The organism is Staphylococcus sp. GDX8P54P, from assembly GCF_017893165.1.
In the GTDB taxonomy this organism is placed as follows: domain Bacteria; phylum Bacillota; class Bacilli; order Staphylococcales; family Staphylococcaceae; genus Staphylococcus; species Staphylococcus borealis.
Genome location: NZ_JAESMM010000010.1, coordinates 57,672 through 288,357, shown reverse-complemented (window position 1 = coordinate 288,357; position 230,686 = coordinate 57,672). Strand labels below are relative to the sequence as shown.

The 230,686-nt window shown below is 34.7% G+C and carries 212 protein-coding genes, 4 pseudogenes and 5 riboswitches (2 of these 221 only partly in view); of the genes and pseudogenes, 65 read left to right on the top strand and 151 right to left on the bottom strand.

Annotated elements, in window-relative coordinates; all coding sequences use genetic code 11:
- Together KA909_RS05495 and KA909_RS05490 are read right to left on the bottom strand one after the other, a co-directional pair.
- Nucleotides 1–803, bottom strand: partial view of an MFS transporter gene (locus tag KA909_RS05495; RefSeq protein ID WP_193838985.1) — the 5' portion only. Its footprint begins 373 nt before the window's first position; the window shows 803 of its 1,176 coding nt (coding positions 1–803); its start codon is at nucleotides 801–803; its stop codon lies off the left edge, out of view.
- Between the two features lie 117 nt (nucleotides 804–920).
- On the bottom strand, nucleotides 921–1,151 hold the full coding sequence (locus tag KA909_RS05490) for a hypothetical protein (protein ID WP_193838984.1): 231 nt from the start codon (nucleotides 1,149–1,151) through the stop codon (nucleotides 921–923).
- 151 nt (nucleotides 1,152–1,302) lie between these two features.
- On the opposite strand from KA909_RS05490, the gene KA909_RS05485 reads away from it, so the two are divergent.
- Together KA909_RS05485 and KA909_RS05480 are read left to right on the top strand one after the other, a co-directional pair.
- Nucleotides 1,303–1,980: a response regulator transcription factor gene (locus KA909_RS05485; protein WP_075109012.1), complete on the top strand. Its 678-nt coding sequence runs from the start codon at nucleotides 1,303–1,305 to the stop codon at nucleotides 1,978–1,980.
- Nucleotides 1,973–3,439, top strand: coding sequence for a sensor histidine kinase (locus KA909_RS05480; RefSeq protein ID WP_193838983.1), 1,467 nt, complete (start codon nucleotides 1,973–1,975; stop codon nucleotides 3,437–3,439). The genes KA909_RS05485 and KA909_RS05480 overlap by 8 nt, the downstream gene beginning before the upstream one ends.
- A gap of 78 nt (nucleotides 3,440–3,517) precedes the next feature.
- Here KA909_RS05480 and KA909_RS05475 read toward each other — a convergent pair whose 3' ends face one another.
- The 4 genes from KA909_RS05475 to lnsB all read right to left on the bottom strand — a co-directional run bounded on the left by KA909_RS05475 (nucleotide 3,518) and on the right by lnsB (nucleotide 7,013).
- Complete coding sequence (locus tag KA909_RS05475; protein ID WP_075109010.1) at nucleotides 3,518–4,303, bottom strand: ABC transporter permease; 786 nt, start codon at nucleotides 4,301–4,303, stop codon at nucleotides 3,518–3,520.
- Entirely contained in the window at nucleotides 4,296–4,958 is a 663-nt protein-coding gene (locus tag KA909_RS05470; RefSeq protein WP_075109009.1) for an ABC transporter ATP-binding protein, read from the bottom strand. Before KA909_RS05470 ends, KA909_RS05475 begins: the two co-directional genes overlap by 8 nt.
- A gap of 421 nt (nucleotides 4,959–5,379) precedes the next feature.
- Nucleotides 5,380–6,180 carry a CPBP family intramembrane glutamic endopeptidase gene (locus tag KA909_RS05465; RefSeq protein WP_210130030.1) on the bottom strand — a complete coding sequence of 267 codons (801 nt, stop codon included), beginning with the start codon at nucleotides 6,178–6,180 and terminating at the stop codon, nucleotides 5,380–5,382.
- 50 nt (nucleotides 6,181–6,230) lie between these two features.
- The gene (lnsB, locus tag KA909_RS05460) at nucleotides 6,231–7,013 is read right to left on the bottom strand and encodes a CPBP family lipoprotein N-acylation protein LnsB (protein ID WP_193838980.1); all 783 of its coding nucleotides are present in this window, start codon (nucleotides 7,011–7,013) and stop codon (nucleotides 6,231–6,233) included.
- A 188-nt stretch (nucleotides 7,014–7,201) separates the two neighbouring features.
- On the opposite strand from lnsB, the gene KA909_RS05455 reads away from it, so the two are divergent.
- The gene (locus KA909_RS05455) at nucleotides 7,202–8,779 is read left to right on the top strand and encodes an FMN-binding glutamate synthase family protein (protein ID WP_193839953.1); all 1,578 of its coding nucleotides are present in this window, start codon (nucleotides 7,202–7,204) and stop codon (nucleotides 8,777–8,779) included.
- A 60-nt stretch (nucleotides 8,780–8,839) separates the two neighbouring features.
- Here the strand turns inward: KA909_RS05455 and KA909_RS05450 are convergent, their stop codons facing one another.
- Nucleotides 8,840–9,307, bottom strand: coding sequence for a YehR family lipoprotein (locus KA909_RS05450; RefSeq protein WP_228480672.1), 468 nt, complete (start codon nucleotides 9,305–9,307; stop codon nucleotides 8,840–8,842).
- Between the two features lie 160 nt (nucleotides 9,308–9,467).
- Here KA909_RS05450 and KA909_RS05445 point away from each other — a divergent pair, with 160 nt between their 5' ends.
- Nucleotides 9,468–10,544: a M42 family metallopeptidase gene (locus tag KA909_RS05445; protein WP_193838979.1), complete on the top strand. Its 1,077-nt coding sequence runs from the start codon at nucleotides 9,468–9,470 to the stop codon at nucleotides 10,542–10,544.
- Nucleotides 10,545–10,644: 100 nt separating this feature from the next.
- Here the strand turns inward: KA909_RS05445 and KA909_RS05440 are convergent, their stop codons facing one another.
- Complete coding sequence (locus KA909_RS05440) at nucleotides 10,645–11,463, bottom strand: SDR family oxidoreductase (RefSeq protein ID WP_053028758.1); 819 nt, start codon at nucleotides 11,461–11,463, stop codon at nucleotides 10,645–10,647.
- A 270-nt stretch (nucleotides 11,464–11,733) separates the two neighbouring features.
- Here KA909_RS05440 and KA909_RS05435 point away from each other — a divergent pair, with 270 nt between their 5' ends.
- The 3 genes from KA909_RS05435 (at nucleotide 11,734) to KA909_RS05425 (ending at nucleotide 17,290) form a co-directional block, all read left to right on the top strand.
- Complete coding sequence (locus KA909_RS05435; protein ID WP_193838978.1) at nucleotides 11,734–13,278, top strand: AbgT family transporter; 1,545 nt, start codon at nucleotides 11,734–11,736, stop codon at nucleotides 13,276–13,278.
- A 208-nt stretch (nucleotides 13,279–13,486) separates the two neighbouring features.
- The gene (gene ppx, locus KA909_RS05430; protein WP_075108123.1) at nucleotides 13,487–15,028 is read left to right on the top strand and encodes an exopolyphosphatase; all 1,542 of its coding nucleotides are present in this window, start codon (nucleotides 13,487–13,489) and stop codon (nucleotides 15,026–15,028) included.
- 96 nt (nucleotides 15,029–15,124) lie between these two features.
- Entirely contained in the window at nucleotides 15,125–17,290 is a 2,166-nt protein-coding gene (locus tag KA909_RS05425; protein WP_210130029.1) for an RNA degradosome polyphosphate kinase, read from the top strand.
- A 58-nt stretch (nucleotides 17,291–17,348) separates the two neighbouring features.
- Here the strand turns inward: KA909_RS05425 and KA909_RS05420 are convergent, their stop codons facing one another.
- Both KA909_RS05420 and KA909_RS05415 read right to left on the bottom strand, forming a co-directional pair.
- The gene (locus KA909_RS05420; protein WP_210130028.1) at nucleotides 17,349–18,581 is read right to left on the bottom strand and encodes an acetylornithine deacetylase; all 1,233 of its coding nucleotides are present in this window, start codon (nucleotides 18,579–18,581) and stop codon (nucleotides 17,349–17,351) included.
- Between the two features lie 117 nt (nucleotides 18,582–18,698).
- Nucleotides 18,699–19,394: an SDR family oxidoreductase gene (locus KA909_RS05415; RefSeq protein WP_210130027.1), complete on the bottom strand. Its 696-nt coding sequence runs from the start codon at nucleotides 19,392–19,394 to the stop codon at nucleotides 18,699–18,701.
- Between the two features lie 189 nt (nucleotides 19,395–19,583).
- Between KA909_RS05415 and KA909_RS05410 the strand changes: the two genes are divergently transcribed.
- A complete protein-coding gene (locus KA909_RS05410; RefSeq protein ID WP_070854710.1) occupies nucleotides 19,584–19,850 on the top strand; it encodes a DUF1413 domain-containing protein in 267 nt (88 codons plus the stop codon).
- Nucleotides 19,851–20,134: 284 nt separating this feature from the next.
- Here KA909_RS05410 and KA909_RS05405 read toward each other — a convergent pair whose 3' ends face one another.
- From KA909_RS05405 to KA909_RS05335, 15 genes are all read right to left on the bottom strand, one after another.
- Entirely contained in the window at nucleotides 20,135–20,326 is a 192-nt protein-coding gene (locus tag KA909_RS05405) for a hypothetical protein (protein ID WP_053028767.1), read from the bottom strand.
- Nucleotides 20,327–20,667: 341 nt separating this feature from the next.
- Nucleotides 20,668–21,357 (bottom strand): hypothetical protein, encoded by a 690-nt coding sequence (locus KA909_RS05400; protein WP_210130026.1) that lies wholly within the window; start codon nucleotides 21,355–21,357, stop codon nucleotides 20,668–20,670.
- Nucleotides 21,358–21,458: 101 nt separating this feature from the next.
- On the bottom strand, nucleotides 21,459–22,697 hold the full coding sequence (gene dcm / locus KA909_RS05395; RefSeq protein WP_193838973.1) for a DNA (cytosine-5-)-methyltransferase: 1,239 nt from the start codon (nucleotides 22,695–22,697) through the stop codon (nucleotides 21,459–21,461).
- Nucleotides 22,698–22,802: 105 nt separating this feature from the next.
- Nucleotides 22,803–24,275: a Sau3AI family type II restriction endonuclease gene (locus KA909_RS05390; protein WP_210130025.1), complete on the bottom strand. Its 1,473-nt coding sequence runs from the start codon at nucleotides 24,273–24,275 to the stop codon at nucleotides 22,803–22,805.
- Nucleotides 24,276–25,122: 847 nt separating this feature from the next.
- A complete protein-coding gene (galU, locus tag KA909_RS05385) occupies nucleotides 25,123–25,989 on the bottom strand; it encodes a UTP--glucose-1-phosphate uridylyltransferase GalU (protein ID WP_053028771.1) in 867 nt (288 codons plus the stop codon).
- A gap of 264 nt (nucleotides 25,990–26,253) precedes the next feature.
- On the bottom strand, nucleotides 26,254–27,612 hold the full coding sequence (locus KA909_RS05380) for a gluconate:H+ symporter (protein WP_053028772.1): 1,359 nt from the start codon (nucleotides 27,610–27,612) through the stop codon (nucleotides 26,254–26,256).
- 40 nt (nucleotides 27,613–27,652) lie between these two features.
- Entirely contained in the window at nucleotides 27,653–29,191 is a 1,539-nt protein-coding gene (gntK, locus tag KA909_RS05375) for a gluconokinase (protein ID WP_193838971.1), read from the bottom strand.
- A 21-nt stretch (nucleotides 29,192–29,212) separates the two neighbouring features.
- Nucleotides 29,213–29,899: a GntR family transcriptional regulator gene (locus KA909_RS05370; RefSeq protein WP_228481710.1), complete on the bottom strand. Its 687-nt coding sequence runs from the start codon at nucleotides 29,897–29,899 to the stop codon at nucleotides 29,213–29,215.
- Nucleotides 29,900–30,027: 128 nt separating this feature from the next.
- Nucleotides 30,028–30,750 carry a MerR family transcriptional regulator gene (locus tag KA909_RS05365; protein WP_193838969.1) on the bottom strand — a complete coding sequence of 241 codons (723 nt, stop codon included), beginning with the start codon at nucleotides 30,748–30,750 and terminating at the stop codon, nucleotides 30,028–30,030.
- Nucleotides 30,751–30,844: 94 nt separating this feature from the next.
- The gene (locus KA909_RS05360) at nucleotides 30,845–31,720 is read right to left on the bottom strand and encodes an alpha/beta fold hydrolase (RefSeq protein WP_053028776.1); all 876 of its coding nucleotides are present in this window, start codon (nucleotides 31,718–31,720) and stop codon (nucleotides 30,845–30,847) included.
- A 141-nt stretch (nucleotides 31,721–31,861) separates the two neighbouring features.
- The gene (locus tag KA909_RS05355; protein WP_053028777.1) at nucleotides 31,862–32,563 is read right to left on the bottom strand and encodes a GTP pyrophosphokinase; all 702 of its coding nucleotides are present in this window, start codon (nucleotides 32,561–32,563) and stop codon (nucleotides 31,862–31,864) included.
- 168 nt (nucleotides 32,564–32,731) lie between these two features.
- Nucleotides 32,732–33,154 (bottom strand): DUF2188 domain-containing protein, encoded by a 423-nt coding sequence (locus KA909_RS05350; protein ID WP_193838968.1) that lies wholly within the window; start codon nucleotides 33,152–33,154, stop codon nucleotides 32,732–32,734.
- A gap of 71 nt (nucleotides 33,155–33,225) precedes the next feature.
- Nucleotides 33,226–35,163, bottom strand: a complete 1,938-nt coding sequence (locus tag KA909_RS05345) for an FUSC family protein (RefSeq protein ID WP_210130024.1) — start codon at nucleotides 35,161–35,163, stop codon at nucleotides 33,226–33,228.
- 166 nt (nucleotides 35,164–35,329) lie between these two features.
- A complete protein-coding gene (locus KA909_RS05340) occupies nucleotides 35,330–35,614 on the bottom strand; it encodes a putative quinol monooxygenase (RefSeq protein WP_075108140.1) in 285 nt (94 codons plus the stop codon).
- A 427-nt stretch (nucleotides 35,615–36,041) separates the two neighbouring features.
- Nucleotides 36,042–37,322 carry a pyruvate MFS transporter gene (locus KA909_RS05335; RefSeq protein WP_193838966.1) on the bottom strand — a complete coding sequence of 427 codons (1,281 nt, stop codon included), beginning with the start codon at nucleotides 37,320–37,322 and terminating at the stop codon, nucleotides 36,042–36,044.
- Between the two features lie 588 nt (nucleotides 37,323–37,910).
- Nucleotides 37,911–38,020, top strand: a riboswitch (TPP riboswitch).
- A gap of 65 nt (nucleotides 38,021–38,085) precedes the next feature.
- Here KA909_RS05335 and KA909_RS05330 point away from each other — a divergent pair.
- From KA909_RS05330 to KA909_RS05300, 7 genes are all read left to right on the top strand, one after another.
- A complete protein-coding gene (locus tag KA909_RS05330) occupies nucleotides 38,086–38,676 on the top strand; it encodes a thiamine phosphate synthase (RefSeq protein ID WP_075108213.1) in 591 nt (196 codons plus the stop codon).
- On the top strand, nucleotides 38,669–39,784 hold the full coding sequence (gene thiO, locus KA909_RS05325) for a glycine oxidase ThiO (protein WP_210130023.1): 1,116 nt from the start codon (nucleotides 38,669–38,671) through the stop codon (nucleotides 39,782–39,784). Before KA909_RS05330 ends, thiO begins: the two co-directional genes overlap by 8 nt.
- Nucleotides 39,768–39,968 carry a sulfur carrier protein ThiS gene (gene thiS / locus KA909_RS05320; RefSeq protein WP_053028784.1) on the top strand — a complete coding sequence of 67 codons (201 nt, stop codon included), beginning with the start codon at nucleotides 39,768–39,770 and terminating at the stop codon, nucleotides 39,966–39,968. The genes thiO and thiS overlap by 17 nt, the downstream gene beginning before the upstream one ends.
- A 1-nt stretch (nucleotide 39,969) precedes the next feature.
- On the top strand, nucleotides 39,970–40,737 hold the full coding sequence (locus KA909_RS05315) for a thiazole synthase (protein ID WP_053028785.1): 768 nt from the start codon (nucleotides 39,970–39,972) through the stop codon (nucleotides 40,735–40,737).
- Nucleotides 40,737–41,735, top strand: coding sequence for a ThiF family adenylyltransferase (locus tag KA909_RS05310; RefSeq protein WP_193838964.1), 999 nt, complete (start codon nucleotides 40,737–40,739; stop codon nucleotides 41,733–41,735). The genes KA909_RS05315 and KA909_RS05310 overlap by 1 nt, the downstream gene beginning before the upstream one ends.
- Nucleotides 41,736–41,924: 189 nt before the next feature.
- Nucleotides 41,925–42,539, top strand: a complete 615-nt coding sequence (uptA, locus tag KA909_RS05305; RefSeq protein ID WP_053028787.1) for an undecaprenyl phosphate transporter UptA — start codon at nucleotides 41,925–41,927, stop codon at nucleotides 42,537–42,539.
- Nucleotides 42,540–42,723: 184 nt separating this feature from the next.
- Entirely contained in the window at nucleotides 42,724–44,688 is a 1,965-nt protein-coding gene (locus KA909_RS05300; RefSeq protein WP_075108143.1) for a fructose-1,6-bisphosphatase, read from the top strand.
- Nucleotides 44,689–44,797: 109 nt separating this feature from the next.
- Here the strand turns inward: KA909_RS05300 and KA909_RS05295 are convergent, their stop codons facing one another.
- The gene (locus KA909_RS05295) at nucleotides 44,798–46,579 is read right to left on the bottom strand and encodes a cation:proton antiporter (protein WP_193838963.1); all 1,782 of its coding nucleotides are present in this window, start codon (nucleotides 46,577–46,579) and stop codon (nucleotides 44,798–44,800) included.
- 255 nt (nucleotides 46,580–46,834) lie between these two features.
- Between KA909_RS05295 and KA909_RS05290 the strand changes: the two genes are divergently transcribed.
- Nucleotides 46,835–47,869 carry a YkvI family membrane protein gene (locus KA909_RS05290; RefSeq protein WP_245339351.1) on the top strand — a complete coding sequence of 345 codons (1,035 nt, stop codon included), beginning with the start codon at nucleotides 46,835–46,837 and terminating at the stop codon, nucleotides 47,867–47,869.
- 60 nt (nucleotides 47,870–47,929) lie between these two features.
- Here the strand turns inward: KA909_RS05290 and mhqD are convergent, their stop codons facing one another.
- The 4 genes from mhqD to mhqR form a co-directional block, all read right to left on the bottom strand.
- On the bottom strand, nucleotides 47,930–48,523 hold the full coding sequence (gene mhqD / locus KA909_RS05285; RefSeq protein ID WP_193838961.1) for a methylhydroquinone degradation carboxylesterase MhqD: 594 nt from the start codon (nucleotides 48,521–48,523) through the stop codon (nucleotides 47,930–47,932).
- Between the two features lie 13 nt (nucleotides 48,524–48,536).
- The gene (locus tag KA909_RS05280) at nucleotides 48,537–49,445 is read right to left on the bottom strand and encodes a VOC family protein (RefSeq protein ID WP_193838960.1); all 909 of its coding nucleotides are present in this window, start codon (nucleotides 49,443–49,445) and stop codon (nucleotides 48,537–48,539) included.
- Nucleotides 49,446–49,455: 10 nt separating this feature from the next.
- Nucleotides 49,456–50,424 (bottom strand): ring-cleaving dioxygenase MhqE, encoded by a 969-nt coding sequence (gene mhqE / locus KA909_RS05275; RefSeq protein ID WP_193838959.1) that lies wholly within the window; start codon nucleotides 50,422–50,424, stop codon nucleotides 49,456–49,458.
- A gap of 63 nt (nucleotides 50,425–50,487) precedes the next feature.
- Entirely contained in the window at nucleotides 50,488–50,922 is a 435-nt protein-coding gene (gene mhqR, locus KA909_RS05270) for a MarR family transcriptional regulator MhqR (RefSeq protein WP_193838958.1), read from the bottom strand.
- Between the two features lie 176 nt (nucleotides 50,923–51,098).
- Here mhqR and aldA point away from each other — a divergent pair, with 176 nt between their 5' ends.
- A complete protein-coding gene (gene aldA, locus KA909_RS05265) occupies nucleotides 51,099–52,526 on the top strand; it encodes an aldehyde dehydrogenase (RefSeq protein WP_193838957.1) in 1,428 nt (475 codons plus the stop codon).
- Between the two features lie 45 nt (nucleotides 52,527–52,571).
- Here aldA and KA909_RS05260 read toward each other — a convergent pair whose 3' ends face one another.
- Nucleotides 52,572–53,534, bottom strand: a complete 963-nt coding sequence (locus KA909_RS05260) for a metal ABC transporter solute-binding protein, Zn/Mn family (protein ID WP_193838956.1) — start codon at nucleotides 53,532–53,534, stop codon at nucleotides 52,572–52,574.
- A 173-nt stretch (nucleotides 53,535–53,707) separates the two neighbouring features.
- Here KA909_RS05260 and KA909_RS05255 point away from each other — a divergent pair.
- Together KA909_RS05255 and KA909_RS05250 are read left to right on the top strand one after the other, a co-directional pair.
- A pseudogene (locus tag KA909_RS05255) lies at nucleotides 53,708–53,988 on the top strand (GNAT family N-acetyltransferase).
- A 365-nt stretch (nucleotides 53,989–54,353) separates the two neighbouring features.
- Nucleotides 54,354–55,160, top strand: coding sequence for a VOC family protein (locus KA909_RS05250; protein WP_075108152.1), 807 nt, complete (start codon nucleotides 54,354–54,356; stop codon nucleotides 55,158–55,160).
- Nucleotides 55,161–55,261: 101 nt separating this feature from the next.
- Here KA909_RS05250 and KA909_RS05245 read toward each other — a convergent pair whose 3' ends face one another.
- The 4 genes from KA909_RS05245 to KA909_RS05230 form a co-directional block, all read right to left on the bottom strand.
- On the bottom strand, nucleotides 55,262–55,564 hold the full coding sequence (locus KA909_RS05245; RefSeq protein ID WP_070854732.1) for a TM2 domain-containing protein: 303 nt from the start codon (nucleotides 55,562–55,564) through the stop codon (nucleotides 55,262–55,264).
- Nucleotides 55,565–55,680: 116 nt separating this feature from the next.
- Nucleotides 55,681–56,589: a phosphate/phosphite/phosphonate ABC transporter substrate-binding protein gene (locus KA909_RS05240; RefSeq protein WP_210130021.1), complete on the bottom strand. Its 909-nt coding sequence runs from the start codon at nucleotides 56,587–56,589 to the stop codon at nucleotides 55,681–55,683.
- Between the two features lie 157 nt (nucleotides 56,590–56,746).
- Entirely contained in the window at nucleotides 56,747–58,240 is a 1,494-nt protein-coding gene (locus tag KA909_RS05235; protein WP_193838952.1) for an aldehyde dehydrogenase family protein, read from the bottom strand.
- A gap of 222 nt (nucleotides 58,241–58,462) precedes the next feature.
- Complete coding sequence (locus KA909_RS05230; RefSeq protein ID WP_210130020.1) at nucleotides 58,463–59,119, bottom strand: NAD(P)H-dependent oxidoreductase; 657 nt, start codon at nucleotides 59,117–59,119, stop codon at nucleotides 58,463–58,465.
- Nucleotides 59,120–59,437: 318 nt separating this feature from the next.
- On the opposite strand from KA909_RS05230, the gene KA909_RS05225 reads away from it, so the two are divergent.
- Nucleotides 59,438–60,430 (top strand): D-lactate dehydrogenase, encoded by a 993-nt coding sequence (locus KA909_RS05225; protein ID WP_075108156.1) that lies wholly within the window; start codon nucleotides 59,438–59,440, stop codon nucleotides 60,428–60,430.
- A gap of 66 nt (nucleotides 60,431–60,496) precedes the next feature.
- Here the strand turns inward: KA909_RS05225 and KA909_RS05220 are convergent, their stop codons facing one another.
- The gene (locus KA909_RS05220; RefSeq protein ID WP_193838950.1) at nucleotides 60,497–61,294 is read right to left on the bottom strand and encodes a Cof-type HAD-IIB family hydrolase; all 798 of its coding nucleotides are present in this window, start codon (nucleotides 61,292–61,294) and stop codon (nucleotides 60,497–60,499) included.
- A gap of 270 nt (nucleotides 61,295–61,564) precedes the next feature.
- Nucleotides 61,565–62,167, bottom strand: coding sequence for a class A sortase SrtA (gene srtA, locus KA909_RS05215; RefSeq protein WP_193838949.1), 603 nt, complete (start codon nucleotides 62,165–62,167; stop codon nucleotides 61,565–61,567).
- Between the two features lie 157 nt (nucleotides 62,168–62,324).
- Between srtA and KA909_RS05210 the strand changes: the two genes are divergently transcribed.
- Nucleotides 62,325–62,819, top strand: a complete 495-nt coding sequence (locus KA909_RS05210) for a GNAT family N-acetyltransferase (protein WP_193838948.1) — start codon at nucleotides 62,325–62,327, stop codon at nucleotides 62,817–62,819.
- 115 nt (nucleotides 62,820–62,934) lie between these two features.
- On the opposite strand, the pseudogene KA909_RS13480 reads toward KA909_RS05210, so the two are convergent.
- The 10 genes and pseudogenes from KA909_RS13480 to pgsB all read right to left on the bottom strand — a co-directional run.
- A pseudogene (locus tag KA909_RS13480) lies at nucleotides 62,935–63,102 on the bottom strand (hypothetical protein); the annotation flags it as partial.
- A gap of 179 nt (nucleotides 63,103–63,281) precedes the next feature.
- A complete protein-coding gene (gene sdaAA, locus KA909_RS05205) occupies nucleotides 63,282–64,178 on the bottom strand; it encodes an L-serine ammonia-lyase, iron-sulfur-dependent, subunit alpha (protein WP_053028816.1) in 897 nt (298 codons plus the stop codon).
- Nucleotides 64,179–64,191: 13 nt separating this feature from the next.
- Nucleotides 64,192–64,878 carry a serine dehydratase beta chain gene (locus KA909_RS05200; RefSeq protein WP_053028817.1) on the bottom strand — a complete coding sequence of 229 codons (687 nt, stop codon included), beginning with the start codon at nucleotides 64,876–64,878 and terminating at the stop codon, nucleotides 64,192–64,194.
- Between the two features lie 2 nt (nucleotides 64,879–64,880).
- Nucleotides 64,881–65,927: a PTS sugar transporter subunit IIC gene (locus KA909_RS05195; RefSeq protein ID WP_075108161.1), complete on the bottom strand. Its 1,047-nt coding sequence runs from the start codon at nucleotides 65,925–65,927 to the stop codon at nucleotides 64,881–64,883.
- 519 nt (nucleotides 65,928–66,446) lie between these two features.
- A complete protein-coding gene (gene xylB / locus KA909_RS05190) occupies nucleotides 66,447–67,940 on the bottom strand; it encodes a xylulokinase (protein ID WP_210130019.1) in 1,494 nt (497 codons plus the stop codon).
- Between the two features lie 362 nt (nucleotides 67,941–68,302).
- Nucleotides 68,303–69,898 (bottom strand): gamma-glutamyltransferase, encoded by a 1,596-nt coding sequence (locus KA909_RS05185; RefSeq protein WP_193838947.1) that lies wholly within the window; start codon nucleotides 69,896–69,898, stop codon nucleotides 68,303–68,305.
- A 1-nt stretch (nucleotide 69,899) separates the two neighbouring features.
- Nucleotides 69,900–70,061 (bottom strand): hypothetical protein, encoded by a 162-nt coding sequence (locus KA909_RS05180; protein ID WP_174841346.1) that lies wholly within the window; start codon nucleotides 70,059–70,061, stop codon nucleotides 69,900–69,902.
- On the bottom strand, nucleotides 70,051–71,124 hold the full coding sequence (locus KA909_RS05175; RefSeq protein WP_193838946.1) for a CapA family protein: 1,074 nt from the start codon (nucleotides 71,122–71,124) through the stop codon (nucleotides 70,051–70,053). Before KA909_RS05175 ends, KA909_RS05180 begins: the two co-directional genes overlap by 11 nt.
- A gap of 23 nt (nucleotides 71,125–71,147) precedes the next feature.
- Nucleotides 71,148–71,600 (bottom strand): poly-gamma-glutamate biosynthesis protein PgsC, encoded by a 453-nt coding sequence (pgsC, locus tag KA909_RS05170; protein WP_075108165.1) that lies wholly within the window; start codon nucleotides 71,598–71,600, stop codon nucleotides 71,148–71,150.
- 1 nt (nucleotide 71,601) lies between these two features.
- Complete coding sequence (gene pgsB, locus KA909_RS05165; protein WP_053028827.1) at nucleotides 71,602–72,759, bottom strand: poly-gamma-glutamate synthase PgsB; 1,158 nt, start codon at nucleotides 72,757–72,759, stop codon at nucleotides 71,602–71,604.
- 427 nt (nucleotides 72,760–73,186) lie between these two features.
- Here pgsB and KA909_RS05160 point away from each other — a divergent pair, with 427 nt between their 5' ends.
- Nucleotides 73,187–73,507 (top strand): hypothetical protein, encoded by a 321-nt coding sequence (locus KA909_RS05160; RefSeq protein WP_070854740.1) that lies wholly within the window; start codon nucleotides 73,187–73,189, stop codon nucleotides 73,505–73,507.
- Between the two features lie 17 nt (nucleotides 73,508–73,524).
- On the opposite strand, the gene KA909_RS05155 is transcribed toward KA909_RS05160, so the two are convergent.
- Nucleotides 73,525–74,409, bottom strand: coding sequence for an AraC family transcriptional regulator (locus tag KA909_RS05155; RefSeq protein WP_228480675.1), 885 nt, complete (start codon nucleotides 74,407–74,409; stop codon nucleotides 73,525–73,527).
- 114 nt (nucleotides 74,410–74,523) lie between these two features.
- Between KA909_RS05155 and KA909_RS05150 the strand changes: the two genes are divergently transcribed.
- Nucleotides 74,524–75,438 carry an EamA family transporter gene (locus tag KA909_RS05150; protein ID WP_245339348.1) on the top strand — a complete coding sequence of 305 codons (915 nt, stop codon included), beginning with the start codon at nucleotides 74,524–74,526 and terminating at the stop codon, nucleotides 75,436–75,438.
- A gap of 106 nt (nucleotides 75,439–75,544) precedes the next feature.
- Here KA909_RS05150 and KA909_RS05145 read toward each other — a convergent pair whose 3' ends face one another.
- Complete coding sequence (locus tag KA909_RS05145; protein ID WP_193838944.1) at nucleotides 75,545–76,516, bottom strand: alpha/beta hydrolase fold domain-containing protein; 972 nt, start codon at nucleotides 76,514–76,516, stop codon at nucleotides 75,545–75,547.
- Between the two features lie 163 nt (nucleotides 76,517–76,679).
- Here KA909_RS05145 and KA909_RS05140 point away from each other — a divergent pair, with 163 nt between their 5' ends.
- Nucleotides 76,680–77,639, top strand: a complete 960-nt coding sequence (locus tag KA909_RS05140) for an L-lactate dehydrogenase (RefSeq protein WP_210130017.1) — start codon at nucleotides 76,680–76,682, stop codon at nucleotides 77,637–77,639.
- A gap of 28 nt (nucleotides 77,640–77,667) precedes the next feature.
- On the opposite strand, the gene KA909_RS05135 is transcribed toward KA909_RS05140, so the two are convergent.
- The gene (locus KA909_RS05135) at nucleotides 77,668–78,024 is read right to left on the bottom strand and encodes a thioredoxin family protein (RefSeq protein ID WP_193838943.1); all 357 of its coding nucleotides are present in this window, start codon (nucleotides 78,022–78,024) and stop codon (nucleotides 77,668–77,670) included.
- Nucleotides 78,025–78,044: 20 nt separating this feature from the next.
- A complete protein-coding gene (locus KA909_RS05130; RefSeq protein WP_193838942.1) occupies nucleotides 78,045–78,449 on the bottom strand; it encodes an acyl-CoA thioesterase in 405 nt (134 codons plus the stop codon).
- A 203-nt stretch (nucleotides 78,450–78,652) separates the two neighbouring features.
- Between KA909_RS05130 and KA909_RS05125 the strand changes: the two genes are divergently transcribed.
- The gene (locus tag KA909_RS05125; protein WP_075108172.1) at nucleotides 78,653–79,705 is read left to right on the top strand and encodes a zinc-dependent alcohol dehydrogenase family protein; all 1,053 of its coding nucleotides are present in this window, start codon (nucleotides 78,653–78,655) and stop codon (nucleotides 79,703–79,705) included.
- A 205-nt stretch (nucleotides 79,706–79,910) separates the two neighbouring features.
- Entirely contained in the window at nucleotides 79,911–80,468 is a 558-nt protein-coding gene (locus tag KA909_RS05120; RefSeq protein WP_228480677.1) for a LysE family translocator, read from the top strand.
- Between the two features lie 62 nt (nucleotides 80,469–80,530).
- Here the strand turns inward: KA909_RS05120 and ptsG are convergent, their stop codons facing one another.
- From ptsG to cidR, 5 genes are all read right to left on the bottom strand, one after another.
- Nucleotides 80,531–82,597, bottom strand: a complete 2,067-nt coding sequence (gene ptsG / locus KA909_RS05115) for a glucose-specific PTS transporter subunit IIBC (protein ID WP_070854744.1) — start codon at nucleotides 82,595–82,597, stop codon at nucleotides 80,531–80,533.
- Nucleotides 82,598–82,986: 389 nt separating this feature from the next.
- On the bottom strand, nucleotides 82,987–84,726 hold the full coding sequence (locus KA909_RS05110; RefSeq protein ID WP_053028837.1) for a pyruvate oxidase: 1,740 nt from the start codon (nucleotides 84,724–84,726) through the stop codon (nucleotides 82,987–82,989).
- A gap of 52 nt (nucleotides 84,727–84,778) precedes the next feature.
- Nucleotides 84,779–85,465, bottom strand: a complete 687-nt coding sequence (locus tag KA909_RS05105) for an LrgB family protein (protein ID WP_075108174.1) — start codon at nucleotides 85,463–85,465, stop codon at nucleotides 84,779–84,781.
- 1 nt (nucleotide 85,466) lies between these two features.
- Nucleotides 85,467–85,853: a CidA/LrgA family protein gene (locus KA909_RS05100; RefSeq protein ID WP_053028839.1), complete on the bottom strand. Its 387-nt coding sequence runs from the start codon at nucleotides 85,851–85,853 to the stop codon at nucleotides 85,467–85,469.
- A gap of 313 nt (nucleotides 85,854–86,166) precedes the next feature.
- Complete coding sequence (gene cidR, locus KA909_RS05095; protein ID WP_053028840.1) at nucleotides 86,167–87,051, bottom strand: cidABC operon transcriptional activator CidR; 885 nt, start codon at nucleotides 87,049–87,051, stop codon at nucleotides 86,167–86,169.
- A gap of 192 nt (nucleotides 87,052–87,243) precedes the next feature.
- Here cidR and KA909_RS05090 point away from each other — a divergent pair, with 192 nt between their 5' ends.
- A complete protein-coding gene (locus KA909_RS05090; RefSeq protein WP_011274838.1) occupies nucleotides 87,244–87,459 on the top strand; it encodes a sterile alpha motif-like domain-containing protein in 216 nt (71 codons plus the stop codon).
- Between the two features lie 329 nt (nucleotides 87,460–87,788).
- Nucleotides 87,789–88,223 (top strand): CHAP domain-containing protein, encoded by a 435-nt coding sequence (locus KA909_RS05085; RefSeq protein WP_053028842.1) that lies wholly within the window; start codon nucleotides 87,789–87,791, stop codon nucleotides 88,221–88,223.
- 100 nt (nucleotides 88,224–88,323) lie between these two features.
- On the opposite strand, the gene KA909_RS05080 is transcribed toward KA909_RS05085, so the two are convergent.
- Together KA909_RS05080 and KA909_RS05075 are read right to left on the bottom strand one after the other, a co-directional pair.
- The gene (locus KA909_RS05080; protein ID WP_075108176.1) at nucleotides 88,324–89,598 is read right to left on the bottom strand and encodes a hydroxymethylglutaryl-CoA reductase, degradative; all 1,275 of its coding nucleotides are present in this window, start codon (nucleotides 89,596–89,598) and stop codon (nucleotides 88,324–88,326) included.
- A 4-nt stretch (nucleotides 89,599–89,602) separates the two neighbouring features.
- Complete coding sequence (locus KA909_RS05075; RefSeq protein ID WP_193838941.1) at nucleotides 89,603–90,754, bottom strand: thiolase family protein; 1,152 nt, start codon at nucleotides 90,752–90,754, stop codon at nucleotides 89,603–89,605.
- 295 nt (nucleotides 90,755–91,049) lie between these two features.
- Between KA909_RS05075 and KA909_RS05070 the strand changes: the two genes are divergently transcribed.
- A complete protein-coding gene (locus tag KA909_RS05070) occupies nucleotides 91,050–92,216 on the top strand; it encodes a hydroxymethylglutaryl-CoA synthase (RefSeq protein ID WP_075108178.1) in 1,167 nt (388 codons plus the stop codon).
- 84 nt (nucleotides 92,217–92,300) lie between these two features.
- Here the strand turns inward: KA909_RS05070 and KA909_RS05065 are convergent, their stop codons facing one another.
- Entirely contained in the window at nucleotides 92,301–92,822 is a 522-nt protein-coding gene (locus KA909_RS05065; RefSeq protein WP_210130016.1) for a methylated-DNA--[protein]-cysteine S-methyltransferase, read from the bottom strand.
- A 92-nt stretch (nucleotides 92,823–92,914) separates the two neighbouring features.
- On the opposite strand from KA909_RS05065, the gene KA909_RS05060 reads away from it, so the two are divergent.
- The gene (locus KA909_RS05060) at nucleotides 92,915–93,235 is read left to right on the top strand and encodes a YrhK family protein (RefSeq protein ID WP_053028847.1); all 321 of its coding nucleotides are present in this window, start codon (nucleotides 92,915–92,917) and stop codon (nucleotides 93,233–93,235) included.
- A gap of 51 nt (nucleotides 93,236–93,286) precedes the next feature.
- Here the strand turns inward: KA909_RS05060 and KA909_RS05055 are convergent, their stop codons facing one another.
- Both KA909_RS05055 and KA909_RS05050 read right to left on the bottom strand, forming a co-directional pair.
- Nucleotides 93,287–94,237: a CorA family divalent cation transporter gene (locus tag KA909_RS05055; RefSeq protein WP_193838940.1), complete on the bottom strand. Its 951-nt coding sequence runs from the start codon at nucleotides 94,235–94,237 to the stop codon at nucleotides 93,287–93,289.
- Nucleotides 94,238–94,398: 161 nt separating this feature from the next.
- Entirely contained in the window at nucleotides 94,399–94,869 is a 471-nt protein-coding gene (locus KA909_RS05050; protein ID WP_053028849.1) for a hypothetical protein, read from the bottom strand.
- Between the two features lie 273 nt (nucleotides 94,870–95,142).
- Here KA909_RS05050 and KA909_RS05045 point away from each other — a divergent pair, with 273 nt between their 5' ends.
- Together KA909_RS05045 and KA909_RS05040 are read left to right on the top strand one after the other, a co-directional pair.
- Nucleotides 95,143–95,688 (top strand): TetR/AcrR family transcriptional regulator, encoded by a 546-nt coding sequence (locus tag KA909_RS05045; RefSeq protein WP_210130015.1) that lies wholly within the window; start codon nucleotides 95,143–95,145, stop codon nucleotides 95,686–95,688.
- 134 nt (nucleotides 95,689–95,822) lie between these two features.
- On the top strand, nucleotides 95,823–96,272 hold the full coding sequence (locus tag KA909_RS05040; RefSeq protein WP_193838939.1) for a VOC family protein: 450 nt from the start codon (nucleotides 95,823–95,825) through the stop codon (nucleotides 96,270–96,272).
- 133 nt (nucleotides 96,273–96,405) lie between these two features.
- Here KA909_RS05040 and pruA read toward each other — a convergent pair whose 3' ends face one another.
- Nucleotides 96,406–97,950, bottom strand: a complete 1,545-nt coding sequence (gene pruA / locus KA909_RS05035; protein ID WP_053028852.1) for an L-glutamate gamma-semialdehyde dehydrogenase — start codon at nucleotides 97,948–97,950, stop codon at nucleotides 96,406–96,408.
- Nucleotides 97,951–98,229: 279 nt separating this feature from the next.
- Here pruA and KA909_RS05030 point away from each other — a divergent pair, with 279 nt between their 5' ends.
- Nucleotides 98,230–99,180 (top strand): NAD-dependent epimerase/dehydratase family protein, encoded by a 951-nt coding sequence (locus tag KA909_RS05030; protein ID WP_193838938.1) that lies wholly within the window; start codon nucleotides 98,230–98,232, stop codon nucleotides 99,178–99,180.
- A gap of 249 nt (nucleotides 99,181–99,429) precedes the next feature.
- Here KA909_RS05030 and KA909_RS05025 read toward each other — a convergent pair whose 3' ends face one another.
- The 3 genes from KA909_RS05025 to KA909_RS05015 all read right to left on the bottom strand — a co-directional run bounded on the left by KA909_RS05025 (nucleotide 99,430) and on the right by KA909_RS05015 (nucleotide 104,030).
- Nucleotides 99,430–101,934, bottom strand: coding sequence for a glycosyltransferase (locus KA909_RS05025; protein ID WP_193839947.1), 2,505 nt, complete (start codon nucleotides 101,932–101,934; stop codon nucleotides 99,430–99,432).
- Between the two features lie 250 nt (nucleotides 101,935–102,184).
- Nucleotides 102,185–102,760 carry a sugar O-acetyltransferase gene (locus tag KA909_RS05020; RefSeq protein ID WP_193838937.1) on the bottom strand — a complete coding sequence of 192 codons (576 nt, stop codon included), beginning with the start codon at nucleotides 102,758–102,760 and terminating at the stop codon, nucleotides 102,185–102,187.
- A gap of 400 nt (nucleotides 102,761–103,160) precedes the next feature.
- Nucleotides 103,161–104,030, bottom strand: a complete 870-nt coding sequence (locus KA909_RS05015) for an SDR family oxidoreductase (protein ID WP_193838936.1) — start codon at nucleotides 104,028–104,030, stop codon at nucleotides 103,161–103,163.
- Between the two features lie 231 nt (nucleotides 104,031–104,261).
- Between KA909_RS05015 and KA909_RS05010 the strand changes: the two genes are divergently transcribed.
- The 3 genes from KA909_RS05010 (at nucleotide 104,262) to copZ (ending at nucleotide 107,404) form a co-directional block, all read left to right on the top strand.
- The gene (locus tag KA909_RS05010; RefSeq protein ID WP_053028857.1) at nucleotides 104,262–104,468 is read left to right on the top strand and encodes a hypothetical protein; all 207 of its coding nucleotides are present in this window, start codon (nucleotides 104,262–104,264) and stop codon (nucleotides 104,466–104,468) included.
- 253 nt (nucleotides 104,469–104,721) lie between these two features.
- Nucleotides 104,722–107,109 (top strand): heavy metal translocating P-type ATPase, encoded by a 2,388-nt coding sequence (locus KA909_RS05005; protein WP_193838935.1) that lies wholly within the window; start codon nucleotides 104,722–104,724, stop codon nucleotides 107,107–107,109.
- A gap of 88 nt (nucleotides 107,110–107,197) precedes the next feature.
- On the top strand, nucleotides 107,198–107,404 hold the full coding sequence (gene copZ / locus KA909_RS05000) for a copper chaperone CopZ (protein ID WP_053028858.1): 207 nt from the start codon (nucleotides 107,198–107,200) through the stop codon (nucleotides 107,402–107,404).
- A gap of 279 nt (nucleotides 107,405–107,683) precedes the next feature.
- Here the strand turns inward: copZ and KA909_RS04995 are convergent, their stop codons facing one another.
- From KA909_RS04995 to KA909_RS04940, 12 genes are all read right to left on the bottom strand, one after another.
- Nucleotides 107,684–108,682, bottom strand: coding sequence for a D-lactate dehydrogenase (locus tag KA909_RS04995; RefSeq protein WP_210130014.1), 999 nt, complete (start codon nucleotides 108,680–108,682; stop codon nucleotides 107,684–107,686).
- 33 nt (nucleotides 108,683–108,715) lie between these two features.
- Complete coding sequence (locus KA909_RS04990; protein ID WP_193838933.1) at nucleotides 108,716–109,876, bottom strand: aminotransferase class I/II-fold pyridoxal phosphate-dependent enzyme; 1,161 nt, start codon at nucleotides 109,874–109,876, stop codon at nucleotides 108,716–108,718.
- A gap of 79 nt (nucleotides 109,877–109,955) precedes the next feature.
- Nucleotides 109,956–110,063: riboswitch (SAM riboswitch) on the bottom strand.
- A gap of 80 nt (nucleotides 110,064–110,143) precedes the next feature.
- On the bottom strand, nucleotides 110,144–111,649 hold the full coding sequence (locus KA909_RS04985; RefSeq protein WP_193838932.1) for a phytoene desaturase family protein: 1,506 nt from the start codon (nucleotides 111,647–111,649) through the stop codon (nucleotides 110,144–110,146).
- A gap of 9 nt (nucleotides 111,650–111,658) precedes the next feature.
- The gene (locus tag KA909_RS04980) at nucleotides 111,659–112,516 is read right to left on the bottom strand and encodes a phytoene/squalene synthase family protein (protein WP_210130013.1); all 858 of its coding nucleotides are present in this window, start codon (nucleotides 112,514–112,516) and stop codon (nucleotides 111,659–111,661) included.
- A gap of 20 nt (nucleotides 112,517–112,536) precedes the next feature.
- The gene (locus KA909_RS04975; RefSeq protein ID WP_210130012.1) at nucleotides 112,537–113,664 is read right to left on the bottom strand and encodes a glycosyltransferase family 2 protein; all 1,128 of its coding nucleotides are present in this window, start codon (nucleotides 113,662–113,664) and stop codon (nucleotides 112,537–112,539) included.
- A gap of 13 nt (nucleotides 113,665–113,677) precedes the next feature.
- Nucleotides 113,678–115,186, bottom strand: coding sequence for a phytoene desaturase family protein (locus KA909_RS04970; RefSeq protein ID WP_193838930.1), 1,509 nt, complete (start codon nucleotides 115,184–115,186; stop codon nucleotides 113,678–113,680).
- 2 nt (nucleotides 115,187–115,188) lie between these two features.
- Nucleotides 115,189–115,674, bottom strand: coding sequence for a glycosyl-4,4'-diaponeurosporenoate acyltransferase CrtO family protein (locus KA909_RS04965; protein WP_193838929.1), 486 nt, complete (start codon nucleotides 115,672–115,674; stop codon nucleotides 115,189–115,191).
- A 166-nt stretch (nucleotides 115,675–115,840) separates the two neighbouring features.
- Nucleotides 115,841–116,542 carry an aggregation-promoting factor C-terminal-like domain-containing protein gene (locus KA909_RS04960; RefSeq protein ID WP_053028866.1) on the bottom strand — a complete coding sequence of 234 codons (702 nt, stop codon included), beginning with the start codon at nucleotides 116,540–116,542 and terminating at the stop codon, nucleotides 115,841–115,843.
- 436 nt (nucleotides 116,543–116,978) lie between these two features.
- Nucleotides 116,979–118,406 carry a phosphate--AMP phosphotransferase gene (locus KA909_RS04955; RefSeq protein ID WP_075108193.1) on the bottom strand — a complete coding sequence of 476 codons (1,428 nt, stop codon included), beginning with the start codon at nucleotides 118,404–118,406 and terminating at the stop codon, nucleotides 116,979–116,981.
- 141 nt (nucleotides 118,407–118,547) lie between these two features.
- Nucleotides 118,548–119,606, bottom strand: a complete 1,059-nt coding sequence (locus tag KA909_RS04950) for a PTS sugar transporter subunit IIC (RefSeq protein WP_075108194.1) — start codon at nucleotides 119,604–119,606, stop codon at nucleotides 118,548–118,550.
- A gap of 308 nt (nucleotides 119,607–119,914) precedes the next feature.
- Nucleotides 119,915–120,451: a M23 family metallopeptidase gene (locus KA909_RS04945; RefSeq protein WP_245339346.1), complete on the bottom strand. Its 537-nt coding sequence runs from the start codon at nucleotides 120,449–120,451 to the stop codon at nucleotides 119,915–119,917.
- A 197-nt stretch (nucleotides 120,452–120,648) separates the two neighbouring features.
- Nucleotides 120,649–121,242, bottom strand: a complete 594-nt coding sequence (locus KA909_RS04940) for a TetR/AcrR family transcriptional regulator (RefSeq protein WP_193838928.1) — start codon at nucleotides 121,240–121,242, stop codon at nucleotides 120,649–120,651.
- A gap of 136 nt (nucleotides 121,243–121,378) precedes the next feature.
- Here KA909_RS04940 and KA909_RS04935 point away from each other — a divergent pair, with 136 nt between their 5' ends.
- The 7 genes from KA909_RS04935 (at nucleotide 121,379) to KA909_RS04905 (ending at nucleotide 127,607) form a co-directional block, all read left to right on the top strand.
- Nucleotides 121,379–122,896: an MDR family MFS transporter gene (locus KA909_RS04935; RefSeq protein ID WP_210130010.1), complete on the top strand. Its 1,518-nt coding sequence runs from the start codon at nucleotides 121,379–121,381 to the stop codon at nucleotides 122,894–122,896.
- Nucleotides 122,897–123,634: a DUF4811 domain-containing protein gene (locus tag KA909_RS04930; RefSeq protein ID WP_193838926.1), complete on the top strand. Its 738-nt coding sequence runs from the start codon at nucleotides 122,897–122,899 to the stop codon at nucleotides 123,632–123,634. It begins immediately after the preceding gene.
- Between the two features lie 83 nt (nucleotides 123,635–123,717).
- Nucleotides 123,718–124,284 carry a TetR/AcrR family transcriptional regulator gene (locus tag KA909_RS04925; RefSeq protein ID WP_075108199.1) on the top strand — a complete coding sequence of 189 codons (567 nt, stop codon included), beginning with the start codon at nucleotides 123,718–123,720 and terminating at the stop codon, nucleotides 124,282–124,284.
- Nucleotides 124,285–124,491: 207 nt separating this feature from the next.
- Nucleotides 124,492–125,436: an LLM class oxidoreductase gene (locus tag KA909_RS04920; protein WP_193838925.1), complete on the top strand. Its 945-nt coding sequence runs from the start codon at nucleotides 124,492–124,494 to the stop codon at nucleotides 125,434–125,436.
- A gap of 12 nt (nucleotides 125,437–125,448) precedes the next feature.
- Complete coding sequence (locus tag KA909_RS04915) at nucleotides 125,449–125,685, top strand: DUF896 domain-containing protein (RefSeq protein ID WP_011274805.1); 237 nt, start codon at nucleotides 125,449–125,451, stop codon at nucleotides 125,683–125,685.
- A 634-nt stretch (nucleotides 125,686–126,319) separates the two neighbouring features.
- Nucleotides 126,320–126,745: an NUDIX hydrolase gene (locus tag KA909_RS04910; RefSeq protein WP_075108201.1), complete on the top strand. Its 426-nt coding sequence runs from the start codon at nucleotides 126,320–126,322 to the stop codon at nucleotides 126,743–126,745.
- Nucleotides 126,738–127,607, top strand: coding sequence for a DMT family transporter (locus tag KA909_RS04905; protein ID WP_075108202.1), 870 nt, complete (start codon nucleotides 126,738–126,740; stop codon nucleotides 127,605–127,607). Before KA909_RS04910 ends, KA909_RS04905 begins: the two co-directional genes overlap by 8 nt.
- A gap of 91 nt (nucleotides 127,608–127,698) precedes the next feature.
- Here KA909_RS04905 and KA909_RS04900 read toward each other — a convergent pair whose 3' ends face one another.
- Genes KA909_RS04900 through KA909_RS04890 form a run of 3 tightly spaced genes read right to left on the bottom strand, consistent with a single transcriptional unit; the run spans nucleotide 127,699 to nucleotide 129,232 of the window.
- Nucleotides 127,699–128,076, bottom strand: a complete 378-nt coding sequence (locus tag KA909_RS04900) for a VOC family protein (RefSeq protein WP_210130009.1) — start codon at nucleotides 128,074–128,076, stop codon at nucleotides 127,699–127,701.
- 25 nt (nucleotides 128,077–128,101) lie between these two features.
- Nucleotides 128,102–128,920: an NmrA/HSCARG family protein gene (locus tag KA909_RS04895; RefSeq protein WP_210130008.1), complete on the bottom strand. Its 819-nt coding sequence runs from the start codon at nucleotides 128,918–128,920 to the stop codon at nucleotides 128,102–128,104.
- 12 nt (nucleotides 128,921–128,932) lie between these two features.
- On the bottom strand, nucleotides 128,933–129,232 hold the full coding sequence (locus tag KA909_RS04890) for a DUF2316 family protein (protein WP_193838923.1): 300 nt from the start codon (nucleotides 129,230–129,232) through the stop codon (nucleotides 128,933–128,935).
- Between the two features lie 122 nt (nucleotides 129,233–129,354).
- On the opposite strand from KA909_RS04890, the gene KA909_RS04885 reads away from it, so the two are divergent.
- From KA909_RS04885 to KA909_RS04855, 7 genes and pseudogenes are all read left to right on the top strand, one after another.
- Nucleotides 129,355–129,912, top strand: coding sequence for a TetR/AcrR family transcriptional regulator (locus KA909_RS04885; protein ID WP_210130007.1), 558 nt, complete (start codon nucleotides 129,355–129,357; stop codon nucleotides 129,910–129,912).
- Entirely contained in the window at nucleotides 129,912–130,616 is a 705-nt protein-coding gene (locus KA909_RS04880; protein WP_210130006.1) for an SDR family NAD(P)-dependent oxidoreductase, read from the top strand. Before KA909_RS04885 ends, KA909_RS04880 begins: the two co-directional genes overlap by 1 nt.
- A gap of 37 nt (nucleotides 130,617–130,653) precedes the next feature.
- On the top strand, nucleotides 130,654–131,658 hold the full coding sequence (locus KA909_RS04875; RefSeq protein WP_193838920.1) for an amidohydrolase family protein: 1,005 nt from the start codon (nucleotides 130,654–130,656) through the stop codon (nucleotides 131,656–131,658).
- A 55-nt stretch (nucleotides 131,659–131,713) separates the two neighbouring features.
- Nucleotides 131,714–132,550 carry an alpha/beta fold hydrolase gene (locus tag KA909_RS04870; protein ID WP_075108209.1) on the top strand — a complete coding sequence of 279 codons (837 nt, stop codon included), beginning with the start codon at nucleotides 131,714–131,716 and terminating at the stop codon, nucleotides 132,548–132,550.
- Nucleotides 132,551–132,575: 25 nt separating this feature from the next.
- Nucleotides 132,576–132,788 (top strand): annotated as a pseudogene (locus tag KA909_RS04865) (bile acid 7-alpha dehydratase); the annotation flags it as partial.
- 88 nt (nucleotides 132,789–132,876) lie between these two features.
- Nucleotides 132,877–133,320 (top strand): hypothetical protein, encoded by a 444-nt coding sequence (locus tag KA909_RS04860; protein ID WP_228480678.1) that lies wholly within the window; start codon nucleotides 132,877–132,879, stop codon nucleotides 133,318–133,320.
- Nucleotides 133,321–133,326: 6 nt separating this feature from the next.
- A complete protein-coding gene (locus KA909_RS04855) occupies nucleotides 133,327–134,274 on the top strand; it encodes an amidohydrolase family protein (RefSeq protein WP_193838918.1) in 948 nt (315 codons plus the stop codon).
- Between the two features lie 52 nt (nucleotides 134,275–134,326).
- Here KA909_RS04855 and KA909_RS04850 read toward each other — a convergent pair whose 3' ends face one another.
- The gene (locus KA909_RS04850; protein ID WP_193838917.1) at nucleotides 134,327–135,181 is read right to left on the bottom strand and encodes a fructosamine kinase family protein; all 855 of its coding nucleotides are present in this window, start codon (nucleotides 135,179–135,181) and stop codon (nucleotides 134,327–134,329) included.
- A 225-nt stretch (nucleotides 135,182–135,406) separates the two neighbouring features.
- Here KA909_RS04850 and KA909_RS04845 point away from each other — a divergent pair, with 225 nt between their 5' ends.
- Complete coding sequence (locus KA909_RS04845; RefSeq protein ID WP_210130005.1) at nucleotides 135,407–136,474, top strand: quinone-dependent dihydroorotate dehydrogenase; 1,068 nt, start codon at nucleotides 135,407–135,409, stop codon at nucleotides 136,472–136,474.
- 81 nt (nucleotides 136,475–136,555) lie between these two features.
- On the top strand, nucleotides 136,556–136,846 hold the full coding sequence (locus tag KA909_RS04840) for a hypothetical protein (RefSeq protein ID WP_075109410.1): 291 nt from the start codon (nucleotides 136,556–136,558) through the stop codon (nucleotides 136,844–136,846).
- 52 nt (nucleotides 136,847–136,898) lie between these two features.
- Here KA909_RS04840 and KA909_RS04835 read toward each other — a convergent pair whose 3' ends face one another.
- From KA909_RS04835 to KA909_RS04820, 4 genes are all read right to left on the bottom strand, one after another.
- Entirely contained in the window at nucleotides 136,899–137,615 is a 717-nt protein-coding gene (locus KA909_RS04835; RefSeq protein WP_075109409.1) for an epoxyqueuosine reductase QueH, read from the bottom strand.
- 62 nt (nucleotides 137,616–137,677) lie between these two features.
- Nucleotides 137,678–138,181: a hypothetical protein gene (locus KA909_RS04830; protein WP_210130004.1), complete on the bottom strand. Its 504-nt coding sequence runs from the start codon at nucleotides 138,179–138,181 to the stop codon at nucleotides 137,678–137,680.
- Nucleotides 138,178–138,699 (bottom strand): DUF3278 domain-containing protein, encoded by a 522-nt coding sequence (locus KA909_RS04825; protein WP_178377495.1) that lies wholly within the window; start codon nucleotides 138,697–138,699, stop codon nucleotides 138,178–138,180. Before KA909_RS04825 ends, KA909_RS04830 begins: the two co-directional genes overlap by 4 nt.
- Before the next feature lie 387 nt (nucleotides 138,700–139,086).
- Nucleotides 139,087–139,680 (bottom strand): TetR/AcrR family transcriptional regulator, encoded by a 594-nt coding sequence (locus tag KA909_RS04820; RefSeq protein ID WP_210130003.1) that lies wholly within the window; start codon nucleotides 139,678–139,680, stop codon nucleotides 139,087–139,089.
- Nucleotides 139,681–139,742: 62 nt separating this feature from the next.
- Here KA909_RS04820 and KA909_RS04815 point away from each other — a divergent pair.
- A pseudogene (locus KA909_RS04815) lies at nucleotides 139,743–140,024 on the top strand (CocE/NonD family hydrolase C-terminal non-catalytic domain-containing protein); the annotation flags it as partial.
- 245 nt (nucleotides 140,025–140,269) lie between these two features.
- Here the strand turns inward: KA909_RS04815 and KA909_RS04810 are convergent.
- The 3 genes from KA909_RS04810 to alsS form a co-directional block, all read right to left on the bottom strand.
- Nucleotides 140,270–141,157, bottom strand: coding sequence for a zinc ribbon domain-containing protein (locus KA909_RS04810; RefSeq protein ID WP_210130002.1), 888 nt, complete (start codon nucleotides 141,155–141,157; stop codon nucleotides 140,270–140,272).
- 128 nt (nucleotides 141,158–141,285) lie between these two features.
- Nucleotides 141,286–141,990: an acetolactate decarboxylase gene (gene budA / locus KA909_RS04805; RefSeq protein WP_053028893.1), complete on the bottom strand. Its 705-nt coding sequence runs from the start codon at nucleotides 141,988–141,990 to the stop codon at nucleotides 141,286–141,288.
- A gap of 34 nt (nucleotides 141,991–142,024) precedes the next feature.
- Entirely contained in the window at nucleotides 142,025–143,689 is a 1,665-nt protein-coding gene (gene alsS, locus KA909_RS04800) for an acetolactate synthase AlsS (protein ID WP_107629170.1), read from the bottom strand.
- 739 nt (nucleotides 143,690–144,428) lie between these two features.
- On the opposite strand from alsS, the gene KA909_RS04795 reads away from it, so the two are divergent.
- A complete protein-coding gene (locus KA909_RS04795) occupies nucleotides 144,429–145,880 on the top strand; it encodes an APC family permease (protein WP_053028895.1) in 1,452 nt (483 codons plus the stop codon).
- Nucleotides 145,881–146,239: 359 nt separating this feature from the next.
- On the opposite strand, the gene KA909_RS04790 is transcribed toward KA909_RS04795, so the two are convergent.
- Both KA909_RS04790 and KA909_RS04785 read right to left on the bottom strand, forming a co-directional pair.
- Nucleotides 146,240–147,577, bottom strand: a complete 1,338-nt coding sequence (locus tag KA909_RS04790; protein ID WP_193838912.1) for an aspartate aminotransferase family protein — start codon at nucleotides 147,575–147,577, stop codon at nucleotides 146,240–146,242.
- Nucleotides 147,578–147,844: 267 nt separating this feature from the next.
- Nucleotides 147,845–148,660 (bottom strand): MetQ/NlpA family ABC transporter substrate-binding protein, encoded by an 816-nt coding sequence (locus KA909_RS04785; protein WP_210130001.1) that lies wholly within the window; start codon nucleotides 148,658–148,660, stop codon nucleotides 147,845–147,847.
- Nucleotides 148,661–148,771: 111 nt separating this feature from the next.
- A riboswitch (SAM riboswitch) is annotated at nucleotides 148,772–148,878 on the bottom strand.
- A 147-nt stretch (nucleotides 148,879–149,025) separates the two neighbouring features.
- Between KA909_RS04785 and KA909_RS04780 the strand changes: the two genes are divergently transcribed.
- Complete coding sequence (locus tag KA909_RS04780; protein WP_193838910.1) at nucleotides 149,026–149,451, top strand: hypothetical protein; 426 nt, start codon at nucleotides 149,026–149,028, stop codon at nucleotides 149,449–149,451.
- A 197-nt stretch (nucleotides 149,452–149,648) separates the two neighbouring features.
- Nucleotides 149,649–150,275, top strand: coding sequence for a cell surface protein (locus KA909_RS04775; RefSeq protein ID WP_193838909.1), 627 nt, complete (start codon nucleotides 149,649–149,651; stop codon nucleotides 150,273–150,275).
- Between the two features lie 60 nt (nucleotides 150,276–150,335).
- On the opposite strand, the gene KA909_RS04770 is transcribed toward KA909_RS04775, so the two are convergent.
- Both KA909_RS04770 and KA909_RS04765 read right to left on the bottom strand, forming a co-directional pair.
- Nucleotides 150,336–151,661: a putative glycoside hydrolase gene (locus KA909_RS04770; protein WP_193838908.1), complete on the bottom strand. Its 1,326-nt coding sequence runs from the start codon at nucleotides 151,659–151,661 to the stop codon at nucleotides 150,336–150,338.
- A 216-nt stretch (nucleotides 151,662–151,877) separates the two neighbouring features.
- Nucleotides 151,878–152,372, bottom strand: coding sequence for a P-loop NTPase family protein (locus KA909_RS04765; RefSeq protein WP_193838907.1), 495 nt, complete (start codon nucleotides 152,370–152,372; stop codon nucleotides 151,878–151,880).
- A gap of 173 nt (nucleotides 152,373–152,545) precedes the next feature.
- Between KA909_RS04765 and KA909_RS04760 the strand changes: the two genes are divergently transcribed.
- Nucleotides 152,546–153,436: a fructose bisphosphate aldolase gene (locus KA909_RS04760; protein ID WP_011274776.1), complete on the top strand. Its 891-nt coding sequence runs from the start codon at nucleotides 152,546–152,548 to the stop codon at nucleotides 153,434–153,436.
- 208 nt (nucleotides 153,437–153,644) lie between these two features.
- On the opposite strand, the gene KA909_RS04755 is transcribed toward KA909_RS04760, so the two are convergent.
- The 4 genes from KA909_RS04755 to KA909_RS04745 form a co-directional block, all read right to left on the bottom strand.
- The gene (locus KA909_RS04755; protein ID WP_193838906.1) at nucleotides 153,645–154,214 is read right to left on the bottom strand and encodes a PadR family transcriptional regulator; all 570 of its coding nucleotides are present in this window, start codon (nucleotides 154,212–154,214) and stop codon (nucleotides 153,645–153,647) included.
- Nucleotides 154,215–154,372: 158 nt separating this feature from the next.
- Entirely contained in the window at nucleotides 154,373–154,498 is a 126-nt protein-coding gene (locus tag KA909_RS13650) for a hypothetical protein (RefSeq protein WP_281059137.1), read from the bottom strand.
- A gap of 203 nt (nucleotides 154,499–154,701) precedes the next feature.
- The gene (locus KA909_RS04750) at nucleotides 154,702–155,553 is read right to left on the bottom strand and encodes a class I SAM-dependent methyltransferase (protein WP_193838905.1); all 852 of its coding nucleotides are present in this window, start codon (nucleotides 155,551–155,553) and stop codon (nucleotides 154,702–154,704) included.
- Between the two features lie 173 nt (nucleotides 155,554–155,726).
- The gene (locus KA909_RS04745) at nucleotides 155,727–157,166 is read right to left on the bottom strand and encodes a 6-phospho-beta-glucosidase (protein ID WP_193838904.1); all 1,440 of its coding nucleotides are present in this window, start codon (nucleotides 157,164–157,166) and stop codon (nucleotides 155,727–155,729) included.
- Between the two features lie 213 nt (nucleotides 157,167–157,379).
- On the opposite strand from KA909_RS04745, the gene KA909_RS04740 reads away from it, so the two are divergent.
- Complete coding sequence (locus KA909_RS04740) at nucleotides 157,380–158,084, top strand: GntR family transcriptional regulator (RefSeq protein ID WP_193838903.1); 705 nt, start codon at nucleotides 157,380–157,382, stop codon at nucleotides 158,082–158,084.
- 54 nt (nucleotides 158,085–158,138) lie between these two features.
- Here KA909_RS04740 and lqo read toward each other — a convergent pair whose 3' ends face one another.
- From lqo to KA909_RS04720, 4 genes are all read right to left on the bottom strand, one after another.
- The gene (gene lqo / locus KA909_RS04735; protein ID WP_070855240.1) at nucleotides 158,139–159,632 is read right to left on the bottom strand and encodes an L-lactate dehydrogenase (quinone); all 1,494 of its coding nucleotides are present in this window, start codon (nucleotides 159,630–159,632) and stop codon (nucleotides 158,139–158,141) included.
- Nucleotides 159,633–159,973: 341 nt separating this feature from the next.
- The gene (locus KA909_RS04730) at nucleotides 159,974–160,810 is read right to left on the bottom strand and encodes a pyruvate, water dikinase regulatory protein (RefSeq protein WP_210130000.1); all 837 of its coding nucleotides are present in this window, start codon (nucleotides 160,808–160,810) and stop codon (nucleotides 159,974–159,976) included.
- Between the two features lies 1 nt (nucleotide 160,811).
- Nucleotides 160,812–163,439, bottom strand: a complete 2,628-nt coding sequence (gene ppdK, locus KA909_RS04725; RefSeq protein WP_210129999.1) for a pyruvate, phosphate dikinase — start codon at nucleotides 163,437–163,439, stop codon at nucleotides 160,812–160,814.
- Between the two features lie 207 nt (nucleotides 163,440–163,646).
- On the bottom strand, nucleotides 163,647–164,528 hold the full coding sequence (locus KA909_RS04720; RefSeq protein ID WP_210129998.1) for a LysR family transcriptional regulator: 882 nt from the start codon (nucleotides 164,526–164,528) through the stop codon (nucleotides 163,647–163,649).
- 128 nt (nucleotides 164,529–164,656) lie between these two features.
- Between KA909_RS04720 and KA909_RS04715 the strand changes: the two genes are divergently transcribed.
- Complete coding sequence (locus KA909_RS04715) at nucleotides 164,657–165,427, top strand: SDR family NAD(P)-dependent oxidoreductase (RefSeq protein ID WP_156304889.1); 771 nt, start codon at nucleotides 164,657–164,659, stop codon at nucleotides 165,425–165,427.
- A gap of 88 nt (nucleotides 165,428–165,515) precedes the next feature.
- On the opposite strand, the gene mbcS is transcribed toward KA909_RS04715, so the two are convergent.
- The 9 genes from mbcS to betB all read right to left on the bottom strand — a co-directional run bounded on the left by mbcS (nucleotide 165,516) and on the right by betB (nucleotide 178,061).
- Nucleotides 165,516–167,111, bottom strand: coding sequence for an acyl-CoA synthetase MbcS (mbcS, locus tag KA909_RS04710; protein ID WP_193838899.1), 1,596 nt, complete (start codon nucleotides 167,109–167,111; stop codon nucleotides 165,516–165,518).
- Between the two features lie 167 nt (nucleotides 167,112–167,278).
- Nucleotides 167,279–167,752, bottom strand: a complete 474-nt coding sequence (locus tag KA909_RS04705) for an antibiotic biosynthesis monooxygenase family protein (protein WP_053028910.1) — start codon at nucleotides 167,750–167,752, stop codon at nucleotides 167,279–167,281.
- Nucleotides 167,753–167,823: 71 nt separating this feature from the next.
- Nucleotides 167,824–168,036, bottom strand: a complete 213-nt coding sequence (locus KA909_RS04700; protein WP_053028911.1) for a sterile alpha motif-like domain-containing protein — start codon at nucleotides 168,034–168,036, stop codon at nucleotides 167,824–167,826.
- 117 nt (nucleotides 168,037–168,153) lie between these two features.
- Nucleotides 168,154–169,335 carry a M20 family metallopeptidase gene (locus KA909_RS04695; RefSeq protein ID WP_053028912.1) on the bottom strand — a complete coding sequence of 394 codons (1,182 nt, stop codon included), beginning with the start codon at nucleotides 169,333–169,335 and terminating at the stop codon, nucleotides 168,154–168,156.
- 182 nt (nucleotides 169,336–169,517) lie between these two features.
- Nucleotides 169,518–170,903 carry an MFS transporter gene (locus tag KA909_RS04690; protein ID WP_070855234.1) on the bottom strand — a complete coding sequence of 462 codons (1,386 nt, stop codon included), beginning with the start codon at nucleotides 170,901–170,903 and terminating at the stop codon, nucleotides 169,518–169,520.
- Nucleotides 170,904–170,915: 12 nt separating this feature from the next.
- The gene (locus KA909_RS04685; protein WP_193838897.1) at nucleotides 170,916–172,091 is read right to left on the bottom strand and encodes a M20 family metallopeptidase; all 1,176 of its coding nucleotides are present in this window, start codon (nucleotides 172,089–172,091) and stop codon (nucleotides 170,916–170,918) included.
- Between the two features lie 146 nt (nucleotides 172,092–172,237).
- On the bottom strand, nucleotides 172,238–174,502 hold the full coding sequence (gene aryK / locus KA909_RS04680; protein WP_210129997.1) for a transcriptional regulator AryK: 2,265 nt from the start codon (nucleotides 174,500–174,502) through the stop codon (nucleotides 172,238–172,240).
- A 219-nt stretch (nucleotides 174,503–174,721) separates the two neighbouring features.
- Entirely contained in the window at nucleotides 174,722–176,431 is a 1,710-nt protein-coding gene (betA, locus tag KA909_RS04675) for a choline dehydrogenase (protein ID WP_210130035.1), read from the bottom strand.
- Between the two features lie 139 nt (nucleotides 176,432–176,570).
- Complete coding sequence (gene betB / locus KA909_RS04670) at nucleotides 176,571–178,061, bottom strand: betaine-aldehyde dehydrogenase (RefSeq protein ID WP_053028916.1); 1,491 nt, start codon at nucleotides 178,059–178,061, stop codon at nucleotides 176,571–176,573.
- A 262-nt stretch (nucleotides 178,062–178,323) separates the two neighbouring features.
- Between betB and cudC the strand changes: the two genes are divergently transcribed.
- Nucleotides 178,324–178,878, top strand: a complete 555-nt coding sequence (gene cudC / locus KA909_RS04665; protein WP_070855231.1) for a choline uptake/conversion transcriptional regulator CudC — start codon at nucleotides 178,324–178,326, stop codon at nucleotides 178,876–178,878.
- 48 nt (nucleotides 178,879–178,926) lie between these two features.
- Here cudC and KA909_RS04660 read toward each other — a convergent pair whose 3' ends face one another.
- The 13 genes from KA909_RS04660 to KA909_RS04600 form a co-directional block, all read right to left on the bottom strand.
- The gene (locus tag KA909_RS04660) at nucleotides 178,927–180,549 is read right to left on the bottom strand and encodes a BCCT family transporter (RefSeq protein WP_193838894.1); all 1,623 of its coding nucleotides are present in this window, start codon (nucleotides 180,547–180,549) and stop codon (nucleotides 178,927–178,929) included.
- A 364-nt stretch (nucleotides 180,550–180,913) separates the two neighbouring features.
- Nucleotides 180,914–182,206, bottom strand: a complete 1,293-nt coding sequence (locus tag KA909_RS04655) for an anaerobic C4-dicarboxylate transporter family protein (RefSeq protein WP_193838893.1) — start codon at nucleotides 182,204–182,206, stop codon at nucleotides 180,914–180,916.
- A gap of 225 nt (nucleotides 182,207–182,431) precedes the next feature.
- Nucleotides 182,432–182,686, bottom strand: coding sequence for a hypothetical protein (locus tag KA909_RS04650; RefSeq protein WP_053028920.1), 255 nt, complete (start codon nucleotides 182,684–182,686; stop codon nucleotides 182,432–182,434).
- 179 nt (nucleotides 182,687–182,865) lie between these two features.
- Nucleotides 182,866–183,639 (bottom strand): CHAP domain-containing protein, encoded by a 774-nt coding sequence (locus KA909_RS04645; RefSeq protein WP_053028921.1) that lies wholly within the window; start codon nucleotides 183,637–183,639, stop codon nucleotides 182,866–182,868.
- Nucleotides 183,640–184,394: 755 nt separating this feature from the next.
- A complete protein-coding gene (locus KA909_RS04640) occupies nucleotides 184,395–185,765 on the bottom strand; it encodes a CitMHS family transporter (protein WP_193838892.1) in 1,371 nt (456 codons plus the stop codon).
- A gap of 313 nt (nucleotides 185,766–186,078) precedes the next feature.
- Nucleotides 186,079–186,678 carry an adenylyl-sulfate kinase gene (gene cysC / locus KA909_RS04635; RefSeq protein ID WP_193838891.1) on the bottom strand — a complete coding sequence of 200 codons (600 nt, stop codon included), beginning with the start codon at nucleotides 186,676–186,678 and terminating at the stop codon, nucleotides 186,079–186,081.
- 15 nt (nucleotides 186,679–186,693) lie between these two features.
- The gene (sat, locus tag KA909_RS04630; RefSeq protein WP_107629191.1) at nucleotides 186,694–187,872 is read right to left on the bottom strand and encodes a sulfate adenylyltransferase; all 1,179 of its coding nucleotides are present in this window, start codon (nucleotides 187,870–187,872) and stop codon (nucleotides 186,694–186,696) included.
- Nucleotides 187,873–187,917: 45 nt separating this feature from the next.
- The gene (locus KA909_RS04625; RefSeq protein ID WP_075109307.1) at nucleotides 187,918–188,793 is read right to left on the bottom strand and encodes a sulfite exporter TauE/SafE family protein; all 876 of its coding nucleotides are present in this window, start codon (nucleotides 188,791–188,793) and stop codon (nucleotides 187,918–187,920) included.
- A 20-nt stretch (nucleotides 188,794–188,813) separates the two neighbouring features.
- Nucleotides 188,814–189,425, bottom strand: coding sequence for an NAD(P)-binding protein (locus tag KA909_RS04620; protein ID WP_193838890.1), 612 nt, complete (start codon nucleotides 189,423–189,425; stop codon nucleotides 188,814–188,816).
- A gap of 50 nt (nucleotides 189,426–189,475) precedes the next feature.
- Nucleotides 189,476–190,240, bottom strand: coding sequence for a uroporphyrinogen-III C-methyltransferase (gene cobA, locus KA909_RS04615; RefSeq protein ID WP_193838889.1), 765 nt, complete (start codon nucleotides 190,238–190,240; stop codon nucleotides 189,476–189,478).
- Between the two features lie 35 nt (nucleotides 190,241–190,275).
- Nucleotides 190,276–191,997, bottom strand: a complete 1,722-nt coding sequence (gene cysI / locus KA909_RS04610) for an assimilatory sulfite reductase (NADPH) hemoprotein subunit (protein ID WP_193838888.1) — start codon at nucleotides 191,995–191,997, stop codon at nucleotides 190,276–190,278.
- 18 nt (nucleotides 191,998–192,015) lie between these two features.
- Complete coding sequence (locus KA909_RS04605) at nucleotides 192,016–193,884, bottom strand: assimilatory sulfite reductase (NADPH) flavoprotein subunit (RefSeq protein ID WP_193838887.1); 1,869 nt, start codon at nucleotides 193,882–193,884, stop codon at nucleotides 192,016–192,018.
- A gap of 175 nt (nucleotides 193,885–194,059) precedes the next feature.
- Nucleotides 194,060–194,791, bottom strand: a complete 732-nt coding sequence (locus KA909_RS04600) for a phosphoadenylyl-sulfate reductase (RefSeq protein WP_193838886.1) — start codon at nucleotides 194,789–194,791, stop codon at nucleotides 194,060–194,062.
- A gap of 239 nt (nucleotides 194,792–195,030) precedes the next feature.
- Between KA909_RS04600 and KA909_RS04595 the strand changes: the two genes are divergently transcribed.
- The 3 genes from KA909_RS04595 to KA909_RS04585 all read left to right on the top strand — a co-directional run bounded on the left by KA909_RS04595 (nucleotide 195,031) and on the right by KA909_RS04585 (nucleotide 198,883).
- Nucleotides 195,031–196,314: an MFS transporter gene (locus tag KA909_RS04595; RefSeq protein ID WP_193838885.1), complete on the top strand. Its 1,284-nt coding sequence runs from the start codon at nucleotides 195,031–195,033 to the stop codon at nucleotides 196,312–196,314.
- Nucleotides 196,315–196,331: 17 nt separating this feature from the next.
- Nucleotides 196,332–197,741, top strand: a complete 1,410-nt coding sequence (locus KA909_RS04590) for a glycoside hydrolase family 32 protein (RefSeq protein WP_193838884.1) — start codon at nucleotides 196,332–196,334, stop codon at nucleotides 197,739–197,741.
- A 164-nt stretch (nucleotides 197,742–197,905) separates the two neighbouring features.
- The gene (locus tag KA909_RS04585) at nucleotides 197,906–198,883 is read left to right on the top strand and encodes a LacI family DNA-binding transcriptional regulator (protein WP_193838883.1); all 978 of its coding nucleotides are present in this window, start codon (nucleotides 197,906–197,908) and stop codon (nucleotides 198,881–198,883) included.
- A 66-nt stretch (nucleotides 198,884–198,949) separates the two neighbouring features.
- On the opposite strand, the gene KA909_RS04580 is transcribed toward KA909_RS04585, so the two are convergent.
- The 10 genes from KA909_RS04580 to KA909_RS04535 form a co-directional block, all read right to left on the bottom strand.
- A complete protein-coding gene (locus KA909_RS04580) occupies nucleotides 198,950–199,747 on the bottom strand; it encodes a zinc-ribbon domain-containing protein (protein WP_210129996.1) in 798 nt (265 codons plus the stop codon).
- A gap of 182 nt (nucleotides 199,748–199,929) precedes the next feature.
- Complete coding sequence (locus tag KA909_RS04575) at nucleotides 199,930–201,051, bottom strand: 5,10-methylene-tetrahydrofolate dehydrogenase (RefSeq protein ID WP_193838881.1); 1,122 nt, start codon at nucleotides 201,049–201,051, stop codon at nucleotides 199,930–199,932.
- Nucleotides 201,048–202,247, bottom strand: coding sequence for a 5,10-methylene-tetrahydrofolate dehydrogenase (locus KA909_RS04570; protein WP_193838880.1), 1,200 nt, complete (start codon nucleotides 202,245–202,247; stop codon nucleotides 201,048–201,050). Before KA909_RS04570 ends, KA909_RS04575 begins: the two co-directional genes overlap by 4 nt.
- A 420-nt stretch (nucleotides 202,248–202,667) precedes the next feature.
- Nucleotides 202,668–202,768: riboswitch (TPP riboswitch) on the top strand.
- 418 nt (nucleotides 202,769–203,186) lie between these two features.
- A complete protein-coding gene (locus tag KA909_RS04565) occupies nucleotides 203,187–204,110 on the bottom strand; it encodes a DUF4064 domain-containing protein (RefSeq protein ID WP_193838879.1) in 924 nt (307 codons plus the stop codon).
- A gap of 90 nt (nucleotides 204,111–204,200) precedes the next feature.
- Complete coding sequence (locus KA909_RS04560; RefSeq protein WP_193838878.1) at nucleotides 204,201–206,192, bottom strand: FtsX-like permease family protein; 1,992 nt, start codon at nucleotides 206,190–206,192, stop codon at nucleotides 204,201–204,203.
- Nucleotide 206,193: 1 nt separating this feature from the next.
- Entirely contained in the window at nucleotides 206,194–206,943 is a 750-nt protein-coding gene (locus KA909_RS04555) for an ABC transporter ATP-binding protein (RefSeq protein WP_210129995.1), read from the bottom strand.
- Between the two features lie 184 nt (nucleotides 206,944–207,127).
- Nucleotides 207,128–208,024, bottom strand: a complete 897-nt coding sequence (locus KA909_RS04550; RefSeq protein ID WP_193838877.1) for a sensor histidine kinase — start codon at nucleotides 208,022–208,024, stop codon at nucleotides 207,128–207,130.
- 2 nt (nucleotides 208,025–208,026) lie between these two features.
- Nucleotides 208,027–208,695, bottom strand: coding sequence for a response regulator transcription factor (locus KA909_RS04545; protein ID WP_070855216.1), 669 nt, complete (start codon nucleotides 208,693–208,695; stop codon nucleotides 208,027–208,029).
- A gap of 29 nt (nucleotides 208,696–208,724) precedes the next feature.
- Nucleotides 208,725–208,889: a hypothetical protein gene (locus tag KA909_RS04540; protein WP_178377493.1), complete on the bottom strand. Its 165-nt coding sequence runs from the start codon at nucleotides 208,887–208,889 to the stop codon at nucleotides 208,725–208,727.
- A gap of 176 nt (nucleotides 208,890–209,065) precedes the next feature.
- On the bottom strand, nucleotides 209,066–209,236 hold the full coding sequence (locus KA909_RS04535) for a hypothetical protein (protein ID WP_178377494.1): 171 nt from the start codon (nucleotides 209,234–209,236) through the stop codon (nucleotides 209,066–209,068).
- A 73-nt stretch (nucleotides 209,237–209,309) separates the two neighbouring features.
- Nucleotides 209,310–209,410: riboswitch (SAM riboswitch) on the bottom strand.
- Between the two features lie 225 nt (nucleotides 209,411–209,635).
- On the opposite strand from KA909_RS04535, the gene KA909_RS04530 reads away from it, so the two are divergent.
- The gene (locus KA909_RS04530) at nucleotides 209,636–211,105 is read left to right on the top strand and encodes an alkaline phosphatase (protein WP_193838876.1); all 1,470 of its coding nucleotides are present in this window, start codon (nucleotides 209,636–209,638) and stop codon (nucleotides 211,103–211,105) included.
- Nucleotides 211,106–211,244: 139 nt separating this feature from the next.
- On the opposite strand, the gene KA909_RS04525 is transcribed toward KA909_RS04530, so the two are convergent.
- From KA909_RS04525 to KA909_RS04440, 18 genes are all read right to left on the bottom strand, one after another.
- Complete coding sequence (locus tag KA909_RS04525; protein ID WP_193838875.1) at nucleotides 211,245–212,192, bottom strand: LCP family glycopolymer transferase; 948 nt, start codon at nucleotides 212,190–212,192, stop codon at nucleotides 211,245–211,247.
- A 99-nt stretch (nucleotides 212,193–212,291) separates the two neighbouring features.
- Entirely contained in the window at nucleotides 212,292–213,431 is a 1,140-nt protein-coding gene (gene wecB, locus KA909_RS04520) for a non-hydrolyzing UDP-N-acetylglucosamine 2-epimerase (protein WP_193838874.1), read from the bottom strand.
- 43 nt (nucleotides 213,432–213,474) lie between these two features.
- Nucleotides 213,475–214,746: a nucleotide sugar dehydrogenase gene (locus KA909_RS04515; protein ID WP_193838873.1), complete on the bottom strand. Its 1,272-nt coding sequence runs from the start codon at nucleotides 214,744–214,746 to the stop codon at nucleotides 213,475–213,477.
- A 63-nt stretch (nucleotides 214,747–214,809) separates the two neighbouring features.
- On the bottom strand, nucleotides 214,810–215,679 hold the full coding sequence (locus KA909_RS04510; protein WP_193838872.1) for an NAD-dependent epimerase/dehydratase family protein: 870 nt from the start codon (nucleotides 215,677–215,679) through the stop codon (nucleotides 214,810–214,812).
- Nucleotides 215,679–216,236 (bottom strand): sugar transferase, encoded by a 558-nt coding sequence (locus KA909_RS04505; protein ID WP_193838871.1) that lies wholly within the window; start codon nucleotides 216,234–216,236, stop codon nucleotides 215,679–215,681. Before KA909_RS04505 ends, KA909_RS04510 begins: the two co-directional genes overlap by 1 nt.
- A gap of 1 nt (nucleotide 216,237) precedes the next feature.
- Nucleotides 216,238–217,446, bottom strand: a complete 1,209-nt coding sequence (locus KA909_RS04500; RefSeq protein ID WP_193838870.1) for a glycosyltransferase family 4 protein — start codon at nucleotides 217,444–217,446, stop codon at nucleotides 216,238–216,240.
- Nucleotides 217,447–217,454: 8 nt separating this feature from the next.
- Entirely contained in the window at nucleotides 217,455–218,717 is a 1,263-nt protein-coding gene (locus tag KA909_RS04495) for an O-antigen polymerase (protein WP_210129994.1), read from the bottom strand.
- A 5-nt stretch (nucleotides 218,718–218,722) separates the two neighbouring features.
- Nucleotides 218,723–219,904 (bottom strand): polysaccharide biosynthesis protein, encoded by a 1,182-nt coding sequence (locus tag KA909_RS04490; protein ID WP_193838868.1) that lies wholly within the window; start codon nucleotides 219,902–219,904, stop codon nucleotides 218,723–218,725.
- Nucleotides 219,905–219,920: 16 nt separating this feature from the next.
- Nucleotides 219,921–221,033, bottom strand: coding sequence for a glycosyltransferase (locus KA909_RS04485; protein ID WP_193838867.1), 1,113 nt, complete (start codon nucleotides 221,031–221,033; stop codon nucleotides 219,921–219,923).
- A 10-nt stretch (nucleotides 221,034–221,043) separates the two neighbouring features.
- Nucleotides 221,044–221,667, bottom strand: coding sequence for a CatB-related O-acetyltransferase (locus tag KA909_RS04480; protein ID WP_193838866.1), 624 nt, complete (start codon nucleotides 221,665–221,667; stop codon nucleotides 221,044–221,046).
- A complete protein-coding gene (gene wecB, locus KA909_RS04475; protein WP_193838865.1) occupies nucleotides 221,664–222,791 on the bottom strand; it encodes a non-hydrolyzing UDP-N-acetylglucosamine 2-epimerase in 1,128 nt (375 codons plus the stop codon). The genes KA909_RS04480 and wecB (KA909_RS04475) overlap by 4 nt, the downstream gene beginning before the upstream one ends.
- A 4-nt stretch (nucleotides 222,792–222,795) precedes the next feature.
- Nucleotides 222,796–223,905, bottom strand: coding sequence for a polysaccharide biosynthesis C-terminal domain-containing protein (locus tag KA909_RS04470; protein WP_193838864.1), 1,110 nt, complete (start codon nucleotides 223,903–223,905; stop codon nucleotides 222,796–222,798).
- A gap of 11 nt (nucleotides 223,906–223,916) precedes the next feature.
- Nucleotides 223,917–224,939 carry a nucleoside-diphosphate sugar epimerase/dehydratase gene (locus KA909_RS04465; RefSeq protein WP_193838863.1) on the bottom strand — a complete coding sequence of 341 codons (1,023 nt, stop codon included), beginning with the start codon at nucleotides 224,937–224,939 and terminating at the stop codon, nucleotides 223,917–223,919.
- 10 nt (nucleotides 224,940–224,949) lie between these two features.
- Entirely contained in the window at nucleotides 224,950–226,749 is a 1,800-nt protein-coding gene (locus KA909_RS04460; RefSeq protein WP_210129993.1) for a polysaccharide biosynthesis protein, read from the bottom strand.
- A gap of 28 nt (nucleotides 226,750–226,777) precedes the next feature.
- Nucleotides 226,778–227,545, bottom strand: a complete 768-nt coding sequence (locus tag KA909_RS04455; protein WP_193839946.1) for a tyrosine-protein phosphatase — start codon at nucleotides 227,543–227,545, stop codon at nucleotides 226,778–226,780.
- On the bottom strand, nucleotides 227,538–228,242 hold the full coding sequence (locus tag KA909_RS04450) for a polysaccharide biosynthesis tyrosine autokinase (protein WP_193838861.1): 705 nt from the start codon (nucleotides 228,240–228,242) through the stop codon (nucleotides 227,538–227,540). The genes KA909_RS04455 and KA909_RS04450 overlap by 8 nt, the downstream gene beginning before the upstream one ends.
- Nucleotides 228,243–228,255: 13 nt before the next feature.
- A complete protein-coding gene (locus tag KA909_RS04445; protein WP_210129992.1) occupies nucleotides 228,256–228,918 on the bottom strand; it encodes a Wzz/FepE/Etk N-terminal domain-containing protein in 663 nt (220 codons plus the stop codon).
- A gap of 501 nt (nucleotides 228,919–229,419) precedes the next feature.
- Nucleotides 229,420–229,521 carry an SE2200 family small protein gene (locus KA909_RS04440; protein WP_016930637.1) on the bottom strand — a complete coding sequence of 34 codons (102 nt, stop codon included), beginning with the start codon at nucleotides 229,519–229,521 and terminating at the stop codon, nucleotides 229,420–229,422.
- A 219-nt stretch (nucleotides 229,522–229,740) separates the two neighbouring features.
- Here KA909_RS04440 and KA909_RS04435 point away from each other — a divergent pair, with 219 nt between their 5' ends.
- Nucleotides 229,741–230,367, top strand: a complete 627-nt coding sequence (locus tag KA909_RS04435) for an FMN-dependent NADH-azoreductase (RefSeq protein ID WP_053028984.1) — start codon at nucleotides 229,741–229,743, stop codon at nucleotides 230,365–230,367.
- Nucleotides 230,368–230,416: 49 nt separating this feature from the next.
- Here the strand turns inward: KA909_RS04435 and KA909_RS04430 are convergent, their stop codons facing one another.
- On the bottom strand, nucleotides 230,417–230,686 hold the 3' portion of the coding sequence (locus KA909_RS04430; protein WP_053028986.1) for a MarR family winged helix-turn-helix transcriptional regulator. 177 nt of this gene lie beyond the right edge of the window; the window shows 270 of its 447 coding nt (coding positions 178–447); the start codon falls outside the window, past its right edge; the stop codon is at nucleotides 230,417–230,419.

Sequence of the window (230,686 nt, the reverse complement as noted above, 5' to 3'; positions counted from 1 at the left end):
GCGAGTACACCACCCATTGATGTACCAACAACACCGGCAACACCATTAACGAGTAGCGCTAATGATACATAGCCCATGGTATGACCATTTTCCAAAATAAGTGGATTGATAAATACAAATGTCACTGAATTGGCAATTAAAATAAGTAATGTAATCGCTAGAAACTTAACGATTTCAATTGGTCGAATAATATGAGATGTGACTTGATTATCTTCAGAAACGTTATTATACATTCGATTGGCTTGATTAAGTTCTGTAGTTGTAGGAAGATATTTCAACATTAATAAGCCGGCAATAAGACTGATAACAATAATAAATACGAACGTAAAACGCCAGCCAACCCAGTCACCAATCATCGTACCAATTGGCACACCAAAGACATTGGCCCCACTAAATCCAGTATAAACTACGCCAATCATCTTACCTCTATTCTTAGGTATTGTCAGCATAGCTGTTAATGCTAAGACTTTAACGATAATTAAAGATGCTGCAGCTGAAGATAATATTCGTCCAACGACTAGAATCGTAAAGTTAGGTGCAATGGCGATAATACCATTCCCTACGACAAAGGCCACTAAAGTCCACAAAAGAACGGGACGTGCAGGAAATCGATTCGTTAATTTAACCAGTATAGGTCCACATATGGCGAAGGTTAATGCGTAAAGTGTAACCAGTTGCCCGATAATCGCTTCTGAGACACCTAAGTCATCGCTCATTAAATTCATAATTCCAGCGACCATCATTTCAACCATGCCCACAATAAACACACTAATGATAAATGTCGCTATACGCATGACAGACATATTTCTTTCTCCTTTCATTTCATTATTTCTACATAAAAAAACAGTTACGCACTGTTCTTCAAATTTCGTAACTGTTCTATTATATAATATTCAATTGTATTTTTCTTCCCCTATGTTTTAAAAGGTTTGTTCATTATTGTTGTATCGATGTTCGATAAGTTCTTGTAGAAAGGCACAAATGGCAAGTAATGCGAGCGCACCATAAATGACGTAATGATTATGTAGTACACCATCAATACCAAAATTTATATTAAAATACGATTCAACTAGGCTTGTTAAAACTCTGATTATATTAAATAAAACAAGGATAAGTATGATAAACCCAAACACATTGGAAATGACTTTCATTTCATTTGCTCCTTTGCTTATTGATTTACTTATATACTAAAATTTTCAAATTAAATGCTACTTAGTTTAATCTTAATTTTTCCTTAAATCATCATTATCAGAATAGTTAAATGTTAAAAAGTTGTATAAGATAGACAATGAGGTGGTATTCATGAACGACGACGTACTCATTATTGAAGATGATAAAGATATTAATGCGTTAATGACATTATCTTTAAGTACGAAAGGGATACAACGTATCAAGTCTGTCGATAATATTGAAGATGCAAAATATGAATTATTGAATTTCAGCTTTCAGGTTATATTATTGGATTTAAACTTAAGATCTGAAGACGGTTATCAATTACTTAAATATATTGATTTAAAGGATACTGCCGTTATCGTAGTGACTGCGAAGACAACAAATATCGATGTATATAAAGGGTTTGAACATGGGGCTGTCGATTATATTAAAAAGCCATTTGATCCGATGGAGTTGTACTACAGAGTTTCTTTACATTTAAACGATACAGATCAATCAACGTACCATTATAAAGATTTAGCCATCAACTTCAACAGTATGGAAGTATTTGTTAATGACAAACCGATCAACCTTACAAATCGTGAATATAATTTATTAACCTATCTTATTAAAAATAAAAACCAAGTACTGACTAAAGATCAGCTCTATGCTAAAGTCTGGGGATATGATACCGGCGTGGATGATAATACTCTAATGGTCCATATTAGAACATTACGGAAGAAGATTGAAACCACGCCGAATGCACCTAAAATGATTAAAACTGTACGTAGTAAAGGTTACATGTTTAAGGAAGATCGCGATGATTAATAAATTCACATTAAAATTTCTTAAGTATATGACGATATTTGTCCTTCTAAACTTTACTATTACATGTATCTTAGTTGTCATACTATTTTTTAAAGTATTGCCTAATATTTACTGGGATATTAATGAAATTGAACCTACATACTTAGAGACGTATGGCATCACTCAAGCACCCAATGATAATCTAAAATCACTTGCCGAAAAGCGTCATGTTGACTTATATTTTGTTCGAAAAAATGGAGACATTCTCTATCCTAAGTCAAAGCGTCATACAAACATAAAATCAACATTGTTAAAAAATATCAATAATGCGAATTCAGTTATATCAAAAGAAGGAACCTACCTTGTTTATATTTATAAAGATAAAATTGAACAACCTAAAATAACAAATGGTCATGAAATCAAGACGTCACAATTGCTTGATAGTATCGCTACGCTTGATTTCAATCGTTACAACTATTCGGTTTCAAACAATGAACTTCACTTTGTAAGAAATCCAGGACAAAGAACGATATTGTGGAATGATAATTTCGGCGAAGCGTTCAATGATAGTAAAAACACGTATATTTTACTGTTCATCTCATTTATCATCGTTAACATCATCTTAATTGCTTTAACGGCAATGTTAATTTCGAAGCGACTCACAAGACCGTTATCTTTTTATATTGACTGGATTGGTAACTTATCGTTAGGCAAACTGCATCAGCCTACGTCGAAACGAAAGCGATTTAAGAATCGTCGTACTTATCCTGAATTGGATGCATCTTTGTCACAATTAAATGAACAAATGTTGTCTGATAAGTTTTATCATAACCAAATTTCATATTACAAATCAAAATGGATTAGCCAAATTTCTCATGATTTGAAATCGCCATTAACAACTATTTATGGTTATTCTAAGCTCATCCAGACCGATAAACAGACGCAATCTTATGTTCAACTTATTTCGGAGAAAGCAACGTTTATGAGTGATTTGATTGATAGTTTGAACCAAACATTTGATATGGAAACAAACCAGACAAAACAAGATAAAGAAGATTTTCCGATTCAATCAACGGTCAATCGAATCACACACATTATTGGTTACGATTCTATAACATGTCACTTTTATTTAGAAGATAACGCCACATTTTATGGTAATAAATTGTATTTCGAGCGGCTATTAATTAATTTAATCAACAATAGTATTGATCATAATGAAATCAATCCTAACATTCAAATGACTTTTTCTAAAATTGAAAATAAGTTAATGATTGATTACGTTGACGATGGTCAAGGCATACCACATTCAAATATAGATACATTATTTAAACAGTCGTATACATCGAAAGCGCATAAAGCACAACATGGTATTGGTTTATCGATTATTAAAGATGCTGTGAATTATCATCATGGCGCAATCACACTATTACCATCTAAACAAGGCGTTCATTTCCATATACTATTGGTGGATGACTCTTAAATATTATCTAAAAAAGTAAGGGCGTAGGACAACGAATTGAAATAAAATTCTGTCCTACGCCCTTACTTCTCATTTCGTCTATGCTTCATCATCAGGTGCATTGAGTGCGCTATTGCGTGCAACGAGTTGATGACGAACGTTAAAGAATTGATTATAGCTTAAATAAGTTGCAATTAGGGCTGACATGATTGTCGCTGTTGTGTGAATAAACACGACAAGTAATTGGAATTTAATCGCTTGTAATGGTGGTACGCCACCAATAATTAAACCTGTCATCATACCTGGTATCGAAACGAGACCGTATGTTTTAACCGAGTCTATTGTAGGTACGATTGCAAGACGTATACTCTCTCTAATCGATGCTTTAGATGCCAATTTAGGTGTCGCTGCTAATGTAAGCTTAGATTCAATGTCGGTAATGTCTTTCACAAAGGCACGGTCTAAGTTTTGATACGCTAAATTAATCGCAATTAGTCCATTATTCGCTAACATACCTCCGATTGGAATGACTTCATTTGCTTTAAAATCGATAGCCCCTGCCAACACAGTAGCCGTTAAAGGTAACGCTGTTCCAATAAAAATGGCGATAAACGAAATCCAAAAGACATGATGCATTACTGGCGAAGCACGATTAATCGTATTCCATGACGCATTAATAATAATCACTAATACCGCTAACATTAATATCCACGCTTGATCAATTTTGAAAATATAATGCAAGATAAATCCTAATATAATCAACTGTACAACTGCGCGTATGGAAGCTACAACTAAATCTTTAATAATATGTAATCCTTCTTTATATGAAATAAAGATGGGAATTAATAATAACAAAGCAGTTAAACAAAGGGCTGTATTACTCATTCTGATTTAAAGCCTCCTCTTTCGTGATTTCACCATCGCTAATTGTAATTCGTCTATGGAAATGTCTCATACTTTGATCATCACTATGTGTAATCCATAACACGGATACACCTTCTTTTACCATGTCGAAAATCATATTTTCAATGGTCTGCTTATTTTGTGTATCGAGCGCACTTGTAGATTCATCTAATAATAATATATCTGGACGGTACATGAGTTGACGGGCAATTGTAATCCTCTGACGCTCGCCGCCTGAAAGATGTTCAATTTTAGAATTCAAATCATATTGACCTAAGTTCACTTTCTTTAGTAAATCCATTGCTTTGTCTTTATCAAAGCGGTCATCTCGCGCTAACGCTGGAAATGACATGTTATCACCAATCGTTTCGCCAAAGAGCTGACTCTGTTGCATTAGATAACTGATTTTCATTCGTAATGTTTCAGGAGGATAATCGTTAAATGGCTTCCCTTTTAAATAGAGTTCCCCATCCGTCGGGCTAATTAAATTATTGATTTGCTTTAAAAATGTGCTCTTACCACTACCAGAGGGACCAATAATGGCAACTGCCTCTCCCTCAGCTAATTGAAAGTTAATATTTTTAAGTATCATACGTCTATCCGCTTTATATGATAAATTTTTGACATCTAATAACATCCTTTTACCAACCTCCTCATAATAAACACTGTTATAATTAAAAATAAATTAAAATCAGTCTGGGACATAAATAATATAATCATGCTAATTAGCAAATTCGCAGTAGCTGACTGAACTGAGAAGGCGCTTAAATCAAGCTTTTCTCAGTTCTAGTCATCCCTGCGGGCGGGGCCCCAACACAAAAAATCACGAAAGTGATTTTACAAGCAAAGCAAGCTGGGAGTCGGGGCCCCAGCATAGAGAATTTCATCAAGAAATTCTACAAGCAAAGCAAGCTGGGGTAACGACGAATTCAAAAGAATTCTGTCCCACTCCCATGAGCATTATTTATATCTATAATAACAAAAAAAGAAGTAAGATAAGTGTCTTCAAGTTGACATTTCTTGAAACACTGTATCTTACTTCTAATTTAATGCATCATTTACCAAATCAGCGGAATAATGATAGTCACATACGATACTAAGTTGTTAATCATATGTAACGTAATCGTCATTGCTAAATTCCGTCCACTATAGTGGTATGCAATCACAAATCCAATTGCCATAATAAGATATGGACCAATTTCAAATGGAGATGATGCACTTAACACGTGTAAACTAGCAAATAACACGACTGAAACAACGTACATTGCGCCGTATGTTAATTTCTTACCAAGTTCATGAATAATTAAATGTCTAAAGAGCAATTCTTCAACAATTGGCGTTACGATAACAATATCTAGGAACAATACGGGCCAAATCCATTTTGTCTTGAAGAGTTCTTCGATTTGTTTGTTGTTTTCAGTATTACTAAACTGATATTTCTCAGGTAATAATTCTATCAAGTTACCATATATATATTGCGCCAAATACATCACAATGAGTACAACAACGATTAGTACGATATGTTTTCTCAAATCTTTAAAGCGCTGAATTGCTAATGGGATGAGCGACTTACGATGCATTAAATAAAACAATAGTAATAAGAGGCACTGCCCTAATAAAACAAAGATTTGATTAATTCCCATCACTTGCTTCATCATTGGCGCTTCGGATGTCTGCCCTGTAATCGCCATAATCATGATCATTGTAACTATCGTTAATATCAACGGCAGTACAATATTAATGATTAAATATCCTGGTATTAGCCAAAAATCACGTTTCACAATTCGTTTCGATGCAAATTCATTTTTGAATGGCGCTTGCTTTGATGCTTCTTGCGCATGTTCATTTTCAAAAGTCATATGTCTCTCCTTATCTTTTTTAACGATGTATGTTTAATCATGCTCAATATTTAAAATAATCTTTCTATTATTGTAATAATAAATAAGATGAATTGTACAGAGCTATGATACAGATATGATGCTGCTAAATTCTTGCCAGTTCTCAGATATATAACGATCGCCCCTACTGATAATATGAAATAAGGTATGACTTCCATAACGGATATAAAGTCATAGACCTGTACGCCTACTTCAATCACTATACTCAACACAATGACGACACTAACATTTAGCCTTTTCCCAAGTTCATGAATCATTAAATGTCGATAAATTAATTCTTGAATCAACGGTTGTAACACAACCATAGTAATAAAGGTAAATACAATTGCACTCGGATGATTAAATAAGCCTTCTAAACGAAGTTGCGCCTGTGTTATATCATAACCAATAGGCTTTGGTAGATACTGCGCTACAACGTTAATCGCATAAAACAATAGTAGTGCAAATAGTGTAACTGTAATAATTAACGGTATGTAATGACGTTTAGCTATACGATACTGTCTCAATGCGACATCAGCAATATCATATTTATGTAACGCAAAAAATGAAACGATAACGACAAATTGAGCAATGACAAAACTGATACTTAACGTTAAATTATATAAATAAAGTGGCGGTGGATCTTGCGTTATCATTGCATAGACACCTAAAACGCCAAACACAATAATGATTGGTACTAAAATCTGGAGCATGATGTAAATAGGAATCAATAAGAAATCTTTCTTCACTATTTGAGAACTTCCCCATTGATTTGTAGAAACCTCATGCGTGATTGCCTTTTTTCTTTTCTCCATAGGTCACCTCATACATCTTGTAAGTCATACTTTATCATCGAAATACATCTATGTCATATACCATTTGTTAACCTAACATATTAATAATTTTAAAAAATCGTAAATTTCTTCTTATTTTAAATTGTAAAAGATTTACATTGGTGTATGATTTAAATTGTAGAAGGTTTAAAGGGGGAGAAATAAAAGTGATTTCTATACTTACAGTAATGCAGTTTATTGTGAACGTAATGATATTTATTGTCATACTTTCAATAATCGGCTTGGTACTTGTGTTGTTATTTAAAGATAAAGGACAAGATCAACACAGTGTCTTACGTAATTATCCTGTTCTAGGACGTGTACGTTACTTCGCAGAGAAGATTGGCCCGGAATTACGCCAATATTTGTTTGCGAATGATACAGAGGGGAAACCATTTTCAAGAATTCAGTATACTAATATCGTTCTAGCCGGTAAATACAATTCTCGAATGTCTAGTTTCGGGACACAACGCGCATATCAAGATGGATTTTACATACGTAACACCATGTTCCCATTACAACGTCATGAATTACAAATTGATAATCACGCTATGATTTCAACATTTGTCTATAAAGTAGATAGCGAGCGATTATTCAAACGTGATGAACATCGTGATCCAACAGACATTGATCCGTACTACTTAACGGACGATAATGCCATCGTTCTAGGCGATGATTTGGAACATCCTTTTAAAGTAAAACGACTGGTTGGTCAATCAGGCATGAGTTATGGTGCATTAGGTGGTCGTGCAATCACTGCATTATCACAAGGCTTAGCTCGTGCAGGCACGTGGATGAATACCGGTGAAGGTGGCTTGTCAGAATATCACCTTAAAGGTGGCGGCGACCTCATCTTTCAAATTGGGCCTGGTCTATTCGGTGTTCGTGATAAAGATGGTAACTTTAGTGACGAACAATTTCTAAAAACAGCACATCACAAAGAAGTTAAAGCCTTTGAAATTAAACTGGCGCAAGGTGCAAAAACACGTGGCGGTCATATGGAAGGCAATAAAGTTACAGAAGAAATTGCCAAAATTAGAAATATCGAACCGTATAAAACGATCAATTCACCGAACCGCTTCGACTTTATTGACTCACCTGAAGATTTATTACAATTTGTTGATAAACTTCGCCAATTAGGTCAGAAACCTGTAGGCTTTAAAATCGTTGTAAGTAAAGTGGAAGAAATTGAGTCACTCGTACAAACAATGGTTAAAATGAATATTTATCCTGACTTTATCACCATTGATGGTGGTGAAGGTGGTACCGGTGCTACGTTCCAAGAATTACAAGATGGTGTCGGTCTTCCATTATTTACCGCGCTGCCAATCGTATCTGGAATGTTAGAACGCCACCAAATCAGAGATAAAATGAAAATCTTTGCCTCAGGTAAGTTAATTACACCAGATAAAGTAGCAATTGCCTTAGGATTAGGTGCTGATTTAGTTAATATCGCTCGCGGTATGATGATTAGTGTTGGCTGTATTATGAGTCAACAATGTCACTTGAACACATGTCCTGTCGGCGTTGCAACAACAGATCCTAAGAAAGAGAAAGCGTTAATTGTCAATGAGAAGCAATATCGTGTGACAAACTATATCACAAGTTTACATGAAGGCTTATTTAACATTGCCGCTGCCGTCGGTGTTAAAAGTCCAAATGACATTACGAGTGATCACATTGTAATTAAACGTTTAGATGGTTCAATTGAAGACATAGTCGATTACAAACTGAAATTAATAAGTTAATATTCAAATAAAAAGATGTCGAGACACAGCATTATGTGAGGTGTCCCGACATCTTTTTCATTATTCATCTGTCATATTACTTTTTTGTTTAAAGCCCAGTTTTTTCAATTCTCTAACAGTGCCTTCCATATTGACTTTTTTGTCATTTTTAGACGTTGACATTAAAGAAAAATGATTTTTGACTGCTTTGATATCTGCTTTTTTATAGTTAATATCAATGGTTTCAACCCATTTTTCATGATTATGCTTTAGATTATAAGATACACCTTTTAAATCTTTCATTTGACGGTGATCTTGAAACATCTTCTTAGCTTCTTTCTTAGACATACCGAAATCATTATATTTCAATGTCGTTACTGTTGATTGTTTAACTACTTTATTCTTTTTATAAGACAATGTAGTTAACACATGCTTACCATCCATGTCCCCTTCATATGTCTTAGAACGCTCTTTACTACATGCTCCTAATACACTGACACTTAACACTAATAATATCATTAACATAAAGCACTTTTTCATCATACTCATCTACTTCCCACTATGTCATTTTCAAATAAATTATAGCATTTACTTTATCTTATTATGTATATCATTACCAGATAATTCGTATTAGAAACACTTTTTTCAGAAAATCAAATGCCGACATGCTACAATATGAGTAACTAATGACGTGAGGAAGTGTGTGCATATGAAAGAATCAATTGAATTATTAAAATCATTGACCGATGTTAACGGCATTGCTGGTTATGAACACAATGTTAAAGCAAAGATGAAATCCTATTTAGAGCCAGTGAGCGATGAAATTGTTGAAGATGGCTTAGGTGGCATCTTTGGTAAAAAAGCGAGCGACAATGGTACAAAGTCACTTATGGTAGCTGGTCACTTAGATGAAATCGGCTTTATTGTAACCAAAATCGATAATAATGGATTTATTAAATTTCAACCGATTGGTGGTTGGTGGAACCAAGTCATGTTATCTCAAAAAGTAACTATCACAACCGATGATGGTACTGAGATTCGTGGTCTTATAGGCTCAAAACCACCACATGTCTTAGATCCTGAAGAACGTAAGAAACCAATCCAAATTAAAGACATGTTTATAGATATTGGTGTGAGAAGTAAAGAAGACGCTGAAAATCACGGTATCGAAGTGGGCAACATGATTACACCATACAGTGAATTTGAGCAACTTGCGAATGGTAAATATTTAACGGCTAAAGCCTTTGACAATCGTTATGGTTGTGCACTCGCTGTCGACGTATTAAAACGTCTCAAAGATGAACATATCGGCATTGATTTATATGCAGGCGCAACCGTACAGGAAGAAGTGGGCTTACGCGGTGCTAAAGTAGCTGCCAATAAAATCAAACCTGATTTTGCTATTGCTGTAGATGTTGCAGTGGCCTATGATACACCGGGGATGAATCAACTTGGTAGTGATACGACTTTAGGTAATGGCCCTGTCGTTATTTTAATGGACGCATCAAATGTTGCCCACCAAGGCTTACGTCAGCATATTAAAGAAGTAGCGAAGAAACATTACATTACTGTGCAATGGGATACCACTGCTGGTGGCGGTACCGATGCTGGTAGTATCCATGTAGCGAATGAGGGTATTCCTACCATTTCCATCGGTGTAGCGCTACGTTACATGCATTCAAATGTTTCTGTATTACACACAGATGATTATGAAAATTCAGTTCGCCTAGTAACTGAAATCGTTCGTTCACTTAACGATGATGCTTATAACAGAATAAAATGGTAATTTGCGAATGAAATAGTATGTCATTTTTCTAAAATAACTAACGAATTAAAAAGTCGTTCTAAATAAATAGAACGACTTTTTTATATAATATGATGTTTTTCTATTCTACTGAGTGCTTCCAGCTATCATCACTTAGCATTTCTCCAGGCCAAGTATAAGCCATAACACCGCCATCAATTCGAACCGTTTCACCTGTAATAAATGAACTATCATCAGATGCTAGGAAAGCCACGAGTTTACCTACTTCTTCAGGTTTCCCTAAACGACCAAGTGGAGTGACCCATTTCTGATTATCGCGGAATGTTTTACCCGCTTCATCTTCAGACGTTCCTGCTAGATTATCCACTAATGGTGTCTCAATAGTACCTGGTGCAATGGCATTTGCACGAATATTTTCACGGCCATATTCAATCGCAATCGATTTAGTAAAGTTAATCACTGCCCCTTTAGCCGCATTGTAACCTGAACGGTATAAGTCTGCAGCTTGGCCAGAGAATGATGCCGTATTAATAATTGAACCACCTTGATCCATCATTAATGGTAGTAAGAATTTAGTTACTAAGAATGTCCCTCGCATATCCACTGCCATGATTTTGTCGAACACTTCTACAGGATATTCATGTATACGACCTGCACCATTATCCACACCTGCGTTATTAAAGATAATATCTACACGTCCATATGTCGCTTTAGCTTTATCCGCAAAATCTTGAACTTGTTGATCATCTGAAATATCTACTTTATACGCAGTCGCTTTGCCACCGTTGTTATTGATTGCTTCAACAGTCTTTTCTAATTCATCTGAAATATCCAGCGCTAATACATGAGCACCTTCATTAGCTAATGCTTTTGCTGATGCTTGCCCTATACCTGTACTTGCACCTGTAATCACTGCAATTTTATTTTCTAAACGTTTCATAAAGGCCTTCACTCCTATTTTTCCAATCTTATTAATGAAACTAAATGTATCTATTCAATATATATTTTCCACACTTCAAATGCGCTCAAACCCTATTCCGAAAATGATACCGCTTACTCTTACAAACATGATTTAGTTCTATATACATAAGCTAATATTATTGTACTTATCTTATACATAACCAATTCTTATATTTAAATTTCTGAAAATTGCTATATTTTAAAAAACATTTTGTTATACTTTGTGTTAACGAACAAAGGGGGCCATTTTATGACCACTAAAACAAATGAACAAACATCTATCGTTAATAAATTACTTAATGGCGTAGAAAAAGCTGGTAACAAATTACCAGACCCTGCCATGCTCTTTTTCTTAATGTGTATTGGTTTAGCCGTTATTACTTGGATCGTTTCTCTGTTTGATGTATCGGTTAAGCATCCAGGAAATGGAGATACCATACATATAAAGAGTATTCTGAGTACTGAAGGTATCGCCATGATTATGAATGATGCCATTAAGAACTTCTCAGAGTTCCCTGCACTTGGTCTTGTATTAGCTGTAATGATTGGTGTCGGTGCTGCTGAGAAATCAGGTTACTTTGATAAATTAATGATTTCAGTTGTGAATCGCGCATCAAAACGCATCATTGTACCAACCATTATTTTAATTGGTATATTAGGTAGCTTAGCTGGAGATGCAGCAACAGTCATCTTGCCACCACTTGCTGCAATGATTTTTATTAAGATTGGCTATCATCCCATCGCTGGTCTTGCAATGGCCTATGCCTCATCACTAGGTGGATTTGGTGCCAACTTCTTAATTGGTATGCAAGATGCACTTGTTTATGCATTTACAGAACCTGCAACGAAGATTGTTTCAGATAGTGTCAAGATTAATGTTGCAATGAACTGGTACTTTATTGCAGCGAGCGTGATCTTGGTACTTCCTGTGATTTATTTCACCACAACAAAGGTTGTTATTCCACGTTTGGGCGACTATGATACGAGTCAAGCAGATTACGATGAAGATGAGGAAACATCATCACATATTACGCCAACAGAGAAAAAAGCATTGTTCTGGGCAAACATGTCTTTCGTAATACTCATCGTAGCGTTAATCATTTGTTGCTTACCAGAAAGTAGTTGGTTAAGAAACGCAAAAACTGGAAGTCTTATTGATGATTCTCCATTAATTAATGGTGTGGGCTTAGTCATCCTCGTTATTTTCTTAATTCCTGGGATTGTTTACGGGATTTTAAGTAAACAAATTCAGAACTCCAAAGATTTAGGCAGCATGATTAGTGACTCACTTGGTTCTATGGGATCATTTATATTAATCGTCTTCTTTGCCGCTCAATTACTCGCCTTTTTACAATGGAGTAATCTAGGGATTATTGTGTCTGTCTATGGCGCTAAATTATTACAACATCAAAATGGTATTGTGCTCATCATCGGCATTATCATATTGAGTAGTTTAATTAACTTAATTATCGGAAGCGCATCTGCTAAATGGGGTATTCTTGCGCCAATCTTTGTACCAATGATGATTCTACTCGGTTATCATCCGGCGTTTACACAAATGATTTATCGTGTTGGTGATTCTATTACAAACCCTATTACACCAATGATGCCTTATATGCCACTGGTGCTATCTTATGCGCAAAAGTATGATAAAAATATGAAACTAGGTTCCCTACTTTCGAGTTTAATGCCATACACCTTCGCATTAGGTATTGTGTGGACCTTATTCGTCATTGCGTGGTACCTTCTTGGCATCCCGCTTGGACCAGGTGGCCCTGTCAAAATTCCACACTAATTCGCAATGCATCGTGATAATTGAAACGCAAATCTTTGTAAAAACCTTCTCATTTATTGAGAAGGTTTTTTGTAATCCCTTACAAAAATTCTTACTTATTACCAATAATTATGTCACTCTCTCTTTTTCAAAGCGTGATATTACGGTAAAATAAAGGTATAGAAGTGTATTCATTATTAACATTATTTTAGGCATTTAGGAGGACACGATGGAAGAACGAATAGGTTTAGTAGATATTGGATCCAACACAATCAGATTAGTTATTTTCAACTTTAATAAAGCGACAGGCATTAATGAATTGCTCAACATTAAGACCCCTGCACGTCTAAGCCAATATCTCACTAAAGATAATAAGATGAGTAAAGACGGCATAAAAGTACTCATTGATGCACTACACAGTTTCAAATCTGTGTCAGATAAATTCAATGTAACCGCGTTACATCCGATTGCTACAGCAGCAATTCGTCAGTCTAAAAACAACGACGAAATCGTCAAGGAAGTTAAAAAGGAAGTAGGCATCGATATTAAAATCGTACCCGAATCAGATGAAGCCTACTACGGTTACTATGCAATCACACATACGACGGAAATCGAAAATGGTGTATCCGTTGATATCGGCGGTGGTTCGACTGAAGTAACATTATTTAAAGATAAAGAACTTTTTGAATCCCACAGCTTCCCTTTCGGTGTCGTGACACTCAAAAGAAAATTCTTCAATGACAAAGCGCACAATGACAAAGGTGCTATAAAAGATATGGAGAAATTCTTATCACAACAATTTGAATCGTTAGAATGGCTTAAAGATCAAAAGGTTGCACTTGTGGGTGTTGGTGGTTCCGCTCGAAATGTTGCGCGTATTCATCAAGCCGAGCATTCATATCCTATTGGCGGTGTCCACAACTACACAATGACGAATAAAGATATCGATGAAGTTTTTGATATCATTCGTAAAAACGATCGTGATGATTTAACCAACCTTGATGGTTTAAGTCGTGATCGTGCAGATATTATCCTTCCAGCGGTATCCGTATTCAAAACATTATATAAAATTGTAGACGCAAAGCAGTTTACATTCTCAAGAAATGGTCTACGTGAAGGCTATGTCATGAAACAAGTTCGTGAACGCTACCCTGACGTCTTTGATAAACATAACGTCCGTAAAGAGTCCATCCATTTCTTAGCACGTGAATACAAGATTGAAGATGTTAGTTCACAAGCGCGTCTCAAACTAGCTAAATCGTTATTATCACAACTCATTGATATCGCAGATTTAGATATTAGCGATAATGAGCAACGTCTCTTTGAAGAAGGCGCTTATATATACTATCTTGGTAGTTTCATCGATTCTGATTCAAGTTCTCCACACACGTATTACATCATTGCAAACTCAATGATAAACGGCTATACACATAAAGACCGAGTTAAATTGGCGTTACTTGCCAGCTTTAAAAATAAATCACTATTGAAATTCTATTGCCAAGAAACGGATTGGTTCAGCAATAAAGAAATAGATTCAATCCAAACATTAGGTGGCATTATTAAATTCATTAACGCATTAAACATTTCACAAACAAGTTTTGTTGTCGATGTCGAATTGAAGAAAAAGAAAAAAGGCGACGACGACTATCAATTAACTGTATTTTATACAGAAGGCGAGCCTATTGCCGAAGAATATCAAGCAAATAGACAGAAAAAACATATCGAAAAGATACTTAAAGGAAATGTTTCTATCATCTTTACAAAATCTTAAAACAAGTATGCTATCTTAAAGTTAGGATGTTATGCCTTTTACTTACTAATTGAAAAGAACAACGCATATTTGAGGAAATGACGAGGTGTATTTGGAATGCAAACTCAATTGGGAGAAAATGATATTAGCTTACCGCAATACTATAACAATCGCGAATTAAGTTGGCTTGATTTCAACTATCGTGTACTTCAAGAAGCCTATGATAAAAACAACCCGCTACTTGAAAAATTAAACTTTATATCTATTTTTAGTTCAAACTTAGATGAATTCTTCATGGTTCGTGTTGCTGGTTTAAAAGACCAGGTTAAAATGGGATTTGACAAACCGGAAAACAAAGCACAAATGACACCACAAGAACAAGTTGATGCTATCCAAGAAAAAGCTAAAAAATATGTAGATAAGCAATATGAACGCTACAATGAATTAATGACTGAACTTCGAGATTACGAAATTGTGATGTGTGAACCACACGAATTATCTGAACCAATATTAGATAAATTAGAAAGAGATTTCAAATTAACTATCTTGCCAACCTTAACACCACTCGGCATAGATGCTTACCATCCGTTTCCTAAGCTTAATAATAAAAGTTTAAACATCTTCGTTGATATTGACACTGAAGATGCCATCAATTCAGCCATCGTTCAAATACCATCACTTATTCCAAGATTTCTAACTTACAATGAAGGTGCTAAACAGTATGTTGTGATGGTTGAGGACGTAATTACTTACTTTATCAATTATTTATTTACTGGTTATGAAGTCTTAAATACATTTACTTTCAGAATTACAAGAAATGCTGATTTAACGATTCATGAAGATGGCGCAGAAGACTTACTTATCGAAATTGAACGTTTCCTTAAAGAACGTAAGAGTGGTTCAGCAGTACGTCTAGAAGTTGATGGTCGTACCGCTAATCCAGATGATCTTGATTGGCTTATCGAGACATTAGAAGTGGATCATCAAGATGTTTATTTCCTTAATGGACCACTTGATTTAACATTTATCTTTGGTTTAGTGGATCATTTATCTCATAAATTAAACTATCTCACTTACGAGAAATATTCACCACAAATTCCACGTTCACTAGGAAATAACAATTTATACGAACTTGCATTGAAACGTGACATCTTCTTCCACCATCCGTACGAATCTTTCGAACCGATCGTTGATTTTATCCGTGAAGCGGCAGATGACCCTAATACGATTGCAATTAAACAAACATTGTATCGTGTAAGTAAAGACTCACCTATCATTAAGAGTTTGAAAGAAGCCGCAGAAAAAGGAAAACAAGTAACTGTACTTGTGGAATTGAAAGCACGCTTCGATGAAGAAAACAATGTCCATTGGGCACGTATGCTAGAAGACGCAGGGTGTCACGTGATATACGGTATGACACACCTGAAAACACATAGTAAAATTGCATTAGTAGTTAAGCGTGTCGGTGGCGAATTAACGTCATTCGTTCACTTGGGTACAGGTAACTATAATGACAAAACTGCGAAATTATATACAGATATGGGTATTATCACTACAAATAAACAAATTGCAGAAGATGCAATTAACTTCTTCAATTATTTAAGTGGGTACTCTGTCAAACCAGAATACAATAAATTAATCGTTGCACCGTTTGATATTCGTGACGTCTTTATCGACCGAATCGACAAAGAGATTAGCAGTCACCTTCAACATGGTAACGGTAAAATTATGATGAAAATGAACTCATTAACAGACAAAACAATCATCGAAAAATTATTCGAAGCATCACAAGCCGGTGTGAAGATTCAACTCATTATTCGTGGTATTTGTTGCTTAAAACCTGGTATCCCAGGCATTAGTGAGAACATTGAAGTTGTAAGTATCGTTGGTCGATTATTAGAACACTCTCGTATTTATTACTTCCATAATAATGGCGATGAACGTATTTACTTATCATCAGCTGACGTAATGACACGTAATATGATTAAACGTGTAGAAATCCTATTCCCAGTTGAAGATAAAGAGATTGGTAAACGTTTAGTTGACTTTATGGATTTACAATTATCTGATAACCAAAAAGGACGTTTCCAAGACGAACATGGTCATTACCATTATGTAGAAAATAACTTGTCACCATTAAATTCACAAGTTTATTTAATGCAAGAAGCGATTAAATATGGCCAAGAACTTAAAAAACGTTCAGCTCAACCTTCAGGCATGCCCGTCGTATCGAAACGTCGTGCAAATTGGATGAACCGCATTCGTCGTTCATTAAAAAAATAATCTTTGAAATAGCTAAAAAGGCAATGGTCGCACATGATCATTGCCTTTTTTATATTGTTTACTTCTCTGGATGATCGTACCAATGATTTAAGAAATGATATAACACATCGCTGTAAGTTTGAAGTTCTGATGCTTCAATCTTCTCATCTACGCTATGTGCTTCTTCTAGACTACCAGGTCCATATAAAATCGTAGGAATACCAAAGTGCGCAGTCCAACCACCATCTGTGACGGTCGTACTCATACCATGTTTTAAGTCTGTGCCATGAACATGATGATGTGCTGATTGTAATTGTTTAAATCCAGGATGTTCTGTAGGTATTGTGAAGCTTGGGAAGATTTCACCTTTGTCTTCAATCATTGATTCGCCGCCCCATTCAAATTGTAATGGGTTCTCACGTAGCCAAATATCCGCTTCAGCCACACGATTCAAGTAATCTTCTATTTCTGCGACAACGTCTTCATAACGTTCATTTGGTAAATAATGTACTGTAATCCATAAGCGACATTCATCTGCAATAAATGCAGGATGGCGTCCACCTTCAATGACAGCTGGGTTTATCGTATTTGCACCTGGTGGCATTCCTGGACTATGTTTCATCACTGCCCAATGTTGTTCTAATTCATTTAATGCACGAATAATCTTAGCCATTTTTTCAATGGCACTCGCACCAAATAACCCACCACCTGCATGTATGGTCTGACTACGTGCACCGTCATGAATGGTGTTCTTACTCTTAATCGTAATCCATCCTGTAATTACGCCACCTTGACCAAGTGCCATATTCTCACTGGTATCTAACACAAGTGCTAAATCAGCTTTAGTACCAATTTCACAGGCACGCTTTGTACCTGCTTCGCCAACTTCTTCGCCTACGACAGACTGTACAATGATATCGCCTTTCGGTTGACGTCCTTCTTGATGTAACTGTTCAAGTACATAGAATAACGATGCCATGCCACCTTTCATATCACTGACACCACGTCCATATAACCAGCCCTCATTTTCAGTTAATTGAAAAGGCGGATACTGCCAGTTCGAATCATCATCGACTGACGCTACATCAACATGTCCATTTAATATGAGTTTCGGTGCTTCAGGGTCCTCACCCTTTAACGTTGCTACAATAATACTATCATTCTTATACAGTTGTTCTCGTTGAATGCTAAAGCCATAACGTGTTAATAATGTTTCTATCTCATCTTGTAATGGGTCGGTATTACGTCCCGGTGGACTCTCCGTATTGTAACTAACTAGCAATTCCAACAAGTTATAAAGACGTTCCTCCATCTTCGTCACTCCTTTAAATCATAATCCCCCACTATGTCCTTCATTACCAGTGTATCACGATAGAGATTACAAAAAAGGTGTTTCTTGCCAAATGACAAGAAACACCTATGATTATTGTTATACCGGTCGCACAGTCACTTCGTTTACATTGACATGTGCTGGTTGTGTTAGTGCATAAACTATCGCATCTGCTATGTTTTCAAGATCTAGTTTCTTACGACCACCAAAGTCACTATGTTCTGTCATTGGTGTATCCACCATACCTGGTAAGATGCTTGTCGTTTTAATACCTGTTTTGGCTAATTCTTTTTCTAAGCCATTAAAAATCATCAGTACGGCAGATTTCGTTGCACTATATAAGGCACTGGCTTTAGAAACTTCATTCGCAGATATTGAAGCTAAATTCACAACATGTCCTGATCCTTGTGCCTCGAACTTAGGTAATATCGCATTCAGACTATATAGAAGGCCTTTAATATTTGTATCTACCATTGCATCCCATGCGTCAATTTGATAGTCTGTGATTTTAGAAGAGCGCATAAGACCTGCACAGTTAACAAAGATATCGACCTGTCCAAATCTGTCGATGGCTTGCGCGACTAATGCATCAACGTCTGTTTGAATGGTTACATCTGTAGGTACAATGTGTACGGCCTCTTCATTTAATGTTTGTGCGACTTGGTTTAATTTATCTTCATTACGTCCAGCTAAGACGACTTTCACACCTTGTGTCGCAAGTGCTTTCGCTGTTGCTGCACCAATACCGCTACTTGCGCCAGTAATAATTGCTACGCGTCCATTTAATTCTGTCATTTCACTTCATCCTTTACTATAGATTCATTGAATACATTACCTTATTTCATATACATTAAACCTTCATAACTGTTCCCGGGAAATATTATCATGAAAACACTGAGAAGAATTGTAATCTTTATGAAAACGTATTAAAGTTAATGTATATACTTAAATCATTGGGCATATAGAAAGATAGGAGGAGACGCAATGACATTTGAAGAACGTATTCAAGCGTTACGCGCTGAAAAGAGTAGAACAAGTTTCTCATTCCATTTCATCGATTTATATAGTGAAGACGAGTGGATGAATATGAGCGTGAAACAACGTACACGCCAAGAAAGAGAATTTATCGCACAATTGGACGAAATACCACGTGTAAGAATGCCATTCTCTAGTCAAGAAGGTTATAAATTCAAGTTATATAATCAAGAATACCAATACAATGAAGTTAAGAAGAATTTCAAAGATTTATAATATGCAAAGGGAGCAAGACAGAAATAATGTTTTCTCAAAATTTATTTCGTTGTCCTGCTCCAGCAAGGATGACTAGGTTTGATAAACGCTTGATTGAAGCGCATTTTCAAATCAGTCATTTACTGTCAAAATGATAAAGAGGCTGAGACATTTTAGTATGTCCCAGCCTTTTTCAACACATTATTCCAGAATGATTAGGGGTATATTTATGGTATGCCTTCGACTGCTCACCAACGAAGGCATATAAGGTTCTTGAATGTTAATAGGAGGCCATTCAATTTGAATTAATTTGTAACGAGTGTTTTACGTTCGAGTCCATAGTAATATAGTCGTTCTGCATCAATGTACGGAATAGAATCGATAGTCAAGTAGCCATCTTTAATATCACCGATCATTCCTTGATTAACACCAGTTTTTAAATAAATTTCGTAACTGCCTTCATCAGAAAAAACAACTTCTTCAATTACTTTTCTCATCAGTATCACTTCCCATTACTTATTCCTTACAATTCTTATCATACACCCTTTTAAAAAATTTTAAAGTCTTTTGTGATACTTTTCACAAATAGTTCACTTTTTTGAAAATGAAAGTAATTGAAGGGATTTATGTATGTGGAATATACATCAAATAAAAAAGAAGAAATTCTAATTGAATTATCCCGTTCAGTAGCTATGCTTTCCGTGGGTACAGTTTCAGCCAGAATTACCAGACAGATAAATCTGTTGGTAATTCTAAGGTCTTCAACTCGTACTGTTCCCACAGGAGTCTTCGCTACTTTCCTATAATAATTCTTAGAATTTCTTTTATATTTAAAATTTTACTTAATTACTTTTACATTATCTTTAGTAACTATGAACCAACTTTGACATATTTGTTTTAACATATCTTTATAATATAGCATTAGAAAAGGCTTTTCTTTGGCATCTTTCGATACTCTCCAATAAGCTTTTTCAGATTTATTTAATACATAATCCTTATTACTACTATCGTATGGTTTGCTACCCACTTCATGCATTTTATTTAAACAATACTCATAGTAATTATCTTTATTCAAATTAAATCTTTTATCAATATCTTCCTGAAGAGCTGATTTTTTTACTGAGCAAATTTCTAATTTATTAATGTTATTAGAAAAAATTTCTTCCCCTTCATTCCACCCCCAAATAAATAAAAATGTTTCAGTTGAATCATATTTATCTCCAAATAGCCAACCTGTTCTTAATTCGTTTGATTTATTATGAAAGAATATTTCTAATGAAAAAGTCGGTATATCTTTATTAAAATATCTAGCTGCTGCCTTTTCATCGATATTCACTTTTTTACCATTTCCGTATTCAATGATTAAATCTATACCTCTATGTTGATTATCTAAATCAAATGTTCTTTCAGTATCTACAATTTCACAATTTTTATATACACTATTTAGCTTTGGGTAAAAATATTTATCCAAGAACTTTCCAATTTCTCTTTCTTTCTTCAAATCAAAACTGATCTTGCTCTCTACCATAAATATCACCTCAAATTTATATGTTCTTTACATAAATAATATCAAAATATTCTGTTATTTTAAACACAATAAAAAAGACAACACTTCTATAAGCATTGTCTTTAAAATAAACTCAACTGACTGAAATCATCATTCGTCATTTTTTCTATTTTCTCTATTTCATTACCTATTCGAGTAACCAGTGGTACTACCAAAGCATTACCCATGCAAAAATATCTCATTCTATCTGGCATTGTGTCAGTCCAATTATCAGGAAAACCATTTAGCCTTTCAGCCTCAACTGGAGTCAACGTTCTAAATTTACCATTTATACTCAAAAAGTGAGAACTTCTGTTAACCGAAGCTTCACTTGTTAACATTGTTCGTGCTGGTAAATCTAAAGAATCAAATTCTGACATACCACCTTCAGAAAAATAATATTCATGGCCGTCTTTAGAAGTACGCTTAATTTTTTTAGGCCCTCTTAAATATTTAAACTTTTCAATTTTATCATCAGTTAGTGAATAACTATCATCCACTTCTTTTAATACTATTTCTTTCAGCGGTGTAGGTTTTTCAAATATAGGTATCGTATCAATTGTTAAAATTTCACCGTTTTTCATAACACCGCTATTATAAAATTTGAAACTAAAATTATTAGATATATCAACAATATCATTTGAAATCGTTATAGACTCTACTCTATTCTTGTTAGGTTCTTTTTCAATAGGAAATGCTTTTGCAAACATTCCAGAATTATAAATAATATCTTCTAAAGAGTATTTATCAATCATATCTGCGTAATTTAAATCTTGTTTATAGCCAAAAATAAAAACTCTTCGTCTTCTTTGTGCATTTCCATAATCAGCAGCATTAATTACTCTCCATTCGACGTTATAACCTAATTCATTGAGTGTTGATAGCATTACTCCAAAATCTCTTCCTCTTTGACTTGAAGGTGACTTCAATAATCTATCTACATTTTCTAATAATAAATATTTCGGATAGGTATTTTGAATAAATCTAATAATTTGCCAAAATAAAACACCTTTTTTCCCCTGAATCCCTAATTCACCACTTAAGCTTCTAGCAACTGAGTAATCTTGACATGGAAATCCTCCGACAATCATATCAGCTTTAGTATGTGCTATTTCTTCATCACTAACAGATGCAATGTCTTTATTAACATGTTCTCCCGTTACAAATCTACTATTATAGCAATCAAAAGCATGTTGAATTTTTCTTGAAGGCTCCCACTGATTTGCCCATGTAACATCAAAGATTTTTTCTTCGGTATTTTCTAAACCTAACCGAAATCCTCCTACTCCTGCGAAAAGTTCAGCTACCTTTAGTTTTTCCATTAGGCACCTCCTTTACTAACATTAAACTTATTATACCATAAAAAGCGAACGATCGTTCGCTTTTTTCATTAATATTTTCAAAACATAACTATTTTATCACAATTGCTAAAGCATATCTTTAATTTGTTCTTTAATATATCTCTTATTAATCCAAAAGCTGTGTTTAGTCATCCACTGATCAGAATATTTCTCCTTATCATCTGGACGATTTAACCACTTAATCGGGGCGGGGAGAAAATCAGCATTTTTACCATTTACTCTATAATCTGCTTTACCTGCGTGCGATTTAAAATGACAAATCAATTCATCAGACCCCTTAATAAAATTACTACTAATTTTCCAAGGTTTACCTTCTTTTGTATATCTTTGCTGTAACTCCACGCCATTTTTCAATTTTTTTACAGTGTCTTCCCACACTATACGCACGGTATCCTCAATATCCTTCTCAGGCATACTAAAAAATTTAATTCCTTTAAAAACAGGCCCTTTAGACTCATCTTTTACCACAAAAAACAAAAATCTAGTTTCAAGCAAGAAGTTATGCCAAGATGCTGACGGATATCCTTCAGAATTTTCCCATTCTTCCTTGATTAGTTCATTAAATTTAGAAGCGTGAAAAGACATATCTTCTGCAATTTCATTATTTGATTTTACATTTACAGTTTTAACAACTATTGATGCTTTTTCAAATTCTTCTACGTTAGAAAAAGCATCAGTGCTAGTATTATTACCCTTTAAATTTAAAATTGCTGAAGCTATGCGATAATTTATAGCTTTATTACTATTACTTTCGATATTAAACTTTTGACATAGTTTCTCTATGGTCCAGTTAAAATATGGTTTAAATTTATCGTAAACAATATCTTCTATACTTTTATTTTCAATTTCAAATTTATCCTTAATAATGGATTCAACTTTCTCATCACCTAAGATATATTTTCTTAATAATGATGTCATGTAACCGGACTTTAATGAAAATGCACGTTGTTTAGCCGGAATGTCTGAATAAGGTTGTTTACGTACAGATTTAGCTGACTTACCCTTTGTACAAGGTGCTAAATAATCAGTTAAACTCTCACTTAATTCGTGCACTCTTCCTTCTCTAATGTATTGATTAATAGTATGCCAATCTTTTTTAATAATTTCATAATCAACTGGATTTTTCTTCATTTCATATAAAACAGCCTCTTCAATTTTCCATTCTTCTCTTTTCAAATCTTTAACATATTCATAAAATGCCAGTTCTATTGTCCCATTTTTATACAAAAACGAGCTTTCTTCAAATTGCTCTTTTGCCACTTTTTCATAATTAATTATATTAAGTACGAGTCTTTCTTTAGCACTATACTTACCGCTTTTCAACTTTTTAAATGGTGTTGCTTTTAATTCAACTCCCGCTTCTTCCATATCTGGTTTACTATCACTGTCTTTTGTTTTCCCAAACCATGCTTCAAATGCATCACCTACTGAACTCTTATATTCGTTAACCGGTGCGCCATTATTTAATTCTTTTAATGTCTCACCTACTGCCTCTTTTGCTCTATTATGAACCGCTTCTTTAGTCTTATACTCAACCATCTTACTATTACACATCCTTAAATGTTAAATAAGTAATTTAATTATATAATATATTTCTATATAAAGTAGCGTGTATTTGTATTGATTTTTATATGTATTAAAACAGTATTATGTTTTCATAATATTTCATACTTGAAGATAATAAAGTGATACTTTCAGTCCATTTTTTGATAACGTATACCTTAATGTTTGGTTTATAATTAACTTACATTAGATCGATCTGATGTACGAGGATATGAGGTCCTTAATTGATAAAATTCGTTAGAGGTTCATCTTAACTGGAGAGTAAGATGGGTCTCTTTCTTTTTTTCTATACTTTTTTGAATGAAGTAAAAAGTTTGATATTTTTAGCTAAAGTTTTGATATCCGGAGTGGTATTCTATTCGAATAATATATTGTACAATTTAAGTGTATTAGATTTATATCTAATACACACAGGTTTTGAAGAGGCTGGGAAATATAACCATTACATATTGTATTTCCCGACAGCTCATCTTAGCGGAAACTGGGATGAGTTGGTTTTATAGTTTTTGAAATATTTGTTCATAATACGTTTGACAAGTCAGTCAACTCAACATGAATCAACAGCCTAGATTACGTAATCTAAAGAAGAACCCATAATTCTTTATTCAATGTCAGGATGTATTATGATCGGTGTTTCGAGGAATACGCAATTACATGATGTTAATTAATACTTACTCTCTGATGCTTTATCTAAGTATTAATTAAAGCGGAATCGCTTTTAGAGAAATATGAGCGTGATGTATGGGGATACATCAAAGTTGAACCCCATAAACATTTAAGCTGATCACTTAAGTGTTTATGGGGTCTTCTTTTGCATTTACGGCTATAATCCTAATTCTTTAATAAACTGAACCAGTTCATCTTTCATCTTTGGATCTTTCAGGGCATACTCGATTGTTGTTTTAACGAATCCTAATTTCTCGCCAACATCATAACGATCACCGTCGAAGTCATATGCATATACAGGAATATCACTATTCATACGTTCAATCGCATCTGTGAGTTGAATTTCGTTTCCTGCGCCTTCTTTTTGTGTTTCGAGGTAATCAAATATTTCTGGTGTTAAGATGTAACGACCCATGATGGCAAGGTTCGATGGTGCTGTACCTTGTTTCGGTTTCTCAACAAATTGTTTGACTTCGTAACGGCGTCCTTCTTTTCCTAGTGGATCGATAATACCATATCGATGTGTAACACTCTCTGGCACTTCTTGAACACCAATGACTGAATGGCCAGTTTCTTCATAAACGTTCATCAATTGTTTAATTGCAGGTGTTTCTGATTCAACGATGTCATCACCTAATAAGACTGCGAAGGGTTCATTCCCTATGAATTGACGAGCGGTATGTATCGCATGGCCTAATCCTTTTTGTTCTTTTTGTCGAACGTAGAAGATGTTTGCTAAGTCTGTTGAATATTGTACTTTCTCTAGTAACTCATCTTTACCTTTGGCTTCAAGAACCATTTCTAATTCCTTTTGGTTGTCAAAGTGATCTTCAATTGCGCGTTTATGTTTACCAGTTACGATGATAATATCTTCAATTCCTGCACGTGAAGCCTCTTCCACTATGTATTGAATTGTTGGTTTATCTAAGATTGGAAGCATTTCTTTCGGCATCGCTTTAGTGGCTGGTAAGAATCGCGTCCCTAAACCAGCAGCAGGTATGATTGCTTTTTTTATCTGTTTCAAACTCAAGTAACTCCTTTGCACATTGTGTCTTTTATATCATTTTTTAGTTTATCACGCTTTGGAAGTCTTTCCTAGTGATAGCCTGTGATACCCTATTGTTTGAGGATGCTTTTAAGTTCTATTCTAGAATTTTGTAACAAATCTAAATCAATATCGTTCGCTATTGAAAACGCGCATTATATCTTTCTTTAGTATTGCTATCTAGACTTATAACCTATGGTTAAAAAAATTGCCACTCTAACGAGCGACAATTATTATTACATATTACACAAACAAACTAATGAATAAGATAAAGATGATACCTGATACAGAAATAATGGTTTCAAGTAATGACCATGTTAGGAATGTTTCTTTTACGGTTAAACCGAAGTATTCTTTAAACATCCAGAAGCCTGCGTCGTTAACATGAGATAAGATAACACTTCCGGCGCCTATTGCGAGCACAACGAGTGCAACGTTTACGTCAGAGTGTTGCAATAATGGTAAAACGATACCTGTGGTAGAAATGGCAGCTACTGTAGCTGAGCCTAATGCGATACGTAATACGGCTGCTACAATCCAAGCAAGTAAGATTGGTGACATGGTTGAACCTTCGAACATTTTCGCGATGGTATCGCCTACGCCGCCATCAATCAGTACTTGTTTGAATGTACCACCGCCGCCAATGATTAAAATCATCATACCTATTGGATAGATGGCGTTGGTAACTGACTTCATAATATCGTCCATTTTTCTACCACGATTTAAGCCCATAGAGAAGATCGCAAAGATAACTGAAATTAACATTGCTGTACCTGCAGTACCAATGAAGTAAACAATTTGTTCAAATAAATTTGTAGCTGCTTCATGGCCTGTAATTAATTGTACAATAGTTGAAATTAACATTAAGATAACTGGCAACACAGCTGTAAATAAACTTAACCCGAAGCTTGGCATTTCAGATTCTTTGAATTCTCTTTGAGATCCTAGTGCTGAGATATCCCCTTCACGCGTGTAGGCAGAAGGAATGATTTTTTGTGCAATTTTATTAAATATTGGTCCAGCGATAATCGTTACTGGAATGGCAATGATAATACCAAATAGCAATACTTGACCAACGTTCGCTTTTAATTCTTTTGCAATAACAACGGGGCCAGGGTGTGGTGGTAAGAAACCGTGTGTTACTGATAAAGCCGTCACCATTGGTAAACCTAATTTAAGTGGTGAGACTTTCGCACGTTTAGCAATTGTAAATACTAATGGAATTAATAGAACTAACCCTACCTCGAAGAATAGCGCGATACCTACAATAAAGGCTGCGATTAGCATTGCCCATTGCACGTGTTTCGGTCCAAATTTAGCAATCAATGTATCGGCAATTCGATTGGCACCGCCACCATCAGCAAGTAATTTACCAAGCATGGCACCTAATCCAAAGATTAGCGCAATGTGACCGAGTGTACTTCCCATGCCCGCTTCTATGGTTTCCATAATTTTATTTAATGGCATACCTAGCAATATCGCAGTGACAACAGAAGTGATGATTAATGAAATAAACGTGTTCAATTTTAAGAAAATAATTAATGACAAAAGTAATAAAATCCCAATAACAACACTGATAATTGGCCAAATATCTCCAAACATCGTAAACCCTCCTAATGTTTTCTTTTTCTAATTTAATAATTTACTCCATGTGCTTACGTTGAAAGTCTGCAATTTCTGCATAACGTTCCTCTAATGAACGACTTAAGTTGATAAAGATGGATACTAACTGTTGATACACTTGAACTGTCTCTGGATTAGGTTGATGCGCGTTCGTTGTCCCGACCATTTGTTCAATAATTGAGTAGTCTTCAATGTCGCCTAATGCTTTCAAACCTAATACACATGCGCCTAAACAAGAGCTTTCATAGCTTTCAGGTACGATGAGATCTGTGTCGAAGATATCTGCCATCATTTGACGCCATACTTCACTCTTAGCAAAGCCGCCTGTTGCTTTGATTGTACTTGGTGTTTCATTCATGACTTCCACAAGCGCAAGATAGACTGTATACAGGTTATAAAGTACACCCTCTAATGCGGCACGTATCATATGTTCCTTTTGATGAGAGAGCGTTAATCCGAAGAATGACCCACGCGCATCTGCGTTCCATAATGGTGCACGTTCCCCTGCAAGGTAAGGATGGAAAATAAGTCCTTCTGCACCTGGTTTAACTCGGCTAGCGATTTTAGTTAGTACATCATATGGGTCAACGCCTAAACGTTTCGCCGTTTCCACTTCACTTGCGAGTAATTCATCTCTCAACCATCTTAGTACGACACCGCCGTTATTTACGGGTCCACCAATAACATAATGGTCTTCGTCCAATACATAACAAAAGATACGACCTTTATAATCTGTGCGTGGTTTATTAATTACTGTGCGAATAGCACCAGATGTACCAATCGTGACAGCTACTTCGCCCTTTTTATAGCTGTTTACACCTAAGTTTGATAGTACGCCATCACTTGCGCCAACAATAATAGGCGTATCCTCATCTATGCCCATTAGGGTGGCGTAGCGTTTTTTCATACCTTTAAGTATGTGTGTGGTAGGTACTAATTGTGGTAACTGTTCCTCAGTGATACCAAGTAATTCGAGTGCTTCTGCATCCCAATTGCGTGTTTCTAAATTAAACATACCTGTCGCGGATGCCATTGAATGGTCAATAACGTATGTTTCGAATAGTTGATAAAATATGTATGTTTTAATATCGGCGAACATCGCCGTTTGTTTATAAATATCAGGTTGTTCATGTTTCATCCAGAAGATTTTAGATAATGGTGACATTGGATGAATTGGTGTTCCTGTGCGTTGATATATGTCTGAGCCATGATGTTCCTTATTAATACGTTCAGCATATTGACTTGCGCGATTATCAGCCCAAGTGATACTCTCAGTCAATCGGTTATGTTGCGCATCGAGTGCAATCAAGCTATGCATTTGTGCACTAAATGCAATGAGTTTGATGTCTTCTTTTTTAATATTTGCTTCTCTTACAACATATTTCACAGTCATAAGAACGGCATCAAACAATTCGTCAGGATTCTCTTCAGATACATCAACATTGGGTGTATGTAAGGGGTAGCCAATGCTATGTTTCATGATAAATTGTCCATTTTCATCGTATAATACGGATTTCGTACTTGTTGTCCCAATGTCCACACCAATCATGTAGTTCATAGTATTCCTTCTTTCTTCTATTTATCTTAGCCAGAAACTTTCAATATCTTCGCCAACATCGTCGAAATTTAAATGAAAGGCTTCTCTTAATTTCGCTGAATCATAGTGTTCAATCGCCTCAACAAACACATTATGATTGTGATGAATGCGTTCAAAATCTGCTTTATCATGGTCCATACGTTGTCGCATGGATAACAATACGAGTGTTTCGATCACTGGTTTCAAATGTTTCCAGAATGTTTGTAAATATTGGTGATTTGATGCATGCATCATTGCTTCATGAAATTGAATATCATGTTGTGTGAATGCTTCAGCATCTTCGAATTTAACTGCTACTTTCATCATTTCAAGATGTTTACGCATCTCTTTAATAATCGGTTCTCTATCTATATGTTTTATCTTTGCGAATGCAAACGACTCTAGCATTAATCGTAAATCATACAGTTCTTTCTTCTCTTGCTCACCAAATTGCAATACTTTAGCGCCCATGCGTTCTAATTGAATGAGTTGATCTGTTTGTAATAATTTAAAGGCATCTCTAACTGGCGAACGGCTAACGTCAAATTGTTTAGCCACTTGATTCTCTGTAAGTAGTGTACCTGCTTCAATCTCACCACTTACAATTTGTAAACGTATTTCTGCTGCGACACCTTCCCCTTTAGACATGCCTCCAAGCCACTGCGTTGGATAACTTTCTTTCACATGCATCACTCCTATTCATTCAATTACAACTTGTATACAAGTATATTAATATATCGTATTCATTTTTGCAAACGCTTTCTTTTTGAAAGTAAATATCCCGGTCCTAAATAGACCGGGATGGATAGTAACATGATTTATTTTTTCTCATTTGAAACTTCAATACAATAATGGGTTTCATGGCAATTTGGACATGGTAATTTACGTGTTTGCATAGTATGTCGCGCCACGATAAATTGTTTCACAGATGGTTTAAACGTATGTTGGCAATTTGGACACAAATATGAAATGTTTTTATAATAGAATGTCGTTAATCCTATGGCATAGGTTACTAAAATAGGCAAGATTGAAACGAAAGGCTTACTTGAACTTCTCAGTAAACTTGCAATTAGTCCTGTGTATTGAATAATACCAATGACGCCTGCGCTCATCCATACTTTCTTTCTAAATGTCTTCAATGTCGTAGATTGTTTCATCGCTTTATCTATGTCAGATAGATGATTGATTGGTGCACTTGAGTGATCTGAAATGTACTGTTCTACATCATTGATATGCTGTAATGCTTTTGTTTGATCGTATATATGTGTTTGCAATGCTTCCTTATGTAGTTGAAGCATTGTTTTTAATGTCTGCATATCGCTATCTTCGTACAACAATGTTTTAATTTCATCTAACGTACAACCAAATTCCTTTAATAACGAAATCAACTGTAATTGTTGTACATCGTCTTCATTGTAATATCTGCGATTTGATTCTGCTGTACGTTTCGCTGTTAATAGACCTTTTCGATCATAATATTGTAGTGTTCGAACCGTTATACCTAGTTGATCAGCTAGCGCCCCAATAGTGTAATGTGACATAGTGTCCACCTCCTACATTGAATATAGTATATGACGTAACGTCACATTCAAGACCTTTTGATAAATGATGTTATCGGTCAGTCTAAAGGCAGTCTTATTTATCTTCAATCCATGATTTTATATGATCAATAATCCCTACAGTGCCATTAGGTAATTGTTCAAGGACAGATGGAAAGTCCATGTGTCCAATACCAGGATAGACGATTTCTTTCGTTTCTCCACCATAGCGTTTATACTGCTCCATAGTGGCTTGTGAATCTGTATACGGGATAATTTCATCATCTTGACCAGAGATAAATAATAACTTTGGAAATTGTTCAATTTCTTCAATATCTGGAAGATAATCTGCTTTAATTGTATATAATAAATCAGTGATGATCGTCTTAATCGGGGCTACAAAGGATAAGATATCTAGTCCGTTTTCTTTTCGTGCGTAAACTGTTTTCTTTAAGATGTATTGTGGCAAGTTTTTGATGGCAGTAATTTCATCTTTGAAATGGTCACGCTTACTATCTGTTGAGAATAAACGTGCAAGCATACTCGTGTTTGGCGTAATTTTAGCTGCGCTACTTAAATACACAAGATGAGATATCGGTAGTTTATTAAATTTCAATAGACGTGTGCCAATCATCCCTCCCATTGAATACCCAATAATCATGACCTTTTCAAGGTGTTGTGTGGCAACGATTTGTTCCAAAACATCTTCAATTCGTTCAGAGTAATCATCTAAAGTATGGTTATTACGATCAATCTTTGAACTTTTACCACGACTAGGACAATTAATGAAAATCATTTTATACTCTCTGAAGTAGGGTTCGAACATGGTCATAATACGGTATGTCATGATAGCACCATGTATAAATACGATTGCTCTATTTGATGTTGGATTGCCCGCGAAAGCGACTTCTACTTGTTCGTTATGATAATTTTTTAATTGATAAATTTGTGTTTTAAAATGTTTTCTGTTCATAATCAACCTCAAAAATCCCTATATTACTAAATTATTATTTTATCATAAAATTATCAAAACAGAGACAAATTAAAAAAGCATAACTTATAAAATTGTTACAGGTTACGCACAATCCAATAAGTTACGCTTTATCGTTTAACGTTATTCATTATTATCTGAAATCGCAGAATGAATGGATTGCATTTTAGATTCTACATCTGAAATTTCAAGGGCACAGTCTTTTAACATATCGCTATAATCTTCTGTATTAGCGTTATTTTTATAACGAATTTTATGTTCTAAACTTGCCCACATATCCATGCCAATGGTTCTAATTTGAATCTCTACAGGTAATGTTTCCACTTTATTGGATAAGAATACGGGAATTGTCACAACGATATGTAAACTACGATACCCATTTTCTTTCGGATTTTTAATATAATCTTTACGTTTGAGAAGTTTAACGTCTTCTTGTTTTAGGAGCATCTTCTCAATGACATATATATCTTCTAAATAGTTACAAACGACACGAATTCCCGCAATATCAAGAATATGTTTACGCGCACTTTCTGCACTAATTTCGACTTGCTTACGATGTAGTTTTTTAATTAGACTATTCATTTCTTTTACACGTCGTTCCATGTGATGAATCGGATTATGTTTATAAACATAGTTAAAGTTGTCATCGAGAATATCTAATTTGGTGCTGATTTCTTTTAAGGCTGAGGCGTATAAATGATCGAGTTCTACGAAACCAATTAATCTATCAAAGGCTTCATCTCCATCTTTGAAATGATGTAAGTTATCTTTAAATTCACTTCGTAATTCTTCTATATACAATGATGGTTTTCTTTCTACATACATAGTATTTCCTCCTTAATCATCACTGTTTATTATATCGAATTACAAAATAAACTAAAAATAATACTCTTTTATTGCAGATTATTTTAGAACTTTCAATTGATAATGAAAACGCACGACGTTGAAACAGCATTCTGTTTGAACGCATTGTTTCAGCCTCGTGCATTGATTTTATTGCGATGATTCACTTTTTTTATGTTCAATGACTGTCGTACCACGATTATCAGCAATAGCTTGCGCGCGTTTCGTGGCGTCTGCTTTCTTCTCAAAAGTATCGGACGCTTGTTTCGCCCCTTCTGTTTTCACTTTCCATTCGTCATCTTCAAAATATACATGTACATTTTTGTCATTGAGTTTTGGATTCGCTGATTGATCCTTTTGGTGTTGTGTGACATGCTTGTGCTTTAATTCATCAAGCGCTGCTTTCGATGCATCTTTATACCAATCTTTAGCTTGTTGTGTTGCAATCGGTATAACATCGCCTTCTTTATAGCCATCTTTCAACATTGCATTACCAATATCGATGGCTTTTTTTCGTTCTAATTCATCAAAGTACTTCCACGTATTCGGATAATCGTCCATCGTCCAAGGCATGGTATCAATCTCCTTTTTTAATTGATAGTTAGCTTTACCACTATCACCAAAAGTGAAACTCGATGATGATATTATGCTTTAATTGCAGCTCCATCTTCAACTTCATTAATATCTTTACGTGTATGCACACAATTATTTTGCAGTCGCATTAATGCCGATTTAATGTAATTATATTGCGGTAAATCGGAAAGTTCATTAATTTCAAGTCTGCTTTGAAGTTCGAAATGTTTCGCTAAGTTCTCAAAGGTAACAAGGTATTCTCCCATTTGATGATCAGAAATACGTTGACGTTGATGATCTTGCATTGCACGCATTAACATAAAGTTAATTTCTTCTAATGTGAAGATACTTGGATAATAATAACGAATCACTTCTTGATTTGAGAATAATTCACCACTTGCTGAATTATTAATTTGTGTCATGTTACTCATTTTCACTGATAAAGCTAAGCTTTCATCTCTTTCACGTAAATCATCTTGGTAATGATTTTCTGAGAATAAATATTGGAAGATAACGGCTTCTTTACGAACCACTTCTGCAATCGTTCGTGGTAACATGGCGGATGCTGTTTGTCGATTAATAAGTAAGATCCCAACAACTGCGATGGCAATACCAATCAATACATCAAAGATGCATGTATAGGCAATTGAAATGGACAGGTTATCTGATGCTAAACCATTTAATAATATAACTTGGATTGTAATAAAGATTACCGCAAAGGCATAGTTAGAACCTACAAATGTTTCAGTAACCATTGCCGCAAGACCCATAATGATGACTGCGATAACCAAGTGTGGATTGAAATATAGTATTGCTGATAATACGAGTGTACCTAAGATGGTACCTAAGCCACGGGCTACAGAACGGTCTAACATGCGTCGTGTTGTCATACCTAATAAGATGGTATGCGCCGTTAATGGAATCCAGTAAGATTTTTGGATATTAAATGCTAATGAAATAAAAATGGCCACTGCCATAATTACGGCATAAATCAAAGTATTCCGAAATACGATAGAATCTAACGTTAAATTATGAATGATACGTTGACTGTAAAGTGGCTTACGAACACTCGCTTCATGTTCAATTTGGTTAGAATCTAAGTTTGTAATTTCATCGATTTTCAAGATATATTGCCATAAATCGTCAAACACTTCATCAACATTGACTTCTTTCGTCCATTTTTCTCGTGCTGCTGATGTGCGATATGCATTGCGTATTGCAACGTCCATCATTTCAACTAATTCATTTGGAATTGGGCGTATACCTTTTTCATGTAATTCCAATAGCTCTGAATACAAACCTTGTGCTGAGGTATGTAGCAATAACAATCTTTGGAAGCGTGGACTTAATTTTTGATCAGCCCCAGCTGTTGCAGTGATTAACAATTCATCAGAGTTCTTGAATTGTGTTACTGCTGCTTTGGCACTCTCTTTAAACTTGTCAACATCGTTATAATTGTGCATTAATTCTTTAATCATGTTAAAGTCAGCATTAATTGCTCTATTTTCAATCTTTTGCTTTTGGAAAAGGATTGTCAAAATAACTACAAATGTAGCAATCGCACCACCAATAAGAATGGCAACACCGCGGTACAGTGCTTCATTTGGTGCTACTGGCAAGTTGCTCGGTAAACAAAATGTTACAAGGAAGAAAGTTGAAGACGGTCCAGCTATCTTCAATGCACTGAAGATATAATAAGGAATGACCGTAACTAATAATAATGTCACACCATATAGAATCGGTTCAGTAACCGTAAGTGTTCCCAGTATCATACATACGGCAAATGAGAGTGAACATAAGATAACTGTTCTAATCATTGAACGTGGTGAGCTTTTGAACACATAAATATGTGCCAATGTCCCAGTTGACACGAGCAATCCTAGTGCGAAATTACCTAGGAAATAACCTAATAGAGCTGGGATTATTAATAACAAGCCCTGTCTGATACCTTTCATCGGGTCAACTTTACTTGTATCAAATGTGATAAGTGATTTTAAAACATTTCCCAATGTTATCTTTCCTTTCTATAAAACATACATATTCAATGATAACACTTTTTATTCGTTTATATGATAGTGATTGTTCAAATAATAAAAAGGTAGGATTGAAATCATCGCTTCACAATTGACTTCTTATCCTACCTTAGTAATGTTTACGTTATGAAATTAACTTTAATTATTTTACTTCAGCTACGTCGATCACTGGTTTTTCTGTAATATAGTTACCGATATTTTCACTAAACACTTTAAAATGATCTGAATGATTGTGTGCTTCAACAGCAGCTTGATCTTTATAGTTCTCTACAACTACGAACGTATTACGTTCACTTACATCTTCATAGTGACTATAAAATGTATTACCTTCTTCTTCACGTGCATGTTTGACTAAATTCGTCATTAAATCTAAATAAGCAGCACGATGTTCTTCACTTACTTTAAGTTTTGCATTAATAATAATCATACATTTCACCCTCAATTTGTGATTTATTCACTATCATCTTACCACTTCCACACATATAAAACAGGGAGTGGGACAGAATTCTTTTTAAATTCGTCGTCTCACTCCCAACTTTCTTTGCTTGTAGAATTTCTTAGTGAAATTCTCTTTGTTGGGGCCCCGACTCCCAGCTTGCTTTGTTTGTAGAATTTCTTGATGAAATTCTCTTTGTTGGGGCCCCGACTCCCAACTTGCTTTACTTGTAGAATTTCTTGATGAAATTCTCTTTGCTGGGGCCCCGCCCGCAAGGATGACTAAAACTGAGAAAAGCTTGATTTAAGCGCCTTCTCAGTTCAGTCAGCTACTGCGTAATTGCAAAATAGCTTAATTATATTATTTATGTCCCAGTCTCGACTATTTATCTAGGCATAATGCCCTAGTTTATATAAAATTATTTTAATTCACGACTTTCATCTTTAATCAATGGTTTATCTGGTGATACAAATAACCATAAAATTGCTGCGATAACTGCTGGAATAATTAGCAATTGGAAAGTCATTGTCCAACCAAGTGATGCTACTAATGCACCAGCTAAGAATGGACTTAATAACGCACCAATGTTACCCCATAAGTTCATCCAACCAGATACAGTACCTGCGAAGTTTCTACCAATGTCATTCGCTGCAGCCCAGCTCATACCCATTGATACGCCCATACCACCTAAACCAAGTGATAACCAGAAAATAGTTACATATAAATTATCAGTATGTACTGCAAAGAAAATTGAAACTGCAAATACGATGAAACCTACAATAGCAATCAAACCTCTTGAAATAAATCTTGATTGACCACTGCGTAAAATTTTATCTGAAATCGCACCAGCAGATAAAATTAAAATAAACATAATGAACCAAGGTAATGAACTAATCGCCATGTCTTTAAATTCTACATGATATTGTTCAGTTAAGTACGTTGGTAACCAAATTAAGAATAATGAAATAACAAATTGTACTACAAAGTATTGACCTGCAATCGCATAGAAACTAATACGACGGAAGAATTGATTCCATGGTGGTAATGATTTCGTTGTTTGAACAAGGTCACGATTCTCCATAATGAAATGTTTCTCTGCGTCATTAACCATACGATGTTGTTCAGGTAAATCTTTCGCAATAATTCCCCATAATATTGCAATTAAGATACCTGCCACACCAAAGATATAAAATACTGCTTGCCAGTTAAATGCGTTTACAATAGCAATTGTAATGACAGGTGCTAATACAGGCCCAAAATATGAACCAGCAAGTAACATACTTGATGCTCTACCTTTCTCATCTTTAGAGAACCAGTTTGCATTAAACACGGCGTTTGATGGATACATAGGCGCTTCCCCGATACCGAATAAGAAACGAACTAAATATAATAAACCGTGATGTTTAATCATACCTGTTAAAATGGTGAAAGCACTCCACCATACTAAAGCAATTGTAATCATCTTACGTGGTCCGAATTTCTCAGCTAGCATACCTGAAGGTACTTGCATTAAAGCATAACCTAACGAGAAGAATGAAGCTAATAGACCAAATTGTTGTTTTGTCATATGTAAATCTTCCATCATTTGCGGGGCAATATACGAAATGTTGGATCTATCCATATAGGCGATTACACCTATAATAAAAAATGCTAATGCAAAAAACCAACGAACACTACTTTTCTTTTGTCTTTGTACCATAACCTCTTTTTCCTACTTCCTCTAATTTGTTGATTCTAAATATGTTGTCTAATATACTCACAAGACTCCCTATTATACAAAAATAACTCCCTTATAATCCTTACCATCATAGGGTTTTTAGCATTTATTTTTATTTATATTACCAGGTTTTGAAATCGTTTTCAATATCTTATTTAAAAGTTCTTTTATTAAATTGTACATCGTTCGTTACTTTATTCACTAATTGCGTCATTTGGGAGTGGCGCAGCATTCTTTTCACATTCATTGTCCACTCCCAGCTTGCTTAGCTTGTAAAATCACTTTCGTGATTTTTTGTGTTGGGGCCCCGACTTCCAGCTTGCTGTGTTTGTAGAATGTCGTAATGTCATTCTTTGTGGTGGGCCCCACTCCCAAGGATGACTAGAACCGACAAAAGCTTAATTTAAGCGCCTTCTCCGTTCAGTCAGCTACTGAGAATTGGTGAAATAGGATCATTATATGATTGATGTCCCTTGCTCTTCCTATTAAAATTTGAACTCTATTCGAAAAAATTGTAGAATAAATTTGAAATCAAACGTGAATCATAATTATTAAAAATTAAATAGATAATTTATCCACTGGAAGTGCCTTTGTTTAAGGCTGAGAGTAAAGAAAGAACTTTATAATTCCTGGAACCTGATCCAGTTTGCACTGGCGTAGGAAAGTGGCTTGCTAAATAACGTTCTATATAGACCAACGCTATTTCCTACGAAGGAGATAGCGTTTTTTTCATTTATTAGGAGTGATAGCCATCTTTATAGCGATAACAACTTACAAACATTTAACAGCGTCAGATTTACAACATTTTCTTGATATTAGTGAGGGGATTGATGGTTTACTCTTTCGTACCCCTATGTCTAGAGATGAGTTGCGTTCTTTTCTCAGCAGATTAATCGTTGCTGGATTCCCTAGAGATAAAATCATTGTCCATAGCGATGTCGAATTATTAGAAGCGCTAAATCTTACACGTTTACATTGTCGCGAGATGGACACGTTGGCATTCCACTATAAAGAACACCATCCAGAGGTGCAGGTTAGCATGTCAACGCACTCGGTTGACACTGTTAAACAGGCTTATCGACATCACTTGGATTATGTCTTTTATGGTCATATATTTCCAACCGCTTCTAAGCCAAATCAGCAACCTAGAACATCGTCCGAAATCAACGATGTTTTGCACGTGCCTATCCCGATTTATGCCATAGGTGGTATGACGGAAGATACGATACATCAACTGCCGCCTGGCTTTGCAGGTATTTGTGCAATCTCATACTTTATGAACGCATCTTTACAACAAATTCAACATCTACGAAAGGAGTGGTTGAAAGATGCATGACGTTCTTATTATTGGTTCTGGTGTCATCGGAATGTCCATTGCAAGACACCTTAGTCACACGCATCTCGACATCGCAATCGTTGACCGAGATATACCTGGTAAACATGCATCCTATAAAGCTGGTGGCATGTTAGGTGCTCAGAATGAATTTACAGAAGATAGTGATTTATTTCGACTTGCACTCGAGTCGCGAGACCTCTTTCCTGAATTATGCCAATCTTTACAAGATGAAACGGGCATTGATATTCAATATCAAGCATCTGGATTAATTAAAATTGCGAATCAACCTAGTGATGTAGCCCATTTACGTGCACAATATCAATTCCTACACGCATTAGATCACAATGTTGTTGCGCTCTCAGACAATGACTTCGCCGATTTAACGAATGGTAATGTCTCTGCAGCAGACATGGCTATTTATATCCCAAATGATGGACAAATCAATGCGAATCATTATACGAAAGCATTGTTTAAATCTCTGCAACAACGTCACATTACGCGCTACTTTAATACAGATGTTACTGACATTCATCGTCTGAATGGCTACTATCAAATCGCATCATCTAAAGGTGATTTATATGCTAAAAAGGTTATCGTTGCAGGTGGTGCATGGTCATCTCAACTATTAAAGCAGTATCAACTACCACGTGAGGTTGTTGGCGTTAAAGGTGAAGTCCTACTTGTGGAACACGATAATTTACATTTAAATCAAACGGTATTTACGACCAATGGATGTTATGTTGTGCCAAAACAACCCAACCGTTATTTAATTGGTGCTACGAGTGAATTTGATAATTATTCAGTAGGTAATACAACGCAAGGCATTTCCTGGTTGAAACATTATGCAACAGCACGTATTCCTGAACTTGCAAACGCACGTGTACTCAAACAATGGTCTGGCGTACGTCCGTACACAGAGAGTGAACTGCCAATTATGGACCAAATTGATGATGGCTTATATATGATTACCGGTCACTATCGTAATGGTATTTTATTATCTCCTGTGATCGGACGTGACATCGCAAATTGGCTATTAACTGGTATCAAACCAGCTCAATATAAATCTTTTAATGTCTCAAGGAGGTTAAATCATGAAATGTATCATTAATGGTGACACGTTCACGTTCGACTCGGAACAATCGATCCATCAAGTGCTCGAATCACTTGAGTTAGACCCACAACGTGTCATTGTTGAACATAATAAAACATTGATTAAGCAAGATGATTATCATCAACACACTGTGCGTGAAGATGATCAATTAGAACTATTAGAATTTGTTGGAGGCGGATAAAATGTTTAAAATTGGCAATTTAGAATTACACTCTCGTTTGTTATTAGGTACAGGGAAATTTGAAAATGAAGACATCCAAACTAAAGCGATTAAAGCTTCGGAAACAAATGTACTTACGTTCGCAGTTAGACGTATGAACCTGTATGATAAAAATTTACCTAACCCACTTGCAAATATTAATTTAAAAGACTTTATCACTTTTCCAAATACTGCTGGCGCTAAAACAGCTGAAGAAGCAATTCGTATTGCAGAAATCGCTAAACATGCGGGTGTATGTGACATGATTAAAGTAGAAGTTATAGGTGATGATGAAACATTATTACCTGATCCTTTCGAAACTTACGAAGCTTGTAAAGTATTACTTGAACGAGGTTATATTGTATGTCCTTACATTTCTAACGATGTTGTCTTAGCTAAACGTTTAGAAGATTTAGGTGTGCACGCCGTTATGCCGTTAGCCTCACCTATTGGAACAGGTCGTGGCATTAATAATCAACTGAATTTGAGCTACATTATTAAGAATTCAAATGTACCAGTTATTGTTGATGCAGGTATTGGTTCACCTAAAGATGCATGTCATGCGATGGAATTAGGTGCTGATGGCATCCTTTTAAATACGGCAGTATCAGGTGCGAAAGACCCTGTGAAAATGGCAGAAGCAATGAAGTTAGGCATTCACGCTGGTCGCTTATCTTATGAAGCAGGACGAATTCCAGTGAAATACACTGCCCAAGCATCAAGCCCAACTGAAGGTTTAGGATTCTTATAATGCAACGATACAATCGGCAAATGAGATTTTCACCGTTTGGTGCGCATGGCCAACATGCTTTATCGGATGCAACGTTGCTTATTTTAGGTGCCGGCGCATTAGGTAGTCATGTTGCTGAACTTCTTGCTCGTATGGGTGCACATCACATCGCAATTGTTGATATGGATATTGTTGAAACATCTAATTTACATCGACAAGCATTGTACACTGAGGCAGATGCATTCAATATGGTGCCTAAAGTACATGCTGTTCAACAACATATCGCAGACATCAATCATCATGTAGATGTACAAACGTATTATCAAGAAATCACTTCATCTAATATTGAAGATATTATCACCGACGTTAAACCCGATATCATCATTGATGGCATGGACCATTTCAAAATACGCTACCTTATAAATGAAGTATGTCATAAGCACCAAATCCCTTGGGTTTATGGTGCAGCTGTTGGCAATAAAGGAACCGTTTATGGTATTGATTTCAAAGGTCCTTGCCTAAAATGTCTTTTAAAACACATGCCATCCAGTGGTGAGAGTTGTGCGATTAACGGTGTTTTACCTCCTATTATTTCACAAGTGGCGAGTTACGAAGTTTCTGAAGTGCTACGTTACTTATCAGGGGAAGGCTTTTCAAAGAAATTAATTACGATTGATACATGGCAGATCGATTACAAAGCGATGAACGTCGATATATTACAAGACCATGCTTGTGACGTATGTGCCAATCGACACTATTCACTCTTAGAAACAAAACAACAACACCATATTGAAAGTTTATGTGGCCGTACCTACCTTTTCCGATATCAGCCTAATGTCTTTCAACATGCACATCATCTTCCTGGAACGCTTGTGAAGGCCACGTCTTTCGCAAAATTAATTAAAGATGACCATTACGAAATCACTTTATTTAAAGATGGCCGTATGAATGTCTATGGTGTCGAAGATGATGAAGAGGCAACGCAACTCTATCAACACTATTTAAAAGCAATGAAATAACGGTTGTCATTAGTTTATACAAGCAATTCATAGTAAATTTTATTATAATGAATTTACTATGAATTTTTTATTTTTGAAATCAAATGGTAAAAATTAATGTGATCGAGATGATTTCGACGCCGTAGATGGCTTTCGCAGTTATTGCGTTGTGTTGTCTCGAACGCTTCTAAAAGGAGTTCTTATATATAAATGGAACAATTAATTACTGATTTTATTAGTAAATGGGGTTATACAGCCATATTCATTCTTATCTTATTGGAGAATGTATTACCTGTAGTCCCTTCTGAAATTATACTTACGTTTGCTGGTTTGATGTCGGTTAAATCTGGTTTATCTATACCATTCCTATTCTTAATTTCAACAATCGCATCATTTATCGGGTTACTCATCTTGTATTATCTTTGCCGTTTAATTAATGAAGACAGTATTTATCGTTTTGTAGACAAACATGGTAAATGGTTTAAGCTGAAAGGTAAAGATGTTAAGCGCGCTAATGATTGGTTTAAACGTTATGGCGCATGGGCTGTACTGCTATGTCGCTTTATCCCAGTATTACGTGTACTCATCACAATCCCAGCTGGTATTAATAAAATGAATGTCGTTACGTTCGTCGTCTTATCATTATTAGGTACGACAATTTGGAACTTTGCCTTAATCTTACTCGGTCGTATGTTAAGTGGTAGTTTCGACGCTTTAATGGCCGGTTTACACACATACTCATACATTATGTACGTGATTATTATTCTTGCAGTTCTTTACGTGCTTTATAGAATATTCTTTAAAAATAGAAACCGCGTTAAGTAATATGTGAAAGCCTCAGAATCCATTGGTGACTGAGGCTTTTTTATTAAACAGTCGTATTTTAAGAATTAATTCTGACATTTTAAGCATCACCATTGAAAAAGTGATGCGTTTTAAAGATAATTAATGTAAGCGGTTTTATAAACTATCTACAATGAATATCAATTCCAAACAGGAGTGAAATACGATGACACAAACGACTGAAAGTGAATTACGAGAGAAGTATTTAGATTTATTATCACAACAATTTGATAGCCCTGAAAAGCTGGCAACAGAAATCGTCAATTTAGAGTCGATTTTAGAATTACCAAAAGGCACAGAACATTTCGTCAGTGACCTTCACGGTGAATATGAATCGTTCCAACATGTATTGCGTAATGGCTCTGGTAACGTTCGTTCTAAAATTAATGACCTTTATGCTAAAAAGTTATCTCAAAAAGAAATTGATGACTTGGCTGCGCTTGTCTATTATCCTGAAGAAAAATTAAAACTCGTTAAAAATAATTTCGACTCAAAAGGTAAATTAAATGTTTGGTATATCACTACAATTGAACAATTAATTGATTTGATTACCTATTGTTCATCAAAATATACACGTTCAAAATTACGTAAAGCATTGCCTAAAGAATATACATATATTGTTGAAGAACTACTTTATAAAAATAACGAATTTAACAATAAGAAATCCTACTATGAAACATTGGTAAATCAAATTATCGAGTTAGAGCAATCAGATGATTTAATTATTGGATTATCCTATAGTATTCAACGTCTTGTCGTTGACCATTTACATGTGGTTGGAGATATTTATGACCGTGGTCCGCAACCTGATAAGATTATGGACACGTTAATCAACTATCACTCTGTTGATATTCAATGGGGGAACCATGATGTTTTATGGATTGGTGCCTATGCAGGTTCTAAAGTCTGTTTAGCTAACCTACTTCGTATATGTGCACGCTATGACAATTTAGACATCATTGAAGATGCTTATGGCATTAATTTACGTCCGCTATTAACACTTGCAGAAGAACATTATAGCGGCAATAATCCATCATTCAAACCGAAGAAACGTCCTGATAAACCAGTTGGATTATCTAAACTTGAAGAGAGTCAAATCACTAAAATCCATCAAGCGATTGCGATGATTCAATTCAAACTAGAAATGCCAATCATTAAACGTCGTCCTAGCTTTGAAATGGAAGATCGACTAGTCTTGGAACAGATTAACTATGATACAAATGAAATCACCATTTATGGGAAAACATATCCTTTAAAAGATACATGTTTCAGTACCGTAGACCCAGAAGATCCTGGTAAATTATTACCTGAAGAAGAAGAAGTAATGAATAAATTGTTGCTTTCATTCCAACAATCTGAGAAATTAAAACGTCACATGTCCTTCTTGATGAAGAAAGGCAAACTTTACCTTCCATATAACGGTAATTTACTCATCCATGGCTGTATACCTGTTGATGAACACGGAGAAATGGAGTCGTTTGAAATTGAAGGTGAACAACATAAAGGACGTGACCTATTAGATGTCTTTGAAAGACATGTACGTTACGCCTACGATTACAAAGATATAACAGATGATTTATCTACTGATTTAGTATGGTATCTATGGACTGGTAAATATAGTTCTTTATTTGGTAAAAGGGCCATGACAACATTCGAACGTTACTTTATCGAAGACAAAGCTTCGCATAAAGAGCCTAAAAATCCATATTACTATTTACGAGAAGATGTGGATATGATTCGTAAAATGTTAAAAGACTTTGGCCTTAATCCAGATGAAGGTAGAATCATCAATGGTCATACACCTGTAAAAGAAATAGATGGTGAAGACCCTATTAAAGCAGATGGCAAAATGTTAGTGATCGACGGTGGTTTCTCGAAAGCATATCAAAAAACAACTGGTATTGCTGGCTATACATTACTGTACAATTCATTCGGCATGCAATTAGTCGCTCATCAACATTTCGATTCAAGAGATAAAGTATTATCAGATGGCGCAGATGAATTATCTGTTCGTCGAGTGGTTGATGAAGAATTACAACGCAAAAAAATTAGAGATACCAACGATGGTAAAGTACTCCAAGAACAAATCCGCATCTTAAAATTATTAATGCACGATAGATATTTGAACTAACATTTGACTAGACTGATATACAAAATTATGGGAGTGGGACAGAATTTGTTTTAAATTCATTGTCTCACTCCCTTTTAAGCATTATTTAAAAACTCATCATAATCCTTTTCTAATATACATCTCTTAAGATGCCGTATACCCCATGTTCATATTGCGGTATCGGTTTAGTACTCTTATTAAATGACACCACGCTACTATCATCAATATGATAAATAATCATATCATTATCAGTAATGTTATCGTATGCTTCCGCAGATACTTCAACAATATTTTTATTGGCAATCGTATTATCAAACCATCTTGGACTATGTGATTCATCAAATAAAATGTGATTGCGCAGCGGTCCATTTAAATTATTACGTGCTTGTTCGTCAGTAAAGGACACAGGCATCATACTCACATGATTCAAGCCGAACTCCGGTACCAACTCATTAAAAGCTAAACTATTAAAAATAAATGACTTGGTCATTAATAAACATTTATTGTAACGAATTAAATCTGCATATATTCGATCACTACTTGATAATAGATTCCCTTTAAACACCTCAAAGCCAAGTTCTTCCGCTTTATCTGATGTATTCTCAAATAGATTAAATACCATAACCGGTATATCATGTTCACGCAGTTTTGTACCTAAGTGGAATGAGAATTCACTTTCACCAACAATGATGACACCTGGTGGTTCAGTACTTGCTAGGCCAAACAACTTACTTAAAGGAATAAAGCTAAATCCATATATAACTACCGTAATAAAAACAAGGCCAAAGGTTACAGGCGTAATATAACTCGCCATTCTAGCATGGTTATCTAGAAATAACCCACTAAAGAATTGCGCAACAGTTAAAACGACAATCCCTCGTGGTGCCATTAAAGCAACAATCGCACGTTCTCTCTTCGTGATTTCTGTACCTATCGTTGATACTAAGACTGATATCGGACGTACCAAGACAATCATTGCAATCGCAAAGACTACTAATTGCCATGATAAAACATCCATTAATACCGATGATGTTAATGAAGATGTAATTAAAATAAAGACAGTCGATACAAGAATAGAGGATGCATTTTCAATGAAATGATCTGACTCCTTGTAAATTAAATCATGTCTCTTATAACGCGCCATCATTAAACCAAAAATTGTTACGGCTAATAGGCCAGATTCTTGTAATATTTGATCACAAATACTGAATACTAACAGAATAAACACTAACTGAATCGAAGGCATTAAATTCTGCGGGATGAAATCACGTTGGATTAGCCAATTGAAAATGAATGATGCGCCAAAGCCGATAATGGCTGTTGCTATAATTTTCAAAATGAAAATTAAAATGACTTGAACACCGAAGCCCTGTTCAAATATTTGATAAATATAAAACGCAGTTAATGCGAGTATAGGACCAATAGGATCTAAGATAATGCTTTCCCATCTTAAAATAGAATCTACGCTCTTACGCACTTTCGCTTGCTTTAGCAATGGCTGAATCACAGTTGGGCCAGTAATTAAAAATAACCCGCCCATTACAACCGCTACAGCAATTGGGAAATCTAAAATTTTATGTAATGCAAGCGCACCGAGTACCCAAGCGATAGCTGCGCCGATGGTAATAATTCGAATAACCGCTTTAGAAATGCCTTTTAATTCACGAAAATCCAAATTACTACTGCCTTCGAATAGGATTACCGCTACAGCTAATGACACGATAGGACTAAAGACCTCAGCCCCCAATGTTTCTTGAGGGTTTGCCAGTCCCAAGATTGGCCCAATGAGTAAGCCGACAATCGACATCACTACAATGGATGGCCACTTAATTTGCGTCGCTAACCATTGGCTAAATATACCTAACGCTAAAAATAGCACAATGATTAACATAACAGGTAAATCTAATGACATACCTACACCTTCCTCAATAAGAATCAACTTTTTTCAATACTGTGTCATACTATCAAACTTTGGTTACACCTGCATTACCAATTTATAAACAAGTTGTTAATGCCTTTGTCGGACACACAATGTTCACTTCGGGTAAACTTTCCTATTTATTTCTAACCTCATTTCGTCTAAAATAGATAATTGCGTTTAAACTATATGAATTAAGTAATGATTTGAAAGGAAATTTTAATTGTGCAACTTTTTAGAGAGACTATAATGGTAGCTTTCGCATTTGTGGGTGTTGTCGTTGGGGCTGGCTTTGCGACTGGTCAAGAAATATTTCAGTTCTTCACGAGTCATGGTAGCTATAGTATTACTGGTATTATCGTTACGGGGTTAATCATTACGTTAGCAGGCGTCTTCGTCTTAAACACTGGCTTTACGATTCAATCTCATAACCATTCTGAGTCTATTCAATATTATTTACATCCAATGATTGCACGTATTTTTGATATTATTTTAACTTTATTTTTGTTCTCTTTAGCGATGATTATGACTGCAGGTGGGGCCTCAACCATACATGAAAGTTTCGGATTACCTTATTGGTTAAGTTCATTGCTATTAGTATTATTTATTCTAATGACACTGTTTCTTAAATTTGAACGTTTGATTACCGTCTTAGGTATGGTGACCCCCTTCCTAGTCATTGTTGTTTCTATTATCGCCATCTATTATTTTATAACAGGAGATGTTAATTTTAGTGCAGCGAACCGCTTCAATGAACAACACGGTTTATCACTCGGTTGGTGGTTTGATGGATTAAATTATGCGAGTCTACAAATCGCAGCCGCATTTAGTTTTTTAAGTGTAATGGGCGGTCGCATGCAACATCGTCAGTCGGCGTTATGGGGTGGCATCTTAGGGGGTATCATCATTACATTATTGCTATTAATGATTAATCTAGGGCTCATTACAGAATTTGAACACATTCAATCTGTTGCATTGCCAACGCTACTACTGGCTAATCATATTTCACCTTTATTAGGTACAATGATGTCGATTATAATGATTTTAGTTATCTATAATACAATTGTTGGTCTTATGTATGCTTTTGCATCGCGTTTTACAGAGCCATTCTCCAAAGGGTACTTTGTACTCATCATTGCAATGGCTATCGTTACATTTATATGTACATTTATCGGCTTTATTTCTTTAATCGGAAAAGTCTTCCCCATCATGGGATTATTTGGTTTCATACTCCTTATCCCAATTTTGTATCAAGGATTTAAACACTTCGTACTATCTAAATAATTGAAAATACATTAAACAAGACTCAAAGACGTTAGCCATACATCTTTGAGTCTTATTTAATTATGAATTCAGGATTTCTTGTCCTTGCATTAATCCTGCTTGTGTAATTTCATGACTGTTCACCCAAACTTCAGTAACATGTGCGCCCTGTTGTTTAAATAAATTCATCACGTGCGCACTCTGATCCATTGAAACAATTGGATCATGTTTGCCCATAGATAATAATACTTCTACGTCACTCATATCTTTCGATGTGGTTACTTCAATGGGATACAGTGGCGCAAATAACAAGGCTTTTTTGAATGGTGCTGTGTCTCGTAACATTAAGTTAATCGCAATATTAGCGCCATTAGAGAACCCAACTAAGACTGTTGTAGTCAAATCAAAACGATAACGTTCAGCAGCGTCATATATAAAATCTAACAACCGTTGACCACGATAGTCTAAATCTTCTTCATCGTAGACACCTTCTGCAAGGCGTTTGAAATAACGATTCATACCATTTTCATTAATTTCTCCGCGAATACCTAATAGATTATAATCAGGATTTAAAGCTGTGCCGAGTGGAATCAGATCTGTTTCATCCCCACCAGTTCCGTGTAACAGTATTAATGTCGGTGCATTATCTTTACCTGGTCTATAAATATGTTCCATCAATCCACACTCCTTATTTTTCATTTAGTCTTAACGGTGTTAATTGAGATTCAATGTCGTATCGTCTGTCCTCGTAAAATGGTGGTAGCTGTAGTTGTTTACCTAACTCATCTACATCTTCATCGATCATAAAGCCAGGACCAGCAGTCGCAAATTCAAAGATTAATTTGCCAGGCTCTTTCATGTAAATCGCATGGAAATAAAATCGTTCTTTCACATCCGTCACATGCATCCCTTTATTTAGAAGATAGTCACGCCATTGTACATGTACCTCGTCATTTGGGACTGACCACGCAATATGATGGAAGGTGCCACCACCCCAACGTACAGGTTGTGGGTTTATAAATTTCTGAATAATAATTTGATGATGCACACTACCCACAGTTTGATACTGAACATTGTCATCTGTTTCTTGAATGTATTCTAGCCCCAAATCATCACGTAGTAATGCTTCTGTTGCTTGTGGGTCAGCTGATAACATCGTGACACCGTGAAATCCTATGATGTCATTGTTCGCATGTGTTTCATGACTTTCAACCATTGCTAATGTCAATCCATGACGATCTTCAAATTCCAATGTGGCTTGATTAAAAGAAAACGTTTGACGGGTTTGGATACCATTCGCATGTAATTTCATTTCCCAATGCGCCATACTATCTTTCGGTATGCTAAACGCTAATCGTCCAACTTGACCTGAACCAATACGCCCTCTATAACGATTTGGCCAATTAAAGAAAGTAAGCACCATATCTTGTTGTGCTTTATGATTTGAGAAATACAAATGATACGTTGACGTATCATCAAAATTTACTGTCTGTTTAATTAAAGATAAGTTTAATACATTCGTATAGAAATCGTATGTCTCTTGCGCATCGCCAACAATCGCCGAAATATGATGAATATGTGTAATAGGTTCCATCATTGAATCCTCCTTAGTTATCACTTTTACCGGTAGTATCAAAAGGTCGTACTTGAGATTCGATTGTCTCTCTTTGTTCTTCTAAAAATGGCGGTAATGATAATTTTTCACCTAGCGTCTCATATGGTTCATCTTCCATAAATCCAGGACCATCAGTAGAAATTTCCAACAAGATGTGGCCTAGACGTGCGTATAAGGCTTCAAAATAAAAGCGATCTACTAAACCAGAATGAGGTATACCTATGTCATTGTATTTGTGCAACCATTGTTCAATCGCTTGATGATCTTTAACCCTAAATGATACATGATGTACTTCACCATATCCTTGAACAGCAACTGGCCCATCTTCATCTCTTCTTAGAATCACTTGACCACCATTACCACCGTCACCAACTTCGAGCAATGCTACATTGTCTTCATCTATGATTGTTCGCATGCCATAAACACGTTCTAACAAACGCTTGAAATCATCAAAGTAGCTCACCGTAATTTCGATTGGTCCTAAACCATAAATCGCTTTATCCTCAGGAACCGGGCCGTTCTTCCAAGGTTTGCCAGGTGACACGCCGCTATCGCCCTCATCAGATACTAATTGATAATCTTGTCCATCTGCTTCTTGAAAAGGCAATACCTTCTTACCTAATACGTCTTGGATTCCTTCATGCTTCACACCAAACGCATCAAAACGTTGCATATAATAGGTTAGTGCCTCATCATTTGGTACACGGAATGATGGTTTCGTAATCGAATTTGTCCCCTTACGTCCTTGTGGTATACCAGGAAAGTCAAAGAATGTCATATCAGTACCTGCTGACCCTTCATCATCTGCAAAAAAGGTGTGATACGTTTGAATATCATCTTGGTTTACCGTCTTCTTAACAAGTCTCATACCAAGTACTTCTGTAAAAAATTTATAGTTACGTTCAGCATCATCTGTAATCGCCGTTACGTGATGAATACCTAACAAATTAGTGTCTATCATAAGTCACCCTCCATTTATTTCGATTTCGAGATAATTTAAGTTAAAAAATTAAAGTGCACAGGTTTACACTTCTGCTGTTTGTGCACTTAATTTTTTGAATGCTTGTTGAATCGTTATCAATTCTTCTTCTGATAGAACAGAAAACGCCTGTTCTAACGTAGCAGCATGTTGGGGGAAAATGTCTGCCATAAATTGTTGCCCTTTGTCGGTAAGTGTTGCATTATATACGCGCTTATCTGATGGGTCTTTGTCACGCGTAATCCAACCCTTCTCTTCTAATTGACTCACTACGTATGAAATACTACTACTTGCGATGAGCACCCTATCTCTAATACGTTGAATCGGTTGTGGGCCTTTACTATAAAGTAATTCTAATACTGCGAATTCTGTGACATTCAGTCCATAGTTTTTCACATCTTGCTGTACGATTTTTTCTAATCTATCTAATGCTCTATTAAGACCAATAAATGCTTTCAATGAATGTTCCGTGCGATCCATTAACGCACCACCTTTAATTTATTTCTATTTCGAGATAAATTGTACACGTATTTCAACTTATCGTCAATATGTTAGTTCTATTATAAATTTATGTGCGTTTGATTACTATCTTTTTTAAAAAGAAATAAGCATGGAAATGGTAGTTACAGGGAATACTAACGTTGGAGGTGTCTCAAATGACCAATCAATTATTTATTAACAATGAATTTGTAGAGAGTAAGTCTAATAACACAATGGACGTTATCAACCCTGCAACAGGTGAAACATTTGATACAATTACTTTCGCAACTGAGGACGAAGTTAACGAGGCAATCGAAAAATCTAAACATGCACAACTTGAATGGGAAAACGTGCCCGCACCTACACGTGCAGAGCATGTAAAATTATTAATTCCTTTATTAGAGCAGAACAAAGACGCGTTAGCCCAATTGTATGTTCAAGAACAAGGTAAAACGTTGGCACAAGCTGAAGGTGAAATTGATAAAGCGATACAATTTATCGACTATATGACAAGTTTAAGCATGCGTAATAAAGGCGAAGTCCTACAAAATAGCGTAGTGAATGAAACCATTCAATTAATAAAGAAACCAGTGGGCGTGACTGCCGGTATTATTCCATGGAACGCACCCATTATGGTCTTAATGCGTAAAGTTATTCCTGCACTTGTAACGGGGTGCTCAATCGTCATCAAACCAAGTGAAGAGACGACATTACTCACTTTACGTTTGGCTGAATTATTCCGTGCTTCAACAATACCAGCCGGCCTAATTCAAATCGTACCAGGTACTGGAGAAACAGTTGGTACGCAACTCGCCACACATCAAGATGTTCAACTTATATCGTTAACAGGAAGTATGCGTGCAGGTAAAGCCGTTTATCAACATGCAGCTAATACTGTTAAAAAAGTAAATCTAGAATTGGGCGGTAATGCACCTGTCTTAGTGACGCCGCATGCAAACTTAGACAAAGCAGTAGATTATATTGTAACTGCGCGAATTAATAATGCAGGTCAAGTATGTACGTGTCCAGAACGTATCTTCGTTCATGAAGATGTGCACACAGACTTTGTCAATAAAGCCAAACAACGTATGAGTGAATTACAAGTGGGCGATCCGTTAGATGCTAATACGGATTTTGGTGCCATTATTAATCAAACACAGTTAGATAGTATTGATCGCAAAGTACAAGACGCTATTCAAAATGGTGCTGACTTAGTCTTAGGTGGTCATAAATTAAATCGTGCTGGTTTCTTCTATGCGCCTACCATTTTAGACAATGTTAAAAAAGAAGACAGTGCCTTTAAAGAAGAAATCTTTGGTCCTGTCCTAGCTATTACAACTTATAATGACTTTGATGAAGCAATTGATGCCGCAAATGATACAAATGCAGGGTTATCTTCTTATATCTTCTCAGAGAATTTAAAAGAAGTCATGAAAGCGACAGAACGCTTGAAGTTCGGTGAAGTTTATGCGAATTGCGAAGCAGAAGAAGTCGTTAATGGCTACCACGCTGGCTGGAGAGAATCTGGCTTAGGTGGTGCAGATGGTATTCACGGTTTCGAAGAATACTACAATACAACTGTAAGCTATATTAGATATGAATAATGAGATATAAATCCCCTAATTCCTGTAAAAAGGATTAGGGGGTTTTTAATGATTTAATGCTTTATCTAATGCTTTAATGTTCTGCTTCATGATTGATTGGAAAGTTAAATCTTTATCATTAGCTTGTTCTTTGGATAATACAGACAAATTATTAAAACTTAATGGTTCTGCATTGGTCTCGTCACGAATAACATCCGTTATCTTAGAAGTAATATTCTGTTCATAAAGTATATAGGGTTGTTGCGTATGATTAATTTGTTTAATAAGTGCAAGAATATCCTTTTGGCTTGGTTCTTCATTATTCATACCACTTACCCCCTCTTGTTGGAAGTGGTAACGTTCTGCTAAATAACCTAATGAATCATGCGAAATAATAACTTTATGCCTTTTAGGATGTTCAGTAATTACTTTTAATTTTTGATCTAAATCTGTTAAGTCTTGATTTAATTTTTTAAAATTATGCTCATAATATGCTTTGTGTTGAGGGTCTCTTTTGACTAAATCATTCTTAATTTTTTCTGCAAAATGCTTATCTAGTACTGGGTCTAGCCAAACATGTGGATCATGACTGCTCGCTTCATGATTATGTTGATGCTCGTGTTCATCATGGTCATGGTCTTCTTCAAGTAATGTATGATGGTTTAAATCAGACGCAACGGCTAATTTCATATCATTATTCGTCATTGATTCTGTAATCGTCTTAGCAACTGGATCTAGGTCGTCACTTGAATAGATAAACACATCACTTTTCGCAATATTAATCATATCTCTTTGTGTTGGTTCATATGTATGCGTGTCTGCACCCGGAGGATAAATCGTATCAACATTGACGTATTTGCCACCAATTTGTTTAGTGAAACTTTCAAATGCAAATACGGTAGTATAAATATTTAATTTATTATCCGTTGAAATATCTTTCTTTTTGGCACTCGAATATTGTTCTGTGCTACAAGCCGTTACAGTCATACAGAGACACAAAACAATAAAGAAATAGATTATCCTCTTCACACAGACCCCTCCAAGACGTAGCAAATTCGTTTACAACTATATCTTTAATAATGTAATAATGCAATATTTATATTTATTATCTATTTTGTATTTTAATATTTAGTTCATGCATGTTTCGGATTGCTTCAAAAGTGATACATATAAGTATGACATTATTAAAGGAGTGACGTTATATGGCACAAGATATTAAAAAAGGTAACCAACAATTCTATGTTGGAGAAGATGAACACAATGCGCAAGCAGTCATTACGTTTAAACAAGTAGATAATAATGAAATTGATATTGATCACACTGGTGTTGCAGATGAACTAGGTGGACAAGGTTTAGGCAAACAATTAGTTGAAGCTGTTGTCAATTATGCAAGAGAAAACAACTTAAAAATTATCGCATCTTGTCCATTTGCGAAAAATGTATTAGAAAAAATGAAGATTATCAAGATGTTTATCTTGGATAATCCACTTCAAATATAACGACGCGCACATAAGCGTTCACGCACATTAAATCGATACAGAGCTTTTAGGCTATAATCAGGCTTGTATAGTGAGCCTGGGACATAAATAATAAGATGATGCTATTTTGCAAATTCGCAGTAGCTGACTGAACTGAGAAGGCGCTTAATTTAAGCTTTTCTCAGTTCTAGTCATCCTTGCGGGGGTGGGACAACGAATTTTAAAAGAATTCTGTCCCTCTCCCTTTTTTCATGCATTTAAAATTTAGAAAACAACTTCCTTGCTTAATTTAATGATTAGTAGTATATTTATTATACTTAATATAAATAATAAATGAAGATGATCCATTCATCTTAGGAGGCACTACATTATGAATGCATTTCACACTACTGAAGCAACACAAGTTACGAATATTACATTGAACGTTGAAGACTTAACTAAAATGACTAACTTTTATAAAAACATTCTTGGATTTTCAATTAAAGAACAAGACGACCAACACGTTATTTTCAATGTTGGCGCAAATGGACATACATTAACATTACACTATCTTGAAGATGGACGTCGTCCAGGATTTAGAGAAGCTGGTTTGTTCCATATTGCTTACTTACTCCCTACACGTGCAGATTTAGCAAACTTTTTATTCCACGCTAGTCGTTTAAACGTACCTGTAGGTGGTGGCGATCACCTTGTTAGTGAAGCATTATACTTTAATGATCCGGAAGGTAACGGCATTGAAGTATATCAAGATCGTCCATCTGAAGAATGGCAATGGGATGGTCATTTCGTAAAAATGGATACACTTGCTGTAGATGCAGATGATTTAATTGCACAACGTACAGAAGACGGTTGGGCTGGTTGGCCAGCTGATGGCAAAATCGGGCACTTGCATCTTAAAACACACGATTTAGGACAGGCACGTGACTTTTATATTGAACAAATTGGATTAGAACATATTTCTAATTTCCCACAAGCATTATTTATGTCTACACAAAACTATCATCATCATATCGCCGCTAATGTTTGGCAATCAAATCAAGTTAGAACAGATAATGACAATACTTACGGCTTAGTTCACTTTGATATCTATAAACCCAATGCTAAAGAAGAAAATATAACGTCACCTGAAGGTTTCGATATTACAGTTCATAGTGATACAAGCGTAGTTCCTGGATAGAATGATTCGTTTAATCACTACTTGCCATCGTTTAATAAACACACCATTTAAAAAGGATTGAGAGAAGATAAATGACTTTGTCTTCTCTCAATCCTTATTTTTTATGATTTCATATTATTTACTTCTCGCATTGCAAATTGACGGACTCGATTTTCATCCTCTTTAACCCATCCAGGTATTAAAAATGCATCAATAATCACCCAGATTAATGTCGGGATACCAAAGGTAAACCATGCTGTTAATATGGTAAGTACTAATAAACCTACTGCAGAACCCGTTTTACCATGATAAAAACGATGTCCACCAAATCCACCTAGGAAGAACCATAATACATAAGAGATAAGCGCTGTTTTTGAACGATTCGCTACTTGTTGCTCAATATACGTTTTTTCTTCTAAATTCATCACATTGTCCCCATTCCTAAATATTAAATTAGTTAATGATTAAACTATCAATTTAATTCTAATTCAAATCATATTATATTTATCAGGATGGTCACATATTGTCCTTAGCTTATTTTTTATTCTTCAACAAGTTTTCGATACTTTCTTACTGTGTCAAAATCGCTATCTTTCGCTTTCTCATAGCCTTGATGTCCATAAATATCTGTCAGTATTGTTTTACCTTTCTTTGTTTTACTCATCTCTAAAAATGCGTTACTGATTTTTGTTTTCCATTGCTGATTCATATCACTACGCACTGAAATCGTATCATTAGGTATTTTTTCTGTTCTATAAATCACTTTAGTATCTTTATAGATATTTGGGTAATCACGTTTTAAATCTGTGCGTGCATCCTGGTATATTGCTACGGCATCGACATCACCATTTAACAATGCTATCAATGCTTGATCATGACCTTTGATTTGAGCAATTTTAATGTCATTTTGATGGATATGTACCTTTTTTAAGCTAGCCATAGGATAAATATATCCAGATGTAGATTCTGGATCTTGTAACCCTACCTTCTTACCTTTTAAATCTTCTAACGTCTGTAAATGACTATTTTGACGTACTACAATTTGTGAACGATAGTAGTCGACTAATTTCGAAGTTGGATGTCCTTTATCATCTACCAAATAACCTTTAGATTTTAATAGTACATCTGCAGCACCTTGGTCATGCGCGATTGTATAAGACACAGGTGAAATAAAGGCCACATCTACTTTTTTTGATTTTAATGCTTCTACCATCGTATTATAGTTAGTCGCTATATGTACCTTCACAGGAATGCCTAATTCTTTTGATAACAGTTGTTGTAATGGTTTAACTTTAGCATCTAATGTCTTTGCATTTTGTGAAGGTACAAATTCAACATTTAGCGTTTCTGGTTTATAATCGTCTGAACGTTTGTCCTCTTTTGGTGAGCAACCACTGAGTGCGACGACGAGCACGATAAAGCTCATGAATAATACAATTATTTTTTTCATCATTTTTCCTTTTGTAAAATATAAATTTTAAAGACTTAAATTGTATTATAACGTATTTCTATTATAAAGAAGTGTAAATGTATAAAAAAAGCTATCCACAAAGTCTTTGACTTTGCAGATAGCCCTGATTCAGTTTGTAACAGATATACGTATTAACTTAGTATAAGCCTTTAGTTTCATTACTTGTATCGATAAAGATGTTTTTAACTTGTTGATAGTTTTTGATTGCATCTTTATAAATTTCTCGACCGATACCTGATTTTTTGTAACCGCCGAATGGTGCTCCAGCTGGGAATTGATTATACGTATTAATCCAAATACGACCTGTTCTTATCGCTTTAGCCACGTTTAGTGCACGATTAATATTTGTCGTGAAGATACCACCTGCTAAACCATATTCAGAATCGTTTGCAATTTGGATTGCTTCTGCTTCATCTTCGAATTTCTCAACAACGACAACTGGTCCGAAAATTTCTTCTTGTGCCAATTGATGGCTATTGTCGTTAATTTCAATAATTGTTGGTTCGAAGAAATATCCTTTATCACGTCCATTGTCAGTTAAGCGATGACCGCCTGTTAAGATATTGGCATTGCTATCTTCTTTGGCAATTTTAACGTAACTTTCAATTTTTTCAAGTTGTTCTGGACCTGTTTGCGCACTCATTTTGACATCTTCATCGAATGGGTCGCCTACTTTAATATTTTCAAACGCATCTTTAAGTTTCGGCATTAATTTATCATAAATTGATGATTGGACTAATAAACGTGAGCCTGCACTACAAACCTCACCTTGGTTAAATAAGATACCTAATTGAACGCCTTCAATTACTAGATCTAAATTAGCATCATCAAAAATGATATTTGCACTTTTACCACCGAGTTCTAATGTTGTTGGTACAATGCGTTCAGCACCTGCTTTAGCAACACCATAACCTACATCCGTAGAACCTGTGAATGATAATTTATTAACGCCTTCATGATTGAAAATCGCGTCACCTGATTCAGAACCTTTACCTGTTAAGACGTTCACAACACCTTTAGGTAATACGTCTTGGAAAATTTTTGCAAGTTCAATTAATGATAAAGGTGTTGAAGACGATGGTTGGATTACAATCGTATTACCTGCAGCTAATGCTGGCGCTAGTTTCCAAGAAGCTAATAGAATTGGGAAGTTCCATGCAACGACAGCACCAACGACACCAACTGGTTCATTGATCACTAAACTCATTGTATTGTCATCAATTTCATTGACTGAACCTTCATCAGTTGTTAATACACTTGCGAAATATTTAAATTGATTGGCTGTTAATGGCACATCAATTGTTGATGTTTCTCGATAAGGCTTACCATTTTGAAGTGATTCAATTGTCGCGAAGTGTTCAACCTTTTCGTGAATTCGACGACTAATTTCTAATAAATAATCCGCACGTTCTTCTTTAGATGTTTTACTCCAACTGTCAAAAGCATCTTGTGCAGCTTTAACTGCTTTATCAACATCAGATTTACTTGCTTTGGCTACTTTAGCTAAATCTTCACCATTAGCGGGGTTAGTTACAGTTAATGTGTCTCCACTTTCACTTGCTTGAAATTCACCGTTGATAAATAAACCGTATTGTTCCTCTAAGAAATCTTTAACGTTTACTTTTGTCATTTTTCATCATCCCTTTATAAATATTTATGAAAAACCATATGTGCGTTGTGTTTACATCAAATGTAAGCGCTTGCTTAAAGCTAATGTTATTTTACCTTATTTAAATTTTTAAATACACTAACTTGCTTGTATTTCATTTCCATATTTATAAGTAGTTAAACATTAAGAACAGAGAGCGCCTGAGACATTGATTGATGTCCAAGACGCTCTCTTTACACTTCATTAAACCCATTCGATGACATCATCGGCTGGTTGACGTACTTTAGCTTTAGGATCATGTTTACGATAGCCAAACGCAACCATTACAGATGGCGCAAACTGTTCTGTATCTATAACTTGTTCTTCAGCTAAAATTTCAGTAACTTTATCCAAATCAAATCCTTCCATAGGACATGAATCAATACCTAATAATGCTGCAGATGTCATCATATTAGCTAAAGCAATATACGTTTGCTTACTTGCCCAATCTAACAATGTTCTCTCGTTATCATTAATATGGAAACTTGTTTGGAAGTCATTGTATTTGTCTTCTACTGCTGGAATCGTACTTTCTTCATATTTTTTGATACCTCGAACGATATGTTGTACATAGTCTGAGTCAGCAGTCACGTTTTTGCGTGCAAGAATAATAACAAAACGACTAGCAGTGCTGAGTTGTTTTTGTGCACCCCAACTATAAGGTTTTAATTTCTCTTTTAAATCTTCATCCTCTAGAACAATAAAACGCCAAGGTTCTAACCCTAATGAACTTGGTGATAAGCACCCCGTTTCCAATATTGTATGAAAATCTGAATCGCTCACATGTTTCTCTGGATCAAATTCCTTCGTTGCATGTCTGAAATTAAACGCGTTTAGGATTGTATCTTGCATCGAACTCATAAAATATTTCCTCCTTAGATTATACTAATTTGATTATATAAGACGTTTCCTTTAGCCTAAAGTTATACGCTTACAATTGTCATCAATTAAAAATAAATGGAAATTTACTATTTTTATGTGAAATTTTTAACAATTGAAAAATAAATTTCAATTTCCCTATTGATTTGTGAATAAATTCACAATATAATATATTTGTAAGTTAAGTAATAGAGATGTTTCAAATCATTATTCCTATTAATAATTCACATTTCTATAGACAACTTAGGAAAACTTATTTATTAATTATAAATTCATACAAAATGAAGTGAGGTTATTAAAATGACAAAAATTATGTTTTATGGAACTCGTGACTACGAGAAAAATGACGCTTTAAACTGGGGTAAAGCGAACAATGTTGAAGTTGTTACAACTGAAGAAATCTTAAGTGAAGATACAGTTGATTTAGCTAAAGGTTTCGATGGTGTCACTACAATGCAATTTGGTAAATTAGCAGAATCTGTTTATCCAAAACTTGAAGAATATGGAATTAAACAAATCGCTCAACGTACTGCTGGTTTCGACATGTACGATTTAGAATTAGCTAAAAAACATGGCATCATCATTTCAAATGTACCTAGCTATTCACCAGAAACAATTGCTGAATATTCAGTGTCTATCGCTTTACAATTAGTACGTCGTTTCCCTGCAATTGAAAAACGTGTTCAAGAACATAATTTCAAATGGGCTGCTCCTATCATGTCTACACCTGTTAAAAATATGACAGTAGCGATTATCGGTACAGGACGTATCGGTGCTGCAACTGGTAAAATTTATGCTGGTTTCGGAGCTAAAGTAGTAGGTTACGATGCATACCCTAACAATTCTTTAGACTTCTTAGAATATAAAGATTCAGTTGAAGAAGCAATTGCTGATGCTGATATCATTTCATTACACGTACCAGCAAACAAAGAAAGTTTCCACTTATTCGATGCTGATATGTTCGCTAAAGTGAAAAAAGGTGCAGTATTAGTAAATGCGGCTCGTGGTGCTGTTATTGATACACCAGAATTAATTAAAGCAGTTAATGATGGTACATTATACGGTGCTGCGATTGATACTTATGAAAACGAAGCAGACTACTTCACTTATGACTGGACTGGTAAAGACATCAAAGATGAAACTTTATTAGAATTAATTGAACATGAAAATATTTTGGTCACTCCACATATCGCATTCTTCTCTGATGAAGCTGTGAGAAATTTAGTTGAAGGCGGATTAAACGCAGCATTATCAGTTATTAATACTGGTAAATGTGAAACTCAATTAAACTAAGATATGTGTTTAATAAATAAAAATCAGGAGAACGCTTAAAGTTGCGTATTCTCCTGATTTTTTTAGTTATTTCAATACTTCTTGTTCTATCACTTGTAAGACACCTTGTTCATCATTGCTAGGTGCGACTGCTTTTGCGATTTCAAATAATGTTTCATCATGACTATTAGCCATAACATAGCTGTGCTCAGCTAATTCAAGCATATCTTTATCATTGTTCGCATCTCCAAATGCCATCAAATCAGAAGCAGACATATCCCACGCTTTTAACAAGCGCTGAAGTGCTTGGCCTTTTGTCATGTTTGGCATAATAATGTCTATACTATCATGTCCACTAGATACGAGTTTAATGATGTCGCTAAATTTCGCTTCTAGATCCTCATCTAATGTCGAATGTGTGTCTCGATTAATATTTAATGCAATTTTGACATATTCATCTTCTGGCAAAGGCTGAAAAGAATCAATCTCCTCTAACTGGTGATAGTAGAAATGGGCATCTTTCTTAAAAGCTTCACTCGTGTCTTTTAATATATAGGCACTTTTCAATCCACAAATTATAAATTCTTTAATGTTTCGCTCAATATTTAAATAATCAACTACTGCTTTGTAATTCGATGTATTAAAGCTACGATAATTGTATAGCGTATTTCCTTTATAGATCACTGCACCATTTTCAGAAATAAAGAACATATCTCTTTCGCCAAATATAGATTTTAGTTTCGCAAATTGATTGCCACTTGCGGCTATGAATTCTATATTACGTTCTTTTAATGCTTTGAAGATCTTCTCAAAACGGTCTTTATCATAATGCTTATTTGAATCTAAAAACGTGCCATCCATGTCTACTGCTATTGCTTTAACCATGTGTACTCCCCCTAGTCCGTTGTATTCACATTTATTATATCTGTCATCTCTTTAAGGTTGAAGTTTACGCTTTCATGATGAAACTATATTCACATTCTGAAATTGTGTACAAACGCTAAAAATAGCGCCCTTCATTTTGATAGCTAAATTAAAAAGAGTGAAACAGCATTCTTAATGAATGTACTATTTCACTCCGATTAACTTACGTTTCTAAATTCAGGTAATGCTTAAATCCAAACACTTAAATGCTTTAGCTTTTAAGGTAATTCATTATTTCACTTGTTTCGCAACAAATATTTTACGCTTTTCCCAAACGCCAGTTTGTTCATTATAATCATCACAAGTGATTAATGTTAATTGATTCTTCTCGCCTTTATGTTCATTAAGGACTTCCACTTGGTCTGGATTAACATCACGGATACTTGTCATTTTATATTCTCGTGTTTCATTCCCTATTTTAAAGTAAACCTTACTCCCTTTTTTAGCTGCTTTTAAGTTAGTGAATTGGTAATGTGGTCGATCGGTAAATGTGTGACCAGCAATAGAAATATTCTGATCACTTAGTGACTCATCCTCTTCAGCAAAGCTTACACCGCGATTTAACTGTTCTGGTGTCGCAGGACCAGGGTAAACTGGTTCTTTAATTTCTGCATCTGGTACTGAAATATAACCAGCCATTTTAGATTTGTCTTTAGGAATTGTCGGCGTTTGCTTACTATTTGACTTATCGTTTTTATCATATTGTTCAATTTTATTGTCGTTGTCTTTTTCATGTAAATAATTATCAATGTGTGGCTTAGCAAATAAATATATTGCTATTAAAATGAGGATGACCCCAATGATTGTCATCAATCGATTGATCCAATTCTTCATTATATGTTACTCCTTTAATGTACTTTCTTAGGTCATAGTATATCATTTTTACTTCATAAGTTTAATTTAATTCATCGTGTCATATTTAATGACATACAGTTGCAACAAAACAATTCTCGCTATAAACTGAAACAAACTTTGAAAAGTAGGTGCCATAATGATTAGAGAAGCAGTACTTGAAGATTTACCGGCAATCTTAGCTATTTATAATGACGCAATATTACATTCAACAGCCGTTTATACTTATGATGTCCAAACGCTAGATGAACGTAAAGCTTGGTTTGACGCAAAACATCAAGCACAAGAACCAATATTTGTATTTGAATGTGAAGGTAAAGCTGTGGGTTTTGCGACTTATGGTCAGTTTAGAAATTGGCCTGCCTATTTATATTCGATTGAACATTCAATCTATGTTGATCAATCGAATCGTGGCAAAGGCATTGCTTCCCAATTACTACAACATCTTATTAACGATGCGAGATCGAAGAATTATCGTACCATTGTAGCTGGTATCGATGCGTCGAATAACAGTAGTATCCAATTACATAAGAAGTTTAACTTTAAACATGCAGGCACCATTACGAATGTTGGCTACAAATTTAATCAATGGTTAGACCTAGCATTTTACCAATATGATTTACATGCAAAATAAAAGAAAAGTAAGTGAGCCCCTTTTACTCACTTACTTTTCTTTTATCGTCTTTTTCAAAAAGGTCTTCTTTCTCGTGAAAGATTTCTTTTTTAAATAACGTTTCTATTTGTTTCCTCTTTTTCTCCGCAATCACAAAACCCACATAATAAAATAGGAATACAATAATCATACTTAATGACATTGATTGTAGTAAGAGATTCTCCCATGTTCCCTCGACAGTCCATAATTGTGTGATAGTTGTGTTGGTCACGAATACAAAAAAGATGATACATAACCTTAGCATATCATCATCCCCTTTTGAGTTATTTTATCTGTATTGGTGAAATTTTGCAATAACTTTTTTAATTTTCTGATAAATATATGCAATTTTAAATCATTTACATGACACACCTATGATTAAATAAAAAAGCCATCCTCAAATGCCTCACAGACATTCAAGAATGACTTATAACTATGGTGGGATTATGAGAAGCTATTCACTTCTGCTTCACCAAAGATTTTACGTTTGATTGCTTCACCAGTTGGTGTACCTGCTAAACCACCAAGTCCTGTTTCTCTTAATTCAGCTGGTAAGCCACGTCCTACTTTATCCATTGCTTCGATAACTTCATCCACTGGAATTCTACTTTCAACACCAGCTAATGCTAAGTCAGCAGAGATTAATGCGTTACCAGAACCAATTGCATTACGCATTACACATGGAATTTCAACTAAACCAGCTACTGGGTCACATACTAGACCAAGTAAGTTACTGATTGCTAGTGCCATTGCGTGACCAGATGCTTCAGGTTCACCACCGAAGATGGATACCGCAGCAGCTGCAGCCATTGCTGAAGCTGAACCAACTTCTGCTTGGCAGCCACCTGTAGCACCTGCAACACTTGCGTTATTAGCAACAACGCGGCCAAATAATGATGAAACGAATAAGAAATCTATCATTTGTTCTTCTGTAAGGTCATGTGTTTTTTCTAATTTAAATAATACGCCCGGAATCGTTCCGGAGGATCCAGCTGTTGGTGTTGCACAAATGATACCCATTGCTGCGTTTACTTCGTTAGTAGCAACTGCGCCTTTCACTGCTTCAACCATTTCATGGCCTGATAAAGCATGATTATTTTCATTATATTTAGCAAGTTTAATCGCATCTTGACCAGTATAACCTGTTACACTTTTAACGCCTTCGCCAGTTGATCCTTTAACTACAGCATCTCTCATGACGTCTAAGTTCTGTTTCATTGTTTCTCTAACTTCGTCACGTGTTTTACCTGAAAGTTCCATCTCTTCTTGGATCATAATATCTGCGAAAGACATTTTATTTTCGACTGCGTAGTCTATTGTTTCTCTAATTGAATCAAACATCTTTAATCCCCCTCTATTTAATATAGGATATATTTAAGTGACTATATTTTTCTTTAATTTGATCTAACGTTGATTCAGATAATGCTTTGTTTAGTGGTAATACTGCTAAACTGAAATTATCGCCCGTTTGTGTCATTTCTTCTTTTATGTCAGCACCAAGTTCACTTACATCATTGATAAAATGATTAACTTCTGATTTATTTGCCGCCCCATCCATTTCTAAGATAGGTAAACCATAGTTAAAATCAATGTCTAGACCTTCTACGCTAATGCGTTTTAATTTAATTGTACCGCCACCGATTGAATTCCCAATGACTTCAATGTGACGTCCATTACCTTCTGCAACAAGATACGCACAGTTAGGATGTTCACCAATACTGTCGCCTTCTTCTTCAATAATGTTCACTTCGATATTTTGGTCTTTAGCAATTGCTAATGAACTTTTAATACGACTATCAAAAGTGCTGTAACCCATTGCACCACCAACGATGGCTAAATCCGTACCGTGTCCTTGATGTGTTTGCGCAAAGGATTCGTAATAATGAATTGTGAGTTTATCTGGCTGTACGCCACCTAATACCGCATATGCAGCATTACCAATTTTAACTGCTCCTGCTGTATGAGAACTTGAAGGTCCCATCATGACAGGCCCAATAATATCAAATGCGCTTTGATAATCGTAGCTTTTTTTAGTAGCCATAATTAAACACTCTCCTTAGGTTGTTTCTGTTTACTAGGCAATTTAATACTCATGTCCATTAGGTTGAATTTTTTAATTAATGTACTGAAGATAAATGCTAAGATAACACTTACAACTGCAACTGTAATGATTGTGATAATTGATCTTGTAGCATCGTTAAATCCGAATAACACGATTGCACCTGCAATTGGTGTTGCCATACCTTTAACACCGATAACAAGTCCACTAAATGTTACGATACATGCGTTTACTACACCGATAATTGCATTTGTACCATACAGTTGTAGAGGGTATTTTGCAATTAAATCAATTTGTGTTAATGGTTCAACAAACACTGCGAATGCTTTTGATTTACTTCCGCCAATATTAAGTCTGCTGAATAATACATAGTTAACAAATGATGAACCTGTACATGTTAATGCACCGATAGCCATTGGTATACCAGTTAGTCCTAATAAGCTCGTTAATACCATTGAACTTAGTGGTGTCATACCCGTTACAGGAATAACTAATCCTAAAATAACTGCTAATGCGTATGGATTACTGTCTCCTACTGATGTAACTGCGCCACCGATTTGATGTAATACAGCCATAACTCCTGGGCTAATAGCTGTTGCTAAACCAAATACAACTGCTGGAGCAATTAAAATCACAGCAATTAAGTCCAAGCCTTCTGGTACTTTTTTCTCGATAAATTTAATACCGAATGAAATAAGGTACGCTGCGATAAATGCTGGTAATAATTTAAAGTCATGTAATACGAGACCAACAATGACTGCAAATACAGGTGAGATACCCATTTTCAAACACGTTAAGATACCAACTGCAACACCTGCAAGGCTTCCTGCTAAGTCTCCTATAGTTTGTAAAAATTCAATATGGAATACGCCACCAATAGCGTAACTTAGGAATGCTTGTGGTAAGAAAGTCGCACAAGCAGCTCCTGATAATGCTTGTAGTCCTTGTTTACCGTATGGCGCGAAGTTTAAGAATAGCGTCATAACGATAAGCACTAATACGAGTGTACCCACTCCTAAAATAATATTCATTCCCCAAAACCTCTTTCAATTTATTTAAGAACCATAGTCATACTACACCCTCTAGAAAACGATTTCAAGACTTATTCAGTGACAAAAATGTAAATTTGTGAAATAAATCACATTAAGAGACTTTTTGAGGATAAAATATTTTTAATTTGAAATCTTTTGAAAATATCTAAATAATTTTAGTTATTTTACACCACTAAAACTACCTTTGTAACCCTTTTCAAGGCAACACTAATATTTGTAATAATTAGTTAAATTGTACACATTTATTTTGTTATATATTCACTTTAACGTGTCAATTTATAGATACATAACAAACTGCTCACAAATGAAAAAATTGTAAAATTTAAATTATTAAGTTTTTAGCACAATAAACGGGCGTGGAGCAGAATTTGTTATGAATTCATTGTTCCACGCCCAACTTGCTTGGCTTGTAGTATTACTTCTTATCATCTTTTTATTGCGTTCTCTCCTAAAAGGCTAACGCTCATTTGATTCTAACCTAGTTGCCGATTTGAACGATTAATCTTCAATCTTTAATAAAGCTTCAGTTAATTGATGTGTGTGATGGTAAATGTCTTTGTATACTTTATAATATGCTTCGTATTGTGCGTGTCTTGTAGCGTCTGGTTCAAAGGTTTGAGCAACATCAATAAATTTCTCAACACATGCATCAAAGCTGTCAAACCAGTTCAATCCATAAGCTGCAATCATCGCCGCGCCCATACTTGGCCCTTCTTCATGTTTCAATTTTCTGATCGTCGCATTGAAAATATCTGCTTGCATTTGTAACCAAAATGAACTTTTGGCACCGCCACCGATTGAAGTGATATGCGTTATCGTCTTACCTGCTTCTCGCATTAATTGTATAGAGTCATATAATGAGAACGTAATACCTTCTAGCACTGCTCTCGCAAAATCCGCTTTCTTATGGCTACCATTAATACCAATAAAACTGCCACGTATAAATGCATCTCCATGTGGTGTACGTTCACCTGCTAAATATGGTGCAAATAGCAAATGGTTCGCGCCAATGGTTGACGTACTGGCTTGTTGAACAATATCATCAAAGCTATCCTGTTCAAAGAAGGTTTGTTTAAGCCAGTTTAAACTGTAACCCGCAGCTAACGTTACACCCATAGCATAAAATGTTTGAGGCACACTATGATCAAAGAAATGGATATTGTTAGTGTATTCAGTATAACCATCATTTTCTACATTAAGGACAACACCAGAAGTTCCGATACTACAAAGCGTATCATTACCATTGATGATACCCGCTCCAATTGCGCCACAGGCATTATCTCCCCCACCAGCATAAACTTTCACAGGCGATTTAAAACCAAGTGTTTCCACTAGTTCTGAGCGTACTTCGCCAACCGCTTCTGTCGAACGCACTAAAGGTGGGTAAATATCCCCAATACCTAAACGTTCACCAACATCTTTAGTCCAATCATGTGTTTCTGGACTTAATAATAGTGTACTCGCCGCATCTGAATATTCCATATGTATTTGGCCTGTTAAACAATAACGCACATAGTCCTTAGGCAATACAAAGACACTCACTTGTTCCCACAATGATGGCTCATGTTGTTTCATCCAAAGCATCTTAGGTAACGTAAACCCTTCAAGTATTGGATTGCCATTTAATCTTTCTCCGTATATGTCTTTGATTTGCATACATTGTTCGGAGTTGCGTGTGTCATTCCAAAGAATCGCGTGACGTACTGGTTGATAATTGCTATCTAGAGGCACTAAGCCATGCATTTGCCCTGAAAATGATAGTCCTTTAACACTATAATTTGCCATTTCAGGTGCTTGATTTATACGTTTAATCCCTTGTTTCACCGCTTCAAACCATTCATTTGGATCTTGTTCACTATAGCCAGCACGGCTTTGTATCAAGGTTAAAGGTTCACTTGTCGAAGCAATCACTTCACCCTGTCGATTAACCGCAATGATTTTAACTGCACTGGTACCCAAGTCAATTCCTAATACTACGTCTTCCACAACCATTCCACCTTTATCAATCAATTGTAAGCGTATATTCCCTTACATATTAAGTAAGCAATTCAATATCTTTTTATTTTATATAAATTTTAAATTAAATTCAAAACCTTTATATTTATCATATCGATTCTGATGATATTTTCAATAGTAAACTAAGATTTCAAATCTTTTTCAATAAAAAATAAAGCAAGGGTGGAACAGAATCCACTTTGAATTCATTGTTCCACCCCCATAAGAATGACTAAATATCGATTATGTTGATATAGATATACATTGCTTCTCAGTTTAGCCAACACATGCACATTGATACTAAACTATCAAACGTTTTGATACCAATTGCTTACGATGCTATTTCTAATTGATCACTATTATCTATTACCCACATCTTGGCCAATTTCAACCGTTTGATCATTTTTATTATAAATGGCGCCTTGAACACTACCAAAGTTAGCGTCATTACGTTTTTCTTGAACTCCGTAGCCCATACTCTTGAAGATATTAATATCTTCATCGCTCGTTGCATTTTCATAATAAATCGTACCACCATCATTATAGAAACGTGGTTTATCAATAGATTCTTGTAACGTACCATTTCCTCTAAGGTAGTCGATAAGTACTTCATTTAAAATCGTAGGAATTTTGTTTCCGCCTGGTGTACCAATACCCATATAGAAATCTGGTCCGACAACAATCGATGGTGATGTATATGAACGTGGTGCTTTATGTTTATCACCATAGTTTGGACTATTCGGATCACTTGAGAAGTTTGTTAACGAGTTGTTCATATAGAAACCTTGCTTCATAAATTTACCTGCGCCAAAGAAACTAGATAATGTATTCGTTGTACTAGCGACTTTACCTTTCTTATCAATTACTACGAAATGCGTTGTACTCGTAGTATCAAGTGATGTATCAAAGTCACTGTTCGTTTCATTGCCACCACTGTTCACATTATTTAAGTTATCTAATAAATAGTCTTCTGATAAATGTGAATCACTATTTGCTTCTTGACCATTAACGATATCCCTATTTCGATACATTACATCACGTGATTTAACAATACCATTAATGTAATCTGCTCTATCATTGCTCGAATTGGCGCTTTCATCAATTTTCAATCCTTGTAACATTAATGCACCACCTAAAGGGTTTGAAGCAGAGTAGATTGTGTTATTGAAATATTTGGTTGATACAGGTCGTTTTTCTTCAGTTTTAAATGTTGAAAAGTCTTTTTCAGTTAATTCACTATCGACTTGTTTAGATATACTTTTGGCGATGTCTTTATAAAAATAGTCAGGCCCTTTATCTCTAATACCTTTAATTGTTTTAGCTAATGCAGGTTGTTTCACCACATCACCTTCACGTACCGTACGTTTTCCTTTAAAGAATGGAGAGTTACGGTCGATATCTGATCCATATATTTTTAAACTACGTTCCAATTCTGAATCCACTTCGAAACCATCTTCGGCTAATGGCACAATATAACTGAATATTTTCTTCTCGTCCATTTTACCTTCACGTTGATGCATATCATGCATACCCCTAACAAATCCTGGCGTACCAATTTCATCGCCTTTCTTATAATTATAAGAAGACAATGTTTTATATTCATACATCTTAGGTTCTTCACCATCATTACCATTGTATGTAAGTGTGGCACCACCGCCACCTAATCCTGATGAGTGTGGTTCTGTTACTGCTAATGCATAGGAAACACCTACAGCCGCATCTACTGCATTACCACCATCTTCAATAATTTTATTTCCGACACGTGTGGCAATAGGGTTATTTGATGCTACACCATATTTTTTACTACTGCCAGAGGATTTATGATCTGCAATTTTATTTTCGAATAGTGTATCTTTATCAGGATTGTCTTCTTTATTGAAATAGTAAAAGACAAAGGATATCAAAATGGTGATAACTAAAATGACTGATAATGTCACTTTACTATAAATATTCATACTAACTGGCCCCTTTAGATAAATATTGCTCCGTTGCATCTTTTAATTCATTTTTCTCAAAATTATCAAGGCCTTCGTTCGCTTTGGCAAACGTTACCATTAACAGAATTGCAATTATAATGAGTGTTGTTACAATACCTAACCAATGCTTTTTAATATTCAAAGGTATATCCTCCATTCTCCTTTTTAAGGTGAATTGATTTGTCGTTAATATTATTGTAATAACGTTGTGCCTCTACCTTGTTCATGTGGTCTTTTGTTATCTTGCCATCTGCACCACGTACTGGCGTAATGCTGAATTTATGATGTTGTCCATTCCAATCGTGTTGAACGACCATCCCTTTTTGATTTTTAGATAGGAATGAATCTGACGTTAAATTACCTAAACTATAAAAGATACTCGCATTTTTATATTTTTCAACTTTTTGAACGACCGAATTATGGCCGATGATGACATCTGCGCCAGATTGCACTAAAGCATGCGCATACTCTTTTTGACGATCCGTTACACTACGTTCATTCGTAATACCCCAATCCACGTTAACAACAACTAAATCATTATTTTCCTTTAAATTTTTGATCAGCGGAACAAAGATTTTAGGATCTAAACTAATAGATGTTGTATTTTTAAGTGGATCTTCATAATTCGAACCTACATCCGTAAATGACACATTGGCTATTTTTTTACCTTTTACCGTTTGTTGTACCGTTTTACTGTTAATTGGATTCGAACCGTTGCCAGTCATAAAGTTATAATCGGTTTGCGCTTCCACTTGTTTACTCAAATCTTGGGCTTGCACATTATCAATCGTGTTATTGATTAAATTGACACTTTTAATATTTTGCTTTTTCAAGAACATAATATTCTCAATATTCTTCTTAATATTCGTTTTCGGATCATTTGAGAAGTGGCTTACTAAGAGTGACGCCGTTGAGAAGTCACTGTGTTGAAGCGGTTGTTTCAAGCCATTAAACACATCGTTAAGATCCATTTGTCTAAAATGTTTATTCAATGTGATATTACCTAAATATGTACTACGAATATAATCATTACCTGAGCTTGGCATAGCCTCAACTGGCTCAACTTTCACAGCTCTAATAGCGAATACCAGAAGTACAAGTGCAACAATTAAAACGATAAGTGTATAAATGAAGTTAAGGCGTTTGTGTCGTTTAGATTGCTTAAGTAACCATTCGCTCGCTGATAACCGTTTTTTCTTTTTCATTACTCTGCGCTCCTTGCTCGCGATTAATTAATAAAGCTATATAAGAATAAGATGATATATGTGATACAAGTAAGTAACATCGTTGTTGACAACGTAATCACGACACCTTGTTTTTGAATTGTATTCGCAATGATTCCTGGAATAACGACACCAATACCAGACACTTGAACCATTTCAAATGGCGTCAATGGATAAATCAAGTCGAATAGGAATTTAAGAACCATCCCAGTTAAAATCATCGCCGCAAATTTTCTTCTTCCGTACAAAATAACCCATCTACTAATACCATATGTAACGATGAAAAATGTTAAACAACTAATGACTAACACAGATAACAACATGATGGGCTGATCGAATATAAGTGCTAAATAGCCTGGTACAACGAGCCCTGCTGGATTAATCCCAAATTTCTCGGCAAATATTAAACTTAATACGATACCGACAAATAGGGAGAAGTATAATTCTGAACCTATCATTTTATTCTATCCCTTCTATAAATTCTGCTATTCTACCACCTGGACCATGAATATTACCTACACAGAAAATGAGTGCATTGTGTGATTCTTGCATGATGGCTTTTTCAATTTCTGGGAACTCACGGTTTTCAAAATTAAGATATTTTTTGTCAGGTAAGTGTTGCATTAAGTCTGTCACCATTTGCGTACTTTTACCGGTACAAATCAGTGTGTCAAAGTCTACATCGTCAATAAAGTTCTCAACAAATTGACGTGTTCTATCTACCCTGTCTGAACGACAATTTAAAATAACTACTTTTTTTGTATATGGATAGTTGTAAGATTCAACTTTGTTCAAAATCGCTTTAGTCGATTGTGGTTCATTGGCAGCAAATGCATTAACAAATACATTTCGTGTGCGATTTGCATTAAAATATTTAATTTCTACTGCGCCAGGATCTGGTGGTGCATTTAACATACCTCTTAATGCAGTATCCTTATCTATCCCAACAGCTTGCGCAACGCCTAATGCGATCGCAACGTTATCTGGAAAGACAAGATAAGGGAACTTTCTTAAATAGGATTCAGGAATTTTATCTTTATCGACAACGATTAACTTCGTTTTTCGTTTTTTAGCTTCTTTTGCGAAAAATTTAGTATAATCGTCTTTCATCACAACTAATGTCCCTTTGTATGGAATTGTTGCAGTAAACGCTTGTGCAACATCTTGAAGCGTAGGTCCAAGCACATCCATGTGGTCTTCCATAACATTGACGATAACGCCAATATTGGCTTTGACTAAATCCTGTTGAAAGGTAATCTGATAATCTGGATTAACTGCCATACATTCGTTCACTAGCGCCTCGGCTCTTTGTTTAACCACTTTGCGCACGATGTCACGTTGTTCCCCAATATTAGCACCTTGGGGTTTCCTAATGACTGGATATTCTTTGTCAGTAAACCAATATAACATTCGGGCATCTGTTCCTGTCGTTTTGCCTATCACATGATAATGATCCTCTCTTAGAATGCTATAAATCATTCTAGTGATAGTTGATTTACCTCGAATACCGTTAATGTTGATTCTAATCGGAATCTTATTAAGTCGATTTGTATGACGCTTTTTCTCTTTAATACCGAGCCATAAAATCAATGCGATACAAATTATAATGAGAATCACAGTATAGTCCCTCTCTTTGATTGTTTTTAATATTAAGTTGTCTAAATACGTATTGCGTTAATATGTATATCAAAAGTGATGTTTCAACACTTTCTATAGAAGTTGTTAATTAATAAAACGTCTTTTTTATCATGAACATTTTAAACGAATTATTACTTCTAATAAGGGTATGCTATCATTTACGTATTTAGTCAGTTTTAATATTGTAAATCTAATGTAAAATTATATTAACAAAGATTAATTTTTTTAGAAATATTCAATATTTTAAAATTACAAATAAAGACTAATTTTAAAAATATTTTTCTGAATTTAATATTTAATATGTATTATTTGATAAATCATTAAATATTTACGCCATATTTACATTAAATTAAAATTCTGATGTTACTTTAAAGGTAAATAAAGATACAACTTTAGGAGGATACTGATGGGTAAACCTTTGACTAAACCTGTGAAAATAGCAATTGGCATCTATTTAGCAATGGTATTATTCGTTTGTTCAAGCTATTTAGTATTTATTCTTGTAGGTAGCTTACAAGGAAATGATATGAGTAATTCAGTTTTAGACACAGACCATCAACACATTAATAGCGTTACTAAAGATTCTAACGAAGGCATTGATGATACAAAGTTAAACAAAGCATCTGCAACGCGTGATGATGTTGCGAAAGAAGAAATGACTTTAAATTCAAATGATACGATTTTAAATACAGATACCGAAAAAGTAGGCGCACATTCATCTGATTGATGAACATTGCACCTACTTTATTTTAAATGTTTCGCATATTTGATTTGGAATTGCTTCGGTGTAAGCGAATATTTATGTTTAAAACTTTGTATAAAATAACTTGTTGTTGAAAAACCACAATCCATCGCTACTTCAGTCACATTTCGATGATGATACATCAGCTGCTTTGCACTTTGCTCTAGGCGATAGTTTTGTAAAAAGTTCAATGGTGTGTCCCCTGCAAATCGTTTAAATAACTTGATTGTTTCCGCCTCACTCATATGAACCATACGACTTAATTCGCTAAGTTTAACTTTTTTATAATAATGACTTTGTAAGTATTGAATACATTGCTTCACTCTTGGATCAAAGAAATATTGAGTGACTTGTTGATACTGATCAAAGATATTTAACAGGTGATTTAAACATTGATAAAATTCACTAAGAATTTGTAGTTGAAAATAACCTTTTTGAGCTATATAAATTTGCCCTACTTTCTCAACCCGTTTCAATAAATGGATGCTCTCTTCATCATTTGGACTTAATTTAATAAACGGAATAGACTGCGCTTGATCTACAATATGACTAACATACGTAAAGTTAATATATTCTGTAACATTAGGTAATCCAATATTCCAGCAATAAAAACGTGCCCCTTCATCTACATCATGAATTTCATGTACAACATTGGAGTTAATAAATAATCCTTCACCCTCATGAATCACTAGTGTATTTTCTGCTAACTTCACCTGAATTATCCCATCTGTCACATACATAAATTGTAATGCATAATGCCAATGTAGCGGTATATAGCCGAGTAATGTCTTATTTAGCGTCGTATGTAAAATAACATGTGGCCAACGACGATCAGGATAATTAATCTTTTCTTCCAAATTTGCATTAACAGTCATTTCAGACGTCATCTGTAATCACCTCAATATTTTGATATTTTTACTCATTATTTGAGTATTATCCATTTCATAAACATTATATTATGAGATTTATAATAAAACAAAATACAGATGGAGGTGCATTGTATGACTCACACACAACACAGACTAAAAGGTGTGTTATTTGCAATTATAGGTGCTACTTTGTGGGGATTAGGCGGAACGGTTTCGGATTTACTGTTCAACCAACGCGGTTTAGATGTTGATTGGTATGTCACTGCACGCCTATTAATCAGCGGCGTCTTCTTACTAAGTCTTTATAAAATACGACGCCCTAAACAATCTATTTTTATTGTTTTTCGAAATCCTAGAACAATCGTTAGTTTGCTTATTTATAGTTTAATCGGTATGCTATTTGTTCAATACGCTTATATGGCATCGATCGCAACTGGTAATGTTGCTGTAGCTACCCTTTTACAATACATTGCACCTGTGTATATCATCATTTGGTTCGTTATACGTGGTCTCGATGTATTCCGTCCATTTGATATTTTAGCCATTGCAATGACATTAATTGGAACATTTTTACTTTTAACAAATGGATTGATTTCTCATTTAGTTGTATCTCCTACAAGTTTATTCTGGGGCATTATCGCAGGTTTAGCACTTGCGTTTTACACGATCTATGCCACAGGTTTGCTTGACAAGTTCCCATCTATTTTAATCGTTGGATGGGCAATGATCATTTCTGGTTGTGCCATGAACTTTAAACAACCTATTTGGGATGTTAGCTTTAATACTATGAGTGCATCTACAATCGTTTATTTGATATTTGGTATTATTGCTGGGACTGCTTTAGCATTCTATTTATTTATCGATAGTCTCAAATACCTATCGCCTAAAGAGACAACATTATTAGGTACCATCGAACCAGTCATTGCAGTTGTAACAAGTGCCTTATGGCTTGATGTTACGTTTCAATCGATACAAGTGGTTGGCATTGTATTAATTCTGATCTTAATTTTAATGTTATCACTTAAGAAACAACCTGAAGAGATATAACCAATAAAGCGCCTAAGACGTTTACCATGATTAACGCAAGTGGAATAGCATTTACGATGCATTGATTTGTCCACGCAGTGAATCATTTCGTCCTAGGCGCTTTCTTTTATAGAATAATAGATTTAAGTTGTGTAAAGAATTTCTGTCTTTCTGGTAATGGGAAAATCGGATAAATGTGGAATAAATTATATCCTGGTATAAAATCATGTTCAATGCCTTTCGCATTCAACATTTTAGATAATTTTAAGGCATCTGGATATAATGTTTCTTTGGTACCGATAAAGATGGATAATCGTCCTAATCCTTCTAAATCACCATTAATCGGAGAAATTCTATAATCTTCAATTGGTAATTGACCTGCCCATAATTTGATGAAGTATTGACTACCTTCTATCCCCAACATAGGATCGATGCGTTCATATGTTTTAGCATCTGGATTGCTCATCGTACCATCTAACACTGGTGATAGCATTACGATATGACCCGGTTGAGGCAACGTCGTTTCTGCTTTTAAATATTCTGCAAATGATAATGCGATTTGTCCACCTGCTGAGTCTCCCATAATAATGAGTTGATCTGTATGTTCAACTTTGGCAACCTGCTTATCATAAATGAGCTTTAATAATTCAAATGTCGTGCGGTAATCACGATGAGGCACTTTAGGATAAATTGGCATAATGACCTTCGCATCAAGTTGTCCTGCAAGTTCATCGATAAAATCAAAATGGTTCTCTAACGGATCTTGGAACCACGCACCACCATGAATATATAACACCACTTTTTGTTGATGGTTACATTGATCATTCACAATATATGTCACACAGCCATTCCAACTTTTTGTTCGAACATCATGTTTAAATTCATAACTTGTGCCACTATATTTACCCGCCGTAATAGCTTTAGTTTCTTCTAATGCTTTTTTAGCATCTGCCTCATTCTCAAATGTTTTTTTCATACCAGACATTCGTATATACTTTTCAGTTATATAACTCTTATAACTACGTTTTTCTTTTACTTTAATAAATGCTAATGTACCTAATATCGCAGATGTTGCTACTGTTAATACACTTTTTTTCATCGTCTTGATGACCTCCTATACATTTATATATTATAAACCTTAAATTCCAAATCATTTAGTAATTAACACTAAGAATATCAAACAATATTTTCAATTTAAGTCAAACGTGCTATCCTTATATCAATTATCTGAATTTTCAATTTAAAAGAGGAGGCAAGCATTGATGTCACGTCATAAAATCGTTCTTATAGGTAGTGGTTATGTAGGTTCTGCGTTTGCCCACGCAGTTGTAGCTAAAGGATTAGTCGACGAATTGGCAATTATTGATATTGACGAGGATAAAGCTAAAGCGGATGTATGGGATTTGAATCATGCTACGCCATTTGGTGATCACTTCGTTAATGTACATGTAGGACAGTACGAGGATTGTAAAGATGCAGATATTGTGGTAATCTGTGCAAGTGCGAAACTTGCTAAAGGAGAAACACGACTTAAATTATTAGAAGATAATGTCGATATCTTTGTTCCAATGGTTCAACGTATTGTCGATAGTGGCTTTGATGGTTATTTTGTATTACCTACTAATCCTGTAGATATTATGAGCTATGTCGTTAAACACGTCTCAAATTTCCCTAAAAATAAAATCATTGGGTCAGGTACTTCTTTAGATACAGCTCGTTTTCAATTCTTCTTAAGTCGCGCGTTTAATGTTGCACCAAATCAAGTATATGCGCCCATTATTGGCGAACATGGAGATTCGCAAGTCGCAGTATGGTCACATGCTCAAATTGCAGGTGAATCCATCCTAGATTTATTGCCATCTGATACAAATATTGAAGCGTTTAAAGCATCCATAGCAGAACAGACAACGCAGGTCGGTTATGATATTTATGTTCGAAAAGGCACGACCAATTTCGGCATATCGCTTAGTTTAGTTCGAATTGTAGAGGCGATTCTATTCAATAAACATATCATCATGAATGTATCAAGCTATTTAGAAGGCGAGTATGGACTTACCGATGTCTATATAGGTGTGCCAACAATCATTAATGGTAACGGAGCAGATAAAGTCTTTGAATTCGCTTTATCCGAAGATGAACACGCACAATTACATCAATCAGCCCAAGTGATAGCAACCTATCAACAACGTGCCGATGATATCATTCAACGTATGAGTAAATAAGAACGGACACATGGGATAGGGACAGAATTCAATTTGAATTCAAAGTTCCATCCCCTGTTCCAAAACAGCTATCATACATTAAATCCAATTGGTGTTCGAAACGTTGCATATCTATAAAACGTGCTTGACGATGCATTTCTTTACCATCCATAAAAATTAAATCTACAGGCACAGTAAATATAGATAACTCACCTGCAATTGCTTCGATATCTGATTGGTTTATAATGGCAAGTTCTGCATGAGGATAAGTAGCTACAATATCCTCAATTTGAGGTAACACCGCATGGCATACCGAACAATGATTTCGCATTACATGAACAACTACTAGTTGATAATCTTTAATAAATTGATGAAAAGCTTCAATAGTACTCAAATGCTTCGTCATTTTCTCACCTGCACTTTCACTTATTTTAATAAATCTTGAAATACTTTTGGCATCTTAGTTATTCTTTGACGTTCTAAATCAAAGAAACCGCCCGTTTGATATCCAATACAATGCACTTTATCTCCGGAAGAAATTTCAAATTTAAATACCCATTTCATTCTTCCACCTTGAACAAACCAGCATCGTCCTACTGGCTTATCATGTATCGTTATCGGAACTTTATATTCTATTTCTGTTTTCATTAATATTGGCGATATATGTTGCTTCATCATTTCTGAGAAGGTCATGTAGTTATTAATGAATATCGTACGTAAATCTTCAAACCAGCGAATATATACAATATTACTCACGATACCCATCGCATCAATGTCGTAATTGTTTACTTCAATCTCTTTTTCAGCTACTAATAATCCTTCATTTTCCATAAATATAGTCTCCTTTAAATCATCTTTCAATTATATTTTACGACGATTAAATGCATTTTTCATCTACTTTGACTATACATCTCATGATGGCACATTTATATATATGTCAATTTTATTATATATTATTTTTATTAAATACATAACCAAATTAACATGCTATAATTATTGTGAAATAATTCACAATTAACAGGAGGATGATTCATTTGAAAGCTTATATTTATGAAAAGCCAGGTGTCGCAAAACTCATTGACAAAGAGAAGCCAGTTGTAACTGAAAGTACAGATGCTATTATCAGAATGGTCAAAACGACGATTTGTGGTACAGATTTACATATTATTAAAGGTGATACACCTGAAGTACCTGCAAATACAACATTAGGTCATGAAGGTATTGGTATTGTTGAATCTGTTGGTTCAAGTGTCAACAATTTTAAAGTTGGCGACAAAGTTATCGTGTCTTGTATTTCTTCATGTGGCAAATGTTATTACTGTAAAAAAGGCATCTATGCGCATTGTGAAAATGATGGTGGTTGGATTTTAGGTCATTTAATTGACGGTACACAAGCCGAATATGTTAAAGTTCCTTTCGCAGATAACTCTTTATACCATGCACCAGACGCTTTACCTGACGAAGCATTAGTCATGTTATCAGACATATTACCTACTGGATATGAAATTGGTGTATTAAAAGGGAAAGTGAAACCGGGTAGTACGGTTGCAATTGTGGGAGCTGGACCAGTCGGATTAGCTGCATTATTAACTGCACAATTTTACTCCCCTTCTAAAATCATTATGATTGATTTGGATGATAATCGTTTACAAACTGCGAAAGAATTAGGTGCAACGCATACTGTTAATTCTAGCAATGTGGAAGAAGCTATTGCGCAAGTCAAATCACTGAATCATCGTGGTGTAGACGTAGCAATAGAAGCAGTCGGTATTCCGCAAACATTCGATTTATGCCAAAAATTAATTGGCGTCGATGGCACAATTGCTAACGTAGGTGTCCACGGTTTACCGGTTCAATTCGATATCGATAAATTATGGATTAAGAATATTAACGTAACAACAGGACTTGTGTCTGCAAATACAACTGAAGAACTGTTAGAAGCTTTGAAAAGTAAAATTATCCAACCTGAACAATTGGTTACACATTATAGTAAGTTAAGTGATATTGCACATGCCTATGATTTGTTTAGAAATGCTACAGATCATAAAGCGATTAAATTACTTATCGAGAATGATATAACACAATAATCCTTAATCATCACTTTATATTATTAATTTCTATAAGACCTTTAACCATTCTAAGCATTGATTTCAAAATGTATAGTCATTGGTTAAAGGTCTTTTTTACATAGAATCCAATCACAAATATCAGAATTATCTAAATTTAATCTCATTTTTTATTTCAATTGGTGTTAAAATGGATTTATTCAACTTTTCGAGGGAGAGATGGTCGTTGTTCTCTTACTTACTGTTTATTACTACCATGTCATTCACACCTGGGCCTAATACCATCATGGCGATGTCCGAAGGTCAACGTAAAGGCTTCATAAGCGCTTTACCTTTTAATTTAGGTGTTTTCATAGGTATTTTATTTACACTAGCAATTGCTTTATTATTTTCAGAGCCACTAAAACATAACCATAGCTTTATTATCATTATGAAGATTATCGGTACGCTTTATTTATTATATCTTGCGTATCATGTATTGATTTCAAAGCCAGATAGCGCAAAAGAGGCTTTAGATCGCCCTGTACTCAAAGGTATACTCATTCAAGCTACGAATGTTAAAGCGATGTTATATTTTTTAACTGGTTTAACAACATTCACATTACCTGATGCTTGGAATTCTACTTTTGTACGTTCAATTTTACTTATTGTCATCGGTATTGCTGGTGCAATCGTTTGGAGTCTATTAGGCCAAATGATGAATCGAATCTATCAACAACATTATAAAATCATTAATGTCGTTATCACAGTTTTATTACTTTATAGTACTGTAGAACTTTGGTAGTTCATTTTCCCGATTAAAATAAACCTCCTGTCATTATTTCTGACAAGAGGTTTATTTCAATATTATTTAATTTTCATAATTGCTTTACCTGGGTCTACTGATTCAACATCTTCTACTGTTAATGTTTTATCTCCCAAGTTTGTAATAATGATTGGTGTGACTGTACTTGGTGCATGTTCTTTTAAGTATGCTAAGTTGATTTTCATTAAAGGTTGACCTTGTGTAACTGATTCGTCAGCATTTACAAGACTTTCGAAACCTTCACCGTTTAATTTCACTGTATCAATACCAATATGAATAAGTACTTCTACACCAGATTCAGATTCTAATCCGATTGCGTGTTTCGTTGGGAAGATAGTTTTAACTGTACCATCAAATGGTGCTACGATTTCTCCTTTTTCAGGTACAAATCCAACGCCGTCACCCATCATTTTTTCTGAGAATACTTTATCAGGTACTTCTGATAATGGAATAATGTGTCCAGTTCCTGGTGCATAGATTTCTGTCTCTTTAATTTCTTCCACGTTTATAGGTTCATCTGATGTTTCTTCAGTAACCGTTGTTTCACTTGGTTTAGTGATTTCACCTTTCATGATAAGTGACATATCATGTTTAATTTGATCTGATTTCGGACCGAAGATTGCTTGCATATTATTACCTACTTCAAGCACACCTGAAGCACCTAACGCTTTCAAACCTTGTACATCGACTTTAGATTTATCATTTACTTCAACACGAAGACGTGTGATACAAGCATCTAAATGTTTGATATTTTCTTTACCGCCCATTGCGTCTAATACATCAAATGGTAATCTTGCTACACTTGAGTTACGAATTTCTTGTTCTTCATCTTCACGGCCAGGCGTTTTAAGATTGAATTTCTTAATTGCAAAGCTAAATAAGAAGTAGTAAACAACTGCATAGACTAAACCAACTGGAATAACTAATAACGCATGCGTACGATCCCAGTTTAATAAACCATAAAGAATATAGTCGATAAATCCACCAGAGAAAGTCATACCAATCTTAACATCAAGTAAGTGCATGATTAAGAATGATGATCCTGCTAAAAATACATGAATAACATATAATAATGGTGCTACGAATAAGAATGAGAATTCTAATGGTTCTGTAATACCAGTTAAGAATGATGTTAAAGCAGCTGATAACATTAAACCACCAACTACTTTTTTACGTTCAGGGCGTGCATTTTTATAGATTGCTAATGCAGCAGCTGGTAAACCGAACATCATAAATGGATATTTACCAGTAGTAAATGCACCTGCTGTGAATGGTACGCCATCTTTCAATTGAGCCATCCAAATACGTTGGTCACCGCGAACGAGTTCACCTGCATGGTTTGTATATTGTCCGAACTCGAACCAGAACGGCGCATAGAAAATATGATGTAATCCGAATGGAATTAATGAACGCTCAATAATACCAAAGATAAATGTTGTTAATGTTAAGTTCTTATTCAATAAGAAGTTTGATAAGCTATTTAACCCTTCTTGGATTGGTGGCCAAACGAAACATAATGCAATACCTGTGATGATTGCAACTACTGATGTCACGATTGGCACGAAACGTTTACCTGCAAAGAATCCCAAGAATGGTGGTAATGTAATATTGTAGTATTTGTTATAACACCAAGCAGCAAGTGCCCCCATAATGATACCGCCGAACACACCCGTTTGAAGTGTTGGAACACCTAAAATTAAGGCATATGCTGGTAATTTATCAGCTTGACTTAGTTCTTTAGCACCATTAGCGTAACTATAAATATCATCAATTGTGATATGCATAATTTGTCCCATAGTGGCATTCATAATTAAGTAACCTACTAAAGCTGCTAAAGCGGCAACACCGTCTCCACCAGCTAATCCAAGTGCTGTACCAACTGCAAATAGCAATGGCAAGTTATCAAATATAATTTGTCCAGCCGCTTCCATAACAGATGAAATCATCACGAAGACGTCCATTTTTAGCCACGGTGCAATACTAACAAGTTGTTCGTTGTGCATCGCATTACCGAACGCTAATAAAATCCCGGCAGCTGGTAAAATTGCAACTGGTAACATTAAGGCTTTACCGATACGTTGCAATTGACCGAAAAATTTCTTAAACATAATCCTTATTCCCTTCTACCTAAATTTGAACACGATAACATAAAAAAAGACATAAGCAATACTAAGAAAAGTAAGTTTGAGAAATGCATAGCGATACAGTGATTTAAAATCATGTATACTCGTCCCTTTAATTTCTCTTCTACTTTCAAAAACACATCTCTAAGTAACGCAAATTATGAAATGTATTTTTACTAAGGCTATTCTTTGCCCTAGTCTTATTGATTGCTTATGCCTAATTTAATAGTAACACGCAGTTCTTTTTTTCAATTAATTTATATTATATACCTATGGTAAAACGGTTTCAATACTTTTTTAAATAGAAATTGCCGACAAAACCAAAGTTTTGTCGGCAATTTTGTCTCAAGCGTTATGAGAACGCTGAATATTTATTATAAGAAACGTTTAGCAGCAACTGAAATTGGTGGAATTTCGTCGAAGTCTAATTTTTTATCTTCAGTAATTGATCTATAAGCCCATTTACCATAATTAATTGCTTCTTCGTTCACAATTTTACCTGGTAATGGTGCAGCATTTGGATCAACATGTACGTCAACAATAGTTGGTACATTTTCATTTAACGCTGCTTCTACTACTTCATCAATACGGCTTGGGTCTTTTAAGACATAACCTTTACCACCAGCAGCTTCTGCGAATTTAGCGTGATCCATATCAGAGAAGTCAATGGCATATTCTAATTCACCAGCAGCTTGTTGTTCATATTTAATGAATGATAATTGTTTGTTATTCATAACAAAAATTGTCACTGGTAGGTCATATTGAACAGCAGTTGCGAAGTCTTGCATTACCATTTGGAATGCACCGTCACCACTAATAGAAATTGCTTGGCGTTTAGGGAATGCAATTTTAGAAGCAATTGCGCCTGGTAGACCGCAACCCATTGTACCTAACCAAGAAGAAATAATAAATTTATTATTAACTGATAAGTTTAGGTAACGTGTTGACCAAACTGTAGACGTACCTACATCAATTGAGAATACCGCATCGTCATCACTATATTTGCTAATAGCTTTCATTAAGCGTTCTGGACGGATTGGTGTACTTTCTTGATTCATGTCTTGTTCCATCCATTTATCCCAAACAGCTTTACGTTCTAATGTTTTTTCTAAGAATGGACGTTGTGGTACGTGTTTAATGCTATCAGTTAATTGGTGGAAAGCAAGTTTAGCGTCACCAACGATACCCACATTGACACTGAAACGATGGCCAATGACATCTGGGTTTGTGTCGATTTGAATAGCTTTAATATTTTTCTTAGGTAGGTAATCAACGTATGGGTAGTTTGTACCTGCCATGATTAATAAATCGGCATCTTGAATTGTTTGATAAGATGTTTTTGTACCGATTTTACCTAAGTTACCAATGCTATATGGGTGATCATCAGGAATGATTGTTTTGGCTGGTAATGTATGAATAACTGGAATTTTAGCTGCTTCAACAAATTCACGTAATTCATCTTTAGCATTTTGTGCACCTACACCAACGATCATAACTGGTTTTTTACTTTTATCGATTAATTTTGCAGCTTTTTTAATGCTACGTAGTGTTGGCGTTGGTGCTTTAGGTTTAGTAGTATCTATAGCACGATTTGTAGTGTCTTTAATTTTTTGAGTTAATAAGTCGTTAGGACATACAACTACTGCGACACCACGTTTTTCGTATGCAGTACGAATTGCTTCGTTTACAATTTCAAATACGTTGTCACCTTTTTTAATTTGGTGGTTGTATACAGAAACATCTGAAACCATATCTGTAATGTTTGTTTCTTGGAATGCTTTTGTACCTAATAATGTACTGTTTGTTTGACCTGCTAAGATTAATTGAGGCACACGATCCATTTTTGCATCGTACATACCATTTAATAAGTGAACGATACCAGGACCACCGATACTTAATGCTACCCCAATTTTTCCTGTCATTTTAGTGTATGAAGCTGCAGCTAAACTTGCTACTTCTTCATGACGCACATGATAGAATTTAAATGAATCTCTAACTGTACGTAAACTATCTACTACTGCGTCAATTGAATCACCAGGAATGCCGTATAAGTGGTCAATATCCCATGCTTCTAACGCTTTTACTAATGCTTCGTTTGCTTTTATCTTCGCCATTATTACAATAGCCCCTTTCTCTTTTTCAACGAGTACTAAGTACATATTCCCTTTAGTAGAACAAAATAATCATGATTGGAATAAGTATTGAACTTATGACAGCAGTCAATATCATTCCAATTGAACTGAATGCACCGGATTCAATATCGTGTTCTAATGCTTTTGCGGTACCGAACGCGTGTGATGCATTCCCATATGTTAAACCTCTCGCTATAGAGGTCTTAAAATTACCTACTTTCAATAACATTGATCCCATCATACTACCGATTAGTCCAGTAGTGATGATGAATAAGACTGTTATCGTATCCGTACCACCTAATTCTTGTGAGACTTCAATACCAACAGCAGCTGTTATTGAACGTGGTAATATTGTTACGATGGTTTCCTCGTCATAACCCAATAAGTTCAACGAGGTAAACACTAACACAAAATTAAGTATTACGCCAACCATCACGCTCGTAAAGATAATACTTAAATTTTCAATAATTTTATGTCGATTCTTATATAGTGGGTAAGCTAAACATACAACAGTGGCATTTAATAGATGGTTAATCCACTTACCACCTGTCATGTAATCATGATAGTTTTGATGTGTTAACAATAATACGATAATGACACCAACTGAACCAACTAATGCTGGATTCAAAAATGGATTATCGTATTTTTGTTGTAGTTTTTTTGCAGCAAAATACATAACGACGGTCAACAATATCATTAAGATTGCTTGAATAAATGTCATACTATTGATGACCTCTCTTAACGTTAGGTTGTTTAACCATCTTTTCAGCAATGTAACCAGAAGCAAGTGCAACGCAACTTGTACCTACAATAATTAATAAGAAGAAAATGATATAACTCTTCGTGATATCAGACACAATATCCATAATACCTACAACGGAAGGTATAAAGAAAAACACCATTGTAGCTAATAGGAATTCTGCACCTTCAGATATCCAATTCATGCGTATCACTTTCAACTCAAGTAAAATGTACAACAATATCATGCCTACGATACTTCCAGCTAGTGGTATATGCAATAATGTTTGCAGCAAACTACCTAAGTAACTAATGACTATGATAATGGCAATTTGTATGATAACTTTTGAAATAAATAATAATTTTTTCAAGATGACTGACCTCCCACTAAAATATGTCGAAATTGTTACAGTGAATTTTGAACCTATATTCATCATTCTAATTCAACGTTCAAAAATAGAAAAATATCCATTTTAAATACGACCTATAGCTTTTTTCTATGTAATCGCTTTAACGATTATCATTGGTAGTTTCAAATAATGTGTTTATATTGTGAAAAATGTATTCAAGCCTTCATTTTGATTACATAAAAAAGTTGGAATGCGAATACACATTCCAACCCTTAAATAAAACATATGATATAAGACGTTATTTTAGTTTATATAATTGTATAGACCTATGATTTTAATCATATTTCAATCGCTCACTCATAAAACCTATCCATTTAGATGTTGCATGACTTAATAGTTTATCTTTTTTCCAAATGGCACCTAATTCCCAGCTCATACCTGTATCTTCAATTTTAATACTTTTAATATTATCTTTAAGCATATTTGCAATATGTTCTGGTAAGATACTTACACCTAAGTGTGCTAGCAATAAGTACTCAATAAAGTTCCACTGCGAAACATTCGAAACTGTATTTGGAAGAAAACCTGCATTTTTAGCTGCAGCAATAATTTTATCATTGAGGTAAAAATCTTCGTTAAATAGTATAAAATCTTCATTCTTCAACTCAGCCATTGTCACTGAATCACGTGTAGCAAGTTCATGCTCTTTACTTACAACCAACCTTAAATCTTCACTGTATAAAGGTAAATAATCAAAGACATTTTCATCAATCGGAATAGTTGTAATCCCAATATCAATTTGGTCATTGATCAGACGTGTTTCTATCGATTTACCGCCACTCTCATTTAAATTGTATGTCACGTTAGGATACAGTTTATGGAACTCACCAAGAATATAAATAAATTGTTGCATATCCATTACTGCTGACATTCCAATGTTGATATGGCCTGTTTCCAATCCCAATAGTCCATTAATTTCAAAAGGAATATTATCATATAAGGCAATAATTTCTTCACATTTTTTGTAGAATATTTTACCTGCATCCGTAAGTACGAGATAGCGTTTTTGACGATCAAATAATGTCATCTTTAATTCATTTTCAATATCTTTAATCGCTTTACTAATCGTTGGCTGAGCAATATATAAAGATTTTGAAGCATTTGTCATACCACCTTGATTTACCACTTCCATAAAATATTTCATATGTTTGATATCCAAATGCTCACCCTCTTTGTTCATTATTATAATTTCATTATACACGAAATATTTTTGAGAAAATAAAAATATTTAAAGTAAAACTATATGTCTCCATGCACTATGATATTAAAATTTCAATGTTTGACCCTATATGTTTCTTTTTCAAAAAATGTTATAATCACATAGGCTCAATTTGATTAAAGAGGTGAGGCATTGAGCTTTTACGAATTTATGCAAAATTTTGTTGGTGATGACACACCATTAGGTGAATTGGTAAATTGGATTAATCAAGATAGCAATTTCCCTAGAGACGTGAAGAGCCAAGTAGAAGTATTGTCATATTTTCGAAATAATCCATGTCCAGAAAACATACCCGTGACGATCGTTAAAAGAGCATTGGCTGTTTTTAACCAATTCACAAATGTATGATTTCTAACTTGTTATTATACATCATGGACGTATCATCTCACCAAGCGCCTTTATGGCGCTTTTTTTGGGAGTGGGACAGAATTCTTTTTGAATTCGTCGTCCCTCTCCCCGTATTTGAAATTAAAAGTCTTTCGAACTTTAAAACATTACTATGATACTGTGCGAAATGGTGCAAATTTACTTTAATGTAAAATAAGTTACAAATTACACTGTTATATTTCATATATATTACAGTTATTTGTATAATTCGTTTCTTATATTGTATTAGACCTTTTTAACGAATATGATTAATACAGTTTTTAATTCTTTTATATTTTGAGGAGAACACAATGAAATTTAAAAAATTATTTTCACGTCTTTTACTCGCTACTGGAATCATGTTCGCAGGAACTTTTACATATCAAACTATTGAACACACTCACGTATCTGAAGCCGCTTCTTATAATTACTATACGAAAGGTCAATGTACTTGGTGGGCATATCAACGTCGTGCTCAACTAGGTAAACCTGTATCAAATCGTTGGGGAAATGCTAAGAATTGGTATTACAACGCACAACGCTCTGGCTATAGAACTGGTCATACACCTAAACGCTACGCAGTAATGCAATCTACTGCAGGTTATTATGGTCATGTTGCTGTTGTCGAAGCCGTATATAAAAATGGAAGTATTAAAGTTTCTGAATATAACTATAATAGACCAAATGGTTACGGTACTCGTTACTTAAGTAAATGGTCAGCGCGTAATTATAATTACATCTACTAAATGAAATCATGACATTAAATGAATCAATAAAAGCCACTACCATGAGTAAGGTACTTCAATATAGTCCTTAAGTCATACGTAGTGGCTTTTCTATATATCATTATTGTCGTAAATCTTCTAAAATTTGTTGCGCTGTCGCAGTGTTTGCTTTAGGCGCTTGTTTTAATGCTTCGGCAACACGCGCGATTTCATCACCTTTAGCACCTACAACAATAGCTAAAGATTTGTATTGTAAGCTCATATGGCCTTTTTGGATACCTTCAGAAACTAACGCTCGACACGCTGAAAAGTTCTGTGCTAATCCTACAGCAGCAACAACTTGACCTAGTTCTTGTGCTGATTGAACATTTAATAATTCGAGTGAAGCTTTCGCAATTGGCAACACTTTTGTACCGCCACCAACAATAGCTAATGTCATTGGTACTTCTATCGTTCCAATTAAACGTCCACGTTCTTTATCATATTTCCAGGTTGCGATACCTCTATATTGCCCATCACGACTTGCATATGCATGTGCGCTCGCTTCAGCACCACGCGTATCATTCCCCGTTGCTAGGACAACTGCATGGATACCATTCATTACCCCTTTATTATGCGTTGCTGCGCGGTGGATATCAACTTGTGCTAATACTGAAGCACGTTCCATGCGGTGTGCAACTTCTTCTCCAGAACGATCACCTTTATTTAAATCATTGATATCAATTTCACCTTGTACACGTACGACTGAAGCTGTCGCATGGTTAGATAAAATACTCATGAGCACATCACGATTTGGAAATTCATTCTTTAAATGTGCTGTAATAGCTTCTAAAATCGTATTAAGCATATTGGCACCCATTGCATCTTTAGTATCAACAAAAACCTTCAATGACAATAGTTGGTGTTCTGGAAACGTATCGATTTCAATACGTCTATATCCACCGCCACGTTCTATAATTGATGGATATGCTTCAGCTGCAATTTGCTTAATTTGTGGTTCTAATGCTTGAATGTCTTGAGCTAATGCCTCTGTATCGTTGACATCATCAAAGACGATTTGACCAATCATTAAGCGTTCACTTTTAACCGTCTTAAAACCACCTGTATTGTTGACTAATTTGGCACCATAACTTGCTGCAGCTACAACAGAAGGTTCTTCAACCATCATTGGTACAACATATGCTTTGTCATCAACAATAATTTTAGGTAATAAACCTACAGGCAACGTCCCTTGGCCTATCACATTTTCGATTAAACTATTCGCAACCTCTTCATTAATTAATGGATTATTTAATAATACATGATAGTTGTCATCTGTTAGCCAACCATAATCAACGAGTTGTTTTAATTTATCTTCACGAGATAAATGTCGAAACGACTTATCTAATTGCTTCATACTATTATTCCCCTTTATCGATCATTAAAGCGATGCCTAGTCCGCCACCGATACATGCCGTTGCAATACCAGAGCGTTTATTCTCTTGTTCAAGTGCATTCACTAATGTTGTGACAAGTCTGGCACCACTTGCACCAATTGGGTGTCCTAATGCAATCGCACCACCATAAATGTTTAACTTGTCATCTGGAATATGCAAATTATCTTTAACTGGTATACTTTGTGCCGCAAATGCTTCAGTCATTTCTACAATATCGACATCATCGATTTTACTATCTGTTTTATTCAGTAACTTCTCAACAGCATAGAATGGTGCATAGCCCATATATTGAGGATCACAACCTACTTCAGCATAATCTCCAACAATACCAAGAATGTCATACCCGTTTGCTTTCGCATACGATGCTTCCATCAGGATAAGTGCAGATGAGCCATCGTTAATACTTGAAGCATTACCACCTGTGACTGTGCCATCTTCTTTAAATATTGTCTTTAATGTTGCAAGTTTCTCAACACTACTATTTGGACGCACACCTTCATCTGAAGTCATTTCTTCACCTTCAGCGTCTGTCATGCTAATAATTTCATTATTGAATTTACCTTCTTGCGTCGCTTTAGCTGCTTTTGCTTGTGAATGATTTGCAAATTCATCTTGCATTTCACGTGTGATGTCATATTTTTCAGCGATATTCTCAGCTGTTACGCCCATTGGTACATAATGAAACGCATCTGTTAACCCATCGTGCATAAAGCTTTCAACAGGTTCTTGTCCCTCTTTCAAAATTAATTGAGGGGCATTGGTCATACTTTCAACCCCACCGACTGCAACAACATCCGCTTCGCCTAATTGAATTAACTGTTTCCCTAATATGATCGCTTTAAGCCCAGAACCACATACTTCGTTAATTGTCATAGCTGGGGTTGTATCAGGTACACCGGCTTTGATTGCAATTTGGCGTGCTGGGTTTTGTCCTACGCCACTTTGTAATACGTTACCAAAAATAACTTGTTGTATGATGTTAGGATCAATGTTCGCAGCTTCGATGGCACCTTTCAAAGCTGTCGTTCCTAATTCAACTGCAGAATAATTTCTTAATTTCCCTTTATATCTACCGATTGGTGTTCTTTTAGCACTGACTATAGCAATTTTTTTCATTCTTTATCTCCTTATATGTAGTTTATATATAAATTGTAATTTAGTTATTTAATTTGGTAAAATAACTATTAATATGATTATTAATAATAGCCGATAGAAGTTTTCTCAAACTCAATGTTATACCATGCAGTTTCACGTATTTTATTATATTACGCTATTAAACGACATGCGTTATTACATTTAACTATTAGAATGAAAACGCTTTCTATTAGTGAGCATTTTAAATGAAATTGTCACAAAAAGCTACTATTAATATGAATTATAAAAATTAGAATAATGAAAGGATGTAGTGCCCGTGAGTATAGGAATCGATAAAATTAACTTTTACGTCCCTAAATACTATGTAGACATGGCTAAGCTTGCAGAAGCTCGCCAAGTTGATCCAAATAAATTTTTAATTGGGATTGGTCAAACCCAAATGGCAGTCAGTCCAGTATCACAAGATATTGTATCTATGGGGGCTAATGCTGCTAAAGATATTATAACAGATGATGATAAAAAACATATTGGAATGGTCATTGTAGCGACTGAATCTGCAATTGATAATGCCAAAGCTGCGGCAGTTCAAATACACAATTTATTAGGTATTCAGCCATTTGCACGCTGCTTCGAAATGAAAGAAGCTTGCTATGCTGCAACACCTGCCATCCAATTAGCTAAAGACTACATTGAGAAACGTCCTGAAGAAAAAGTCCTTGTCATAGCAAGTGATACAGCACGTTATGGTATTCAATCTGGTGGTGAACCAACACAAGGTGCTGGCGCAGTGGCTATGTTAATTTCTCATAATCCTAGTATTTTAGCCTTAAATGATGACGCTGTTGCATATACAGAGGATGTTTATGATTTCTGGAGACCAACTGGACATCAATATCCATTAGTTGCAGGTGCTTTATCTAAAGATGCATATATTAAATCGTTCCAAGAAAGTTGGAATGAATATGCGCGTCGTGAAGGTAAATCACTATCTGACTTCGAATCATTATGTTTCCACGTACCATTCACTAAAATGGGTAAAAAAGCATTGGATTCTATTATTAATGATGCCGATGAAACAACACAAGAACGTTTAACTTCTAGTTATGAAGATGCAGTATACTACAATCGTTATGTAGGTAACATTTATACAGGTTCATTATATTTAAGCTTAATCTCATTATTAGAGAATCGATCACTTAAAGGTGGTCAAACAATTGGATTATTTAGCTATGGCTCAGGTTCAGTTGGAGAGTTCTTTAGTGCCACTCTAGTTGAGGGTTACGATAAACAATTAGATATTGATGGACATAAGGCATTATTGAATGATCGTCATGAAGTCTCAGTTGAAGACTACGAAAGTTTCTTTAAACGTTTCGATAATTTAGAATTCGATCATGATACGGAACAATCAAATGACGACACTTCTATTTACTATTTAGAACGTATACAAGATGATATTCGTCAATATCACCGTCCTGAATAACATCATTTATAGTAAAAAGGCGTAAGAGACATGCACTTTTAGCAAGGTGTCTCTTACGCCTCTTTTTATTCATATTCACTATGATCACGGTTTGGTTGAATGTTTAGGTCGATACAGGTGAGTCATGTCTACCTGTTCAAGTTCGAGTAGTTTGATTTTATGATTAATTGTGCCACCATACCCTGTTAAGCTACCATCTTTTCCAACTACACGGTGACATGGGATAATAATTGAAATAGGGTTACTACCTACTGCGCCACCCACTGCTTGTGCCGACATATTGGGTTTACCGCGTTCTTCTCCTACAAGATGTGTAATCTCTCCATACGTTTTTAATTGACCATATTCTATGTGTTGTAATTTCTGCCAAACGCTTTTTTGAAATGCAGTACCTTCTGGTTTAAGCGAAAAATCAATAGTCGGACGCTGTCCATCAAAATATTGATTTAACCATTTAACCGCTTTTTTGAAGACATCTAGCTCCGGATTAGTAGGATGTGTCACTGTCGTGTCCTGATATTTATAAAGTAGATGTGTGAGTGACTTGCCATCACTAATGAGCTCTAAATTTTGCACGGGTGATTCGTAAAGCATTGAATACGCCATCAAACCCCTCCTTTCTGACCATTATGACGAAGTTTGATGCCAATGTACAACGGGAAGTATGAAACAATACTTAAATAATGGGAGGTGTACCTGTGGCTGGTTTAAATAAAGATGATGTTGATTTGCATTTCAATACGAACCGATTTAATGAAGATGATCATGCTAAACAAATTTCATTCTTCTACAAAGCCCTATATCAAATCAATGATATTGTATTAGGCATTATATTCTTGATAGGAAGCTTTTTATTCTTTAGTGATCAAACAATGATTGCTGGCACAATATTATTTGTGATTGGTAGTCTTCAAATGACTGCAAGACCTGTGATTTCTTTTGTTCATGATATGAAACTATCAAGATATTACAAACGAAAGTATAGTCAACACGTTACCGAAGAGACACACAATCATTAATAAAGTGGGGCAGAATCCGAATTGTATTCATTGCCCCACGCTTAATTTGTGTTAGAACCAATCTTTCTTTTTAAAAAGTGTAATGAGTGATACAACAACTATGATCGAAATAGCGATAAAGACAAAGTAGCTATAATGCCAATCGAGTTCAGGCATATAGGAGAAATTCATGCCATACCATCCCGTTAAAAATGATAGTGGAAAGAATATGGATGAAATAATCGTTAACACATTCATCACGCCATTAATTCTATTAGAACGATAAGACTCATTATTATCTTTAATATCATCTGTAATATGTTCACATGCCATTAACGTATCGTTCTGTCTTAATAACCTACTATGAATATGCTTAATCAATAACTGATACTCGTGTGATACGTTTAATGATGTTTCATCTATCATTTCATTTAGTAATTGTTCCATTGGCATCAATACACGCTTGAGTTTAATAATTTCAGAGCGAATGTGATAGACATCATCCATTAATTTACGGTTATTAACTTTATCTACATTCTGATTTTCAAAAGAAAAGACAATGTCCTCCACATGATTGACATAATTAAAATATTCATCTGTGATTCTATCAATCATGACGGCTACCAGTTCAGTTACAGTTATGTCTTTCGGCAACGTATTGAATGACGAAATGATGTCTGATAAAACCTTCATGGGATACTTATGTACGGTAATCATCCAATTATGCTTTACAGTTATACTTAGTGGTTCTGCTGAAAAATCATTGTGACTTATCGCATGGAGTATGAGATATAAATGTTGTTTATGCGGATGGGTACTTATTTTGGGTCTTGTTACTGTAAATACAGACGCTTCTAAGTGGTGTTTAGCAATATTGAACCGTTGCGTCAGTATTGCTTGATCATTTTGAGTTGGATTTTCGAAATCAACCCATACAAGTCTTGCATCTTCAGGTATAGCTGAAAATGTACATGCAGTATGAAAACGATGTGCTTGGTCTTGATAGTGGACACGGATTGCCATAGTATCTCCTACTTTTTATATCTTTTATTCTTCCATACCACTTTTCAGAAAATAAAAACAAAAGGCTAAGACACACGGAAAGTCGCATTAAATTCATTGCTTAAATCCGTTAATGTCTTAACCTTAATTCCCAACCATATTACAGGTGTAAAATAATCACATTAGTTTTGATTAAAATTATATAATTCATAACCTTTGTCTTTAGCATATTCAATGGCTAAAATTTCTAAAACGTTAATGAATGCTGGTTCATTTTTAACATTGACATATTGGAATTTCAAATTGTAATCTTCAGCTGTAATTGATTTTATATCGTCTACATTAACCCCTTTTTGTTGTGCTAAGCCTTTTTTAAATTTAGTCGTCCCTACACCTGATTTTAAATTATATTGACCTAATTTATTAAATAAATCCTTAGTAATTAGTTGATAACCTGTAGAGTAACCACCAGTTTGTCCAACGAAAATAGGCGTTTTCTTATCAAAAATAACATAAACGCCAAATTTATCTTGAACCTTTTCACGGTCTTCTTTACTAAATGTTAGCGCGCTATCTTTATCATATTTAAATAATTTCTTAAGTTGCTTCTTATTATCCTCTTTAATTTGATCTAATTGTTTACTGCCCTTCATAATTGAAATCCTCCCATACAGAACTCGTTTAATATCATTCGTTAAACAATGTTTCTATTTGCATAACATATACCCTTTCACAATGCTTTGAAACGCATCGTCTAAATCATCGTACACGATATTTCAGAATTTTCATATCAGTTTAATTTTTATACGTTATTTACATCTTTAATGTAAATACATGTTTATTTATGTATTTATATAATCTATAATTAGATATTATGTTTCTATAAAATGATTAGATTCTTCTATAGATGTTAGGGGAGAACAATTTTGAATGATAAAGACTTACGGGTAATTAAGACCAAAAAAGCATTAACAGATAGTCTATATTCGTTGCTAGAAGAAGCATTTTCAACTATAACGGTAAATATGATTTGCAAAAATGCTGGTGTGCATCGCACGACGTTTTACAAACACTTTTATGATAAATTCGAATTATTAAATCAGCTATTGAAACTAACACATGATGATTATTTTGCGACTGATATTAAAGAACGTTTGAATAATCCTTTTCAAACACTAGCCAATACATTTAATAAAGAAGAAATATCTAGAATTGAACATAAACAATTCAATGATAAAGCATTTGATGAAGCGCGCAATAACTATTTGATTGAAATCATGCAGAACGACTTCAAAGCAAACATGCATCGCATTACTGTTGACGGTGTCGTTCCTAAGAGTTTAGTATTCTATGTCTTCGGTTCCGTGCTAAATGCATTTATGGATTGGAAAAAGGATGAAAATGTAGAAATCAAACCTAAGCAAATGGACCAAATTTTTCATAAACTTATCAATGTCAAAGCACACGATTAAATAAACATGAGGAAGTAGGCATCAAAGCTACTTCTTCATGTTTTTTTGATAGTCGTCAATAGGTATTAATCGCTATTTAGTATAAATCAATATATAATGGCCTTGGTTATAAACTAATAAAAAGGGGTTAAATCATGACTGAAGTATTTCCATATTTAGCATTCGAAAAAGCAAAAGAAGCAATATCTTATTACGAGGACATCTTTGGCGCTACAAACGTTAAAAGATTAGACATTAGCGAAGCACAAGCAGAACAATTTGGCATGACGAAAGAACAAGCTGCAGACGCTACTATGCACGCAGAATTCGAAGTATTAGGCGTCAAAATCTTATGTTCCGATTCATTTGGACGCGTAGAGAATATTAATAATGGTATTTCACTGCTTATCGATTTCGATGTTAATGATCATAACGATTCAGATAAAGTTCAACAATTTTACGATAAAATTAAAAATCACGACTCTGTAAACATCGAAATGCCGCTTAAAGAACAATTCTGGGGTGGAAAAATGGGTGCCTTCACTGATAAATATGGCGTACGTTGGATGTTACACGGGCAAGATTACACACAACTTAATTCATAATCCACATCAGGCTCTGTTTTATTTCATTAACAATGTGCTGTAACAGAATCTATAATATAAGGGAGTGAGACTGAATTCTTTTTAAATTCATTGTCCCACTCCCAGCTTTATATTTATAAAATGTTTTTTGATCTTAGAACATTTCTGAAACGACTTTTTGTTCTAAGAAGTTTAATAAGTAGTCTGGACTACCTGTTTTAGCATCTGTACCAGACATTTTGAAGCCACCAAATGGATGGTAACCTACAACTGCTGCAGTACATCCACGGTTAAGGTATAAGTTACCTACATCGAATTCATTCACTGCTTTAATCCAGTTCTCACGATTATTCGTAATCACTGCACCTGTTAAACCATAGTCTGTATCATTCGCAATTTCAATTGCTTCTTCGAAATTATCAAATTTAGTAAAGCCAACCACTGGACCAAAGATTTCTTCTTGCATTACTTGGTCAGATGATTTTAATCCTGAAATAATTGTTGGTTTAATGAAGTAACCTGTTGAATCATCAGCTTCGCCACCAATTTCAATTTTGCCTTCTTTACCACCAATTTCGATATATTTTTTAATTTTGTCGAATTGTTTTTTATTAATTACAGGACCCATAAATGTATTATCTACAGTATTACCAACGGTTAATTCTTTTGTTAATGCTACTGCTTTTTCTAAGACTTCATCATAAACTGAACTGTGTACGATAGCACGTGAACATGCTGAACATTTTTGGCCAGAGAAGCCAAATGCTGACGTTACGATTGACTCTGCAGCTAAATCCGTATCAATATTTTCATCAACGACAATCGCATCTTTACCGCCCATTTCTGCAATAACACGTTTTAAGAATGTTTGGCCTTCTTGAACCACTGCACTACGTTCATAAATACGTGTACCAGTTGCACGAGAACCTGTGAACGTAACAAAGTGTGTATGCACAGAATCAACTAAATAGTCACCAATTTCTTTAGGATCACCAGGTACAAAGTTAACAACACCTTTAGGAAGACCTGCTTCTTCTAAAATTTCAATTAATTTATACGCAGTTAATACTGTATCTTCAGCAGGTTTCAATAGAACTGTATTACCAGCTACTACTGGTGCTAATGTTGTACCAGCCATGATAGCAAATGGGAAGTTCCAAGGTGGAATCGTTACACCTGTACCAATTGATTTATAGAAGTACTTGTTATGTTCCCCTTCACGGTCTAATACCGGTTTACCATCTGCTAATTCCATCATTGAACGTGCATAGTATTCGATAAAGTCGATACCTTCAGCCGCATCGCCTACTGCTTCATCCCATGGCTTACCTGCTTCGTATACCATAACCGCAGAAATTTCTTCTTTACGACGACGAATAATTGCTGCTACACGTAATAATAATTCTGCACGATCTTTATGTGACCATTGACGCCACGCTTTATAAGCTTTATTTGAAGATTCAAATGCTTTATCAACATCTTCCTTAGTTGCTTTAGATACTTTAGCAATTAATTCCGATGTATTAGCTGGATTAATTGAATCAAATGTATCATCTTTAGTAATGTGCTCACCGTCAATCACAATTGGAAGTGTTTGACCAAATTCACTTTTAACTTGTTCTAACGTTTTTTGAAATCTTTCTACATTTTCTTGTACTGAAAAATCAATCCCAGGTTCATTTTTGAAAGGTACTACCATTCTTAATTACCCCCTATGTATTTGTAAGAATTATAAAAATCAGTAAAACATTGACTTACTTAAAATGATAATTTGTATCATTAATTTCATTCTACTATGCTTCGGGTTATTTTTGCAATCGCTTACATACATATTATCTGAAAAGTTTTAATTATTAGTCAGATGCAGTGGTTCAGTTAAAACACATACAAACTATATTATTATAATTTTATATTTTTATAAAAATAAAGTATAATAAATTTACACAAATTAACGACATCAAGAAAAGGAAGTACACAAATGAAAGCATTAATTACAGGTGGAGCAGGATTTATTGGCTCACATGTAGCCGAACATTTTGTTAAGCAAAATATCGAGGTACATGTTATCGATAATTTAAGTTCCGGATACTTACATAATATTCCCTTTGTTAATAAAGAACATATTTACGTCAAGGACATCACCGATTTTGAGTTTGTAACGCAATTAATACGTCAAGAGCAATTTGATTATGTTATTCATTTAGCAGCCATGGTGAGTGTTGTTGAAACAATTGAGAAACCATCTTTATCTAATCAAATTAATATTGATGCCACAGTTCATCTTCTAGAAACCATTCGAACGTACAATAAGCAAATTAAAAAATTCATATTTGCCTCATCGGCAGCCATTTACGGTGATTTACCAAGTTTACCTAAATCCGTTTCTCACTCTAAACCATCGCCATTATCTCCATATGCAATACAGAAATACGCTGGAGAGCAGTATGCTAAGATTTACTATCATTTATATGATATCCCTTGCGCTTGTCTCAGATTCTTCAATGTTTATGGTCCAAGACAAAATCCTAACTCGGATTATTCAGGTGTCATCTCAATAATGAATCATAGATTTACGCATCAGACTGAATTTACCTTCTATGGTGATGGTGAACAAACTCGTGATTTTGTTTACATTGATGATTTAATTGCCGCTATGTGGCTTGTGCTAAATACCCCAGCAACAAGTGGTTCAATATTCAATGTAGGTACGGGCATACAAACAAATCTGAAAGCAGTTTTCAAAGCGTTTGAAAAGGGCTTCAATTACAGTATTCCATATCAATTTAAAGCACCAAGACTTGGAGATATTAAGCATTCTTGTGCTGACATTACACCACTTGAATCATTGGGTTATCATCCTCAATATGATATAGCTAAAGGCATTCAATCTTATTTGGCCTATAACAAAGAATATAAAGTAAAATTATAAAAGCATCGACTCAGATAAATTAAAAGCAGCTTGTTGCAAATGCCCTTTTAATTTAGTCAACTACTGTCAATATATATTTGTAGGGAGTGGGACAGAATTCTTTTGAATTCGTCGCCCCACTCCCGCTTTTTTTATCATTCTATTAAACTCATGAAATGATTACTTACTTTATCCCAATCATGATTGATACACATTCAAATGCTTTTAGGATTAGGATTTTTTAAGTTCAATAGATATTGTATTTACTGATTATTTTAGAAGGTTATAGAACTCTTCTATCGCTAATTGATTGTATTCTTGAGCGTTAAACGTCTCATAATTGGGTGTTTGATGTTTGATAAAACGCGCTAAGCCGTGCTTAATATCATTGACATCATGACTCACTAACATCCCATACTTACCATTGTTTAATACATAACGATTCGCAATGATATCCGATGCCAATACATTCATACCAAGTGATAGTGCTTCAAGAAGAACCATTGATTGGCCTTCATAATAAGACGTTAACGATAAAACATCTGCTTGTTTCATAATATAGAATGGATTTTTTCGTTGTCCTAATAAAAAGACATGCTGTTCTAACTTCAACTTACGAATTTGTTGTTCTAATTTATGTCTTAATGGACCTTCTCCCATAATATATAATTTCGTATTAGGATAATGCACGATAACCTTGCCAACCGCTTCAATTAATAAATCAAATCCTTTTTCAGGTGATAAACGGCCAACCGACACAATTTTAAAATCATCCTCTTTAAAAGGTACCGACGTCACTTTCCCTTTATTTACACTGACGAGCACCGGCACATTATTTTTCTCAAATTGATCAGCATCATCTAACATGGATTGCGATATTTTACTTAAATTAATCGTGTTTCTTGACGCTACAAATTTCTTATTTAGTGCTTTTTTAGCAATATTGTGCATATTTTGTTCTTTTGATGCATCAGAAACACATACCAATTTATCAAATTGATCATACAATGTGATCAAACCTTTTAAATTTTGATAATGTGGTTTCACACCGTTAACGGTTCTCTCCATATCCGCTTTGATATCACTATGAAGGTAGACCAACTTACGTTTGGCAGTCGTAGCTAAAATAAGATTCGCCCAAAACATAGAATACCCACTGAAATCTATCGCATAATCAAATTGACTTTCACCTATTATTTTACGCATCTCACGTTCATATACATGTTTTGGATATAAGAAACGTTCTAATGCACTTTTTAGCCCTCGTTGTCTGACGAAGTCTACTTTATACGTCTCTTTTAACGACGCTGCTAATGGGCCAACTCTTAAAATAATTCTTACATTTTGGTTAACATTACTCAGATTATTCAAGATTTCTTCATTATTACTTCTATTTGTAAATAGTGTAACGTCGTATTGATTGTAATCAATATTCTCTAATAAATTGATAACAGAAGAGGTAATACCATTATTTTTCATCCCACCAGGATAAATTAATAGTCGTTTTTTAGCACATTTCTTTTCCTTTTTACGTTTATGTTTTGAGGTGAATACGCGCTCAATCACTTTGTCAGTAACATTTCCATCATCTAGATACGCATACGTATTTTTGAACATTTGATAGTTATGTTGCACCTTATTTAATTGATATGTTTTCTGTTGTATCGCTTGTACAACATCATCAATGGTATGCACAACCGGTCCCGGTAAATCCTGAGCATTGATATACATTCCTCTTTCAAATTGATATGCTTCGTAGTCAGGTGTATAAAAGACAATGGGTTTATTTGTGACTAAATAGTCAAAGAAGATACTTGAATAATCCGTTATCATTAAATCAACAAACGCCAATATTTCATTTGTATCAAAATAATCTGGAATAAGATAAGGTTTTAGTGCCTCAATTTTAATTGCATTTTTATAAATAAATGGATGTACCTTTACTAATACTTGATAATCAAGATGATGTTTCAACTTTTCAACTTCTTCGACAATATGATTTAAACTTTCCTCAGGCGTGTTGACATCATCACCTCTCCAAGTAGGACAATATAACAATACTTTCTCATCAGTAATATCAATGTATGATCTTAATTCATTAATAAGCATTTTTGAATCACTATTCAATGTAAGATCTATTCTTGGATATCCTATTTCTAAAATTTGTCCACCATAAATGTTATCCAATCTAAATGCCCTTTTAAAAATATCTGACGTATGGCGATTAGGACTTATGATATAATCACTCGATAAAAAGTTTTTAATAATATTTTGCGAACCATGTAAGCCATTTTCAAGGTCTAGCCCCATATATTTGAGTGGCGTACCATGCCATGTGTTCACATAAATTTGATCAGGCTTTTTAATGAAATAGGCAGGAAATGTTGAGTTGTTAATTAGATACTTACATTCGGTTAGTGCCCTTAAATACTCTGGAGATTCTTTAATCACGAATTCAATATTTTTGTATTTCTCAAATTTCTTCTTATAAAATTCTAACGTTTCGGTAGTGTCGACGACCCATTTATGCGTATATTTACGATATTTGGGATGATGAACCAAACGTTTAAAGATAGCATATGGACTATCTGTAATACTCTTCCCATCTCTTACTTGATATAGAATATCGTGTTGTTTAACTTTATTCGCTTCATAATTGTGCGCATAACGCATTATTTTACGTGTATAAGCTGAGTTATTTCTTCTTTGTAAAGGCGTCGTTATAAATTTAAATTTACGTCGACTTTGATTTTGTAAAAATGTCTTCAGTGCCATATTCATTTTCCTTTCTAAGTTGTATTTCATTCTCTTAAGTTGATGTCATAAAATGAATGCGTTGAATTACATTTTGATTCTTAAGTATATATGGAGATGAACGCCAATATACAGTCTAAATATATTATATCATTTATTTATATTATATATATTATTAAAACAATGCGTTTTGTATATTAAATTTTTAGATACAAAAACCTTTGAGCCACTGGACGACTCAAAGGTTATCTATACCCGATTGATGACATGGCTATTTAGGGGCATCTCTTTCATCAATTTCTCTTATTACTTTAGCAGGCACACCCGCAACTAGGCTATTCGTTGGTACGTCTTTAGTCACTACGCTTCCCGCTGCAATAACTGAGCCATCACCAATCGTTACACCAGGTGTGACTACAACATTGCCACCAAACCAAATGTTATTCCCAATTGTGATAGGCTGAGCCAACTCTAAACCTGCATTACGTTCTTTAGGTGTTAAAGGATGATGGGCAGTATAGAAGCCACAAGATGGACCTATAAATACATCATTACCAATCGTGATGCCACCTCCATCCATGAAGTAACAATTACTATTAACAAAGATGTTCTTACCTAACTTAACATTCCACCCATAATCTGTATCGAAGGGACTATTAATTGTAATATGCTCTAATTGGGCGCCAAATAATTCAGTTAAGATTGCTTGTCGTTTGCTATCATCACTTGGGCGTGTTTGATTAAAGTCATAACATAAATCTTTAGCTCGTATACGTTCTGCTTCTAATTCATTATCAAAATTCGCATCATACCATTCATGTGCTAACATTTTTTCTTTCTCTGTCATCGTACTCACTCACCTTCTTTCAATTGTTATCATAAAGTTTAAACGAATCAAGACGCTTTTGCACTGAAATTCCATTTCAATTAAAGGAATGCAGACTTTATGTCTAACAACAAAAAAGCCGAGAGTGAGACAACATTCTTTTTAAAACGTCTCCAACCCCAGCTTGCTTTGCTTGTAGAATTTCTTAATGAAATTCTCTTTGCTTGGGGCCCCAACCCCAGCTTGCTTTGCTTGTAGAATTTCTTGATGAAATTCTCTTTGCTTGGGCCCCGCTAGAACTATGCAATGCATGGCTTAAGTGTCTTTTCTCTTCAGTTAGCCATTGCCAATTTCCAAAATAGCATTATTAGATTATTTATGTCTCAGACCATAACCATGACGTCTTAGACATTAATTCCATTTAAGTTGTAATATAGTCGCCACCATTAACATGAATAATTTGGCCTGTGATATATGAGCTATCTGCATTTGTTGCAAGGAACACATAGGCTGGCGCAAGTTCTGCAGGTTGTCCACGTCTACCCATTGGCGTATTGCCACCTTGATTTTCCACTTTGTCTTCATCAAAGGTAGCTGGAATTAATGGCGTATAAATCGGTCCTGGCGCTACACCATTGACGCGTATATTTTTCTCCATTAGCGTTGTAGCTAATGATCGTGTAAATGAAACAATCGCGCCTTTAGTTGAAGCGTAATCAATCAAATGACCTGAACCACGATATGCTGTTACACTTGTTGTGTTAATAATCGTATCGTTATCACTTAAATATGGAACGGCCGCTTGTGATAAGAAGAACATACCAAATATATTAGTTTCGAATGTCTCTTTAAATTGTTCCGGTGTAATGTCCATAAAATGGTCTTGTGGATATTGAACAGCACCGTTATTTACTAGAATATTTAATCCGCCAAAGTCTTGAACCACTTGTTGCACTAAATCTTTAGATTGTTGTGCATCTTTTAAATCATGTGCATACGCTTTAGCTTTAACACCGATGTCTTTCAAACGTTGAACGGTTTCCTCAGCATCCTCATGCTCATCGTAATAACCAATTGCTACATCCGCGCCTTCTTTAGCAAATAATATCGCAACAGAACGACCAATACCTGAGTCACCACCAGTAATTAATGTAACTTTACCTTGCAGTTTACCTGCTGCTTTATAGTCATCTAGCTCTGAAACTGGTCTAGGATTCATATCTTTCTCAGTACCTGGTTGATGATCTTGAGTATAGCCTTTAATTTGCTTATGAAATTCTAATAAATTCATTCGTTACCACTCCTTATCCATTTACTTAACCGTTCCCATTAATGTCGCATTTGAAACAAAGTTGTTATCTGATTATCAACGATCCATTTCATTACAACTTTAGAATGATAGGAAGTCAGTTCCTTAGTCTCATGCATTTTAGTACGAAACCTTATATAATTAAATTAAACTTCTATTAAAGATTTAACTTAAGCCACTAACGAGAACATACAGATAAAGGAGTGCGACGCTATGCGAGGTTTATTTAAAGGTATTATTGCATTACTAATCATACTTGGTATTGTAAAGACATTCCAAGATCATGATGTAATGAACGAAGCGAACTATTATTACAATCAAGCTAAAAATGGCGAATTGGTTCAAAATATATCCAATTTTGATTTTAATAACTATAAAGATTTAAATTTAGACCATTTTAAACCATCTGATTTTTTCTAAAATAACGATATCAACGACACAATAGAATGATATTATCGGCAATAAGAAGACATTCAAGTGCATGTTGAATTCAGTCCACGACTGCTCATATACATTTGTAGTCTAAGATATAGACTTAATATGTGCCCTTCAAAGTAGACATTGAAAAATGAAAACTTTGGAGGGCACTTTTTTATTCAAAAGCAGAACAGAAGCATTGACTTAAATACCCTAAGGGGATATATTATGTATGAATTGTAATGGAGGTGTCCTAATGAGCAATAAACAACATACTACATTGACTATTACCGGTATGACTTGTGCCGCCTGTTCTAACCGTATCGAAAAGCGATTAAACAAAATGGATAATGTTAACGCACAGGTTAATTTAACGACTGAAAAGGCAACAATCGAATATGATTCAAATGACTATGAAATCAATGACTTCGTGTCGATTGTTCAAAAGCTTGGCTATGATGTAGTCATAGATAAAGCTGAATTAGATATAAGTGGCATGACTTGTGCTGCTTGTTCAAACCGCATTGAAAAAGTATTAAATAAAACCACAGGTGTCAAACAAGCATCTGTCAATTTAACGACTGAACAAGCCACGGTAGCTTACTATCCCGGTCAAACCGACTTAGATACTTTAATAGAACGTATTAGAAAGCTAGGTTATGATGCACAACCTAAACAAACTGAAGAAGATCAAGCTACGCGTAAACAACGCGCATTGAAACATAAGCGAAACAAATTAATCATCTCAGCGATTCTGGCATTACCGTTACTCATGACAATGTTCGTTCATCTCTTTAATATGCATATACCAGATCTCTTAATGAATCCTTGGTTCCAATTTATACTTGCGACACCTATCCAATTCATCATTGGTTGGCAATTCTATGTTGGCGCTTATAAGAACTTGCGCAACGGTGGCGCTAACATGGATGTGCTTGTCGCATTAGGCACTAGCGCTGCTTACTTTTACAGTATTTATGAAATGATCAAATGGTTAGCCGGTTCGACACATATGCCTCACCTATATTTTGAGACAAGTGCTGTGCTGATCACGTTGATTCTTTTCGGAAAATATTTAGAGGCACGCGCTAAATCGCAAACAACACATGCATTAAGTGAATTACTGAATTTACAGGCAAAAGAGGCACGCCTCATTGATGACAATGGCATCGAACAAATGGTACCTCTGAATCAAGTTAGTGTGAATGATATCTTGTTAATTAAACCAGGTGAAAAGATACCGGTTGATGGTCAAATCATCAAAGGTGAAACTGCTATAGATGAGTCAATGTTGACTGGTGAATCCATGCCCGTGGATAAGCAGGTTGATGATGCAGTGATCGGTTCAACGATAAATACAAATGGTGTAATTACAATTAAAGCCACTAAAGTTGGAAAGGACACTGCCCTTTCTAACATTATTAAAGTCGTTGAAGAAGCTCAAAGTTCTAAAGCACCTATTCAACGTTTAGCTGATATCATATCTGGCTATTTCGTGCCAATTGTAATTGCTATCGCATTATTAACTTTCCTCATTTGGATTACCATCGTTCATCCTGGTCACTTTGAGGATGCACTTGTTGCTGCGATATCCGTTTTAGTTATTGCTTGTCCATGTGCGCTTGGATTAGCGACACCAACGTCTATCATGGTTGGTACAGGTCGCGCTGCTGAAAATGGTATTTTATTCAAAGGTGGCGAGTATGTCGAACGCACACATCAAGTTGATACGGTTGTGTTCGATAAAACAGGCACATTAACTCATGGTAAACCAGAAGTTACTTATTTAGATGGGGATGAAGATACACTAGCTTTAGTGGCCTCCGCTGAAAAGAACTCTGAACACCCTTTAGCTACTGCAATTGTTAACTATGCTGAACAACAACATGTGCAATTGGTAGACGTCACTGACTATCAAACATTACCAGGCCACGGTATACAAGCGCTTATCGATGGGACTCAGTTACTTGTTGGCAATAAAAAATTGATGCTCGCACATCACATCAACATAGATACGATGAAACAGAAGATGACACATATGGAAGCTGATGGTCAGACCGTAATGTTAATTGCGTATGGTGGTGAACTTAAGGGCATGATTGCTGTTGCAGATACAGTTAAACCTTCTGCCAAAAACGCCATCCAACAACTAGCAGCTATGAATATTAAAACGGTCATGCTAACTGGTGATAATGAACGAACTGCACGTGCGATTGCCAATGAAGTTGGTATTGACCAAGTCATTGCTGAAGTTCTCCCTCAAGATAAGGCACAACATATCACGCAGTTACAAGAACAGCAGCATAACGTTGCTATGGTAGGTGACGGTATCAATGATGCCCCTGCACTGGTTAAAGCAGATATTGGTATTGCAATGGGAACAGGGACTGAAGTAGCGATAGAAGCTGCAGATATCACCATTCTAGGGGGCGATATTCAGTTAGTACCTAAAGCCATCCACGCGAGTCATAAAACCATTCGCAACATTAAACAAAATTTATTCTGGGCATTTGGATATAACATTGCAGGCATACCTATTGCAGCAATGGGATTACTCGCACCATGGATAGCTGGCGCTGCAATGGCCTTAAGTTCAGTTAGTGTTGTAAGTAACGCTTTACGACTAAGACGAATGAAACTATAATTTTGAAGCATTTCTATTTTATTTCTTTGTTTATTAAAAAGGAGTAAAATATGGGTATATACTATTAAGAACGTCGGAGGTGATCATTATGATTAATAAAGTAATGAATGTTGAAGGTATGAGTTGCGACCACTGCAGAAACGCTGTGGAATCAGCACTAGCTAAATTAAATGGTGTTACTTCAGCTGAAGTAGACTTAGACAAACATCAAGTTCGCGTCGATTATGACGAAGATAGAGTATCAGTTGAGCAAATGAAAGAAGCCATTGAAGATCAAGGCTACGATGTAAAATAAGGTCCGGACAAAAGCGCTTAGGATTTAGGCGAATTCGAAAAGTGAGCAAAACTGCTTCTCAAGTTTTGTCGAGCTTTGAGTTTTTCGACAAAAATCCTGCTTTTGTTAGGCCGTCAATAAGGTCCGGACAAAAGCGCTTAGGATTTAGGTGAATTCGAAAAGTGAAATAGAAGAAGTTAGGCGTGGCAAACCCCAGCAAAACGCATTTCTGATTGAAATGCTACAAGCTAATCTAGCCGGGGTTATAAAACATTCAGTGTGCCATGCCTAACTTCTTTTTTAATTTACTCTTAATTGCGTCGTCCCTGTATTCAACACATCAAGGACTGCATCAAGTGCATCCACAATCAAATTCTTTACAGCTGCATCCGTATAGAATGCAATATGCGGAGTTAACCAAATATCCTCTCTGGCAATTAACGTCTCTAGCAATTCATCATTAATTGCTTTATCACGATAATCTCCAGGGAATAATCCACGTTCATGCTCATATGTATCTAACGCAGCACCTTTAATGTGTCCGCGATCAATGGCATCTAGCAATGCTCGTGTATCTACAATTGATCCCCTAGCCGCGTTGACAAATACAGCGCCTTTTTTAAATTTAGAAAATAATGCTTCGTTAAAAAGATGCGGATTATATTTTGTTGCTGGAATATGAATTGTGACAATATCAGCATCCTGCAATGCGTCTTCTAATGTTTCTTTATACGTAACATACTGTGCAACTTGCTCATTTGGAAATGGATCATAGGCAACAACATGACTACCATACCCTTTGCCAAAGATTCTTGCTGCAATGGAACCAATACGTCCAGTTCCGATAACCGCAACAGTTAAATCACTGATTGAACGTGACAAGATTGAAGGTTCCCATCTAAAATCATATGCTTGAAGTTTACGTTGAATGTCATTTTGATTTCTAACAATATTAATTGCTTGTGTCACGGCAAACTCTGCAATAGAACTTGGTGAATAAGACGGCACATTAGATATAATGATGCCGTATTGTGTAGCTAAATTTAAATCATACGTATCAAACCCAGCACTACGTTGCGCAATATGTTTAATCCCGAAACGTTGAAGTTTCGCAAATATTTCTTCAGATATTGGATGTTGTTGAGATAAAGATAACCCATCAAATCCTTGAACACTATCCACATTACCTTCCGTCAATATCTCTTTGTTTAATTCTATTTCAACCTTATGCTGTTCTGCCCATTCTTCAATATAAGGAATATCTTCATCACGTACACTCATCATTTTTATTCTAGTCATTATCTATCATCCTTTCTCATGTTCGTCTTAGTGTTATACGTTATACAAATTAGATAACGATGCGAGTCGATTCGCCGCTTCAATCAATAAATCATCCTCCAGTGCCAAAGAAATGCGCACATAATGACGTCCATTTTCTCCAAATGGAATACCTGGTGCTACTAGGATGGACTGCTCTTTTAATAAATATTGTTCGAACGATTCACTATCGTAACCCGGTGGCGTTTGAAGCCATGAATATATACCACCTTTAGAATGCACAAATGGCAAATTCGCTTCCTTTAATCGCTTCTCAAAAGCATCACGACGTCGTTTAAATGTGTCATTTTGTTGATCCAAAAAGGCATCATAATGATTCAACGCATACGTTGCTGCATCTTGAAGGGCACCAAACATACCCGCATTCGTATGTGTCTGATATTTCTTTAGTGCTTGTATCATGTCTTTATTCCCTACCGCAAAGCCTACTCTGAAACCTGACATGTTATACCCTTTTGACAATGAAAAAATTTCAATGGCTACTTCCTTTGCAGCTTTAGAAGCGAGTATACTCGGGTTCTTAGCATCGAAACCAAAAGCACTATATGCAAAGTCATGAACAATCTTTGTTTGCGTACCTTTAAATCTTTGAATAGCTTCATCAAATACCGCTTTAGTGGCCGTTGAACCTGTAGGATTATTTGGGTAAGTTAAATAAACTAATGACGTGTTCGCTAATGTTTGTGCATCTACTTTGCGCCAATCTGGCAAGTAATCTGGTGGGTCCAAATTAAGTGGTACTGGATTGGCATCAGCAAGCAAGACACCAGCGAGATAATCTGTATAACCAGGATCTGGCAACAACACATTCTCTCCAGGATTCACAATACATGTCGGTAATGCCACTAAACCGTTCTTTGTACCATAAAGTATGCACACCTCGTCTTCTTTATCTAACGTGACACCGTATTGGCGTTGATAAAAATTAACAATCGCTTCTTTAAATGATGCTTTACCATGAAAGGCACCATACTTTTGATTCTCTGGAATTCGAACTGCTTCTGCAAAATGATCAACAATACCTTTAGGCGTTTCACCATCCGGTATACCCACTGCCATATTGATTAACGGCAATGGACCATGTTCAACTTTGCGTCCCATTGTCTTACCAAAGTAACTATCTGGAATATGCGCTAGCTTATTTGAAATTGTCATGATTTACCCCCTTACAAAATTAAAAAGCTATATATCACGCTCAAAAGAGAGTGACATATAGCTTAGTTTATAACTATGACACTTATCTTTGAGGTATACCTCTTTGGAATTAGCACAGTACTTTTATCTTTTAAGTCTGTTGCTGAAGTTTCATCGGGCCAAATCCCTTCACTTCTCTGGATAAGTCTATTGAATTAATATTTATTGTATCAGTTCAATAATGATTGTCAATATTTATAATTTTCTGATTCATTTACTTTATGGAGATTATACACCATGATTAATATCTTCAAGCATTGCTTCTGCCGTAATTTTAGCACTCGTTAGAACGATTGGTACACCTGCCCCCGGATGTGTACTTGCACCTGCAAAGTATAAGTCTTTGTAGTCTCTTGAAACATTGGCTGGTCTGTAATAATTACTTTGTGTCAGCGTTGGCATGAGTCCAAATGCTGAACCGAACTTAGCATTGTAGCGTTGCTCAAAATCAAGCGGTGTAAAAACTGTTTCAGATACGATATCTCGACGGACATCTTTAAGTGCTTCAATCGTTTCAAGTTTGTTATAGATGACGTCTTTCGCCTTCTCGACTATTGTAGGGTCATGCCAGTCAATTTGGCCTGTTTTTAATTCTGGGACTGGCATCAATACGTACATGCCTGTCTGATCCTCAGGTGCTAATGCTGCATCTTCTACAGATGGGAAGTAAAGGTATAATGATGGATCATCTGGCATCTTTCCACTAAAGATATCATCAATATTACCTCTAAAATCTTTAGCAAATACCACGTTATGGACATGCAATTTATCACGTAATTGACGATTAATACCTGCATAAATTAAAAATGCTGAACATGAATAATCCATGTTATCCACCTTTTCAGGAGAATAGCGCTTTAATGGCGCGTGCTGAGGCATGAGATGTTGTGCCACATATGGGAAGTCGGCTGTACATAGTACTTTATCGAAACGTCGAATATCACCATTAACACGTAAGCCATCTGCACGCTTAAATTTAGGATCAATGATGATCTCTTGCACGTCTGCATTGAGTTCAACATTGACACCATAGTCTTGACCAAGCTGTAATAAGCCTTGGGCTAAGCCATACATGCCACCTTTGATATAATGGACGCCATGAACCATCTCAATCATAGGAATAATAGAGTAAATTGATGGGCCTTGTTTCGGATCAATACCGATATATAATGTCTGAAATGCAAGTAGCTTGCGTATTTTTTCATTAGATACATAATTATCTATTAATTGATCCGCATTGTTAAACGTCTTCAATTTAAGTCCACGATATAACGTTAACGGATTATAAAATTCGCTTGGCTTACGGAACGTGCGCTCAAGGAAATATTTACGCGCTACCTCATATCGTTTATATATATCCGTTAAAAACTGCATAAACCCTTGCGTTGAGCCTGGCTCTATCTCTTCTAGCGTCTGGCTTAGTTGTGCCAAATCCGTCGATACACTTACTTTATCTTTATCTGAGAAATAGATATCAAAAATATGTGTGAGTGGTTTCATATCGACATAATCTTCGAAACGTTTACCACATTCTTCAAATACTGCTTTATAAACATCTGGAACCATCACTATGGTCGGTCCCATATCGAAGGTAAAACCATCCTTCTTAAATTGACTCATACGGCCACCGACTTGTTCATTCTTTTCAAAAATGGTTACTTGATGACCTTGCGCGGCCAATCGTGCGGCAGCTGCTAAGCCGGTAACACCAGCACCTACTACTGCTATGTTCATACATCTCACCTAATCTTTATATTTTTTCTTTAAGTTGCGGTAGATTTTATGTTTTTTCCATTTAGAAACATATGCGCGTTCTTTCAATGAATATGATGATTTACGTACCTCAGTTAGTATACCGCGATAGACTTGAGCTGCTAACTCAATAATCATACGAGATTCTTCATTATAAACATCGAGATGATTCAATACCATATCGTAGTTATTATCCGCTAGTGTCGCATAGAATTCCCAAATTTTGATGTAATTGTCAGAGGGTTGATTGCGTTCCATTTCATCTGCAATTGAAACATTAAACTCATTTAAACGTGCTTTACTAAAGTAAATACGCCCGTTTCGATAATCTTCACCAACATCACGTAGTATATTCGTTAGTTGAAGCGCCTCACCTAATTGCTTACCATATGCATAAGCTTCGTCTGACGGTGGCGTTGCCAAAATAGGAATTAGTAATACGCCGACTGTTCCTGCTACCCCATAACAATAATCGAGTAGACCACAATCTGTTTCAAACATCTCGAAGTGTTGATCGGCTTCTACGGTATCAATTAAGTCGTAGAGGGCTTGGTAATTCATTTGGAAATGTGTCGCTGCATCAGCAAAAGCCGTCATAATGCGTGCATCACTTTCAAATGTCGTTATTGTTTGATGTTCAATAGATTCAACATCACGATGAATCTTATGTAAATAATCCACGTCTTGATGTACATCGATACTATCATCAACGATTCTGCAAACAGCATAAATTGCCCATATTGCGCGTCGCTGTTGCTCAGGTAACATATCAAAAGCATATGAGAAACTCTTAGAGTAATCTTTCATAATTTGATGACAATATTGATAATTTTCTTCTAATGTGCTCATGGAGAACCCCCTGCTAAATATTATTTAATATTAAATCGTCGTCCTTTCCATTTTACCTGTTTTGTGTAATGGATGTGACGAAATGAATTGATAAAAATTAAAATAAACACTAAAAATAATATTGGATGACAAATCAAGACTAAAAGCGAAAAATTACCTACTCTACGATGTAAACGGCTGAATTGTAGTGTATACAAGCCATAAGATAGTAGCGCTCGTCTAAATGACAATCCTTGTTTAAATAAACTGAGTATGAATGCACTGAATGAAGTGATACTACCTATCATCCATAACATGATTAACATCATAATATGCGGTTGTGTTGACGATGCACCTACCGCCAAGTGCTTCGTCCATCCTTCTATGAGCGTTTGAACGCCTGATTCGTACATTCTAAAATTAACGTAGCCCTGACCTTCAAATTGAGTCACTGGCAACTGGCAACGTTGAAACGCTTTGCCTAAAGCAAATCCTTCAATGATTTGTGACGCAGCGTTTTTATGGCCTTGTGTCTTAATATAATCCGCTTTGTTCATGACGGTTACCGGGCCAAATGCTAATGCATCACCCTTTGCTTTAGCTAAAGTTGAAAATGTATTTGTACCTACAATTGTCATTAGATTAAACACTGCTGATAAGTGTTCATAAGGTTTCCGCACACTGTGATACGGTTGAATACTTAGTAAACCACGATAGTGTTGTTGTGCATAGGTCTGAATAATTGCTTCTAATGCATCATCATTTTGTAATGTTACATCTGCATCCATAAATATAATGATATCTGATGTTGTGTGGTTAACACCTTGATAACATGCATATGACTTACCAACCCATGTAGGCTCATTGCTATCATATGTCACATTATACACGTTTGCGCCCATTTTTCGCGCAATTTCAGCAGTGCTATCATTTGAATCATCATCCATGACGATACATTCAACTTGTAGTGACTGTTGTGACAAACTATGTAATAACTTTGGCAATCTTTTTTCTTCATTACGCGCTGGAATGATCACACTTATGCTTTGTCTAAAGTCCCCTACACGTGTTTTATCAAATGACAATAGATGCCGGCGATTATACATTAAATAACCACTGACTAACGATAAACCTATACTTCCATGAAACAGTGACGCTAATTTTGTCATACTTGTATTACCTCTAATCCTCTGAATCATTCGTAAGCGCACGTTCAAGTGCATTAATTTTATCCGCGACTTGTTGACCACTTAACGTCACCATCGGCATCCCACCACCAGGATTAACGGATCCTCCGACAAAGAATAAATTATCAAAGTATTGACTTTGTTTAGGAAACTTAAATCCTTTATTTTTCTTCTTATCTGCCACTACCCCATAAATGGCACCTTTATTCGAGTGATAGGTTTGTTCAATATCATGCGGTGTCCAAATATCTTCATATACAATATGCTGACGTAAATCTGTAAGCCCCATACGCTCTAATTTATCCAAGACACGTGCTCGAAAATCATTATATTGTTCTTCAGTGAATGGTTGCTCTTGAATATACGGAATATGTGGTAACACTTTTAAATTTTCATATCCTTTTGGCGCTTGCGCTGGATCAGATTTATTCGAGTTTACTAAATAAATAGTTGGATCTTGTGGTAAGACTTTGTCATGGAACACTTCTCGATAATTGCGCTTTGAATCATTAGAGAAAAGGAAATTATGATGGGCCAATTGAGGATAGGTTTTGTCTACACCTAAATGCATAACATATCCGGACGCTGCGGGCTCATAAACCTTCTCTAATTGCGCTAATTGCTTATTTGAAAAGTGTAGTAAGTCACGATAAGTTGGTATGACTTCTCTATTAGAAACGATGTAATCAGCACTTACATGTGAACCATCATCTAATCTAACGCCTGTGACATGATTAAAATACGTATCAATACTACGTACATCTTTGCCAGTATGAATTGTCACACCTTCTTCAACAGCTAATCGCTCCAATGCACGTGCAAGGTGGTGAATGCCACCTTTGACATACCATAAACCTTGTTCATATTGCATATGGATTAACATTGTTAACACGGCTGGTGCGTCATAAGATGACGAACCAACATATTTAATGAAATAACCTAGCATATCTCTTAACTCTGGCTTTTCGACGTAACGATTGATTGCTTGTTGCATTGTTGAGAAGTAATCTACACCTTTGACTGAACGCAATGGACCTTGATATTTGATAATTTCCGAAACCGTATCAAGCCCAAGTGCGAAATAACCTTCTTCAGTGAAACGATGAATATGCGCTGCATAATCCATAAATTGGTGCAATTGTTTGATATCCTCATCCGTGAGTTGACTGTTGTTAAGGCCCATTTGTTCTAAATCTTCGTATAAATCAATAACTTTACCATTTGTAAAGAAACTACGCCATTGTAAAGGTAAGCGTTCAATCGTAACGTAATCTTTCATTTGTTTCTTACTATAGCTGAATAATCTTTCAAATATCCATGGCATCGTTAAAATAGATGGACCCAAGTCAAAACCAAATCCGTCTGCTTCAAGTCGATTGACTTTACCACCGATGTGATCATTTTGCTCGTAAAGTGTGACATTAAAACCACTTTGTGCAAGACGAATCGCTGCTGATATACCGCCTAATCCACCGCCGATAACGATAATGTTTTTATGTGACAAGTCTATTCACTCCGTTTCACTCTGCGTTGATAGTACAATTCTAATCTTGGACGATTGTAACGTTGCGTCAGTATAATCGGTAAATTAGCGCAAATAACATAACTCATATTGATAAATTGTATATATTTAGGTGCTTTTACAAAAATAATCACTGGTATCATTGATAACCAATGCACAAGTTCTGCCCGACGCATTTCTACAATCATTATATGTATGTCTTCTAATTTAAAAGAAGCTAGTTTCTTTTTATTATAAATATGATGATTGAATCTAGCACCTTCTGGAATGAAGCGTTTCCACTTATTAATACGTAATAGTGTATTCCATAAAGCGCCATTCTTTTCCCACGACCATATTGTAAAAACCTTGTCATATTTCACAAAGAAGGATGACGGGCATCGTACCATCAACTGAGATATTGATAATTGTGTGGTTGTCCAAAACACACTATGTATTAAGCCTAATTTCAATACTTTCCATAATGACATAACATTCAACACTTTCGACATAATAATTGTTCTAATATCTTCCCTATAAACCTCATCGGTAAACGTTATGCTACAGTGTCTATTAAAATACAAAAAAAGAGGCCGACCATCATGTCGACCTCTTTCCTCGATAACTCGATGTGCTATCCAGTTATCTGAGTAAATCCTACCACCAACCGTTGTTATTACGGAATGCAATTGCTGCATCTAATGAACCGTAACGGCTGTTAGCGTAGTTAATCATACCTTTAGTTTGTTGTGCTACTGAACCAGTACCCCATGATTCCATAGTTTGACCTAAACCTCTGTAACCAGCTGGGTTAACTGCGTTAGGGTTACCACCTGATTCTGGCATTACGATAGCGTTCCAAGCAGCTTCAGTACCACCGTTAGCTAAGAATTGCGCTTTAACTGATCCACCAGTTGAAGCTGATGAAGCTGAGTATGAAGTAGTTGTTGGTGCAGAAACTGTTCTAACACTAGTGTTGCTTGATTGTTGGTTTGAGCTTACTGATTGAGATGATGCTTCGTTGCTGTAAGAAGCTGAGTAATCAGTTGATTGAGCAGCTGGAGCAGCTTGTGTAGTTGCTACTGTGTCAGCACCACCAACGTAAGTGTAATTCCAAGACCAAGATTGACCATCAGAAGTGAAGTTATATTTGAAACCATCTTTAACGAATGAGATGTTGTATGCGCCAGCTTGTACTGGGTGCGCATTTAATTCAGATGGGTTGTTTTGAGCTAAGTTAGCTAATTGTGCATAATTAGTAGTTGATTCAGATGCATGTGCACTGTTATCTGTAGTTAATGCATAACCTGTTACTCCTAAAGCTACTGCTAATGACGACGCGATTACTGTTTTTTTCATAATAAAAAATTCCTCCAAAAAAATTAGTTTATATTTTCGTTATGTTATATTCTTTAGTTATTGTGTTTTGCTCTGTGTTTAACTTTTGACAATAAGTACTATATCATAAAAAAACGCCAGTAGTATTACGCTTTTCTTACAAAAAATTACAATAGACATCTTATTTTGTAACATTGAAATATAAGTATTTCGCTTTGTAACAATTATTTTTTGAACAAATAGTTTAAAATTTCATTATGAAATAAGGATTTACAATACTCTTTTAAGAAATTTACAACTGTTTTACATTGTCTGTAATATTACAAATTGCCGTTTTGTTACAATACCGTAATATTTCTAACAACTCCGAACTATTCAATTTATCTATATAACTTTAAAAAAACCAAGAAACGCTATGATTTTCTACCGTTTCTTGGTTCCTATTATTTAATCATATTCATTCATAATCTTTAACGCCCCATAATACTTTTTCACATTTACGAATAATATATTTCATAATTTCTATTCTTGATGTTTTCTTATGGTCGGCGGGTACAACTAACCATGGTGCATAGGTTGTATGTGTTTTTTTAACCATGTCATGACTTGCTTCGACGTATAAATCCCATTTTTCACGATTACGCCAATCTTCATCCGTGATTTTCCATTGTTTATCGACGTTATTTTGACGATCTTTAAAACGCTTCAACTGTTCGTCTTTATCTAATGTAAGGAAGAATTTTAAGATGATTGCACCTTCATCTGTCCACATTTTTTCAAATGCATTAATTTCCTCATAAGCACGTTGCCATTCATTCATCGTTGCAAATCCTTCAATACGCTCAACTAATACACGGCCATACCAACTTCTATCAAATAACTCGATGTGTCCGCTTCGTGGCATATCTTTTGCAAAGCGCCATAAATAATGATGTTTTAATTCAACGTCAGTAGGTGCGCTAATGCCATTGACTTCATAACCAGTTGGATCAAGCTTTTCTCTAATACGTTTGATATTACCACCTTTGCCGGCTGCATCCATGCCTTCAAACACAAGAATGAGTGGGATTTTCCGCTCATATAATGCGAATTGTATTTCTCGCATGCGTTTTTGTAATTCGCTAATCAATGATTTGTATGCTTCTTTGGATACTTTATCTACTTCGATATCAAACATTTTGGTACTAAAGTGCTCAGTAAAGTCACCATCACGTTCATTATCTTGAGCATGATGTTTGGCAATGGCTTGTTCTAAACGTTGTATAATGTGTTCATACATTTTTTCGATTGCTGATTGTCGTTCTGTATAATCAATAATCTGCCATTGTTGATCTTGTTTAATAAATTGATGCATATCCTCTAAATATGTTTCTGTTGATAAGACGCTACCATATTCTTGAACTTTCCACCGCATTAATGGATTCTCTTTCGTTTGCTTAATATGTTCTTGTCTTTTATCTTCGTTAATTTCAATAAAGAATTTAATGATTTCATAATTATCTTTGATTAACATATCTTCAAAAGACGCAATTTGTTCTTTTAAGACATCATAGTTTTTGTATCTATCATGCTTAATTTCATTCTCTCGATAATCTAAATAGTGAGAGTACCAGCTTCTAAAATAAACATTGATATCACCCTTTTTAGGTAATGTATTCCAATATTTTTGTAAGAATTGATATCTTAAATCATCCTTTTGAGGTGACTGTGTTGCAATAAAATGTGTATATTTCGCATCAAAGTTAAGTAATAATTCATTTGATAAGCGTGTTTTTCCAGAGGCTGGGACACCTTCAAATAAAATCATAATTGGAATACCCAAATCATGTGTTTGTCTTGTAAGTTCTGCTGTCTTTAGTGCTAGTTTTTCGATTTTATTAGCCATTAACCATTCACCCTTTTTGTAACGTATCATTTCATTTTTATTGTAACACGATTTATTTCTATTTTTTCTCAATCTTTATAAATAAAAAGAATTGATAAAATGCGACATTCAACACTTTATCAATTCCTATTTAATAGGACGTTAACCCATAAATTTATATATGTCGTTAGTATATAGACGTAATACTTTTCGGAAAATAATATCTAAAACAAATGCAGTTACTAATGGCACAACAAAGAATCCTAAAATAATGAGTAAGACACTCACTAAGGCAGAATCAATATGTAAAAATTTAAAAGCACTAATTGGACCAATCATACCAATGAAACCAAATCCTGCCGATTCTTTCGTTCCCGCAATACCAATCAAACTTCCTGCAATTCCTGATATACCAGCAGTTATAAGGATTGGTAACATGATGATTGGATATTTAACCATATTAGGCATCATCATTTTCACACCACCAAAGAATATAGAAATCGGTACTGCAACTCGATTCACTTTGCTAGTACCAATAAGCAATACTGCTTCAGTAGCTGAAATACCAATAGAAGCTGATCCTGCCGCAAGACCTGTAATCCCTATTGCAATAGCTATCGCAACTGTTGATAACGGTGAAATAATAATAAAACTGAAGACCATAGAAATGAGCATACACATTAATACAGGTTGTAATTCTGTGAAGCTATTAACCATATTACCAATGCCAGTTGTAATCATGTGTACATATGGCAAAATGAATACGCCAATCGTAGCTGACAATCCACCTACAATCGTTGGATATACAATGAGCGCCATACTGCCGACACGTTTTTCAATTAATAAGATGAATATTACAGCAATCGTTGCTGTTATCATCGTATTAATCAAGTCTCCAATACCAGCAATCACCCATGCGCCATGTTTAAATTGTGCGGCTCCACTACCTACATAAGAGGCACAAGCAACCACTGCAATGGCTAATGGTGTCATGTCAAATTTCAACGCAATGAGTGCGCCGATTAAAGCTGGCACTGTAAATTGCATTGCTTGTACAACATGTAACAATGTCCCAAAAAATGGATGATGATGCATTAACGCTTTAAAGATTTCTCCCAAAATGGCATTGGGTACTAAGCCCACCACGATACCTATGGCTACGCCCGATAGCACTCTAAATGTAAAATCTTTAACGCCTATTTCTCTAAGTGTTGATGTCATGTAAAAAACCTCCTGTTGTCTGTTCTGCACACTTATTAAATTGATCAACCTACTTATGAGTTATTGCTATGATGTTTCAACATCTCCTCATGGCAATCACGTATATAAGTAATGATAGATTTTACTATATCACAAATTCTAAATTTTCAGAATATTATTTTTGTTTTTTTCTCTAAAAAGTAACAATTAATGATTATCCTTATATCCAAACATTTACCCGTTGTAATATGGCAAGCAATGTTAAAACTAAAAAAACTGAAGCACGACGTAGGCTTCAGATTTTTATACCATCCATTTCGTTTGACGTATTAAATATTAAATAAACTTTCTTCTTCTTCGGGCAGTTGCTCAATAAAAGGTTGTGGGTCTTCAGCATAATCATTGCCTATACCACCTTTCATTCTTTGAAAGTGTAAATGTGACCCTGTTGTCTGTTCTCCAGTATTACCTGATAAAGCAATGACATCTCCAGCCGCTACTTTTTGACCTTGAGTTACTTTAAAATCATTTAAATGCATATACCACTGATGGTATTGTCCGTTTGATTCTGAGATTTGTAAGACCTTCCCACCTAATTCATCTTCAAATAATTTGGTGACAACGCCATCTGTTGCTGCTAGCACTTCAGTATCTTCAGGTAAATCATAGTCGTTACCATAGTGTCGGTCATTACCTTCAAATTCTAATCCATGATTATAAGTGCCATAACCATGTGTTAATCGCCCATCACGATTTAAAGACATATGGGATGACTGGTCATCTATTTCACGTATAACATATGTTACGAATATACCGATACTTACACACACTAATATTGTGATAGCTATTTTAATCAAGTGTTTCAAACATCGCGCTCCTCTACAATTTGTAATTATCATGTATATTAACAAATCTAGCGTTGATAGCGCGTATACTTTGCTTATAATCAGACTAATTGACTAGATAATGAACAAAATTGACTATTATAATAGTAGAAACTCGTTTCGTATGGTCACCTTTATCCATAATTTTCTATCTTAGAGACCTGTTAAAATGTCATTATTTATTGTTTTAATCGCTCAATATCCTCTTTTTCCAAATCTAACGCATTAAAAATACCACCTTTATATACTTCGACAATAAATTGCGCTATTTCATCAACATTGATTTCATTTTTATGTTTTGACCAATATTCAAAGGTATTTACAATGATCGTTATTAAATATTCTTTACCTAATTCTCTTTTAAGATTCGAACCCTGTGAAATATGATTTATAAATTCGAAACGCTTAGACACTAAATTTCTAATTTTCATTTTGAAACTTAGAATTCCTTCATTCGTCAACAATACCTTTAATACTTCTGAATACGGATCCATCGCTTTGAATAAGTTTGCGATGCTACCCACATCTAAAATATCTTCATTTTCTACATTAAATTCTCTTTGTGTTTTAATAAAGTTTAAAACATCATCTTCTATTTCCGATAACAGTTCATATTTATCATCATAATATCTATAAAATGTACTTCTTGTTACATACGCTTCTTGAGTAATTTCATTAATCGTAATTGCTTCAAAATGCTTGTGATCTAATAAATTGATTAGTGCTTCTCTAAGTAGACGTTGCGTCAATTGTGTTTTGTTACTATAAGCCATCTCATCACCCTTTCGCATCGTATTATAATACATTTTGATACATAGTGTATTATTTTAAACATCACATTTTATTTTGTTCTCCTTTTTCTCTTTAAAAGTTGTTACATTTAACCAGTACTTTTAAAGGAGGCTTATTATGTCAGAGAATATAAATACTACATTTGACTTAGATGAACATGGCAAACCTTATAATAAATTGATGGTTATGGTTGTCATTTTACTTGCAACATTTGCTGGTGCCTTAATGCAAACGTCATTAGGCACAGCACTACCTACATTAATGAAAGATTTTAATATTGATTTTAGTACTGCACAACAAGCAACTACGTGGTTTCTATTAGCTAACGGCATAATGGTTCCATTATCTGCCTACTTAGCTACTCGTTTTTCAACGAAATGGTTACATGTCATTGCATATGCCATTTTATTAATTGGTTTAATACTAACTGCTATTGCACCGTCAAATAGCGATAGTTGGATTATTTTCTTATTCGGTCGAATTGTTACCGCAATCGCTGTTGGTTTAATGATGCCTTTGATGCAAATCATCATCATTAACATGTTCCCACCAAACAAACGTGGTACTGCGATGGGATTGAGTGGTTTAGCCGTTGGATTAGCGCCAGCACTTGGACCAACATTTGCTGGTTGGATATTAAATAAAGATCATACGATGCTTGGTCTCACAATAAGCGATTCATGGCGTAACATTTTTGTGATCCCAATTATTATTGTAGCGATTGCTTTTATATTAAGTTTCATTTTTATGAAAGATGTCATACCAAATAGAAAGATTAAACTAGATATGTGGTCACTTATTTTATCCAGTTTAGGATTTGGTTTATTTTTATGGAGCTTTTCAAATGTTTCTAGCGAGGGTTGGGGAAGTATTAGTTATGTCATACTACCGCTTATCATTAGCGTCCTTCTTATCGGATGGTTCTGTATGCGTCAGTTTAAATTAGATGACCCGTTCTTGGATTTACGTGTATTTAAATCCAAAGGCTTTGTCATTGCAACGATTGGCCTTATCGTTGTGACAATGGCTATGTATGGTGTGGAAATGATGCTACCTACTTATTTACAAAATATTCATGGGTTCTCACCATTTGAGTCTGGATTAACCTTGCTTGCAGGTGCTTTAATGTTAGGGTTTATTTCGCCTATTTCTGGTGCACTGTATAACAAAATAGGTATTAAACGTTTAGCTTTTGTTGGATTCTTAATTTTATCATTAGCTTCATTACCGTTTGGTTTTTTAACGGATACGACATCACCGACGCTCATTTTAGTATTATACTCAGTACGTATGTTTGATGTAGCTTTAATTATGATGCCATTAACAACAAATGCAATGGATGCCTTGCCAACTAAAATGGGTACACACGGTACAGCAGCGAACAATACTGCTAGACAAGTTGCATCTTCTATAGCCGTCGCATTGCTAACATCTATTACGCAAAATATGATTAACAACCATATGCCAGCTAAAAGTTTAAAAGATGCAAATCCATTACTTTATGCCGAACATGCACAACAAGCATCTATTGATGGTTTTAATACTGCGTTTTTAATTGGCGTAGCATTTGCAGTCATTGGATTAATTATCGTTCCTTTCTTGAAAATGAATCACTCAGAAAGCGAGGAGAATTAGATGATTATACTTATTATTCTAACTATTGCCGTATTTGCATCATGGACACTGATTCCACATCGCCTAACACGTTATGTTATCGGTTCATTATTCACCGTTCTATTTACAGTATTAATCATTGGCATTGTTGCAAACATGACGCATCATTTTGGTATGGAGAAAGAAACAATCACTGAACCCGAAAAACAAATTTATGCTGCTGGTTCATCAAAATCTCCTACAAACATGTTAATTGCGAATGAAATAGGTAACAATTCTTATAATTATGTCATGGTTTATAAAGAAAATAAGAATGATGACAAACCATCTGCACATTTTAAACCTAGTACTAATAAAGAAGATTTATCAGATTCAATAAAGAAACACGCTTTCTATAGAACAGCAGATGTAGACCAAGCGACAGTTAAAACAACTAAAACATATTGGACTTGGAAAAATGACTTTTACCGTTATTTGTTTGATTTTGGAAACAATAAAAAAGAACTTATCAAACAAACATCGATTGTTACAGTACCTAATGATACATGGGTCGTACTAGATGCAAAACAAGCAAAGCAACTTCAAAAAAATCAAATGGCATCATCAAAATCACAAAATAGAATTAAAAAAGAACTGCAAAATAAAATGATAGCGTATAAACAATCACATCCTAAAGCGTCTGAGAAAGAACTTGAAAATTATATTAACGATCAAAAACAACGACTTGCTACAAAACAAGTTAAAGAAATGCTTAAATAACCAACAAGCGTGAACTTTGACAACCCTCTCTTTTCGACAGATAATTTAATGTAAGTAATAAGTCAATAAGGGAGGTGCCTATAATGACTACGACTAAGGTAGACCCGCGTATTATTAGAACAAAGAAACTACTGGTAGACGCGTTTCAAGAGGTTTCCCGAGAGAAAAAGATGTCGCAAATAACGGTTAAAGATATTACTGAACGTGCTACAGTCAACCGTGCTACTTTCTACGCACATTTTACAGATAAATATGATATTCTCGATTACACTTTATCTGAAACGATTCTGAAAGATCTAAATGACACGTTAGCTATTTCTGATATGATTAATGAAACCGTCATTACTAATCTATTTATATCTATTGCCAATTATATGGTTGAAGTACAAGATTCATGCAAAATGAATAGTGAAACGTTCTGTAACCAAGCCCATCAACGTATCAATAATGAATTAGAGGATATTTTTACCATTATGCTTCGCAATAGCTATCCTGAACATGATATTGACATACTCGTTAACAGTGCGAGCTTTCTAGCTTCAGGATTATGTGGTCTCGCCCGACATTGGCTCGATACAAGTTCACTTTCAGCTGAAGCTTTTATAGATAAAAATTTACCTTTCTTAATTCATCATATAACACACTTATAATTCAACTTCTGAGGCATAGCCTTGGAAGTTTTTTTATGGAAAAAGCTAATCTAATCAACAAATACTGAGCATTGTTGTCTAAACAACATGTTTCATAAGCATGTATGTTGCATGTTAATCAAATAGGGCGTATATTACATTTATACAACAAGTGTTAGTTAAGTAATATGTGTTGTTTTAACATTAATTACGTAAGGAGGGAAAGACATGTCAGATATCGATGAACATGAGGGATTTAAACGAACGTTCAAAAATAATAAATTGACGCTAGGTTTATCCATACCATTTGATAATAAACAACAAAATAATATAGATTTTGATGAACAAGTGAGATACGCTCAAAAGGCAGAGTCTTTGGGGTTTGCAAGTTTATCTGTGAGAGATAATCCACTGTACAGTCCTCATTTAGGCAAGGTTACAACGAATTATGATCCGTTCGTCTTTTTAACCTATCTGAGTGCCTTTACCTCTAAAATTGCACTAGGTACGGGTAGTACCGTAGCAACCTTACGACATCCCATTCACCTTGCTAAATCAGCAGCCTCACTTGATCTTATTTCCAATCAACGTTTATTACTCGGTATGGCTACCGGTGATCGTTCTTTCGAATTCCCTGCATTTAAAGTAGATGAAAGTGAATTAACAGAACGTTATCAAACAACCATTCAATCATTAAGAGCACTTTGGCAATCACATTCTCCCAACATTTCAAATTCAATTTTTGAATTATATGAGGATTCAGGGTTACAAGCATTGCCTAAGTATCATACAATTCCTATGTTTGGTACAGGCTACTCAAGACAGTCTATGTCCTGGTTACAACAACATATGGATGGCTGGTTATTTTACGCCCAATCTTTTCAAGATCAAAAGAAATTAGTTGAAGCTTGGCACAGTGGTACCGACCGTTTCAAACCGTTTATGAATATCTTAATGATTAATTTATCCCGAAATCCAAATGAAACAGTTAAACCGATCAAAGGTGGTTTCCGTACTGGACGTAAAAATTTATTACAAATATTAAAAGCTTATGAATCAATTAATACAAATCATATTATCTTAAGATTTACAAATGATGATCGTGATATCGAAGAACTCATAGAAGAAGTTGGAACGTATATTGTACCCCACTTCCCAGCACATACAAATTAGGAGGAATAAATAATGAGAGAATTACTAGATAGAATTAATCAATTAGCAAATAAAGAAAAAGTTGAAAGTTTGAGCGTTGAAGAAAAACAAGAACAACATCAATTAAGACAAGAATATTTAGGTATGATAAGAGGTCAAGTACTTCATACTTTCTCTACTATGAAAGTTTTAGACCCACTTGGACAAGACGTTACACCAGATAAAGTGTATGACTTAAGAGAAGAATACGGCAATATTCAAGAAAATTAAAAGCATATTATTAAGACTTAGGCTGCCCTTAAAGGTTTCGACTTTAAGAACAGCCTTTTTTCTGTACATAGTTCTTATAGGAAAATTTTGAACTTGGAATATTATAGAGACGTTCTTCGATAGATATTCACTCACTTAAGTTGCTTCGCGTTCCTGGGGTGCTGTCTCTAAAGTAGTTCTTAAATGGATTTTCATTTCACTTAAGTTGAGACGCTTGCCTAGGGGGCTGGGTCGTAAAGAAATTCTTAGATGAATATTTACTCAATTTGTTGCGACGCTTTCTTGCGGGAAAGACTCTAAAGTAGTTCTTTGTTTTTAATCATTAGAACTACTTACCTAAGTGTTATAGCACTTAGGTTCATTAAAATTAAAGCTCCCCTAGGAGTCTACGCAACTACGTTTCATTATCTCTCAAATAACTACTTATTTAACTCGTTTACTTTCACATATTGCTAGTATACTTACATAAATATTTCTATATATAGAGCGAATTGTCACAACTCTTTTTTTTAGAGAAGTTTCATTCTCAATGAAAAAGGATTATAATTAATTTTATTATTATATAAATATAAAATAATATTTCTTTATTGATCAGTGTGAGTTATAGATTACTTTATAAAGGAGGTTCAAGAAAATGAACATAGACCAAATCAAACTTCAATTTAATGAGACAGTTACAAAATATGATTCTGTTTTAATTGTTTTAACCTATCAAGGACATCTTGTTTTTGTTAAAAATAAAAAAAGAGCATGGGAATTAACAGGAGGTAAGGTAAACCATAATGAAACGATGAATGAGACAGCTATCAGAGAAGCTTATGAAGAGTCTGGCGCTGTCATCACTGAAAATGATATAGACTATTTAGGTTACTATATACTACCAAATGGCCATACCACTACAATTACAAAAGCTGAAGTAAGCTATTTTAAAGATATACCGAAATATTCAGAAACTACTGAAAGAATACTTACGAAAGAACCATTAGACAAAAATTTATTATCATTTCAAGATGGGTTATATGAAGAAATTTTTAAATATTTAGGAGCATACCATGAATAAGGTTAAAAAAGGGTATTTATTTAATATTATTTCCGTAGCAATCATGTCTTTAACCCCAATATTAAACAAACTTTCACTCACTGATTTATCACCTATTCAAGCAAGTTTTTTTAATGCTTTGTTTTCAACTTTAATATTATTAATCACTGTATTATTCGATAAAAGTAAAATAAAAATCTATCATAACAAATTTATATGGCTCTTAGGTATTACTAATACAATAGGTATTTTACTCCAATATGTAAGTTTAAGTTTGTTAGATCCAGTTAGTGTTGGATTATTAGGAAGATTTTATATTATATTTGCGTTGTTTCTTTCAGTTCTCTTTCTAAATGAAACGTTGTGCAAACACGATACCCTTCCTATAATTTTTGCTGTTATAGGTTCATTCTTGATTACTCATTTTTCAGGTGATTTTAACAGTTTATTAGGTGTGATTGCCGCCCTATCTTATACATTCTTTTTTGCGCTAACGAATATGTTAGCTAAAAAGACCGTTAAAGACATTGATTCTAAAACCATCTTACTATACAATCAGGCGACTTCTACTTTGTTGCTAGGTATCATATTAATTGTGACTAATCATTTACATACCATACATATAGGCATAGGTTTGTTCTCTATTTTACTTTCTGCTTTGTGCAGTGGTGTAATAGGACTTTTATTATTTTATGAAGGCTTGAAATACATTTCGTTTCGTGAAGCGAATATTATAAGAACCCTCAATCCTATATTTGTGTTTATATTTTCTTTCCCGTTTTTCCCTTTACCATTAACACCTAAATTCATAACCGGTGCGATTTTAATCATTATTTCTATCATTTATATGAACCTATATAAAGATAAAAAAACGTCTTCATGATCACTTTTTCATTAAAAATGCGCCCCAACATTAGATCTCATTCTAACTTTGGGGCGTATATTAATTAGCGTATTTTATAAAATTAATTGAACTAACAAACTAAGAAATTATATTTATGTCCATCTGGGTCTGCAAAAGTTGCACCGTAATATCCTTGATAAGTCCCAGGCTCATCAATCACTTTACCGCCTAGCACTTCCACTTTATGCATTAACTCATCCACTTCATCAGTCGTTTTTACACCTAAAGATATGATGACTTCATTAGGTTGTTTTGAAACTGATTCATGCGTCACTTTTTCAAAATGGTTATTTTCAATTAAAATCACAATCGTTTGTTCGATTGTAATACCAACCATTTTGTCTAGCATATCTGGATTCTTATTGATTTCAAAGCCTAAATTTTTGTAAAATTGCTCGCTACGTTCTAAATCTTCGACATGTAAATTAAACCACATTGACTGAATCATAGTCTTCCCCCTCATTTAAAAAAAATTAAAAGTTCACTTCACTAATCCATTGTTCTAACGTTAAGCGATTGGGATTAATGTCATCCATTTGTTTAAAATCAATCACATACCCTTTTTCTTCAAGCCAACCACGTTCGGCAGTACCACTTGAAAATGACCCTTTAATTTCTGTAGGTTTACCTGTCACCGTAGCAAATGTCTTCACAACGTCTTTTAACGTAAGTTCATCAGAAGCGATTTCAATGGCTTGGTGGTTATATTTTTCATTGTTCGCAAACACATTGGCTGCAATTTTAGCGATATCGATTGAAGAAATCATCGCAAATTTAACATCTCTATCGATAAATTCAGGAATTACAATTTCGCCATTCTCTACTTTAGTAATTCTTAAGAAATTATCCATGAAAAATGATGGTTTAATAATTGTGTAGTTTAACGCGCTTGCTTTAAGCTCATTCTCAATCTCAGCAAGTGCTTCAAAGTGAGGACCTGTACGATCACGATTCACACCACCTGCAGTGCTGTAAACAACGTATTCAATACCTTGTTGTTCCGCCGTTTGAATAATCATCTTACCTTGACGTAATTCTTCTTCTACATTGTCTACAATAATAGGTTGAACACTATAAACACCATATTGTCCTTCCATAGCCTTTGATAAGCTATCTTGATGACTTAAATCGCCTTCAAATATCTCTAAATGGTCACTATCGATTGAAGTCAACGTTTCATTATGTTGATTACGTGTAAAAGCACGAACTTTCCAATCATCTTTCAATAATTGCTTTACTACAGCGTTACCTTGTTTACCTGTAGCACCAATAACTAATATACTTTTACTCATTATTTATCTCTCCTATTGTAAAAACCAATAATCTTCTTTGTCACCTTTTAAATACGTATAGTCTTTAGGTTGATTGCCGTTTTGTCTAATGTTGTCATTAATTAAATCACGAACATCCCACACTAAGTGTATAAATGTTTGCAATTTATTGCCAAAGAAACCATTTGGCGCATCCATGTCTAATACCCTTTCCACTTCTTCAATAGAAATATTCATTTCTTGAGCAATATTTTCAATACTTAATGTTGATTCATGGAAATGTGCTTTCAACTCTTCACTCGTCACGTGTCTTTGATGTTTATTTAATGACATATTTACCCTCTTTTCAAAAAATAAATTAATTAACCCTTTATATTTGTATTCATCATTAACAAGATTTATAATAAACGGACAATTATCCGTTTGTCAACGAAATCTATTTAAGAGGTGATATGATGCGTAAGGATGCATTAAAGAATCGACAACGTATTGAAGACAAAGCACTAGAATTATTTAATTCCGAAGGCGTTGAAAATGTAAGTATGAATAGAATTTCTAAGGAATTGAATATTGGTATGGGGACACTCTATCGTCACTTCAAAGATAAAAGTGACCTATGCTATCGCATTATCGAACATGACTTCGATGACATTATGACGCAAATGCTAGAAATCAAATCACACTATGCGTCTAAAACTGATATCATGGCCCATTCGCTGGATATATTTTTAAAATTCAAAACGGATAATAGTGGTTTATTACATTGTATTGAAGGTAAAGATAATGCCCAGTTGTTCCGTAAAAGTGACTTCTTCAAACATTTGAATCAATATTACTTTGATTTATTTAATGATTATACAGACGAATCTTGGGCAATATTTAAAACAGATATGCTATTAAAATCTTTAACAACTGAGACCTTTGAATTTCAAAAAAACGAACGACAACTTTCTAATGAAACATTTAGAAATAATTTAATCAAACTATATTTACCTACAGAGGTGACGAAATAATGAAAAGAATCACGTTAATCACTGGCGGCAACAAAGGGTTAGGCTTTGAAACTGCGAAAGCACTAAAGGAACAAGGACATAAAGTTTATATTGGTTCTCGTGATGAAGCACGCGGTCAAAAAGCTGCTGAATCACTTGGCATAGATTATGTGCAACTAGATGTTACGGATGACGCTTCAGTCCAAAATGCTTTTAAAACCATTCAAGAACAAGAAGGACGTTTAGATGTATTAGTCAATAATGCTGGTATCTCAGGTGGTTTCGCTAAACCTGCAGATTTAACTGTTGAAGACGTGGAGAACGTGTATAACACAAACGTCTTTAGTATCGTACGTATGATGAACACCTTCATTCCACTTCTTGAACAATCTGACCAACCTGTTGTAGTCAATGTAAGTAGTGGTTTAGGTTCATTCGGCATGGTAACAAACCCTGATACACAAGAATCTAGAGTAAATTCATTAGCTTATTGTTCATCAAAATCTGCCGTAACGATGTTGACCGTACAATATGCGAAGGGATTACCGCATATGCAAATCAATGCTGCAGATCCAGGTTCAACCAACACGGATTTAGTTGGAGATTTTAGTAACAATTCTAAACCTGCATCTGAAGGTATCATCCCTATTGTTCAACTTGCAACTATTGATACAGATGGCCCTACAAGTACCTTTATTGATGGCAATGGCACTATGCCTTGGTAATTTTGAATAATTATTTAAATTTTAGGAGGCTTTTCTAATGAAAAGTATTAACTTTGAAGAACATTATGTTGTAGAAGAAATTCAAAAGGAAACAATGGAACATATGTCCGCTGACCCTAAGGGCGTGCCAATGAAAACAATGCTAGAAGGTCTTGAACAAAAATCAGGTTTCACTGATGCAGATGAAATATCACATCACGACAAACGTATTGAATTTATGGATAAACATGATGTTGAAATGCAAGTATTATCCTATGGTAATGGTGCACCATCAAACCTAGAAGGACAACGCGCAATTGATTTATGTAAAAAAGCGAATGATACATTAGCAGAATATATTGAAAAATATCCAGAACGCTTTGTTGGATTTGCGACGTTACCAATTAATGAACCAGAAGCAACAGTGGAAGAATTCAAACGTTGTATCAATGATTTAGGGTTCAAAGGTGCCTTAATTATGGGACATCCTAAAAACGGTTTCCTTGATCAAGATGCATACGAACCATTATTCGCCGCCGCTGAAGCATTAAACACGCCAATCTATTTACATCCATCTCCAGTACAAAGTGATGTATATCAAGCGTACTATAAAGGGAACTATCCAGACGTAACAGCTGCTACATTCGCATGTTTCGGTTATGGCTGGCATGTTGATGTAGGTATTCACGCGATTCATTTAGTGCTTTCAGGTGTATTTGATCGTCATCCAAACTTAAATATTATTATTGGACACTGGGGTGAATTTGTACCATTCTTCTTAGAACGAATGGATTCTATTTTATTTGCAGATCACTTACAACATCCAATTAGTCATTATTTCAAAAATAATTTCTACATTACACCAAGTGGTATGTTAACGAAACCACAATTTGATTTAATCAAAGCAGAAGTCGGTATTGATAGAATACTATATTCAGCTGACTACCCTTATGTTGAACCGGAAAATTTAGGCACATTCTTAAGTGAACTAGGTTTAACTGAAGAAGAACAAGAGAAAATGAGTTATACCAATGGTGCTAAATTGTTGGGTTTAGATAAATAGTCATATAACTACAATTAAAGACTAAATCATACAAATTTAATCGGAGGTTTTATAAATGGAAACATTAGAATTACAAGGCGCTAAATTACGTTATCACAAAGTGGGCAATGGTCCTGTTATCATCTTCATCCCTGGTGCAAACGGAACTGGAGATATCTTCATGCCACTTGCACAACAATTAAAAGATAAATTCACAGTTGTCGCTGTAGATCGCCGTGGCTATGGTCAAAGTGAATTAACTGAACCACTACCTGAAGAAGCAATCAATCCAGATAGTCGTTACCGTGTTAAACGTGACGCACAAGATATCGCTGAATTAGCGAAATCATTAAGTGATGAACCTGTCTATGTATTAGGTTCAAGCTCAGGTTCAATCGTGGCAATGCACGTCTTAAAAGAACATCCAGATGTCGTTAAAAAAATCGCATTCCACGAACCACCAATTAACACATTTTTACCAGATGCGACATATTGGCAAGATAAAAATGCTGAAATCATTGATATTGCAATTAATGAAGGTATGCCTCAAGCAATGAAATTATTTGGCGAAACGTTACAAATTAGTAAATTAGACCAACAATACATGTCAAAACCAGCTCAAGCTGAGAATGATGCTGACAGTAAAAAACGTTTCGATGAAATGTTAGGTTGGTTCAAATATGAAATTCGTCAATATACAGAATCCGATATTTCAATTGATGATTTTAATAAACATAATGACATCATTACTTTATTAAATGGTACAGCTTCAAAAGGTTCATTCCCTCAAGAAGTTAACTTCTTCATTTCTGAAGAAACTGGTATCAACATCATCGACATTCCAGGGGGTCACTTAGGATACGTTCAAGAACCTGAAGGTTTCGCTAATGTATTACTTGAAATGTGGGATTAATTTGAATTAAAGGAGTGTCATTTTAGTGCTTTTCACGAGAAATAAACCTTATACTAACGAAACGTTACTCGCTAAAGAAGATATTCTTGAGCTTATTCAATTTGAACGTTTCTGTCGTGACAATGCCCTATGGGAGAGCATGAAAACGTGTTTCGCAAATGATTCTTATATCAATATTTCATGGTTTAAAGGTAATGGTAGTGAGTTTGTCGCTTCATCTAGGAGCCTAGGACATAAATAATATAATGATGCTCTTTTGCAAAATCGCAGTTGCTGACTGAACTGAAAAGGCGCTTAAATCAAGCTTTTCTCAGTTCTAGTCATCCTTGCGGGGGTGGGACGACGAATTTAAAACGAATTCTGTCCCACTCCCCCAAGTTTGGATTAATGACACACGTGCTGTAGCAATTATGCAAGCGACCATTCAAACACGCCTTTCAATTCAAAATGTTGAAATGGAATTACAATCAGATGCCAAATTAGTATATTGTCTCGAACAAGATAATCAAGGCGTTTGGTATATTACACGTCTTGAATGTATATATGAGAAAGATAGCCTAACACCGGTTAAACCAACGACGATTAATTTGCCAAAGAATGACTTTGCAGATTATCGTCCAAGTTATGCTTGCTTATCTTATGCATTAAATGCTATTGGCTATGATGTGAACAGTGAGTTACAAGGCATTGATAGACCGAACGAAGTCAATGCCTATTATGATGAAATTGATGATTGGCTAACTTTTAAAGAAGAAGAGAAAGAAGCGTAATAAAATATGAAGAAAATTGATTTACATGCACATTATATATCACCTGGATTCTCGAAGTTTCTAGATGATTATTTCGATGGCAAAGGTGATGGCGTAGCAACACCGAAGTTCTCACCTGAAAGTTATTTAGAATTAATGACACGTATGGACATTGAATATGGTGTGCTATCTATTTCGAGCCCACATATCAGTGTGGCACCAGATGAAGAAATGATTGACTTAGCTAAAGAAGTCAATGCGTATGCATCTGAATTTACACACATATACCCAGAGCAATTAGGTTTCTTTGCGACGTTACCACTTCCATTAGTGGATGAAAGCATTGAAACGATTAATACTGCATTAGATCAACAAGGTGCTTTAGGTTTCACCTTACCTACAAATGCACGAGGTATTTATATTGGTGATGACCGTTTGGATAACATATTAGCTAAATTAAATGAACGTCATGCCGTTGTGGCACTGCACCCAAATGAGCCTAAGCCTAATATCGAAGCAATGAGCGACGTTGTTCCTGCACCTTTAATGGAGTTTATCTTTGATACCACACGCACAGTCATTTATATGAGCCAAAATAATGTGTTTAGCAAGTATCCAAATATTAAATGGATTATTCCGCATTGTGGCGCATTATTGCCTGTCATTGCGCAACGTGTCGCAATGGGTAATAAGATGTTTGGTAGTACGCGTCAACCTGATGATTTAGAACAAGTTATGCAAACATTATATTTTGATTTAGCTGGAAAAGTCTTACCTTATCAGCTTCCAAATATTGCTCAAAGTGTAGATATGAATAAAATTGTATATGGTTCAGATGCACCGTATACAACAGATCAAGTCGTTACAATGTTAGCAGATGAATTGGAATCAACTGAATTCATCTCACGACATGAACTAAAAAAAATGTTATATGATAACGGCAAACAATTATTAAAATCAATTAATGAAAAATAATAAACATAAATGGCACCGGTATCACTGTACCGGTGCCATTTATGCTTATTGTTTATGCCAATATTTCATCCATTGATCGGTTCACGCTACTTGCGTACATTCCACCAAATTTAAGTAAATGAACCATAAATAAATATAATCTATAAAATTCTAAACGTTTACGTGCACCTTTTCTTAAAGGATAATGTTTCTCATATTCATCATAGAATGCTTGGGTAAAGCCACCGAATACCATCGTAATACCTAAATCAAACTCTCTATCTCCATAGAACGGAGCCGGGTCGAATAGCGCTGGACGTCCATCCGTTAAAAACATGTAATTGCCACCCCATAAATCTCCATGTAACAACGATGGTTTACTGTGATGATCCTCTAATTCATTTACCATCACAGTACGGACTTGTTCATATACTTTATTATCTTCGGCATGCCATAACCCTTTACGCATCAGTTCATCTCTCAAGTGATCCATGCGACGTTCGACAAAGATTTCAACCCATGACTCTGACCATGAATTATCAAATGAAATATCTCCACCCTCATGTGGTAAATCGAACCCAAATTGACCATCTTGTTGTTGTTGGCTATGCATTTTTGCTACTAATTGACCTAATTCACGCTGGCTACCACTTGTTCCTTCATCTAAATAACTTAATATCAAGAAAGCATCCCCATTGATTTCACCACTATCAATGACACGTGGTGCCGTTATACCTGCTTGTTCAAATGCATTGAGTCCAGCGATTTCAGCTGCATAGAATGACTTATCTCGATTACGCTGAACTAACAAGAAATACACATCATCCTTCGTCGTTACTTTGAATGCCTCATTGACATCTCCACCACTGACTGGTGAAATATCACTGATTTGGTCTAATGGTAGCTGTGCTTGCCAATCTTTCTTCATGATGATTCCTCCTTCGCATACATCTTCTTACTATATTATATTTCCTGAAAATGCGTTAACTAATCGTACGTCCTTATATCGATTTTAGTTAAGGCAAATTTTCAAACAGTCTTTAAATTAACTATGCAATTATGGTTGAACATGCTAGTCTTAGAGAGGAATGTTTTTTCAATGATATTAAATGAGGATAGTAAGCCTCAAATACAATGAAATAGGAGCATTATTATGTATAAACTAATTAAACCACTATTATTTAAATTTGACCCTGAAAAAGCACACAGTATGACGATCGACGCTTTGAAACTCGCACAGAAGCGTGCTTTCTTATTACCTGTGATGCATAAACTATTTAATTATGAAGACCCATCATTAACGCAAACGATTAAAGGTATTACATTTAACAATCCAATCGGCTTAGCTGCAGGCTTTGACAAATCTTGTGAAGTCCCTAAAGCACTTGAAAATGTTGGGTTCGGTGCACTTGAATTAGGTGGTATTACACCAAAACCTCAAGATGGCAATCCGAAACCACGTATGTATCGTCTAGTAGAAGATAATGCCTTAATTAACCGTATGGGCTTTAACAATATTGGTATGAATCGTGCGTTATGGAATTTACGTCGCCATTCATACGCGATTCCTGTTGGCTTAAACGTTGGCGTAAATAAAACGACGCCATACAACGATCGCTATCAAGATTACATTAAAGTGATTGATACGTTTAAAGCAGATGTATCCTTCTTTACAGTCAATATTAGTTCACCAAACACTGAGAACTTACAAAGTTTCCATGATAAAGATGAATTTTCAATGTTATGTAACGCATTAAAAAATTTCAAAGCGCATACAGAAGTAAATGTCCCTATTTTCTTAAAATTAACTTCTGATTTAGAGCTTGATGGATTTAAAACGATTTTACCAGCGATTACAGAAACATTTGATGGTATGATTCTCGCTAATACAACACGACAACGTGATGGTTTAACATCTGCGAATAAAGTAGAAGACGGTGGCTTAAGTGGGCGCCCCCTTTTCAAAAGAAATTTAGAATTAGTGAAATGGGCATACCAACAAACTAAAGGTGAATTCTTAATTATCGGCACAGGCGGTATATTTAGCGCTAAAGATGCCATTCAAATGATGCGAAATGGTGCCTCTCTCGTTCAAATATATTCGTCATTAGTTATCGAAGGTCCTGGATTAACTAAGAAGATTAATAAAGACATCGCTGCATATTTAAAACAACATCAATACAACAATGTAAGTGATATCATTGGTTTAGATGCCAAATAATAATGGTGATATGGCTTTACTTAATTTTAAAAAGTACTATACTAAAGCCAAAGATAACTAGTTTACCGGAGGGGTATGCGTATGACTGCAGAAGATAAAGATACTAAACACAATGCAGACCAAGCGTCTAAAAACCAAACGCAATCATCTAAACCGAATCATCAATCATCAAATGATGATAATAGCATTGGCTATAATGGCGAAAAGAAGACCGCACTTGATCTTGAAATCGAACGCGAGTTGCTTGAAATGATGGAAAATGAAGATCCAGAACCTGAGAAACAGAAAAAAGGATTAAAAATTGCAGGTTTTCTTTCTGCATTTGTGATTGCCGTCTTAGCTATTATACGGTTTATTAATCGAACATTATAAAACAAGACTCCTAATTTGAAATGCTTCAACTTCAAATTAGGAGTCATTTTAATTAAAATTGTTGTAAGAAATCTTTAGCTTCTTGATTGATTTGTTTGAAATCTATCCCTTGTGCCATCGCAGCAAAGACACATCCACAATAGCATTGTCTAAAAATGTGATAATCATTGCACATTTCTATTGAACGTTCATATCCTTTATTCTTTTTAAAGTCACTTGGTAAATAGTTCACATCATATAAATGTTGTACTTCCATCCCTAACTCGTTAATTAATTGCGCATTCTTTTTAGGGGATAATGTAAGGGCACTACCAAAGTAATCATAGCCGTATTTCACAGCAGCTTCAGCAACAAGCTCTAAACGCATTTCAAAACATGCAGTACAACGTAAGCCACCTTCTGGTTCTTCAGTAAGTCCACGTGATTTCGCCATTTTCATAAATTCATGCGGCTTATATTCCGCTTCAATATATTCCACTTGCTTTCCAGTCTTCTCATTAAAATCTTTAACGAATTGTTCTTGAACCTTAGCACGTCTTAAATATTCATTTTTAGGATGGATGTTAGGATTAGCAAAGTAAATCGCCACATCAGCATACTCTGTTAAATATTCTAACGTGTAAGTGCTACATGGCGCACAACAACTATGTAGCAAGATTTTAGGTCTCAATCCTTCCCTTTCCCATTGATGAATTAATTTTTTCAGTACTCGATCATAGTTGATTTTTTGATTTTTCATTTTAGCAATAATTGGATCCGCGTTTAACATAAAAATGACTCCTTAAGTATTATATAAATTTATTATATAATACTTAAGGAGCCGAATCATCGTTAATATTCTTTTTTCAACATCATCATGTAATAAATAAACATGAAGCCTCCGAATAGCACGCCAGAGATGACACATCGGATGAATTGTGCTTTAAAGTCAAACCCGTCATTAAAAATATACGGAAAGATAACGCCTGTAATAATAAACATCATCACTGCAAAATAAACAACTAAAAACGCGCATTTTAATGCAAGTTTCTTCACCCAATATTTATACGCTTCTGCAGAAGTCGCTTTTAACTCATCTAAACGATTTCTTCTATTAATCCATAGAGAGGCAAACGTTAAAATAACACTTAATACTAATAAGCACACCGTTCCGAAGCTTACTGTTTCTCTCATCATATCTATAATCAAACTAACTGTACCTAAGATAACTATTAATATATAGGTTATTAAAAACATAACCGCTAATTTATGTTCAAGGACACCTTGTTCACGCTCATCTCGACCTGTAGGATTTTGTGTAAACCAATTGAATAACGCATTACTAAATTTATTCATTCTTTATACGCCCCTTCATTGTATGCCTTAACAATTTTACTCTTACCAGCAAAATAACTGACTAAACCGAAAATTAAAGATGCCATCAAATTAACCGTTATAAAAAATCCTAATTCAATCTTTTGATCAGAAAAATATAATCGCGTTAAATTAAGTAAACTCATAATGACACCGAACATGATACCACCGAGTAAACAACTTAACTTATGCTTTTTTAACACCCTTTGATAGGCTTCTTTAGTATAAACTCGATTTTCATCTAAATGATGTTTTCGAATACCTATCGATAAGAATATATTCACAATAAAGAACAAAACGAATACACCAATGGTTGGTATATTAACACGCTGCACAACATAATCATTGATTAAACTAATGAAAGCTAATATAAGCAAGCCAAAATAAGTAATAACAAAAGTTGTCGTAACATGTGCGTATAGCATTTCTTTTTCTCGCTCATCACGTTCAGTCATTACGCCGATGAGTCGATTAATCATTTTATCTCGAAAATTGGTCATCTTTGATCACCTCAAGATTATTAATTACGGTATATGTAAAATATAAACGACATTTCTGTATATGTCAAATATAGACGACACAAAGATTCTATTTAGATTACTTAACATCAAGTGTTATGCTACAATAATTGTAATAAAAAACACCTAGATCGTTTGAGATTTGGAACTAGGTGTAAAAATAAAGGACATATTACTGACTTATAGGTAAGCCAATATGTATCTCCAATTTCTATTATTGGGCTAACGTTTTCTTAATTGTGGCTTAAGAAAACGTTATTTTTATGCTTAATTTTAAATATTAAAATATATGTATAACCCAAGATACATAGAATGTCAGTTAAATGAAAAAGCTCCTAATCACTAATATCAGTAATTAGAAGCCATACATTATTTATTAATCTCTCTTTGTATAATTGTAGCTGGTCCATTATTAACAATATCGTAAAAATATTGAATTAAATCTTCTTTAGGGATACGGTTATCATCCTCAACCCAATGTCTTAAGAATGATAATCCTGCACCTGATACATAACTCATAAAATAAGAAAATGGAATACCACTAATATCACCCTGTGTATTTGTAAAACTATTTAAATAGTTCGTTAGCAAGCCATATAATTTTTCATGCAATTTAGACGCTGTCCCTATTTTGAACATTAATTGATAAAATGCTATATTATCCTCAATATGTGCAATCAGAAATTCCATGATGTGTCTTAAATCCTCTGTTGAGAACTTCCCGCCACTACTTTGTTTGCTTTCTTTAATAAACGTACGCACTACATCTACGTGTTCGTCTTCCATTTTGTCTAGCAAATCGTATTTATCTAAGTAATGCGTATAAAACGTACCGCGATTAATATCAGCTAAATCTGTAATTTGTTGTACAGTTACATCATTGAAATCATATTTATGTAATAAATTGATAAATGCCATTTTAATCGCTTGTTGTGATTTCCTAATTCTACGATCTTGAGTCATTTTATAGACCTCACTTTACATGTTTGTTTTTGTACAATTATACCGACCTTGTTGGTTTTCGTACAATTACCCAACCATGGCATACACATGAACACGAACAAAAAGTTAACCCAAATGAAATCGTGCCAGTTGAAATAGAATTATTACCATCAAGCACATTATTTAAAAAAGGTGAATCTTTAGTAGTTATTGTTAAAGGTAACGAAATTATCAAAGATAATAGCACACCTTTACCTAATATGAAAACACGCTATGAACATGAAGATACAGTAAACAAAGGTCGTCATCTTGTATATACTGGCGACAATTATGATTCACACTTAATCATTCCTGTAATTGAATAACAATGGATAAAAAGTATCTGGGCATAAATAATATAATGATACTGTTTTGGAAATTTACAATAGCTGACTAAACTGAGAAGACGCTTAAACCCAGCTTTTCTCAGTTATAATCTAGTGTCCCAGCAAAGCGCATTTCACTAAAAAATCCTACAAGCAAAGCAAAATGGGAGCGGACGACGAATTTAAAAACATTCTGTCCGACTCCCTTTTATTGTTAATATGAATGACTTGCATGTCCCAACGCGTTATAACCAACGCCAAAACAGTTGATGTACAATACCTAAATCATCATAATGATGAACAAGCGTTGATCCGAACAAATGCATGGCGAAGGCTATAATGACAAAGAAAATCATGATGCCATAAAAACTCGCTATACGTAGTGTATGATTCACACTATATTTCGAAATTAAGACTATTGATGATGTTATAAGTAAAATCATAGAGAACGCAATCAATATACCACTGAAAATATAGAACTCAAGGAAAAACACAACAAGTCCTAAAAACAGCACACTGACTGACAGTGTATTGATGAATATATAATCTGATAATACCTTTTTAAATAAAATACGTTCTACGATCATTAAGCGAATAACGCCAAATGTTACGACAAGTAAAAACACAAGTGCTAACAGGAGTGTTAATACAAATTTCAAGATAATTGTTGCAGTATCAACAAAATAACCATCAAATAAACTTGCTGAAAATATGTGTAAAAACATTCCCAATATGATCAAACCAATAACGACTAATGAAGCAAGTAACGTATGGCTAAATGAATGTTTCCCTTTAATTACAGCATCATGAGCAGTAAATGCTTGTTTAAAAAATGACTTACTTTCATTAAATGTTGTTTTCACTTTCAGTGTGAATGGACCTTCAGCATAACGGTGTTCATAAGACATATATCTATGTGCAAATTCACCATGTTCATACGCATTATCACGTTGTGTTTCATTGAAACCTTCTTGTTTAACTGTTTTAGAATACGTTGTAGATTGAATCTCCGAATTGACTGATTCTGTTGCTGATTGCGTTGATTGGAGCGTTGAATCATTTAATTTCTTACCACAACTACCGCAAAATTGATCTCCTGGTTGATATGTCTGACCACAATTTGGACATTGCATTAGGGCTACCTCCATAAATATAAAATTCTAAGTCATTATACCATTATTTTATATTGTGTCATATATTATATTTTATAAATTAAAAAAGAAAGATGAATTCATCTTTCTTCTTTAGGTATGATTATTAGTTACTCAGCTTCTCTAATTTCTGCATCAACATCCGCATAATCAATTTCTGTTTCTGTAAATGTTTTATTATTGATTGGGAAATGTTGTTCGAATGTTTCAAAGTTTTGAATTTCCACTGTGACATCATCCACTTCAAAATCTAATACATGGCCGCCAAAGTTGCGATCATCATTAGCGAAATGAATATGAAAACCAGCAGACCCAATACCATGGAATAACTCAGGTGTGAAGAAACCGATGATTGTTCCCTTAATATCTTCACGTGTTTCCTCTGGTTGTCTACGTGCTGAATCAATCAATCTAGTATACGGTGGCTCTTGTTTAGGCATCATACGTACATGCATTTTTTTAAATGTACCACTTATTTTCACTGCAGAAAATAGATTATCACTTAACATATGTTCCTTAACTTCATTTAATACGTTTTCAGAATCCTTATCTGAGGTTTGATAAGATTGGTCTGCTTCAAAACGTGTAATCGTTGCGTATGGTGTCATTTCATCGCCATTCAATTTCTTAAATTCTTTATGTTCATTGGCATGAAATGCTTCACCATTTAAAAAGATAACCTCACCATTAGAACCAGTTAATGTCGCTAGCCCTGAATCACCATGTTCTAATAGTTCATTGATAGATGCAGTTCCTTCTAATAGACCTGCCATTAATGTACCTAACGTACCATGTTGATATAATACGTGACTCATTGAATATTCACTCCTAAGTTTGTTTATCTAAAAATTAATTTAAAGAATCCGGTAATACATTTGTTGATAACTTGATATTATCTTTATAATTAACTGGAATATCAATTAATACTGGGCCATCAGTTTCATAGCCTTCTTTTAATGCTGCTTCTAATTCTGCTTGGCTAGTAACACGTAACCCTTTAGCACCAAATGATTCAGCATATTTCACATAATCAACTGGTCCAAATTCAACACCAGCTGAACGTTTATATTTCATTTCTTCTTGGAATTCTACCATATTATATTTACCATCATTCCAAATTAATTGGATGATGTTTAATTTTTTGCGTACGGCTGTTTCTAAATCTTGACCTGAGAATAAGAAACCACCATCTCCTGCTACTGACACAACTTGTGTATTTGGACGTACTAGTGCAGCTGCAATTGCCCAAGGTAAAGCAACACCAAGTGTTTGCATACCATTACTAAATAATAAGTGTCTTGGGTTATAACTTCTAAATTTACGTGCCATCCAAATATAATGACTACCCACATCGACAGTAACTGTAGTATCGTCAGTTAATGTGTTTTGCATTGTTTCAATAATTTCTAATGGATGCATCACACCATCTTCATGAGTATATTTAATACCTGTTGCTTCAATAACATCTGCTCTTAAACGTTCTAAGTCATCTAAACGACTTTGATTAATGATTGGTTCATGCACATTCTCAGATAATAATTGAATCGTACCTGCAATATTACCAATTAATTCTTTTTTAGGACGTAAGAAGTTTGTAATTTCGGCTTGTACTTCATCAATAACAATGATTTCTGTTTCAAGTTCTTTGTTCCAGTTACTTGCTTCATATTCAATTGGATCATACCCTATTGTGACGACTAAATCAGCTTTTCTTAATAATTCGTCACCCACTTGGTTACGGAATAATCCTACACGTCCGAAGAAGTGATTTTCTAACTCACGGTTAAGCACACCTGCACCTTGGAATGTTTCAACAACTGGTAAATTTGATTTCGCAACTAATTGACGAATGGCTTCTGTTTCTTTCTCACTTGAACTTCTCATACCTACTAGCAACACTGGGAATTTAGCATGTTTTATCGCTTTAATTACATCTTGAATGTCTTCTAAATTTGGAACACCTAATTGTGGTTGTTCACATAAATCAATTGCTTTAGATGTTACAGGTGATTCGATAACATCTTGCGGAATACTGATAAAACTTGCACCATTTTTACCTGAAGTCGCTGTACGGATAGCGTTTGTCATTACTTCAGAAAGAGACTCAGGATCTTGTACTTCTGCACTATATTTTGTAGATGATCTTAAAAGAGAAGCATTATCTACTGCTTGATGTGTCATACGTAATAAGTCATTACGTTTAACTTGGCCACCGATAGCCAACACTGGATCTCCTTCTGATGTAGCAGTTAATAATCCAGTTGTTAAGTTACTCACGCCTGGGCCACTTGTAACTAATGCCACACCTGGTTTACCAGTTAAACGTCCGATTCCTTGCGCCATCATAGCAGCATTTTGTTCATGGCGTGTCACAATAAGCTCTGGACCATCATCTTCAAGTGCGTTAAAGAGATAATCGATTTTTGCTCCCGGAATACCAAATACATAATCCACATTATTATTTTTTAAAGTATCAATGACCATATCTGCAGCAGAGTAGTTTTCTTTAGTCATCTAAATTCATATCCTTTCAAAGTCCAATTATTTTTTAATATTAAAAAGAAGCCACATACATGTCTATTTTTAAGGGAAAAAGAGGGAAAGACTTAGTTACATGAGTTGTGGCTTCTTTATATTTAAAGTTACTTCATTATTTCATTGTTGCTAGTAATCTCAGTTAGGGATGCATATTCAAATGCGAGATGGGAGTCTTCTATTTATGTCAAGAGGTGTAACAAATCATAAAGTTCAACACTTAAGCGTTGATTCAATATAAGGGGATGGATTTATTACACATAATAGAAGCATTTGAATATGATGTAACTTTATTACATGACTCATTATAGTATGTGTGTAACTATTAATAAAATACATATTTTCGATAGAACCTATTCCATAATGGAATAGGTCAACAAAGTTTAATTTTTTAGTAAAAAGTAGCTAAAAAAAGGTCTAATTACTTGACTTATTCTAAGTTTTTAGCATATTATTCTCAGTCAAAAGACCCCTTTTTATATTTTAAGTATCATTTTACTCTTTTTAGTTGTTTTTATTTCTTTTTAATCTGTTATAATCAAATCTATCATTTAAAATTTCCTTGTTATACTCTGTCATTTTATAAAAAGTGAGAAAACTTAAAATTTTCAGAAATTTTAGACAAAAATATAAAGTTTTATGCTAAGATAATAAATATTCTAGAGCTAACAAGCTAATCTTATAACTCATTTTATTAAGTAAGTGGAGGTTCATGATTATGGCCAGTTTTTTCAAAAATTTAACTCGAAAAGAAGATCCCACAATCTATCAAAATAAAGATGGGCACTTGAAACGTACATTACGTGTTCGAGATTTTCTTGCATTAGGTGTTGGTACAATTGTATCAACTGCAATATTCACATTACCTGGTGTTGTTGCAGCTGAACATGCAGGTCCTGCCGTTGCGTTATCATTCTTATTAGCAGCAATTGTAGCAGGTTTAGTTGCCTTCTCATATGCTGAAATGGCATCAACTATGCCTTTCGCTGGTTCTGCGTATTCTTGGATTAACGTTTTATTTGGCGAATTTTCAGGTTGGGTAGCAGGTTGGGCACTTTTAGCTGAGTACTTTATTGCCGTTGCCTTTGTAGCATCCGGATTCTCAGCAAATTTAAGAGGACTGATCTCCCCTTTAGGTATTGTATTGCCTAAAGCTTTATCCAATCCGTTTGGCGCAGATGGTGGCGTCATAGACATTATCGCGGCTGTAGTTATCATTATTACTGCAATTATTTTATCGCGTGGTATGACTGAGACTGCACGTATTGAGAACATCTTAGTTATCTTAAAAGTATTAGCAATTGTATTATTCATTATTGTAGGTTTAACAGCCATTCAAGCATCCAATTATGTACCATTTATCCCAGAACATAAAGTCACTGAAAATGGTGATTTCGGTGGTTGGCAAGGTATTTATGCTGGGGTTTCAATGATATTTTTAGCTTATATCGGCTTTGACTCTATTGCAGCTAACTCTGCAGAAGCAATCAATCCACAAAGAACCATGCCACGTGGTATTCTTGGTTCATTAGCTGTCGCACTTGTATTATTCGTAGGTGTAGCATTAGTATTAGTAGGTATGTTCCACTACTCTAAATATGCTGGCAATGCAGAGCCTGTAGGTTGGGCACTACGTCAAAGTGGTCATGGTATTATCGCGGCTGTCATTCAAGCAATTTCAGTAATAGGTATGTTCACCGCTTTAATTGGTATGATGTTAGCAGGATCACGTTTACTTTATTCATTCGGTCGTGATGGTTTATTACCATCATGGTTATCTAAATTAAACCATAAGCACTTACCAAACAGAGCACTGTTAATACTTACTATTATTGGTGTATTAATTGGTTCAATGTTCCCATTCGCATTCTTAGCACAACTTATTTCTGCCGGAACATTAGTTGCATTCATGTTTGTATCTCTTGCAATGTATCGACTAAGAAAACGTGAAGGTAAAGATTTACCCGTACCGTCATTTAAAGTACCGTTCTTCCCAGTACTACCAATTATTACATTCATCTTAGTATTACTTGTATTCTGGGGATTAAGCTTCGACGCTAAACTCTATACTTTAATTTGGTTTGTCGTTGGTATCATCATCTATTTAAGTTATGGTGTTCGACATTCTAAGAAAAATGAAGAAAAAGAGTACATCGTACCGAAAGATTAATATAGCCATAACATAGAGCACCTATCTCATTTAATTTCATGAGATAGGTGCTTCTTTTGATTTTTACATTAAATGAGTCCGGACAAAAATAATATAATGAATCTATTTTGTGCCTTCGCAGTAGCTGACTGAACTGAGAAGGCGCTTAATTCAAGCTTTTCTCAGTTCTAATCATTCTTGCGGGCGGGGCCCCAACACAAAAAATCACGAAAGTGATTTTACAAGCTAAGCAAGTTGGGGTTCGGAGCCCCAGCAAAGAGAATTTCATGAAGAAATTCTACAAGCAAAGCAAGTTGGGAGTGGGACAACGAATTTAAAAAGCATTCTGTCCCACTCCCATTTTGACACCTTTTTTCTTATTACCATCCTTGTCCATCTATATTATAGTTGTCTAATTGTCCATCTTGTAATGCTTGTAACGCATCTTCTATTGTATCTAGCGCATAATCTAATTGCTCATACGTAATGACTAATGGTGGCTGGAAACGAAGTACATTGCCAGCTACTGCAATCAGTACAAGACCATGATCAAAGCAATAATTACAAATCTTTAGCGCTTCTTCTGAGGCTCTCGTTTTCATTTGTTTATCTGACACAATATCAACGCCAATAGATAAACCTTTACCACGTACATCTCCGACAAATTGATAGTTATCAACCCATTTGTCCATTCGGTTGCGTACATAGGCGCCTTTTTCCGAGCTAGCAGTTAGTAATGCGTCATCTTCAATCATTTTCAATGTTGCTAAAGCCGCTTCACAACTTACAGGATTGGCACCAGTGGTAAATAGATGCGCCGGTGCTTCAAGCGTATCAATGATTTCTTTGCGACCAACAATCGCAGACATCGGTAACCCACCAGCTAATGATTTGCCAAATGTGATTAAATCCGGTGTGAAATTAAAGTGATCAATTGAACTCCATGTACCTGTGCGCCCTAGTCCTTGTTGGATATCATCTACTGCAATTAAAATGCCATGTTCACGACATAATGCTTCTAACGCCTCAAAGTAACCGTCTACTGGCTCTAGCAAACCACCATCACCTTGAATCGTTTCTACGACAATACATGCAACTTCTTCTGCTGGCACATATTTGGCGAACATTTCTTTAAGTGGTGCAAGATACGCTTCTACTGTATTAGGATTAGGTTGTTCATACATACCTCTATACTTATCTGGAAATGGAATATGATAAAAGCCATTTAATAAAGGACCATAATGCTTGCGCATATTTAAGCTAATGGCTGACATCGATAGTGACCCAAATGTTGAACCATGATATGCATTTGTAAAACTAATGATATACGGTCGACCAGTATACGCTCTTACAAATTTAATAATGCCATCATTGGCGTCAGATCCACTCAATCCAAACGTCACACGTTTTTCATAATCACCTGGCGCAATATCACATAGTTTCTTAGATAATTTCACTGCTGGTTCATGATACATATATGCAGGTGTATAATGAATCAATTTCTCAGCTTGTTTCTGAATCGCTTCAATTACCGGTTTAGGTGCATGCCCTACATTTTGCGAGCTCGCGCTTGCTAATAAATCAATGTATTCTTTACCATCCACATCTACGAGTGTCGCACCGTAACCATGATCAATGGCTAATGGGTAATATTTAATTCTTCCTGATGCCGCAAAGTACTTCCCATCTTCTTGTATTAATTCCTCTGCTTTACTCATATTGACTCATCCTCCCATAATCGACCATCCCTTTTACATCCCTCTCTTTGAAAAGTCTCCGGCCATCTTAATAAACAATGTTTCATTGATAATATTCAATATCTTACTAATAATTGTCAGATTTGTAAATATTTTCTGAATAATCAAAAATAATTATAATTTGCTATTTTTAGTTTTTTTGATGATACATATTTATTAAAAAAATGAGGGAGTGGGACAGAATTCTTTTTAAATTCGTCGTCCCACTCCCCCAATAAAGATATAGGATTATTTACTTTCGTAAGGAATGACATCGTCTCCATATTCTTTTTTAATATAGTCTTTAATTTCTTTAGATTGCATGACTTTTAATAATTCTTGGAACTTCTTATCATTTTTATGTCCTTCTTGAACTGCGATAATGTTGGCAAATGGTGATGATTTACCTTCCATTACAATTGCATCTTTAGACGGTTTTAAACCATTATCGATGGCATAGTTAGAATTCATAATAACTGCTGCACCTTCACCGTTTTTATATGTTTTAGGTAAAAACTCAGCCCCTTGCTGATGATTAAATTTTAAATTCTTTTTATTTTCTGCAATATCTTCAAACTTGGCGTCTTCAATTTTGACACCTTTTTTCAACTTAATCAGACCTTCATCTACAAAGAAAGATAAAAATCGTCCTTCCTCTGCAGGGTTATTTGAAACATAGATCGTTGATCCTTCAGGAATATCTTTCAAATGTTTATATTTTTTACTATAGACACCCATTGGCGTTGTAAATACTTTACCTAATTCTTCTATTTTATAGCCATGACTTTTCTTCTCAGCTTTTAGATACGGTACGTGTTGGAAGAAGTTAGCATCTACATCGCCTTTATCTAATAATTTATTTGGTACTTTATAATCATTAACCTCTTTAACTTCTAGATCATAACCTTTTTTCTTTAATTGTTCTTTAGCTTTCTTCAACACATCTCCATGGGGTGCAGGTGAAGCAGCAACTGTGATTTTCTTATCATCCTCTTTATCTTTGCTACATCCTGCTAACACGATAATTAAAACTAAAATACTGATTATACTTAACCATTTTCTCATGTATATCGACACCTCTTTTTTAAAATGATTCAACTACACTTCAACTCTTAAATAGTTAGAAGACATAAAAAAATACTTTCTATTATTTAAGAGAAAGTATCGATACACTTTCTCTCATCTCTTAAAGTATTGTCTACTTTATGTGAATTAGCACCATTTCGTTACACGACGGTTGCTGGGCTTCTCAGGGCACATCCCTCCACCACTCTTGATAAGAGTTAACAAGTTTTATTGAATTGATATTATATTAGCATTGGATTAAGCTTGGGTCAATATCATTTTTTAAATATTCTAAATTTTTAAAATGTGTAAGTTGTTTTACTGTAGGGAATAGCTTGTTAAACACATTCGAAGGGTTGATGATTATGTTTCGTTACAGCTATCACTTACTTAGTGCATTGTTCATTAGTATTTTATTATTACTTATCATGTTTGTCATGGATGTGGTGATGCATACGACACACCTTACTTTGCTATTAATCAACATTGATTTCATCGCAGATCCTAATAAGACACCACTTATTTTAGAACTTTTAATTCATATCATTATTGGATTTTGTATTTACATAACGTTTCTAATCATTTATCTGTTATTCAAACCTTTATACAAATTAAGTTATCTCTTATTAATGATTATTTTTCTAATCTTATACCCATTACTTATTACGTTGGCTGAACGTTCACTGTTCCAATTTAATTGGGTAGCGTATGCCTTATGGATGGTCGCACACTTGATATTCACTTTACTGATGGCATGGTCGATTCCTTATTTTTCTAAAAAGAAATGGTAAGTTGATAACTATGCATGTTATATAAACAATCGCTTATAGTCATTAAAACATCACTATTGTAAATTTAACTTTACAAATACGCCGTTCTTTAAGCTAATTTAAAGTTTCAATATGGTTTACTTTAATCCCCTATTTTAATTAAATCTGAGTGTTACACTAACGTTGTAAAAGATAAATAATGAAATGGGGTTTTCATTGTGGTGAAGGTTTCTCTATTTGCGTCAACACTTTTAACAAGTACGGTAATATTATCTGCTTTTAACGGACAACATGCACTCGCAACTGATGTAGTGACGAAAGACAATGCACAAGAAATTGCTTCGGAAGCATTATCAAATAGTGGTGGTAATCCAGATTTACAAAACTTTGACAAAGCAATTGATAAAGGGGACTATTTCAAAATTGAAAGCCACAATAAGGCAAATGCTGGTATAGGTGTCTATAAAGTTTATAAAAATGGCCAAGTCGAATATAAAAATGATAGATACAGTAACTTCAATCGACTTCAAAGTGGAGAAACATATGTTGAACACGGTATTGCGAATGCCGCTGAATTAGATGACCGACAAAAAGCAGCGTCAAAAGTCAATTCCGTAGATTGTGCACGTGAATTAAATACTTACTATGTTGGTAACGTTAAATCTAATGAAGTACCTTCGTCTCAATCAGATCAAAAGCAAGAAAACCAGCATACGACGACGCAATCATCTTTACCAGAAACAGGTCAATCGCATCATGAACAATCCACTCAACTATTAGGTGGTCTTTGCTTATTATTGGGGAGCATATTCGTAGCGAAACAAACGCATAAGAACATTGACTAAGATATTACTAAGGGAGAGAGACAGAATTTAAAAGAATTCTGTCTCTCTCCCTTTTTAACATTATTGAGTGCTATTATTATTTTCGTTGTCATCATCTTTCTTATTGTCGTCTTGCTTCTCTTTCTGCTTTGTGTCTTGTTCTACACCTTCAGGGTCACGTTCTTTCGCGCTACCTTTTTTAGGATTATAGTTCGCATCTTCAGTGTATTCGTTGCCGGCATTCCATAGTAAGAACTCATTTACACCATTATCTTTTAATGCCTGAACTTGTTCAGATACAGCTTTCGCATCATAATCAATATAATTACCATCGCCTAAGTATGATGCTGTAAAGTCTTGAATCCATGGACGTGAAATTGGTTTTTTCTTACCAAGTGAATCTAATAAGTTATTTTCTTTTTGAATATATCGATTCACTGTTTTATATGGTTCTGTATCTGGCGCTTGTAAACCAAAGTCACCATTGCTCCAATGTGATGGGTAAATCATTGATGAAATTGCGTCTACATTTTCAGATATTTTAGGGAAACTTTGACCAATACCAGGTGCATTTTTAACTAATGCAGAATAGCCAAATACGTCCGCAGATATATTAACACCCATCGGTTTCAACTCTTTATTAGCGTGTTCTAAGAATTTCGTAATGGTATCCACACGTTGATCGCCAGAACTTAACTTGCTATTTTTATAGTCACCTTTACTATAAGTTAGACTGTCTGCTTCATTTTCAAAGCCTTCTGGGAAACGCACGTAGTCAAATTGAATATCTTGGAAACCGGCTTTAGCTGCCGCTTTGGCTACATCAATGTCGTAGTCCCAAACTTCTTTCATAAATGGGTTAACGAAGCTATCACCTTTACCATTTGTCCAAACTGAACCATCACTTTCTTTAAATGACCACTCCGGATGTTCTTTCGCTAGTTTAGAATCTTTAAATGTAACAATACGCGCAATTGGATAAATGTTGTTATCATGCAATTTTTTCAGTAATTTCTTACCATCAACAATGTCTAATGTGTTTTTATCCACTTGCTTGTTGCCAGTGTTAAGATTCATTGTTATGTTACCTTCATCATCTTTAACATCGATAACCATAGTATTTAAATTGGAATCTTTAATAAATTTGATTAACTCATCGATTTTATCGCCTTGTGTTGAATTACTTGTTACATAAATCCCTTTGACACCATCCTTAGGATAGTCAACCTTATTCTCATTGTTGTTCTTATCATTATTCTGTTTTAATTTTTCACTTTGACTGTTTGTCTGTTCGTTCTTCTGGCTGTCCCCTTTTTGTCCGCTACTAGATGAATGATCTCCATTACTACACGCAGCGAGTAACAAAGCACTTGTTGTTAATACAGCAAATAATTTGTTTTTTTTCATTCCCTTAGCCTCCGAATATGCTTTATATGTATAATTAGGTTCTCATTATTTAGAATAGTAAGCGATTTAAAGAGTTTCATTATCCTAAATAAGAGAACCTAACTTTCCTTTAGAATAGCATATTTTTAACAAAAATATTCACTAAGACAAAATTTTATAAATTAAATTATCTAATATTTGTATGTTTTTAAATGAATTTTAAATTAAATCTCGTAATCATAGGTTTAATTTTGAATAAATTGATTGCGTATTTCCAATAACCCATTGCGTATGATGTTGCGTTTGTTGATAATAGGCGTCTACTTTGTCGTAATTATTTTTAGGGAAATCCCAAACATATTTGAGAAAGGATAAACTTATTTTCTTAGGATTGCCACCTACTGTTGGCTTTCTAAATACAGTCATTAGATAACGCTTGATGACACGGTATATACACTTCCACCTCGATTCTTTAATCCAAATCACTGTCGTTGCGCGTTCTAGTCTCATGAGTAATGTATTTGAATAATGACCATCAATAATCCAAGATGGCGTCGCTACAATTTCTTTCAACTGAGCGTGCAAGGATTCCGGCGTTACAGTCGCTTGATCGTTAAGCCATTGTATTTTATCGATGTGATACAAAGGTATCTTATAATTCTGTTGTAAACGCATTGCTAACGTTGATTTTCCTGAACCTGGGCTACCAATAATCAAGATACGATGTTCCATGTTTTTTACCTCGCATTTTTTTGAAAATGAGTCATACAACGAAATAAGTACAATTTATGAAACTATAAACTGTAAAATAAGAATTTTCAATAAATATAAGTTTTATAACTTGAGAATGTACTTCTTTTTTATCATAATGAATATGAAAGTTAATTAAAGGAGTGGAAAGAGTAATGAATAAAGAACAATTAGAAAAAATGACAAATGGGAAAGGTTTTATCGCAGCATTAGACCAAAGTGGCGGTAGTACTCCTAAAGCATTAAAAGAATATGGTGTAAACGAGGACGAATATAGTAATGATGACGAAATGTTCCAACTTGTACACGATATGCGTACTAGAGTTGTAACTTCACCTTCATTCTCTCCAGACAAAATTTTAGGTGCTATCCTTTTCGAACAAACAATGGATCGTGAAGTTGAAGGCAAATACACTGGCGACTACTTAGCTGACAAAGGTGTTGTTCCTTTCTTAAAAGTCGACAAAGGTTTAGCTGAACAACAAAATGGTGTTCAATTAATGAAACCTATCGATGATTTAGACGATACATTAGACCGTGCGGTTGAACGTCACATCTTCGGTACTAAAATGCGTTCTAATATCTTAGAATTAAACGAACAAGGTATTAAAGACGTTGTTGAACAACAATTTGAATTCGCTAAAAAAATCATTGCTAAAGGTTTAGTACCAATTATTGAACCTGAAGTTAACATTAACGCTAAAGACAAAGCTGAAATCGAAGAAGTATTAAAAGCTGAACTTAAAAAAGGCTTAGACGCTTTAAATGATGATCAATTAGTGATGTTAAAATTAACTATCCCAACTAAAGCTAACTTATACAAAGAATTAGCAGATCATCCAAATGTTGTACGCGTGGTTGTATTATCAGGTGGTTACAGCAGAGACGAAGCAAACAAATTATTGAAAGACAACGATGAATTAATCGCAAGCTTCTCACGTGCATTAGCAAGTGACTTACGCGCTAGCCAATCACAAGAAGAATTCGATAAAGCATTAGGCGACGCAGTAGATTCAATCTACGACGCATCAGTAAACAAAAACTAAAACTAGGTGCGAAAGTGAGCGCTTAGGTTTTGAGCAGAATCGAAAAGTGAGCAAAACTGTTTCTCAAGTTTTGTCGAGCTTTGAGTATTTCTGCCGAAAAACCTGCTCACTGTAGCCCGTTTATCATTCCGGCGAAGTTCTCTATAACTTCACTCGAATGTTTCAAAGCCGACTGGTTATTTCGACCAGTCGGCTTTTTTAATATTTATTATTTATAGAATCGTTCTAATTTTTGTTTTGTTTCTTCAATAAAAGCATTTAATTCTTGTTGTTTTTTTTCATCTTGTAATGCACTTTGACTTGCTTTCATAAATCCGTGGAATAATTCTTGTAATTGTTCACGAGATGCTTTCATTTGTTCAAAATCTACATTTTTAAATTGTTCTAAACGTTTTGTAAATGCATCTTGGTCGACATTCTCTTTTAAGAATGTTTTACCTTCATCTGTAATAGTGTAGATTTTTTTATTGCCTTCTTTAGCAATTGATACAAAGTCTCTATCTTCTAACATTTGTAAAATAGGATAAACTGAACCAGGACTTGGTGAATAGAATCCTTTGAAACGTTCTTCTAAATCTTTAATGATTTGATAACCGTGACGTGATTCTTCTTCTAGCATTTGTAAAATAATAAATTGTAGATTGCCTTTTTTGAAAAATCTATCTCGACCACCACCACGGCGCCCGAAACCACCAAATCCTTGCGGTCCTTTACTTCCACCAAATTGCTCGAAACGATCCATGCCTTGTCTCATATCTTGCATATGTCTTCTAAACATCATTGAAATCACCTTTACTTTAATTATTATTGGATTATCTTTTCGATATATCGATATAATAAACGATATATCGTTATATGTAAAGCGATATATCGAAATAATTTAAATAAAAATAAATACTATTCCAACAAAGCCTGTCAGAATAGTATTCAAAGGGATTAATTATCTTCAAACGCTTCTTTCTCAAGATGTTCTAAACTACCGAATAATGGTTTCCACGCTTCAATTGTAAAATGAGAAACTAAGTCTTGATACCAAAAAGAATCTTTCTCAAGTAACCACATTAACATGTCACGATTTTTAACTTTAATTTTAAATAAGCTTCTTTCACATCTTTGCGGTCAGCAACAGTTGGACCAGAAATGATTAGATGCTCTTGCTTAATCAACTATTTAAATATAAAACGTGTGGAATAACATACTTTTTCCATCTTTTTAAATCCGTGTGTTCAAATTTTACGATATAGTACGCCATTTTATACACCGCTCTAAACATGAATTAATACTTTACCAAATTTACCACCAGTAATGACAGGTATCGTATCACCATATTGATCTTGTAAATAGCGTTTCACACTCGCCAGTTGTTGTTCATCTAGTTCCACTTCAACTTCTTTTAACCATTGAGGTAGTTGCTGCATAACATCATCTAGCGTTTTATCATTGTGTTGTGTATGTCGTTCGATTAACGTCTCATACGTGAAATCATTGACATATAATAACTGCAATAAGTAATACATATCTGCTGTCATAGCTTGACTTGTTTCCCCTAGAAATGCCACAACTTCATCAACAATTGAATTCTCTTTAGGACCAGCAATTAAACTAACATAGACATATTTCTGAGCGATATCAATAGCTTTATTAACCGCTTCCCACGTCGTCACTGCCGGACACATAGATGCAAATACTAAATCATGATGTCCTAATTCTTCCTTTCGAGCATCTTCAAACGATTGATGAATGGTTTCTAGCGTTACACCATAATAGTGGGCATTTTCCTGTAACATCTCATGTAATATAGGTGATGGCTCTAACGCTGTAACGGTTGCGCCTTCTTTAGCGAATGGCACACTAAAGACACCAGAGGCTGCACCGACATCTAATATACTCAAATTGCTAAATGCACCTGTTTGTCTTTCAATCCAATCCATAATACGTTTCGTTCGTTGTTGGCTTTCTTGAGTAAATGACTGCTTATTAAAATGTTGTGCCCACTTTTCAAAGCCAGGTGCAGATGGATCTCCTAAACCTGCACGTTTCATTCTTTTATCTTGTGTATTAGGGTCGTCTTCCCACGCTTTCTCCCAATATTGATTACTAAATATATCTTTCTGCATAAAGAAACTCCCTTGTCTGATAGTTATAGTCTCATCTTACCCTCTCACATATAATCAATAAACTGATTCGCTTTATATTAAAAAAGCTCTCAATCACTCTATAGTATAAAGACAACACGCTAGAGTAATTGAAAGCTTATTATTATTCTATTCTCAATAATACATCTTAAATGTTATAATGTTTCTCCGTTTGATTCGATTACTTTACGATACCAATCAAACGAGTCTTTCTTCGTACGTTCTAATGAACCATGACCTTCATTATCACGATCGACGTGAATTAAGCCGTAGCGTTTTTTCATTTCACCAGTTGTAAATGAAACAATATCAATAATACCCCATGGTGTATAACTCATTAAGTCTACACCATCTTTATCTACTGCATCGATAGCAGCCTTAATATGTTCACGTAAATATTCAATTCGATAATCATCATGGATCTGTCCATTTTCATCAAATTCATCTACAGCGCCAAAGCCATTTTCAACAATAAATAATGGAATTTGGTAACGGTTATATAGGGCATTTAATGTGTAACGTAAACCGACTGGGTCAATCGCCCAACCCCAATCACTCTTCTTAATATAAGGATTATCAACTGAGTTTGGTAAACCACCATTAACAACATTATCTTCTACACTTGATTCATTATCATGTTTTACAACTGTAGACATATAATAACTGAATCCAATGTAATCCACCGTACCCTCACGTAAAATAACGTCATCACCCTTTTGCCAACCAATGTCGAAGCCTTCACGTTCAAACATCTTCGTCGCATAACCTGGGTAATAACCACGAACATGTACATCTGGGAAGAAGAAACGCATACGACTTGCCACTTCTGCTTCCATAATATCTTCTGGATTACAGCTATAAGGATAAATTGGCACGTGTGAAATCATCGCCCCGATTTCAAAGTCAGGATTGATTGCTTTACCAATTTTAACCGCTTTGGCACTCGCGATTAATTCATTATGCGCTACTTGATACAATACTTCCTCTTTATTGTCGTCATCTGATAATGAAACACCAGAATTCGTCCATAAGAAGATTGGGTTATTGATGTCCATTTGGTTGTTTATTTCGTTAAATGTCATCCAATATTTCACTTTATCTTTGTAACGTTTAAATACCGTTTCCGCAAAATACGCAAAGAAGTCTGCCACTTTACGATTTCTGAAACCACCATATTCACGCGCTAAATGTAATGGCATTTCAAAATGTGAAAGTGTAATCACAGGTTGAATGTTATATTTCAATAATTCATCAAATAAGTCATCATAGAATTGTAAACCTTCTTCATTCGGCTCAACTTCGTCCCCTTGTGGGAATATTCTTGTCCATGCAATTGACGTTCTTAAGCACTTCAAACCCATCTCACTAAACATTTTCACATCGTCTTTATAACGATTATAGAAGTCAATACCTACATGATTGGGATAGTATTTGCCTGGCTCTACATCTTGTGTGATTTCACGTGCTTTACCGTGTGCGCCAGCTGTCATCACATCAATCACACTTAATCCTTTACCACCTTGATCATAACCACCTTCGAATTGATTGGCCGCTAATGCGCCACCCCATAAAAAATCATTTGGTAATTTAGACATATTTAAAACTCCTTTTCCAAATTGTTATTCATACGTTTTTATTTCTTAACAACTGTCATATTTTTTATTAGAATGCAAACCCTTTCACAACTTATTATAATTATACCGGTACAATTTGTAAATGATTTATTCTGAATTATACCGGTACAATTTACAAATCGGTATTAAAATTTGCTATACTATATTTGAATTTCAAATAAAGGGAGTAAAATGATGTTAAAGTACGAACGAATTGCACAAGAAATTACAAATGCTATTTCAAATAACGAGTATAAAGTTGGCGATAAACTTCCTAGTGTAGAACAATTAAAATCTCAATATCAAGTAAGTAAAAGTACCATCATTAAAGCATTAGGCATGCTACAAAAAGATGGCATGATTTACCAAACACAAGGTAGTGGTATTTATGTCCGAAACAAAAACAAATCAGGTTATATTAACTTGTTAAAAACAAAAGGGTTCTCAGACAATCTACAAGGCCATCAAGTCACAAGTAAAGTCTTAACTTTTAAATCTATCACGCCAAATGATGAAGTGAGAGAACATTTACGCTTAACTGACGAAGATACTAACGTTTATTATGTCGAACGGATTCGCTATTTGGACCACAACCCGCTATGTATTGAAACTTCCTACTTCAATCAATCATTAGTAACGCACCTTGACCTTGCCAGTGCAGAGCGTTCAATATTCGACTACCTTCAGTCTCAGCTTAAGATCAATATTGGTTTCTCGGATATCTATTTTTATATCGACTTTCTCTCTGAACAGGAAGCACAGCATTTAAATCTCAATCAAAATGATCCATGTATGCGTCATGATTTGACCTTTTATACCACTAAAGGCACACCTTTCGATTATTCAAATATTGTCTATCATTACAAATATGCCAACTTTTTTATTCCTATAGAAAGCTAAAAAAAGCGTCTCCTGAGATTCAAAATCTCAGGAGACGCTTTAATTAACTTCTATTTATTTCGCGTCTTCGTAATAACCTAATTCAAGGTCTTTAGACGTTTGACGACGTATTTTTCTCATTAACTCAACATCTTCGATTAATGATTTACCATATGAAGGAATCATTTTTGAAATTTTAGCATTCCATTCACCGATGTGTTCTGGGAAGTTCTTTTCAAGTACTTCTAAAGCTACAGATACTGATGTTGATGCCCCTGGTGATTCACCAAGTAAAGCAATTACTGAATGGTCTTCAGAGTTAACCACTTCTGTACCGAATTGGATAAATCCTTTACCTTCTTTTTCAGTATCTTTAATAACTTGAACACGTTTACCTGCTGTGTATAATTCCCAATCTTCATCACGTGCTTCAGGGTAGAATGTACGTAAGTGGTTCATACAACCTTCTTTAGTCATGATGATTTGATCAAATGAATATTTAATCAATGGTAAGTTTTTAACTGCAGCAGCTAACATTGTTGTAATGTTATATGGTTTGATAGATTTGAATAAATCTAAGTTTGAGCCATTTTTAAGGAACTTAGGTCCAACATTAGCAAATGGTCCAAATAATAACGTACGTTTACCTTCGATGTAACGTGCATCAAGGTGAGGTACTGTCATAGGTGGTGTACCTGGTGGTTCTTTACCATATACTTTCGCATCGTGTGCTTCAATCACTTGTGGATTTGTACATGCTAAGAATTGACCAGTAATTGGGAATCCACCTAAATGTTTACTTTCAGGGATACCTGTTTTTTGTAGTAATGGAATTGCTGCACCACCGGCACCAATAAATACATAGTCAGTAACTTCTTCAAATACGTTACCAGATTTAAGGTCTTTAATTTTAACTTGCCATTTACCATTAGATAAACGTTCAAAATCAAGCACTTGATGACTATATTTAACTTCAACATGCTCGTCTAATTCTAAGTGACGTGCCATTTTACGAGTTAATTCACCGAAGTTTACGTCAGTACCTTCGTCGATTTTACTAGCAGCCATTTTGCCGTCATCAACGCGACCTTGCATCATTAATGGAATCCATTTTCTCATTACTTCAATGTCTTCAGTATATTCAATGTTATCGAACATTGGAGATTGTTTCATTGCTTCGTAACGTTTTTTCAAGAATTCTTTATTATTAACGCCTCTAACAAAACTAATGTGTGGAAGAGGATTAATAAATTCTCTAGGATTCTCAATATGTCCTGATTTCACTAAGTGACCCCAGAATTGTTTTGAGATTTCAAATTCTTCGTTGATTTCTTTTGCTTTTTCAATGTCAATTGAACCATCTGGTTGTTGAACTGTATAGTTCAATTCACAAAGTGCAGCGTGACCAGTACCAGCATTGTGGCGTTCATTAGAACTTTCAAGACCTGGTCGATCCATACGTTCGTAAAGCTTGATATTCCAATTAGGCTCAAGCTCATTTAACATAGAACCAAATGTTGTACTTAAGACACCAGCACCAATTAAAATGACATCTTTTGATTCTGCCATGGTTGTACACCTCTCCAATTTTATTAGTTAACAACTAAAAAGCTATTACTTACTACTCTTTCTCCCTAACCATCAAGTAATATCTTTTTATATTAAGATTGTTAAGCCTTTCATTTCTATGTTAAAACAAATATGGTAAATTGTAAATTGGAGAAACTTAATTAAAAATATTTTTTTATACAAAATCGAATGAATACACACTAAGTGTTTTTTCTCATCATTAAGCAACTCAAACGATGAGAGGAGGGGAGCGGAACAGAAACAAATTTCGGAAAATTTTATTTCTGTCCTGCTCCCCTTAATTTCCATCATTCTAACTAGACTGATAAATTGAGTTGGCCTTATGATTGCATTTTAGGTTGTAAGAACTTTTCAATATAAAATGCTGACTCTTCAATTGATTTATATTCTGTATTAATGACAGTCGCATTCAATTTCTTAAAGACTTCTTCAGCATAAATCAGTTCTTTCTTGATGCGCTCTAAGTTATTGTAACGAGATTCACTAGACAAGCCTAGTGTCTCAGCACGATTCTTTCGAATATTGGCGATATATTGTGGACTTGCAGTCAAGCCAAACACTTTTAGCCCCTTTTGCTTATACACGTTATCAGGTATTTCAATTTCTGGCACCAATGGTATATTAGCGATTTTGTAGCCTTTATTAGCTAAATACATACTTAATGGCGTCTTAGAAGTTCTTGATACACCTACAATGAGTGCATCCGCTTCGCCAATATCAGTAAAATGCTTGCCATCATCATATTTAACTGAGTATTCAATGGCTTCAATCCGTTTGAAGTATTCATCATTTAATTTACGTAAAGCGCCACTTTCCATTAACGGATGGCTATGTGCCGTCTTTTCAATAATTCCAATTAAATCAGACATATAGTCAACGTAAGGAATATCATGCTCTCGTGCAAATTCATGACCCAGTGCATTAAATGATTCACTCACTAATGTTGTTGCAACAATCGCATGCTGTTCACGCGCCAAATTTAAAATATTTAAGAATTCCTCTTCATCCTTAATATATGGGAATTTCTTAATTTCTACATTATGCAAATTTGGAAACTGCGTTAATGTGGCATGAATCATTCTTTGCGCTGTCTCACCAATGGAATCTGATACAATAAATAACTTTAACATTTGTTCGTTTGAATTCTTTTCTTTCACGTTATTGCTCGCTTTCCTCCGCTTGACTCTGAGCTGTTGCTAAAATTGCACCTGGAACTCGGAATGGTGAGCATGACACGTAGTCTATCGCTAGCTGATTGAAGCGACGAATAGACTTAGCATCTCCGCCTAATTCACCACAAACACCGATTTTAATGTTAGGATTCACTTTCTTAGCTTGTTCAACTGCAATTTCAATCAATTTTCCGACACCATCTCTATCTAACGTTTGGAATGGGTCAAGCTTCAATATATTACTTTCAGTATACACATTTATAAATTTACCTGCATCATCTCTAGAGAAACCATATGTCAATTGTGTTAAATCGTTTGTACCAAAGCTAAAGAAATCACAATGTTGCGCTAACGTATCTGCAATTAGACATGCACGCGGTGTTTCAATCATCGTACCGATTAAATATGGTACGCTGTCCCCTTGTTCTTTCTCTAGTTTATGAATCGTCTCAACAAGTTTGTCTTTAAGTGTAGTAAATTCTTCTACAGTTGAGACGAGCGGAATCATGATTTCAGGTTTACATGTTATACCCTCTTTTTTAAGTTTTAATACGCTTCCCATAATGGCTTCAACTTGCATTTCATATAATTCAGGATACGTGATTGCAAGTCTACAACCACGATGTCCTAACATCGGGTTCACTTCATGTAAGTCAACAATACGTTTATTTAACACGTCTTTAGGAATATTTAATTGTTGTGCTACATGTTCGACATCTTCATCTGAATTAGGTAAAAATTCATGTAATGGTGGATCTAGAAGACGCACAATCGTCGGACGTTCACCCGATAGTCTAAAGATGGCTTCAAAATCTTCTACTTGGTACTTTCGAATATTGTTTAACTCTTCAACACGTTGTTCATAGGATGAAGATAATATGAAGCGACGCATTTCAACTAAACGCTCTGCTCCGAAGAACATATGCTCAGTTCTAACTAAACCAATACCTTTCGAACCGAACTCATAACCCGCTTTAATATCTTGCGGTGTTTCTGCATTCATGCGCACATTTAGTCGTGCAATATCTTCGGACCATGACATAAATTGATTGAATTCTTCACTATGCTCAGCACTAACTGTTTTGATTTCACCAATATAGATATCCCCTTTTGAACCATCTACAGAGATGGTATCGCCTTCGTGAAGTTCTCCGCCTTCGTAATACACCGTTTTAGCCATTGTATTAATTTCCAAATCTGAACATCCTGTCACACAACATTTACCCATACCACGTGCAACGACAGCCGCATGAGATGTCATACCACCATGTGTCGTCACAATTGCTTCACTTGCAATCATACCTTCAATATCTTCTGGAGATGTTTCAGGACGCATTAAGATGACTTTATGTCCTGATGCTGCTTGCACTTTCGCATCCTCAGCTGAAAATACAATTTGTCCTGTCGCTGCACCTGGACTCGCAGGTAAACCAATTTTTGAAATCTCAGTAGCTTCTTTTAACGCTTTGTCATCAAAATTAGGATGTAATAATTGATCTATTGATTTCACATCAACATTTAACATTGCTTCTTCTTTCTTAATCACACCTTCAGCGACTAAATCTACTGCAATTTTAATCGCTGCACGTGCCGTACGTTTACCATTACGCGTTTGTAATAAATAAAGTTTGCCATTTTCAATTGTAAATTCGATGTCTTGCATATCTTTATAATGTTGTTCCAATTGCTTTGTTACATCTACAAATTCTTGATGTACATCAGGCATTTGGTCATGGAGTGTCGAAATAGCTTTAGGTGTACGAATACCGGCTACAACATCCTCACCTTGCGCATTTAATAAGTACTCACCAAACAATTTATTTTCGCCGCTAACCGGGTTACGTGTAAAGGCAACACCTGTACCACTATTGTCCCCACTATTACCGAAGACCATTTCTTGAATATTCACAGCTGTACCAATGTCATGAGGAATATCATTTAAATCACGGTATATACGCGCACGATCATTATCCCAAGACTTAAAGACTGCTTCGATTGCTTCTTCTAATTGTTTTAAAGGTTCTTGCGGGAATGGTTTATACACTTCCTCGACATAAATCTCTTTAAATCGTTCACAAATCTCTTGTAAACCTTCAGCTGTAATGGCAGCATCATTCTCAAAATTATGACGTGCTTTGTAATCCTCAAAGTATGTATCAAATGATTGCAGTGGCACGTTGTACACCACTTCACCAAACATTTGAAGTAAACGACGATAACAATCATATGCAAAGCGTGCATCGCCTGTTTTATCAGCTAATTTTTTAACATTATCATCATTTAATCCTAAGTTCAGAATGGTATCCATCATACCAGGCATCGAAATTTTAGCTCCACTACGCACAGACACAAGTAATAAATTGGCATCAGATGAGAAACGTTTACCAGTTCTCTCTGAAAATGCAGCAAGATGATCAATTAATTGTGTTTTCACTTCTGTTGATAATGATTTGCCTTGACGTAAATACTCAATACAAGCAGCAGTCGTAATCGTAAAGCCATCAGGTACAGGTAAACCTAATCGTTTCATTTCAGAAAGGTTGGCACCTTTACCACCGAGCAAATCCTTCATCGATTTTTGTCCTTCATCAAAAGCATAAATATATTTAGTCATTATAATGTCACCTCAATTAATTATTATGTCATACTAATTAATATTGAGTATGTCATATAATCTATATAAATACAATTAAAAACATCATATTTATGTTAAAGGTTTATAAAAAAGACACAATTAAAGCGTTACATAGACATTCGAACACGTACCATTATGTCTATTTCACACGTTTTAATTGTGTCATACTATTTATATAGTTATGGATTATTGGATATCGTTTTGAAAATAATGTGTTACAAATGCCTTAAATGATGCCGCTACTTCTGTAAAATAATGAGCTTTTTTATATGCCAAACCAATCATGCGGTAACAACGTGCATTATCAATGGGTATCGCTATAATTTGCTCATCAAGTCCTCTTAAAGCTTGCTTAGGCGTAAATGAAACGCCAATATTCATCGCGACTAATTTTAAAATTGCACTCGAATCTTCAACTTCGATTTGATAATTTGGAACAATCCCTTCTTGTTCTAAGATGTAATCTATCCTATCCCGAAAACCATAACCTTCTATTTGACCGATTAATCGTTCGTCTTTAATCTGTTGTAAATTAATAGTGTCATATTGAGCGAACGGATGATCTTTACTAATTGTTAAATAAATGTCATCTTGAATGATAGGTTCCCAAATCACATCTTTATGTTCAATTTTAGATGACGATATTACAAAATCCACGTCATTATTTAATATTAATTGTGTAGCGCGTTCAGACACAGCTTGATACTGTTTCAACTTGATATTCGGATGTAGTGCCACATAGCTTTGAATGAGCGATGGCATTACATGTGGAAAGGTAATGGCAAACGAAACTTGACCACTTTCAACACCGATTAATTCTTTAATGATACGTTCACCTTCATTAAGCTCCCTAACTGCACTATTCACATAATTCAGCATTAATTCACCATAACGATTTAAATAGATTTGTCGTCCTTTTCGATCAAATAATGCTACCCCTAATTCATCCTCAATTGAAGCTATCGCTTTACTTAAGGCCGGTTGTGAAATATTTAATTGCTTAGCCGCTTCAGTCATATTATTCATTTTAGCCACAACTTTAAAATATTTCAGTTTAGTCATTTCCATATCTTACACCTCTTTTCATAACTTAAAGTTATAAAAATATAATTATTATGAATTATACATTATTTATTGCGGGTGCTACCATTAAATCGTAATGGCAATTATTTCAGCTTTGAAAAAGGGGGATCATTATGAGATTAGAAAATAAAGTTGCTTTAATTACTGGTTCTGGTGGTGGCATGGGCTTTGAAACAGCTAAACGTTTCGCCGAAGAAGGTGCAACAGTCATTATTTCAGACCTTAAGGAAGACATCGTTAATCAAGCCGTCGACACATTATCTAAAACGACAGATCAACATGTATATGGTTATGTTCTAGATGTTTCTAAAGAAGCGAGTGTCGAAGCAACCTTTAAACACATTAAACAGGACATTGGTAAATTAGATATTCTTATTAATTGCGCTGGTATTACTGGTGCAGATAAAACGACGGACCAACTCACAGAGGAAGAATGGGATCAAGTATTTGCTGTTGATGTAAAAGGCGTATTCTTCTGTACAAAACATGCGGTGCCTTTATTACGTGACAATGGTGGCGGTTCTATCGTCAACTTCTCATCTATTTTAGGATTAGTTGGTACTGATGAATTAACACCTTATGCAGCAGCAAAAGGTGCAGTAACAAACATGACACGTCAAGATGCCATCAGCTTCGGTAAAGATCATATTCGTGTTAACTCTGTACATCCAGGTACAATTTTAACACCTTTAGTGAAGAAATTAGGAGCTGAAACAGAAGGTGGCTTAGACGCTTATACTGCCAAAATGTCTGAACGTCATCCAATTGGCTATTTAGGTGAACCTATAGATGTCGCAAATGCTGTATTATTCTTAGCAAGTGACGAAGCACGCTTTATTACAGGCGCAGCATTAACGGTCGATGGTGGTTATACAGCGAGATAATCATTGCGACCTATAACGCAAAATGTAGACACCCCATTAAATGATCTAATCATTTGATGAGGTGTCTTTTCATTCATTAAATATTCTATTATTTAAAGCCGTTTGCTTTATTATATTTCTCACGCTCTGCATCGCGTAATTCAACACGACGGATTTTACCTGAATTTGTTTTAGGTAGTGACGTTACAAATTCAATTGCACGTGGATATTTATACGGTGCAACTTCATTCTTCGCAAAGGTTTGCAATTCTTTAATTAGTTCATCATTGCCTTGATAGTTATCTTGTAAAATAACGAAAGCTTTAACGATATTACCTCGAATTTCATGAGGACTCGCAACAACAGCACACTCTTTTACTGCTGGGTGATTAGTTAAAGCATCTTCAACTTCAAATGGTCCAATTGTGTAACCTGAACTAATGATAATATCATCTCGGCGACCTTCAAACCAGAAATAGCCATCTTCATCAATATGTGCTAAATCCCCAGTAATATAATAGTCACCTGCTTGAGCTGCTTTTGTACGTTCTTCATCTTTATAATAGCCTTTAAATAAACCTGGGAAATCAAGCGGTAATGCAATATTACCTTTAACATTTGTTTCCACCTGTTGGCCTTCATCATCAACAATCGTAACACGACTGCCCGGAATTTCTTTCCCCATAGACCCTGGTCGTGATGTAGTGTCTTTCAAGAAACCAATCAATAATGTACTTTCAGTTTGACCATAACCATCACGAACTGTTAAATCAAAGTTATTGCGGAATTGTTCTACCACTTCACGGTTTAATGGTTCTCCTGCTGATACTGCACTATGTAAGTGGTCTAAATTATAATCTTGTAAATGATCCAATTTCGCCATCATACGATATTCTGTTGGCGTACAACATAAGACGTTAATTTTAAAATCTTGTAATAATTCAAGATAACGTGAAGGGTTGAATTTACCGTTATAAACAAATGCTGTAGCACCTGATCCCATAATGGATAAGAATGGACTCCAAACCCATTTTTGCCAACCTGGCGCAGCAGTTGCCCACACTAAGTCATCTTCTCTAATGCATAACCAGTGTTCTGGCGCCATTTTCATATGTGCATAGCCCCAACCATGAGAATGTGTAACAGCTTTAGGATTACCTGTTGTTCCAGACGTATACGATAGAATTGCTAGATCGTCTCTTGATGTACGCGTTATATCAAGTACATCACTTTGAGATGCTTTTTCGTCTTCGATGCTTGTCCAACCCGCTTCATGTCCATCAACAATAAATTTTGTTAATGTGTCATACTCTTTAATACCTTTAAATTCTTCGATGAAATCTGATTTGGCAATCACGGCTTTAATTTCACCATGTGTAATACGGTATTGTAAGTCTTTTGTTCTTAACATTTCCGAACTAGGTATAATCGCGATACCTAATTTTAGAGCAGCAAGATAAAGTTCATATGTCATGATTGCGCGAGGCATCATAATTAATACTTTATCGCCTTTTTGAAGTCCATGATTTAATAATACATGTCCCACTTTATTTGCATTTTTGATTAGTTCTGAATATGTCACTGTAATTGGTTCGTCTACCCCATTTTCATAAATGAGGGCTTTCTTAGATGTATTAGAAGCATGTTTCTCAATTTCAGAAACAATATTGTAAGTCTCTGGTGCCAATAAACTTGAATTATCCATTACTATACTCCCTTTCAGTTCGACCTTATTTATTATCTTATCAAACGCTTTAGCCCGATGAAATCAAAAGCCTTTATGTAAACGTTTTAATCCTACGTTGTAAAAAGAAAAAGATTAAGCACAGATGCCGAAAAATAACGACAAATGGCTTAATCTTTACATCTATATTAAAAAATATTGCTCAAATTTAATTTTGATTCTAAACCTGCTAACTCAATTCGCACGTTATATGATAAATCACGATTTACAATGTCACGATCAACACCTTTGTCAGTGCCTCTATGTTTATGCGTTTGACTATATTCATTGGAATTTTGCCAATCATAAAATGCCTGACGTTCTTCCCATAAAGTTAAAATAATATAGTGTCGTCCTGCTACTTGCGGACGTAAAAATCTTAAAGCTTTAAATCCTGGTACATTTTGTAAATATTTAGGACGTTCTAAGAATTTCTTCTCAAATGCATCCTCCATACCTTCATTGACGTACAAATGATTTAAAACACAAAAAGAATCATTAGATAAATCATCAATTACCTCTAATACATCGTATTGATGTTCATCGTTATTTTTCTTTATTGAGATAATGTTGTCGCCCTTTTCTTCTACTACATATGTTTTATAACTGTCTTTTAAAATCATGATTCTTATCCTTCATTTCTAAACTAGCATTGAGCTACGATTTAATTTGTATATCTATATTCATTCGGTCATTATAATTGGCTTTGTTCATAAAGCGAGATAGATCGCTTCACGATTTCTAAAAATTCATGGTCCAATGTTGCAATTGTCGTAAAATAACTAAGTATATTATCAGAGATACGCTCATACTTAGGAAAATGTTGATCTTGACTAATCCAATGTGCAAGTTCTCCCAAAGGGGTTTGGTCACCAATAAATCCTTGCATAAACTCGTAAAAACTCATTATCTCACCCCAGTGTTTAGATATACGCTTATACTATCATGATACGTAGTATTACACTAGTACTGAAAAGCCAACACTTTTTGAAGTTTTGTTGGCTAAAGTGAAATAAAATTGGATTTATTTAGAAGTCAAATAATCTAACACAACTGCACCTACAGCTTCTGCTGCGACTAACATACTTTTCTCATCAATATTAAATTTAGGGTGATGATGAGGGTACACTTTACCATCTTGTGGCGCAGCACCTGAGTAAATAAATGTACTTGGTAAGGTTTTAGCATAAAATGCAAAATCTTCTGATGGGGGTTGTGCTTCACATTCTTCTACCCCTTTTACGTCATCTAAATCAGCATTTTTAATTGTTTCTGCTACATAATTCGTAAATTCAGGGTCATTATAGAGTGCAGGGTAATCTTTACTGAACTCAAAGTCACATTTAACACCGAATGTGGCTTCAAGACCTTCAACCATGCGTTGTAATTCTTCAGCAATGCGATCACGTGTAGCATCTGTTAGCGCACGAACGTCACCTTCAAGTTCAATTTTATCTTTAATCACATTAAATTGACCTTTACCATCAAATGAACCAATCGTTACAACGCCTGTTTCAAATGGGTTGAGTCGACGTGAAACAATCGTTTGCGCAGTTGTAACAAAGTTTGCACCAGCAACAATCGCATCATTGGCAGTGTGTGGTGATGAGCCATGACCTCCTTCACCTTGAATCGTTAATTTAAAGTATGAACGACCTGTTTGCACATTTTCAGGGCGGTAGAACACTTTACCAGGTTCCATATTAGTCATCACATGTGTACCAAGTACATGATCGACACCATCTAACACGCCATCTTCAATCATACCTTTGGCGCCACCTGGAGGCATTTCTTCAGCAGGTTGATGGATCACAATCACTTTACCATTTAATTGATCTTTCATTTCAATTAATGTTTCGGCCAAGATTAACATGTACGCTGTATGCGCATCATGTCCACATGCATGCATGACACCGTCATTTTTAGACGCAAATGATAAGCCTGTATCTTCTTGAATTGGTAAAGCATCAAAATCTGCTCGAATCGCAATCGTTTTTCCTGGTTTGCCGCTATCGATTGTCACTTTTACACCATTCTGGCCAACATTCGTTTCTACTTCACAATCTTTATCTTTATAAAATTCTGCGATATATTTCGGTGTTTCTGATTCTTGGAATGATAATTCTGGATGCTCATGTAAGTGTCTACGTATTTCAATCATCTTTTCCTCTTTATCTTGTAGACGTTTTACTAAATCTTTCGTCATTCTATCCACTCCTTTTTTCTCATTATATGCTTTTCTCTATTTTCAATGTTGCGCTACGGTTTCTTATAACTTAAATCATTTTTGATTTCACATCTCTGTATGGTCTTCTCTTCCCGAAAAAAAGAAGCATATGCAAATTCCAAAGAATTCTTGCATACGCTTCTATTTCATTAAATATCACTCTATGATTTAGATTGTTGTTTAGGAACACCTATGAGTATGACAATAAATGAAATGATTGCCATTAAAATGTTCAACCACAATCCTAACATGGCACCAAAATTAATATTAACCATGGTTGCACCTATACCATATATCGTACCTGATAATGCGATACCAAACGCACCACCAAGTGAAGATGCCATTTTATAAATACCTGATGCTACACCCACTTTATCTTCAGGAGAATTTGAAATGGCAGTGTCTGTTGAAGGTGTCGCATAGAAACCAAGGCCTAAACCGTATAATAAATAACCAATAACACAAACGACTACATACATTTGTGAAGATAGGAATGTAAATGAGATTAACAATATACCTACCATATTGAGTGCAGTACCTAGTAACATAGGTTTTCTTGCACCAACTTTTTGAAGGATTTTTTCACCAACACGAATCATCAATAATACTGTAATAAGATACGTAATTGAAAGTAATCCTGTATGGAATGTTGAAAAACCTAAACCTTGTTGTACAAATGTGTTCGCAACGATTAACGTACCAGCAACACCATTAAGCATAAAGTTAGAAATTGTAGCACTTGTATACGCTTTATTATTAAATAATTTAAAATCAATTAATGGATGATGCATTTTCATTTCTACACGTACAAAGATAATCGTTGAAATAATAAATACTGCAATTAACGCTAAAATGATTGGCGAGAATAACCCTAATTTAGCACTTTGTGTAATCACCACATTAATACTTAACATCATAATGACAAACAATGTTAAACCTAAAAAGTCGAATCTTGTATTTGTTGTTTGATTCGATTTTGTTTCAGGTGTTCCTTTAATTAGAAGAATCGCTACAATCGCTACAATGATAGAAATAATATAAATCCAACGCCAACCAATTGCCGTTTCAATCATACCGCCAAATAGAGAAGCGAACCCTGAACCACCCCATGAACCAATCGACCAGAAACTTAACGCACGTTGTCGATCTGAACCTTGATAATACGTTTTAATAATCGCTAAAGTAGAAGGCATAATCGCCGCCGCTGATAACCCTTGAATGATACGTCCAAGAATTAACATTGAAGTAAATGGTGTCGCTATAATTAATAATGACCCAATAATACTCAATACTAAGCCAATATATGTCATTTTTACTCGGCCTAATTTATCAGCGAAACTACCCGCACCAACGACAAACATCCCGCTAAATAATGCCGTAATACTTATCGCAATACTCGTTGTACCAATACTGCTTGAAAATGAATGTTGTATGGTTGGTACTAAGTTAAGTAGTGATTGCGCAAATAACCAAAATGTAATTACTCCAAGTACAATACCTAATAAAAGTTTATTATTTCCAGTGAATTGTTGTTGTCTCATTTCCATAATGCTCTCTCCTTAACTTAAGTAGTCTAACACGACTGTCCCTACTGCCTCTGCAGCTACTAACATTGATGACTCATCAATTGTAAATTTTGGGTGGTGATGTGGATAAATTTTACCATCTTTTGGTGCAGCACCTGAATAAATAAATGTACTTGGTAATGTTGCTGCATAGAAAGCGAAGTCTTCTGATGGTGGTTGAGGTTCACAAACTTCAATACCATTGATATCATCTGCATCCGCGTCTTGAATTGTTCGTGCAACATATTGTGTAAATTCAGGGTCGTTATATAATGCTGGATAATCTTTTTTAAATTCGAAATCACACGTTACGCCAAATGTTGCTTCAAGACCTTCAACTAAGCGTCTTAATTCTTTTTCAATTGTGTCACGTGTGTCATCAGTTAACGCTCTAACATCACCTTCAAGTTCTACTGCATCTTTAATCACGTTAAATTGACCTTTGCCGTCAAATGAACCGATTGTAATCACGCCTGTTTCAAATGGGCTTAATCGTCGAGATACAATAGTTTGTACTTCCGTAACAAATTGAGCACCTGCTACAATCGCATCATTAGCCATATGTGGTGAAGAGCCATGACCACCTGAACCTTGTACGTTTAATTTGAAGTAGGCACGTCCAGTTTGAACAAATCCTTCTCTATAGAAGACTTTACCGGCTTCCATCGTACTCATCACATGCGCACCTAACACGTGATCCACACCATCAAGTACGCCATCTTTAATCATGCCTTGTGCGCCACCTGGAGGCATTTCTTCTGCTGGTTGATGAATAATAATAACTTTACCTTTAAATTGATCTTTCATTTCTATTAACGTTTCACCTAGAATTAGCATGTAAGCTGTGTGCGCATCATGACCACAAGCGTGCATCACGCCTTCATTTTTTGATGCGAATGGTAAACCTGTAGCTTCTTTAATTGGTAAAGCATCAAAATCTGCTCGAATCGCAATCGTTTTACCAGGTTTGCCACTATCTATCGTCACTTTAACACCATTAGGCCCTACATTCGTTTCTACTTCACAATCTTTATCTTTGTAGAAATCCGCTATATATTTTGGTGTTTCTTCTTCTTTGAATGATAACTCAGGATGTTCATGTAAATATCTTCTTATTTCAATCATACGTGCTTCTTTTTCTTGTAAAGTGTTAATTAATTGTTTATTCATAATTCATCTCTCCTCACCTATAATTGTATCGTTTATCTCTCAATTTAATAGTTAATTTATGTCCTCTTAGACACCAAATTGTTTGATTTTTTAATTTAAAAAGGAGAATGACAAAAATTAATGATACATTTTTGTCATTCTCCTAATTATACGTATTTATTTATTTCTATGATATGGATGGAGTTCGTCATTACTTTTAAATGATACGTTAGTGTTTGCGCTACTTCTACTTCTGAAATATCTAATCTAGGGTATGAAATACGGTTCACGTAATCAATCGTTTCTTGGTCCATACCATACGTTGTATTATGTTGTTGCCATACACGATATAACGCGCCATTCTCTTTATCTAACGTATAGTGTTTAACTTTATATAGACCACTTTGAAGGTCTTTAATTTCAAGTTTAAAGTTCCGTTTCTCCATTACATTAGGCTGTTCTGAAATTGTGTAATATGGATTATAATGATCTGCATCCCACACAACGATTTGAAGATGCGTATCATCCCCCACAACCATACATTCCTCATTGCGGAATCTCACATGAGATTGCAACATTCTAAAGAAATTACTTGTAAAGAATGCAGGTCGCTTGCCATCAAATTGATGATATAAATCAATTCCCATTAGACGATGTTCATTCATGACACCGTACTTTTGATGTAATTCGTAGTTTAACCAATAGCCTACTGTACACACTTTCTCATTGATATCTAATAACTGTTTAAATATAATACCTGCTCTAAAATACTCGCCATTTGTCAAATTAGAATTGCCGGTTAAAGTATTCCAATTCAGCAACATAAGTGGAATGGCTTTATGATTGGCTGGAAGCCATTCGAGTAAGGCTTCTACTGTCTCGTTAATATGATTTTTCGCATATTGATACTGTATATCTTCAGACACTTCTAAATTAACGACGTCATTCTGATTGGCTTCAATCGCTAACATATGCACCTTTTCAGCGTGATCTTTAAATAATTGTTTCAAATTATTCTTATTATCACTGACGTCTTGGTCATGCACAATAAATTTCACGTTAGAAATATAATGTTTAAATACATCATATAATTGTACATATTGTTTCAACGCAATGGCATCTATAATCACTGATAGTTGCATGCTACTACTGCGTGTGGTCATATTTATAAAATGTTTAAGAATCTCTATCCAATGTGCACAATACGATTGAAATGCTGAAGCGCTACGTGGCGGTCTCAGACGAATACTCAAATGTATTTGATGATTCATTAGGAATAATAAACATTCATCTAACGTCATATATTGATGGCTATGCGGAATAATTTCATCTGATGCGACAACATGCTCTCTCCAAGCGTTATCGTTAACTAAATCTTGTACAAGAACCGTATCTAATCCAATTCTATCTTTCACTTCTAATAACTGTTCTCTATAGCGATGTACCCGCAAATTAACAATACTCCCTATTTGAACGATATGGTTATATTTATTTAAGTGCCCAAGACTGTCATCTAACTGGATGTCAATATCCTTTTGAGGTTCTGCTGATTGAATGACGACATCCATTTGATTATTCACAAACGACGATAAATATTGAATATACCGTCTGATACTTTGCTTATTCATTGGTTTGTTATCCGATTGGTGGCTATCTTCAACATGATATTGCTTACGATAGTCACTTGGTGTCATGTGATACCATAATTTAAAGTTTTTAGCTAAAGATGTCGAATTGGAGAATCCATTTCCCAAAGCAACATCGGTAATTGAAATATCAGTGTATTTTAAATCATGTTCAGCATTTCTCGTTCTAACTTTATTAAGATAACTATTAAACGACGTTCCTAATTTCTTTGTAAATAAACGTGACGTATATGAACTAGATAAATTGATATAGTCTGCTAAATCATCTAAACCGATATGTTCCATGTAATGTTGATTAATAAATTCTGAGGCAAGACTAGCAAAAACGTCATCTTTATTTTGCTCATGTATCATTTCTTGTCTTGACTGATACGGAATAAATTTCACTAGCATCTCGATTAATTGAATCATCATTTGATCCATATGCAGTTGATGAAACTTTCCTTTTCTTAAATAGGTAATGCCTATTTTAGCCAATAACGTTTTAATGTCATTATGTATTTTCTGAGATACCTCTTCAAAGTGAAAATAAATATTCTTATCTTCAATATAATGAGAGAAATACTTATTTGACAGTCGGAGTGACATATAGCTAACATCTGTATCATCTAGAATCAAAAAATTTTGATAGCTATTAATTAAAATTAAATCGCCAACGTGATATTGTCTATTTTGATTCTCACTTTGACAAGTAACATTGCCTTTTAATATTAAGTTCAATGATAAGTAATCAGAAGCGACATCTTCTTTTTTCGTGTCGAACGTGATTTCATAATTTGTATTCAAGAGGTCTTCATCCACCCTTCTAAACCACTTCTTCTTAACTATCATATCAAAATTCAATAGCTATGAAGATTGAAAACATGAGATGCGATACCGAACGGATTAAATAAGGTATTAAAAAGCAAATTGGGAGCGGAACAGAATTCATTTTGAATTCATCGTCCCGCTCCCTAAGTTATCTTCTTTTTCTCGTTTTTTTAGTATTAATTTACTGTTTTACAATTAATGTTGATAATATGGATCAAATTCCATTGCACCAGCGTTCTCATCACTCACACCATGTTTGTAATAATCAACATATTGTGGTTCTAATGGTTTTCTACCACGGATGATATCTGCTGCTTTTTCAGCAAGCATTAATACAGGTGCATGAATATTACCATTTGTTGTACGAGGCATTGCTGATGCATCAACAACACGTAAATTTTCCATACCATGAACTTTCATAGTTAATGGGTCTACAACTGACATTGGATCTGATGCAGGTCCCATTTTAGCACTACATGATGGATGCAATGCTGTTTCACCATCTTTACGTACCCAATCTAAGATTTCTTCATCTGTTTGTACGGATGGTCCTGGTGAAATTTCACCGCCATTGAATGGATCCATTGCTTTTTGCGCTAAGATATTTCTAGCTACTCGAATTGCTTCAACCCACTCTTGTTCGTCTTCTTTTGTTGAAAGGTAATTAAAGACAATACTTGGTTTTTCAAATGGGTCTTTTGATTTAATTTTTAAGCTACCACGTGAGTTTGAATACATTGGTCCTACGTGCACTTGATAACCATGTGCTACAGGTGCTTTTTGTCCATCATATCTTACAGCAATCGGTAAGAAGTGGAACATTAAGTTTGGATAAGCAACTTGGTTGTTAGATCTTACGAAAGCACCACCTTCAAAGTGGTTTGATGCTGCAGCACCTTTACGTGCAAATATCCATTGTAAACCAATCCATGGCATACGTTTAACATCTAAGATTGGTTGTAATGATACTGGTTCTTTACATTCATGTTGAATATATACTTCTAAGTGGTCTTCGAAGTTTTCTCCGACACCTGGTAAATGCATACGTGGTTCGATTCCTTTAGATTTCAAGAATTCTGCGTCACCAATACCTGATAATTGTAATAATTGAGGTGTGTTGAACGCACCACCAGATAATATAACTTCACCTGCATCAACCGTATGGTATCTACCATTACGTTTAAATGTTACACCTGTTGCTTTGTTACCATCGAAATGGATTTTAGTGACAAATGCACGTGTTTTAACAGTTAAATTTTTACGTTTCATTGCTGGGTGTAAGTAGGCTCTTGATGCTGATACACGACGTCCGTTATGCACTTGGCTATCGAAAGGTCCAAATCCTTCTTGTCTATAACCGTTAACGTCTTTTGTTTTGTGGTATCCTGCTTCTACCCCTGCATCAAAGAATGATTTAAATAATGGATTAGTTGCTGGACCACGTTTCAATTTAATTGGACCGTGATGACCTCTAAATTGGTCAAATGGTGTAGCACCGTATGTTTTCTCTAGACGTTTAAAGTATGGTAAGCAATGTGCATAGTCCCATGATTCCATACCTTCTGGTTCAGCCCAACCTTCATAGTCCATTGGGTTACCTCTTTGGTAAATCATACCGTTTATTGAACTAGAGCCACCAAGAACTTTACCACGTGCATGGTCTACTTTACGTCCCATATGTGGTTCTTCTTCTGTTTGATAAATCCAATCGTAGAAACGATTACCTGATGGGAACATTAACGCTGCTGGCATTTGAATGAATAAATCCCAAGGATAGTCACTACGTCCTGCCTCTAATACTAATACATCTTTATCTTTATCTTCTGTTAAACGATTACCTAATACTGAACCGGCACTACCGCCACCAATAATGACGTAATCATATGATTTCTTTTTACTCATTATAAATTCGTCCTCCCTTAAATTGATTATGATGTCTTTATATTTCATGCTTTTAAGTTCGATACGTACAACTTTATAACTCAAATAAATAGAGTCGTATAGTTGATTTATATTACGACTCTATCGCTCTTGCATGGATTTGTTATTTGCTAAAGAAGTTAACTGGCTCAGGATTTGTATTCGTTAAAATGTGTTTACTAGTTAAATATTCTTCTAATCCTTCTTTACCTAGTTCACGTCCAATACCTGATTGTTTGTAACCACCCCATGGTGCTTGTGCGAAGTATGGATGGAAATCATTGATCCAAACTGTACCAAGTTTTAATTTATTGGCTACACGTTGTGCTTTACCGATATCTTTAGTGAAGACTGCACCTGCTAAACCATAAATAGAGTCATTAGCTAATTTAATTGCTTCTTCTTCACTATCAAAGCCTTCAACAGTCACAACTGGACCAAATACTTCTTCTTGAACGATACGCATTGACGTATCACAATCAGTGATTACTGTTGGTTCAAAGAACAAGCCAGCTTGTAAATCTTCTCGTTCTGGGCGTTTACCGCCAATTGCGATTGTAGCGCCGTCTTCTTTTGCAATTTCCATGTAGTTTTCAATCTTACTGCGGTGTTCTGTAGAAATTACAGGTCCCATTTCAGTATCATCATCAAAACCATTACCAAGTTTGATTTTACCTACACGATCAATTAACGCCTTCTCAAAGTCGTCTTTAATATTGTTGTGTACTAAAATACGTGACCCTGCTGAACATACTTGACCTGCGTGGAAGTAACCACCATTCAAGGCTTGATCCACTGCAACTTCAAAGTCAGCATCATCAAAAATAATATTAGGATTCTTACCACCAAGTTCTAATGCAATGTTAGTAACATGATTAGCAGCATTCTTCATGATATGTTTACCTGTTTCAATGCCGCCTGTGAATGAAACTAAATCTACTTCTTCATGACCTGATAGTGTATCTCCGATTTCTTCACCACTACTTAATACTAAGTTGATAACACCTTTAGGGAAGCCAACTTCTTCCATCAATTCGAATACACGAATTGTAGTTAACGGTGTGATTTCACTTGGCTTCATAACAAGTGAGCATCCTGTTGCTAATGCTGGCGCAATCTTCCATGAAGCTTGAAGTAATGGATAATTCCAAGGTGTGATTTGTGTTACGACACCAACAGGTTCCTTAACGACCTTACTTTCAGTATTTGGAATTGGTGAATTGATGATTTCGCCACCATCTTTATCTGCTAATCCAGCGAAATAAGTAAATACATTGGCGATGTCATCCATATCTGCATATGATTCTCCTAATGTTTTACCAGTATCTAATGTTTCTAATTTAGCTAATTCATCACGATGCTCTGTAATTTTATCTGCAATCGCTCTTACTTTTTTACCTCTGACTTCACTTGTTTCTAATGACCACTCGGCATCTTCAAATGCGCGACGTGCTGCAAGTATTGCTCTTTCTGCATCTTCAGCAGTACCTTCTGCAACCGTAAAGATAACTTCTTGGTTATAAGGATTAATAATATCTCTTGTATTTTTATTTGAACTTTCTACCCATTCACCATCGATATACTGACGGTTAGACAATTTCTCTACAAGTTCCATCAAACGACCTCCGTTAAGTTTGTTAAATTTTTATTTAACGAATTTTACAGAACTAGATTATCATACTTTTCATAGCCTTGCAAACGATATAAAACGACACAACTTTTGAGATAGACTTGAAAATACAGTGTCAAAAGTGCTAATAATAAATATGCGATTTTGAAACTTTTCACCAAACACTTTATAATGATTTAGAATTGAAAAATGAACGTCTTCGTTTATTTCTCTTTAAAAAACTAATAAGTAACAATGGAGGTGCACCATGGCACGTTCAACGAATTATGACCAAAAAATTGAAGAAGCAAAAGATCTTGTTATCAATTCAATCGGTGAAACAATGGATTTGTATGGTACAAACCGTAGCGTCGGTAATCTATATGGCACAATGGTCTTTGAAGGCAGTATGACGCTTGATGAGATGCGTGAACATTTGCAAATGAGCAAGCCGAGCATGAGTGCTGGTGTCAAGAAACTACAAGAATTTGATATTGTGAAACAGCAATTCACTCGTGGCAGCAGAAAGCAACACTTCATTGCAGAGAAGAACTTCTTCCATTTTTTCCGAAACTTCTTTACACAAAAATGGGAACGTGAAGTTGACACGAACTTAGAAGCCGTTGAAAAAGCGCAATTATTGTTAGATGAAACATTAAAAAACGCTGACTTAGACGAAGCATCTAAAGCAGAAGTTGATAAAATCCAAGCACAATTGGATCATACAAAGCAATATTGTAAATGGCTTGAAAACTTAAGTAACGCGATTGAAAGTGGCCAAATCTTCGAACATTACCCAATTCCAGAAAAAGAAGATATTTAAAAAAGCTAGAAGATTTTCGANNTCGAAAATCTTCTAGCTTTTTATTATTTATAAGTTATCATCATGTGGTTCTTCTTTAACTTGAACAATACGTAATGAACGTCGTTCAATTTCTTTATGCTTATCTGCCCTTGTTTCCAGTTTAATCCGGTCTCTATTGAGCGTAATAATAAATGAAATCATCATAAAGATAAATATCACAATTAATGGCACACTCGCTAAGATAGATGCAGTTTTTAATACCTCAAGTGCACGTTCTCCCCCAACTAACATCAGTGAGAAAGGTAATAAACATAACGCAAATGCCCAAAATAGACGATTGGCTTTTAATGGTTCGCCAACAACTTTTTTCTGTGATGCAGCAGCTAAAATATATGAACCTGAATCAAATGTTGTTGCTAAGAATAAGAAGGCAGAAATCAAGAATAATACAACAATCAATGTTGAGAATGGCAATTGATGCATTACTTGAATAATCGTCGCTTCAGTACCATGCGTATTTAAAAAGTTAATCACATTAAATTCGCCTGTAATCTGTAAGTACACTGCATAGTTACCAAAGATACCAAAGAACAATAGGCAACCTAATGTACCATAAATAATTGTACCTAAAATAACTTCTTTAAGACGTCGTCCTTTTGAAATACGCGCTATAAACAGACCGATAAATGGTGCATATACTAACCACCATGACCAATAGAATATCGTCCAATCTTGTGGGAAGTTAGTTTCTTTGCGTCCTTCAATTCCACCGAAAGGTTCCATCCAAGTAGCCATATGGAAGAAGTCTCTTAGCATATTACCAAAACTTGTAATTGTCGTTTCCATTATGAAAATGGTAGGACCCACGACAAACACAAATCCTAGTAATAAGAATGATAACCATACGTTAACATCGCTTAATTTTTGAATTCCCTTTTTCAGACCAGAATAAGAACTTACTGCAAACACAACTGTGATTGTCAATAAGATAATTGAACGTACAACCATATTTTCGCCATCGATACCTGTCAATTTCTCAATACCTGCAGAAATCATAGGAACACCGAGGGCAAGTGATGTTGCAGCCCCGCCAAGTAGTCCGAAAATGAATAATATATCTACTAATTTACCTAAAAATTTATCTGTTTGTCCTTTAAGAACTGGACGACATGCTTGACTAATTTTGTAAATAGGTTGTTTCTTAACGAATACTAAATAACCAATAGGTAGTGCTGGTAAGACATAAATCGCCCATGCGATTGGTCCCCAATGGAACATACCATATTGCGTGGCATATGTAAGTGCTTCATCTGACATCGCTTTTGCACCATTTGGTGGTACTTGATAATAGAACGCCCACTCAATGACACCCCAATATAATATGTCTGATCCAATACCTGCACAGAATAACATAGACGCCCAACTGAAGTTATTAAATTCAGGTCTATCCGTTGCTTTTCCAAGCGTCACATTGCCGTAGCGTCCGAACGCAATATATAATACAAAGAATAAAATGGCTAATCCCATAAATAAATACACTGATCCAATTGAATTGGATATCGCACTGTTGATATCAGTAATTACTTTTTCACTGGCTTCCGGAAAAATCATCATCGGTGTAACAGCCACAAGTAATACGACTACCGTCCCTATAAAAGTCGGCCAATCCATAATTTTTTCTCGTTTCAATTATGTTCCTCCTCAAAATAGTTGTTTCGATAAAAATTAAAAACCACTTTCTTGTCACGGTTTATTCACATATTGACGATATCTAAAATTAAATAAAAATGCAAATTACATTCAAATTATACTTTTCAGTTTATTGAATAAATATATATTTCAGACATATTTTAAAGCTTTAGAAATTGCTATAACAACAGTGTTAAATTTAAACTTAACGTATTTAACAAATTTTATTTTGTATTATTTTTGCATAATCATACCCTCATAATGAATTTATATTTATTTAGCATTTTTTTAAATTTCTCATTTTACTCCTAAAAAAGACTACAAATCATCGAGCATGTCGCCCTAAAATTTGTAGTCTCTATATCTAAAATCCTAATATCGATTTTATTAAGAATCCAACTATAATTGATACGCCAATCGCAAAGAAGCCTGGAATAATGAAACTTGTCGCTCGTGTACGTCCAGTCTCATCTAAATTAACCGCAAATAATAACGTTGGTTGTGCCGGAATAACGAAGTTGACGTTAAGCGTTTGTACCATTGCAATAAAGTACATTGGTGGAACGCCCATACTCATAACAATTGGCACCATAATCGATGCGGTTGCAGTTTGAGAGATGACGATCATCGCCACTACAGCAACTAAGACAATGACTAACCAAGGTATAGATTGGATGGTTTGTCCGATATCGTCTTGAATGATTTTTAAGTTTTGAGGTGCGTTAAATACAGTTGCACCTAACCAGCCAGGTCCGAGTACTGCAAAGAGTGCACCAATAGCGGATTGTGCAATATGGGAAGACAAGATATCACTCGTATTAATCTTCATCATTAATAGATTAATAGCAACACTCAAATACATAAAGAACTGTACAATTTCTGTCATTGTTACGTTAACTTGTTCGCCATCGACGTTAAAGGCTGGCATTAAATTTGGAAAGATACCAAATGTTAATATTGCTGCCACACACAGTAAGAAGCTAACTACACCTAATTTAGTTTTAGTTGAAAATGATTGTTTAACAGATACTTCAGGTGTATGCGCCATTTCACTCGGCGTAACTGATGTCTTTCGACCGACAAACGTACAAAAGACACTTAACATTAGCATTGTAATAATCGCTGTAGGTAATACAATACTTAAATATTGTCCCATCGATATATGATAACCTGCCATTACCGAAATAATGTAGGCTGTTGCTGATGCTGCTGGACTACATAATAAAGCTAAATTAGCAGTCAATACAGAAGCAGTAAGCGGTCGCTTAGGTTGTATATTAGCCTTAACCGCAGTTTTGGCAATAATAGGTTCTAAGGATAACGCAATATTTGCTGTACCTACGCCAAACACAAATAAAAAGACAATCATTGGCGCTATAAAAATTATTGATCTTGGAAAGCGTTCGATCACTTTGGAAGCGAGAAAGACTAAATAGTCAATGCCTCCTGTAGCTTGCAAGGTACCACCAGCGATACCAATGGATAAAATAATTAATACTGCAGTAACAGGCGCTGAACCTGGGGGCAATTGAAAGCCAAAGATCATTATGAGTTGTGCCACAATGGCGAAGATACCACACCCTAATGCACCAGCCGCACGAAGCCCTAATAATATAGCTAGTATCATTATGATGATTTCTACTACAAACAGTAGCATGATGAAAGCTCCTAACTTTTCTGAAAATTATTGTGATTTTTTTAACATAAATAGTTTATCACTTGAAGATGTCAAAAGTATAGAATTGTAGATAATTTAAAATATTAAATGTAAATAAAATGTGAACTTACATTCTGACATACCCATTCCAATTAAATATTATCCCACTCTAAAAAACCTTGAAAGTATGCTTCTTCTAGCATCTTTCAAGGTCGATATTATCCATTATTTTGGATGGTCATCTTTGAGTGTTCCTTTTTTAATTGGGGCCGCTTCGTAATCACCCTCGATTTCTTTATCTTCAGTATGACCTTTAGCCATTTCTACATTTTTCTCAGTTTCTTTACGCTTTTCTTTTTTTGAACGCTTATCATACGCACGTTCTTCTAGTAATGATCCCCAAATAAGGCCACATATCACCGCAATCGTTACGATGATAATTAATGCTAATATAATCCATTTTATTACATCAAACGTCATCTTTAGTCACCCTCCTTTACGATTTACATATACAATCTAATATTAATTCCACTTATTATTATGTTTCCCGTTATACCTCCGCTTCAATCACACGATGCGCTATCTTGACATGCCTTTTTCCAAAAAGAAAAAAACCACGACGCCGTTAGATTAGGCATCGTGGTTAAAATGATTTCAAATTATGAAATGTAGTTATATGAACCAGCTTGGCTAGCTGAGATTGTACGTGATGATACTACACCAGGTCCACCGTTATAGTTCATTTCTGAAACTTTAACTGAACCGTCAGCATTAACACTTTCAACATATGCAACGTGACCGTATGCACCTTGAGATGTTTGCATTACTGCACCTGCTTTAGGTGTGTTGTTAACTGTATAGCCATCTGCAGCAGCTGCAGTTGCCCAGTTATTTGCGTTACCCCAAGTGCTACCAATTTTACCGCCTACTTTGTCATATACATAATACGTACATTGACCAGCAGTGTATAAGTTTGCACCGCCACTTGATTTACCTGATAATGCTGCACTACTTGAGCTTGTTGATTGAGTAGTTGGTGCGTTTTGAGTTGTTACTTTAACGTTGCGATCTGAAGTTGAATAGTTAGCACCTAAACCGCCACCAGCATTATTGTTTGCTGTGTAAGATTGTGTATTTTGGCTAGATTGATTGTTATTGTAGTTGTAATTGTAGTTATTGTATGATTGTGTATTGTTTACTGCTTGGTTGCCAGTGTATTGTTGACCACTTTGTTGCGCTTGAGCTGGGCTCCAGTTACCTTGCCATTGATAATGATAATTACCTTGTTGGTCAATTGTGTATGTGTAACTGTATGAATATGGGTCATTAGGGTTATATCCATTATTATTTTCCGCTGCGTCTGCATCCTGATGTGCTAATCCAAATGTTGCAATACCTGCTGTTGCGATTGTAGCTGTAGCGATCTTTTTCATAATTAAATATCCTCCTAGAATGTTTAAAGCTTTTTATCTCGTGGCTACCTGCAATTGACATATTAGAAATTTTAAATCATTCAATTCAAAATGTTTTTAAGTAATTTTTTCTTCGTTAATTAACGACAAGACATACTCTAACAGACACACAAGGGTTTGTGTGGAATGTTAAGGCTTTGTAAATGAATCATAATAATTTTACTTCGTATGTAATAAACATAGACTTATATTACAACTTGTAAAACGCGCCTATACCAAGACTTATAGCACGTTAATCAACAGTGTATTCACACGCTTTGTAATTTATCTGATTATTTTAGACATGTTTTATTTCATGAAAAGTGGGAAGTATAAAGCGTTTTCTCATAATAGCGGGAAGCCATTTTAGAGTGGATGATATGTAATCATAAGCATTAGAACAGGGAGTGGGACAGAATTCTTTTAAATTCGTCGTCCCACCCTTGCAAAGGTGACTAGAACTGAGAAAAGCTTGATTTAAGCGCCTTCTCAGTTCAGTCAACTACTGCTAATTTGCTAAATAGCATTATTATATTATTTATGTCCCAGACTCACTGTAAAAGAGAGCCATACCGCGATATATTTTTAAAATTTGTAATGCTTCCAAATACTAACGTTTATAACAATCCCCTTATAAGATGTTCATTAGTCAACTTACAAGGGGATGCGTATTTTAATTATCCATTTTCAAAATTTCTATTTATATCTCAACAATACCATTTTGCACATACCTAGCATTAAATGGTAACTGTACCGATTAAAACTGCTATAGCCAATAACACAATCGCAAAGCCCCAAATCCAGAAGAAGGCATATTTGATGTATGTGCCCATATTGGCTTCAGCCAAACCAATCGCTAACCACAGGGCTGGAGAGAATGGACTTACAAACGTTCCGACAATATTACCAATAACCATTGAATACGCAGTCGAAACTGGATTAATACCAAATTGACTTGCTGTTTGTTCTACTATAGGAAGTAATGCAAAATAATAAGCGTCTGTACTTGTAAGTAAATCAAGTGGCACACCAAAGAAACCAACAATAATATGTAAGTAAGGTCCTACAGCATCAGGAATAATCTTAATGAAACTTAATGCAATGGCTTTTAACATCCCTGTTTCTTCCAAAACACCTAAAAACATACCAGCTGCAATGATTACTGCAGCCATCATCAATGCATTTGGTGCATGCGCCTTTAACCGATTCATTTGTTCATCGACATTAGGGAAGTTAATCACTAACGCAAGTGCAACGCCAATCATAAATGCAAATTCAGGTGGCGCAATATTAGCTAACATCATGACAAGAACGATAACCGTTAAAAGCACGTTGGCCCAAATAACCCAACCATGTTTCAATGCTCGACCTCTTACCGGAAACTTAATGTCTTGATCACGTTCATAGTTTTTTACTAAACGATGAATGTCTATGTCTAATGTAGGTTGTAAGTCACCTTTTTCAATTGCTTTTTTAATTCGCTTCTTTTCTCTAAATCCTAAGTATGTTGCAAAGATAAGAACTAACACGAAACCAATTAATTGTACCGGAATGATGCCGTACCATAATTCGTTGACACTTTTCACTTTGAGTACAGAAGCAACACGCGCCATTGGACCACCCCAAGGCACCATATTCATAATTGCAGCACTAATTGCAAGCAATAGAATTAATAAGTATTTATTCATATTTAACGCTTTATATAATGGTAATAATGCAGGTATTGATAATAAGAACGTCACAGCACCTGCACCATCTAATTGTGCAAACATACCAATCAACGCTGTTACAATGCAGACAATAACGACATTACCACGTGTCATAAGTATCAGTCTTTTAACAATAGGCTTAAAGAGCCCACTGTCTGTCATAATACCAAAGAATATAATTGCGAAAATAAACATGATGACGACGCTCATTACAGATTCTAAACCACTATTAAAGAATTTAACCAAATCTTTAACACCGTAGCCTAATAGTAAAGCGCCAATACTAGGAATTAATATCATACCAACAACTGGACTAATCTTTTTAGCGATTAACAGTCCAACTATTGAGCCAATAATCAATATTCCCATTATTGTTAACCACACACTATCCCCTTGCATGTGAAATCCCCCTTATTTTTATAATACGTTTCCCACTTTAAAGAAAACGTTTTCATAATTTTACCAAAAATCAGTCTTTTATTTAAAGAGATAGGTCAAAAAACGGGAGTGGAACAGAATTTTTTAAATTCGTCGTCCACTCCCAGTTTGATTTGCTTGTATCATGTCTTTGTGAAATTCTCTTTGCTAAGGCTCGCCCACAAGGATGACTAGAACTGAGAAAGGCATGATTTAAGCGTATTCTCAGTTCAGTCAACTACTGCAAATTTCCAAAATATCATCATTATATTCCAGACTCATACGCTTGCTTTCATTAAATATATTGCTTTTCTTTCAAGTATTCAATAATCGTATTAACTGATGCGTCTACACTTTGATGTTCAGTATCAATTGTAATTTCTGGTTGATGTGGTGCTTCATATGGTGCACTAATACCTGTAAATTCTTTGATTTCGCCAGCGCGCGCCTTTTTATAAAGGCCTTTAGGGTCACGTTGCTCACATGCTTCAACGCTGCACGCTGTATATACTTCAATGAATTCGCCATCCTCTAAAATCGCACGAACGTCATCACGGTCGGCTCTATACGGCGAGATAAAAGCTGTAATAGCAATTGTACCTGCATCTACAAGCAATTTACTCACTTCACCGATACGTCGAATATTTTCCTTTCGATCTTCTGGACTAAAGCCTAAATTGTTATTTAAACCGTGACGGACGTTATCTCCGTCTAAGCGATAGGAATGCTTCCCTAATTGGAACAATGCTTTTTCAAGTGCAACGGATACGGTTGATTTCCCAGAGCCTGATAATCCTGTAAACCATATCACTACACTTTTATGACCATTTTGTTGTTGTCTATCTGACTTGGTAACTTCAGAATCGTGCCATGTAATATTCGTTGATTGACTCATGTTAACCCCTCCGAATTAATTTTGTTTTAAACCTTTAATTAAGACTTCCGCTACTTCAGGTCTAGAGAATTTAGTAGGTAATGATTCACCGTTTCTTAATTTTTCTCTTACTTTCGTACCACTTAAGTGAACATGTTCTGATGCGTCGTGTGGGCAAGTTTTAGCTGTAGCCATGTTGCCGCATTTTTCACAATAAAAGGCATGCTCAAATTTCAATATTTGAATATCTAATTCATCTTCAAACTGAGAAATTAATTCTTGCGCTTCATATGTGCCGTAATAATCGCCTACACCTGCATGGTCACGCCCTACAATGAAGTGTGTGCAACCATAGTTCTTACGTACGGTCGCATGTAGAATCGCTTCACGTGGTCCAGCGTAACGCATTGCTGCTGGATAAATGACTAAACGCGCTCTATCTTGAGGGAAATAGTTCTTTAAGATAGCTTGATAACTTTCCATACGAACATCTGCTGGAATATCGTCTGCTTTCGTTTCTCCCACTAATGGGTTAAGTAACAGACCATCTACAATTTCTAATGCAGATTTTTGGATATATTCATGTGCACGATGAACAGGATTTCTTGTTTGGAAACCTACGACAGTCTTCCATCCTAAATCATGGAATAATTGACGCGTTTCTGCTGGATCTAAATGGAAATCAGAGAATTCATCATGTTTAGGTCGATTGATTAATTGAATTGGACCTGCTAGATACACATTGCCTTTGTCATACACTTTTTTAACACCTGGATGGGCGTCATCTGTTGTACCGTAGACATTTTGCGCTTCTTTAGTCTTATCATACGTATATTTTTCTTCTAATTTCAATGTGCCATATAATTCGCCATCTTCGCCATATAAAGCGATGTCATCGCCAATAGCTAATTTATCCGCTTCTTCTTCAGTAACAGGTAATGTAATCGGAATACTCCACACTAATCCATTTTCAAGATGTGTCGTTTCAACTACTTTAGTATAATCCGCTTCGCCCATAAATCCTGTTAATGGACTAAAACCACCAATGCCGATTAATTCTAAGTCAGAAATTGACCAAGGATTCAACGTAATCACTTTATAAGATTGTGCTGCTTCAAGAAGATGAGCTCTTTCTTCGCCTTCTACTACACGGTTAATTAACTCGCCACCATGTGGTTTAATCGTATAATTAATAATCTGTTCATGTGTTGCCATTATTGATAACCCCTTTTCCAATTAATTAGATTAGTTTACTCGGTTTTATTTATAAGAAAAAGACAATTTTTTGTTGCGAATGACAGTGATAATAACAAGTATCACAATCGCACAAATAATTGCGAATCTTACAACATTTGTAATTGTGTCATCATGTACAAAATACGTCATTAATGCGTTGCTATTGGTGAAGATGATTAATCCACCCACACAAATGGCTAAAATATTAATAGGTAATATCTTAGTTAAGTAAGCTGAAATAGGTGCTGCCACCATGCCACCAACACTTAATGCAACCACAAACCACCAATTAATTTGTGTAATACCTAAGAAGATGATGAAACTTAATGACGTTGATAATGTTACAAAAAACTCACTCGCGGATACTGTACCAATCGCATACCGTGGTTGTATCTTGTGACTCGCTAATAACAAAGGTGTATTAACAGGTCCCCAACCGCCGCCACCAATTGCATCTAAGAATCCAGCGATGGCACCTTGAGGTACTAGCTTAAAGCTACTTAACTTACCAACATGCGTATGGATTTCTTTGTTTCTTTTAAATAAAAATTGATACAAAATATATAACCCCATTGAAAGTAAGAACAATGCGATATATGGTTTAATATAATTTCCATGTATTTGAGTCAGTAGACCCGCACCAATAAAGCCACTGATGGCACCTGGAATTGCTAACTTTAACATCGTTGGCTTATGCACATTCTCAAATTTCCAATGTGATGTTCCAGATGCAGCAGTCGTCGCTATTTCTGAAAAGTGCACCGTCGCCGATACAATTGCTGGTGCAATACCATAAGTTAATAATATGGAAGATGATGAGGCACCGAATCCCATTCCTAGTGATCCATCAACAAGTTGGGCTAAAAAACCAGCTAATGCAAATATAAATAATTTCCTCATATATCACATGCCCCCTGACATTAAACTTGTGATTGAAGCCATCGCATGAATTCAATTTGTTTCTCCTCATCCAAATAGTCCTCAGACAATACATGTTGTAATAATGCTTGCTTTCTAGATGGCTCTATCGTTGACGCTTTAATACGTTGTCTACTTTCATATAAAAAATCGATATAGTTTTCATATCGTTCATCATAAGTATCTTGCAATGTCGATATAATTTGTCGTCCTAATTTAGGACTTGCACCATCAGTCGATACACTAATGGTTAACTTGCCACGTTTCAGCACACTAGGAAACGTCACATCACCAGCAGAAGCATCAGCCGCATGATTTAATAGCGTACCCTCTGGCAAACTATCTTTAACGTATTGATTTACTTCTGGTTGATCTGTCGCAATAATGACTAGATATGCATGACGTATATCTTGTGGTTCAAAACCTTTTTCAGACCACGTGACACGTTGTTGTTGCAGTAATGTATGTAATTCTGTGGTGATTGAAGGACTAACAATATGAACATGGGCACCGTATTCTACTAAAGATGTTGCTCGTCTCGTTGCTACTTTCCCACCACCAACAATGACAATCTTTTTATCTTGTAAATCAATCATAAGTGGCATACTGCTCATATTGCTTCCTCCTTGAACATTAATGATGTTTCATTTTTTATTTATTAAAATTAAGGTAATGTCATTTCTAAATCTGAAGTTTGTTCTTTAAACCAGCTGATTTTGTGTCGCATTTGGACAACATCTCCAATAATAATCATAGCTGGATTTTGAATTTCTGAAGCGCGTTCTACGATGTTCCCTAATGTACCAGCGATGGTCTTTTGAGACGATGTCGTACCTAAATGTACGAGCGCCACAGGTGTGTCTATGGATTTACCATGATTTATGAGTAATTGACAAATTTCAGGTAAGCGTTTGACGCCCATATACACACACAGTGTTTCTGGGCCATGTGCTAAATGTGCCCAATAATCATCTTTAGACATACCTGGTTTATTCACCGCCGTTACAAATGCTACTGACGAACTATAATCTCTATGCGTGACAGGAATACCTGCATAAGCCGGTGCAGCAATACCGGATGTAATACCTGGCACGATTTCAAATGGAATTTGATGATGTGCCAAGATTTCCGCTTCTTCACCACCACGCCCAAAGACGAATGGGTCACCACCTTTTAAACGAGTGATAACATGACCTTTTTTCGCTAAATTGACTAACATACGATTGGTTTCTTCCTGTGGCAAGGAATGTTTATTTGGATCTTTACCACAATAGAAGAACTTCGTCCCAGGTTTAGCTAATTCTAAAATATCTTTATTAACTAAGCGATCATATAAAATGACATCTGACGTTTGAATGGCTTTCATACCTTTAATCGTTAGTAACTCAGGATCGCCAGGTCCTGCACCTACTAAATAAACTTTCCCCATGTTGTCACCCCGTTTAAAACAACTTATCTCAAACTTTAACTATGGAAATCTTGTCCGCCATGAACTTTGGCTACAACACCTGAGCGAATAACAAAGTCACCGAAATGTTCACCTTCAAGACGTTCTTTACCATAGTCCATTAGAATTGGACGTAAACTTTCAAGAATTTCTTGTTCTCCAATATTCTCTTTATACAATTTATTTAAGCGTTCACCTTTGAAGCCACCGCCTAAATACATATTATATTTACCTGGTGCTTTACCAATAAATGCAATTTCTGCAAGTGCTGGTCTTGCACAACCATTTGGACAACCTGTCATACGGATTGTGATTTCCTCATCGTTCACACCCGCTTCATCTAATAAATCTTCAATCTTAGAAATTAATGATGGTAAATAACGTTCTGACTCAGCCATAGCTAAACCGCATGTTGGGAATGCAACGCATGCCATAGAGTTTCGTCTTAATCCTGTATAATTTTTACCATCTGTAAGACCATATTGATCGATGAGATTTTGAATTTCTTCTTTTTTCTCAGGAGTTACATTCGCAATAATTAAATTTTGATTTGGAGATAATCTGAAGTCGCCCGTATGTGTTTCTGCAATTTTTCGCAATGCCGTTTTTAATTGATAGTCTTCTGTATCTTTCACACGTCCATTTTGAATGAATAACGTATAATTCCAAACACCTTCGTCACCTTCTATCCAACCTAGACGGTCACCATTGTGCTCGAATTCAAAGTCGCGCGCATCTTCAATGTCCCAACCTAAACGCGTATTCAATTCTTCGACAACCTTATCTACGCCTAAGCGGTCAACTGTATATTTGAAACGTGCGTTCTTACGGTTTTCACGATTACCATAATCACGTTGAATGGTTAAAATCTTCTCACAAACATCAACGACTTTATCTTTAGGAACAAAGCCAGCTAAACGACCAACTTGTGGGTACGTATCGGTATTACCGTGCGTCATACCCATACCGCCACCAATTGTGACATTGAATCCGATAAGTGTTTCATCTTCAACAATACCGATAAGCCCGATATCTTGAGAATACACGTCAATATCATTAGATGGCGGAAGTGCGATACCGATTTTAAATTTACGTGGTAAATATTTCTTACCATACATTGGTTCGATTTCTTCTGAAGAATCTAATACTTTTTCGCCGTCTAACCAAATCTCATGATAGGCATTCGTCTTAGGTAATAGATGGTCACTGATTTGAGTTGCATAATCGTTAATTTCTTTATGAATATGTGATTGATATGGATTAGGATTACACATTGTATTACGATTCACGTCCCCGCATGCCGCAATCGTATCAAGTACTGATTCGTTAATTTTCTTCATAGATGTTTTTAAATTTCTTTTTAAAATGCCGTGAAATTGGAACGTCTGACGTGTCGTTAATTTCAATGTATGATTTGCGTAGTTGTTTGAAATATCATCCATGGCAATCCATTGTTCAGGTGTCGCAGTCCCACCAGGTAGACGTACACGAATCATAAAGCTATAGGCTGGTTCTAACTTCTGTTTACGACGTTCATCGCGTAAATCTCTATCATCTTGTTGATAACTACCATGGAATTTCAATAGTTTAGTGTCATCATCTGAAATGGCACCAGTAAGTGGGTCTGCTAAGCCTTGCTCAATTGTCCCACGCAAATAATTACTTTCGTCTTTTAAATATTCTAAAGCATCTAGCTTCTTATCCAGTTCATCTGACATTTGCTTATTTGTCTTAGCCATTAAGTACCACCCTTTCTATTAGTACACATCGCGTTGATAACGTTTGTCTTTCTTCATTTGTTTAAGATATGCTTCAGCATCCGCTTCAGATAAGTGTTGTTCTTTCACTAGAACGCTACGGATAGCTTCATGTACATCTTTCGCCATATGTTTTTCATCACCACAAATGTAAATTGAAGCACCATTTTGAAGCCATTCATTAAATTCTTTACTATGTTCAGCAATACGATGTTGGACATATACTTTTTCATCTGTATCACGTGAGAAGGCCACATCCATCTTACCTAGCACACCGTCTTTCAACCATTCTTGCCATTCTGTTTGGTATAAGAAATCTGTAGTGAAATGCTGGTCTCCGAAGAATAACCACGTATTACCTTTAAAGCCATGTTCTTCGCGTTCTTGCATGTAAGCTCTAAATGGTGCAACACCTGTACCAGGACCAATCATGATTACTGGTGTATCGCCCTCTTTAGGGAACTTAAAGTTTGGATTACGTTTTAAGTAAATGGGTACGGTGTCACCTGGTTGAATACGTTCAGCAAATTGAACAGAACATACACCTGAGCGGTCACGACCATGCGCGTTATATCTGACAGCACCAACTGTAATATGCACTTCATCTGGTAGCGCTTCGTAGCTACTTGAAATTGAATATTCTCTAGGTGGTAATTTTCTTAATAATTGATATAAATTTTCAGGTTGTAATTCTGTTGTCGCAAAGTCATTTAATAAATCAATTAAGTCACGACCTGCAATATAATTTTGAACCCATTCATTATCATTGACTTTTTCTTTAAGTTCGTCATTTTCGAAGAATGCTGCCGCATTGATTAGAAGCGGTTTCGTTAACTTCGTAATTTCAAAATGAGACGTTAGCGCTTCTTCCAAGCTTAGTGTGTCACCTTCATCCGAAATTTGAACTTGATCATTCGGGTCCCAACCTAATGTGCTTATTAGTAGATCAACTAATGCCGGATCGTTTTGAGGTAGCACGACTAAACAGTCACCGACTTCATAATCTTCACCGAAGTTATCTAATAGAAATTCAATATGACGCGTTTCTTTATTAGACCCTTGGCCGTTAAGATTAATGTTTTCTAAGACCTCTGCTTGATACGGATTAGCTTTAGAGAATTTCTTCTCTTTCGCTGATTTAATAGACTCACTCACAATTTGTTCATTTTGAGTGCCTTCCGGTGCGGTATCGATTGCATTGATAACGTTGGCCATCCACTTTTCAGCGTCTTCTTCATAATCTACGTCACAATCAACACGATCATAAATACGTTCTGCCCCTAATTCATCTAACTTTCTATCAAAGTCGCGACCTGTTTGACAGAAGTATTCATACGTTTGGTCACCTAAAGCAAGCACTGAGAAGCGCACGCCTTCAAGCTTAGGTGCCTTACGACCATGAATAAACTCGTGTAATTCTGCTGCGTTGTCAGGCGGATCTCCTTCACCTTGCGTAGACGTAATAATGAATAAATCTTCAACATTTTTAAGATGCTTAGGTTTGAAATCATCCATTGCCTTCAATGTCACGTTATGACCGATATTTGATAGTCGCTCTTCAAATATTTCAGCTAAACCTTGTGCATTACCTGTTTCTGAGCCATATAAGAGTGTGATTGCTCTTTTTTCTGGTGTAATCACAGGTTCATTTTGTTGGAGCATCGCCTCTGTACCTTCCGTCAACCCGTCTTGATTAGCTGACTGTGAAGCAGTTTGTGATGGTATCGCTCCATTTGATGTTAATTGTTGGTTAGCTACTAAATATCCACTTAACCATACTTTTTGTTCAGGCGTAAGTGTTTGTAATAGTTCATTAATTTGTGCCGCTTGCCCTTCTGTAAAAGGACTATTTGTAACACTTAAATTCAATTGCATCCACCTCTTATTCCGTAAAATAACAATTATTTGATAATAGCTTTATACTACTTTTATTATGTAAGAAATATGCCCATCTGTACACTATTACCAGGCATATTTTGTCACCTTAAACATAAAACATATCAGAATACTATGTTTTATGTTTAAAAAATTTTACCCATACGCATTATGGTTTATCAGCAACATGCAAGCCACATTCTGTTTTATCAAAATTAGACCATCGTCCGGCCCTAGAATCATCCGAATCAAATACAGGCGACGTACATGGAATACAACCAATACTAGGATAGTGTTGATCATGTAATGCATTGTAAGGTAACTCATGCTGCTTGATATAATCCCAAACTTCATCTTCTGTCCAATAAATTAATGGACACACTTTAACTGATTTGAAACGCTCATCTTTATTAATGAAATTGGTATGCGCACGTGTTGGCGATTGTTCGCGTCTCAAACCTGAAACCCAAGCCACAGCTCCACCTAACACTTCTTCTAAAGGTTTAATCTTTCTAATGTAACAACATTGATTAGGATTATTCTTCCACAATGCAGGATTATACTTATCAGCTTGCTCCTCAAGGGTTAAATCAGGCTTCTTCATTTCAATTCGAAGCTTTGGAAAACGTGCTTTCACATTATCGATTAAGTCATACGTTTCTTGAAAATGTAAATCCGTATCTAGAAAAACAATTTGTGCATCAGGCTTAATCTGATAAATTAAATCAATTAACACCATACTTTCCGCTCCAAAACTACATGAATAAACAATGGAATCACCATATGTGCGATACGCCCATTCTAATATTTGATACGCGCCTTTCGTAGCGTCATCAGTAGACATCGTATCAATGAAAGGGTCACCCTCAAAATGTTCATATGTAATTGCCGGTACTGACATAAACTTATGGTCCCCCCTAAAATTTCACAAATTTATTAATCTAATACCTATCAGAATTGTCAGAATAATATGTTACTACTTTAACGAGTTTCGGCTATAAAGTCAAGGTACTGGAGAGAAATTAAAATGTGTTAAATAAAATTTAAACACTTTATGACAACCGGTTGACATAAAAGGATATTGAATATAAACTTTAATTAAATTTAAGAAAGCGTTTTCAAATATTGAGGAGAGATATTATGAATATGTCACATTTAATTAGTCCTTTTAAAAACAAATCTTATTTACAAACGTCATTAATCTTTATGTTATTCTTCGCATCTTGGAGTATATGGTGGTCATTTTTCCAGATATGGTTAACTTCTAAAGATAATGGTTTAGGCTTAACTGGTGGCCAAGTAGGTACCATTTACTCAGCAAATTCATTTGTAACTTTGCTTTTAATGTTTGTATATGGCGTTACCCAAGATAAACTTGCAATCAAGAGAACACTATTAATTTTTTGTTCTTTATTCTCAACGTTTGTTGGACCATTTTTCATTTGGATTTATGCGCCTCTTATTCAATCAAATTTTTGGTTAGGTGCGATTATTGGTGCCATTTTCTTATCATGTGGATTTTTGGCTGCCGTTGGTGCTTATGAAGCAGTTGGAGAAAGATTTAGCCGATTTTTTAATTTTAATTATGGTCAATCGAGAGCATGGGGTTCATTTGGTTATGCTGTTATGGCATTAGTTGCTGGATTTACTTTTGTCATTGACCCTCACTTAAACTTTTGGCTAGGTTCAATATTAGGTGCCATTTTACTACTTGTCTTAATTTTTTGGAAGACTGATGCAGAGCAACGTGCCAAGCATAATATTGAACAAAATGAAGAAGAATCTGTTCCGTCTATCAAAAGTATGTTGGCATTATTAAAAGTGAAAGACATTTGGATTATTGTTATTTTCATTACTTTTTCATGGTCATTTTATACAATTTTCGACCAACAAATGTTTCCAGAATTTTACACTAAACTATTTGAGAATCCTAGTGTAGGACAACAAACGTACGGTGTATTAAATTCTGTACAAGTTTTCTTTGAAGCACTGATGATGGGTATTGTTCCAATCATTATGTCAAAAATTGGCGTCAGAAAAACCTTATTACTAGGTGCATCCGTAATGTTTTTAAGAATAGGTTTATGTGGAATTGCTCAAGGTCCAATAAGCATCTCATTTATTAAGATGTTTCATGCCCTAGAAGTACCATTATTTGTCTTACCAATATTTCGTTACATAACACTACATTTTGACACTAAAGTCTCAGCTACTATCTACATGGTTGGATATCAAGTATCTGCTCAAATTGGGCAAGTTATTTTGTCAAGTCCACTTGGAATATTAAGAGATAATATCGGTTATCAACCGACATTCTTTGTTATCTCATTCATTGTATTACTGGCTGGTATTTTTGCTTTCATCACTTTAAGAAAAGATGACGAATATGTATATGGTGATCCCTTTATAAAAAATCAAATATAATTGAAAGGAAGAAAAGAATGAATAAAGAACCAATTACAGTAACTAACGCACGTTATCGTTTAGGCTATCACATAATGCCAAAATCAGGTTGGATTAATGACCCTAATGGTTTTACTTATTATAATGGCTACTATCATATTTTTTATCAACATTATCCATATGCGCCAGAGTGGGGCCCTATGCATTGGGGACATGCAAGAAGTAAAGATTTAGTCCATTGGGAAACACTTCCAATAGCACTAACTCCTGGTGACGAAGAAGATAAGAACGGTTGCTTTTCAGGTACAGCTATCGAGAAAAATGATAGATTATACCTCTTTTATACAGGACATCATTATTATGGAGATAATGATCCAGAGCACTTCTGGCAAAATCAAAATCTTGCTTATAGTGATGATGGGGTTCATTTTATTAAATATGAAAAAAACGCTATTATTCCTCAAGCACCTGAAGATAATACACATCATTTCCGAGATCCTAAAGTATGGCAACACGGTGATAGCTATTATATGATTGTTGGTAGTCAAAACAAAGATGAACTCGGTCGAATTATCATGTATCGTTCAGAGGATTTACTAAAATGGGAATATTTAGGCCCTGTCAATGAATCAAAAGGGAAACAAACTGAAGGATATATGTGGGAATGTCCTGATTTGTTTGAAGTTGATGGTAAATATGTATTCTTATTTTCTCCTCAAGGTATGGATGCTGAAGAAGAGCAATATTTAAATTTATTCCAAAATGGTTATTTTGTTGGTGAACTTGATTATGAAAGCCATAAATTCACAAGAGGTGAATTTAAAGAACTAGACCACGGCCATGACTTCTATGCACCTCAAACAATGCAAGCACCTGATGGTCGACGCATTCTTATTGGTTGGATGGCTATGTGGGAAAGTGAAATGCCTGAAAAACATGACGGTTGGTCTGGAGCATTAACATTACCTAGAGAGTTATATCTTAAGAATAATCATTTATATATGCGCCCAGTTAGCGAATTAACAATGTTACGTATAAATGATGGTACTCACAATTCACTTAATCTTAATCAACCAAGATTATTATTAAATGATAAGTACCATGCTGAAATCAATTTAAAAGGTCCAAATAAAAATTTTAATATTGAATTCAAAAACGCTAATAATCAACTCATATCTTTAACTTATGATGCCCTATCTCATAAATTTAGTCTTTATCGCTTTGATAAAGGTGATTATCGATATTCTATTATCAAAGACAGTGACATCATAAATCTTCAATTATATTTAGATACAAGTTCAGTTGAAATTTTCATTAATGATGGCGAATCTGTTTTTACTGAGCGCTATTATAGTGAAGAACCTCCACAAGTATGGGTCTCTAGTAATGACAATATTCTAATAGAATCAAGCATTTATGAGTTAAAAAATAATACCATTTCATTTTAATAATTAAAAACAAAATACTTTGAATTGCAATTAATTTATTTAATAGGAACAAGAAAAAATTCATTTTTTACTTTGAATCTTAATCTTGTTCCTTTTTAGTTAGCATTATTATTTTAATTAAGAGATAATAACTAATGATATTATTGGAAATTGGAGTGAAAGATATGAAGCCAAAATTAGAGGATGTTGCCAAGTTAGCTAATGTATCTAAAACGACTGTTTCCCGAGTTCTAAACAATCGGGGTTATATCAGTCAAAAAACTAAAGATAATGTCTATAAGGCAATGAAAGATTTAAATTATCAACCTAATTCAGCGGCTCGTCAACTATTTAAACAAAAAACCAACATTATTGGATTGCTTTTCCCTACTGTATCGAATCCTTTTTTTGGTGAACTTATCAATGAACTAGAAACTAAATTATATAATCGAGGTTATAATGTTATTATTGGCAATTCCATGAATAATCCCGAAAAAGAGACCCATTATATGAATCAGTTACTTTCTAATCAAATTGATGCATTAGTCGTTGGTACACATAATATAGGCATTGATCAATATAAAAATGTTAATTTACCAATTGTTGCAATTGATAGAATTGTTAACGAAGATATTCCTGATATTCGTTCAGATAATTACTACGGTGGTTTGCTAGCAACTAAACGTTTAATTAAAAATGGAGCATCTAAAATAATTCATACGAATGGTCCCATTGATGTAAATACACCTGCAAATTTAAGACAAAGTGCTTACGAAGATACCATGCAATCACATCAACTTACTCCAATAACTTATACAATAGACTTCAGCTTAGACTATTCTAGCAAGCTTAATATCTTTAAATCCATTTTCCAAGAACATCCTGATGTAGAAGCAATATTTGCTTCAAATGATACGGATGCTTTACAAATTTATCAACTTGCACTATCAATGGGTAAACGTGTTCCTGAGGACTTAAAAATTATTGGCTATGATGGCACGCAATTAATTAGAACATTAATGCCTCAACTTACATCTATTATCCAACCCATCGATGCGATTACTGACAAAGCAATTGAAATTTTAGAAAAAAGACTAAATTCGGAACCTACAGAACAAGAATATATATTGCCAGTTACCTTATGGGAGGGTTCAACTGGATAAATAAAAACCATTAATCCAACATATTAAATCGGATTAATGGTTTTATTTCAAAAATTTTAATACGCTTTACTCACCTGGTGCACATTCAATTAAGACAACTTTGCCATTTACTGCAGTGGCTATAATTTGAAAATCATTATTTTTCACACTATCGTATACGTATTGCCCAGCTAAATTATGATCTTCATAAGAGTTATATCTTGTTATAAATGCTTGCTCACTAATGTTATCGGGCGCAACTGCAATCCTTGCTACAGTATTATATTGCGTATGAAAACTATATACCACGGCTATATTGCCATACTTTACAAAATCTTCATGAAACCCCTCAATATGAGGCATTAAAGTACCTTTTCCATATCGTTTCTCTACTTCTGCTCTAGTCATGCCTGGTTTAATTCCCATATAACCATCCCTTGTATCCTTTTGCATAAATGACCTATGGAAATCTTCACTCATGACATCAATTTGAGGGCCTTGTAATTGCGTCGTATCTGTCACTTTGTGCTTTTCATCTTCTCTTTGTTTGGCTTTTTGCTTTTCAGCTTTAACAGGATCGTTAGACACTTTATCTTCATCCGTTGTCGCTTTCTCTTTCTTCACATGCGTCGTCGTAGTCGCAGTCTGTTTTGGCTGTTCTGTTTCCTTTAAAAAGAAATGATAATACGCAAAACAACAACTGACGATAATGCCAATAACGACCAACCCAATTAATACAAATGGCCAAATCCTTGTTTTATGAGTAGGCGGTTCATATTGCACGCTTTCTGAAATATCTTCAAATAGATGTAAATCATAGCCACATCTATTACAAAAATGTTGCTCGTTTATCAGCTTGTTACCACACTTAGGACAAAATCTCATGATATTACCTTCTTTCACTTCATGCTGTTAAATCTAGATGTTGGGTGTGAGATTAAGTCTTTTATCTATGTCGACATCCACGTTATAGTTCATTTTAAAGTAAGCAACAGTGATTTTCTATCATTTTTTTATCGTGTCTAAAAAATAAAGCCGATAAACGCATTGCGCTTCTCGACTTCAATTTAATCATTCTCGTTCTGATTTCTGTCATCATATCGCATTTGTTGTCGGTAACCATACGTACTTTCTTTAATTAATTGGTCATTCAATAGTCCAGCACCAATAGCACCTGCAACAGTCGAAATAGATGCTGCGAACCATGGAATGCTAAGATATAAATCGATTCCAGCCGGCCCTTTCAAACCAACCTGTTGTCCTAGAAAATCAGCTGGTAATAATACCAGTTCAGCAATTAAAAATAACATGTAGAGAATAAAATAATAAATAATAATCGCTACAAATAGTGTCATCACAGTAGTTAAATTATATAACCATGTAATGCGTTGATTACGACTTTGTTTTACTGACTCCCACAAATCATGGGACATCATAATCCAAAGTAACATACCTAACACTGCAATCACTGAGATACCAAAGAGGCGCCACATTGAGAATTCCATGCTCATCTGCCACATAGTAGTAAATATTAAACCAAATGCGCCTGTAGTGAAGGCAATGGCCACAATATTACTTAAACTGGCCATCATGTTAAGTGGGTTATTCGCAAAGGTCATACCACTAACTAGACGAATCATTCCCATTGACCGTGTGTTAGATAAATAGCGTAAATGATCATTGCCTGTTTCATCTAGACGCACTTCAGTTTTTTCAATTTTGGAAAATGGGAATTGTTTGTTAACAGCGTATGCGACCTCATTATGGCTATCATAGTCACTGTTTTCCGCTTCAGAATGATGCACTTCATTAATAATTGCTATAATCGCATTCTTGAAACGTTGCTTAACCGGACGCCAACCAAATGCAGGATACGAGAATACAGCCGCGCCGTTCTTCTTGTTGATATCCAATGCTAACACACGCTCGTTGTGAAACATGGGTAAATCTGTGATAGCTACAACATAATCCCATTGGCGCTGATCATGATAGTCTTGTATTTTTTTGAAAATTTTCCCTACCGATTCAGCGTAACCAGTCAGAGGATCAACCACAAGGTCCACTTTCCATTCGTGTTGGTTGTTATTCTGATGAGACAGGATATTCGGAATATCGTCCATTAAACTTTCAGCAAGTTTCTCTGTCACACCCGGTGCGACAACTAAACCGATTGTTTTCGCTTCGTTCATGCGTCATCCTCCTCTCTATGGTCTTGTTTCTTACCTTCATAGGATTCATCATCATTGCTTTCATTGTTTGATGAAGACTGTTCAACTTCACGATGTGATACGTCTTGTGATTGTTGTGCTTCTTTCTCTTTTTCTTCTTGTTGCGCTTCTTTATAACGATGATACTGACGATACGAATACGTAATGCGACGAATCTTCTCTTCATTCTCTACAGTGGAACCCATTGCCCCGGCTAATAACCCAAGTGAGGATACAAACCATAATAATTTTAAATAATTCACAAATGTAAAGTCAGGGTTCGCACTTGTCCAATTATTAAATAAACTCACAGGTACGAATAATGAGACACTGATGGAAAGTAATACATATAAAACAATATAATTCATCAATGTAATCATGACTAAAGTCAGTAATGTCGTTGCATTATAGGTGTAACGATATACACGTTGTGATTTCGCCGTCTTTTCTTCAAATAGTTGATGCGCATATAATAGCCATCCAGCCATCCCTAATATAGAAATAATCATGAGGACAATAAATCTGATGGTTAAATATTGAACACTTAATTCCCATGGCATCGAGAAGATGGATACGTAAGTCCCAGTGGCAAACGCAACCGAAATAATCTTCTTGAAATTAAATAAGTTCTTCCATGGCTCATTTGCGCGTGTCAAACCTAAGATAAGTTGAATCCAACCTAATATTAAGAACCGATTAATATACCGTCTCTTAGGACTATCATCTTCTCTAGGGTCAACCGCTTTAGGCTGAATAAGCGGATGCACTTTCGGACGTTCTTTCGTGTTATTGCGATATAACTGTTCGACGAGCGTTGTCATACTTTTCACTAGCTTGCGTTCTAAATCGATCCAACCTAGCGCAGGTAATGAGAGCATTGACACACGTTTCTCACTATTAAAGTCACTAATCACGACTTTATTACCGGAGATACTTGGTAAATCCGTAATACAGATGACGACATCCCATTGATATGTTTCCTTCAACTCAGCAGCTTTATCAATACTTTCATGCACATCTTCAGCAGATCCTATTAGCAAATCTACTTTGCGCTCAAAGTGCCAGTCATCCACTTCATCGATACGTTCATGCAACTGCTGTTTAATTTTAGGTATCGCATGTTCCACTAGCTTATGTGCCACACCAGGCGATGGCACTAACCCAATCGTATAGGTCATGTTGAACCTCCTTCCATTTACGATGTATTCGTTTAACGATGTCTTATTTTGGAAAGTGATTATTTCACGATGATCAAAATGATGCAATGTTCATTTTATGATAATAACAATACTTTTTACAATAAAATTAGGAGACTGGGACATAAATAATATAATAATGCTATTTAGCAAATTCGCAGTAGCTGACTGAACTGAGAAGGCACTTAAATCAAGCTTTTCTCAGTTCTAGTCATCCTTGCGGGCGGGGCCCCAACAAAGAGAATTTCCTAAAGAAATTCTACAAGCAAAGCAAGTTGGGAGAGGGAAGATGAATTTAAAAGAATTCTATCCCACTCCCTTTATCACGCTATAATCACAACGCATCATTGTATAGCCTTGACTTCTAGATTTAAAACTACTAAATTAGATATATAGTATAAATATATGCACTAGGGGTGTTTTAAACTGAGATGGAGTATGACTCCAAACCCTTTGAACCTGAACTAGGTCGTACTAGCGTAGGAAAGTGTGGACGGAATTGTAGATCATATTTAAGGTTTAGATAACTATGCCTTATTTCATATAAGCTGACATCTATTATTTACGTGACTTTCCTATGTGTGAAGGTTGCGTATTTTTTACTTTAAACAGCGTAATAGAGGTGACTGCCAGACAACTTGATTATTGTAGCGTGTGTACCATAGTGATGTAGGTCGTGTCTGAGAGAAACTCAGACTAGTAGCATTGTAGAAAATTCATTTTATTTATCCAATTCATTTATCCATATAATAGAAATTAACGTAACGTCGGTGATGCTAACTTAGGAGCGTCGCCGACTTATTTTTTTCATAAAAAAGCTGAGACACTCTATGGTGTCTCAGCTTAATTTATAACTGACTGATTTGAAAATGCGCTCAAAACAGTTTTTTCAAACCTAGTCATTCATCAACGTATTCAATATTAATATTTGTAAGGATCGTTATCTTTTTTATCTTTCAATTTGTCCGCTTCTTCACGTACAAAATCTTGATCTTTCTGATTGTGTTGTGATTGTTCAAAATCACTTACATCCTTTTGCGCTTCATCTTGATATCTATCGCTACGAGAACCATATTGCGTATGGTTGTTATGTTGATCTCGGTCATGGTCCACATTGTGTTCAGAATCATGACGCGTATTGACGTAACGATTGTTATCATCACTATGATTTAAATGTTGATGGCTACCATTGTGCACATCCTCATTAGAATGTTGCTGACTATCATGATGCACATCATCATTTGAATAGTGTTCTTTAATTGCGCTTTGTTCTTTAGCTTTATCTTCTTCATCTAAGATAAAGGCATTATTTTTAGCGTTAACTGCTTTATCGTCATGACGGTTATCATAGTCATGGTTACGGTTGTTGTTGTCGTAGTAACCATTGTCATAAGTGTCATTCTTCTTACCTTTTCTTACTAATAACATGATACCTGCTACAATCCAAAGGATAGCACTAATCCAGTTAGACATAATGGCAACTAGCGCTGCAATAATTAATAAGATACCTGCGATTTTAGGTTTCTTACTAATAAGAATACCACCGATGATTGCTAATACTAATGTAATCACGGCACCCCAAGTTAAGAAACTGAAGAAACTACCTAAGGCATCGAAACCTTGGTTCATTTCAGATGCAGAGAGTGTATTACCTTGATTTTGAGAGTCTCTAATCATTTGATCTTTGAAACTATCATTGCTCATTAATGGTTTAAGAACTAAGAACATGATTGCAATTAACGCTTGTAATGCAACCCCTATCCAAGTAAGAATATGTTCTACTGTGCGTTTAATTTTGTTGTTTTGCGTTTGATGCGATGTATAATCGTTTGTTTGATTAGCCATTTTTACGCCTCCTTTTTTTGTTCTATACCCTTGCGTGAACTAGGTTACACTTATTTTCCAAAAAGTATAACAAATTTCTAACGCAAATATTTAATGGTATCGATTAACAATCATGTAGTAAATGCGTGAGGTAATCCAATACATTAAGGCGTAAATCACAACAATCGATATGATGACGCCGACATAACTGGTCACAAACACACCAATGCGGTTCACATTGAGAATGCCTAAAACATTAAATATGATCTTGGAGGCAAAGATCACATGCATCGTTGCCACAATAATCGGTAATGCAAATATCCAGATAATTTGTTTATTAATGGTAGCTTTAATACGCGCTTTATCAATACCCACTTGCTGCATAATTTGATAATTTTTACGATCCTCATAACCTTCTGCAACATTTTTATAATACATCATTAAGAATGTGCCTATGAATAGAATGATAGACACTACCGTTCCAATAAAGATAAGCCCACCATTGATTTCATACAAAGTAGCCGCTACATCTTTTTTATTATCAATATACACATCATAACGTTTCATGAGCGTATGCTTTATGCGATCAAAGTCTGCAGTCTGTTTCGTCATAATATTAAAATGCAGAAACGTATTCTGGACACTATTCGTGCCATGATGATCGTTCTTATCAGCATTAACATAATAATTAGTTAATTGTTGGTATGTCTTATTGTCTGGCGTAATCACTGTTAATGCACCAGGAACTGGATATGAATAATTATGACCATTGATGTGTTTAATCTTGAAGCGATCACCCATCATTGTTGCCGTGCTTAATTTTTTAAAAGGCTGATTTAAACTTTCAAATCCTAACTCGTCTTGTTTCAACTTCACTTTCTGCGTGTTTAGCGTATTATAATCATGCTGCGTCATAATCACGAGATAGGTACCATTAATCGTCAAACTATAATCTTTATTATTACGGTGTTTAAATAGGCCTGGTTGCTGATAATCCACTGCAATGAGTGAGACTGCATTCTTTTTAAAGAAATCAACTTTAGCATGTGCTTTAATATCACGTTCTAAATGACGCACCTTCTCCTGCGTCTTCGGATTATTATGAATATTACCATTGATTGAAACTCTATATTGATCTGAGATAATGACATCCACTTGATTCGATATGCCACGATACGTTGAAATCGTCATACCAACAGTGACAATTAAAAAGGTACATAACATCGTAATGCTCGCGAGTCCAATGGCATTCGAATTCATCCTAGACTGTAAACCTGAAATCGTAAAGAAATATTTCGGATTATAATACAAACTTGGAATGCGCTTTAACCAATCCAACAGTAAAATACCCAACGACAAATATAAACAGTACGTCCCAATCATGACCAATCCAATGGCACCGAACAAATTATATAGCGAGCGCAAGACCATTTGATTAGAAAGGGCAATATGATAACTGTTAAATAACGTAATGATGCCAATAACGAGCAAGCTATACAACACAAATTGTGGTAGTTTTCTTTCAGACCTCTGACGTTGAGAAATTAATTTGATAGGACTTTGGAACATGATTTTCACGTTATTAATGAAGAATAGCAATAACATCACTGCAGCTAGTAAGGCTAATGTAATAAGCATCGCTTTCACATTAAACGGATAATCCATGACTGACATACCCGTTTGATGCATCAGTTTATTCATCAGCATAAAGATTAACACACCAAAGAGATAGCCTCCGATAATACTGATAAGTGCAATGAAGATATATTGATATAACATTTCAATCAGCATAATCAATCGGAAATGTTTCTTCTCCATGCCCAGTATCATATTCATCGCAAGTTCTTGCTGACGACGTTTCATTATGAAGCGGTTCGCATATAAGATAAATATGAACCCCAAGACACTCATAAAGAAATTGCCAATGCCAATAAATATCGGCAATAGCTGACTACGTTGTTGCACATATGTATTCATATTAAGTGACAGTAGAATAAATTCAGCTGCGAACATGATACCCAGTGCGAGTATGAAGGGCATAATGACATGTCGCTGCATTTTGAAATTCTGAGCAATCATCTTCCATAACAAGTGTATGGTCATATTAGTCCCCTCTTTCATTTAAAATGGCCAAACTATCAGCGATACGTTTCTGAAATGCTTGTTGCGATTCCTCTCCTCGATAGATTTCATGATACAAACGGCCATCTTTAATAAACAATACGCGTTGCGCATAAACGGCATCAATGGTTGAATGAGTGACCATGAGTATCGTTTGTGCATGATCATTAATATCTCGAAACAACGTCATAATTTGTTTAGATGTCTTTGAATCGAGCGCACCCGTTGGCTCATCTGCAAGTAATAAATCCGGTTCATTGATTAAGGCACGACCAATCGCAATACGTTGTTGTTCACCACCCGAAATTTGATACGGATATTTATTAAGCAATGTCTCAACACCTAGCTTTGCGCTCAACGATTTAATCCGCTCCGCCATCACTTTATGCGAACGATTCGCAAGAACGAGGGGCATTAACATATTATCTTGATTGGTCATCGTTGGCAGCACGTTGAAATCTTGAAAGACGAAACCAAGGTTATCACGACGGAAATGTGCAATTTGTTTATTACGTAACTTGCGAATATCTTGATTATTAATTGTGATCTGACCCTCAGACACTTTATCAAACGTGGCAATTAAGTTTAGTAACGTAGATTTACCTGAACCCGATTCACCCATAATCGCTACAAACTCACCCTTATTAACGGTGAACGAAATGCCATTGAGCGCTGTCGTCGCATTCAGTCCTCTACCAAACGTTTTCTTTACATTCTTAACGTCTAATAACATCGTCGTACCCTCACTTTCTTAAAAGTTCTGTTATCTAAAGTAGTCTTATTCAAGATGGCATCCTATACATTGTGCTAAGACTACTTCAAGTGCTTGATTGTTATCTCTATCATAAAACAAAAAAAGACCAACAACATTGATAATTTCTTACAAATGTTGTTGGCTAGCTTACAATATTGAAAGTTTAATTATTTTTCGGGAAATAAATACTAAATGCGGTACCTTGATTAAGTTCAGACTGAACATCTACGTGATGATGTAAATGTCGCGCTATATGTTTAACGATAAACAAGCCGATACCAGATGATTTGTCATTCAACCGACCGTTATAACCTGAATAGCCCTTATCAAAGATCTTCGGTAAGTCCGCTCGACTAATGCCGATACCATTATCACGAATGGTCAAGACGCGCTGTTGTTGATCAAACGTAATCCAAATATCCTTACCTCGAGCATACTTCAACGCATTATTTAATAGTTGTTCAATCATGATTGAACACCATTGTGCATCCGTAAGCACCTCATCTTCGCACCGTTCATAATGAATCTTAGTCTTCTGGTCAATAAATTGAATCGAATATTTCATAATTAATGGCCGCACTAAATCATTAATGGATACCTTTGAAAAGGACATGTCCGTTTCCTGGTTCATTAGTTTCAAATAACTTAAGGCTAAGCTTGTATAATTATCAATTTGAATAATTTCTTGGCGTACACGATTGACCACATTCTCTTCGTTGCGTTCTAATAATAATTTAGATGCTGTAATAGGCGTCTTCATCTGATGCACCCAAGTTAAGAAGTAGTTCTCCACACTCTCTTGATACGCAGTTTGATTACTCTTAACGTGTTGCAGTTCATATTCAAGATCATGAATCAAATCTTCCTTCTTAATTTCCGCTTTAAAGCCACTTAACTGTACTAACCAGTAGATAACCATGATAAACAGTATAATTCCTGCACCCAATACATAGGCACTCAGTGGCAAATTAAAGAGAAAGAAGATAAGTAAAAACAATAGCAGAAACATCACGACAATAATGATTTCATTTAAAATCGATTTTAAAAATGCTTTCACCATCATTACGACACCTTATATCCAACATTCTTCTTCGTTTCAATTAAATCTACAATACCGATTGATTGTAATTTCTTACGTAAACGCGTCATATTCACTGCTAACGTATTGTCATCGATAAAATTCTCAGATTCCCAACACTTTTCAATTAAAGCTGTACGACTGACATACTTACCTTCATTACGAAACAGCATATTCAAAATTTGTAATTCGGTAAAGGATAATTGAACGGATTCATCATTATGGTAAAGCGTTGCTTCGTCCACAACAAGCTTGCAATCTTTAACCGTAACTTCATTATTAGAGACTGCTAAATCATACGTTCTACGTAGTAATGCTTGAATCTTAGTCACAGTCAATGATAGATTAAATGGTTTCTCGATAAAATCATCGCCACCCATTTGGATTGCCATAATTTGATCCATATTATCCGTTCTTGAACTAATAAACATGATTGGCACATTAGATGTCTTACGAATTTCTTGACACCAATGATAACCATTATATGTTGGTAAATTGATATCGAGCAACACAAGTTGTGGTTGATGTGTTTGAAACTCGTCAAGAATATTATCAAATTGTTTGGCCACAATGACATCGTAATGCCACTGCGCTAACGCTTGCTCTAAACTTTCCGCAATGACAAAGTCATCTTCCACGATTAATACTTTCATATTGCTCACCTTTCATTACACGTTTAATTTTATGCTTTATCATTATCATCATAGTCAGGATTTGAAATTTTGTTCTTTTCCTTTTCTAATTCTACATCTTTATGTTCAGTTCGCTTTTTACGCTTACGTTCTTCCATGATTGATAATGCGATAAATCCAATGATAAGTAGTGGTGATAACATAATTAATATCATCGATTGAACACCTCTATTTCTTATATTCGATAGCTACATCGTCTTCGTCTTCATTTTACAACTTTACTTATAAAATGAACATCATAAAACAGAAGCGATACCAAAATCATGACGATTTCAACGTACCGCTTCTTATACTATAACGTCTAATTATTTATGCCGATGAACATCCATTATTACTTTTTATTTAAGATGTACGTTCTAATATCCTCAATAGAAACACTATTGTATATTTGCGTTTTAGTTTCTCCTATCTTAGCCACTTTCATCATACTTCCACCATAACGCTTTGGTGAATACTGCTTCCAATAATCTAATTGTTCAAATAGTTCTTGCAATGTTGCCATATGTTTTACCACCTTTTCATAAATTTGGGTAAATAAAATAGCCCTCCTTAAATAAGAAGCGCTCACGGACATCTTCTTATCTTTCAGGAATCCCTGTTGGATTTAGCACCTCACGTCAAACGCAGTTGCTGGAGCTTCATAGGGCCAATTCCCTCCACTCACTCTTAATAAGACAAACTATTTTATTTATATGTATTATAGCTTATTAATGAACAATGTAAAAGTATAAAGCTTGCAATATTTGATAAAACTAAATATAAAATAAATTCTATACATTAATAATTGTTTACAATTACTTAACTTAAAAATAACTTTATACTAACTGAAAATCAAATAAAATTTCTTAATATAAAGAGTGTAACAACTACACACTATACATATTAGGGGGCTTTTTTTAAAATGAGTTTCATCAACAAATTTGGTAAGACAACGCTAGCGAGTTCAATCTTAGCTGCATCCGTGTTAGGGACGACACACGTGTCATTTGCATCAGGTTCTGGTGAAGGTAATCAAGGCCAACAAGGACAAGATGAAGATTACATGGCAATAGGTAATACGAAGAATCCTAAAAACGTTATCTTCATGGTCGGCGATGGTATGGGTAAATCACACACTTCTGCATACCGTCACTTTGCAGATAATCCTGATACTAAAGAAGTTGAAAAAACATCATTCGACAAATACTTAACAGGTGCACACCAAACACATAACGATGATGAAAAAGAAAACATCACAGACTCAGCAGCTGCCGGTACAGCATTAAGTACTGGACATAAATCATATAACGGTGCAATCGGTGTAGACACAAACAAAAACAAATTAAAAACCGTGTTAGAACAAGCTAAAGAAAACGGCAAAGCAACTGGCTTAGTGTCAACAGCTGAAATTACTGATGCAACACCTGCCGTTTATGCCGCACACGTTGACGATCGCGGTAAGAAAGATGAAATCGCACAACAATTCTATAATGATAAAATCAATGGTCAACATAAAGTCGACGTCTTATTAGGTGGCGGCGCTAAATACTTCGGTAAAGACAATGGTAACCTAACAGATAAATTCCAAAAAGACGGTTATGATTACGTTACAAACAAAGATGAACTTGCAAATTCACAAAGTGATCAAGTCTTAGGTTTATTCTCTGAAAAAGATATGCCATTACAAATTGACGCATCAGCTGATGAACCAAAATTAGCTGATATGCAAGACGCAGCATTAGACAAATTAGAGAAAAATGAAAATGGATTCTTCTTAATGGTTGAAGGTGCATCAATCGATAAAGCCGCACATCCAAACGATATCACAGGCGTTATGTCCGAAATGTCGAGCTTCGATCAATCATTCCAAAAAGCAATGGAATACGCTGAAAACCATAAAGATACATTAGTCGTTGCAACAGCCGACCATGCTACTGGTGGTTTATCAATGGGCTCAGGCGATGAATATGTATGGAAACCTGAAGCCATTCGTAATATGAAACATTCTGGTTCATACATGACGAAGCAAATTGTAGACGGTAAAGACCCTGAAAAAGTAATCAACGAAGGCTACGGCATTGAATTCCCTTCTAAACAAATGGATAAAGTGAAAGATGCGACTAAAGCACTTAAAGACGCACAAGACAAAGCGAAAAGCGACGACGATGAAAACGTAGCAAAAGCAACAACGACATTACAAGACGCGATTCAAAAACCAATCAACGAAGCATCACATACAGGTTGGACAACTTACGGCCATACCGGTGAAGATGTAGACATTTATGCACAAGGTCCAGGTTCAGAAAAATTCCGTGGCAATATCGATAATACAGACAACGCTAAAAACATCTTTGATTTCTTTAGCGATGATGTCACTTCAAATCAAAATTAATAAGAAATAAACATGATCACTTAGTTGAAAAGTAGTTATTTGTCTTTTGTATGATATGTATCTGAAAATATATGAAGTGATCATAGTGATTAAAAAAGCACTTTGCCAATGATTAAAGTCATCGACAAAGTGCTTTCATTTAATTAAGATTTAAGTTTTCTTTTAATTTCTGTTTTACTTCATTTAAGCTATTTTTATCAGGATAGAAGTAATACAAATTGTCATCGCCAAGCGCATTTTGACCATTGATTGTTAAACGTTCAACATTGTCTTGTGCTTTGTCATAATCAGATTTGAAGCGATTTAACTGCACGAAACTTAAGTCCGTTTTCAAGTTATCTTGAGCAGCTTTAAAAATACCATTCAATTTTGTTACTGAATTAACAGAGAATGCTTCTCTTGCAACTGCAGTAATCACTTGTTGTTGACGTAATTGACGACCTTCATCTCCGCCAGCACCTTCTTCCTTACGACTACGCATGTATGCTAAGGCTTCTTTACCGTCCATTTTGTACGATTGTCCCTGTTTAAAACTATAAGTTCCATTTGTTGTATTAGTAGTAAAGCTAGCATTACTAGTTACAGTAACACCACCAAGTTCATCTACAACTGTTGTTACACCATCCATATCAATAGAAATATAATGATCAACTGGTACATCCATCAAGTTTTCTAATGAATTAACAGCCATTTTAGGACCGCCGTATGCATAAGCATGATTTATTTTTTCAGTAGTTCCATGACCTACAATTTTAGCACGTGTATCACGGGGCACACTTACCATCACAGTTTTTTTATCTTTAGGATTAATAGACATTAGTACAATTGAATCGCTACGCTGACCCATACTCTGCTGCTCTCTTTGAGAATCATCATCAATCCCGTATAAAACAACCGTCATAGGATCTCCATCTTTAGTAGGCTTATCTCTAAGTTCTGATTTATCCCTACCTAGAGGAGTAGTAATATTATCACTAAGAGAATGTATCTTAGTGAATATATATATTCCAGCAACTATAGCTAGGATAAGTAATACGATGAAAATAGTTAAAAGAATTTTAAATAACTTTGATTTTCTTTTTTTCATTCTATATCTCCTATTATATTTTCAACTATATATACTCAAAAAGCACCTCAATTTAAGCTGATTTAATTTTCAACTTCTGAGATGCAATTTGAATAATTATTAGACATCAACTTTAAATGATTCTGGCTTTTCTCCTCGGATACCAAAATAATATTCTATATTTTCACAAATACGTCTTGAAGCTTCGCCATCACCGTAAGGGTTACTAGCTTTACTCATTTTCACATATTCATCATGATCATCTAATAGTGTTTTCGTTTCATTAAATATTGATTCGTATGTTGTACCTACTACTTTTAATGTACCTGCACTTACACCTTCAGGTCTCTCCGTTGTATCTCTTAAAACTAATACTGGTTTACCTAAAGATGGTGCTTCTTCTTGTACACCACCTGAATCCGTAAGAATTAAATGAGATTGATTTGCAAAGTTATGGAAATCTATTACATCGAGTGGCTCAATCAATTCTATTCTCTGATTATTCTCCAAGTACTGATTAGCAATTTCTCTTACTTTTGGATTTTTGTGCATTGGGTAAATAACTACTATATCTTCATACTCATCCACTATTTGTTTAACTGCTTTAAAAATATTGTGCATCGGTTCTCCAATGTTTTCTCTTCTATGCGCAGTTAACAAAATGATTTTTTTATCTTTGTGTCTTTCAAGTATTTTAGAATGGTAGTCTTCTTTTATTGTTGTTTTCATAGCATCAATCGCCGTATTTCCTGTTATTGCAATACTATTCTCTGATTTATTTTCTTCTCTTAAATTATCTGCGGCTTTATCAGTTGGCGCAAAATTTAAATCGGCCATATTTCCAACCATAACTCGATTCATTTCTTCAGGGAATGGAGAATATTTATTCCAAGTTCTTAGCCCTGCTTCAACATGTCCAATTGGTGTTTGATTATAAAAAGCAGTAAGACCACCTACAAACGTAGACGTTGTATCACCATGAACAAGTACCATATCTGGTTGTTCTTCTTTTATAACTGCATCTAATTTTGTTGTAATTCTAGAAGTAAGTTCCGCTAGAGTTTGATTTGCTTTCATAATATTTAAATCATGATCTGGTTTTACATTAAATATATTTAGAACACTGTCAAGCATCTCTCTATGTTGTGCCGTAATGACAACTACGGGTTCTAAATGTGCATTCTTCTGTAGCTCTTTAACTAAAGGTGCCATCTTTATTGCTTCGGGACGAGTACCAAAAATAGTCATTATTTTCTTCATTTTTATACCCCTTATTAATTGAATATGATTAATGCCAATTTACTTATTTCTCTAACTCAATATCCTTTGTTTTATAAAGATTACCGTAGTTAAAGTAAGATACTTCATCAAATTCAGATTTAACAATATTCTTTGTATCAAAAATGATTTTATTTTTCATATTTTCAAAATCACTGTCATCAAATGTTTTAAATTCTGAATGATCGCTAAGTATTAAAACAAGTGATGCATTATCTGTAGCCTTTTTAATATCTTTTTCTACAAAATCTAATTCTACATGCGGATCATAAGCTGTTACTTCTAATTGCTCATCTTGTAGTAATTTATAAATATCAAATGCTGGTGATTCACGTATATCATCTACATCACCTTTATAAGTTAATCCAAATACAGCTACTTTAGCATTTTCAACATCAGATAAAATACGTTTTACATTTTTAACAACATATTCTGGCATTGAACGATTTACTTTACGCCCAGTTTGAATCAACGGTGAATGTTCTGGATCTTTAGCAATAATGAAATAAGGATCTACTGCTAAACAATGCCCTCCAACTCCAGGTCCTGGTGAATGAATGTTTACACGTGGATGCTTATTTGCCATTTCGATAACGTCTAATACATTGATGTTCAAGTTATTACTAATTTTAGTAATTTCATTAGCTAGTGCAATGTTTAAGTCACGGTACGTATTTTCCATTAGTTTACTCATTTCAGCAGTACGTGCATTAGTTTCTATCATTTCCCCTTTCACAAAAGTGCTATATACACGTTTACCAGCTTCAACACAATTAGATGTTACACCACCAATAATTCGGTTGTTATATACTAATTCTTCTAATATTTTCCCAGGTAATACACGTTCTGGACAGTGTACTAAATAGATATCTTCCCCAATAGTGAACCCTTTTTCTTCGATTAAAGGTTTAACATGATCGTCCATAGTTCGTGGAGCGATTGTAGATTCCACTATAATCGTATTACCTTTTTTCAAATATGGTAATACACTATTTACAGCACTTAATACGATAGAAATATCGCATGATTCATATTCATCATCATTATTAGGTGTTGGAACTGAAATAATGAATGCATCTGCTTCAGCAGGTGATGTAGATACTTTTAATTTTCCTTGTTCTAGTACTTCTTCAAAAACTTCTTGCAAACCCGGTTCTTCAATATTTACTTTACCATTTTGTAAACTATCAATTGTTTTTTGATTAATATCTACACCTAATACATCTACACCGTGTTTAGCAAACATAATTGACGTTGGTAACCCAATATAACCTAATCCTACTACTGTTAATTTCAATGTAATACCCTCCATTAAATGCATTTTTTATATGTTATTTTCATTTAAATATTTCTAAAAGTATTATCTATCATTCATGATGTCATTAATTATTGTTTTAAAATCTTGTTGCTCTGTCTCTAATTTAGTTTCGTATAAATATAAATCATTTCCATATATTAAATTCCCGTAAAGTTTTGAAATTATTTTCACTTTACTTAAATATGGATAAATAAATTTTGGTATTGGGAACAATATTGTTTTTTTCTTTAGAGAATTACGAATTTCTGTAATTACTTCAGTTGTATCAAAATTGAAGCTATCTTTAGGATGGTATATACCTTGGTAATCTCTATCAATAAGCTGTTTGATATAACTTTCTAAATGCTTGATATATAGCGCACTTCTCTTATTATTAATCTTTGGTATAACTGGTAATATCTTAGCCACATTTTTCAATCGAGAAAAATTACCTGGTGAATTTTCCCCATAAATCATTGGTGGACGTACAATCACTATCTTAAAATCTTCATCATTCATTTTTAGTAGTTTTTCTTCAGCTTTCGCTTTGGAAATACCATAATTTGTAATAGGATGGATGTCTGATGGATTTTTAATTTCATCAATATATTCCATTTCTCCATCTTTACCATAAACTGCCATGGTACTCATAAAAATAAACTGATGAACACCATCTTCTTTAGCCTTTTTAGCTAATTCAATTGGTAAGTGTGTATTCACTTTGAAATAATCTTCAAGTTTTGCGCTTGGATCATTATTATGTACAAGCGCCGCTGTGTGGATTATTGTATCTACAGAACTAAATGATAGATTTTTCCAAAGGGAATTTCTTACGCTTAATCTTTGTATTGTATTCCCATTTCGTTCTAAACTTTCTGCTAAATGGCTTCCAACGTAACCATTCGTTCCAGTAATTATAATGTTTTTATTCATTAGTGTGACACACCTTCTGAAGAAATCGTATTAATGACTGTTTTATAGATAATGTACATATCTAATTTAAACGATTGGTTTTCTAAATAATATTTGTCATACATTACTTTTTGATCATCAGTGTTATTGTCTCTACCCATAACTTGCGCTAAACCTGTTACACCCGGTCTTATCGTATGCACATTTACCTTTGTTCTTTTTTCAATCAATTCATATTGATTATAAAGTGCCGGTCTAGGACCTACAATTGACATGTCACCTTTTAAAACGTTAATTAATTGAGGTAACTCATCAATTGATGTTTTTCTAATAATTTTTCCAGTTTTAGTTATAAAATCAGCTGGGTCCATTAAATCAGTTGCTACATTTGGTGTATCCATCTTCATTGATCTGAATTTATAAATATTGAATAACTTATTATTTAATGTAGGTCGCTTCTGTTTAAATATCGCTGGTCCAGGTGATTCTAATTTAATTAATAAACTTACAATTAATAGAAAAGGCCCAGCTACAATGAGTCCATAAACTGCACAAAAAATGTCGAAAGCTCTTTTCATATTAATGACCTCCATTCAATAGTTCATAGTATTTTTCAGTATTACGTGCTCTTGTATATTTATCTTTAAATAATTGATAAGCATTTTGTCCTAGTTTTTGTAAATTTTCTTTTGAATGATTATCTACAAAATTTTGAATCTCTAAAGCAGCTCCATTATTAATTTGAATACCTGCGTTATACTCTTCAACATGTTTTACTATGTCGGATTGTTTATCCATTATTAAAATAAGCGGTTTCTTATTCGCTAAGTACCCATAATTTTTACTTGGAACTCCTAGTCCTACACCTTCTTGAATTAGTGAAGCGAAACATGCATCAGCTATTTTTAATACATCTGTATAATCAGTTCCAGTTAAAAATTCATAAATTTTAACATTAGGAATGTTAAAGTTCTCAATTGTTTGTTTCACATTTTGATATTTCTTACCATGTCCACATAATATTGTTAAAGTCTTATTATTTTCCTTATTCAATTTGAGGAAATCAATAATTGTATCCATGTCTTGTAATTGCCCCATATTTCCGCTATATAATAATATCTTGTCATATTGTTCTCTTAATTTGCGAAACTCAGGATTATATACTTTGTCGTCTTCTGATTCAGTATACCAATTTGGAATAACATAAATATTTCCTGGGTTGCCTGAAATTTCATTTTGTAGTAAATAATTTTTCATTTCAGTCCCCAAAACAATAACATTTTCAGCACTTCTATAAACTCGCTTATTAATAAATTTCATTAACCTATCAATAATACTACCAGGGTTTGTTGCACCTGTTTTCAATGCATTATCGGGAGCTATGTCATATACCACAAATGAATACTTTTTCTTAAATAACCGGTGTAAAACATCTGGTATTAAAGGTAATATTGGTGGATTAGAGTAAACTAATATATGATCGTACTTCAACATTTTTGGCATTTTAAATATAAACATTAAGAATAAAGAAAAGAAGTTACAAATACGCCCTATCTTAGATTTATTATTGAATTTTGTATATTTTAATCTTTGTATATTGATTCCTTTATATGTTGTCTTTTTTTGAACAATTTTTTCATTGCTATATTCATAAGGCCAACCACTGATAACGTCTACCTTCATTCCCCTATTCACTAAATCTTCAGCCATTTGAGTAGGCAAAGTGGCTGAAGATACATATTCAGGATAAAAATATTGACAAAGTATTAATAATTTTTTATTTTTCATACTTTCACCTAATTTATTTTTATTTTAAACTTAGAAATCCACATCATAAATGCTAATGGAATAAATAAATAGCAAGCTTCTTGAATATTAGTGGCTGTATCTCCTCTTATTGATCCCATAATTAATTGGATAGAAATTAACGTTATTAATATCAATCTAATACTGTAAATACCCTTTTCATTATTTCTAAGACTTATACTATACTGATCAGCTAATCCACATAAAACTCCAAATATTACGCTAGCTAAAACTATTCCAAATACTCCTAAATACACATATGCTTCACCTACGAATCCAGGTGGAATCGACATTCCTTCATTGAATGGCAAATTTAGTTGCTTTACGATTTCTTCAGATAACGCTCCAGGTTTATCTGGCCATATGCTTCTAGGTATAAATATTAAAATTGGTTTCAATAAAGTTAATAAGCTTATTTGCACATGATAATTTGTAACAATATTGGCCATTGAGTACGAATAATTTACATCTGTACCTAGAACTAAATAATCAAGGTATTTATGAAAGTCTCCAAATAAAATATCTTTAAAGTTAATAAATCCATTTTTTATTCCAAAAGTTCTAATACTCATCATCAAAGGCAAAATAACAAGGATTGTTGAAAGAGCGATAGTTAATAATTTAGTTAAACTAGGTATTTTCCCTCTCTTATATATGTATAATACTATTATTGCTATAGTTGGATATAAAAGGATTCGTCTTCCAAATATAAAAATAGCTACAAGAATTAAACTAATTAAAACAAAAATTATTCCTTTGTACATATCTTTTTTATTTTGAGTATTATAAAAATATAGATAGGAAAGATATAAATAACCCATTAAAACAGAGCCTTGTAACATTTTCACTATGGAATTACTTTCAAGTGTCGATGTTGAACCGCTTGAAATGATGTTAAGTCCTGTTAATAGAATGACTAAAATTGTAGCAACTATATAAACTGGATATATTTTTTTGATATTATAATTTTTTAGTAAAGTAAAATTTTGGGGTCTAAAATTAAATTTTATATTTTGCGTTATAAAGTTTGCTATTACAAATATCATTAAAGCTAAAAAGTATAATTTATTTACATAGCTAAAACTATCTCTATCAACAAAAATATTAAAATTAAATGGTTTGTCAACTATAACAGGGAGTAAAAAGCTCACACTGAATGTTGCAACAAAAAACAGACTGATAAATTTAAAATTAGATCGAAACAAAAACAGTCCATATAATAATGCAATTAGAGTAAATAAAAATATAATCATTAAGTTCACCCTTCACTTGAAATTACTTTTAAAACTCTATTATATACAGCAAAGTGTTTAAATATTGCCGCAATAATTAGCGCTATAGCATAACCATATATGTTAAAAATTTTAGTTAACATTAAACTTAATAGAAATATAATAATCAATGTAACTATGTTAATTATTAAATTTTGTTTAAATAAACTATTAGCTACTAATTTCAATTGTAAAATAGCTGAGCTTGACATCAGAATTACTCCCAAGTTAGCCAAAAATATTATCCCCTTAACTTGATTTAAATATCCATTGTAGAAAATGAATATGAAAATCCATGAAATTATTGAGATTATGATTGAAATAACTACTGAAACTAAAATAATAAGCTTAAAAGTTTTCCCCAATCTTGCACTATCATCATTATGATCATTATCAACTTCGTAACTTAGTAAAACAGTGACAATTGGATTTATTAACATATTTGAAACTTTACCTATAGTGGTAGCTATAAAAAATAGTGGAACATACAATGTTCCTATAAATAGACCAATCAATATTCTATCAGAATAATTTATTAAATTTAAAACTGAATTAGCACAGATAAGCTCGACATAACTTTTAAATTCTTTTACACTAAGCCATCTAAGTTTCATGTCGTAAAATTTATCTTTATAATCAAAAATCATTAATATAGACATTACAAATTCACTGATGAATAAAACTATGAAAATCGATAGTTCTGAGTAATACATCAAAATTCCACCAATTAGCATGACAATACTCGCCATAATACTTATATTTAGTAAGGATTTAAATCGAAAATCAATTCTATAATAAACAAATAGATAACTTCTGATTAATAGCATGCCGGCCCATAAACTAGCATAAATTGAATTAATATGTGAAAATTGTTGTTTCCAAGAATAAATAAATGTAATTATTATAGATAGTATTACTCCTAATATAATGGTAAATATATATCTACTTTCTACTAAATTCACATTATTTTTATTAATTAATCTGATATTGTTAAGAGAGTTCCCTAAAATTGGAGAAATAATATTTACTAATGTAAGTACTAAGATAAACTCCCCAAATTCTTTTGATGAGTGCATTTTTGAAAACAAAGGTATTAAAAATAATTGCATCAATACCATCAATAAAACATTTGACATAATACTATATATAAAATCTTTAGATTTGCTCATTTTGTCACCACTATATCTACTTATTTCGATATAAATCTATTAATTTCTTACTTTCATTTTGCCAATTAAGTGTTTTAGCTGCCTTAATAGCATTTTCGCGCAATTCGTCATATAACCTCTTATCATCTGACAGATTATTGACTGCGTCTGCAATGTTTTTAGATGTAACTTCATCAATAACAATACCGAAATTATATTTATCATTTAAAAAGTGATGTTCTTTAACTGGTGATAAAATCACTGGTAAGCCAGCATGGATACATTCAAATATTTTATTTGAAACAGTATACTCAAAATTGATTGATACTGGTTTAGTAAGTACAACTCCAATATCACTCTCGCTCAATTTTTTCACAAGTTCAGTTACTTCCACAGGCTCATCAATTCTCACATTTGCGTCTATAGATTTTATTAAGTCTTTTAAATCGTTTTCAAGTGGTCCGAATCCTCTAACTATATAATTAACTTTTTTATTATTTTGTATTTTGGATGCTTTTACAAATTCCTCATAACCACGATCTGCTACAATTTGTCCTTGATAAACAACTTCATTAGCCGATTTATCATTAGATAATTTGATTGATTCGTCTAATATTGGTGCATTTGTTATTACATAAGGTGTTTTTTTGTAACCTTTCTCTAGATAATAAGATTTTGCTGCATGACTAACAGTTATAAATGAATTAACTCTTTTATCAATAATATGTTTTTCCATTATTTCTACTATTTTAGAAATAATGCCATATTTGTTAATAAAAGCGTTCTTGGCATAAATCTCATGAGCATCAAAAATAATGTTTGCCTTTTTATATCCACTTAGATAAACCATCAATAGAACATCAAAGTCATTAGCATGAATCACATCTGGTTTATATCTCTTAATTTGTCTTATTACGCCTCTTGCAAAATTAATGCGCTTTAACAATTTGCTAAAGATTGAACTATTTTCATTTCTTTCGCCAAGTAATTTATATTGGAAATCTAATTTTTCCAAACGTTCCTTAGTAACGTTTTTATTGTTCATACCTAACATTAAATGTGTATTAGTAATGCTTTTTATTGTTTCCATTTGTTTTAGAATTCTTGGATCTTGAACAATATTACTAGATACTATATTTAAAATTTTCATTAATCTCTTCCTATTCTTTTGAAACTTTTAAATTATTTAGAGAAAAGTTTTTTGATTTCAATGTTTTAGGGCTCATTTCCCACCATTTGCTACTTAATAATTGTGAAATAGTTGTTTCATCAAATCTCTTCTTAATAGTTTTTGCGGGAACACCGCCTACAACTTCATAAGGAGAAACATTTTTGGTAACAACCGCACCTGCTGCTATAACCGCCCCAGTTCCTATTTCCACACCATCCATAATAATTACATTCGCACCAATCCAGACATCATGTCCAATTATTGTCATTTTAGGATTTTCATCAAATGAAGAATATGCTTCTCTAATACCAAAAGGGTTGTTATTAGAATAGAATACTGGCGAACTACTGAAATGATTGACTGGATGTTTTCCTAATCCTATTTTTACATTTGAAGAGATAGAACAATAATTTCCAATCTCTACATTATTAAAATCACTACTAAATCCAATATAACTATACTCTCCAATATTAGAATTTCTTATTTTGCAAAACCTATCTACATAATTATTTCCTTTAAAATTTGAATTTTTCACATAAGCTAGTTTATTCACTCTAATATTTTTTTCTTTTGAAGATGAAGATTTTAACAAACCTGTTAATTGTTTAATCATGATTTTCTCCAAGTATTGCGATTGATAATATCTTTGTAGCTTTGGATAATTTTCACAACTTTAGTTGAAACATTCGTATCTTTATAATCAATTGCATCAATCATTGGCTCATCATTTTCTTGCATAGCTTTAGCTAACTCCACTGATTGCACAAGATTATCATATGAAATTCCACCCACAATGACTGTACCTTTATCTAATACTTCTGGTCTTTCTGTTGAGGTACGAATTAATACACCTGGGAATTTTAAGATTGAAGACTCTTCAGACAATGTTCCGCTATCAGATAAAACTACAAATGCATTTTTTTGTAGTGCATTGTAATCAAAGAAGCCGAATGGTTTTAACTGTTTTACTAAAGGATGGAATTTAAAGTTTCTTTCTTCAATTTTCTTCCAACTTCTTGGATGCGTTGAATAGATTACTGGGATTTGATATTTTTCTGCTATATCATTAATTGCATTCATAAGTGATAAGAAGTTTGTTTCGTTATCAATATTTTCTTCACGATGCGCTGAAACTAATATATAATTTTGAGGTTTTAATTCTAATTTTTCTAAAATATTACTTTCGCCTATTTTATATGCATATTCGTCTAAGACTTCTTTCATAGGAGAACCAGTAACGAAGATGTTTTGTTTTTGGAAACCTTCATCTAACAAATAACGTCTACTATGTTCTGTGTACGGTAAATTCACATCACTGACATGGTCCACAATCTTGCGGTTTATTTCTTCAGGCACATTCTGATCGAAACATCTATTACCAGCCTCCATATGGAACACCGGAATTTTAAGTCTTTTAGCAGAAACAGCCGCTAAACAACTATTCGTGTCACCAAGAATTAAAAGTGCATCTGGTTGTTCTTCTGCCAATACTTCGTAAGATTTTGCTAAAATATTCCCCATCGTTTCACCTAAGTGATTACCAACGGCCTCTAAATAATGATCTGGCTCTCTTAATTCTAAATCTTCAAAGAACACTTGATTCAATGTGTAATCATAGTTCTGTCCTGTATGAACGAGCACTTGATTAAAATATTTATCACACGCTTTTATAGTTGCAGATAAGCGAATTATTTCTGGTCTTGTACCTACAATTGTCATTAATTTTAATTTTTCCATTTAATTAGACCTCCAAAAAGTATGTGTCTGGATTATTAGGATCAAAGATTTCATTTACCCACATAATAGTAACCATATCTGTGTCACCTAAATTTTCAATATTATGAGTATAGCCTACTGGTATATCAACAACTTCTAACTTTTCACCTGAAACATGATATTCTATCACTTCATCATGTCCTACTTTTCTAAAACGTATAACGCCAGTACCAGAAACAACTAAGAATTTTTCATTTTTAGTATGGTGCCAATGATTCCCTTTGACAATTCCTGGTTTTGAAATATTTACTGAGACTTGTCCTCTATCTATGGTCTTAAATATCTCTGTAAATGATCCTCTATTGTCAACGTTCATTTTTAGTGGATAGCTAAAGCTTTCTTCAGGTAGATAGCTGAGATAGGTACTATGCAATGCATGTTCAAATTGGTCTTCGATATTCGGTAAAGATTTATCGTTAGGAATTTCCTTAAATTGATATAATAAATTAGCAATTGTTCCTAATTTCTTTTCATACACGTTTGGAACTTTTGGTTCACCATTTTCAATATTAGGTTGATCTAAAATTGCATTTTTAAATTCTTTGATTACATCGTCAATATAATTTAATTTAAGAACTACATTTTCATCATTAACTTGTATTTCTTCATTTCGAGCGATTTTATGGCAAAACGTTGCAATTACTGAATTATAATTTGGTTTACACCATTTACCAAACAAATTAGGCAAACGATAAATTAACACTTTATTACCATTATCCTTAGCGAATTGTTCAAGTACTTTCTCGCCTTCACGCTTGCTATTGCCATATGGATTATCATTTTCAGCTTGAATTGATGACGACAATATAATGGTTGGTTTATTAGTATTCTCTTTTAAAATATTCAATACTTTACTTAGAAAGTCTACGTTGCCTTCTTTAAACTCTTCTTCATTTTTTGGTCTATTTATACCTGCTAAATGAACAACTGAATCAGCTTCTAATAAATATTTTTCCATATCTTCTGCCGTAGTTTGTCTATTAACTTCAAGGATTTCATTATCTGTAGTAGCTTTTAAATCTTCTTTTAAGTTTTTCCCTACGAATCCGTTTGAACCAGTTATAACAATTTTCAATGTAAATTCTCCTAACCCTGTTTATAATTATTTAATTCAGTTCTCACATATTCTAAAGAAAGTAACTTTTCTTTGATTTCTTCAACAGTTAATATGTTTGTGTTATCAGAATTGTACTCATACGCTTCTGTGATTTTTTCGTTACCATCTTCATAGTAATTACTATAGTTTAAGTCACGTGAGTCTGCAGGCACTCGGAAATAATCACCCATGTCTTCACATTGCGCATATTCTTCTCTAGTTAATAATGTTTCTGCTTGTTTTTCACCATGTCTCGTGCCAATAATTTTTATTTCATTATCCGCCTCAAATAATTGTAAAAGCGCTTCAGCTAAATCACCGACTTTTGAACTTGGTGCTTTTTGAACCATAATATCACCAGTTTGAGCATGCTTGAATGCATGAACTACTAACTCAACCGCTTCTTCTAAACTCATTAAAAAACGCGTCATATTTGGGTCAGTTACAGTCAAAGGCTCTCCTGCCTTGATTTTATCAATGAATAAAGGAATTACAGAACCTCTAGATGCCATAACGTTGCCATATCTAGTCCCGCAAATTAATGTTTGATCACTATCAACGTTTCTTGATTTCGCAACAAATACTTTCTCCATCATAGATTTAGAAATACCCATTGCATTGATTGGATACGCAGCTTTATCAGTAGATAAGCAAATCACTTTTTTTACGTTATTTCTGATTGCATTTTGTAAGACGTTCTCAGTTCCAATAACATTTGTTTTAACTGCTTCCATTGGGAAAAATTCACAAGATGGCACTTGTTTTAAAGCCGCTGCATGAAAGACATAATCAACTTCCCTCATTGCTGTTTCAACACTATGTGAGTCTCTAACGTCTCCAATGTAAAACTTCAATTTAGGATTGCTATATTTTTTTCTCATGTCGTCTTGTTTTTTTTCATCTCTTGAAAACACTCTAATTTCTTTAATATCAGTGTCTAGGAATCTTTCCATAACTGCATTACCGAATGATCCTGTTCCACCTGTAATTAACAACACTTTATCTTTAAACATATTAACTCTCCTATTCATTAGCAATCTTAAGTATTTTGTCTTTATCAAAGTCATTACCTAAATCTTCGATAATTGCATCTACTTCTTCTTTTGAGAAATCCTTTACCTTACCACGATAAATTTTTTCATAAACTTGTTCTGGATGAATCTCATTTTCATTAAGTAGTTCTTCATACATTTTTTCACCAGGACGTATGCCACTAAACTTAATTTGAATTTCATCCTCAGTTTTACCGCTTAAGCGAATTAAGTTACGCGCTAAATCCACAATCTTCACTGGTTCACCCATATCTAGCACAAATACTTCTCCGCCTTTGGCTAGCGCACCAGCTTGAAGTACTAATCTTGAAGCTTCCGGAATTGTCATGAAATATCTAGTCATGTCAGGATGCGTAACAGTTACAGGACCTCCCGCTTCGATTTGCTTCTTGAATAATGGAATTACTGAACCGCGTGAACCTAATACGTTACCAAAACGAACAGCTACAAAATCTATTTTACTATTTTCATCATTAAGACTTTGTACTACCATTTCAGCTACACGCTTAGATGCACCCATCACATTCGGTGGATTTACAGCTTTATCTGTTGATACCATTACAAATTTTCTCACACCTGCATTTTTAGCTGCTGTAGCAACATTTCTAGTACCTAATACATTATTTCTAAATGCTTCTATTGGATTATATTCCATTAATGGCACATGTTTATGTGCCGCAGCATGGTATACCGCATATGGTTTATATTCATCCATGATTTCTTGAATACGTTCTCCATTTTGTACATCAGCTATAATAGGTATAATTTCTATTTTATCCTTGTAAATCGCATTTAATTCTTGGTGAATAAGATAAATACTATTTTCACCGTGGCCCAGTAATAGTATACGTTCTGGTTCAAATTTACATACTTGTCTACATATTTCAGAGCCAATTGACCCACCTGCACCAGTAATCATAATTGTTTTATGCGTAAGTTCTTTAGAAATCATGGCCATATCTAATTCAACTGGTTCTCGTCCTAGTAAATCTTCAACTTCTACACGTTTTAATTGATTAACTTCCAATTCACCCGCAAGAACTTGTTCAATACTTGGCATTTTGAATAACTCGATTCCAGTACTATTACAAATATTATTTATCTCTTTAAGCCGATCTGGTTTAAGCGTAGGTATGGCAATGATAATACGCTTAATTCTATATTTATTAACTAAATTTGGAATATCATCAATAGAACCTTGTACTTTGACGCCCTCAGCAATAGTCAATTTTTTCTTTTGTGGATCGTCATCAACAACTAGTACTGGTTCAAGCCCCATTTCAGGGCTTCTTAACATTTGGCGAATTAATAATGAGCCACCACGACCTGCACCTACAATTAGCGTTGGTTTTTTCTTTTGTTTTTTCCCTACGACAAATCCTCTAGCAACTCTCCATGAAATTCTTGAACCACCTATAAGAATCAAATGCATCATCCAAGTTATTAAATATAATCTGAAAAACGGTGGATGTGCAGTAAAGATTGGAACTAAAATCATCGTTGCGATAATTGAACATGTAACCGACTCTACGATTAATAGAAGTTCATTAACACTAGCGTACTCCCAAGCACGATGATAAAGATTAAATATGTATGCAAAGACATGATGCGAAATCAGTAATACAATTGAATTAACAATTAAAAGATTCCTTGAATACCCCTCAAAAAAAGGTTCTAAAATGTTGTAACAAATAAAAACTGAAAAAGCTACAATAAGTGAATCTATTATAATTAATATTAGAAGACGTCCTCTTGCACTTAACTTGTCCACACGTCTATCCCCCTAACTTACTTTCCTTTTAAAACAATCCAAACAATTTTCTATCATTGTAATTTTGAGTTGGTTGTTTCTTTATTACATCCTCATCATTAACAATGTACTTAGCGTTATTAATCAAATTTTCTATGCTTTTTTCATATTTTTTTAATTTTTTGTTATTGTATAAGCTTTTCATTATGAATGGCCTTTGAGATTCATGATGAGCGTCTGATGCAATAAAATGTACCAAATTATTTTCAATCATTTGAATAGAAATTTTTTGTATTTTTTTGCCTTGAATTCCTTGTAATGAAGATGATGTTAATTGAGCAAGTGCACCCTGATTGATTAAATTATAGAGCACATCTAAATTTTGACTAATTTCCTTATTTCTCTCTGGATGCGCAATGATTGGTATGTATCCTTCTGATTGCAATTCAAAGAAAAGACGATTCGCATAGTGAGGAACCCCTCTAGATGGAAATTCAATCAATAAATATCTAGAATGATTCAAACCAATAGCTTCGCCTTTTCTTAGTTGCGGTAAAACTTGATCGCTTATTCTTATTTCTTGACCTGGAAGAAGCGTAATTCCCAATTCTTTGACTTCATCTAAGTCTATAATTTGTTGTAACTTCTCATTAACTTTCTCGTAGTTATTATCAAATTGAGGACTTAAGTGATGTGGAGTTACGATAATCTCTGTAACTCCTTCACTTTGTCCTTGCTTAAGAAGATTTAGCATATCTTCTTTCGTCTTTGGTCCATCGTCTACATTTACCAGTACATGATTATGTATATCAATCATTACTTTCATCATCTCCATAATAATAATAAGTTGATGATTTTTCTTTAGGCGTTTTATTTAGAATTGCACCTAAAAGATGTCCATCTGCTTGTTCAATTAATCGTTTTGCTTTTTTAATTTCGTTTTTATTATTATGTTCAGTATCAATTACAAGTACACAGTCATCTACATTTCTTAAATAAACTTGCGCATCCGTCACTGATATAACTGGTGGCGTATCGATTAATATAAAGTCATATATACTAAATAACTTATCTAGTATATTAGTAAAATTAGTCGATGCTATTAATTCTGATGGATTTGGTGGAATTGGACCAGATGTTAGTAAATCTAAATTATTAATTCTTGTACTTCTAATCGCTTTATCAAAATCCGATTTTCCAATAATTAAATTTGATAATCCGTCATAATTAGTTGTTTCAAAGTGATAATGTTGCGTCGGCTTTCTCATGTCACCATCAATAATCAATGTTTTATATCCTGCCTGCGCATAAGTAATAGCAATATTAGCTGATACTATACTTTTACCAGCTGCTGGTTTCTCAGAGGTAACTATAATACCCCTAATTTCTTCAACACCAGAAAACATTATATTAGATCGAATCCCTCTCACTTTTTCGCTCACAATTGATTTAGGTTTGTCTTCAACAAATAAAGGTGTTTGTAGCTTTTTACGTTTCTCATTTTTTTTAGCCATATCTCATTTACTCCTATTTCAATTTTTGAATTGTACCTAAAACCGGTATATTTAATTCACGTTTTACATCTTCTTCCGTTCTAATTCTTCTATCAAACAATTCCTTAAAGACTACAATTACCAATGCCAAAATAAGTCCAAGAACTAATCCAATTGCTAAATTTTGAATTAAATTTGGCGAAACTTTAGTAGCAGTTCCATCAGCTTTAGATAAAATTGACACATTATCAACATTCATTATCTTAGGCATATCTTTCCTAAAAATTTGAGCCACTTCATTTGCTACTCTTTCAGCGTCATTCTTACTACCATTTTCAACGTTGATTGTTAAGATTTGTGAGTCAGACTGACTTGCAACATTTAACATATTCTTTATTTGTGATGCTGAATATTTTGAATCTTTTTTTGCTACATCATCAATAATACGTGGGCTTTTTAAAATTTCGGCGTATGTATTAACTAATTGTAAGTTACTTTGTACTTCTTGTGCCATATACTCATTATTTTTCTCCTTATGATTAACTAGCACTTGCGTATTTGCTTCATATTTAGGTTTCATTAAAAACACTGTTACTAATAAACTAATTAGCATTAATATGATTGGTAATAGAACAATTAGCTTCCAATTTTTCTTAATAGCGTTCATAAATTTCGATAAATCTAATGTATTTTCCATGACAACCTCCAAATTCTAATTTCGATATTAATTTTATATTTTTAACATGGTTTTTACAACAAAATTTTAAAATATAATTAATATTATTCTTTGTAATTGTGAATTAATTTTGTTTTTCTTCAACTTGACAAAACATATTTTTTACAATTAACAAAACCATTACACTTCATCATAGAATATTACTTCGAATATATGTTTAAGTTTATGTAAATATCATGTAAATGCGCATAAAATAAACTACATCAATACGCAATGTGTAGTTTTTTTCTAATTATTTGGGTCAGTGTTACCTCAATTCCGATACCATGATTCAGAATTCTTTATCCGTACATTATATAATATTGAACAGTCATTATATGTCCACTTGAGATAAATTATTTTATATTTTAAAAAACTTATATTTAATACATCATTAAAGGTCTTCTAATTTCACAACAATATACACAAAAAAGAGGCGGGACAATGAAATTATGCTAATTTCTGTCCCGCCCCCCTTAAAGATTAATATTCAATATTTGGCATTTCGTTTACTTTGTTTTGGTATTTTTTGAAACCAACATATGCAGCTACGCCTAAAACTACTGTAATTAATAATCCCTTCATGTCTGTCACTCCTTTAAGGTTCTACATTTATTAGATTTCTTAAATATTTAAATCTAAATTTACCTATATTATACACTTAAAATCGTTCATTTTTAAAGTCACGTTTCACTATCTTATACACCATTGGTCTGATTTTTTATCAAAAGTATTGCAATAATTTGAAAATCTAATATATTAATTATATCGATTTCGAAATAAATTTATTAGAGGTGCACGACTGTGGCAAAATTATTATACATTACAGCACATCCATTAGATGAATTAGCTTCTAATTCTATGGCTGCTGGTAAAGCATTTATTGAATCATACAAAGAAAATCACGCTAGTGATGAAGTAAAACATATTGATTTATTCAAAGAAGATATTCCAGTGATTGATAAAGATGTATTAACTGGTTGGGGTAAATTAAGAAATGGTGACGATCTTACTAAAGAAGAACAACAAAAAGTAGATCGTTTCAGCGAAATCTTAGAAGAATTCCTTTCTGCGGATAAATATGTGTTCGTTTCACCAATGTGGAATCTTTCATTCCCTCCTGTATTAAAAGCATACATTGATGCGATTTCAATTGCAGGTAAAACTTTCAAATACACTGCTGAAGGTCCTCAAGGTCTTTTAACAGATAAAAAAGTATTACACATTCAATCACGTGGTGGCTTCTACTCAGAAGGTCCAGCTGCTGATGTTGAAAGTGGTGACCGTTACTTAAGAACCATCATGACTTTCTTAGGTGTCCCTTCATACGAAAATGTCATTATTGAAGGTCACAATGCACAACCGGAAAGAACAGAAGAAATCAAAGCCGCTTCAATTGCCGAAGCACAAGAAATGGGTAAAACTTTCTAATAAACCTTATTAAAAGGCATTGCGTAAACGACTACGCAATGCCTATTTCTTACTCATCTTTCAAATGCTGAATATCTTGAAAACCTTCTCTGTAATTTGACAATTCTTCCATGATGTCATACCAATCATGGCCCACGTTTTGAAATGTACGTTGCATTAATTCATTTTGCGCTTTATTTAATTTATCCACTAACTTACTTCCTTTAGGTGTTGGGAATAATTGTTTCACGCGTCGATCTTCTTCAGATGTTTGTTCGACAATAAGCCCTTCTTCTTTTAATTTGCGCAACGTCGCATGTGATCCCTGTTTAGAAATTTC

What these genes read in the sequence shown, in the direction of transcription:
- thiO (WP_210130023.1), top strand. Translation starts at nt 38,669, where the DNA reads ATGCATGACGTTCTTATTATTGGTTCTGGTGTCATCGGAATGTCCATT.
- KA909_RS05490 (WP_193838984.1), bottom strand. Translation starts at nt 1,151, where the DNA reads ATGAAAGTCATTTCCAATGTGTTTGGGTTTATCATACTTATCCTTGTT.
- KA909_RS04595 (WP_193838885.1), top strand. Translation starts at nt 195,031, where the DNA reads ATGAATATGTCACATTTAATTAGTCCTTTTAAAAACAAATCTTATTTA.
- KA909_RS05240 (WP_210130021.1), bottom strand. Translation starts at nt 56,589, where the DNA reads ATGAAAAAAATAATTGTATTATTCATGAGCTTTATCGTGCTCGTCGTC.
- cobA (WP_193838889.1), bottom strand. Translation starts at nt 190,240, where the DNA reads ATGGGGAAAGTTTATTTAGTAGGTGCAGGACCTGGCGATCCTGAGTTA.
- KA909_RS04895 (WP_210130008.1), bottom strand. Translation starts at nt 128,920, where the DNA reads ATGAGTAAAAGTATATTAGTTATTGGTGCTACAGGTAAACAAGGTAAC.
- KA909_RS04450 (WP_193838861.1), bottom strand. Translation starts at nt 228,242, where the DNA reads ATGGCTAAAAAAAATGAGAAACGTAAAAAGCTACAAACACCTTTATTT.
- KA909_RS04510 (WP_193838872.1), bottom strand. Translation starts at nt 215,679, where the DNA reads ATGAATAAAAACATTATAATTACTGGAACGAATGGTTACGTTGGAAGC.
- KA909_RS05235 (WP_193838952.1), bottom strand. Translation starts at nt 58,240, where the DNA reads ATGACAAAAGTAAACGTTAAAGATTTCTTAGAGGAACAATACGGTTTA.
- KA909_RS05470 (WP_075109009.1), bottom strand. Translation starts at nt 4,958, where the DNA reads ATGTTATTAGATGTCAAAAATTTATCATATAAAGCGGATAGACGTATG.
- KA909_RS05140 (WP_210130017.1), top strand. Translation starts at nt 76,680, where the DNA reads ATGTCACGTCATAAAATCGTTCTTATAGGTAGTGGTTATGTAGGTTCT.
- KA909_RS04530 (WP_193838876.1), top strand. Translation starts at nt 209,636, where the DNA reads ATGAGTTTCATCAACAAATTTGGTAAGACAACGCTAGCGAGTTCAATC.
- mbcS (WP_193838899.1), bottom strand. Translation starts at nt 167,111, where the DNA reads ATGGATAATTCAAGTTTATTGGCACCAGAGACTTACAATATTGTTTCT.
- lqo (WP_070855240.1), bottom strand. Translation starts at nt 159,632, where the DNA reads ATGGCAGAATCAAAAGATGTCATTTTAATTGGTGCTGGTGTCTTAAGT.
- KA909_RS04565 (WP_193838879.1), bottom strand. Translation starts at nt 204,110, where the DNA reads ATGGCTAATCAAACAAACGATTATACATCGCATCAAACGCAAAACAAC.
- KA909_RS04920 (WP_193838925.1), top strand. Translation starts at nt 124,492, where the DNA reads ATGTCAGATATCGATGAACATGAGGGATTTAAACGAACGTTCAAAAAT.
- KA909_RS04980 (WP_210130013.1), bottom strand. Translation starts at nt 112,516, where the DNA reads ATGAGCACATTAGAAGAAAATTATCAATATTGTCATCAAATTATGAAA.
- KA909_RS04845 (WP_210130005.1), top strand. Translation starts at nt 135,407, where the DNA reads ATGTATAAACTAATTAAACCACTATTATTTAAATTTGACCCTGAAAAA.
- KA909_RS04915 (WP_011274805.1), top strand. Translation starts at nt 125,449, where the DNA reads ATGAGAGAATTACTAGATAGAATTAATCAATTAGCAAATAAAGAAAAA.
- KA909_RS04950 (WP_075108194.1), bottom strand. Translation starts at nt 119,606, where the DNA reads ATGACATCAACACTTAGAGAAATAGGCGTTAAAGATTTTACATTTAGA.
- wecB (WP_193838865.1), bottom strand. Translation starts at nt 222,791, where the DNA reads ATGGAAAAATTAAAATTAATGACAATTGTAGGTACAAGACCAGAAATA.
- KA909_RS04880 (WP_210130006.1), top strand. Translation starts at nt 129,912, where the DNA reads ATGAAAAGAATCACGTTAATCACTGGCGGCAACAAAGGGTTAGGCTTT.
- KA909_RS05390 (WP_210130025.1), bottom strand. Translation starts at nt 24,275, where the DNA reads ATGGTTGAGTATAAGACTAAAGAAGCGGTTCATAATAGAGCAAAAGAG.
- KA909_RS04580 (WP_210129996.1), bottom strand. Translation starts at nt 199,747, where the DNA reads ATGAGATTTTGTCCTAAGTGTGGTAACAAGCTGATAAACGAGCAACAT.
- budA (WP_053028893.1), bottom strand. Translation starts at nt 141,990, where the DNA reads ATGAGTCACGTATTATATCAACATGGTACGTTAGGTACATTAATGGCA.
- KA909_RS04765 (WP_193838907.1), bottom strand. Translation starts at nt 152,372, where the DNA reads ATGGAACATCGTATCTTGATTATTGGTAGCCCAGGTTCAGGAAAATCA.
- KA909_RS04445 (WP_210129992.1), bottom strand. Translation starts at nt 228,918, where the DNA reads ATGGAAAATACATTAGATTTATCGAAATTTATGAACGCTATTAAGAAA.
- KA909_RS04850 (WP_193838917.1), bottom strand. Translation starts at nt 135,181, where the DNA reads ATGAAGAAAGATTGGCAAGCACAGCTACCATTAGACCAAATCAGTGAT.
- wecB (WP_193838874.1), bottom strand. Translation starts at nt 213,431, where the DNA reads ATGAAGAAAATAATGACTATTTTTGGTACTCGTCCCGAAGCAATAAAG.
- KA909_RS04760 (WP_011274776.1), top strand. Translation starts at nt 152,546, where the DNA reads ATGAATAAAGAACAATTAGAAAAAATGACAAATGGGAAAGGTTTTATC.
- KA909_RS04870 (WP_075108209.1), top strand. Translation starts at nt 131,714, where the DNA reads ATGGAAACATTAGAATTACAAGGCGCTAAATTACGTTATCACAAAGTG.
- KA909_RS05130 (WP_193838942.1), bottom strand. Translation starts at nt 78,449, where the DNA reads ATGGAAAATGAAGGATTATTAGTAGCTGAAAAAGAGATTGAAGTAAAC.
- KA909_RS04750 (WP_193838905.1), bottom strand. Translation starts at nt 155,553, where the DNA reads ATGCAGAAAGATATATTTAGTAATCAATATTGGGAGAAAGCGTGGGAA.
- KA909_RS05465 (WP_210130030.1), bottom strand. Translation starts at nt 6,180, where the DNA reads ATGACTTTTGAAAATGAACATGCGCAAGAAGCATCAAAGCAAGCGCCA.
- KA909_RS04955 (WP_075108193.1), bottom strand. Translation starts at nt 118,406, where the DNA reads ATGGCTAATAAAATCGAAAAACTAGCACTAAAGACAGCAGAACTTACA.
- KA909_RS05300 (WP_075108143.1), top strand. Translation starts at nt 42,724, where the DNA reads ATGACACAAACGACTGAAAGTGAATTACGAGAGAAGTATTTAGATTTA.
- KA909_RS04720 (WP_210129998.1), bottom strand. Translation starts at nt 164,528, where the DNA reads ATGGAAATGACTAAACTGAAATATTTTAAAGTTGTGGCTAAAATGAAT.
- KA909_RS05210 (WP_193838948.1), top strand. Translation starts at nt 62,325, where the DNA reads ATGATTAGAGAAGCAGTACTTGAAGATTTACCGGCAATCTTAGCTATT.
- KA909_RS04960 (WP_053028866.1), bottom strand. Translation starts at nt 116,542, where the DNA reads ATGAAAAAAACAGTAATCGCGTCGTCATTAGCAGTAGCTTTAGGAGTA.
- KA909_RS04695 (WP_053028912.1), bottom strand. Translation starts at nt 169,335, where the DNA reads ATGACGAAAGATTTAGTAAAACGTCTACAAGATAAAGAGGAAAAGATG.
- cysC (WP_193838891.1), bottom strand. Translation starts at nt 186,678, where the DNA reads ATGAGTCAATCAACGAATATTACATGGCACGATTCTGAAGTTACCAAG.
- KA909_RS05435 (WP_193838978.1), top strand. Translation starts at nt 11,734, where the DNA reads ATGACCACTAAAACAAATGAACAAACATCTATCGTTAATAAATTACTT.
- mhqR (WP_193838958.1), bottom strand. Translation starts at nt 50,922, where the DNA reads ATGGATCGCACGGAACATTCATTGAAAGCATTTATTGGTCTTAATAGA.
- KA909_RS04540 (WP_178377493.1), bottom strand. Translation starts at nt 208,889, where the DNA reads ATGATATTAATTATGTTATCACCACTACTTATCATTGGATTTATCGCA.
- KA909_RS05360 (WP_053028776.1), bottom strand. Translation starts at nt 31,720, where the DNA reads ATGAACAGAAAACATTTTAAAACACAAATTTATCAATTAAAAAATTAT.
- ptsG (WP_070854744.1), bottom strand. Translation starts at nt 82,597, where the DNA reads ATGTTTAAGAAATTTTTCGGTCAATTGCAACGTATCGGTAAAGCCTTA.
- KA909_RS05370 (WP_228481710.1), bottom strand. Translation starts at nt 29,899, where the DNA reads ATGCATGTGAAAGAAAGTTATCCAACGCAGTGGCTTGGAGGCATGTCT.
- KA909_RS05050 (WP_053028849.1), bottom strand. Translation starts at nt 94,869, where the DNA reads ATGAAGGGCAGTAAACAATTAGATCAAATTAAAGAGGATAATAAGAAG.
- KA909_RS04570 (WP_193838880.1), bottom strand. Translation starts at nt 202,247, where the DNA reads ATGACCTATACGATTGGGTTAGTGCCATCGCCTGGTGTGGCACATAAG.
- KA909_RS04560 (WP_193838878.1), bottom strand. Translation starts at nt 206,192, where the DNA reads ATGACCATACACTTGTTATGGAAGATGATTGCTCAGAATTTCAAAATG.
- KA909_RS05315 (WP_053028785.1), top strand. Translation starts at nt 39,970, where the DNA reads ATGTTTAAAATTGGCAATTTAGAATTACACTCTCGTTTGTTATTAGGT.
- KA909_RS05365 (WP_193838969.1), bottom strand. Translation starts at nt 30,750, where the DNA reads ATGTCACATTACACTATTGGGGCGCTAGCTGATCAACTAGGTATAACG.
- KA909_RS05175 (WP_193838946.1), bottom strand. Translation starts at nt 71,124, where the DNA reads ATGAAAAAGAAAAAACGGTTATCAGCGAGCGAATGGTTACTTAAGCAA.
- KA909_RS05020 (WP_193838937.1), bottom strand. Translation starts at nt 102,760, where the DNA reads ATGACAGAGAAAGAAAAAATGTTAGCACATGAATGGTATGATGCGAAT.
- KA909_RS04930 (WP_193838926.1), top strand. Translation starts at nt 122,897, where the DNA reads ATGATTATACTTATTATTCTAACTATTGCCGTATTTGCATCATGGACA.
- KA909_RS04995 (WP_210130014.1), bottom strand. Translation starts at nt 108,682, where the DNA reads ATGACTAGAATAAAAATGATGAGTGTACGTGATGAAGATATTCCTTAT.
- KA909_RS04590 (WP_193838884.1), top strand. Translation starts at nt 196,332, where the DNA reads ATGAATAAAGAACCAATTACAGTAACTAACGCACGTTATCGTTTAGGC.
- KA909_RS05335 (WP_193838966.1), bottom strand. Translation starts at nt 37,322, where the DNA reads ATGGTACAAAGACAAAAGAAAAGTAGTGTTCGTTGGTTTTTTGCATTA.
- KA909_RS05405 (WP_053028767.1), bottom strand. Translation starts at nt 20,326, where the DNA reads ATGAGAAAAGTAATTGAAGAAGTTGTTTTTTCTGATGAAGGCAGTTAC.
- KA909_RS05290 (WP_245339351.1), top strand. Translation starts at nt 46,835, where the DNA reads ATGGTAGCTTTCGCATTTGTGGGTGTTGTCGTTGGGGCTGGCTTTGCG.
- KA909_RS04500 (WP_193838870.1), bottom strand. Translation starts at nt 217,446, where the DNA reads ATGAAAAATAAAAAATTATTAATACTTTGTCAATATTTTTATCCTGAA.
- thiS (WP_053028784.1), top strand. Translation starts at nt 39,768, where the DNA reads ATGAAATGTATCATTAATGGTGACACGTTCACGTTCGACTCGGAACAA.
- KA909_RS04835 (WP_075109409.1), bottom strand. Translation starts at nt 137,615, where the DNA reads ATGTTAAACGCGGATCCAATTATTGCTAAAATGAAAAATCAAAAAATC.
- KA909_RS04575 (WP_193838881.1), bottom strand. Translation starts at nt 201,051, where the DNA reads ATGAACGAAGCGAAAACAATCGGTTTAGTTGTCGCACCGGGTGTGACA.
- KA909_RS05485 (WP_075109012.1), top strand. Translation starts at nt 1,303, where the DNA reads ATGAACGACGACGTACTCATTATTGAAGATGATAAAGATATTAATGCG.
- KA909_RS04990 (WP_193838933.1), bottom strand. Translation starts at nt 109,876, where the DNA reads ATGACAATTTCAAATAAGCTAGCGCATATTCCAGATAGTTACTTTGGT.
- KA909_RS05010 (WP_053028857.1), top strand. Translation starts at nt 104,262, where the DNA reads ATGCGAGGTTTATTTAAAGGTATTATTGCATTACTAATCATACTTGGT.
- KA909_RS04440 (WP_016930637.1), bottom strand. Translation starts at nt 229,521, where the DNA reads ATGAAGGGATTATTAATTACAGTAGTTTTAGGCGTAGCTGCATATGTT.
- KA909_RS04455 (WP_193839946.1), bottom strand. Translation starts at nt 227,545, where the DNA reads ATGATTGATATACATAATCATGTACTGGTAAATGTAGACGATGGACCA.
- KA909_RS13650 (WP_281059137.1), bottom strand. Translation starts at nt 154,498, where the DNA reads ATGTGGTTACTTGAGAAAGATTCTTTTTGGTATCAAGACTTAGTTTCT.
- KA909_RS05150 (WP_245339348.1), top strand. Translation starts at nt 74,524, where the DNA reads ATGACTCACACACAACACAGACTAAAAGGTGTGTTATTTGCAATTATA.
- KA909_RS04465 (WP_193838863.1), bottom strand. Translation starts at nt 224,939, where the DNA reads ATGTTTAAAGATAAAGTGTTGTTAATTACAGGTGGAACAGGATCATTC.
- alsS (WP_107629170.1), bottom strand. Translation starts at nt 143,689, where the DNA reads ATGACTAAAGAAAACTACTCTGCTGCAGATATGGTCATTGATACTTTA.
- KA909_RS04890 (WP_193838923.1), bottom strand. Translation starts at nt 129,232, where the DNA reads ATGTCATTAAATAAACATCAAAGACACGTGACGAGTGAAGAGTTGAAA.
- KA909_RS05230 (WP_210130020.1), bottom strand. Translation starts at nt 59,119, where the DNA reads ATGAGTTCGATGCAAGATACAATCCTAAACGCGTTTAATTTCAGACAT.
- KA909_RS05475 (WP_075109010.1), bottom strand. Translation starts at nt 4,303, where the DNA reads ATGAGTAATACAGCCCTTTGTTTAACTGCTTTGTTATTATTAATTCCC.
- KA909_RS04790 (WP_193838912.1), bottom strand. Translation starts at nt 147,577, where the DNA reads ATGAGTAAAGCAGAGGAATTAATACAAGAAGATGGGAAGTACTTTGCG.
- KA909_RS04780 (WP_193838910.1), top strand. Translation starts at nt 149,026, where the DNA reads ATGTTTCGTTACAGCTATCACTTACTTAGTGCATTGTTCATTAGTATT.
- KA909_RS04585 (WP_193838883.1), top strand. Translation starts at nt 197,906, where the DNA reads ATGAAGCCAAAATTAGAGGATGTTGCCAAGTTAGCTAATGTATCTAAA.
- KA909_RS05295 (WP_193838963.1), bottom strand. Translation starts at nt 46,579, where the DNA reads ATGTCATTAGATTTACCTGTTATGTTAATCATTGTGCTATTTTTAGCG.
- KA909_RS04620 (WP_193838890.1), bottom strand. Translation starts at nt 189,425, where the DNA reads ATGAGCAGTATGCCACTTATGATTGATTTACAAGATAAAAAGATTGTC.
- KA909_RS04900 (WP_210130009.1), bottom strand. Translation starts at nt 128,076, where the DNA reads ATGATTCAGTCAATGTGGTTTAATTTACATGTCGAAGATTTAGAACGT.
- KA909_RS04905 (WP_075108202.1), top strand. Translation starts at nt 126,738, where the DNA reads ATGAATAAGGTTAAAAAAGGGTATTTATTTAATATTATTTCCGTAGCA.
- dcm (WP_193838973.1), bottom strand. Translation starts at nt 22,697, where the DNA reads ATGGAAAAACTAAAGGTAGCTGAACTTTTCGCAGGAGTAGGAGGATTT.
- KA909_RS04650 (WP_053028920.1), bottom strand. Translation starts at nt 182,686, where the DNA reads ATGACGTTTGATGTAATAAAATGGATTATATTAGCATTAATTATCATC.
- betB (WP_053028916.1), bottom strand. Translation starts at nt 178,061, where the DNA reads ATGGAACTTGTAGAGAAATTGTCTAACCGTCAGTATATCGATGGTGAA.
- cysI (WP_193838888.1), bottom strand. Translation starts at nt 191,997, where the DNA reads ATGGCTAAGACAAATAAGCAAATGTCAGATGAACTGGATAAGAAGCTA.
- KA909_RS04490 (WP_193838868.1), bottom strand. Translation starts at nt 219,904, where the DNA reads ATGAGCAAATCTAAAGATTTTATATATAGTATTATGTCAAATGTTTTA.
- copZ (WP_053028858.1), top strand. Translation starts at nt 107,198, where the DNA reads ATGATTAATAAAGTAATGAATGTTGAAGGTATGAGTTGCGACCACTGC.
- KA909_RS05310 (WP_193838964.1), top strand. Translation starts at nt 40,737, where the DNA reads ATGCAACGATACAATCGGCAAATGAGATTTTCACCGTTTGGTGCGCAT.
- KA909_RS05160 (WP_070854740.1), top strand. Translation starts at nt 73,187, where the DNA reads ATGGGTAAACCTTTGACTAAACCTGTGAAAATAGCAATTGGCATCTAT.
- KA909_RS05105 (WP_075108174.1), bottom strand. Translation starts at nt 85,465, where the DNA reads ATGACATTTATTCAAGCAATCTTAATGATATTGTTGACCGTCGTTATG.
- KA909_RS04495 (WP_210129994.1), bottom strand. Translation starts at nt 218,717, where the DNA reads ATGATTATATTTTTATTTACTCTAATTGCATTATTATATGGACTGTTT.
- KA909_RS05355 (WP_053028777.1), bottom strand. Translation starts at nt 32,563, where the DNA reads ATGTATGTAGAAAGAAAACCATCATTGTATATAGAAGAATTACGAAGT.
- KA909_RS04640 (WP_193838892.1), bottom strand. Translation starts at nt 185,765, where the DNA reads ATGCAAGGGGATAGTGTGTGGTTAACAATAATGGGAATATTGATTATT.
- KA909_RS05005 (WP_193838935.1), top strand. Translation starts at nt 104,722, where the DNA reads ATGAGCAATAAACAACATACTACATTGACTATTACCGGTATGACTTGT.
- gntK (WP_193838971.1), bottom strand. Translation starts at nt 29,191, where the DNA reads ATGAACTACATGATTGGTGTGGACATTGGGACAACAAGTACGAAATCC.
- KA909_RS04625 (WP_075109307.1), bottom strand. Translation starts at nt 188,793, where the DNA reads ATGAGGAAATTATTTATATTTGCATTAGCTGGTTTTTTAGCCCAACTT.
- KA909_RS04715 (WP_156304889.1), top strand. Translation starts at nt 164,657, where the DNA reads ATGAGATTAGAAAATAAAGTTGCTTTAATTACTGGTTCTGGTGGTGGC.
- KA909_RS04810 (WP_210130002.1), bottom strand. Translation starts at nt 141,157, where the DNA reads ATGCAATGTCCAAATTGTGGTCAGACATATCAACCAGGAGATCAATTT.
- KA909_RS04840 (WP_075109410.1), top strand. Translation starts at nt 136,556, where the DNA reads ATGACTGCAGAAGATAAAGATACTAAACACAATGCAGACCAAGCGTCT.
- KA909_RS05400 (WP_210130026.1), bottom strand. Translation starts at nt 21,357, where the DNA reads ATGGTAGAGAGCAAGATCAGTTTTGATTTGAAGAAAGAAAGAGAAATT.
- KA909_RS04885 (WP_210130007.1), top strand. Translation starts at nt 129,355, where the DNA reads ATGCGTAAGGATGCATTAAAGAATCGACAACGTATTGAAGACAAAGCA.
- KA909_RS05200 (WP_053028817.1), bottom strand. Translation starts at nt 64,878, where the DNA reads ATGGCTACTAAAAAAAGCTACGATTATCAAAGCGCATTTGATATTATT.
- mhqE (WP_193838959.1), bottom strand. Translation starts at nt 50,424, where the DNA reads ATGATAGACACTAATTTGTTAGGTATTCATCACGTAACGGCGATTACA.
- sdaAA (WP_053028816.1), bottom strand. Translation starts at nt 64,178, where the DNA reads ATGTTTGATTCAATTAGAGAAACAATAGACTACGCAGTCGAAAATAAA.
- KA909_RS04795 (WP_053028895.1), top strand. Translation starts at nt 144,429, where the DNA reads ATGGCCAGTTTTTTCAAAAATTTAACTCGAAAAGAAGATCCCACAATC.
- KA909_RS04690 (WP_070855234.1), bottom strand. Translation starts at nt 170,903, where the DNA reads ATGGAAATGAGACAACAACAATTCACTGGAAATAATAAACTTTTATTA.
- lnsB (WP_193838980.1), bottom strand. Translation starts at nt 7,013, where the DNA reads ATGGAGAAAAGAAAAAAGGCAATCACGCATGAGGTTTCTACAAATCAA.
- KA909_RS04985 (WP_193838932.1), bottom strand. Translation starts at nt 111,649, where the DNA reads ATGAACATAGCAGTAGTAGGTGCTGGTGTTACCGGCTTAGCAGCTGCC.
- KA909_RS05415 (WP_210130027.1), bottom strand. Translation starts at nt 19,394, where the DNA reads ATGACAGAATTAAATGGACGCGTAGCAATTATTACTGGCGCAAGTAGC.
- ppx (WP_075108123.1), top strand. Translation starts at nt 13,487, where the DNA reads ATGGAAGAACGAATAGGTTTAGTAGATATTGGATCCAACACAATCAGA.
- KA909_RS04875 (WP_193838920.1), top strand. Translation starts at nt 130,654, where the DNA reads ATGAAAAGTATTAACTTTGAAGAACATTATGTTGTAGAAGAAATTCAA.
- KA909_RS04785 (WP_210130001.1), bottom strand. Translation starts at nt 148,660, where the DNA reads ATGAGAAAATGGTTAAGTATAATCAGTATTTTAGTTTTAATTATCGTG.
- KA909_RS05480 (WP_193838983.1), top strand. Translation starts at nt 1,973, where the DNA reads ATGATTAATAAATTCACATTAAAATTTCTTAAGTATATGACGATATTT.
- xylB (WP_210130019.1), bottom strand. Translation starts at nt 67,940, where the DNA reads ATGGTTGTGGAAGACGTAGTATTAGGAATTGACTTGGGTACCAGTGCA.
- cudC (WP_070855231.1), top strand. Translation starts at nt 178,324, where the DNA reads ATGGCACGTTCAACGAATTATGACCAAAAAATTGAAGAAGCAAAAGAT.
- KA909_RS05340 (WP_075108140.1), bottom strand. Translation starts at nt 35,614, where the DNA reads ATGATTATTATTAATGCAAAACTTAAAGTAAGTGAAGAACATCGTGCT.
- KA909_RS05440 (WP_053028758.1), bottom strand. Translation starts at nt 11,463, where the DNA reads ATGAAACGTTTAGAAAATAAAATTGCAGTGATTACAGGTGCAAGTACA.
- KA909_RS04975 (WP_210130012.1), bottom strand. Translation starts at nt 113,664, where the DNA reads ATGACAAAATTAGCGTCACTGTTTCATGGAAGTATAGGTTTATCGTTA.
- KA909_RS05155 (WP_228480675.1), bottom strand. Translation starts at nt 74,409, where the DNA reads ATGACGTCTGAAATGACTGTTAATGCAAATTTGGAAGAAAAGATTAAT.
- KA909_RS04740 (WP_193838903.1), top strand. Translation starts at nt 157,380, where the DNA reads ATGTTAAAGTACGAACGAATTGCACAAGAAATTACAAATGCTATTTCA.
- KA909_RS05410 (WP_070854710.1), top strand. Translation starts at nt 19,584, where the DNA reads ATGACATTTGAAGAACGTATTCAAGCGTTACGCGCTGAAAAGAGTAGA.
- KA909_RS05380 (WP_053028772.1), bottom strand. Translation starts at nt 27,612, where the DNA reads ATGTTTGGAGATATTTGGCCAATTATCAGTGTTGTTATTGGGATTTTA.
- KA909_RS04910 (WP_075108201.1), top strand. Translation starts at nt 126,320, where the DNA reads ATGAACATAGACCAAATCAAACTTCAATTTAATGAGACAGTTACAAAA.
- KA909_RS04705 (WP_053028910.1), bottom strand. Translation starts at nt 167,752, where the DNA reads ATGATTTTAAAAGACAGTTATAAAACATATGTAGTAGAAGAAAAGGGC.
- KA909_RS05055 (WP_193838940.1), bottom strand. Translation starts at nt 94,237, where the DNA reads ATGGCAATCCGTGTCCACTATCAAGACCAAGCACATCGTTTTCATACT.
- KA909_RS04770 (WP_193838908.1), bottom strand. Translation starts at nt 151,661, where the DNA reads ATGAAAAAAAACAAATTATTTGCTGTATTAACAACAAGTGCTTTGTTA.
- KA909_RS04925 (WP_075108199.1), top strand. Translation starts at nt 123,718, where the DNA reads ATGACTACGACTAAGGTAGACCCGCGTATTATTAGAACAAAGAAACTA.
- KA909_RS04700 (WP_053028911.1), bottom strand. Translation starts at nt 168,036, where the DNA reads ATGAGTTTTTACGAGTTTATGCAAGGATTTATTGGTGACCAAACCCCT.
- KA909_RS05085 (WP_053028842.1), top strand. Translation starts at nt 87,789, where the DNA reads ATGAAATTTAAAAAATTATTTTCACGTCTTTTACTCGCTACTGGAATC.
- KA909_RS05030 (WP_193838938.1), top strand. Translation starts at nt 98,230, where the DNA reads ATGAAAGCATTAATTACAGGTGGAGCAGGATTTATTGGCTCACATGTA.
- KA909_RS05110 (WP_053028837.1), bottom strand. Translation starts at nt 84,726, where the DNA reads ATGGCGAAGATAAAAGCAAACGAAGCATTAGTAAAAGCGTTAGAAGCA.
- KA909_RS04600 (WP_193838886.1), bottom strand. Translation starts at nt 194,791, where the DNA reads ATGTCAGTACCGGCAATTACATATGAACATTTTGAGGGTGACCCTTTC.
- KA909_RS04545 (WP_070855216.1), bottom strand. Translation starts at nt 208,695, where the DNA reads ATGAAAGTATTAATCGTGGAAGATGACTTTGTCATTGCGGAAAGTTTA.
- KA909_RS05135 (WP_193838943.1), bottom strand. Translation starts at nt 78,024, where the DNA reads ATGACGAAGCATTTGAGTACTATTGAAGCTTTTCATCAATTTATTAAA.
- KA909_RS05425 (WP_210130029.1), top strand. Translation starts at nt 15,125, where the DNA reads ATGCAAACTCAATTGGGAGAAAATGATATTAGCTTACCGCAATACTAT.
- mhqD (WP_193838961.1), bottom strand. Translation starts at nt 48,523, where the DNA reads ATGGAACATATTTATAGACCAGGTAAAGATAATGCACCGACATTAATA.
- KA909_RS05450 (WP_228480672.1), bottom strand. Translation starts at nt 9,307, where the DNA reads ATGAGTATGATGAAAAAGTGCTTTATGTTAATGATATTATTAGTGTTA.
- KA909_RS04830 (WP_210130004.1), bottom strand. Translation starts at nt 138,181, where the DNA reads ATGAATAAATTTAGTAATGCGTTATTCAATTGGTTTACACAAAATCCT.
- srtA (WP_193838949.1), bottom strand. Translation starts at nt 62,167, where the DNA reads ATGAAGAATTGGATCAATCGATTGATGACAATCATTGGGGTCATCCTC.
- KA909_RS05065 (WP_210130016.1), bottom strand. Translation starts at nt 92,822, where the DNA reads ATGGCGTATTCAATGCTTTACGAATCACCCGTGCAAAATTTAGAGCTC.
- KA909_RS05350 (WP_193838968.1), bottom strand. Translation starts at nt 33,154, where the DNA reads ATGCCTTGGACGATGGACGATTATCCGAATACGTGGAAGTACTTTGAT.
- pruA (WP_053028852.1), bottom strand. Translation starts at nt 97,950, where the DNA reads ATGGTAGTACCTTTCAAAAATGAACCTGGGATTGATTTTTCAGTACAA.
- KA909_RS05040 (WP_193838939.1), top strand. Translation starts at nt 95,823, where the DNA reads ATGACTGAAGTATTTCCATATTTAGCATTCGAAAAAGCAAAAGAAGCA.
- pgsC (WP_075108165.1), bottom strand. Translation starts at nt 71,600, where the DNA reads ATGATAGGTTCAGAATTATACTTCTCCCTATTTGTCGGTATCGTATTA.
- KA909_RS04755 (WP_193838906.1), bottom strand. Translation starts at nt 154,214, where the DNA reads ATGTTTAGAAGACATATGCAAGATATGAGACAAGGCATGGATCGTTTC.
- KA909_RS04535 (WP_178377494.1), bottom strand. Translation starts at nt 209,236, where the DNA reads ATGGCAACATTGCAAGAACTATTTGAACAATTAGATTATTGGAAGCAG.
- KA909_RS05445 (WP_193838979.1), top strand. Translation starts at nt 9,468, where the DNA reads ATGAAAGAATCAATTGAATTATTAAAATCATTGACCGATGTTAACGGC.
- KA909_RS04655 (WP_193838893.1), bottom strand. Translation starts at nt 182,206, where the DNA reads ATGCTACTGTTTGTAGTAGAAATCATCATAATGATACTAGCTATATTA.
- KA909_RS05185 (WP_193838947.1), bottom strand. Translation starts at nt 69,898, where the DNA reads ATGAATATTTATAGTAAAGTGACATTATCAGTCATTTTAGTTATCACC.
- KA909_RS04965 (WP_193838929.1), bottom strand. Translation starts at nt 115,674, where the DNA reads ATGTCATTATGGAAAGTATTGAAATTAGGCTTAATACATAGTGTGTTT.
- KA909_RS04820 (WP_210130003.1), bottom strand. Translation starts at nt 139,680, where the DNA reads ATGACTCAAGATCGTAGAATTAGGAAATCACAACAAGCGATTAAAATG.
- KA909_RS05195 (WP_075108161.1), bottom strand. Translation starts at nt 65,927, where the DNA reads ATGAATATTATTTTAGGAGTGGGTACACTCGTATTAGTGCTTATCGTT.
- KA909_RS04525 (WP_193838875.1), bottom strand. Translation starts at nt 212,192, where the DNA reads ATGAAAAAAAGAAAATCAAAGTTATTTAAAATTCTTTTAACTATTTTC.
- KA909_RS04645 (WP_053028921.1), bottom strand. Translation starts at nt 183,639, where the DNA reads ATGAAAAAGATCGCTACAGCTACAATCGCAACAGCAGGTATTGCAACA.
- aldA (WP_193838957.1), top strand. Translation starts at nt 51,099, where the DNA reads ATGACCAATCAATTATTTATTAACAATGAATTTGTAGAGAGTAAGTCT.
- ppdK (WP_210129999.1), bottom strand. Translation starts at nt 163,439, where the DNA reads ATGACTAAATATATTTATGCTTTTGATGAAGGACAAAAATCGATGAAG.
- KA909_RS04505 (WP_193838871.1), bottom strand. Translation starts at nt 216,236, where the DNA reads ATGAAAAGAGCTTTCGACATTTTTTGTGCAGTTTATGGACTCATTGTA.
- KA909_RS05225 (WP_075108156.1), top strand. Translation starts at nt 59,438, where the DNA reads ATGACAAAAATTATGTTTTATGGAACTCGTGACTACGAGAAAAATGAC.
- KA909_RS05025 (WP_193839947.1), bottom strand. Translation starts at nt 101,934, where the DNA reads ATGGCACTGAAGACATTTTTACAAAATCAAAGTCGACGTAAATTTAAA.
- KA909_RS04940 (WP_193838928.1), bottom strand. Translation starts at nt 121,242, where the DNA reads ATGGCTTATAGTAACAAAACACAATTGACGCAACGTCTACTTAGAGAA.
- KA909_RS04555 (WP_210129995.1), bottom strand. Translation starts at nt 206,943, where the DNA reads ATGTTATTAGACGTTAAGAATGTAAAGAAAACGTTTGGTAGAGGACTG.
- KA909_RS04685 (WP_193838897.1), bottom strand. Translation starts at nt 172,091, where the DNA reads ATGAATAAACAATTAATTAACACTTTACAAGAAAAAGAAGCACGTATG.
- KA909_RS05245 (WP_070854732.1), bottom strand. Translation starts at nt 55,564, where the DNA reads ATGAATTTAGAAGAAAAAACGTATATTGAGCAACAAGTAGCGAATCGT.
- KA909_RS04550 (WP_193838877.1), bottom strand. Translation starts at nt 208,024, where the DNA reads ATGGTGAAAGCATTTTTAAAATCGATTTTAAATGAAATCATTATTGTC.
- KA909_RS04745 (WP_193838904.1), bottom strand. Translation starts at nt 157,166, where the DNA reads ATGTCTAAATTACCAAATGATTTTTTATGGGGTGGCGCATTAGCGGCC.
- KA909_RS05420 (WP_210130028.1), bottom strand. Translation starts at nt 18,581, where the DNA reads ATGGAGGAACGTCTTTATAACTTGTTGGAATTGCTAGTTAGTTACAAT.
- KA909_RS04855 (WP_193838918.1), top strand. Translation starts at nt 133,327, where the DNA reads ATGAAGAAAATTGATTTACATGCACATTATATATCACCTGGATTCTCG.
- KA909_RS05145 (WP_193838944.1), bottom strand. Translation starts at nt 76,516, where the DNA reads ATGAAAAAAAGTGTATTAACAGTAGCAACATCTGCGATATTAGGTACA.
- KA909_RS04480 (WP_193838866.1), bottom strand. Translation starts at nt 221,667, where the DNA reads ATGATTAAACAATTAACAGGTTTGTTAAAATCTTCATCTTCAAAAGAA.
- KA909_RS05250 (WP_075108152.1), top strand. Translation starts at nt 54,354, where the DNA reads ATGAATGCATTTCACACTACTGAAGCAACACAAGTTACGAATATTACA.
- KA909_RS05280 (WP_193838960.1), bottom strand. Translation starts at nt 49,445, where the DNA reads ATGATGGAACCTATTACACATATTCATCATATTTCGGCGATTGTTGGC.
- uptA (WP_053028787.1), top strand. Translation starts at nt 41,925, where the DNA reads ATGGAACAATTAATTACTGATTTTATTAGTAAATGGGGTTATACAGCC.
- KA909_RS05220 (WP_193838950.1), bottom strand. Translation starts at nt 61,294, where the DNA reads ATGGTTAAAGCAATAGCAGTAGACATGGATGGCACGTTTTTAGATTCA.
- KA909_RS04825 (WP_178377495.1), bottom strand. Translation starts at nt 138,699, where the DNA reads ATGACCAATTTTCGAGATAAAATGATTAATCGACTCATCGGCGTAATG.
- KA909_RS04935 (WP_210130010.1), top strand. Translation starts at nt 121,379, where the DNA reads ATGTCAGAGAATATAAATACTACATTTGACTTAGATGAACATGGCAAA.
- sat (WP_107629191.1), bottom strand. Translation starts at nt 187,872, where the DNA reads ATGGCAACACATGAACAGATTATTAATTATACGATTAAACCACATGGT.
- KA909_RS05080 (WP_075108176.1), bottom strand. Translation starts at nt 89,598, where the DNA reads ATGAAGCAATTAGATAAGTCGTTTCGACATTTATCTCGTGAAGATAAA.
- KA909_RS05075 (WP_193838941.1), bottom strand. Translation starts at nt 90,754, where the DNA reads ATGAAAAAAATTGCTATAGTCAGTGCTAAAAGAACACCAATCGGTAGA.
- KA909_RS04485 (WP_193838867.1), bottom strand. Translation starts at nt 221,033, where the DNA reads ATGAAAATTTTAAATATAGTATCTAGTAATATTGTTCAAGATCCAAGA.
- KA909_RS05015 (WP_193838936.1), bottom strand. Translation starts at nt 104,030, where the DNA reads ATGAATTTATTAGAATTTCATAAGCAAATTAAAGGCTATACTCAAGAT.